Annotated in this window: 207 protein-coding genes and 2 pseudogenes (1 of these 209 only partly in view); 101 read left to right on the top strand and 108 right to left on the bottom strand. The window is 64.0% G+C overall.

Annotation, left to right across the window (positions count from 1 at the left end; genetic code table 11):
• Positions 1-536 precede the first annotated feature (536 nt).
• Positions 537-3,230, top strand: coding sequence for a phosphoenolpyruvate carboxylase (locus J8I29_RS12995; RefSeq protein ID WP_209431960.1), 2,694 nt, complete (start codon positions 537-539; stop codon positions 3,228-3,230).
• A gap of 44 nt (positions 3,231-3,274) precedes the next feature.
• Positions 3,275-4,579: a serine hydroxymethyltransferase gene (gene glyA / locus J8I29_RS13000; RefSeq protein ID WP_209431961.1), complete on the top strand. Its 1,305-nt coding sequence runs from the start codon at positions 3,275-3,277 to the stop codon at positions 4,577-4,579.
• Positions 4,580-4,686: 107 nt separating this feature from the next.
• Here glyA and J8I29_RS13005 read toward each other — a convergent pair whose 3' ends face one another.
• Positions 4,687-5,256: a hydrolase gene (locus J8I29_RS13005; protein WP_209431962.1), complete on the bottom strand. Its 570-nt coding sequence runs from the start codon at positions 5,254-5,256 to the stop codon at positions 4,687-4,689.
• A 119-nt stretch (positions 5,257-5,375) separates the two neighbouring features.
• Here J8I29_RS13005 and J8I29_RS13010 point away from each other — a divergent pair, with 119 nt between their 5' ends.
• Entirely contained in the window at positions 5,376-5,990 is a 615-nt protein-coding gene (locus J8I29_RS13010) for a TetR/AcrR family transcriptional regulator (protein ID WP_209431963.1), read from the top strand.
• Positions 5,991-6,142: 152 nt separating this feature from the next.
• Positions 6,143-7,000 carry a MipA/OmpV family protein gene (locus J8I29_RS13015; RefSeq protein WP_209431964.1) on the top strand — a complete coding sequence of 286 codons (858 nt, stop codon included), beginning with the start codon at positions 6,143-6,145 and terminating at the stop codon, positions 6,998-7,000.
• A gap of 122 nt (positions 7,001-7,122) precedes the next feature.
• Here J8I29_RS13015 and arsH read toward each other — a convergent pair whose 3' ends face one another.
• The 6 genes and pseudogenes from arsH to J8I29_RS13040 form a co-directional block, all read right to left on the bottom strand.
• On the bottom strand, positions 7,123-7,836 hold the full coding sequence (arsH, locus tag J8I29_RS13020) for an arsenical resistance protein ArsH (protein WP_209431965.1): 714 nt from the start codon (positions 7,834-7,836) through the stop codon (positions 7,123-7,125).
• Positions 7,836-8,888, bottom strand: a complete 1,053-nt coding sequence (gene arsB, locus J8I29_RS13025) for an ACR3 family arsenite efflux transporter (protein WP_209431966.1) — start codon at positions 8,886-8,888, stop codon at positions 7,836-7,838. The genes arsH and arsB overlap by 1 nt, the downstream gene beginning before the upstream one ends.
• A gap of 1 nt (position 8,889) precedes the next feature.
• On the bottom strand, positions 8,890-9,369 hold the full coding sequence (gene arsN2 / locus J8I29_RS30425) for an arsenic resistance N-acetyltransferase ArsN2 (RefSeq protein WP_348536019.1): 480 nt from the start codon (positions 9,367-9,369) through the stop codon (positions 8,890-8,892).
• Positions 9,370-9,720, bottom strand: a pseudogene (gene arsC / locus J8I29_RS30430) (arsenate reductase (glutaredoxin)); the annotation flags it as partial.
• Between the two features lie 8 nt (positions 9,721-9,728).
• Positions 9,729-10,259: an arsenate reductase ArsC gene (locus tag J8I29_RS13035; protein ID WP_209431968.1), complete on the bottom strand. Its 531-nt coding sequence runs from the start codon at positions 10,257-10,259 to the stop codon at positions 9,729-9,731.
• The gene (locus tag J8I29_RS13040) at positions 10,252-10,614 is read right to left on the bottom strand and encodes a metalloregulator ArsR/SmtB family transcription factor (RefSeq protein WP_209431969.1); all 363 of its coding nucleotides are present in this window, start codon (positions 10,612-10,614) and stop codon (positions 10,252-10,254) included. The genes J8I29_RS13035 and J8I29_RS13040 overlap by 8 nt, the downstream gene beginning before the upstream one ends.
• Before the next feature lie 47 nt (positions 10,615-10,661).
• Between J8I29_RS13040 and J8I29_RS13045 the strand changes: the two genes are divergently transcribed.
• Positions 10,662-11,189 carry a DUF6428 family protein gene (locus J8I29_RS13045; RefSeq protein ID WP_209431970.1) on the top strand — a complete coding sequence of 176 codons (528 nt, stop codon included), beginning with the start codon at positions 10,662-10,664 and terminating at the stop codon, positions 11,187-11,189.
• Between the two features lie 199 nt (positions 11,190-11,388).
• Here the strand turns inward: J8I29_RS13045 and J8I29_RS13050 are convergent, their stop codons facing one another.
• From J8I29_RS13050 to J8I29_RS13090, 9 genes are read right to left on the bottom strand one after another with little or no spacing between them, the layout of a single operon-like run.
• On the bottom strand, positions 11,389-12,651 hold the full coding sequence (locus tag J8I29_RS13050) for a cyclopropane-fatty-acyl-phospholipid synthase family protein (RefSeq protein ID WP_209431971.1): 1,263 nt from the start codon (positions 12,649-12,651) through the stop codon (positions 11,389-11,391).
• 26 nt (positions 12,652-12,677) lie between these two features.
• Positions 12,678-14,060: a sigma-54 dependent transcriptional regulator gene (locus J8I29_RS13055; RefSeq protein ID WP_209431972.1), complete on the bottom strand. Its 1,383-nt coding sequence runs from the start codon at positions 14,058-14,060 to the stop codon at positions 12,678-12,680.
• The gene (locus tag J8I29_RS13060) at positions 14,035-15,837 is read right to left on the bottom strand and encodes an ATP-binding protein (RefSeq protein ID WP_245196987.1); all 1,803 of its coding nucleotides are present in this window, start codon (positions 15,835-15,837) and stop codon (positions 14,035-14,037) included. The genes J8I29_RS13055 and J8I29_RS13060 overlap by 26 nt, the downstream gene beginning before the upstream one ends.
• Before the next feature lie 2 nt (positions 15,838-15,839).
• On the bottom strand, positions 15,840-16,235 hold the full coding sequence (locus J8I29_RS13065; RefSeq protein ID WP_209431974.1) for an EamA family transporter: 396 nt from the start codon (positions 16,233-16,235) through the stop codon (positions 15,840-15,842).
• The gene (locus tag J8I29_RS13070; RefSeq protein ID WP_209431975.1) at positions 16,232-17,368 is read right to left on the bottom strand and encodes a GNAT family N-acetyltransferase; all 1,137 of its coding nucleotides are present in this window, start codon (positions 17,366-17,368) and stop codon (positions 16,232-16,234) included. The genes J8I29_RS13065 and J8I29_RS13070 overlap by 4 nt, the downstream gene beginning before the upstream one ends.
• On the bottom strand, positions 17,365-18,270 hold the full coding sequence (locus J8I29_RS13075) for an alpha/beta fold hydrolase (protein ID WP_105860378.1): 906 nt from the start codon (positions 18,268-18,270) through the stop codon (positions 17,365-17,367). Before J8I29_RS13075 ends, J8I29_RS13070 begins: the two co-directional genes overlap by 4 nt.
• The gene (locus J8I29_RS13080) at positions 18,267-18,629 is read right to left on the bottom strand and encodes an EamA family transporter (protein WP_105860379.1); all 363 of its coding nucleotides are present in this window, start codon (positions 18,627-18,629) and stop codon (positions 18,267-18,269) included. The genes J8I29_RS13075 and J8I29_RS13080 overlap by 4 nt, the downstream gene beginning before the upstream one ends.
• Positions 18,626-19,540, bottom strand: a complete 915-nt coding sequence (locus tag J8I29_RS13085) for an arginase family protein (protein ID WP_209431976.1) — start codon at positions 19,538-19,540, stop codon at positions 18,626-18,628. Before J8I29_RS13085 ends, J8I29_RS13080 begins: the two co-directional genes overlap by 4 nt.
• The gene (locus J8I29_RS13090) at positions 19,537-20,304 is read right to left on the bottom strand and encodes an MtnX-like HAD-IB family phosphatase (RefSeq protein WP_209431977.1); all 768 of its coding nucleotides are present in this window, start codon (positions 20,302-20,304) and stop codon (positions 19,537-19,539) included. Before J8I29_RS13090 ends, J8I29_RS13085 begins: the two co-directional genes overlap by 4 nt.
• Before the next feature lie 557 nt (positions 20,305-20,861).
• Between J8I29_RS13090 and J8I29_RS13095 the strand changes: the two genes are divergently transcribed.
• Together J8I29_RS13095 and J8I29_RS13100 are read left to right on the top strand one after the other, a co-directional pair.
• Positions 20,862-21,716 carry a fatty acid desaturase gene (locus J8I29_RS13095; protein ID WP_209431978.1) on the top strand — a complete coding sequence of 285 codons (855 nt, stop codon included), beginning with the start codon at positions 20,862-20,864 and terminating at the stop codon, positions 21,714-21,716.
• A 58-nt stretch (positions 21,717-21,774) separates the two neighbouring features.
• Entirely contained in the window at positions 21,775-23,121 is a 1,347-nt protein-coding gene (locus J8I29_RS13100; protein ID WP_209431979.1) for a glutamate-1-semialdehyde 2,1-aminomutase, read from the top strand.
• 55 nt (positions 23,122-23,176) lie between these two features.
• On the opposite strand, the gene J8I29_RS13105 is transcribed toward J8I29_RS13100, so the two are convergent.
• A complete protein-coding gene (locus J8I29_RS13105; protein ID WP_209431980.1) occupies positions 23,177-24,121 on the bottom strand; it encodes an NAD(P)/FAD-dependent oxidoreductase in 945 nt (314 codons plus the stop codon).
• A 204-nt stretch (positions 24,122-24,325) separates the two neighbouring features.
• On the opposite strand from J8I29_RS13105, the gene J8I29_RS13110 reads away from it, so the two are divergent.
• Positions 24,326-24,790 carry an Rrf2 family transcriptional regulator gene (locus tag J8I29_RS13110; protein WP_105860384.1) on the top strand — a complete coding sequence of 155 codons (465 nt, stop codon included), beginning with the start codon at positions 24,326-24,328 and terminating at the stop codon, positions 24,788-24,790.
• A 29-nt stretch (positions 24,791-24,819) separates the two neighbouring features.
• Here J8I29_RS13110 and J8I29_RS13115 read toward each other — a convergent pair whose 3' ends face one another.
• Positions 24,820-25,293 (bottom strand): helix-turn-helix domain-containing protein, encoded by a 474-nt coding sequence (locus J8I29_RS13115; RefSeq protein WP_105860658.1) that lies wholly within the window; start codon positions 25,291-25,293, stop codon positions 24,820-24,822.
• A gap of 166 nt (positions 25,294-25,459) precedes the next feature.
• Between J8I29_RS13115 and J8I29_RS13120 the strand changes: the two genes are divergently transcribed.
• Positions 25,460-26,380 carry an alpha/beta fold hydrolase gene (locus tag J8I29_RS13120; protein ID WP_209431981.1) on the top strand — a complete coding sequence of 307 codons (921 nt, stop codon included), beginning with the start codon at positions 25,460-25,462 and terminating at the stop codon, positions 26,378-26,380.
• Between the two features lie 286 nt (positions 26,381-26,666).
• Positions 26,667-26,966, top strand: coding sequence for an I78 family peptidase inhibitor (locus J8I29_RS13125; protein WP_105860659.1), 300 nt, complete (start codon positions 26,667-26,669; stop codon positions 26,964-26,966).
• 50 nt (positions 26,967-27,016) lie between these two features.
• Here the strand turns inward: J8I29_RS13125 and J8I29_RS13130 are convergent, their stop codons facing one another.
• Together J8I29_RS13130 and J8I29_RS13135 are read right to left on the bottom strand one after the other, a co-directional pair.
• Positions 27,017-27,265, bottom strand: a complete 249-nt coding sequence (locus J8I29_RS13130; RefSeq protein ID WP_245196957.1) for a hypothetical protein — start codon at positions 27,263-27,265, stop codon at positions 27,017-27,019.
• A 125-nt stretch (positions 27,266-27,390) separates the two neighbouring features.
• A complete protein-coding gene (locus J8I29_RS13135) occupies positions 27,391-28,095 on the bottom strand; it encodes a DUF3053 family protein (RefSeq protein WP_209431982.1) in 705 nt (234 codons plus the stop codon).
• A 175-nt stretch (positions 28,096-28,270) separates the two neighbouring features.
• On the opposite strand from J8I29_RS13135, the gene J8I29_RS13140 reads away from it, so the two are divergent.
• Positions 28,271-29,791, top strand: a complete 1,521-nt coding sequence (locus J8I29_RS13140; protein WP_245196959.1) for a CoA transferase — start codon at positions 28,271-28,273, stop codon at positions 29,789-29,791.
• Positions 29,792-29,891: 100 nt separating this feature from the next.
• On the opposite strand, the gene J8I29_RS13145 is transcribed toward J8I29_RS13140, so the two are convergent.
• On the bottom strand, positions 29,892-30,098 hold the full coding sequence (locus tag J8I29_RS13145) for a hypothetical protein (RefSeq protein ID WP_209431983.1): 207 nt from the start codon (positions 30,096-30,098) through the stop codon (positions 29,892-29,894).
• Positions 30,099-30,890: 792 nt separating this feature from the next.
• Here J8I29_RS13145 and J8I29_RS13150 point away from each other — a divergent pair.
• The 3 genes from J8I29_RS13150 to J8I29_RS13160 all read left to right on the top strand — a co-directional run bounded on the left by J8I29_RS13150 (position 30,891) and on the right by J8I29_RS13160 (position 34,059).
• Positions 30,891-31,412, top strand: coding sequence for a hypothetical protein (locus J8I29_RS13150; RefSeq protein ID WP_209431984.1), 522 nt, complete (start codon positions 30,891-30,893; stop codon positions 31,410-31,412).
• Between the two features lie 117 nt (positions 31,413-31,529).
• On the top strand, positions 31,530-32,456 hold the full coding sequence (locus J8I29_RS13155) for a cation transporter (protein ID WP_209431985.1): 927 nt from the start codon (positions 31,530-31,532) through the stop codon (positions 32,454-32,456).
• A gap of 343 nt (positions 32,457-32,799) precedes the next feature.
• Positions 32,800-34,059: an FAD-dependent oxidoreductase gene (locus tag J8I29_RS13160; protein ID WP_209431986.1), complete on the top strand. Its 1,260-nt coding sequence runs from the start codon at positions 32,800-32,802 to the stop codon at positions 34,057-34,059.
• 29 nt (positions 34,060-34,088) lie between these two features.
• Here J8I29_RS13160 and J8I29_RS13165 read toward each other — a convergent pair whose 3' ends face one another.
• A complete protein-coding gene (locus tag J8I29_RS13165) occupies positions 34,089-35,879 on the bottom strand; it encodes a hybrid sensor histidine kinase/response regulator (RefSeq protein ID WP_209431987.1) in 1,791 nt (596 codons plus the stop codon).
• Positions 35,880-36,494 (bottom strand): response regulator transcription factor, encoded by a 615-nt coding sequence (locus tag J8I29_RS13170; protein WP_209431988.1) that lies wholly within the window; start codon positions 36,492-36,494, stop codon positions 35,880-35,882. It lies immediately after the preceding gene.
• Between the two features lie 362 nt (positions 36,495-36,856).
• Here J8I29_RS13170 and J8I29_RS30435 point away from each other — a divergent pair, with 362 nt between their 5' ends.
• Entirely contained in the window at positions 36,857-37,573 is a 717-nt protein-coding gene (locus J8I29_RS30435) for a response regulator transcription factor (protein ID WP_209431989.1), read from the top strand.
• Positions 37,574-37,638: 65 nt separating this feature from the next.
• Here the strand turns inward: J8I29_RS30435 and J8I29_RS13180 are convergent, their stop codons facing one another.
• Positions 37,639-37,899 carry a hypothetical protein gene (locus J8I29_RS13180; RefSeq protein WP_209431990.1) on the bottom strand — a complete coding sequence of 87 codons (261 nt, stop codon included), beginning with the start codon at positions 37,897-37,899 and terminating at the stop codon, positions 37,639-37,641.
• 309 nt (positions 37,900-38,208) lie between these two features.
• Here J8I29_RS13180 and J8I29_RS13185 point away from each other — a divergent pair, with 309 nt between their 5' ends.
• Positions 38,209-38,361 (top strand): hypothetical protein, encoded by a 153-nt coding sequence (locus J8I29_RS13185; RefSeq protein WP_209431991.1) that lies wholly within the window; start codon positions 38,209-38,211, stop codon positions 38,359-38,361.
• A gap of 36 nt (positions 38,362-38,397) precedes the next feature.
• On the opposite strand, the gene J8I29_RS13190 is transcribed toward J8I29_RS13185, so the two are convergent.
• Positions 38,398-38,997, bottom strand: coding sequence for a VTT domain-containing protein (locus J8I29_RS13190; RefSeq protein ID WP_209431992.1), 600 nt, complete (start codon positions 38,995-38,997; stop codon positions 38,398-38,400).
• A 120-nt stretch (positions 38,998-39,117) separates the two neighbouring features.
• The gene (locus J8I29_RS13195) at positions 39,118-39,801 is read right to left on the bottom strand and encodes a GntR family transcriptional regulator (RefSeq protein WP_209431993.1); all 684 of its coding nucleotides are present in this window, start codon (positions 39,799-39,801) and stop codon (positions 39,118-39,120) included.
• Positions 39,802-39,989: 188 nt separating this feature from the next.
• Between J8I29_RS13195 and J8I29_RS13200 the strand changes: the two genes are divergently transcribed.
• From J8I29_RS13200 to J8I29_RS13230, 7 genes are all read left to right on the top strand, one after another.
• Positions 39,990-41,114: a sugar ABC transporter substrate-binding protein gene (locus J8I29_RS13200; RefSeq protein ID WP_105860395.1), complete on the top strand. Its 1,125-nt coding sequence runs from the start codon at positions 39,990-39,992 to the stop codon at positions 41,112-41,114.
• Between the two features lie 298 nt (positions 41,115-41,412).
• Positions 41,413-42,963 (top strand): sugar ABC transporter ATP-binding protein, encoded by a 1,551-nt coding sequence (locus J8I29_RS13205; protein ID WP_209431994.1) that lies wholly within the window; start codon positions 41,413-41,415, stop codon positions 42,961-42,963.
• Positions 42,960-45,020, top strand: coding sequence for an ABC transporter permease (locus J8I29_RS13210; protein ID WP_245196963.1), 2,061 nt, complete (start codon positions 42,960-42,962; stop codon positions 45,018-45,020). The genes J8I29_RS13205 and J8I29_RS13210 overlap by 4 nt, the downstream gene beginning before the upstream one ends.
• 25 nt (positions 45,021-45,045) lie before the next feature.
• The gene (locus tag J8I29_RS13215; protein WP_209431995.1) at positions 45,046-45,825 is read left to right on the top strand and encodes an SDR family oxidoreductase; all 780 of its coding nucleotides are present in this window, start codon (positions 45,046-45,048) and stop codon (positions 45,823-45,825) included.
• Positions 45,826-45,854: 29 nt separating this feature from the next.
• The gene (locus J8I29_RS13220) at positions 45,855-46,799 is read left to right on the top strand and encodes a 3-hydroxyacyl-CoA dehydrogenase (RefSeq protein ID WP_209431996.1); all 945 of its coding nucleotides are present in this window, start codon (positions 45,855-45,857) and stop codon (positions 46,797-46,799) included.
• A 9-nt stretch (positions 46,800-46,808) separates the two neighbouring features.
• Positions 46,809-47,735: a 3-keto-5-aminohexanoate cleavage protein gene (locus tag J8I29_RS13225; protein WP_209431997.1), complete on the top strand. Its 927-nt coding sequence runs from the start codon at positions 46,809-46,811 to the stop codon at positions 47,733-47,735.
• Positions 47,736-47,799: 64 nt separating this feature from the next.
• Positions 47,800-48,678, top strand: coding sequence for an SMP-30/gluconolactonase/LRE family protein (locus tag J8I29_RS13230; protein ID WP_209431998.1), 879 nt, complete (start codon positions 47,800-47,802; stop codon positions 48,676-48,678).
• A 449-nt stretch (positions 48,679-49,127) separates the two neighbouring features.
• Here the strand turns inward: J8I29_RS13230 and J8I29_RS13235 are convergent, their stop codons facing one another.
• Positions 49,128-49,547, bottom strand: a complete 420-nt coding sequence (locus J8I29_RS13235; RefSeq protein WP_105860401.1) for a DUF1236 domain-containing protein — start codon at positions 49,545-49,547, stop codon at positions 49,128-49,130.
• Positions 49,548-49,946: 399 nt separating this feature from the next.
• On the opposite strand from J8I29_RS13235, the gene J8I29_RS13240 reads away from it, so the two are divergent.
• Together J8I29_RS13240 and J8I29_RS13245 are read left to right on the top strand one after the other, a co-directional pair.
• Entirely contained in the window at positions 49,947-50,699 is a 753-nt protein-coding gene (locus J8I29_RS13240) for a response regulator transcription factor (protein ID WP_209431999.1), read from the top strand.
• A gap of 234 nt (positions 50,700-50,933) precedes the next feature.
• Positions 50,934-51,269 carry a DUF883 family protein gene (locus J8I29_RS13245; protein WP_209432000.1) on the top strand — a complete coding sequence of 112 codons (336 nt, stop codon included), beginning with the start codon at positions 50,934-50,936 and terminating at the stop codon, positions 51,267-51,269.
• A 61-nt stretch (positions 51,270-51,330) separates the two neighbouring features.
• Here the strand turns inward: J8I29_RS13245 and J8I29_RS13250 are convergent, their stop codons facing one another.
• Positions 51,331-51,921 carry a hypothetical protein gene (locus J8I29_RS13250; protein WP_209432001.1) on the bottom strand — a complete coding sequence of 197 codons (591 nt, stop codon included), beginning with the start codon at positions 51,919-51,921 and terminating at the stop codon, positions 51,331-51,333.
• A gap of 161 nt (positions 51,922-52,082) precedes the next feature.
• On the opposite strand from J8I29_RS13250, the gene J8I29_RS13255 reads away from it, so the two are divergent.
• The 4 genes from J8I29_RS13255 (at position 52,083) to J8I29_RS13265 (ending at position 54,964) form a co-directional block, all read left to right on the top strand.
• A complete protein-coding gene (locus J8I29_RS13255) occupies positions 52,083-52,310 on the top strand; it encodes a hypothetical protein (RefSeq protein ID WP_209432002.1) in 228 nt (75 codons plus the stop codon).
• 521 nt (positions 52,311-52,831) lie between these two features.
• Positions 52,832-52,954: a hypothetical protein gene (locus tag J8I29_RS30295; protein ID WP_280870408.1), complete on the top strand. Its 123-nt coding sequence runs from the start codon at positions 52,832-52,834 to the stop codon at positions 52,952-52,954.
• A gap of 102 nt (positions 52,955-53,056) precedes the next feature.
• Positions 53,057-54,271: a helix-turn-helix domain-containing protein gene (locus J8I29_RS13260; protein WP_209432003.1), complete on the top strand. Its 1,215-nt coding sequence runs from the start codon at positions 53,057-53,059 to the stop codon at positions 54,269-54,271.
• Between the two features lie 39 nt (positions 54,272-54,310).
• Positions 54,311-54,964: a glutaminyl-peptide cyclotransferase gene (locus tag J8I29_RS13265; protein WP_105860406.1), complete on the top strand. Its 654-nt coding sequence runs from the start codon at positions 54,311-54,313 to the stop codon at positions 54,962-54,964.
• Between the two features lie 11 nt (positions 54,965-54,975).
• On the opposite strand, the gene J8I29_RS13270 is transcribed toward J8I29_RS13265, so the two are convergent.
• Positions 54,976-56,334 (bottom strand): PLP-dependent aminotransferase family protein, encoded by a 1,359-nt coding sequence (locus J8I29_RS13270; protein ID WP_209432004.1) that lies wholly within the window; start codon positions 56,332-56,334, stop codon positions 54,976-54,978.
• 100 nt (positions 56,335-56,434) lie between these two features.
• On the opposite strand from J8I29_RS13270, the gene J8I29_RS13275 reads away from it, so the two are divergent.
• Positions 56,435-57,040 carry a LysE family translocator gene (locus J8I29_RS13275; RefSeq protein WP_209432005.1) on the top strand — a complete coding sequence of 202 codons (606 nt, stop codon included), beginning with the start codon at positions 56,435-56,437 and terminating at the stop codon, positions 57,038-57,040.
• A 393-nt stretch (positions 57,041-57,433) separates the two neighbouring features.
• Here J8I29_RS13275 and J8I29_RS13280 read toward each other — a convergent pair whose 3' ends face one another.
• Positions 57,434-58,228, bottom strand: a complete 795-nt coding sequence (locus J8I29_RS13280; protein WP_209432006.1) for a lytic transglycosylase domain-containing protein — start codon at positions 58,226-58,228, stop codon at positions 57,434-57,436.
• A 367-nt stretch (positions 58,229-58,595) separates the two neighbouring features.
• On the opposite strand from J8I29_RS13280, the gene J8I29_RS13285 reads away from it, so the two are divergent.
• Complete coding sequence (locus J8I29_RS13285) at positions 58,596-59,213, top strand: YigZ family protein (RefSeq protein ID WP_209432188.1); 618 nt, start codon at positions 58,596-58,598, stop codon at positions 59,211-59,213.
• Between the two features lie 81 nt (positions 59,214-59,294).
• Here J8I29_RS13285 and J8I29_RS13290 read toward each other — a convergent pair whose 3' ends face one another.
• The 7 genes from J8I29_RS13290 to J8I29_RS13320 form a co-directional block, all read right to left on the bottom strand.
• Entirely contained in the window at positions 59,295-59,807 is a 513-nt protein-coding gene (locus J8I29_RS13290; protein WP_209432007.1) for a GNAT family acetyltransferase, read from the bottom strand.
• 299 nt (positions 59,808-60,106) lie between these two features.
• Entirely contained in the window at positions 60,107-61,462 is a 1,356-nt protein-coding gene (locus J8I29_RS13295) for an allantoin permease (protein WP_105860411.1), read from the bottom strand.
• A 108-nt stretch (positions 61,463-61,570) separates the two neighbouring features.
• Positions 61,571-62,548 carry a biotin-dependent carboxyltransferase family protein gene (locus tag J8I29_RS13300; protein WP_209432008.1) on the bottom strand — a complete coding sequence of 326 codons (978 nt, stop codon included), beginning with the start codon at positions 62,546-62,548 and terminating at the stop codon, positions 61,571-61,573.
• Positions 62,538-63,413 (bottom strand): allophanate hydrolase subunit 1, encoded by an 876-nt coding sequence (locus tag J8I29_RS13305; protein ID WP_209432009.1) that lies wholly within the window; start codon positions 63,411-63,413, stop codon positions 62,538-62,540. The genes J8I29_RS13300 and J8I29_RS13305 overlap by 11 nt, the downstream gene beginning before the upstream one ends.
• On the bottom strand, positions 63,410-64,801 hold the full coding sequence (locus J8I29_RS13310; RefSeq protein ID WP_209432010.1) for an acetyl-CoA carboxylase biotin carboxylase subunit: 1,392 nt from the start codon (positions 64,799-64,801) through the stop codon (positions 63,410-63,412). The genes J8I29_RS13305 and J8I29_RS13310 overlap by 4 nt, the downstream gene beginning before the upstream one ends.
• Positions 64,798-65,040, bottom strand: coding sequence for an acetyl-CoA carboxylase (locus J8I29_RS13315; protein ID WP_105860415.1), 243 nt, complete (start codon positions 65,038-65,040; stop codon positions 64,798-64,800). Before J8I29_RS13315 ends, J8I29_RS13310 begins: the two co-directional genes overlap by 4 nt.
• 2 nt (positions 65,041-65,042) lie before the next feature.
• Positions 65,043-65,843: a 5-oxoprolinase subunit PxpA gene (locus tag J8I29_RS13320; RefSeq protein WP_209432011.1), complete on the bottom strand. Its 801-nt coding sequence runs from the start codon at positions 65,841-65,843 to the stop codon at positions 65,043-65,045.
• 281 nt (positions 65,844-66,124) lie between these two features.
• Here J8I29_RS13320 and J8I29_RS13325 point away from each other — a divergent pair, with 281 nt between their 5' ends.
• Positions 66,125-67,030 (top strand): LysR family transcriptional regulator, encoded by a 906-nt coding sequence (locus J8I29_RS13325; protein ID WP_209432012.1) that lies wholly within the window; start codon positions 66,125-66,127, stop codon positions 67,028-67,030.
• Between the two features lie 51 nt (positions 67,031-67,081).
• On the opposite strand, the gene J8I29_RS13330 is transcribed toward J8I29_RS13325, so the two are convergent.
• Together J8I29_RS13330 and J8I29_RS13335 are read right to left on the bottom strand one after the other, a co-directional pair.
• Positions 67,082-69,160 carry a hydantoinase/oxoprolinase family protein gene (locus tag J8I29_RS13330; RefSeq protein WP_245196965.1) on the bottom strand — a complete coding sequence of 693 codons (2,079 nt, stop codon included), beginning with the start codon at positions 69,158-69,160 and terminating at the stop codon, positions 67,082-67,084.
• Between the two features lie 11 nt (positions 69,161-69,171).
• Entirely contained in the window at positions 69,172-70,926 is a 1,755-nt protein-coding gene (locus J8I29_RS13335; protein ID WP_209432013.1) for a hydantoinase B/oxoprolinase family protein, read from the bottom strand.
• Between the two features lie 237 nt (positions 70,927-71,163).
• Between J8I29_RS13335 and J8I29_RS13340 the strand changes: the two genes are divergently transcribed.
• On the top strand, positions 71,164-72,156 hold the full coding sequence (locus J8I29_RS13340; protein WP_209432014.1) for a helix-turn-helix domain-containing protein: 993 nt from the start codon (positions 71,164-71,166) through the stop codon (positions 72,154-72,156).
• 190 nt (positions 72,157-72,346) lie between these two features.
• Positions 72,347-72,646, top strand: coding sequence for a hypothetical protein (locus J8I29_RS13345; RefSeq protein WP_209432015.1), 300 nt, complete (start codon positions 72,347-72,349; stop codon positions 72,644-72,646).
• A 90-nt stretch (positions 72,647-72,736) separates the two neighbouring features.
• On the opposite strand, the gene fhuF is transcribed toward J8I29_RS13345, so the two are convergent.
• Genes fhuF through J8I29_RS13360 form a run of 3 tightly spaced genes read right to left on the bottom strand, consistent with a single transcriptional unit; the run spans position 72,737 to position 76,862 of the window.
• Complete coding sequence (fhuF, locus tag J8I29_RS13350; RefSeq protein ID WP_209432016.1) at positions 72,737-73,477, bottom strand: siderophore-iron reductase FhuF; 741 nt, start codon at positions 73,475-73,477, stop codon at positions 72,737-72,739.
• Positions 73,474-74,760: an MFS transporter gene (locus tag J8I29_RS13355; protein WP_348536013.1), complete on the bottom strand. Its 1,287-nt coding sequence runs from the start codon at positions 74,758-74,760 to the stop codon at positions 73,474-73,476. The genes fhuF and J8I29_RS13355 overlap by 4 nt, the downstream gene beginning before the upstream one ends.
• Positions 74,757-76,862: a TonB-dependent siderophore receptor gene (locus J8I29_RS13360; RefSeq protein ID WP_105860422.1), complete on the bottom strand. Its 2,106-nt coding sequence runs from the start codon at positions 76,860-76,862 to the stop codon at positions 74,757-74,759. The genes J8I29_RS13355 and J8I29_RS13360 overlap by 4 nt, the downstream gene beginning before the upstream one ends.
• A gap of 849 nt (positions 76,863-77,711) precedes the next feature.
• Between J8I29_RS13360 and J8I29_RS13365 the strand changes: the two genes are divergently transcribed.
• The 7 genes from J8I29_RS13365 to J8I29_RS13395 all read left to right on the top strand — a co-directional run bounded on the left by J8I29_RS13365 (position 77,712) and on the right by J8I29_RS13395 (position 86,098).
• The gene (locus J8I29_RS13365; RefSeq protein WP_209432017.1) at positions 77,712-79,343 is read left to right on the top strand and encodes a methyl-accepting chemotaxis protein; all 1,632 of its coding nucleotides are present in this window, start codon (positions 77,712-77,714) and stop codon (positions 79,341-79,343) included.
• 121 nt (positions 79,344-79,464) lie between these two features.
• Positions 79,465-79,884 carry a chemotaxis protein CheW gene (locus J8I29_RS13370; protein WP_105860424.1) on the top strand — a complete coding sequence of 140 codons (420 nt, stop codon included), beginning with the start codon at positions 79,465-79,467 and terminating at the stop codon, positions 79,882-79,884.
• The gene (locus J8I29_RS13375; protein WP_209432018.1) at positions 79,881-81,122 is read left to right on the top strand and encodes a CheR family methyltransferase; all 1,242 of its coding nucleotides are present in this window, start codon (positions 79,881-79,883) and stop codon (positions 81,120-81,122) included. Before J8I29_RS13370 ends, J8I29_RS13375 begins: the two co-directional genes overlap by 4 nt.
• Complete coding sequence (locus J8I29_RS13380) at positions 81,119-81,796, top strand: chemotaxis protein CheW (RefSeq protein WP_209432019.1); 678 nt, start codon at positions 81,119-81,121, stop codon at positions 81,794-81,796. The genes J8I29_RS13375 and J8I29_RS13380 overlap by 4 nt, the downstream gene beginning before the upstream one ends.
• The gene (locus tag J8I29_RS13385) at positions 81,793-84,048 is read left to right on the top strand and encodes a hybrid sensor histidine kinase/response regulator (RefSeq protein ID WP_105860427.1); all 2,256 of its coding nucleotides are present in this window, start codon (positions 81,793-81,795) and stop codon (positions 84,046-84,048) included. The genes J8I29_RS13380 and J8I29_RS13385 overlap by 4 nt, the downstream gene beginning before the upstream one ends.
• Positions 84,045-85,073: a chemotaxis response regulator protein-glutamate methylesterase gene (locus J8I29_RS13390; protein WP_105860428.1), complete on the top strand. Its 1,029-nt coding sequence runs from the start codon at positions 84,045-84,047 to the stop codon at positions 85,071-85,073. Before J8I29_RS13385 ends, J8I29_RS13390 begins: the two co-directional genes overlap by 4 nt.
• Positions 85,070-86,098, top strand: a complete 1,029-nt coding sequence (locus J8I29_RS13395) for a diguanylate cyclase (protein WP_209432020.1) — start codon at positions 85,070-85,072, stop codon at positions 86,096-86,098. Before J8I29_RS13390 ends, J8I29_RS13395 begins: the two co-directional genes overlap by 4 nt.
• Before the next feature lie 42 nt (positions 86,099-86,140).
• Here the strand turns inward: J8I29_RS13395 and J8I29_RS13400 are convergent, their stop codons facing one another.
• Positions 86,141-86,824 carry a CerR family C-terminal domain-containing protein gene (locus tag J8I29_RS13400; protein WP_105860429.1) on the bottom strand — a complete coding sequence of 228 codons (684 nt, stop codon included), beginning with the start codon at positions 86,822-86,824 and terminating at the stop codon, positions 86,141-86,143.
• Between the two features lie 197 nt (positions 86,825-87,021).
• Here J8I29_RS13400 and J8I29_RS13405 point away from each other — a divergent pair, with 197 nt between their 5' ends.
• Positions 87,022-87,813 carry a response regulator transcription factor gene (locus J8I29_RS13405; protein WP_209432021.1) on the top strand — a complete coding sequence of 264 codons (792 nt, stop codon included), beginning with the start codon at positions 87,022-87,024 and terminating at the stop codon, positions 87,811-87,813.
• 262 nt (positions 87,814-88,075) lie between these two features.
• On the opposite strand, the gene J8I29_RS13410 is transcribed toward J8I29_RS13405, so the two are convergent.
• The gene (locus J8I29_RS13410; RefSeq protein WP_245196966.1) at positions 88,076-88,621 is read right to left on the bottom strand and encodes a hypothetical protein; all 546 of its coding nucleotides are present in this window, start codon (positions 88,619-88,621) and stop codon (positions 88,076-88,078) included.
• Positions 88,622-88,681: 60 nt separating this feature from the next.
• Here J8I29_RS13410 and J8I29_RS13415 point away from each other — a divergent pair, with 60 nt between their 5' ends.
• Entirely contained in the window at positions 88,682-89,941 is a 1,260-nt protein-coding gene (locus tag J8I29_RS13415) for a flavin-dependent oxidoreductase (protein ID WP_209432022.1), read from the top strand.
• Between the two features lie 538 nt (positions 89,942-90,479).
• On the opposite strand, the gene J8I29_RS13420 is transcribed toward J8I29_RS13415, so the two are convergent.
• The gene (locus J8I29_RS13420) at positions 90,480-91,262 is read right to left on the bottom strand and encodes an IclR family transcriptional regulator (RefSeq protein WP_209432023.1); all 783 of its coding nucleotides are present in this window, start codon (positions 91,260-91,262) and stop codon (positions 90,480-90,482) included.
• 104 nt (positions 91,263-91,366) lie between these two features.
• Between J8I29_RS13420 and J8I29_RS13425 the strand changes: the two genes are divergently transcribed.
• Both J8I29_RS13425 and J8I29_RS13430 read left to right on the top strand, forming a co-directional pair.
• A complete protein-coding gene (locus J8I29_RS13425) occupies positions 91,367-92,116 on the top strand; it encodes an SDR family oxidoreductase (RefSeq protein ID WP_105860432.1) in 750 nt (249 codons plus the stop codon).
• A 61-nt stretch (positions 92,117-92,177) separates the two neighbouring features.
• Positions 92,178-93,455 (top strand): L-fuconate dehydratase, encoded by a 1,278-nt coding sequence (locus J8I29_RS13430; protein ID WP_209432024.1) that lies wholly within the window; start codon positions 92,178-92,180, stop codon positions 93,453-93,455.
• A 72-nt stretch (positions 93,456-93,527) separates the two neighbouring features.
• Here the strand turns inward: J8I29_RS13430 and J8I29_RS13435 are convergent, their stop codons facing one another.
• Positions 93,528-94,580, bottom strand: a complete 1,053-nt coding sequence (locus J8I29_RS13435) for a LacI family DNA-binding transcriptional regulator (protein WP_209432025.1) — start codon at positions 94,578-94,580, stop codon at positions 93,528-93,530.
• A gap of 434 nt (positions 94,581-95,014) precedes the next feature.
• Between J8I29_RS13435 and J8I29_RS13440 the strand changes: the two genes are divergently transcribed.
• Positions 95,015-96,364: an MFS transporter gene (locus J8I29_RS13440; protein WP_209432026.1), complete on the top strand. Its 1,350-nt coding sequence runs from the start codon at positions 95,015-95,017 to the stop codon at positions 96,362-96,364.
• Between the two features lie 58 nt (positions 96,365-96,422).
• On the opposite strand, the gene J8I29_RS13445 is transcribed toward J8I29_RS13440, so the two are convergent.
• From J8I29_RS13445 to J8I29_RS13455, 3 genes are all read right to left on the bottom strand, one after another.
• Positions 96,423-97,940: a sodium:solute symporter family protein gene (locus tag J8I29_RS13445; protein ID WP_209432027.1), complete on the bottom strand. Its 1,518-nt coding sequence runs from the start codon at positions 97,938-97,940 to the stop codon at positions 96,423-96,425.
• 4 nt (positions 97,941-97,944) lie between these two features.
• The gene (locus J8I29_RS13450; RefSeq protein WP_209432028.1) at positions 97,945-98,151 is read right to left on the bottom strand and encodes a hypothetical protein; all 207 of its coding nucleotides are present in this window, start codon (positions 98,149-98,151) and stop codon (positions 97,945-97,947) included.
• Between the two features lie 114 nt (positions 98,152-98,265).
• A complete protein-coding gene (locus tag J8I29_RS13455; protein ID WP_209432029.1) occupies positions 98,266-99,363 on the bottom strand; it encodes a class II histone deacetylase in 1,098 nt (365 codons plus the stop codon).
• Positions 99,364-99,526: 163 nt separating this feature from the next.
• Between J8I29_RS13455 and J8I29_RS13460 the strand changes: the two genes are divergently transcribed.
• From J8I29_RS13460 to J8I29_RS13485, 6 genes are all read left to right on the top strand, one after another.
• Positions 99,527-100,507 (top strand): LuxR C-terminal-related transcriptional regulator, encoded by a 981-nt coding sequence (locus tag J8I29_RS13460; protein WP_209432030.1) that lies wholly within the window; start codon positions 99,527-99,529, stop codon positions 100,505-100,507.
• 448 nt (positions 100,508-100,955) lie between these two features.
• On the top strand, positions 100,956-101,231 hold the full coding sequence (locus tag J8I29_RS13465; protein ID WP_146126813.1) for a hypothetical protein: 276 nt from the start codon (positions 100,956-100,958) through the stop codon (positions 101,229-101,231).
• 103 nt (positions 101,232-101,334) lie between these two features.
• Entirely contained in the window at positions 101,335-102,126 is a 792-nt protein-coding gene (gene otsB / locus J8I29_RS13470) for a trehalose-phosphatase (RefSeq protein WP_209432031.1), read from the top strand.
• A 32-nt stretch (positions 102,127-102,158) separates the two neighbouring features.
• The gene (gene otsA / locus J8I29_RS13475; RefSeq protein ID WP_105860442.1) at positions 102,159-103,577 is read left to right on the top strand and encodes an alpha,alpha-trehalose-phosphate synthase (UDP-forming); all 1,419 of its coding nucleotides are present in this window, start codon (positions 102,159-102,161) and stop codon (positions 103,575-103,577) included.
• Between the two features lie 337 nt (positions 103,578-103,914).
• Positions 103,915-104,361, top strand: coding sequence for a GNAT family N-acetyltransferase (locus J8I29_RS13480; protein ID WP_209432032.1), 447 nt, complete (start codon positions 103,915-103,917; stop codon positions 104,359-104,361).
• A gap of 176 nt (positions 104,362-104,537) precedes the next feature.
• Positions 104,538-105,692, top strand: a complete 1,155-nt coding sequence (locus J8I29_RS13485) for an ROK family protein (protein ID WP_209432033.1) — start codon at positions 104,538-104,540, stop codon at positions 105,690-105,692.
• Here the strand turns inward: J8I29_RS13485 and J8I29_RS13490 are convergent.
• The 6 genes from J8I29_RS13490 to J8I29_RS13515 form a co-directional block, all read right to left on the bottom strand.
• Positions 105,625-106,848: an ROK family transcriptional regulator gene (locus tag J8I29_RS13490; protein WP_209432034.1), complete on the bottom strand. Its 1,224-nt coding sequence runs from the start codon at positions 106,846-106,848 to the stop codon at positions 105,625-105,627. The genes J8I29_RS13485 and J8I29_RS13490 overlap by 68 nt on opposite strands.
• 211 nt (positions 106,849-107,059) lie before the next feature.
• Entirely contained in the window at positions 107,060-110,080 is a 3,021-nt protein-coding gene (locus J8I29_RS13495) for a glycoside hydrolase family 38 C-terminal domain-containing protein (RefSeq protein ID WP_209432035.1), read from the bottom strand.
• A 33-nt stretch (positions 110,081-110,113) separates the two neighbouring features.
• Entirely contained in the window at positions 110,114-110,956 is an 843-nt protein-coding gene (locus J8I29_RS13500; protein ID WP_105860446.1) for a carbohydrate ABC transporter permease, read from the bottom strand.
• Positions 110,953-111,864, bottom strand: a complete 912-nt coding sequence (locus J8I29_RS13505; protein ID WP_245196996.1) for a sugar ABC transporter permease — start codon at positions 111,862-111,864, stop codon at positions 110,953-110,955. The genes J8I29_RS13500 and J8I29_RS13505 overlap by 4 nt, the downstream gene beginning before the upstream one ends.
• Before the next feature lie 238 nt (positions 111,865-112,102).
• On the bottom strand, positions 112,103-113,404 hold the full coding sequence (locus J8I29_RS13510) for an extracellular solute-binding protein (RefSeq protein ID WP_209432037.1): 1,302 nt from the start codon (positions 113,402-113,404) through the stop codon (positions 112,103-112,105).
• 230 nt (positions 113,405-113,634) lie between these two features.
• Positions 113,635-114,435 carry a DUF3313 domain-containing protein gene (locus J8I29_RS13515; RefSeq protein ID WP_245196997.1) on the bottom strand — a complete coding sequence of 267 codons (801 nt, stop codon included), beginning with the start codon at positions 114,433-114,435 and terminating at the stop codon, positions 113,635-113,637.
• 258 nt (positions 114,436-114,693) lie between these two features.
• Here J8I29_RS13515 and J8I29_RS13520 point away from each other — a divergent pair, with 258 nt between their 5' ends.
• Together J8I29_RS13520 and J8I29_RS13525 are read left to right on the top strand one after the other, a co-directional pair.
• A complete protein-coding gene (locus J8I29_RS13520) occupies positions 114,694-115,272 on the top strand; it encodes a TetR/AcrR family transcriptional regulator (protein ID WP_209432038.1) in 579 nt (192 codons plus the stop codon).
• 172 nt (positions 115,273-115,444) lie between these two features.
• A complete protein-coding gene (locus J8I29_RS13525) occupies positions 115,445-117,769 on the top strand; it encodes a Tex family protein (RefSeq protein ID WP_209432039.1) in 2,325 nt (774 codons plus the stop codon).
• Positions 117,770-117,816: 47 nt separating this feature from the next.
• Here the strand turns inward: J8I29_RS13525 and J8I29_RS13530 are convergent, their stop codons facing one another.
• On the bottom strand, positions 117,817-118,722 hold the full coding sequence (locus J8I29_RS13530) for a LysR substrate-binding domain-containing protein (protein ID WP_348536014.1): 906 nt from the start codon (positions 118,720-118,722) through the stop codon (positions 117,817-117,819).
• A gap of 201 nt (positions 118,723-118,923) precedes the next feature.
• Between J8I29_RS13530 and gcvT the strand changes: the two genes are divergently transcribed.
• The 4 genes from gcvT to J8I29_RS13550 all read left to right on the top strand — a co-directional run bounded on the left by gcvT (position 118,924) and on the right by J8I29_RS13550 (position 124,881).
• Positions 118,924-120,081 carry a glycine cleavage system aminomethyltransferase GcvT gene (gene gcvT / locus J8I29_RS13535; protein WP_209432040.1) on the top strand — a complete coding sequence of 386 codons (1,158 nt, stop codon included), beginning with the start codon at positions 118,924-118,926 and terminating at the stop codon, positions 120,079-120,081.
• A gap of 9 nt (positions 120,082-120,090) precedes the next feature.
• Positions 120,091-120,453: a glycine cleavage system protein GcvH gene (gene gcvH / locus J8I29_RS13540; RefSeq protein WP_105860454.1), complete on the top strand. Its 363-nt coding sequence runs from the start codon at positions 120,091-120,093 to the stop codon at positions 120,451-120,453.
• Between the two features lie 110 nt (positions 120,454-120,563).
• Positions 120,564-123,410 carry an aminomethyl-transferring glycine dehydrogenase gene (gene gcvP / locus J8I29_RS13545; protein ID WP_209432041.1) on the top strand — a complete coding sequence of 949 codons (2,847 nt, stop codon included), beginning with the start codon at positions 120,564-120,566 and terminating at the stop codon, positions 123,408-123,410.
• Positions 123,411-123,474: 64 nt separating this feature from the next.
• Positions 123,475-124,881 (top strand): L-serine ammonia-lyase, encoded by a 1,407-nt coding sequence (locus tag J8I29_RS13550; RefSeq protein WP_209432042.1) that lies wholly within the window; start codon positions 123,475-123,477, stop codon positions 124,879-124,881.
• Positions 124,882-125,007: 126 nt separating this feature from the next.
• Here the strand turns inward: J8I29_RS13550 and J8I29_RS13555 are convergent, their stop codons facing one another.
• Positions 125,008-125,388 (bottom strand): tautomerase family protein, encoded by a 381-nt coding sequence (locus J8I29_RS13555; RefSeq protein ID WP_209432043.1) that lies wholly within the window; start codon positions 125,386-125,388, stop codon positions 125,008-125,010.
• A gap of 92 nt (positions 125,389-125,480) precedes the next feature.
• On the opposite strand from J8I29_RS13555, the gene J8I29_RS13560 reads away from it, so the two are divergent.
• The 3 genes from J8I29_RS13560 (at position 125,481) to J8I29_RS13570 (ending at position 128,426) form a co-directional block, all read left to right on the top strand.
• The gene (locus J8I29_RS13560; protein WP_105860670.1) at positions 125,481-126,338 is read left to right on the top strand and encodes a LysR substrate-binding domain-containing protein; all 858 of its coding nucleotides are present in this window, start codon (positions 125,481-125,483) and stop codon (positions 126,336-126,338) included.
• A gap of 194 nt (positions 126,339-126,532) precedes the next feature.
• Entirely contained in the window at positions 126,533-127,240 is a 708-nt protein-coding gene (locus J8I29_RS13565) for a GntR family transcriptional regulator (RefSeq protein ID WP_209432044.1), read from the top strand.
• Between the two features lie 223 nt (positions 127,241-127,463).
• The gene (locus J8I29_RS13570; protein ID WP_105860459.1) at positions 127,464-128,426 is read left to right on the top strand and encodes a dihydrodipicolinate synthase family protein; all 963 of its coding nucleotides are present in this window, start codon (positions 127,464-127,466) and stop codon (positions 128,424-128,426) included.
• 198 nt (positions 128,427-128,624) lie between these two features.
• Here the strand turns inward: J8I29_RS13570 and J8I29_RS13575 are convergent, their stop codons facing one another.
• A complete protein-coding gene (locus tag J8I29_RS13575; protein ID WP_209432045.1) occupies positions 128,625-129,662 on the bottom strand; it encodes an Ldh family oxidoreductase in 1,038 nt (345 codons plus the stop codon).
• A 204-nt stretch (positions 129,663-129,866) separates the two neighbouring features.
• Between J8I29_RS13575 and glnQ the strand changes: the two are divergent.
• The 6 genes and pseudogenes from glnQ to chrA form a co-directional block, all read left to right on the top strand.
• Positions 129,867-130,174 (top strand): annotated as a pseudogene (glnQ, locus tag J8I29_RS13580) (glutamine ABC transporter ATP-binding protein GlnQ); the annotation flags it as partial.
• Positions 130,171-131,415, top strand: coding sequence for an FAD-dependent oxidoreductase (locus tag J8I29_RS13585; RefSeq protein ID WP_209432046.1), 1,245 nt, complete (start codon positions 130,171-130,173; stop codon positions 131,413-131,415). The pseudogene glnQ and the gene J8I29_RS13585, both read left to right, overlap by 4 nt.
• Before the next feature lie 15 nt (positions 131,416-131,430).
• The gene (locus J8I29_RS13590) at positions 131,431-132,432 is read left to right on the top strand and encodes a 4-hydroxyproline epimerase (protein WP_105860462.1); all 1,002 of its coding nucleotides are present in this window, start codon (positions 131,431-131,433) and stop codon (positions 132,430-132,432) included.
• Positions 132,433-132,449: 17 nt separating this feature from the next.
• On the top strand, positions 132,450-134,141 hold the full coding sequence (locus tag J8I29_RS13595; protein WP_209432047.1) for an aconitase X: 1,692 nt from the start codon (positions 132,450-132,452) through the stop codon (positions 134,139-134,141).
• 11 nt (positions 134,142-134,152) lie between these two features.
• Positions 134,153-135,181: a proline racemase family protein gene (locus J8I29_RS13600; protein ID WP_209432048.1), complete on the top strand. Its 1,029-nt coding sequence runs from the start codon at positions 134,153-134,155 to the stop codon at positions 135,179-135,181.
• A gap of 97 nt (positions 135,182-135,278) precedes the next feature.
• Complete coding sequence (gene chrA / locus J8I29_RS13605; RefSeq protein ID WP_348536015.1) at positions 135,279-136,592, top strand: chromate efflux transporter; 1,314 nt, start codon at positions 135,279-135,281, stop codon at positions 136,590-136,592.
• A gap of 116 nt (positions 136,593-136,708) precedes the next feature.
• On the opposite strand, the gene J8I29_RS13610 is transcribed toward chrA, so the two are convergent.
• From J8I29_RS13610 to J8I29_RS13640, 7 genes are all read right to left on the bottom strand, one after another.
• Complete coding sequence (locus J8I29_RS13610) at positions 136,709-136,954, bottom strand: hypothetical protein (protein WP_146126814.1); 246 nt, start codon at positions 136,952-136,954, stop codon at positions 136,709-136,711.
• A 598-nt stretch (positions 136,955-137,552) separates the two neighbouring features.
• The gene (locus tag J8I29_RS13615; protein WP_209432049.1) at positions 137,553-138,014 is read right to left on the bottom strand and encodes a MucR family transcriptional regulator; all 462 of its coding nucleotides are present in this window, start codon (positions 138,012-138,014) and stop codon (positions 137,553-137,555) included.
• Positions 138,015-138,402: 388 nt separating this feature from the next.
• The gene (locus J8I29_RS13620; RefSeq protein ID WP_209432050.1) at positions 138,403-138,873 is read right to left on the bottom strand and encodes a hypothetical protein; all 471 of its coding nucleotides are present in this window, start codon (positions 138,871-138,873) and stop codon (positions 138,403-138,405) included.
• Between the two features lie 167 nt (positions 138,874-139,040).
• Positions 139,041-140,057: a hypothetical protein gene (locus J8I29_RS13625; protein WP_209432194.1), complete on the bottom strand. Its 1,017-nt coding sequence runs from the start codon at positions 140,055-140,057 to the stop codon at positions 139,041-139,043.
• 311 nt (positions 140,058-140,368) lie between these two features.
• Positions 140,369-140,578, bottom strand: coding sequence for a cold-shock protein (locus J8I29_RS13630; protein WP_209432051.1), 210 nt, complete (start codon positions 140,576-140,578; stop codon positions 140,369-140,371).
• 296 nt (positions 140,579-140,874) lie between these two features.
• On the bottom strand, positions 140,875-141,948 hold the full coding sequence (locus tag J8I29_RS13635; protein ID WP_209432052.1) for a tartrate dehydrogenase: 1,074 nt from the start codon (positions 141,946-141,948) through the stop codon (positions 140,875-140,877).
• Between the two features lie 244 nt (positions 141,949-142,192).
• The gene (locus J8I29_RS13640) at positions 142,193-143,095 is read right to left on the bottom strand and encodes a LysR family transcriptional regulator (protein WP_209432195.1); all 903 of its coding nucleotides are present in this window, start codon (positions 143,093-143,095) and stop codon (positions 142,193-142,195) included.
• A 154-nt stretch (positions 143,096-143,249) separates the two neighbouring features.
• Between J8I29_RS13640 and J8I29_RS13645 the strand changes: the two genes are divergently transcribed.
• Complete coding sequence (locus J8I29_RS13645; protein WP_209432053.1) at positions 143,250-144,098, top strand: alpha/beta fold hydrolase; 849 nt, start codon at positions 143,250-143,252, stop codon at positions 144,096-144,098.
• Between the two features lie 201 nt (positions 144,099-144,299).
• Positions 144,300-144,758, top strand: coding sequence for a hypothetical protein (locus J8I29_RS13650; RefSeq protein WP_209432054.1), 459 nt, complete (start codon positions 144,300-144,302; stop codon positions 144,756-144,758).
• Between the two features lie 148 nt (positions 144,759-144,906).
• Here J8I29_RS13650 and J8I29_RS13655 read toward each other — a convergent pair whose 3' ends face one another.
• The 4 genes from J8I29_RS13655 to J8I29_RS13670 form a co-directional block, all read right to left on the bottom strand.
• Positions 144,907-145,629 (bottom strand): metallophosphoesterase, encoded by a 723-nt coding sequence (locus tag J8I29_RS13655; RefSeq protein ID WP_105860473.1) that lies wholly within the window; start codon positions 145,627-145,629, stop codon positions 144,907-144,909.
• Entirely contained in the window at positions 145,622-146,404 is a 783-nt protein-coding gene (locus J8I29_RS13660) for a nucleotidyltransferase family protein (protein WP_209432196.1), read from the bottom strand. Before J8I29_RS13660 ends, J8I29_RS13655 begins: the two co-directional genes overlap by 8 nt.
• 333 nt (positions 146,405-146,737) lie before the next feature.
• Entirely contained in the window at positions 146,738-147,211 is a 474-nt protein-coding gene (locus J8I29_RS13665; RefSeq protein WP_209432197.1) for a VOC family protein, read from the bottom strand.
• A 239-nt stretch (positions 147,212-147,450) separates the two neighbouring features.
• Positions 147,451-148,368, bottom strand: a complete 918-nt coding sequence (locus tag J8I29_RS13670; RefSeq protein WP_209432055.1) for a LysR substrate-binding domain-containing protein — start codon at positions 148,366-148,368, stop codon at positions 147,451-147,453.
• A gap of 154 nt (positions 148,369-148,522) precedes the next feature.
• Between J8I29_RS13670 and J8I29_RS13675 the strand changes: the two genes are divergently transcribed.
• The 3 genes from J8I29_RS13675 to J8I29_RS13685 all read left to right on the top strand — a co-directional run bounded on the left by J8I29_RS13675 (position 148,523) and on the right by J8I29_RS13685 (position 151,812).
• Entirely contained in the window at positions 148,523-149,776 is a 1,254-nt protein-coding gene (locus J8I29_RS13675) for an aromatic ring-hydroxylating dioxygenase subunit alpha (RefSeq protein WP_105860475.1), read from the top strand.
• Positions 149,766-150,845, top strand: a complete 1,080-nt coding sequence (locus J8I29_RS13680; protein WP_105860476.1) for a hybrid-cluster NAD(P)-dependent oxidoreductase — start codon at positions 149,766-149,768, stop codon at positions 150,843-150,845. The genes J8I29_RS13675 and J8I29_RS13680 overlap by 11 nt, the downstream gene beginning before the upstream one ends.
• A gap of 340 nt (positions 150,846-151,185) precedes the next feature.
• Positions 151,186-151,812 (top strand): TetR/AcrR family transcriptional regulator, encoded by a 627-nt coding sequence (locus J8I29_RS13685; RefSeq protein ID WP_105860477.1) that lies wholly within the window; start codon positions 151,186-151,188, stop codon positions 151,810-151,812.
• 31 nt (positions 151,813-151,843) lie between these two features.
• Here J8I29_RS13685 and J8I29_RS13690 read toward each other — a convergent pair whose 3' ends face one another.
• Complete coding sequence (locus J8I29_RS13690) at positions 151,844-152,446, bottom strand: dimethylsulfoniopropionate lyase (protein WP_209432056.1); 603 nt, start codon at positions 152,444-152,446, stop codon at positions 151,844-151,846.
• Positions 152,447-152,460: 14 nt separating this feature from the next.
• Positions 152,461-154,497, bottom strand: coding sequence for an NADH:flavin oxidoreductase (locus J8I29_RS13695; RefSeq protein WP_209432057.1), 2,037 nt, complete (start codon positions 154,495-154,497; stop codon positions 152,461-152,463).
• 237 nt (positions 154,498-154,734) lie between these two features.
• On the opposite strand from J8I29_RS13695, the gene J8I29_RS13700 reads away from it, so the two are divergent.
• From J8I29_RS13700 to J8I29_RS13725, 6 genes are all read left to right on the top strand, one after another.
• On the top strand, positions 154,735-155,529 hold the full coding sequence (locus J8I29_RS13700; protein ID WP_209432058.1) for a pyrroline-5-carboxylate reductase dimerization domain-containing protein: 795 nt from the start codon (positions 154,735-154,737) through the stop codon (positions 155,527-155,529).
• A gap of 70 nt (positions 155,530-155,599) precedes the next feature.
• Entirely contained in the window at positions 155,600-156,601 is a 1,002-nt protein-coding gene (locus J8I29_RS13705; protein ID WP_209432059.1) for an ABC transporter substrate-binding protein, read from the top strand.
• 91 nt (positions 156,602-156,692) lie between these two features.
• Positions 156,693-157,580, top strand: a complete 888-nt coding sequence (locus J8I29_RS13710; RefSeq protein WP_105860481.1) for a proline/glycine betaine ABC transporter permease — start codon at positions 156,693-156,695, stop codon at positions 157,578-157,580.
• Entirely contained in the window at positions 157,573-158,613 is a 1,041-nt protein-coding gene (locus J8I29_RS13715) for a glycine betaine/L-proline ABC transporter ATP-binding protein (protein WP_105860482.1), read from the top strand. The genes J8I29_RS13710 and J8I29_RS13715 overlap by 8 nt, the downstream gene beginning before the upstream one ends.
• Before the next feature lie 85 nt (positions 158,614-158,698).
• On the top strand, positions 158,699-160,684 hold the full coding sequence (locus J8I29_RS13720; protein WP_209432060.1) for an FAD-dependent oxidoreductase: 1,986 nt from the start codon (positions 158,699-158,701) through the stop codon (positions 160,682-160,684).
• Between the two features lie 255 nt (positions 160,685-160,939).
• A complete protein-coding gene (locus J8I29_RS13725; RefSeq protein ID WP_209432061.1) occupies positions 160,940-161,776 on the top strand; it encodes an aspartyl/asparaginyl beta-hydroxylase domain-containing protein in 837 nt (278 codons plus the stop codon).
• 54 nt (positions 161,777-161,830) lie between these two features.
• Here J8I29_RS13725 and J8I29_RS13730 read toward each other — a convergent pair whose 3' ends face one another.
• The 11 genes from J8I29_RS13730 to J8I29_RS13780 all read right to left on the bottom strand — a co-directional run bounded on the left by J8I29_RS13730 (position 161,831) and on the right by J8I29_RS13780 (position 173,510).
• Positions 161,831-162,955 carry a mandelate racemase/muconate lactonizing enzyme family protein gene (locus J8I29_RS13730; protein ID WP_209432062.1) on the bottom strand — a complete coding sequence of 375 codons (1,125 nt, stop codon included), beginning with the start codon at positions 162,953-162,955 and terminating at the stop codon, positions 161,831-161,833.
• A gap of 51 nt (positions 162,956-163,006) precedes the next feature.
• A complete protein-coding gene (locus J8I29_RS13735; protein WP_209432198.1) occupies positions 163,007-163,948 on the bottom strand; it encodes an alpha/beta hydrolase in 942 nt (313 codons plus the stop codon).
• A gap of 165 nt (positions 163,949-164,113) precedes the next feature.
• Positions 164,114-165,010: a glycine betaine ABC transporter substrate-binding protein gene (locus tag J8I29_RS13740; protein ID WP_245196972.1), complete on the bottom strand. Its 897-nt coding sequence runs from the start codon at positions 165,008-165,010 to the stop codon at positions 164,114-164,116.
• An 87-nt stretch (positions 165,011-165,097) separates the two neighbouring features.
• Entirely contained in the window at positions 165,098-166,003 is a 906-nt protein-coding gene (locus J8I29_RS13745) for a glycine betaine ABC transporter substrate-binding protein (RefSeq protein ID WP_245196974.1), read from the bottom strand.
• Between the two features lie 31 nt (positions 166,004-166,034).
• Entirely contained in the window at positions 166,035-166,799 is a 765-nt protein-coding gene (locus J8I29_RS13750) for an ABC transporter permease (RefSeq protein WP_280870459.1), read from the bottom strand.
• A complete protein-coding gene (locus J8I29_RS13755; protein WP_209432063.1) occupies positions 166,796-167,914 on the bottom strand; it encodes an ABC transporter ATP-binding protein in 1,119 nt (372 codons plus the stop codon). Before J8I29_RS13755 ends, J8I29_RS13750 begins: the two co-directional genes overlap by 4 nt.
• Positions 167,911-168,573, bottom strand: coding sequence for an ABC transporter permease (locus tag J8I29_RS13760; protein WP_209432202.1), 663 nt, complete (start codon positions 168,571-168,573; stop codon positions 167,911-167,913). Before J8I29_RS13760 ends, J8I29_RS13755 begins: the two co-directional genes overlap by 4 nt.
• 58 nt (positions 168,574-168,631) lie before the next feature.
• Positions 168,632-169,312, bottom strand: coding sequence for an isochorismatase family protein (locus tag J8I29_RS13765; RefSeq protein WP_209432064.1), 681 nt, complete (start codon positions 169,310-169,312; stop codon positions 168,632-168,634).
• Positions 169,313-170,617: a Xaa-Pro peptidase family protein gene (locus J8I29_RS13770; protein WP_209432065.1), complete on the bottom strand. Its 1,305-nt coding sequence runs from the start codon at positions 170,615-170,617 to the stop codon at positions 169,313-169,315.
• A 307-nt stretch (positions 170,618-170,924) separates the two neighbouring features.
• A complete protein-coding gene (locus tag J8I29_RS13775) occupies positions 170,925-171,926 on the bottom strand; it encodes a GlxA family transcriptional regulator (RefSeq protein WP_209432066.1) in 1,002 nt (333 codons plus the stop codon).
• 48 nt (positions 171,927-171,974) lie between these two features.
• Positions 171,975-173,510 carry a trimethylamine methyltransferase family protein gene (locus J8I29_RS13780; RefSeq protein ID WP_209432067.1) on the bottom strand — a complete coding sequence of 512 codons (1,536 nt, stop codon included), beginning with the start codon at positions 173,508-173,510 and terminating at the stop codon, positions 171,975-171,977.
• A gap of 178 nt (positions 173,511-173,688) precedes the next feature.
• Here J8I29_RS13780 and J8I29_RS13785 point away from each other — a divergent pair, with 178 nt between their 5' ends.
• Both J8I29_RS13785 and J8I29_RS13790 read left to right on the top strand, forming a co-directional pair.
• A complete protein-coding gene (locus J8I29_RS13785) occupies positions 173,689-174,576 on the top strand; it encodes a LysR substrate-binding domain-containing protein (protein WP_209432068.1) in 888 nt (295 codons plus the stop codon).
• 404 nt (positions 174,577-174,980) lie between these two features.
• Positions 174,981-177,401, top strand: coding sequence for an FAD-dependent oxidoreductase (locus J8I29_RS13790; RefSeq protein ID WP_209432069.1), 2,421 nt, complete (start codon positions 174,981-174,983; stop codon positions 177,399-177,401).
• A 16-nt stretch (positions 177,402-177,417) separates the two neighbouring features.
• Here the strand turns inward: J8I29_RS13790 and J8I29_RS13795 are convergent, their stop codons facing one another.
• From J8I29_RS13795 to J8I29_RS13815, 5 genes are all read right to left on the bottom strand, one after another.
• Positions 177,418-178,224: a family 1 encapsulin nanocompartment shell protein gene (locus tag J8I29_RS13795; protein ID WP_209432070.1), complete on the bottom strand. Its 807-nt coding sequence runs from the start codon at positions 178,222-178,224 to the stop codon at positions 177,418-177,420.
• The gene (locus tag J8I29_RS13800) at positions 178,217-179,275 is read right to left on the bottom strand and encodes a Dyp-type peroxidase (protein ID WP_209432071.1); all 1,059 of its coding nucleotides are present in this window, start codon (positions 179,273-179,275) and stop codon (positions 178,217-178,219) included. The genes J8I29_RS13795 and J8I29_RS13800 overlap by 8 nt, the downstream gene beginning before the upstream one ends.
• Before the next feature lie 325 nt (positions 179,276-179,600).
• Entirely contained in the window at positions 179,601-180,017 is a 417-nt protein-coding gene (locus J8I29_RS13805; protein WP_105860493.1) for an organic hydroperoxide resistance protein, read from the bottom strand.
• Between the two features lie 319 nt (positions 180,018-180,336).
• Entirely contained in the window at positions 180,337-181,650 is a 1,314-nt protein-coding gene (locus J8I29_RS13810; protein WP_105860494.1) for a HAMP domain-containing sensor histidine kinase, read from the bottom strand.
• Positions 181,647-182,387, bottom strand: coding sequence for a response regulator (locus tag J8I29_RS13815; protein WP_209432072.1), 741 nt, complete (start codon positions 182,385-182,387; stop codon positions 181,647-181,649). The genes J8I29_RS13810 and J8I29_RS13815 overlap by 4 nt, the downstream gene beginning before the upstream one ends.
• A gap of 515 nt (positions 182,388-182,902) precedes the next feature.
• Here J8I29_RS13815 and J8I29_RS13820 point away from each other — a divergent pair.
• The 4 genes from J8I29_RS13820 to J8I29_RS13835 all read left to right on the top strand — a co-directional run bounded on the left by J8I29_RS13820 (position 182,903) and on the right by J8I29_RS13835 (position 187,949).
• A complete protein-coding gene (locus J8I29_RS13820) occupies positions 182,903-184,675 on the top strand; it encodes a cytochrome c biogenesis protein DipZ (protein WP_209432073.1) in 1,773 nt (590 codons plus the stop codon).
• Between the two features lie 144 nt (positions 184,676-184,819).
• The gene (locus tag J8I29_RS13825; RefSeq protein WP_209432074.1) at positions 184,820-185,386 is read left to right on the top strand and encodes a TetR/AcrR family transcriptional regulator; all 567 of its coding nucleotides are present in this window, start codon (positions 184,820-184,822) and stop codon (positions 185,384-185,386) included.
• Positions 185,387-185,434: 48 nt separating this feature from the next.
• Complete coding sequence (locus tag J8I29_RS13830) at positions 185,435-186,403, top strand: quinone oxidoreductase (protein WP_209432075.1); 969 nt, start codon at positions 185,435-185,437, stop codon at positions 186,401-186,403.
• Positions 186,404-186,536: 133 nt separating this feature from the next.
• Complete coding sequence (locus tag J8I29_RS13835; RefSeq protein WP_209432076.1) at positions 186,537-187,949, top strand: amidase; 1,413 nt, start codon at positions 186,537-186,539, stop codon at positions 187,947-187,949.
• Positions 187,950-188,181: 232 nt separating this feature from the next.
• Here the strand turns inward: J8I29_RS13835 and J8I29_RS13840 are convergent, their stop codons facing one another.
• The 6 genes from J8I29_RS13840 to J8I29_RS13865 form a co-directional block, all read right to left on the bottom strand.
• Positions 188,182-188,964, bottom strand: coding sequence for an ABC transporter ATP-binding protein (locus tag J8I29_RS13840; RefSeq protein WP_209432077.1), 783 nt, complete (start codon positions 188,962-188,964; stop codon positions 188,182-188,184).
• A 1-nt stretch (position 188,965) separates the two neighbouring features.
• On the bottom strand, positions 188,966-189,709 hold the full coding sequence (locus tag J8I29_RS13845) for an ABC transporter ATP-binding protein (RefSeq protein ID WP_209432078.1): 744 nt from the start codon (positions 189,707-189,709) through the stop codon (positions 188,966-188,968).
• A complete protein-coding gene (locus J8I29_RS13850) occupies positions 189,699-190,661 on the bottom strand; it encodes a branched-chain amino acid ABC transporter permease (RefSeq protein WP_209432079.1) in 963 nt (320 codons plus the stop codon). The genes J8I29_RS13845 and J8I29_RS13850 overlap by 11 nt, the downstream gene beginning before the upstream one ends.
• A gap of 16 nt (positions 190,662-190,677) precedes the next feature.
• A complete protein-coding gene (locus tag J8I29_RS13855) occupies positions 190,678-191,577 on the bottom strand; it encodes a branched-chain amino acid ABC transporter permease (RefSeq protein WP_209432080.1) in 900 nt (299 codons plus the stop codon).
• A 207-nt stretch (positions 191,578-191,784) separates the two neighbouring features.
• Positions 191,785-192,999 carry an ABC transporter substrate-binding protein gene (locus tag J8I29_RS13860; protein ID WP_209432081.1) on the bottom strand — a complete coding sequence of 405 codons (1,215 nt, stop codon included), beginning with the start codon at positions 192,997-192,999 and terminating at the stop codon, positions 191,785-191,787.
• Between the two features lie 386 nt (positions 193,000-193,385).
• Positions 193,386-194,672, bottom strand: coding sequence for an epoxide hydrolase (locus J8I29_RS13865; protein ID WP_245196976.1), 1,287 nt, complete (start codon positions 194,670-194,672; stop codon positions 193,386-193,388).
• A gap of 312 nt (positions 194,673-194,984) precedes the next feature.
• Here J8I29_RS13865 and J8I29_RS13870 point away from each other — a divergent pair, with 312 nt between their 5' ends.
• From J8I29_RS13870 to J8I29_RS13885, 4 genes are read left to right on the top strand one after another with little or no spacing between them, the layout of a single operon-like run.
• A complete protein-coding gene (locus J8I29_RS13870) occupies positions 194,985-196,025 on the top strand; it encodes an alpha/beta hydrolase (RefSeq protein ID WP_209432082.1) in 1,041 nt (346 codons plus the stop codon).
• Between the two features lie 18 nt (positions 196,026-196,043).
• Positions 196,044-196,610, top strand: a complete 567-nt coding sequence (locus J8I29_RS13875; protein ID WP_245196978.1) for a cytochrome P460 family protein — start codon at positions 196,044-196,046, stop codon at positions 196,608-196,610.
• Positions 196,611-196,642: 32 nt separating this feature from the next.
• Positions 196,643-197,170, top strand: a complete 528-nt coding sequence (locus tag J8I29_RS13880) for an isoprenylcysteine carboxylmethyltransferase family protein (RefSeq protein WP_209432083.1) — start codon at positions 196,643-196,645, stop codon at positions 197,168-197,170.
• A 60-nt stretch (positions 197,171-197,230) separates the two neighbouring features.
• Positions 197,231-198,016 carry an alpha/beta hydrolase gene (locus J8I29_RS13885; RefSeq protein WP_209432084.1) on the top strand — a complete coding sequence of 262 codons (786 nt, stop codon included), beginning with the start codon at positions 197,231-197,233 and terminating at the stop codon, positions 198,014-198,016.
• Positions 198,017-198,078: 62 nt separating this feature from the next.
• Here J8I29_RS13885 and J8I29_RS13890 read toward each other — a convergent pair whose 3' ends face one another.
• Complete coding sequence (locus tag J8I29_RS13890) at positions 198,079-198,840, bottom strand: FkbM family methyltransferase (RefSeq protein ID WP_209432085.1); 762 nt, start codon at positions 198,838-198,840, stop codon at positions 198,079-198,081.
• A 313-nt stretch (positions 198,841-199,153) separates the two neighbouring features.
• Between J8I29_RS13890 and tsaA the strand changes: the two genes are divergently transcribed.
• Positions 199,154-199,648: a tRNA (N6-threonylcarbamoyladenosine(37)-N6)-methyltransferase TrmO gene (gene tsaA, locus J8I29_RS13895; protein WP_209432086.1), complete on the top strand. Its 495-nt coding sequence runs from the start codon at positions 199,154-199,156 to the stop codon at positions 199,646-199,648.
• Positions 199,649-199,725: 77 nt separating this feature from the next.
• Here tsaA and J8I29_RS13900 read toward each other — a convergent pair whose 3' ends face one another.
• A complete protein-coding gene (locus J8I29_RS13900) occupies positions 199,726-200,502 on the bottom strand; it encodes a class I SAM-dependent methyltransferase (RefSeq protein WP_209432087.1) in 777 nt (258 codons plus the stop codon).
• Between the two features lie 162 nt (positions 200,503-200,664).
• On the opposite strand from J8I29_RS13900, the gene J8I29_RS13905 reads away from it, so the two are divergent.
• The 3 genes from J8I29_RS13905 to J8I29_RS13915 all read left to right on the top strand — a co-directional run bounded on the left by J8I29_RS13905 (position 200,665) and on the right by J8I29_RS13915 (position 203,424).
• Positions 200,665-201,558 (top strand): LysR family transcriptional regulator, encoded by an 894-nt coding sequence (locus J8I29_RS13905; protein WP_209432088.1) that lies wholly within the window; start codon positions 200,665-200,667, stop codon positions 201,556-201,558.
• Between the two features lie 102 nt (positions 201,559-201,660).
• A complete protein-coding gene (locus J8I29_RS13910; RefSeq protein ID WP_105860512.1) occupies positions 201,661-201,948 on the top strand; it encodes a hypothetical protein in 288 nt (95 codons plus the stop codon).
• Between the two features lie 357 nt (positions 201,949-202,305).
• Positions 202,306-203,424 (top strand): ABC transporter substrate-binding protein, encoded by a 1,119-nt coding sequence (locus tag J8I29_RS13915; protein ID WP_209432089.1) that lies wholly within the window; start codon positions 202,306-202,308, stop codon positions 203,422-203,424.
• A gap of 23 nt (positions 203,425-203,447) precedes the next feature.
• On the opposite strand, the gene J8I29_RS13920 is transcribed toward J8I29_RS13915, so the two are convergent.
• On the bottom strand, positions 203,448-204,305 hold the full coding sequence (locus J8I29_RS13920; RefSeq protein ID WP_209432090.1) for a universal stress protein: 858 nt from the start codon (positions 204,303-204,305) through the stop codon (positions 203,448-203,450).
• Between the two features lie 306 nt (positions 204,306-204,611).
• Between J8I29_RS13920 and J8I29_RS13925 the strand changes: the two genes are divergently transcribed.
• Entirely contained in the window at positions 204,612-205,799 is a 1,188-nt protein-coding gene (locus tag J8I29_RS13925; protein WP_209432091.1) for an acetate/propionate family kinase, read from the top strand.
• Between the two features lie 32 nt (positions 205,800-205,831).
• On the opposite strand, the gene J8I29_RS13930 is transcribed toward J8I29_RS13925, so the two are convergent.
• On the bottom strand, positions 205,832-207,091 hold the full coding sequence (locus tag J8I29_RS13930; protein WP_105860516.1) for an MgtC/SapB family protein: 1,260 nt from the start codon (positions 207,089-207,091) through the stop codon (positions 205,832-205,834).
• 36 nt (positions 207,092-207,127) lie between these two features.
• Positions 207,128-208,735, bottom strand: coding sequence for a bifunctional aminoglycoside phosphotransferase/ATP-binding protein (locus J8I29_RS13935; RefSeq protein ID WP_209432092.1), 1,608 nt, complete (start codon positions 208,733-208,735; stop codon positions 207,128-207,130).
• Between J8I29_RS13935 and J8I29_RS13940 the strand changes: the two genes are divergently transcribed.
• The 3 genes from J8I29_RS13940 to fixJ all read left to right on the top strand — a co-directional run bounded on the left by J8I29_RS13940 (position 208,734) and on the right by fixJ (position 211,207).
• The gene (locus tag J8I29_RS13940; protein WP_209432093.1) at positions 208,734-209,018 is read left to right on the top strand and encodes a hypothetical protein; all 285 of its coding nucleotides are present in this window, start codon (positions 208,734-208,736) and stop codon (positions 209,016-209,018) included. The two genes, J8I29_RS13935 and J8I29_RS13940, sit on opposite strands and share 2 nt — an antisense overlap.
• A 76-nt stretch (positions 209,019-209,094) precedes the next feature.
• Positions 209,095-210,600, top strand: coding sequence for a sensor protein FixL (gene fixL, locus J8I29_RS13945; protein ID WP_245443234.1), 1,506 nt, complete (start codon positions 209,095-209,097; stop codon positions 210,598-210,600).
• Positions 210,590-211,207, top strand: coding sequence for a response regulator FixJ (gene fixJ, locus J8I29_RS13950; protein ID WP_209432095.1), 618 nt, complete (start codon positions 210,590-210,592; stop codon positions 211,205-211,207). Before fixL ends, fixJ begins: the two co-directional genes overlap by 11 nt.
• Before the next feature lie 46 nt (positions 211,208-211,253).
• On the opposite strand, the gene J8I29_RS13955 is transcribed toward fixJ, so the two are convergent.
• The gene (locus J8I29_RS13955; protein ID WP_209432096.1) at positions 211,254-211,904 is read right to left on the bottom strand and encodes a BON domain-containing protein; all 651 of its coding nucleotides are present in this window, start codon (positions 211,902-211,904) and stop codon (positions 211,254-211,256) included.
• A gap of 219 nt (positions 211,905-212,123) precedes the next feature.
• On the opposite strand from J8I29_RS13955, the gene J8I29_RS13960 reads away from it, so the two are divergent.
• The 4 genes from J8I29_RS13960 to J8I29_RS13975 all read left to right on the top strand — a co-directional run bounded on the left by J8I29_RS13960 (position 212,124) and on the right by J8I29_RS13975 (position 216,623).
• Complete coding sequence (locus J8I29_RS13960; RefSeq protein ID WP_209432097.1) at positions 212,124-212,525, top strand: response regulator; 402 nt, start codon at positions 212,124-212,126, stop codon at positions 212,523-212,525.
• A gap of 99 nt (positions 212,526-212,624) precedes the next feature.
• Positions 212,625-213,329 (top strand): helix-turn-helix domain-containing protein, encoded by a 705-nt coding sequence (locus J8I29_RS13965; protein ID WP_245196980.1) that lies wholly within the window; start codon positions 212,625-212,627, stop codon positions 213,327-213,329.
• Positions 213,330-213,389: 60 nt separating this feature from the next.
• Complete coding sequence (locus tag J8I29_RS13970) at positions 213,390-215,756, top strand: phosphoketolase family protein (RefSeq protein ID WP_209432098.1); 2,367 nt, start codon at positions 213,390-213,392, stop codon at positions 215,754-215,756.
• A 138-nt stretch (positions 215,757-215,894) separates the two neighbouring features.
• A complete protein-coding gene (locus J8I29_RS13975; RefSeq protein ID WP_209432099.1) occupies positions 215,895-216,623 on the top strand; it encodes a CBS domain-containing protein in 729 nt (242 codons plus the stop codon).
• A gap of 151 nt (positions 216,624-216,774) precedes the next feature.
• On the opposite strand, the gene J8I29_RS13980 is transcribed toward J8I29_RS13975, so the two are convergent.
• The gene (locus J8I29_RS13980; protein ID WP_209432100.1) at positions 216,775-218,106 is read right to left on the bottom strand and encodes a four-carbon acid sugar kinase family protein; all 1,332 of its coding nucleotides are present in this window, start codon (positions 218,104-218,106) and stop codon (positions 216,775-216,777) included.
• A gap of 17 nt (positions 218,107-218,123) precedes the next feature.
• A complete protein-coding gene (gene oiaX / locus J8I29_RS13985; protein WP_209432101.1) occupies positions 218,124-219,392 on the bottom strand; it encodes a 3-oxo-isoapionate-4-phosphate decarboxylase OiaX in 1,269 nt (422 codons plus the stop codon).
• A gap of 208 nt (positions 219,393-219,600) precedes the next feature.
• On the opposite strand from oiaX, the gene J8I29_RS13990 reads away from it, so the two are divergent.
• The gene (locus tag J8I29_RS13990; protein WP_209432102.1) at positions 219,601-220,323 is read left to right on the top strand and encodes a transcriptional regulator NanR; all 723 of its coding nucleotides are present in this window, start codon (positions 219,601-219,603) and stop codon (positions 220,321-220,323) included.
• A 236-nt stretch (positions 220,324-220,559) separates the two neighbouring features.
• Here J8I29_RS13990 and J8I29_RS13995 read toward each other — a convergent pair whose 3' ends face one another.
• The 7 genes from J8I29_RS13995 to J8I29_RS14025 form a co-directional block, all read right to left on the bottom strand.
• Positions 220,560-221,588, bottom strand: a complete 1,029-nt coding sequence (locus J8I29_RS13995; protein ID WP_209432103.1) for a Gfo/Idh/MocA family oxidoreductase — start codon at positions 221,586-221,588, stop codon at positions 220,560-220,562.
• Entirely contained in the window at positions 221,588-222,652 is a 1,065-nt protein-coding gene (locus J8I29_RS14000) for an ABC transporter permease (protein WP_209432104.1), read from the bottom strand. The genes J8I29_RS13995 and J8I29_RS14000 overlap by 1 nt, the downstream gene beginning before the upstream one ends.
• Entirely contained in the window at positions 222,649-224,205 is a 1,557-nt protein-coding gene (locus J8I29_RS14005) for a sugar ABC transporter ATP-binding protein (protein ID WP_209432105.1), read from the bottom strand. The genes J8I29_RS14000 and J8I29_RS14005 overlap by 4 nt, the downstream gene beginning before the upstream one ends.
• Positions 224,206-224,225: 20 nt before the next feature.
• A complete protein-coding gene (locus J8I29_RS14010; protein ID WP_209432106.1) occupies positions 224,226-224,885 on the bottom strand; it encodes a DUF2291 domain-containing protein in 660 nt (219 codons plus the stop codon).
• Positions 224,886-224,973: 88 nt separating this feature from the next.
• Entirely contained in the window at positions 224,974-225,915 is a 942-nt protein-coding gene (locus J8I29_RS14015; protein ID WP_105860530.1) for a D-ribose ABC transporter substrate-binding protein, read from the bottom strand.
• Positions 225,916-226,003: 88 nt separating this feature from the next.
• Positions 226,004-227,353 (bottom strand): MFS transporter, encoded by a 1,350-nt coding sequence (locus J8I29_RS14020; RefSeq protein ID WP_209432107.1) that lies wholly within the window; start codon positions 227,351-227,353, stop codon positions 226,004-226,006.
• Positions 227,354-227,495: 142 nt separating this feature from the next.
• Positions 227,496-227,850: the final stretch of a phosphogluconate dehydrogenase C-terminal domain-containing protein gene (locus J8I29_RS14025; protein WP_209432108.1), read on the bottom strand. It continues 473 nt past the right edge of the window; 355 of the gene's 828 nt are visible here — the last part of the coding sequence; the start codon falls outside the window, past its right edge; its stop codon occupies positions 227,496-227,498.

The raw sequence follows: 227,850 nt of genomic DNA on the forward strand, positions 1-227,850 counted from the left end.
AACGCCAAGTTCGTCACCGACTTCGTCGCAGCCTGGACAAAGGTCATGAACGCCGACCGCTTCGATCTGGCGTGACCTTCGGGTAAGGCGTTCGATACTGCGGATATCGCAGGTTTCAATGAGGCGGGGGCGGCGTTGGCCGCCCCCGCTTTCTTTTGCGAGATTGCCACCTCGCATCCTCCGCCCCGCCACCTCCTGACAAGGAGTGGCGGCTCGTCATGGCTCGGCAGGGCAATTGGCGTCATCCGGGCGGCCAGTCTTTCCACCACCCGAACGAACAGGATTTCTACCCGTCCGGGCGTTTCCAACCGCGGCAAAACGCGGTCTGCTAAGCCAACCAGAAATCCCCAGAACGAAGCATTCGGGGGAAACGGGCGAAAGGCCGGTCTCGGGCCTCAGCCTGCAGGATCATGGCTAGAGCGTTTCGCGATTGGAGGGAATTACCTCGAATCGCAAAGACGCATCGAAACAAAGAATTGGAGCAACAAGCGGTCAAACTTGAACGCGTTTGGCTCTGGCGAACGGGGGGACGCGCCTTGGACGAGAGCAGGCCACTCAGCTTCCGCGAAGATGTTCGCAGCCTCCTGTTCAGGCTGCTCCTGTCGGTCGTCAGCGAACGCGAGCCCTCCCTGGCCGCTGTCCTCGCGGGCACCGAGCCGCTGGACACGCTCGACACGAAGCAGCGTATCTGCGCGCTGCAGGCGACGGGAATCTGGTTCCAGCTGGTCGCCATCGCCAACGAATTGCTGGCCATGCGGGCCCGGCGTGAGCTCGAGCAGGTCGGCGGCGCCGACGAGATCGTCGGCTCCTTTTCCAACGTGATGGGTGAGATCGCTTCGGCCGGCTATCCGGCCGAGGACGTGCAGGCAGCGCTCGACCGGTTGTGGGTGGGGCCGACGATGACGGCCCATCCGACCGAAGCCAAGCGCGTCACCGTTCTGGAGATCCATCGGCGCATTTACCGCAAGCTCACCGAGCTGGAACAGCATCGCTGGGCCCCGCGTGAGCGCGAGCAGCATGTCAACGACCTCGCAAGCGAGATCGAGCTGTTATGGATGTCCGGTGAATTGCGGCTCGAGCGCCCTTCGGTCGAGCGCGAAATTGCCTGGGGCCTCCACTTCTTCCGCGAGGTCATCTTCGAGGCGACACCCCGGATCTATGAGACAGCCCAGGAGGCGCTGGCCCGCCACTATCCCGAATATGATCTCAAGGTGCCGTCCTTCCTGCATTTTGCCTCCTGGATCGGCGGCGACCGCGACGGCAATCCCAACGTCACGGCCAAGACCACGGCCTATGCGCTCGATGCCTGCCGCCAGGCCATCATCGGCTGGTACATCCAGCAGGTCCGCCGCCTGGTGACGGTGCTCAGCGTCAGTGCCAATGTCGTCGACATTCCCGAGGAATTTGGCCAGGCCCTGGAGCGCCTCCTGCGTTCGACGGGCACGGCGTCGGCCGTCATGGCCCGCAATCCGGGCGAGCCCCTGCGCCAGTTCGCGGCGGGCATGCTGGAGCGCCTGCGCGCCATGCGCAGCGAGTCCATGGCAGAGCCCTATGTTCGCGCGGATGCCTTCAGTGCCGATCTCAGCGAGCTTGAAAGCGTTCTCGTCAAGCTCGGAGGCTCGCGGACGGCGCGGCGCCTCATTCGTCCCCTGCGCCAGCAGGTCGAGAGTTTCGGCTTCCGCACCGTTTCCCTCGACATCCGGCAGAATTCCACCGTGGTCAATCGCGTACTGGCCGAGCTGTTCGGCCAGATCGCGGGAAGCGAGGCGCCGCAGCCTGAAACCGGCCAATGGAGCGCCCGCCTGCGGTCGGAGCTGCAATCGGGCAGGAGACCGGTTTTTGACCGGGCGGCCTTGTCCGACGAAGCCCGGGAACTGCTCGACCTCTTCGATGTCATTCGCGAGGCGTCGTCCGATCCGAGCGCGAGCGCGATCGGTGCCTTCATCCTGTCGATGACACGATCCTGCGACGACCTGCTCGCGGTCTATCTCCTCGCGCAATATAGCGGGCTTGCCACTGTTGCCGACGGCAGCGGTACCATCAATCTGCGCGTGGTGCCGCTGTTCGAGACCATCGCGGATCTGCGGGCCGCCCCCGACATCCTCGACCAGCTGCTCGGGATTTCGATCGTGCGCCGGTCGATCCGCGAATTCGCCAACCGCCAGGAAGTCATGCTCGGCTATTCCGACTCGAACAAGGATGGCGGCTTCCTTGCTTCCAATTGGGAGTTGAGCAAGGCCCAGCGGCGCATCACCGCCCTCGGCCTCAAGCGCAAGGTCAAGATCAGCTTCTTCCATGGCCGCGGCGGCTCGGTCAGCCGCGGCGGGGCGCCCACAGGCCGGGCCATCGCGGCCCAGCCGGCCGGCACCATCGACGGAGTGATGCGGGTCACCGAGCAGGGTGAGGTGGTGTCCTCGAAATTCGCCAACCGCGGCACCGGCCTCTACCAGCTCGAAATCCTCGCCGCCAGCGTGTTCGCGCATTCGGTCAAGTCGCGCAATGAGAGCCAGCTCAAGGACAATCCCGAATTCAACGAGGCGCTGGAAGCCCTGACCGGCATGTCGCAGGCCACCTATTCCGGCCTGATCCGCGAGCCGGGCTTCATCGACTATTTCAACCAGGCGAGCCCGGTGGAGGAATTGTCGCTGCTCAAGATCGGCTCCCGGCCGGCCCGGCGCTTCGGCGCCCGCGACATCTCGGATCTGCGCGCCATCCCCTGGGTCTTCGCCTGGAGCCAGAACCGGCACCTGATCACCAACTGGTATGGCATCGGCAGCGCACTCAACTCTTTTGTCGGGGTGCGCGGCGATGCCGGGCTCGACCTCCTGCGCCAGATGTTCGAACGCTCCCGCTTCTTCCGGCTGATCGTCGACGAGGTCGACAAGGGCCTCTACCAGACGGACATGGAGATCGGGCGCCTCTATGCCGGGCTGGTACAGGACGCCGAGGTGGGGGATCGCATCTATCGCAAGATCGCTGCCGAATATGAGCTCACGCGCAAGATGATCGGCGAGGTCAATGGCGGGCTGATGCTGTCGGAGCGGTTTCCCTCCTTCAAGCGCCATTTCGACCAGACCCGGCCGCAGATGGATGCGATCCACCGCCTGCAGGTCCAGCTCTTGCGCGAAGTCCGCACCCAGAACGGCAAGTCCGCCAGCCCGAAGCGCGCGGTCAATGCCCTGCTGCTTTCGATCAACTGCATCTCGGCCGGGCTCGGTTGGACCGGCTGACGACGGCCATATCAGCGCCTGCGGGCGCCACAAGGGAGGAATTCATGGACAGCCCCATCACATCCGGCAGCACGGATACCGGCCATTTCTTTCACGATAGCCTGGCCAAAGCCGATCCTGCGGTCAGCGGCGCCATCGGCCGCGAGCTTCACCGCCAGCGCGAGGAGATCGAGCTGATCGCCTCGGAGAACATTGTCTCCAGGGCCGTGCTGGAGGCGCAGGGTTCCGTCCTTACCAACAAATATGCCGAGGGCTATCCCGGGCGGCGCTATTATGGCGGCTGCCAGCATGTCGACGAGGTCGAGGAACTTGCCCGCGAGCGGGCGCGACAGTTGTTCAACTGCTCCTTCGCCAATGTGCAGCCCAATTCCGGCAGCCAGGCCAATCAGGCGGTGTTCATGGCCCTGATGCAGCCGGGCGACACTTTCCTCGGCCTCAATCTGGCCGCAGGCGGGCACCTCACCCATGGGGCGCCGGTCAACCAGTCCGGCAAGTGGTTCAACGTGGTTTCCTATGGCGTCGACCCGCAGACGCATCGCATCGACCTCGATCAGGTGCGCGACCTTGCCAGGGCGCACCAGCCCAAGGTGATCCTGGCCGGTGGTTCGGCCTATCCGCGCATCATCGATTTCAAGGCTTTCCGCGAGATCGCCGACGAGATCGGTGCCAAACTGTTCGTCGACATGGCGCATTTCGCGGGCCTGGTCGCCGGGGGCGTTCACCCCAACCCGCTCGACCATGCCCATGTGGTGACGACGACGACGCACAAGACGCTGCGCGGCCCGCGTGGCGGCATGGTGCTGTCGAATGACGAGGAAATCGGCAAGAAGATCAATTCAGCGGTCTTCCCCGGGCTGCAGGGAGGTCCGCTGATGCATGTCATCGCCGCCAAGGCCGTGGCCTTCGGCGAGGCGCTGACGCCTGCGTTCAAGACCTATGCCGCCAATGTCGTCGAGAATGCCAAAGCCCTGGCGGAAGGCCTGTCCAGCGGTGGGGTCGACATCGTGTCGGGCGGTACCGACACCCATCTGATGCTGGTGGACCTGCGCCGCAAGAACCTCACCGGCAAAGCGGTCGAAGCCGCGCTCGGCCGCGCTCACATCACCTGCAACAAGAACGGCATTCCCTTCGATCCCCAGGGGCCGATGATCACCTCCGGCGTACGCCTGGGCACGCCGGCCTGCACGACGCGCGGCTTCATGGTCGAGGAATTCAAGGAGGTCGCCCGCCTCACATTGGCGGTGATCGACGGTCTCGCCACCAATGGCGAAGCGAGCAATGCCGCTGTGGAAGCCAGCGTGCGCGAGGCGGTGCGCGGTCTGCTCGCCCGCTTCCCGATCTATGACTGAGCGACAACGCAACGAAAGGCCATGGCGAGTATCAGCGCCATGACCTTGTCCCGCCGTCGCCGGTTTGGGTTTCTAGCTGCGTATCCCCGACCGTGCCTGTGGGCTTCTCATGGCTGCAGCGCGATGTCGTCGGTCTTGGTGACGCGGGCGAGCAAGGGGAAAATGCGCTGGAAGGCGAAGGCGTGCATGTCGGCGGCGCGGCCCGTGCAGGCGTCTTCCGCCAGCACGACGGCATAGCCGTGTTCGTGCGCAGCGCGGGCGGTCGACTCGACGCCGATATTGGTGGCGATGCCGCCGATGACCACGGTAGTAATGCCGCGCCGCCTCAGCTGCAGATCGAGCTCGGTGCCATAGAAGGCGCCCCATTGATGCTTGGTGACCCGGAGATCGGAGGGCTCGGCAAGACCCTCGGCCAGATCCGCCCAGCCTTCGGGAAATCCGCCGGGCGGCATTTTCATCGGCTGGTCGACGGGGGCCTTGAGGGCATCGCCGCGATCGGCGGAAAAGGCGACATTGACGAGAATGACGGGCGCTCCGGCTGCGCGAAAGCGCTGGGCGAGTAGGCGTCCCCGGGCGAGCACATCCGGGCCGGAATAGGGCTCGGCCGGTGTCGAGACAATTCCTTTCTGCAGATCGATCAGAATGAGGGCCGTGGTGCTGGCAGGCAAAGCAAGCATGGAATCGTCCTTTCGCCGAATTCCCGACGGGCTCGCACTGGGTTGCGCGGTGGCGGGAAGGCCGCTATCTATTTGAGGAATTACTCAAGCAAAGCATCTATTTGAGGATGTACTCAAATTTGTCAAGCCAGAAACGCAGAACCCTGGCGCCACAGCGTGAGGTCGGCCGCCAACGCGTGGCCGAACTCCTGGAGGCGGCGGCGGAGGTGATCCAGGAGCGTGGCTTCGAGGCGACCACGATGGCGGAGATCGCTCAGCGCGCCGATGCCCGCATCGGTTCGCTCTATCGTTTCTTCCCCAGCAAGGACGCGGTGGCGGACGCCCTGATGGATCGCTATGCGACGGTGCTTGCTGCAGCCTATGACGCTGTGCGCGAGCAGGCAGGAAGCGCCACGCCGGAGCAACTGGCGGACATTCTGATCGAGCTCTTGGTGCAACTCCATCCCCAGGCGCGCGCTGTCACGGCCTTGCTGGATTCCAGGACGGATTGGACGCAGATCCGCCTGCGCTTTCGCGCCCAGGCGCTCGCCGGCGTACGCGCCGCGCTGAAGGCCAACGCGCCCGGTTTGGCGGAGGCCGAGGCCGACGACATTGCTGCAGTGGTGCTCAACAATATGAAGACTATGGTCGGCATGATGCGCAAGGACGCGCCGACCACGCCGGGCGCGCCCGAGCAGCTCAGATTGATGAACCGTCTCTATTTGGGGGCCAAGCTGACGCCGGCTCGGCCTTGACGATCGACAATCAAGACGAGGCAATGAACGGCAGATCTCTCCCGTGACACAAACGAGTCATGCCCATGAAATCTTAAGCGTCTAGCCTGATTTTGCTTGTCAACGCGACAGAACGCGCCGCAAGTACGATCCGGTTTGAGGATGCCGCGTCCATGCGTTCGAGAGTCTTGCCCGTTCTGGCTTTTCTTGGCTTTGCCGCCGGCCTGTCGGTGCTTGGCTCGCCCTCCTATGCCCAGCAGCGCTCCGACTATTCGGTGCTGAACTTCTCCTCGCAGCCAGACGCCGGTCCTGACTGGATCGTGACCCTGGGCGCAGGGGTTCAGTACGGACCGACCTATGAAGGCGCGTCGAAGACCAGCGTGACCGTACTGCCCTCCGATTTCGACATCAGGCGGGCGGGGGAGGCACCCGGATGGGGCGCGCCTGATGACGCGTTCTCGTTTTCGGTGTTCGAGGGCCACGGCTTTGCCATCGGGCCCGCCGCCGATTTTCGTGGCGGCCGCTCGCGCTCGGATGAACGGGACCTTGCCGGGGTGCATACGGTCCCCGCGACGCTGGATGCCGGCCTCTTCATGGAATATTGGCTGATCGAGAACCAGCTGCGGGCCCGGACGGAAATACGCCAGGCCCTGCGGGCCGGGCAGGGGCTGGTCGCCGATTTCTCGGCCGATTGGGTGCAGCCCTATGACGCCTTCACCTTTTCCATCGGCCCGCGCCTGTCGGTCGGCAACGGGACCTATATGCGCTCTTCCTTCGGCGTGACGGAGCGCGATGCCGTGCGCAACGGGCTGGTGGTGCCCTACGACCCGTCGGCCGGGGTCAAGGCCTATGGCGCCCTGGCTTCGGTTTCCTATCAGTTCTCGCCGGCCTGGAAGGCGACGCTCTACGACAAATACGAGCGCCTGACGGGCGATGCGGCGGATAGCCCGGTCACCAAGCATTTCGGTTCGCTCAATCAGAACACCGTCGGCCTCAGCCTGAGCTATTCCTTCGGCTTGAAGTTCCGTTAAGGCGCGATCCATGGAAGAGCTGCGCAGGAAGCCCGCCGGCGCGGCAGGCGGATAGGGGAAGCCCTCGACGCAAAGATCCGTATCACCCAGAGAAGGTGATCACTCGCCGGCGCGGGATTGGGTCATCGGACCTCCGCCAGTTTGAGACGGGCTTCGAGGGCTGCGTGTGCTTCCTTCCGCTCGCTATAGCGGTCGGTGAGGTAATCGGAGGCATCGCGCGTCAGCAAAGTGAACTTGACCAGTTCTTCCATTACATCGACGACGCGCTCGTAATAAGGCGAGGGCTTCATGCGGCCAGCGGGCGTGAACTCCTCATAAGTCTTGGCGACCGAGGACTGGTTGGGGATGGTGATCATCCGCATCCAGCGGCCGAGCACGCGCATCTGGTTGACAGCATTGAAGGATTGCGAGCCGCCAGAGACCTGCATGACGGCAAGCGTCTTGCCCTGGGTCGGGCGTACCGCTCCGATCGACAAGGGAATCCAATCGATCTGCGCCTTCATGATACCGGTCATGGCGCCGTGGCGCTCAGGGCTGCACCAGACCTGATCCTCCGACCATTCCGACAATTCCCGCAATTCGCGAACCTTGGGATGATCTGCCGGCTCCGTGTCCGGCAGCGGCAAGCCATGGGGATCGAAGATCCGGGTCTCTGCGCCGAAATGCTTGAGCAGCCGTTCCGCTTCCAAGGTCAGCAGCCTGCTGTAGGAGCGATCCCGCAGTGAGCCATAGAGCATCAGGATGCGTGGCGGATGTGCCGACGCCTTCGGTCGCAGACGATCGAGCGAAGGGATCTCGACGCAATCAGCGGTGATGTTCGGTAGGTCATTGATCATCAACGGGGTCCTTGTGCGGCTGCCGCTGTGGAACCGCGCTCATACCAAGCCTTGGACCGGTTCACGATCCAGACGACGGACAGCATGACCGGCACTTCGATCAGCACACCGACGACGGTTGCCAGGGCTGCCCCGGAGTCGAAGCCGAACAGGCTGATGGCGGCGGCAACGGCGAGCTCGAAGAAGTTGGAGGCGCCGATCAGGGCCGAGGGGCCGGCGACGCAATGCTGCTCGCCTGCGATGCGATTGAGCAGATAGGCGAGCCCCGCATTGAAATAGACCTGGATCAGGATCGGCACGGCAAGCAGGGCGATCACCAGCGGTTGGGCGATGATCTGCTCGCCCTGGAAACCGAACAGCAAGACCAGCGTGGCGAGGAGCGCCAGCAGGGAGACGGGACTGATGCGCGCGAGAAAGCGCTCGAGCGCTGCCTGCCCTCCGGCCGCCAGCAGACGACGGCGGAGCCATTGCGCCACGATCACGGGAATGACGATGTAGAGCCCGACCGACAGGACGAGCGTGCCCCATGGCACGGTGATCGCCGACAGGCCGAGCAGCAGGCCGACGATCGGCGCGAAGGCGATGACCATGATGGCATCGTTGAGCGCCACCTGGCTCAGGGTGAAATGCGGCTCGCCCTTGGTCAGGTTCGACCAGACGAACACCATGGCGGTGCAGGGCGCGGCCGCGAGAATGATCAGTCCGGCAATATAGCTGTCGATCTGGGCTGCCGGCAGGTAGGGCCGGAACAGCCAGCCGATGAACAGCCAGCCGAGCAGCGCCATCGAGAAGGGCTTGATGGCCCAGTTGATGAAAAGGGTGACGCCGATCCCGCGCCAATGCTGGCCGACTTCGCCCAGGGCGGCGAAGTCGATCTTCAGAAGCATCGGGACGACCATCAGCCAGATCAGCCCGGCGACCGGCAGATTGACCTTGGCGATCTCGGCGGCGCCGATGGTTTGGAAAGCGGCCGGCATCAAATGGCCGAGCGCGATGCCGGCGAGGATGCAAAGGCCGACCCAGAGCGTCAGGTAGCGTTCGAATGTGGACATCTCAGAAGCTGATTTCGCGGGTCATCAGGACCGCGCTGGCGGGACAAAGGGATGAGGCCTGGCGCGTCGCCAGGATCGAGGCCGGGGCTTCGGTCCGCTCCACCGGCTTGAAACCGGCGCGGTAGAAGAAGTCGGGGGCCGATGTCGTCAGGAGCCAGGCGCGCTTTGCACCCGCCTCGTGCGCCCGGAACAGGAGCAGGGGCAGGATGTTGCGGCCGATCCTCTTTCCCCTGACCTCCGGCAAGACCACGACCGAACGGATAAGGACGTGCTCGCCCTGCAGCTCATAGCCGCCAAATCCGACCGGCCGTCCGTCGAGCGTTTCATAGGCGAAGAAGGTACGGCCGGGCTCGGCGAGATCGTCGGCCGGCAGATTTGCCGCTTGGAGGTTTGCCACCAGGGCCGGATCGGCCGGGGCTACCGGAGCGTCTTTCAGGAAAGGCACGCCCTCTTCCTTCTCGATCTCCGGCGGGGTTGTCATTGGAGGGAGGAGGTCGAGCACGACGTCGGACGGCCGGCAGAGTTTCACGCCAAGTGGGCTCACGACGATCGGGCGGTTGATCAGGATGGGATGGGCGATCATGGCATCCAAGAGCTGATCGTCCGTCAAATCGGGCCCATCCAATCCGAGTTCCGCATAGGGCGTGCCCTTCTGGCGGATGAGGTCCCGCACGTCGATGCCCATTCGCGCGACGAGCTGCGCCAGCAGGGCGCGCGAAGGAGGCGTTTTCAGATATTCGATGACATGGGGCTCGATCCCCCATTGCCGGATCAAGGCCAGCGTGTTGCGCGAGGTGCCGCAATCCGGGTTGTGATAGACGACGATGTCCATGCTCGCCGTCACGCCGCGCTGTCGCGGGGCGAAGTTGCCCCTTCGGATTGGCCGATCTCGATGAGCTGTGCGCGTAGCGAGGCCTTGTCCAGGCCGGCGACCGGCAGCGCAATGAAGGCGTTGATGCGGTTCTTCAGAAAACGCAGCGCCGTGACGAAAGCGGTTTCCTTCTCGATGTCTCTGCCTTCGGCGCGGGCCGGATCCTCGATGCCCCAATGGGCCGACATCGGGTGTCCGGGCCAGACCGGGCAGGTCTCGCCATGAGCGTCGTCGCAGACGGTGAAGATGAAATCCATCTGGGGGGCGTCCAGCCCGGCGAACTCGTCCCAGCTCTTCGAGCGCAGGCCGCCGATCGGATAGCCCGCCCGTTCCAGGCAATGCAGCGCGAAAGGATTGACGCTGCCTCTAGGCTTGCTTCCCGCCGAGAAGGCATTGAAGCGACCTGCGCCGTCCTTGCGCAGGATGCTTTCAGCCAGGATCGATCGTGCCGAATTGCCGGTGCACAGAAACAGCACATTGTAGACATGCGGGTCAGGCATGGGAGACATCCTTTCGGGGAGCACAGCAGGCGGAGAGCGAGGCAACGGCGGGATTGCAGACTTCCGGATGCCCCTGGCAGCAGTCGCGCATCAGGAACTCGATCAGGCCGGAGAGCGCCGGATAGGCCGCGCTGTAGAGGATCGAGCGCCCCTCGCGGCGTGACTCCACCAGGCCGGCCTGTTCGAGGTGGCCGAGGTGAAACGACATGCGCGAGGAGGAAGCGCCATCCATGGCCTCGCCGATCGCGCCGGCCGCCATGCCGTCCGGGCCAGCCGTCACCAGGAGCTTGACGATCCTCAGCCGGGTTTCCTGGGAGAGGGCGGCGAAGGCATCGAGGGCTTGCTTTTCGTCCATTCTTATCTCAACATCTCAAGACTCATTGAAATAATGGATACATCAAGATGACCGCTTCTGCCAGCCCATTGACGATCGAATTCGACGGCGATGCCTCGCTCGACGGTTTTCTCGCTGCGTTGAAGCCGCATGCCGGCAAGGCGCTGGTGCTGCATTATGGCGGGCGGACGATACGGCCCGGCTATCATGTCACCGAGGTCAAGGCGGGGGCATTCGCCACCCTGGACTGTGGAGGCAACCCGGATGCCTGGCGAGAAACCATCCTGCAGGTGGAGGACATCGAAGCGACCGGCGAGGGGGATTTCATGTCCGTCGCCAAATTCGAACGAATCCTGCAACGGGTCGCGGAAAGGGTGGATCTCCAAGCCGATGCCCGGCTCACCTTCGAGGTGGGCCAGCCCGGCGAACCCATGCGGATATTCGATGTCGGCGCGCTTGAAATCGCCGGCAGCGAGCGGATCGTCCTCAAGCTCGAAGCGCGACCGGCCGTTTGCAAGCCGCGCCATCGGCACGAGCAACGGGCCCGGGCAGCGGCATGCTGCAGTTCGAATGCAACCGGCGCAGGGTGCTGCTAGGCCGAAGCACACCCTGCTTCGCATATCTCAGAAGGAATTGACGATCCGGCCGGCCCGAATGTCCGAGATCACGGTGCGCCGTGGTCTTGCATGGCGCATTTGATCGCGGAGATCTGCATCACCGCGGGCGGATCGCCGGCGCTTGAGCATCGTCCCAGGCACCGGCGGCAGATCGGCCGCGCCTCCTTCCGAGGCCCGCTCAGGCCGCGCTTTCGAGCTGCTTGTCTACGAACGTATAATTTATGGCCGCCGGCGGATGCCGCTCGGCGATATAGTCGCGTGTCGTCGGAAGGGTCCGGTTGGATTTGGCAAGCTGGATCTGGAACACCACGAGGTCCTCGCAGCGGAAGGCAACCTCGGCGGCGGCGAGGTAATATTCCCACATCCGGCAGAAGCGCGCGTCGTAGAGCGCCTCTGCCTCGTCCCAGCGCGCCAGAAAGCGCTCGCGCCAGGCCTTCAGGGTCTCGGCGTAATGCAGGCGCAATACCTCCACATCGGTGACGATCAGACCGGCCCGCTCGATGGCCGGCAGGATTTCCGAGAGTGAGGGAATATAGCCGCCGGGGAAGATGTATTTGTCGAGCCAGGGCGTGGTGAAGCCGGGTTCTGCCGAGCAGCCGATGGTGTGGAGCAGCATCACGCCGTCATCCGCCAGCAGCCGGGCTGCCGTCCTGAAGAAGGTCTCGTAATGGGCCAGGCCGACATGCTCGAACATGCCGACGGAGACGATGCGGTCGAAGTGGCCCTGGACGCTGCGATAATCGACCAGATCGAAATGTACGCGCCCTTCGGCGGTGCCCTTGGGCCGTTCCCTGGCGAAGGCGAGCTGTTCTTCCGACAGGGTGACGCCCCGCACCTCGCGCGCTCCCGCCTCGGCGATCGAGCAGGCCAGGCCACCCCAGCCCGAGCCGATGTCGAGCACCTTGTGCTGCGGCCCGATCCGCAGCTTGGCGATGATGTGCTGCTTCTTGGCGGCCTGCGCATCTTCCAGGCTCTGGCCGGGATATTCGAAATAGGCGCAGGAGTATTGCCGGTCGGCATCCAGGAACAGATTGTAGAGGCGTCCGTCGAGATCATAGTGATGGGCGACGTTGCGCTTGGAACGGCCCGGCAGGTTGCGCAGCCGGAACCGGCGCAGGGCGGCGCGGGCCCGGTCGATGAGGCGCGCGGGCAGGGGATGGGTCTGGTTCTGCCCCTCGCGCAGGATGAGATGGATGAAATCGTAGATCGAGCCTTGTTCGACCAGGAAACGCTCGTCCATGTAGAGTTCGCCGAGCCGCATGTCGGGATCGGTCAACAGGGCGATGACGCCGGCCCGGTCGGTCAGGCGGACGGTGACCGGCTCGCCACTGCCGTCACCGAAGGCGAGCCTGGTTCCCGCCGGCGTCACCACCGTCAGATTGCCGCGGCTGACGATCCTGGCAAAGGCCCAGCGCAGGATGCGGTCCAGAATGGAATCCATTTCGGTGTTCTCCTCTCAGGCAGGCGCTAGGAGCGCGGCCCGACCGTCTTGGAGACGGTGATCTCGTATTTTTTCAGCCGGTGCCAAAGGCTGCGTTCGTTGATGCCGAGCAGTTCGGCCGCACGCACCTGCACGCCGTCGGCCCGTTTCAGAGCTTCGAGAATGAGGCCACGCTCGAAGGCCGCCGCGGCCTCGTCGAGTTGAATGGGAAAATCCTGCGCCGCGCCGTTGCCGGGCTTTTCGGCGATGTAGGGTGGCAGGTCGGCGGCCGAGATCACCGGGCCCCGCGCCGAAATCAGCGAGCGCTCCACGCAATTCTGCAATTCGCGGATATTGCCGGGCCAGCGATAGGCGGCCAGCACCCGTACGGCATCGGGGCTGAAGCGGATGTCGCGCTTGCCGAGCGTGGGCGCGAGGTCGTCGGCGAAGAGTTCGAGAAACAGCGGAATGTCCTCGGCCCGCTCGCGCAGGGGCGGCAGGGCGATCGGAAACACGGCGAGACGGTAATAGAGGTCCTCGCGGAACTTGTTCTCGGCCACCATGGCGGTGAGGTCGCGATTGGTCGCCGCGATGATACGCACGTCGGCCGTGCGCGAACCGGTGGCGCCCACCGGCTCATATTGGCGTTCCTGCAGCACGCGCAGGATCTTGGCCTGCAGGTTCAGCGGCATGTCGCCGACCTCGTCGAGGAAAAGCGTGCCCCCCTCGGCCTGGGCGAAACGGCCGATGCGGTTGCTGACGGCACCGGTGAAGCTGCCCTTCACATGGCCGAAGAATTCGCTTTCCAGCAGCGCCTCGGGGATGGCGGCGCAATTGACCGCGACGAAGGGCTTGCGCTGGCGCGGGCTGTTGAAATGGATGGCGCGCGCCACCACCTCCTTGCCCGAGCCGCTTTCGCCGGTGAGCAGCACGGTGGTGCGCTGCTCGCACACTTCGCTGACCGCGCGCAGCACCTTCTGGAAGGCGGGAGACTTGCCCACCAGCGTGTCGAACTTGTAGCGCCCAGCCAGTTCCTGGCGCAGGCGCTCATTGTCGCGCAGGGCCTCGTGCAGACGCAGGGCGTTGGCGAGCGTCGTCGCCAGTTCCTCCTGCTCGATCGGCTTGTCGATATAGTCGAAGGCCCCATCCTTGATGGCCTGGACGGCATCGCGCACGCTCGAATAGGCCGTCATGATCACCACGGGCATCGAGGGATGGCGGCGGCGGATCTCCGCCAGCAATTCCTGGCCGCTCATGCCGGGCATGCGCAGATCGGTGAGTACGAGGTCGACGGGTTCCTGCTCGAGCCGCTCGAGTGCGGCGGCACCGCTGCTGGCGGTAAGCGGGCGGTAGCCCAGCCCCTCCAGCACGCCGCTCAGCACGTCGAGCAGCTTGACCTCGTCGTCAACGAGCAGGATCGTTTGGGACATCGCCTGCCCTCCGTTGGGATGCGGGTATCACGAGCTCGAAAATGGCGCCGCCATGCGCGGCGTTGCGGGCCTCGATCCAGCCGCCATGGCCTTCGGCCACCGCGAAGACACGTGCGAGGCCAAGCCCGGTGCCGCTGTCCTTGGTGGTGACGAAAGGATCGAAGATGCGATCGATCAGGGTTGGCGGGATGCCCGGCCCATTGTCGGCAAAGAGGAAATGCACCTCGTCTCCTTCGCTGGTGATGCGGATGTCGAGGCGCGGGCGAACGGCCTGCCCGGGCGCTGCGGCGGGTTCGTGCACGCTCTCCATGGCCTGCAGGGCGTTGAGCACCAGGTTGAGGCAGGCCTGGATCATCTGGTCGCGATCGACATGGATGCGGGCTCCGCCGCCTTCGTCCTCGACATTGACGAGCACCCGCTGGTGTTCGATCTCGCTCTGGCAACTGCCGAGAACCCGGTCGACCAGATCGATGGGAGCCAGGTCCGTCATGCGTTGCGGCGGCCGGGCAAAGGCCAGGAAGTCGCGGATGAGCTGGTCGATCCGGCGGACTTCGTCGATAACATAGCCCAGGCGCCGCGTTTCCACCTCCGACAGATTGGCGCTGTTCTGCAGGAGTTCGGCGGAGGTCTTGATGATGCCGAGCGGATTGCGCACCTCGTGTGCGAGCCCGGCCGCGACCTCCCCGAGCGTGGTCATGCGCTCGCGCCGTCTGAGCTTGGCCTCCATCTTGCGCAGGCCCTCCAATTGCTGGGCCATCGAGTTGAAGGCGACGGACAACTGGCCGAGCTCGTCATGCCTGCGGGTCGGCACGCGCTGGGTGAAATCCCCCTTGGCGATGGCGTTGACGCCTTCCGCAAGGCGGATGACGGGACTGGTGAGCAGGCGCGACATGATCAGCCCGGCGCCGAGCGACAGCAGCATGCCGAAGGCGAAGATGGCGATGAACAGGTTCTTGCTCGTCACCCAATCGGCGATGCCCGATTCCGAACTGAGGCCGCAAAACAGCACGCCGATGAGATTGTTGCCGTCGCGGATCGGCGCATAGATGCCGATGGACGTATCCTCGCCGTCGATGTCGGCGGATGTATACTCGTCGGCGGCATTGCCGGCGATTTCGGCCAGCGTCGCCGGCGGCAAGGCCACGGACGCCTGCCCGCTGGAGGCGTAGACCTGCGTGAACTGGCCATTGACCTTGTAGTAGAGGCGGACGGTCAGCGACGACAAGGCCCCCATATTGGCGACGAAGCTCTGGTCGACCAGCGTGCCGATCAGCACGTGGTAGCGCTGTCCCTGATAGTCGAAAGTGCTGGAACCCGCCGCCATCAGGGTTGGCGTGCCGTCGATCACGTCGAGATAGAGCTTCTGGCCCTCGCCGAAGGGCACGCTGGTGATGTTCGTGGCCGGCTTGGAGGAGAAGACGATCCTGCCCTCATTGTCGGAGATCAGCAGGAGGTCGTAGCCGAGGGCATTGATCATATGCGACACGGCCGGCGGCATCTCGCGCGACTGTCCGGTGACGAGGGCGGTCAGGCTGCCGTTCTCGGCGAGCACGTCGGCGATGCTGGCGGTTTCCCGGCGCTGGTCGAGGATATTGGCCACGAAGAAGTGCGAGGTCTGGAACAGCCAGGCCTCGACATTGTCCTCGAAGGTGGTGGAGACCACCTGGGTGGCGAATTTGGTCGCGATCAGCATCGGAATGACGCTGATGATCACGAACACGCCGACGAGCTTCCAGCGGATCGACCGGCTCCACCATTGATAGAGAACGGTGAGCATCGTCACCCGTCGCCTCCTCCCATGACGACCACCCCCGCCACGATCAGGCCGATGCCCGCCATGCGCCAGGCCGTGAGTTCTTCACCAAAGACATAGTGGGATGCGATGGCAACCACCAGCATCACCATGGCGGTGAGGGGAAAGCCGAAGCTGAGCGGAATGCGATCGAGGATGACCATCCAGGCCGAGAAGGCCCCGAGATAGCCGAAGACCCCGACGATGACCCAGGGATTGCGCGCTGCCTCCATAAGCCAGGCGAGGCCGAAAGGCAGATGTGCCAGCGCTTCGCCGCCGATCTTGAGGGCAAGCTGCGAGGTGGTCTCGAACGCCAGCAGGAACAGCCACGCAAACAGGGTCTTGCGGTAGCCCGGGCGCATGTCGGTTATCGCGTTGGTCATGCCGCTTCCTTCACGAGATTGGCGATCGCGGGATCGAAACGGTCCAACCGCACGAATTTGGCGACGACTTGCAACAGGGTGTTAATTGCCGGGTTGCGATGGCGGAAATATTGCCAATTGGGTTGCAGCCGGCAGCCCAGCCGCAGCTTGGGGCCGTAGAACGCCTGGCCGCTCTGATAGACGGGGATGCCGCGCTCGATGCAATAGCGGACATTGTGCAGCCAGCTGTTGAAATAGAGACTGAATTTCGGAACGACGGCGTAGTTCATGCCGATATATTTGTCGATCAGGCGGTCCGCCGTCTCGATCACGAAATTGAAGGCAACCAGTTCACTGCCGTGCCAGTAGAGGAAGACGCTGGCCTCCGGGGCCAGGAAACGCAGCAGATGCGGGAAATAGTCCGGCGGCAGATATTCGAATTGGAGGTCGCTGTGGGCGACCGTCTGCTCGTAGAGGGCGGACACTTCGCTGACCACGTCGTCGATAGTACGGCGCTGCTCGACGCGGATATCCTTGAAGGCTTTGAGCTTGCGCCGCATGTCCTTGCGGGTGGCCTTGCTCAGGCTCTCCAGATAGGCGTCGAAACTGGCATAGGGCAGGTCTAGCACGGCCGTCGGCAGGCCGGGCAGGCGGGTGAAGCCGTTCGGCGCAAGCGCGCCGCGCCACAGGCCGTCGTCGCCGGAAGGGGCGTCCTTGATGCCGAGCAGGCCGTAGCGCTTGGCCGCGCTGAATTCCTGCAGCGCAGCGACGATGCGCCTGAGCAGCGCCGGGCGGTCATAGGCCGGCACCTCAGGCGCGAAGCCGAGATGGCAGATCTCGGCAACCGGCGAGCCGAAGGCGATCAGGCGCAGCGACAGCAGGGCCGGCAGCAGGCGATGGATCTGGTTGGTGATCCGCTTCAGGACGCCCTGCAGAGTGGTGTCGAGACGATATTCGGTGCCGAAGACGGGTACGACCGCGATCAGGCGGCCATCGTCGCGGATGGCCGCGTAGTACCAGGTGAAGCCGGGCGGGCCGGCCTCCTCGCAGGCGCGATAGAAGGCCCAGTTTTCCGGGTCGGACGGAAAGCAGCGATTCCACTCCGCGCTGTCGAAGGCGGCGATCGAGTTTTCGACGATGGCGGTGAGCGTCATGATCGTCCTCGAGTGAGCGCCAGGCTCAGGCTGGGCGGGGCAAGCCGGCGAGGCTCGGTACGCTTGAGAAAGCCGATGGAATGATCGATCACCAACTCGCGCTCCTGGTCGAGCGTGATCATGTGGTAGCTGTTCTCCAGCAGGATCTTCTCGACATTGCCGCCGAGATGGGCGGCAAGATAATTGGCATTGCGGATGCTGGTGACGTCATCCTCGCGGGCATGCAGGACCAGGACCGGCATCCGTAAGGCTGGCAGGCGCGGCTTCAGGTCCCGGATGAGATAGAGAAGCTGCGCAAGGCTGCGGCCGGGCATATAGAGCAGCCCCGCCTCTTCGCTGCGGCCGGATTCCATGGCGGCCTGCACGCGGGCCCGCAGCCGGTCGTCCTTGATGCCGTAGGGAAAATTCTCGCGGAAGCGGAAGAAGCGCCCGAGCCCGAACAGGATCGCCGCATGCAAGAGCACGCTGCCGCGCGGCACGCTCCAGCCGTCATAGAACATGGTGGGCGAATAGAGCAGGCAGCCCGCCACCCGGTCGGACCGGTGGGACGCCACCAGCAGGGCCAGCAGAGCGCCCATCGACAGGCCGCCGACGAATACGGCGTCGTGATCCTGGCGGATCCGGTCGAAGGCCTCGAGGGCGCTGGCGAGCCAGTCCTTCCAGCCGGTCGCGGTGAGGTCGGCTTCGCTGCCGCAATGGCCGGCGAGCTGTACGCCGTAGACCGAATAGCCGGCCCGCGCGAGGCCCTTGGCGACCAGTTTCAGCTCGGCCGGCGTTCCGGTCAGCCCGTGGATCAGCAGGATGGCGGTAGGGCCGCCGGCATAGTGAAAGGCATGGGGCTGCGGGGGCGCCGGCAGGTTTGGGACCGCGGGCTTGCCGGTCGGGGGCGTATGGACGTTCATGCCGAGGTCCCCACGATGGCGACGCCTATGGCGATGAGGGCGGTGCCGAGCCAGCGCCGGCGCGATACCGGCTCCTTGAGGATGAAGCGGCTGGCGAGGGCGATGCCGCAATAGGAGAAGCTCGCCAGCGGGAAGGCCAGGCTCAGCGGCATGCGCGACAGCACGAACAGCCAGGCGCCGATCTCGATGGCGTAGGTCGCCACGCCTAGCCAGATCAAGGGCGTGGTCGCGACCTTGAGCCAGACCGGACGGGATGCATCCCCACCCGTGACGCCGTCGAGGCCTGCCTTGAAGCAAAGCTGCCCGACGATGTCGCACAGGATCGTGCCGAAGAGAACGAGGAAGGTGAAACCGTTCATAGGGCAGCCTCGAAGGCAGCAATCAGCCGCTCGTTGGTATGGGCATTGACGGAGAGATCGGGCGAGGCCTCGATGCGCGGCTGGTCGAGCCGGGATTCGATGAGCTTGAAGGGATTGCGGTGGCGGATCGGCGCGTATTCGCCGCAGATATCGGCGCCGACAACGCTGAAATTGGCTGCCAGGCGCCGGATGGCTTCGATCAGGCGTTGCAGCGGCAGTCCGCCCTGGTCCCAGTTGGTCACGGCCTCGGTCGGCGGCAGCACGTCCTTGTCGATGGTGATCCAGATCCGCTCGGTCGGCACGCGCTCCATCAGGGCGCAAAGGAAGCCGCCCCAATCCTGATCCACCAGATTGTGCCAGCGGAGCAACCCGTCGCCGGCGACATGCCCGGCGCCGCTGCGCACGGCCTTGCGGGTTTCCGAGGGAGCATGCCACCAGGGGAAGAGTTCCAGCCGTCCGTTCGACAGCGCCTCCAGATTGGCTCCCTTGCGGTCGGGACGCACGAGATCGTCGCTGCAGGGGCCGATGGTGACGACGCGCTGGACATGCGGCAGAGCGAGCGCCTCGTTGACCCAGGAGCCGCAATGGCGGCGGGGCATGGTCCAGCACCAGTCAGGGTGATTGTCGAAATGCACCACGGTGAGCGGTCCGGGGGCCGAGGCGATGAAACTGGCGGTGAGGTGGTGGAAATCGCCCGAGCCGACCAGCGTCAGCGCCGGCCTCGGCGAGGCGGGGAGGCCGGCCCAGAAACTCTCGAAGGCGGCATAGGCCTGGCGGCGCGCCCACAGGCGCAGGGCCGGGCCGAGAGAGCGCAGGTCATGCAGGACCGCCTGGCCCGACTGCAGGCGCCGGGCGATCGGCCCCTGGCCAGGCAGGCTGCCGTCGAGATCCAGGATCCTGATCGGCATCATGGCAGCACCGGGCCGGACAAGCGGGCCTCGAACAGAACGGCAGGCTTTTCATGGCCGCGGAAGGTTCCATCGCAGGCGTGGGCGGACAGGCCGGACAGCCCCGTGGCGCCGAGGCTTGGCAACCATGCTGCCAGGAGCCGGGTGACCTCGGCGAAGTCTCGGTAAGGCAGGTGCACGATACCATTGGTCCGGCAGTGATCCCGAAGGCCGGCCTTGGCAAGGACGAGATCGACGACACCGGCCGCGCAATAGTCGGAACGGCCGTCGCCGATCAGGATGGTGCTATCCGTCTCCGTGCCGCCGGTGGAGCGCACGGCTTCGCATTTGCAGGTTCCCGCCCTCGAACGACAGGCTGGCGAGGCGTGCGGGCTGAGCATGGCATGACGATCCCCGGCCAGGAACATCAGGCGATTGGCGATAACGGGCAGGTCACCCAGGCCGACGCGTGACAGGATCCGCCGGATGGCATAGTCGAGGCCGTCGCTGACGACGGTCGGCTCGATGTCATGGCCGCGGCAGAAGGCAACGAAACCGACAAAACCCGGATCGATATCGACGGCGTCGAGCAGGCGATCGAGAGCGGGGCGGCTGCAGTGGAGCAGCGCGACCTGGCGGGCCATGCAATCGGCGGAGCCGATCAGGCCCGCCTGCCATTGGGCTTCGATGTCGAGCCAGCCGGGAGCCGCGAAAGCCTCGAGCAGCATGTCAGTCACGTCGCTGGTCGCGATCGTTCCGTCGAAGTCGCAATATATCCGATACGCCATTTCACGATCCGCTGGCAGGAGATTTGCCCCTTCATCGCAAGATGCGTGCCAGTCGGCCTTTGCCCAGGACCGCGAACCGGTCAGCCGGTCTTCAGAGCATGACTCAGTAATCGAAAACAGAGCCCGGAAGAGCCCAGTTTCGTCATGTCCGGGCTTGTCCCGGGCATCGGGATGCCGCCACTTGTCGAGATTGCAGCCTTGGATTGCCGGGGCGAAGCGCGGCAATGGCAAAAGTCGAGTTTCAAGGATTGTCCGGTGGTCTTCTCAGACCGGCATGGAGACTGAGGGCTGGCCGCGGAAATACCGGTCTGTGGATCGGCACACCACCTCGGTTTCCTCGTTTCCTCCAAATTGCGAGCTACAAGTTTTGTAGCTCGCCTCAGGAAATGTCGGGGCGCTGACTGCCCTCGGGTTCGCGCTTGCAGCACGCAATACGCCAAAAGCCCGGGCGACATGCGGGCATTCCCGGTCTTGGCGATCTTGGCACGTTCCTTGCGGTTGGAGGGCAACCGCTCTGTTGGTTGCCCGACCAGGCGACCGAACCAGGAACGTTCAAGATGCGCATTCTGCAATATTCAAAATGGGACTGGGTGCCCGTCGTGCTCGGCACCGTTCATTTCCTCGCCGTGATCGGGCTGTTTCTCGCCTTCCCGCATTTGTCGTGGTGGAGCTTCATCTGCCTGGCACTGATCTATTCGCTGTCGATATCCTGGAATATCAACAGCATATCGCACAACTTCATTCATAATCCGTTCTTTGCCAGCCGGACCTTGAACGTCGTCTTCAGCTTCATGCTGTCGATCACGCTCGGTTTTTCGCAGGCCATGTACAACTTCGTCCATATGCGCCATCACAGCGGCAATATGGACAGGCCCGACGAGGCCGGGAAAACCATCGACTACCTGTCGATCTACAAGCATGGCCACGACGGCAAGCCCGAAAACGTCTGGTCCTATACCTTCCTCAGTTATTTTCGCGATGACCCGGCCGAGATCCTCCGGGCCATGGCAGTCAGGCGCCCGGGCGAGGCCCGGCAGGCCAAGTTCGAACTCGCCGTGATGATCGGCTTCTACCTGGTGCTGGCGCTGCTCGACTGGCGCTTCATCCTCTGCATGCTGCCCTTCAACTATCTGGGCCAGTGCCTGTCCTCCCTCAACGGCTATTATGAGCATTTCGGCGGCGATCCGGAAAAGCCGCTGGCCTGGGGCGTGAGCACCTATGAAAAGGTCTACAACTGGACCTGGATGAACAACGGCTACCACGCCGAGCATCACTACAGGCCCAAGGTCCATTGGACCAAGATGGCGGAGCTGCATCGCACCATTGCTGCCGAGCAGGAAGAGGCCGGCACGCGGGTGATCCGGCCACCCCATCCGCTCGGCTTCCTCGACGCTGATTTCGCCCAGCACTGAGGCGCGCGCCGATCATACGCCCCGCCTTGCCAAAGCCCTCCTCAATCGAGACAATCCCGTGAATTACATCAGCCCCTCCCTCACGCGTACCGCCACCAGCGCCTCCCTGTTCGAAACGGCGCGCCATGTCATTCCCGGCGGCGTGAATTCGACCGCCCGGGCCCAATGGTCCGGCTGGCTGCCTTATCCCTTGTTCGTCGAGAGAGGCGAGGGATCGCGGCTCGTCGATGCCGACGGCAACCACTATATCGATTATCTCCTTGGGCTTGGCCCGATGATCCTGGGGCATCGCCCGCGCAAGGTGACGCGGGCTGTGGTCGATTTCATCGAGCAGCGCGGCACCGTCTTCGCCTTGCCGACGGCCGACGAGGCGGTCCTGGCCGAAAAGATCGTGGCTGCGGTCCCCGGCGTCGAGCAGGTGCGCCTGTGCAATACAGGCACCGAGGCGGTGCTCTATGCCACCCGCCTGGCGCGGGCCTTCACCGGGAAGCGCAAGATCATCCGTTTCGAGGGCATGTATCATGGCTTTTCCGACGGCGTGTATTGGAGCAAGCACCCGCCGATCGACAAGGCAGGGCCCGACCACAGCCCCAAGGCCGTGCCGCAGGGTCCCGGCATGCCGCGCGGCGTGGAAGAGAACCTGATCATCCTGCCCTGGAACGATGCGCAGGCGCTCGCCGATGTTCTGGCCAAGCATGGCGAGGAGATCGCCGGCATCATCACCGAGCCGGTGATGTGCAACACCGGCTGCATCCTGCCCAGGCATGGCTATCTGGAGGCGATGCGCGATCTCGCCACCCGGCATGACGTCGTGCTGATCTTCGACGAGGTCATCACCGGGTTCCGGCTTGGCCTCGGCGGCGCCCAGGCGCGGTTCGGCATCCGGCCAGATCTGTCGGTGTTCGCCAAGGGGCTCGGCGGTGGTTTCCCGGTGGCGGCGCTCGGCGGCAGGAAGGAGATCATGAGCCTCGTCGCCGACGGCACGGTGTCGATGGCGGGCACCTATACGGCCAACGGCATTGCGGTCGCTGCCGCCAATGCGGCGCTGGACGAACTCGGCCAAGACGGGGTCTATGGCCAGCTGGATGCCGTCTCGGACGAGTTGAGGACCGGGCTCGACCTCGTCCTGAAGCAGGCCGGGCTGCCGGCCTACACAGTCGGCGTGGGACCCCTGATGCAGGTGTGGTTCGCCAGCAAGCCGATCCACAATTATCGCGACGCCGAACGTTACGCGGATCAGGGCCTGTTCCGGCGCTGGTTCGAGGGCATGCTGGAGCGCGGCGTGCTCTTCCATCCCGGCGCCTACGAGAACCTGTTCGTATCGACGGCCCATAGCCGCGAGGACATTGCGGCCACGCTGGCGGCCGCCAAGGATGTCGCCGGCGGCCTCGCGCGGACGGTGTGATCTTTCGGGCCGCCCGGTGGCTTGCACCTGGCGGCCTGCTGTCACCCGCGATCGATCATCCCTGCGCGCCGCCATCGAAGACAAGGGAGCGGTGCGCGGATACGCCCGCCATCACGCCCGCAGCCGAAGCCATCGTCGCATTTGCCATCATGCTGGTGACGTCGCCGGCGGCAAAGATACCCTCGATGCTGGTGCGCTTCTGGTCGTCGACGCTGATGAGGGGGCCGAGAGGCCCGTCCTCGATCCGGCAGCCGAGCTGCTCTGCCAGCGGCGACGTCAAATATGTCCGCGGCGCGGTGAAGACGGCCTCAACCGGCACCATCCGGCCATTTGCGGATCGGATGGCCTCGATGGCCGTGCCCGTGCCGAGGATTTCGACGGCCGGGCTGTGTTCGACCTCGATATTGCGGGCGCGGAACAGCGGGAGGAGGTCCTCGTCGGGCTCGAACCGACCCTGGGTGAAATAGACCGTCGGGCCCCAATCCGACACCAGCACGGCCTGATGGGCCGACATCGGATGGTTGGCGATGACGCCGAGGCGGCGATCCGCGACCTCGAAGCCGTGACAATAGGGGCAGCTGAAGATGGAGAGGCCCCAGCGCTCGCGCAGGCCGGCGATCTCCGGCAGTGCATCCCCGACGCCGGTCGCCAGGATCAGCCGCCGGCCGCGTGCGACGCCCTTTTCCTTCAGCTCGACCTCGAAGAACGCCCCGTTCCGGCGGGCCTGCTGGGCCTGGCCAGCGAGGAAGCCGAACGTCGGATAGGCGGAGAGCTGGGAAAGCGCGGTGCCGATGATCTCGCGCGGCGCGCGTCCATCCTGGCCGAGAAAGCCATGGGCGCTCTCCACGAAACGGTTTCGCGGCAGGCCGGCGTCGATGAGCAGCACCCGGCGGCGGGCGCGGGCGAGCTGCATCGCCGCGGAAACGCCGGCAAAACTGCCGCCGATGATGATGACGTCGTGGGGAGGGCGGTCGGCATTATCGAGGAGCGACGCGGTCATTGAAGCACCTTTGAGTCGGCTTGAGAAGCGGTTCTCCGGCAGGTCCGCCAGATACGTATCATTGAAAGTTACATGATAGCTTGGCCGAGGAGGAACGCAACTTTTATTGTTACGAGACCCTATTCCGGGTATCTCTGAAGCGGCGGCCGGTCATCGGCCACGACGCCATGGCCGGATTGGGAAGGCTGGAAGGAAGGAACCGAAATGGCTCGCGACAGCCGGTTGTCACGCATGCTCCATGTGCTGCTTCATATTGATCAGGCCGAACGCGGCCTGACCTCGGACGAGATCGGCCGGATGCTCGACACCAATCCCGTCGTGATCCGCCGCACCATGGCGGGCCTGCGCGAGCAGGGCTATGTGACCTCGGAGAAGGGCCATGGCGGTGGCTGGAAACTCGCCCGGCCTCTCGATCAATTCACTTTGCTCGACGTCTATGCCGCGATCGGCGAACCGCCCATATTCGCTCTCGGCCTCTCCGACGACCACCCGCAATGCCTGGTCGAGCAGGCCGTGAATGTCCGTCTCGACGACGCGCTCGGCGAGGCACGCCAGTTGCTGCTCGATCAGTTTGCCAAGGTGACGCTGGCCGACCTCTCCGCCGATTTCCGGGCACGCTTGGCCGCGCATGGCGAACGCCGGTGCGACGCACAGCGGGAGGAGCGCTAGAACAGCCCGCGGCGCGGACGGGGAGGAGCTCAGTCCATCTCCTCTGTCTCCATCCGCCCCGGCGGGCTGCGGACGAACGTATCCTGCGCGCCCAGCACGCGTCCGTCCTGGGCGCGAAGCTCGAGCCTGCGCACGGGGAGGGCGGTCTTCTTGTCCACCAGCAGCACATGGGATTCGTCCGGCTCGAAGAAGAAATCCTCCCCCCATTGCCGCAGGGCCACCAGCACCAGGAACAGGCCGCGGCCCTTCTCGGTCAGGACATATTCGTGATGGGGGCTGCCATCACTGGCAGGCACCAGATCCATGATGCCGTGGCTCACCAGATTGCGCAGCCGCGCCGCGAGGATGTTCTTGGCCAGACCGAGATTCTTCTGAAATTCGCCGAACCGGCGCAGACCGTCGAAGGCGTCGCGCACGATCAGCAGCGACCACCAGTCGCCGATCGCATCCAGCGGCCGGGCGATCCCGCACAGGGATTGCTGGTGGCTTATCCTCTTGGCCATGGCATTGCGTCCATCATCCTCGTCCACATCGGGGAAGGCTCGCCCGACGAAACAAGCTCCGTCTGTTCCTGCTACCCTTGTCTAAAGCATATGGGTTGCAAATTGAAACCACAAGATTTATCGATCCCATGGTTTCAATCCAAAACCGTGGATACAGGATATTCCCATGATCGAAGCAGAGGCCACCTTCGATGGCACTTTTCCATTCGCCCCGCGTTTCAGCAGCGCCCCCGGCTTTCGCATGCACTATGTCGATGAAGGTCCGGATGACGGCGAGCCCGTCTTGTGCCTGCATGGCGAGCCGACCTGGGGCTATCTCTTCCGCCATCTGGTTCCTGTTCTGAGCCAGACGCATCGCGTGATCGTTCCCGATCACATGGGCTTCGGCAAGAGCGAGACCCCGGAAGGACGCAGCTATTGGCTGCAGGATCACATCGACAATCTCGAGCGCTTCGTCCTGGCGCTCGACCTCGGCAATATCACGCTCGTCATGCACGATTTCGGCGGTCCTGCCGGCATGGGGCTTGCCGCACGGCAGCCGCAGCGGATCCGCAGGATCATCTCGGCCAACGGACCGACACCCTTTGGCCATGCCGGTCTCCCCGAGCGCCTCAGCGCCAATGCGCAGCTATCGCCCTGGTTCCGGTGGATTGTCCAAGCCCATGCAGGCGGCGTACTGAGAAGCGTGCTCGGCCAACTCGGCTTCAACATTCTGAGCACGTTGAAGCTCAACGGCTTCGAGAACAATGCCGTCATCACCGACGCCTGGCTCTCGGCCTATGGCGCGCCCTTTTCGAATCCGGCTGAATGCCTGGGCGCAATCGGTTGGGCGGAGGGTTTTGCCTTGGGCACCCACCAAGTCGAGCAGCCCAGCCCGGCTGCTATCGAGATCATCCGCGACAAGCCGGCTCTGGCGATCTGGGGAGAGGCGGACCGTACGCTCCACGCCGAGCATTTCCTGCCCATGTTCTCCGAACTCTTCCCGCGGGCGCCTATCGAGCGGCTCAAGGGAGTCGGCCATTATTGCTTTGAAGACGCCCCGGACGTCGTTGCCGCCCTGATCCGCGATTTCATTCGCCGGTCGTGAGATCGCTCGGATGTGCCCTGCGGCGACCGTCCTGCTCCCCGGGTGCAGACGCTCTCCGCCGCCCCGCGAAGAAGCCGGAGCTCGCCATATCGAGGCCATGCCGCCAGGCTAAAATGTCGAAATGTTTTCCGAATTCTTAAGATGAAAAGATCTATGTAAGAGTCTGAAAATATACACTCATTGACATTGCCGAGATTGCGCAGGGCGACGATGTCGCCGGGCGCAATCCGCTAGGACAGCGTCAGATGGGTTGTCGCCGATCAAACACCGCCATGAGGAATTCGCCATGCCCGCAGGCCAGTTCAAGCCTTTCCTTCCGTTCCTGCCTGTCGCCATGCTGGCGCTGGCGGCTTGCGCCTCCAATGCCGCGCAGCCAGGGCAGTCTGCGACCTGCGTGGCCGAGGCGGCGCAGCGTCTGGTCGGCCAGCCCAAGCCAACCGACGACGAAGCCAGGAAGCTGACGGGCGCTCCGATCGTGCGCCAGATCAAGCCGGGCCAGGCCGTTACCTTCGATTTTCGCCAGGACCGGGTGACCATCACGACCAACCCCGCTACCGGGCGGGTGGTCAGCGCCGGTTGCGGTTAATGCAGGGGCCCCTTCCATCGCCTCGGACGAGTGTCGATGCAACAACCTGGCTACATCCAGCTCCGACCGTCGCCGCTGGAGCAGCCATAGGGCGGCAGGCGGTCGCCGAAGCGCTTCTGCAGCTGGTAGCAGCCCCATTTGCGCAGGGCCATCGGCATGCGGCTGTTGAGCTCGATGCCGACTTCGTCGAGCGGGTCCTTGGCGGCCGTCACATAGTCGTACCAGCGATAGCCGGCCGTGCCGACGATGGCGATGACGGCCACCACCACGATCATGATGAGTTTTCGCAAGATCAGCATATTCGATACCTCAGGCAGGGCGCATTCGGAGCTGGGGGCATGTCTGCCCCAGTTCCCGTTTCGAGCCTCTTTGCGACTGCGGCCGATTCCGTCAAATCGCAAAAGCTCCAGGGCTTGACGAGGCCCTATAGCGACGAGCGGAATTTCTGCTGAAGCGCCATCACGGCCCGCCCTTTTGCGTTGAAATCGTCGAGGAGCGGCTCCAGGGCCGTCAAAGTCTTCTGATCCTTGGCGGTTATCGTCATGCCAGCGACCTCGAGCCTGTCCTTGTTGCCCGCGATGAAGTCGGACAGCCGCAGGGCGGCAGCGGTCATGTCCCGGACCGGCGGCAGCATCTGCTTGACGTTGTCGGCGACCGCCGTCACGTCCCGCTCATAGGCCTTGTCGAAGACGATCTTGAGATCCTCGGGCTGCTTGAGCTGTCCCTTGGCGGCATCGGCCTTGGCAAGGGCCTGGTCGATGGCACCGCCAAGCTCGTCGATGAGATTCTGCACGGCGACCAGATCCTCGCGCCGCGACGCCAGATCGCTCATCGAACGGATGGAGCCCTTGGCCACGATGGCGCCAAAGCGCTGCTGCAGATTGCCCGGCCCACCGGACGGGCCTGCCGCGAAGTCGGTGATGATGGCGTAGTCCTTGACGTAGGGACCGAAGGCGTCCTTCTGATTGCCGCTCAATTGCGGCACATGGGCGCCGGGCTTGTCGAGAATGCGGGTCTGCAGGAATTCGATGAATTCCTTGCGCTGGCTGGGCTCCTGGTCACCGCAGGCGGAAAGGGCAAGGCAGAGCAGGATCCCCAGAAGCAGGACAGGACGGGCGAACAAGTTCATACTATCGATTCCAGGTAATTTGAATGGAGTGATTAGATAAGGATCTCTATATAGAGCATTGAAATCATGTAGATTTATAATTTTCTTAAGGCGACACGGGAAGAGGCGAAGAAGGAAAACGGAAGGAAAGGCGGGGCAGGTCTACCTAGCATGCCAGATCGTCCGTTCAAGCCCGATGCGCTACCAGGTCAGTCTGGAAATTCCGGCGGCCGGCGCAGTCCGGGGCTCGACATTCCCGGCATTGTTCATTGAAGACGAACATATTGAGGCTTCCATGCGCGACGAACCCGCGGCGCCCTTGCTTTCTTCGACCGTTTCTACGCCTGTCGCGTATTTCCTGCGCGAAATCTGGCAGGCCGTCGGCGGTGACGCAGCGCATCTCAGCCACCTTGCGATAGAAGGTACCGGCGCTCTACCGTCCACATTTCACGTGACCGATCTCGCCGGCGCGGCGGTGGGGGCCGCCAGCCTTGCCATCGCCGAACTGGCATCGCTGCAACAGGGCAAATTCCCCGCCGTGCAAGTCGACCGGCGGCTGGCCTCGTTCTGGTTCCTCACCTCGCTACGGCCGCAGGGCTGGTCGATGCCGCCGCAATGGGATGTGGTGGCCGGCGATTATCGGGCGGCGGATGGCTGGATCCGGCTGCACACGAATGCCCCGCATCACCGCGATGCGGCCCTGGCTGTGCTCAAGACGCCCATTGACCGGGAGGCGGTGGCTGCGGCCGTGGAGCAATGGCAGGCAGAGGCCCTCGAGACGGCCATCGTGGCCAAGAATGGCTGTGCTGCCGCCATGCGCACGCTCGACCAATGGGCCGATCATGCGCAGGGGCGAACCGTCAATGCCGAACCGCTGCTGCACCGCAGCAGCAGCGCCGGCGGTCATCGATCGCACGTGCTGCCGTTGCCGGGCCGACCCTTGCAGGGCGTCCGGGTGCTGGACCTGACACGCATCCTTGCCGGTCCCGTTGCGACGCGCTTCCTCGCGGGTTTCGGAGCCGAGGTGCTGCGCATCGATCCTCCCGGGTGGGAGGAGCCGGCCACCGTGCCGGAGGTGGTGCTTGGCAAACGCTGTGCCCGGCTCGACCTGAGGAATTCCGACGATCTCCATGTGCTGGAACGACTGCTCGCACAAGCGGACGTGTTCGTTCACGGCTATCGGCCTGATGCCCTGACCCGCCTCGGGCTCGATTCCGCGCGCCGCCGCCAACTCAATCCGGGGCTGATCGATGTCTGCCTGGACGCCTATGGCTGGAGCGGCCCCTGGCATGGGCGGCGGGGCTATGACAGCCTGATCCAGATGAGCACGGGGATCGCCGAAGCCGGCATGCGGGCGGCGGGGCGCGATCGTCCGACACCACTGCCCGGACAGGCGATCGACCATGCCACGGGCTATCTCCTCGCCGCGGCGGCCATTCGGGGGCTGGTGGAACGGTTGCAGACGGGGCGGGGATACGAAATACGTGGATCTCTGGCGCGAACCGCTCATCTTTTAGTTTCAACTAGAAACCAAGTGCGTGAAGCGGAGGCATTGGCACCTGAGCAACCCTCCGATTGGTCGGCTTCCATCGAGCAGACCGGCTGGGGGCCGGCCCGCCGCCTTCGTCCGCCGGTTGCGATTGCGGACATTCCCATGAGATGGGATTTGGCCGCTCCGAAACTGGGATCGTCAGCTGCCGCCTGGCTGGCAGGTTGAAGCCTTACGCATTATCGGCAGCAACGCTTCCCTCGAGTGACCAGGGAATGTCGGTCTCGCGATCGATATTCCTTGGCTATTCCGCCAAATGCAAAACGCTTCAGGACTTGGCCAGGGAAGCACGTTTTTGGGCCGGATGGTTCCAATAGGTCGTCTGGCCTCGATAGGCCGAGACCCCGGCAATGGCCGTGGTCACGAGGGCGACCGCAAGTGTCGCCACGATACAGGTGGCTAAGCAATGCTGGTGCCGGGCAATCCCCCGGCCGGCCTTTCCGGATCGGTTTTTTCCCTCGATGAGGTCCAGCAACGTCTCTTTCCGCACCAAGATTTCGCCCTCGAAATGTCGACATGACGTAACGAAAAGCCAGGACGCTGGAGGGCTCGTCAGTGCGATTTCGCACATCGCGATCTTCGTCCGGCCGTGATGGCTGGAAAGGCGGTCGAGAGCGGGCTGCTGGTGACGTTATGACACAGCCCTGAGCCGGGAAGTTCGGGACCTGGGCGCGATGGGCCGGGTTCGATGGCGCAACCCTCAGAAGCCCTTGCCGCCAGTCCCCGATATGGCGGCAGGCGGTTCTCTGTCAGGAATCCGAGTTATCGCCGGCGGAGAACCTCGCACATCGCGAAAGAACGGTTGGCGGGACGCAGCGGCGCTTTGGCTGCAGTTCGAGAAGCTAGCGTGGCCCTCGTGCAATTCGACGGGAGAATGCCGGTCCCGAAGCGCGATCAAGAGGTGCAATGATCCTGCAGGAGTTCCGGCTTTACGACTTGGCGTGGGGAGAAGGAGCGATATTTCGTATTTCGTCGCATCTGGCGGTTTGCCAAGCACCGTCGAGGGTGTAATGCTGCCCGCGTTCCACGACTCGCAAACAACATACATTCCCGAATGAAGCCCCCGTCCAAGCCTTTCTTCGTCGAGGTCAGGCGTTCGCGATCGATTCCGGCCCAGGCCTCTCCACCCCCGCGACCGACGTCGTCCTGGGAGGATGCACCTGAGCCTGCCGGTGCGCGATCCAAGGCCTGGCAACATGCTGAGCAGTTCTTTCAGCCTCGAGCCGCCGACTCGGCGCCGGAGGCCGAACGCCCGGTATCCGCTCCTGTGGAGCCCGCGCCCGTTCCTGTCCAGGCAGCGCTTGAACGGAAGGGCAGGGCTGTCGCTTCAGGACAGGCCGAAGCGCGCGACGAGGAGGGTGACAAGGCTGTCGCCAAGAATATCGCTAAGCGCAGCCGGAAGGTGGCGAAAGCCGCGGTGCCCGAGCCGGATGAGGCGAAAATCGTTCCGGTAAAGAAGGCGCGCAACAAGAAGGTATTGCCCGAAAAGCGTCTTTCCGTGCAGTCGCAGTCGGCACCTTACGCGGAGTTTCTGAACGGTCAGGAGCCGTCGCTCTCTTCCAGCCAGCCCGAGAAAGCGAGGGCAGCCTCGCGTAGCAGGACGGCTGACGCTTCGACCGCGTTTCTGGATGCTGCCTCCGCCGGGGATGCGACGGAAGAGCCTGGGCGCAAGCCCCTGTCGGCACGGGCCGCCCGTTCCGCAGCCAAGCCTGGGGAACGCTGGACGTGCCGGTTGCGGCATGTACGCCGCAATCTCGGCTCGGGCCGTCCTGGACAGTTGCGTCCGTAGCTTCGCCTGCAAGGCCTCAAGCACGTCATCTGTCGACCGGTGCAGTTGATGCCATTCATCAGCCTGCTAGGCTGCGCAACGGGTTAGGAATACGGCTCGTCGGCGTGGGGGAGGATGGTGGATACGGAACAAGGCATTCTCAAGGTCTCCATTGCCGCCACTCTTTTCGTTGCTCTTTTCGGCGTGCTGTTCGGTCTTCTTTCCGGCTCCTTCTCCATCGTGTTCGACGGCGTATATGCGTTGCTCGATGCCAGCATGAGCGGCCTCGCGCTTGTGGTGGCCCGTTTGATCGCCGCCAATTCGTCCCCTGCCACCGCCGTGGGAAAGTTGCATGAGCGTTTCACCATGGGCTTTTGGCATCTGGAGCCGATGGTTCTCGGCCTCAACGGTGCCATGCTCATCGGGGCGGCCATCTATGCGATGATCAATGCCATCGGCAGCCTGATGGTCGGCGGCAGAGACCTCGAATTCGGATATGCCATTCTCTATGCCGCCGTGGCCCTGGCGGCCTGCATCGCCATGGCGGTGATCGAAACCCGCGTGAACCGGACCATACGCTCCGATTTCGTGGCGCTCGATGCCAAGGCCTGGATCATGTCGGCTTCGATCACCGGCGCGCTTCTTCTTGCTTTCTGCATCGGCCATGCCATCGAGGGTACGCGCATCGACTGGCTTACGCCCTATGTCGACCCCGTGGTTCTGCTTCTCCTCTGTCTGGTCATCGTCCCTCTGCCGATTTCGACCGTAAGGCAGGCCCTGTCCGAAATCCTTCTAGTGACGCCAGCCTCCCTCAAGGACCATGTCGACGCCGTTGCCAGGACCTTCGTCGCCAAATACGGCTTCCTGACCCACAAAGCCTATGTCGCAAAAGTCGGCCGGGGTCGCCAGATCGAACTCTATTTCATCGTGCCGCCCGGTCGGCCTGCCATGCGCCTGGAAGAATGGGACCGGATTCGCGACGAAATCGGCGAAGCGATCGGTGGCGAGAGCCGGGATCGCTGGCTGACCATCGCCTTCACCACCGATGTCGAGTGGGCGGTGTAAGACCACGAGAACGGTAGGTCCATGTGGCTGACATGAACATCCACGATTATCGATTTGTATCAATAATTTAAGTTTATAGTTTGATGCTCTGGACTAGGAAATAGTTGGCCGATTTGCGTCACTGCAGGCGCACGTCAATTGAGGCAGTCAGTCCAAATCCATCGCAGCCGGCTTACGGCGTCGCCGGTGGCGCCACGAAATTGCTTGCGAACATGTCTGCGCATGCGCAAGGACATCGCGAAACGACCGGCAGTCATGTACTCCATGCGCAGCTCTTGGTCATGAATCAGGTCTTGGTCGTGAATTGGGTCTTGGCCCACGAAATGTTTAGAGGCGGCGGTCCATGCTTCAAGTCGTCAGGCAATCGGGCGATGTGCTGGTGCTTGGTGCCGGCATCGTCGGTGTCTCGGTTGCCCTGCATCTTCAGAAATTGGGACGATCCGTCGTTCTTATCGACCGTCGCCCCCCGGGGGAGGAAACCAGCTACGGCAACGCCGGTCTGATCGAGCGGGCCAGCGTCATTCCCTATGGCTTTCCGCGGGAGCTCTCGACGCTTGTCCACTATGGGCTGAACCTTTCCGCCGACGTGCGCTATCACTGGCGCTTCCTGCCCAAGGCCCTGCCGTGGCTCGTGCGCTTCTGGTGGGAGTCCTCGCCCAAGCGCCTGCGCCGGGCAGCCCTCGACATGCTGCCCCTGATCGAGCATTCGGTCGAGGAACATGCCAGGCTGATGGCCGATGCGGGCATTTCCGACCAATTGCGGCCGACCGGCTGGATGGAGGCCTATCGCAGCACCGCGGCCTTCGAAAAGGCCTGCTCCGCAGCCAGGCAACTCGACGAGTTCGGCCTGAACTATGATCTGCTCGGAGCCCCTGCGCTGCGCGAAAGGGAACCGAGCCTGGCGGGTGTGTTCGCGGGCGCGGTCCATTGGCGTGATCCGGCCACCATTGCCGATCCCGGCCGGCTGGTGAAGGAATATGCCGCGCTTTTCAGCCGCAATGGCGGCAGCTTCGTCGAGGCCGACGCCAGCGCCCTGCGGCAGGAGGAGGATGGCTGGAGCCTGGAAACGCCTGACCGGCATTATCACGCCCGCGAAGCGGTCGTGGCCCTCGGACCGTGGTCGGACCGGCTCTACACGAAATTCGGCTATCGGGTGCCGCTGGCGGTCAAGCGCGGCTATCACGTGCATTTCAAGCCCGCGGCCGGCGCCGTGCTCAATCGCCCCATCGTCGACATCGAGCGTGGCTATCTGCTGGCGCCGATGACCCGAGGTATCCGGCTGACGACGGGAATCGAGTTCGCCTCCCGCGATCACGCGCCGACGCCGGTTCAGCTCGACCGCACCGAGCCGCATGCCCGTGAGGTGTTTCCGCTCGCTCAGCGTGTCGAGGCAGCGCCCTGGATGGGATCGCGCCCCTGCCTCCCGGACATGCGCCCCGTGATCGGCCCGGCGCCGCGCCACAAAGGCCTCTGGTTCGCCTTCGGTCATAACCATCACGGCTTGACGCTCGGCCCGGCCACGGGACGGCTGCTATCGGAAATGATGGCGGGGTTGCCGACTTTTGCCAATCCCGCGCCTTTTGCGATGGACCGGTTCGGCTGAGAAACAAGGCGGCTCTGGCGCTGCCAGGTTCAGCCGTGAGCGCGCTTTTCCCCAGCTGGCAAGGTGCTGCGGATCTTGGCGAAGAGGGCGGCCGGCAGAACCGGCTTGTGCAACAGGGGAATGCCGCTGGCTTCTGCTTCGCGCAGCCGTTCGGGTGCGGTGTCACCGGTGATCAGAATGGCCGGCAGGCCCGGAATCTGCTCCCGCAGGATGGCAATCGCCTCGGCGCCGGTACGCTGCTCGCGCAGGCGGTAGTCGCAGATCACCAGGTCCGGCGGCAGGCGGCCGAGGCAAAGCCGCGCCTGCTCGATGCCTTCCACCGCCTCGCACTGCGCGCCCCAGGTCGTCAGCAGGCGTAACATGCCTTCGCGGACGGCTTCGTCGTCGTCGATGACGAGGATCCGGCAGGGTGCACCCAAAGTCGTATGGTCGTTGGCGGGTGCGGACGGCACGGGCTCGGCCTGCCTGTCCGGCTGCCTGGCTGCGAGCGGCAGGATGAGAGCGAATTTGCTGCCGCGGCCAACCACCGAGCGCAGCCGCAATTCGTGATTGGCGGCCCGGGCGAGACGCTCGGTGATGGCCAACCCCAAGCCAAGCCCCTTGCGGCGGTCGCGTTCTGGATTGCCGAGCTGATGAAATTCGCGAAAGATCTCCTGCTGGTTGTCGGCGGCGATGCCGATACCGCTGTCCCAGACTTCGACATGCACCTGATCGGAACGGCGGCGACAGCCGATCAGCACGCCGCCGCGTTCGGTGTAGCGAACGGCGTTGGAGATCAGGTTGCGGAGGATCAGCTCCACCAGTGCCGGATCCGATTCGACCACGACATCGGTATCGCGCTGGCGGTAGACGATGCCCTTTTCATCCGCCGATGGAGCAAGCTCGGTGCTGATCCTGTTGAGCAGGGGCTGAAGCTCGAAGCTGCGCTTGCTCACCGTGACGACGCCGGCTTCCAGACGCGAGAAATCGAGCAGGGTGTTGAGCATGTCGCCCGAGGCACTCGAGGCGGCGCGGGCATTGTCCAGGATCGCACGCTGCTGTGCCGTCAACGGGCTCCGAGCGAGCACTTCCAGGAACAGGCCCTGGGCATGGATGGGTTGGCGCAGATCGTGGCTGGCGGCGGCCAGGAATTTCGATTTGGCCTGGTTGGCCGTTTCGGCCTCGAGACGGGCAGCCTGGGCGATGGCCGTCTCCTGGCGCAGGCGCTCCACCAATTCGTTGTTCTCGAACCTTAGCTCCACCATTTTTTGGAAGGTCTGCGAAGCGCTTCGCGCCGAAGCGATGATGGCGATGCAAAATAAGACGCTGCCGATCGCCATGCCCCAATACATCGGATCGCCGAGCGTGACCAATTTGAGGGCCAGCATGGCGATGAACGCAATCGAATAGCCGACAAAGGCCGGCAATACGGGGGCCATGAAGGTGAGCGAGCCGGCCTGGATGCCGGCCATGAAGCACAGGAGCAGCGCGATGGCGAGAGGAGAGGCCTGGTCGAAGGCGATCCAGGGCAATATGCCCCGCAAGACACCGATCGACGTGGCGAGCACGATGGTATAGCGCTGGTAGCGGCCGGCTTCGGCAACGGGATCCGGACTGTCGCGAAAGCGGCTGGCGAGCAAGCGCAGAAACGGAACGGGCAGAAAAGAACAGACCGCCCAGATCGCCAAGGGGAGCACCGGGGCATTCAGGGCGAAGATGACGGCCATCGCCGCATTGCCGATGCCACCGATGATGAAGGCAAACGGAGCGGTGCCCAGCATGAAGCGAAGCTGCTCCGCGGCGATGCGGGCGGGAACAGGCTTGAACCAGTGCACCGCCATTCAGCGTATCAGGCCGCGGTCGCGTGCAACAGCCACGGCCTCCGCCCGGCTTGCCACATCGAAGGCGGCCAGCAGCGCCTGCACATGCACACGCACTGTATTTTCCGAGAGGTTGAGATGCCGCCCGATCACCTTGTTGGAATAACCCCGGCTCAATTGGTCGAGAACCTCGTATTGGCGCGGCGTGAGCTGGGCTTGATTCCTGGCGACCGACTGGACCGTCTCGCCCGGGATGGTCTCGCCCCGCAGGGCGCCCTCCACGGTGGCGACGATACGATCGGTCGGCTCCGCCTTGGACAGGAAGGCGGCGGCGCCTTTGGCGAGGGCTTCCGCCCGGGTGCCGACATCGTCATGCGAGGTGAGGATGATCACTGGCGCGCCGGGCCAGCGCCGCCTGAATACGGCCAGCCCTTCCATGCCGCTGAGGCCGGGCATCTCGATATCCAGCAGCACCGCATGAGGCCGCACCTGATCCTCCGCAATGGCCTGGGCGATCGAACCGGCTTCACGGATCATGGCATGCGGCAGCCCCTGCTCCAGCACGAGGCGCAGACCTGCGCGCAGGAGCGAATGATCGTCGATCAGGAGCAAGTGCAGCGGTGATGGGGCGTGCATGACACTTCACTTTAGGCCAGTTGCCGGGCTTAGACCATTAGTCCATGCAGACTAGTCCAAGACAGACTATGGAAAAGGGACCAGGAAGTTCCTAAAGTCATTTTGACCAACGGGTTGGAGTTGAGTGGAGCAACTTGGCGGGATTGGTCTCACGACGAGTTTGCAAGCCTGCTCAGGCTGGAGCGCTTGGCGCAAGAGAATTTCGGATAGGCGGGGTTTTTGCCTCGCCGATCCATTGCCTATCCCACTCAAACGAGCTGCGCTTTCAAGGGTAGCCGGCGGGACAGGTGGCGCACTATGTGCTTGGGCAATTCGCTGCCGAAGTTCTCATGGCCCATTATTCTTGCGGAAAGATCCCTTTCGTGGAACCGATACCCACTCCCAATCTTCCCGAACAGAGCCGGCAGGGCGCGCCGTGGGCGATTGCCGTCATCGATGAAAAACAGCTCACCCGTAGCTGCCTGACGCACAGCCTCATCGCCGCTGCCCCCGCCTTTACTGTGGCCGGATATGCGAGCCTGGAGGATTGGCACCAGAATGGGGGAGGGCACGCACCCTGCATCGCCCTGCTTTGCGGCACGGGCCAGAAGGCAACCGAGGCGATCGTCGACCTCGATCTGGCCTTTGTGGCGGAGCATTGCAATGACGTCCGGGTGATCGTCGTTTCCGATGTCGAGGATCCCCGGTTGATCGTGGCGGCTCTCGGCAAGGGGGCCAGGGGCTATATCGGCATGAGTTCCAGCCTCGATGTCGCCCTGGCGGCCATACGTCTGGTGGCTGCGGGAGGCGTCTTCGTTCCGGCAAGCGGCTTGTTGCCGTTGAAGTCACGCGCCGGATTCGCCGGTGAAGAGAGCCCGGACGAGGGCCTGTTGCGGCAGGCCGCCTTTACGCCCAAGCAACTGGCGGTGATCCAGCGTCTGCGGCAGGGGGAATCCAACAAGATCATCGCCTACAAGCTGAATATGGAAGAATGCACCGTCAAAGTGCACATCCGCAACATCATGCAGAAGATCCGCGCGCGCAACCGCACGGAAATCGCCTATATGACCAACAATCTTTTTGAGGGCGATGCCAACTGATCCGATCGGAGACGACGGCGGAATTCCGGCGCTGTCGCGCTAACCGGGAAGCCGCGCCGTGGGCTTTACGGCGTATCCGTTTCAACGATGCGGACGCCGGATCGCCGGGCCCGTGCGACCAGGTCCGCGCAATCCTTTCCGCCCGGAAAGGCAACCACCAGGAAGGGCTCGTAGCAGTTGAGCATATGCTCGTTGCGCAGCGGTTCGGCGCACACGCCATATCTCAGCCAGGAGGCACGTTCGACGATCGAACCCTGCGCGGGGGTGGGAGATCTGTCGTGCCTATCGAGCGTCATGGCTGCCACCGGCGGGACCAGCGACCGCATTGAGGTGCGGTTCTTCTGGATGTCTTCATGTCGACGTGTTTTCTTGAACCGAACGCCTATCGCCCCCAATGCCGGCTAGGTATCGGATCGGGTCGTGGCTGCAGGCCTTCTGTGCTTGCCATTAGATCTGCAACCCGCGTGACAGGGATGTGATCCGGTGGCCCCGTGCCACGTCCACTATCGTTTGCAGAGGCGGAACGGGCGCGGCGGGGCTCGTTGCGGGCAAGTGCCCCATCAGCGCCCAACTCTCATGCCATCTTCGCAGGGACGTCATCGCTTTCCTTCCCCATTGGGTACGCGCCGCCCTTGTTGAGTATCGCCGACGCCCTCATCCATGCCCTGACTTCCATTATCATCGCCTTGGCAGCCATCCGCGTGACGGGCATCCTTGCCCTGACGGTGGCAGGCCTGCTGGTGGCGGGTGCGGTGGCGGCCAAGATTCGGCGAAGAAAACGCAGTTGAGGAGGCCGGCGGCGTTCCAGATTGCGCGCGGACGAGCTATCGGATCCGATCTTCCGCCGTCGGCTCATGATAGGTTGCCAGAACCTGCCGCAGCTTGCGGCCCAGCAGGAAAAGGGCCGCCAAGCCTGCGCACAGGCCCGAGCCGAACGTGACGATCTGCAGGGTGGACAGGTGACCATCGAGGCTGGCGCGCAGTCCGGCACCGGCGGCCACCTGCAAGGCGATGCCGGGCAGGATGCCGAGCCCGGTCGCGGCCAGAAAGGGGCCGAAGGCGGTCGACGTCGAACCGAACACGAAGCTCACGAGGCTCGAAGGCGCGATCGGCGCGAAACGGCATAAGAGCACGATACGCCAGCCACCCAGGCGAACGGCTTCGCGAAGCGGGGCGAGCAGGCGCCAGCGCCGGCTAAGGCGATGCCCATAGCGGCGGCCTACCGCAAGGCCGAGCCAGTAAGCCACGGACGCACCGAGGATGGATCCGGTCAAGGCGAGCGGGATGCCGTAGAGACCATAGGCGGAGCCGGCAACGATGCAGAGCGCGGGCCGGGGCAGCAGGGAGACGGCACTGACGAAGAAGAGCAGCAGCATCAAGGCCGCGCCCCACTCGCCGGCAAAACTCAATAGATCCGCCTGCATGCCCAAACCAGTCCCGGTGCCGTTTATCGTTCATACCGTGTCACCGGCAGGATGCAACCTCGAGGGCGCTTGCTCAAGGGCCATTCACCCCGCCTGCGGCTGGATGCGGACGCGAACCTGTCAGAGGATGGTTTCGAGAATATTGGCTGCGTCGCCGATATCGGCCTGGACGGCGCGAACCGCGCCGGCTTGGTCGCCTTTTTTCAGCGCCTCCACCAGGACACGATGGTGCTTGTTCGAGACGACGAAATTGCCGCGTTCCTGCAGCAGGTTGAAATAGGGACTGACCTGGAGCCAGAGGCTTTCGATGATGCCGATCAGGGTTTCCGAGCCGCTCGCCTGATAGATCTCGAAATGAAGAGCCCGGTTGGCGCGCAGATAGATCTTCCGGGCTTCCTTGTTCGGCTTGATGTTGTCCATTTCTGCGACGAGTTCATCCAGCCGGGCGAGCGTTGCGGGCTGGAGATTGGGCACGGCCCAGGATACGGCCAGTCCCTCGATCTCCAGGCGGGTCCGCGTTAGGTCCGCCAGTCGCTCCCGGGTCAGATGGGGAATGCCGAGGCTCCGCCCCGCCACCACGGTGAGCGCCTTTTCTGCCGTGAGGCGCAGAATCGCTTCGCGTACCGGCATGGCACTGACGCCGAAAGCATCCGCCAGCCACTGGATGGTGATCGACTGGCCCGGTGCCAGGTCACCATTGAGGATCAGTTCCTTGGCCTGGCGATAGACGTCCTCCTGCATGGTGGCGCGCTGCACGCGCACGACCGAGAGCGGCTCTCGTGCCTTGGACCTCGTTTCGCTCATGGAACCTCCGCATTGCAATCCCGGGGCGGGATTCTCGTCTTGTAGGTCGGTTCGGCGTTTGGAGAAAGCGCCGGCAGGCTTGCTAAAATTCTGATCTTTGATTTATGATCAAAAGTAGCTCACAGAAGCTGGCTTATCAACGAGTCGAAGTGCCCGCCGCAACGAAGCGGGCTGACAGGGAGGGAAGAATGGGATTGGCAAAGCGCAGCGCTGCCCTGCTGGGCGCGGGATTGTTCGGCCTATGCGCCCTTGGCGGTCAGGCGGAGGCCAAGGACAAATACAAGATCTATCTGTCGATGAGCTATATCGGCAATGACTGGCAGGGCGAGGCCGCCAACATGGTCAAGGCCATGGCCGCCAGCAAGGAGATGGCCGATAAGGTCGACCTCCAGGTCCAGGTCGCCGGGCCCAATGCCCAGCGCCAGATCCAGCAGATCAACGCCATGGTGCAGGCGGGCGCCAAGGCGATCGTGGTCTTCCCGATTTCGCCCACCGCCCTGAACGCGGCCGTGAAGAACGCCTGCGGCAAGGGCGTGGTGGTGATCGCCTATGACGGCGAGATCACCGAGCCATGCGCCTACAACGTCACGATCGACCAGAGCGAGGCAGGGCGGGTCACGGCCGAATGGCTGGCCAAGAAACTGAACGGCAAGGGCAACATCATCGCCATCACCGGCGTGCCCGGCACCTCTGTCGATACGCTACGCACCAAGGCGGCCAAGGAAGTCTTCGCCAAATATCCCGGCATCAAGATCGTCAACGAAGCCGTCGGCATGTGGAGCCAGGCGGTGGCCCGCACCGAATTGTCCAAGATCATGGCCACGCGCAAATGGGACGAGATCGACGGGCTGTGGATGCAGGTGGGTTGCTATACCGCCAACACCATGCAGATCGAAGCGGGCGCCACCCCCGACAAGCTCAAGCCCTGCGCCGGCGAGGGCTCGAACGGCGGCCGCATCCAGATGCTGCCGGTGGGTACCGAGGTGGAGGGCGCCAACGGCACCTATACGCCGATGGCCGCTCCCCGAATTTCCTATGCCTCGCCGCCTTATTCGGGGGGCCTTGCCCTGAAGCTCGCCGTTGCCAAGCTCGACGGCAAGGACATTCCCAAGCACACCGTGCTGCCCTTGCCGATCGTGACGAACGAGACGATCAAGCTTTGCCAGGAAGGCAGCTGGGCTGAGATGAAGGCCGGCTGCAATGCCTTCAAGCCTTCGCTGGTCTCCAATCCCGGCTGGTTCGCCTCGATCTATTCGGCAGAGACGCCTGAACTCGGCCTCTCGGCGGCACTGGTCGGTCAGCCCGAGAATTGAGGGTGGGCAGTGGCGGATGAGCGGCCGCGATTCAGGCAAGCACTCGCCGCCAAGTTCAGTCGCCGTCGCGCCGCCCCTCACCCTTACCCTCTCCCCGCAAGAGCGGGGCGAGGGAGACTTCGACCGACGGCCTCATACTGAAAGCATCCGGCCTCGCCCAACCGGCGGGCGCGTTGAGTGGCTAAAGGATGGATCGCAACGCCTGAGCCCCCTCGCCCCGCCACTTGCGGGGAGAGGGTAAGGGTGAGGGGCGGCGCGACCTCATGGATAAGACATCAATTTGCACGGACCGCTTCCTATGTCATCCCCATCCGTTCAGATAGCCTCGCCGAAAGCCGCTGTCGCGGCCTGCGACATCAGTCGTTCCTTCGGGCCGACCATCGCCGTCGACGGCGTCTCCTTCGAGATCCGGGCGGGCGAGACCCACGCGCTTCTGGGTGAGAACGGGGCGGGGAAGTCGACGCTCGTCAAGCTGCTGTCCGGCCTGATAACGCCGACCGCAGGGCATTTCGAAATCTTCGGCCAGCAGGCCGTGCTCGCCAGCCCGCGTGCGGCCCATCGGCTCGGCATCCAGACGGCCTTCCAGGAGTTGACCATCGTCAAGGACCTGACGGTGCTCGACAACATGCTGCTGCCTTACCCACCAACTCTGCTCGGCCAGATCCGCCGCTCCGAGGCGCGCCGGCAGGTGGCCGATCATCTGGACGCGCTCGGCCTGGCGGCGATCGACCTCGACACCGATCTGCGCGATCTCGATCTCAATCTGCGCCAGAAGATCGAGATCGCGCGCGCTTTGTTCCGCCGCCCCAGCATCCTCCTTCTCGACGAGCCGACCTCCACCCTGTCCGGCCGCGACATCGATTGGCTGGGCGGGCTGATCGACGGCCTGAAGCGCGATGGTGTGACGGTCGTCTTCATTTCCCACCGCATGGCGGAGGTGAGGGCCTTTTGCGATCGGGTCACGGTCCTGCGTGGCGGCAGGCACATCGCCACCGCCAGCCTTGCCGATGTGGCCGACGAAGACCTGATCGGCATGATCGCCGGCAGGGAGCTGGGCCGCTCCTTCCCACCCAAGCCGCCGGTGCCTTCGCTGACCGGTGATCCCGTGCTGTCGGTAAATGGCCTCGGCACGCATAAGAGGCTCGAGCGCGTCGGCTTCGATCTGCGCGCGGGCGAGATTCTCGGCGTCGCCGGCCTCCAGGGCATGGGTCAGCTCGAACTTTTCTCCGCCCTGTTCGGCATGGAGGAATATCGCGGTGAGATCCGCATCGATGGGCAGCCGGTGACGCTGACCTCCCCGCGCGATGCCATCGAGGCGCGTATCGGCATCAGCCTGGTCCCCGAGGACCGCAAGACCGAGGCCCTCTTCCTCAAGCTCGATGGGCAGCGCAACGTCTCCCTGCCGGTGGTCGAGCGCTATACCAGGTTCGGCCTGATCGATGAAGACAGCGAGGAGAGGGATGTCGCCCGGGTCTTCGGCCGGCTCAACGTGCAGATGCGCGCTTTGTGGACCAGCGTGAAATCCTTCTCCGGCGGCAACCAGCAAAAGATCGCCATCGCCAAATGGCTGTTCGCGCAAAGCCGCGTGCTGCTGTTGTTCGATCCGACCCGCGGCATCGATGTCGGCACCAAGCACGAGATCTATGCGCTGATCCAGCAATATGCCGCCGCCGGCGGCGCCGTCCTGTTCCATTCCACCGAGATCGCCGAACTCGACCATCTCGCCCATCGCGTCCTCGTGCTCTATCGTGGCGGGGTTGCGGCCGATCTCTCCGGTCCCGCGATCTGCGAGGATGCCATTCTGCGCGCCACGCTGGGCAGCGCTTCCACCATCCAGGAGGCATCATGAGCGCGGCCCATGCCGATATGTCCCTCAAGCCGTCGCCACTCAAGCGCGTGGGCCTGCGCTGGTCTCGCTACCGGGGCACGCTGATCGCCGTTGCGGCCTTCCTGGTCTGTCTCGGCCTGATCCGCCTCGTCAGCGGATCCCTCAATTATTACGACATCTCGACCATCGCCACCGGCGGGGCCACGCTGGCGACCGCCGCGATCGGCCAGACCATCGTGGTCCTGTCGGGCGGGTTCGACCTGTCGGCCGCTGCCGTGATTTCGCTGGTCAACGTCACGCTGGCAAGCCACATGCAGGACGATCCTTCCAGCATCCTCCTGTGGTCTTGCGCCGGCATCGCCATCGGGGCGGCGGCAGGCGCCTTCAACGGCTTTTTCATCGCCTTTCTGCGCTTGCAGCCGATCGTGGTGACGCTCGCGACCATGTTCATCCTGCAGGGCGTGACGCTGCTGGTCATGGACAAGCCGGGTGGGCAGCTTCCCGCCGGGTTCAGCGCCTTCTTCACCGCCGACGCGATCCCCGAATGGCTGCCTGGCCCGGTTCTCATGCTCGTCCTTCTGGTGCTGGGCTGGCTCCTCCTCAAGAACACGGTCTTCGGCAAGGCGATCTATGCCGTCGGCTCCGACCGGGATGCGGCACGCGCCGCCGGCCTCAATACCCGCCTATGCGAATTCTTCGTCTATGTCCTCGCCGGCGGGCTCTACGGGCTGGCCGGCGTGTTCATCAGCGCGCAGACCGGCTCGGGTGATCCGCTGGTCGGCAATCCCATGCTGCTGCAGATGTTCGCGGCGGTGGTCGTCGGCGGCACGCTGCTCGGCGGCGGGCGCGGCGGGCCGGTCGGCACCATCTTCGGCGCCTATGTGCTGATGATGGTGGTCAATATCCTGCTCGTTCTCAACGTGCCGGCCTTCTATTCGTCCGTGGTCGAGGGCACCATCCTGATCCTGGCGGTGCTCGGCGCTTCGATCACCCGCACGTCGGTGCTCGCCTCGACCCTGCGCCTGAGCGGCCGGCGCCTGGCAGCCTGGCGCCAGGGGCGTCTGCCGCGCCAGTTGTCCCTTTCGGAAACGCGGTTGCGGCTGCCGGCCGATCAGCCTCAATTGGCACGGCCGGGTTTCTGGACCCGCCGCCAGGAAGATTTGCGCACCGTCCTGCCGGCCTTCGCCTGCTTTGCGATCGTTCTCGTCGTCAGCCAGTTCGTACTCGGCAGCACGCTGGCCTCTTGGGGCTACTACAATTCCCTGATCGTGCTGGCGAGTTTCCTGGCCATTCTCGCGCTGGGGCAGGGGAGCGTGATCCTCACCGGCGGGCTCGATCTCTCCCTGCCTTGGACGATCGCCTTTTGCGGCATCGTCAGCGCCGGCCTGATGAAGGGATCGGACAGTGCCATGCTCTATGCCCTGCCGCTGGCTTTGGCGATCGGCACGTTTATCGGCCTTTTGAACGGTCTCGGTATCGTTGCCCTCGGCCTGTCGCCGATCGTGATGACCTTGGCGATGAACGGCATTCTGCAGGGTTTCGCGCTCGTCTATTCCGGCGGGACGCCCGACGGTTTTTCGGCCCCGGGGCTGCGCTGGATCATGACCGGCCAGGTGATGGGGGTGACGCCGATCGTGCCCCTCGTCATCCTGTTCGTGCTCTTTGCTGCCATCCTGCTTGGCCGGACGGCCTTCGGCCGGCGTGTCTACGCCATCGGCAACAGCGTGCGTGCCGCCGAGCTTTCGGGCGTTCCCGTCGGGGCGACCCTCGTTAAGGTCTATATGCTGTCGGGCTTCTGCGCGGCGCTCGTAGGCTGCCTCCTCGCCGGCTTCTCCGGTCAGGCGAGCCTGGGCATGGGCGATGACTATCTCCTGCCCTCCATCGCGGTTGCCGTAGTGGGCGGAACGCTGATCACCGGCGGGCGGGGGCGCTATATCGGCATGATCGGCGGCGTGCTGTTGCTGACGGCCCTGCAGACCCTGCTGGCCGGCACCACGCTACCCTATGCGACCCGCGCCATTCTCTATGGGGTGGTGGTGCTCTGCGCCGTTATCACATTGCGCGAGAAAAGTTCCTGAACATATTACTTTATAAGGAAATACCATGGCTGGAATTGCCCTCAAGCCCGGGCTTCGGGTTCTCATCACCGCCGGAGCTTCCGGCATCGGCCGCGCCATCGCCGACCTGCTGATCGACAATGGCGCCAGGGTGCATGTGTGCGATGTCGCCGAGCAGCACCTGGCCGATTTCAGGGCTGCTTATCCCGGACATGGCGCGAGCCTGTGCGACGTGTCGGACGAAGAGGCGGTGGCCAGGCTGTTCGAGGAGGTGAAGGCCGGGCTCGGCGGCCTCGATGCTCTGATCAACAATGCCGGCATTGCCGGACCGACCGGCGGGGTCGAGGAGATCGCGCCCGCCGATTGGCGCCGCACCATCGATGTCTGCCTCACCGGCCAGTTCCTGTGCACGCATCATGGCGTGCCGCTGCTGAAGCAGGCGGGCGACGGTGCCATCATCAACCTGTCCTCGGCGGCTGGGCGCTACGGCTATGCCTATCGCACCCCCTATTCGGCCGCCAAATGGGGGGTGATCGGCTTCACCCAGAGCCTGGCCAAGGAACTCGGCCCCTCGGGCATCCGCGTCAATGCCATCCTGCCCGGCATCATCCGGGGCCCGCGCATGGAGGGAGTGATCCGTGATCGCGCCGCGCAGGTGGGCGTGCCCTATCAGGCGATGGAAAAGCAGTATCTCGATCGCATCTCGCTGCGCCGCATGACGGGCCCTGAGGATGTGGCGGCGATGGTCCTCTTCCTGCTGTCGCCCGCCGGGATCAACATCTCCGGCCAGTCCCTGGGCGTCGACGGCAACGTCGAATCCCTGTGAGCGAACACCCTCTCGGACGGGAGCACCCCATGAAGACAGCCATCATCGGATCCGGTTTCATCGGCCGTGCCTGGGCCATCACCTTCGCCAGGGCCGGCCACGAGGTCAGGCTCTGGGACAAGAACGCCGATGCCTTGCCCAAGGCCTTGGCCTTCATCGACGAGATGCTGCCGGATCTTGCTGACAACGATCTGTTGGGCGGATCCGCACCAGTCGAGGTCAGGGCTCGCATCCATCTCGAAGCCGATCTCGCCGCGGCGCTCGATGACGTCGATCATGTCCAGGAGAATGCGCCCGAGCAGGTCGAACTGAAGCGCGCTTTGTTCGCCGATCTCGACAGGCTGGCGCCGGCCAAGGCGGTGCTGGCGAGCTCGACTTCGGCGATCCTGCCCTCCGCCTTCATGGAGCATCTTCCCGGCCGCCAGCGCGGGCTGGTCTGCCACCCCATCAATCCGCCCTATCTGGTGCCGGCGGTGGAGGTCTGTCCCTCGCCCTGGACCTCGCAGGAAGCCATGGGCAAGGCGGCGGATTTCATGCGCAGCTGCGGCCAGTCACCTTTGGTGATGAAGCGCGAGATCGACGGCTTCATCATGAACCGCCTGCAGGGCGCCCTGCTCGAAGAGGCGTTCCGCCTGGTGGCCGACGATATCGCCAGTGTCGAGGACATCGATGTCGGCTTGCGCGACGGGTTGGCCTTGCGCTGGTCCTTCATGGGGCCGTTCGAGACGATCGACCTCAACGCGCCCGGTGGCGTGCGCGACTACGCCGAGCGCTATCAGGGCATCTACGCCAACATCTTCCCCTCGGTGCAGCACCGCGTCGACTGGGCCGGCCCCGTGATGGAGCGGGTGGAAGCCGAGCGCAGCGCCCTTCTGCCGCGCGACAAGCTCGGTGAGCGCCAGATGTGGCGCGACCGCCGGCTGATGGCCTTGCTCGCCCACAAGCGCAAGGCCGCCAAGGACATCGGAAAGTGAGAAGACATCATGGCCCGCAATAAAGTCATCATCACCTGCGCCGTAACCGGCGCCATCCACACGCCCTCGATGTCGCCGCATCTGCCGGTGACGCCGGAAGAGATCGCCGATGCGGCCGTCGGCGCCGCCGAAGCCGGCGCGGCGATCGTGCACCTGCATGCCCGCAATCCGGTGACCGGCGAGCCGGACCAGACGCCGGAGGCCTTCGCCAGGTTCCTGCCCCAGATCAAGCAGCGTTCGAACTGCGTCATCAACCTGACCACCGGCGGCGCCCCGACCATGAGCATCGAGGAGCGTGTGCGGCCGGCGGCGACCTTCGCGCCGGAAGTCGCCTCGCTCAATCTCGGCTCCATGAATTTCGGCCTGTTCGGCATGCTCGATCGCTTCACCGATCTCAAGCACGAATGGGAACGCACCTATCTGGCCAATAAGGACATCATTTTCCGCAATACTTTCGGACAGATCGAGCACATCCTCACGACCTGCGCCGGCAATGACACGCGCTTCGAGTTCGAGTGCTACGACACGGCCCATCTCTACAATCTCAAATATTTCTTCGATCGCGGCCTGGTTAAGGCTCCGCTGTTCATCCAGACCGTGTTCGGCCTGCAGGGGGGCATAGGCGGTTACCCCGACGACGTCCTGCATATGAAGCGCACGGCCGACCGCCTGTTCGGCGACCAGTATCGCTGGTCCGTCCTCGGGGCCGGGCGCAACCAGTTCAACATTGCGGCGATGGCGGCGGCGATGGGCGGCAATGTCCGCGTCGGGCTGGAGGATTCGCTCTGGAACGGCCCCGGCGTGCTCGCTCGTTCTAACGCGGAGCAGGTCGCAAGGGTCCGCCAGATCATCGAGGGGCTCGGCCTCGCCGTGGCTACACCGGACGAAGCCCGCGAAATGCTGGGCCTGAAAGGCGGCCATGCCGTGAATTTTTGAGCCCTCGCTCAGGGCGGCAGCCGCGAGGCTGAAAACAAGAACGGTTGAAGGAGAGGGAACGAGCATGCGCATCGAAGTCTTGCTGGATGTGAAGACCACCTTGGGGGAGGGGCCGCTCTGGGATGTCGACCAGCAGCGCCTCTACTGGATCGACAGTTTCGACGGGCGCGTCTTCCGCGCCACCGCGGACGGCCGGGAGCTTCGGGCTTGGGACGTGCCGCAGAAGATCGGCTCCATGGCGTTGCGCAAGGACGGCTCGGGCGCCGTCGTCTCGCTGGCGCGCGGCTTCCACCTCCTCGACTTCAAGACGGGGAACGTCGAACTCATCCACGATCCCGAACCGGACCTGCCCAACAACCGCATCAATGACGGCAAGGTCGACAAGCGCGGCCGCTTCGTCGCCGGCTCCATGGACACGATGGAGGAGGGGCCGAACGGGGCGCTCTACAGCCTGTCGACCGATTTCAAGGTGACAAAGCTCGATTCCGGCATCATCTGCTCGAACGGGCCATGCTGGAGCCCTGATGGTAACATCTTCTATTTCACCGACACCTGGTCCGGCGAAATCTCGGCCTATGACTATGACCAGGATACGGGCAGCGTGTCGAACAAGCGGACCTTCGCCAAGGTCGACGGCTCGGGGGGCGGCGCGGCCGACGGCTCGACGGTGGACGCCGAGGGCTGCCTGTGGAATGCCCTGGTCTATGACGGCAAACTTGTGCGCTACCGCCCCGACGGCTCCGTCGACCGGGTGATCGAGATGCCCGTCAAGAAGGTGACCAGCGTGATGTTCGGCGGGCCCGATCTCGATGTGCTCTATGTGACTTCGATGGCAAAACCCCCGCTGCCACGCTTCCCCGGTGATGGCGTGCTGCGAGGAAGCCTCTTCGCAATCCATGATCTCGGCATCCGGGGCGTTCCGGAGCCTCGTTTCGGCGGATGAGAAAGCTAAAGAAACGGCAAGGCACCAGAGTACTTCCTGAAATTTCCATCGCAGGAATTGCCGGAGCCCCCGCCGCCGGCTGAAGTTAAGGATGAGAATGATCTCGTGCCGCCAAGTGGCCGAATGGGTCGCCCACCCTGCCGCGCCGGCCAACCACTCCGCGGGACCTGTGGTCCGTTCGGCGTTCAGGTGAGAAAAGGACCCCTTCTTGATATTTTGCAAAAAATATTTTATATCAATTGGTTATTGAATATTCTTACACTAATATCTTATCGATCTAAGCTGCTTTGTCAGGAAGAGCTCGCGATCCGCTCTCCCCTCGTACCGTAAGCGGGACCCCCGTCTCTTCCGGCCGCAAATCGCTGCAGCCGGAAGAGCGGGTAGTCCCTTACATGGACGGGTGCGCGGATAGTTCGCGTGAAAACGCGAACTATCCGCTGATCAGGGTCCTATTCCACGATCTGGACGATCCGCCGGGTACCGGGATCGACTAGCACCACCTCGTCATTGACGACCGTATATTTGTAGCGGACTTCTCCGTAGGCCGCTGGTACGTCGTAATATTCGACACCTTCCTCGGGCAGGACGACGCCTACATTGAGGGGCTCCTCATAACGGTAGGAAGGAATATGCCGCTCGATCACATATTTACGGAAGCGGGGGCGCTGCTCGATCCCAAGCAATCCGTTGATACCGCCTGTCACCGCGCCGACCGTGCCGCCGACGATACCGCCGACCGGGCCAGCTTTCTCATTGCCGCTTTCCGCCCCTTCCTGGGCTCCACCCATCACGCCTTGCGCGTGGGCAGCGGCCGGCAGCCACAGCGCCACCAAAGATATGCCAACCAAGTTCATTACCCTGCTTTTCATGGCCTTTCTCCGTGGTTGTCGAGTGTACCCACTCCAGATATGAGCGATACAACAACCCATGGATGCAATTGTTCCACGGTAGTTTGCTGAAAATAGGAATTACGGCAATTGCCTTCAAATTATCCCTGAGTTCGCATTAAGGACACATTTGTGATCAATCTGTGATGCTTCCGATATGCCGATAATTTGTGAATATACTGAGATATATAGGTAGATAATTCTTATTCTGACATCGGCGGGCCGTGTCCCAATTGCCGTTCGGATTCGCTATGGCGCAGACGACGGATCCCTTGTTTCGTATGTGCGAAATCGCACATCCTCCGCATAAAATTACCTCTATGGCTTCAGGAATTTTTAGAGACCGGCGATAAAGGCGGTCTGATATAAGGTAATATGGTAATGGGCGCTGCAACTCTTCCCCACATCTATCGTAGCGTCGACATCGATCGCTTTCCGAAACCGCCGCGCAATGAGGCGCAGCGCCTGGAGGCTCTCGCCGTCACCGCCCGGGTCGCGACAATCCCGGTCGTCCTCATCAGCGCCGCCGCGCTGATCCGGGATTGCCTGGCACGCTGCCTCGCCGCCCCCGATTTGAATTACACCTTGCACGGCTATGCCTCGGTTGACGAATGGCATCCGGCGGACCTTGCCGTTCCGATGACGATATTGCTGTGTGCAACCGGGGACAGGGCGACGGAACGGGCTATTTGCGACGACATCGCCAAATTGAAAGCCAAGGCTCCCGCCAGCCGGATCATCGTACTCTCCGATGCCGAGGACGCCGTTCTGGTGCGCCGGGCTGTCGAACAGGGAGCTCAGGGCTTCGTCGGCATGACTTTCAATCTCGACATGGCTGCTGCCGCCATCCGCCTGGTTCAGGCGGGGGAGAGGTTCGTCCCCGTCACCAGCCTCCTGGCCGCACAGGCTGCTCCTGTGCCGGCTTCCGACAAGGGGGCGCTCTGCCAGGCTCTCACCCAGAGGCAGCTCGACGTCATCGATCGCTTGCGCCGCGGCGAGTCCAACAAGATCATCGCCTACAAGCTCGATATGAGCGAGAGCACGGTGAAGATTCACATCCGCAACATCATGCGTAAGATCAAGGCGCGCAATCGTACGGAGGTGGCGATCCTGACCAAGGACCTGTTCGACTGAGCGCGCAGCGGAGCTTGAGGCAGCACGCATTCATGCCTGCTTGCCTCGGCATCAGCTTCGACAGCCGGTGGTCACGGGCGACCGCGTCAAATCGCAAAACGTCGAGCCTCTCCTAGGCGAGCCTTTTATGTGTCGCGGCGTGCCGGGAACATGGCGCCGCCATCGGGCGTTATGGCCCTGTGTGGTGAAGGGTATCCACCATCACCCTCACGGATGACCAGAACGGAGAATATGATGGCCGACTCGATCTCCCCGGACGATGTGCGCAAGGAACTGGAAAAGCAGATTGCCGACCTTCGGAAGGAAATCAGTGCGCTCGGCAAATCGATCGCGGATCGCAGCGCCGAGACGTTGGAGCGTACACGCGAAGCAGCCTCCGAGGCCGTGGATCGGGCCAAGGGACAGACGAGAGCATCCTTCCAGCAAGCCCGCGAGCAGGCGCACGCCGTGAGCGACGCGGTGAGGGAACATCCCGGTACGGCCGCGACGATATTGTCTTCGGCGGGTGTTGTCGGATTCGTAATTGGGCTCTTCGTCGGTGCAAACCTGCTCGGGAATGAGCGGCGCTAGCTCTGTCGAGCAGGCGCTGACACCGACACGGTGTTCCGAGGCGGTTTCCAGCCGGGTGCGCTCACTTGTCGACCAAGGCAAAGCGCAGCCTGGCTGGTTCGCCTGCAGCATTCGGCCAGCCCAGGGTCGAACTGGCAAAGGCGTACAGAAGAGCCGCCAGCCGGGCGCACGCCTCGGAGTTGGCGACGCTTGTACTGCCAGCTTCACCCACGCCGGGACCAAACCGCACCTGGCACTGATACTGTTCCAAGCCGCCGTCGAGCATCCTGACGCTCAGTCTGCTCCTGGGCAACAGGCAGCGCCGGAGTTTCTCGACGGCGTCGATGGAAGCTGTCAAAGGATCGGGCTCGCCGCAATGCGAGCCATCAGCGGACGATAGGCGATGGTCGGGCAGGACGACCAGCCAGTCGGCGAACATGCGCCCGTCGAGATAGCGAAGACTGAGGCAGATGTCGCGATCGAGCCATGAATCGCTGCCATTCAGCCGACTGGCCCTGTCGGCAAACGAAAAAAGAGCGCGTACGTCATAGGCTTGCATCAGAATGGCACCTCGATCTTTGTCGAGGGCAAAACGGCGTCGGCCGCCAAAGGTTTCCTGCTGCGACCAAGTGGAGCAGCGCGGCGGAGCGAGCTTTACAGTGCCGGGAACCATGCGCCCGGTTCGCAGGTTCAGCGCTATAGCGTTTTGCGATTTGGCGGAATTACCGGAATCGCAAACACGCGTTTTCGTCTCAATGCGTTTTGCTCCAGGACGGCTCGATATCGAGACCGTGGCACTCGGGCAGGATCTGCGGCGTGAAAGGGGAGGACATTATGCGCGGTCTTGGCTTTCTGGCTTCATTCGCAGGACTGGTCACTATTGCCAAGCTGCTGGATGAAAATCACCAATTGCGCCAGGAAGTGGAGGTGCTGAAAGCAGCCGTCCGACGCCGGGACAGGGCAGTCCAGTCCGACGAACCTTGGGACGCAGTCGATGAAGCGAGCGACGAGTCGTTCCCGGCCAGCGATCCTCCGGCCTTCACCGCGCGTCGCAGGACCTGACGATGCCAGTGCCGACGCGTCCACCTAGAGCAAAGCGTGTTCAAGCGTGAACGCTAATTTGCTCTAACTCATTGTTCTGACGCGTCTTTGCGATTCTAGGTGACTCCGTCTAATCGCAAAACGCTATAGTCGCAAGGTGCCCTGGCGATCAGGATCCGGGCGGCGAGGATTGCCACGCTTCCAGTCAGCCGCGCGGCGAGCGGTCCGTTTGGCGCAAGACGTTCGAAGGTAACGCGGCGGTGGCGGCCGCCATTTGATGCGCAGGTCCATCACCCCGACCGCCAGAAGGATAGCGGCCGGACCGGCGGCGTTCAGGCAGCAACGTGTACTTAACCACGAACCCGTCCGGAAAGGCCGCAGGCGCCGGTCGGTTGGTTCCGGCTTCGGGCATGTGGCGCCAGCAGAAGAGCTGATTGTCTGCCACGGCGAGAACCGCCAGGCACCGGCCAGCAGAACGGTCAGCGCCGCGGCGAGAGGGACGGACATCGGGGTCTCGCCCATGCCGGCCATGGCGAGCGCGCATGCCAAAGGTCGCGGCGGCCGTGGCCAATGCCAAGGCGAGGCCCAGACAGCCCGTGAAGGCAAGCCGGGAGGACCATTTGGTACTGGCATTTGGCACGCCGTCCCATGCCCTGTCGGCGTGAATGAGGCTCATGACGGATCTCACGGCATTCTCGATACGCGTTGGCGTTTGTGCTAGTGCGGGATCACCGGATGGTGGGAGTGACAAGTTTGGCGGGATTCGAATGGACTCGCTGATGACGGCCGCGGCCCGTGCGCTTGCCGCCGGCGATCCGCTCGGTGCCCTGAACCGGGTTGCGCTGCGTGACGATGCACCGGCCTTGGCCCTGCGCGGCATCGCGATGGCGCAGCTCGGTGACCTCGACCGTGCCCGAGCCCTGATCCGAGCTGCGGCGCGCGCCTTCGGCGTCAGGCAGGCCGTGGCGCGTGCAAGATGCGTCGTCGCCGAGGCCGAAATTGCTTTCGTCTCGCGTGACCTCGGCTGGCCGGCCAAGGCCCTGCATGCAGCGCGCACGACGCTGGAACAGCACGGCGACCGGGTGAATGCCGCTCATGCCAGATATCTCGAAGCCCGGCGCCTGCTGCTGATCGGGCGCCTGGACGCCGCCGAGGGAGAACTTGCCGATTTCGAGCCCGCATCCCTGCCGCCGGCCTTGAGGACGGCGCATGACCTGGTGGTTGCCGGCATTGCCATGCGCCGTCTGCGGATCCGACAGGCCCGTACGGCACTGACGCGGGCCCGGCTGGCAGCGCGCCAGTCTGGAATCCCGGCGCTGGCGGCGGAGGTCGAAAGCGCCACGCTGATCCTGGATACGCCGGCCGCCCGCCTGGTCGCGGGCGGCAGCGAACGCCCGGTAATGCTGGAAGAAGTCGAGGCTTTGCAGACGTCGAAGGCCCTTGTGATCGATGCTTGCCGTCATATCGTACGCGACGCGGAGAAAGAGGCTTCGCTCGCCCGGCGGCCGGTGCTGTTTGCCCTCGTCAGGGCCCTTGGCGAGGTCTGGCCAGGCGATATGTCGCGAGACGAACTGGTGGCGCGTGCCTTCGGAGCCAAGTCGGCCGACGAGTCCCATCGTGCCCGCTTGCGGGTCGAGATGGGCCGCCTGCGCGCCACGCTGCGGGGACTGGCTACCGTCGACGCGACCAGCCGCGGCTTCCTGCTGGTGCCGAGGCGCGCCGGCGAGGTCCTGGTGCTGGCCCGCCCGGTCGAGGAGAAATATGCGGCGGTGCTGGCATTTCTCTCCGATGGCGAAGCCTGGTCCAGTTCGGCTCTGGCGCTTGCACTCGGGGCCAGTCAGCGTACCGTGCAGCGGGCTCTGGACGAACTCGCCTTCGCTGCCAAAGTGCAGTTCTTCGGGCGGGGGAGGGCACGGCGCTGGGTAACGCCACCGGTGCCGAGTTTCGCGACAACCTTGTTACTCCCGCCGCCGCTGCCATGAAGCTAAAGACTCTCATGGACCAAGGATAGGGTATGCCGCATGAAACGGACATCTGCAGAAATCCTTCGTGAATATGGCCCCTTCACCGGTGTCGAAGCCGTGCACGGGGTCAGCTACGATGGCGAGAATGTCTGGTTTGCCTCCGGCGACAAGCTGAACGCGCTCGATCCGGACAGCGGCAGAACGGTAAGGTCCCTCGACGTCGCCGCACATGCCGGCACTGCCTTTGATGGCAAGCACCTGTTCCAGATTGCGGAGGATCGCATCCAGAAGATCGATCCGGCCACCGGTACGGTGCTCGCCAGCATTCCAGCACCCGGAGGCGGCAAGGATTCGGGCCTGGCCTGGGCCGAAGGCGCTCTGTGGGTCGGCCAATATCAGGACCGCAAGATTCACCAGATCGATCCCGAGACCGGAGCCACGCTGCGCACCATCGAATCCAACCGCTTCGTCACCGGTGTGACCTGGGTGGATGGAGAGCTCTGGCACGCCACCTGGGAAAACGACGAGAGCGAATTGCGGCATGTCGACCCGGTTACCGGAACGGTCCTCGACAGCATCGAGATGCCGGCCGGCCTGTTCGTCTCCGGGCTCGAATCCGACGGGCGCGACCGTTTCTTCTGCGGCGGCGGCGAAAGCGGAAAGGTCCGCGCCGTCCGCCGGCCGGCCAAGGCGAAGCCCGTTCGGAGCTAACGCCCGTGTGCTCAGACAAGTACCGGCCGGCCGGGCCGAAACAGGTCCGAGAGAATGTCGAGCGCCTGGCCGAGCTGAGCGATCGTAGGAGCGCCGAGGCTTATCCGTACCCCGCCTTCCGGTGCTGAGGGATCGGCCATCGCTGCGCGTGCCGGCATCAGGGCGACCCCGCGCAGCGCTGCACGGGCGACGAAGCGGTCCGCCGCCTCGGTCGCCATAGGCAGCCAGGCATGAAAACCGCCATTGACCTTGAGCCCCGCCTGCTTGGGCAGGCGTTCGGCGGCGAGCGCCGAGCGCCGGACGGCATCAGCTCGGATCGACGAGGCGACGGCTTCGGCGGTCCCGCCCGTCAGCCATATCCTCATGATCTCGCCCTGGAGAGCCGAGGCCATGGTGCAACTCGCCTGCAGCCTCGCCTCCGCCTCGGCCACGCAATCGGGCGGGACGACGAGCGCACCCATGCGAAGCCCGGGGCTCAGGGCCTTGGAGAGACCGGCGACATGGAAGGTGCGTTCAGGCGCAAGGGAGGCTAGGGGGCGGACGCCCGGCGGCGCGAAAATGCCGTAGACGTCGTCCTCGATGATGATGACGTCGTGGGCATGGCAGAGGCGGGCCACGGCCTGGCGGCGTTCGGCGCTCATCGTCGCGGTCGTCGGATTGTGGAGGGTCGGCGTCACATAGAGCACCCGGCGCTGGCCATGATCGGCGCCGAGCGCCTCGGCCAGGGCATCGGTCGTAAGGCCCTCTTCGTCCATGGCGAGGCCGACTATCTCGAGACCGGCCTGCCGCGCCACCAACAGGGCGCCTGGATAGGTCAGTGCCTCGGTCAGCAGACGGGTTCCCGGCGGGCAGGCCATGGTCAGCGCAATGGCGAGCGCGTGCTGGGCACCATGAGTCAGCAATGTGCGGTCCGGCTCGGCGTCGACGCCCCGTCCGGCCAGCCAGCGCGCCATCAGGCGGCGATGCTCCGGTTGTCCTGCAGGATGGGAATAAGCACCGAAAGTTTCGGCATCGAGGCGTTTTGCCAGTATCGCCAATGTCGCCTGCAGCAGTCTGTCGCTCAGCATCTGCGGCGGGGCATTGATGCCGAGGTCGATGCTCCCGGTCCCCATCGTCGAGGTGCCTGCCACGAACATTCCCCGGCCGTGGAGGGATCTCACCAGACCGCGTTGCTCCAGTCTGGCATAGGCCTTGGTGACGGTGCCGACTCCGATGCCGAGGCGCCAGGCGAGATCACGATGGGCCGGCAGCCGGTCGCCCGGGCCGATCAGGCCTGCGGCGATGTCGTCGGCAAGCGCCCCGGCAAGCCGTTCGAATGGCGGTTCGTCGCCTGGCGCCAGGCGTGGCGCCCAGGGGGATGCAAGCTTCACGGCGAACTCGTTAATTGTGTCACATGACACTATTGCTTCTTCTAAAATAGTGTCACGCCTCTATGATCCCGTCAATTCCCCGCCGAACCGACGGCCTGCCATGACATCCGACCTGCCGACCGCCTTTGTCCTCTATGCCTTCGTCACATCGATCACGCCCGGTCCGAACAACACGATGCTGCTGGCCTCCGGAGCCAATTACGGCCTCAAGGCCACAATGCCTCATCTCCTCGGCATCAATCTGGGTTTCTGCGTCCTGGTCCTCGCGGCCGGGTTCGGCATAGGCGGCCTGTTCGCCGCCGTCCCGCTCCTTCACACGCTGCTTCGCTATGGAGGCGCGGCCTACCTTCTCTATCTTGCCTGGAAGATCGCCAGGGCAGGTGGACCGGAATCCGACGGTGGCCGAGACCGTCCGATGAGCTTTTTCCAGGCGGCAGCCTTTCAATGGGTCAATCCAAAGGCGTGGATCATGGCGATCGGCGCGATCGCCGCCTATACGCCGGCCAACGGTTTCTTCGGCAATGTCCTGATGGTAGCGGCCATCTACGTTCTGGCCAACGCCCCCTGCCTGCTGGTTTGGGCGACGGTGGGGACCGCTTTGCGCGGCTTCCTGTCGGAACCTGTGCGATTGCGCATCTTCAATGTGGTGATGGCTCTGGCGCTGGTCGCATCGCTCTATCCGATCCTGGCTGAAGCGGGCAACTGATCGACAAGCGTATCGCGACCTCTTTCTAGAGATCGAAGGTGAGATAATAGGTCACGAAGGAGAACAGCAAGGCAAGCAGCACACTTTCGAGCATCGGCTTTTGTTCCGGTGAAAGGAACTGTCAGCATGCTCGCGTCGCCTTAACCTGCGATTTCCATTTGTTTCGCCGTGATGGCGTAATCGCGGCATTTCGGGGCCTCTCATCCTGAGCGGCCGCCATAGCCGGCGTCACCCCGATCTTCAGCGGCTTGAAACCGAGCGGCTGCGCGCCTCCGGCAGCGCGGTCCGCCAGTAGAAAACGCCGTGGAAGCTCGCGCTCCACGGCGTAAGGGACCAATGGCCGATGCGGCCGGGTGGAAGAGCTTGCGGTCTTCCACCGCTCAGCAGGTCTTTCTATTGAGCGTCGATGCGCTGGCCGATATGAGCGATGGCCTGCTGATAGACGGAGGCGGCATTCCAGGCCTGGATGGCCGCGAAATTCGGCTCGCCCGGCTGATAGCCCTGGCCGGCGCTCCAGCCATGGGCCTTCAGATAGTTGGCGGTCGAATCGAGGGCGCCTGCCGCCGTATCGAGATTGCCGATGCCATATTGCAGCACGGTCTTGGGCATGAACTGGGTCTGGCCGACTTCGCCATGCATGGAACCGCGGGTCTGCGCCGTGAAGCGGCCGCTGTCGACCAGCTTGAGGGCGGCATAGAGCTGGTCGGTGAAGAATTCAGGCCGGCGGCAGTCATAGGCGAGCGTTGCCACGGAGGAGAGCATGTTCTGGTTGCCCTTGACGGCACCAAAGCCCGACTCCATGCCCCAGATCGCCAGCAGCGGTCCGGGCGGCACGCCGTAGCGGCGCTCGATATTGCTAAACAGTGCGGCCTGGGATTTCTTGAGCTGGCGGCCGCGCGCGATGATCGTGTTGCCGCCGCGCTTGGCAAGGAACTGGTCCAGGGACAGCCGGAAGCTCTTCAGCCCACGGTCGGCGTTGATGGTGGCTGTGGCGTAGTGGGTGCTCATCAGCGCGGCGATGCCGGCCTGGCCGACGCCCTTGGCGCGTGCCTCGGCGGCAAATTCCTGCTTCCATGCTTCATAGCCGGATGCATTCTTGCCGCATTGGGCAGCGTGGGCTCCGCCTGAAAGCTGGAACAGGCTCAAGACCGCTCCGGCCAGTGCCGCTACATGTATCCTCGTGCTCATTCAAATCCCTTTTTTGAGAACATCCAGGCTGCCGGCGACTACAGCAGTGACGCCGGATCAAGTCAATCGATGCAGAACGGTGCCCACATCATGCTTTCGATTTTGGGTTTACAAAGCAGGCAGGAAGCTTGTGCCTGCCGTCGCCGAATGAGAATTGGGCAAGCGTAGTTGCACCTCCGCACGCTTCTGCGGCGGGCGACCTCGCCGAGGGAGAAGGTGACTTGACGCAAAAATCGTCCCACCGCGATCAATCGCCAGTCCCCGACATTGGCAATTCTCCATAACCCTTTGTTCCGACGATATTTCCTATGATGGAGATGCGTGCCAACTTTTCTGAAAAATGTACTAAGTTGCAGCTATGCCGGATGTGTTCAGTCTTCAGCGAATCGAGACGTTCAGACAGGAGGTCAAAAAAAGTCGCTTTCTGGCGACAGCCGCTCCCGTGTCGGGAGAGGAGGCTGCCAAGGCCTTCATCAGGAATCATTCCGACGTAGCGGCCAATCACAATTGCTGGGCCTGGCGGGTCGGCCCCCTCTACCGCTTCAGCGACGATGGCGAGCCAAGCGGAACCGCGGGCAAGCCGATCCTGCAGGCGATCGACGGCCAGGCCTTGGATGGCGTCGCCGTCGTGGTTACACGCTGGTTCGGCGGCATCCTGCTTGGCAGCGGCGGCTTGATCCGCGCCTACGGCGGCACGGCAGCCGCCTGCCTCCGCGCTGCCGAGAAGTTGCCGATCGTCACCCGGATCGAGGTGCGCATCGGTTGCGCCTTTGCCGACCTTGCGCTGGTGCAGGCCCGGCTGTCGGCCCACGAGGCGGTGCAGATCCTGACGCAGCGCTATAACGCAACGGGAAGCGAGTTCGTCGCCGCGATCCGCGAACAGGACTTGGCCGATGTCCGGCAGATGGTCGCCGACGTCACGAGCGGTCGCGCGGTCATGTCCATCCCGAAGCGAAACGAAGCTTCCTGGAGCGAAGCGCGTTGAGATGGAAACGCTGCATTGCTCTCACTCTTCAATTGAACGCGTCTTTGCGGTTCTGGCGATATCGCCAAATCGTAAAACGCTTTAGCTCGGGTCTGCCTCCCGCCCCCCGGTCTTGCGCCCTCTTCCGCCCCTTTCCTTGCTGGGTTCGGCCGGGCTTTCCCGTTCGACGTCCACGGACAGTTTTTGGTAGACGCCGAGGCCCACGATCATGGCGGTGCCGCCGAACAGCAGGAGTGCCGGATAGAGCAATTGCTCCGGGCTTTGCTTGGCGACCTTGAACACCGTCACCAAAGCCTCGAGGAAAACCGCGATCACGATGGCCGACATGAACTTCGTCAGACTGCGGCGGGCCTCCACGGCATTGCGCATTTCACGGGTACGCAGCGCCTCCTCTTCGAGGAAATAGCGCGCGACGTCGAAGACCGCGATGCCAACCACCACAAAGCCGATTGAATCGAGCAGGGTATTGTCGAACTGGCCGTCGTAATAAGCGGCATGAAAGACCCGAAATCCGGCAATCGCGACAAGACCGCCTGCCAATACCATCAGGCAGATGCTGGCTACGGTAAAAACCACCCGGGATACGACTTCCATGCGCCTCCTGCTAAATCTGGCCAATCAGGCCGGGCGGCTGCCAGCCCCCCGAAATCAGCCCCCGTCGCCACGAGCCAAGGCGATGCGCACGGGCAGGACAAGGGCTCGGCTACCGTTTCGTTGGTCAGGGCGGGAAACCGGAAAAACCATCCCTGTTCCCTCTACTGCCGGGTCCGGTTGACACGTGCGCATCTTGCAATTCAACGCCGACCGGCTCCGATCGTTCCCGAACGGGTGCAACCGATCCCTCGTGCAATTGCCGGCTGATTGCTCAGCCGGCAACCTTGCGGTCGCTCGCTTCAATCGGCGACCAGGAACCAGGAGCGGCGGGCGAAGGTGAGGCCCACCGTGTAGATACAGAACGCGGCCACGGCGGTCGCCGGCGCCGACAGTTCCGCATAGGCTCCGCCGAACAGATGCAGGACGATGCCGATGGCCGCTCCGGCGAACCAGGCCACCAGGCCGAGCGGGTTGAAGGCGGGCACGTGGCTGGAGCGATATTCGATCGTATCGCCGGCCAGGCGCCTGTAGCGGTCGCTGAGGATATGGGCCATCGCCACGGCAACCCAGGCCACCACGAAGATGCCCTGATAGGCGAGGGCCTGGAGCAGATAGGCAAAGACATCGGCCAGCATTAGGAGATAAACGATCACGCCGACGACGACGGCCCAGCCGATGCGCCCGAAAGGAAGCTTGCCGAAGAGCTGGACCAGGGCTTCCATGTTGACGGCGGCGAGATAGTAGTTGGCCGTGTTGATGCGCGTCTGCGTGACCCAGACGAAAAGCAGGCCCCAGACGCCCATCAGCTTCAGCAAGGCGAGCAGGACGGTCACCTCGCTGACCGTACCGAGATCGGGGACGGTGCCGATCATGAACATGCCGAACAGGCCGCTGACCAGGAACACCATGACATAGAAGGGCATGCCGAAATTGAAGAAGGCGTGATAGCCCGCGTCCTCCTCGCGGCCGAAACGGGCATAGTCGAAGGTGAACATCATCAGCACCCACACGCCCATATAATAGACGAAGCACGACCACCAGCCATTCGCCGGCGGGCCGCCGGCCGGGCCGAGATTGAGCCATTTGTCGCTATAGCCATATTCGGCCACGGCCAGACCGACAGCGACCACCAGCCCGAGGATGTAGAAGGGCAGCAGCACGCCGTTGAACTTGTCGAGCCAGGTCTGGATGCTGCCGAAGATCAGCGGCACCGAATAGAGCACCACGATCAGGGCTGCGATCGCGTAGGACACGGACGGAAAGATGGTGTGAATGCCGACCGCGATGACCGATCCTTCGAACACGGCATAGTAGATGGCGGTGGCGCAGAAGATCAGGGTCGCCAGCCCCGCGCCGACATTTCCGAACAGCACGCGCGAGAACAGGGCGACGGACAGGCCGGTGCGAATGGCAAAGCGGCTGAGCACGGCGTTGATCAGGCCATAGGCGATCACCGACAGCACCATGCCGATGATGGCGTTGCGGGTACCGAAGCCGAGAGCCAGGGCGGCGCCGACGACGATGTAGAACACGGCGCTGCACACGGCCCACCAGGCCATGGTCAGGGCCATCCTGGGCATGCGGGCATCGGGCGGGACCGCCCGGTTGGAATAGTCGAGCGTATCGGCTTCGGCGGCCGCGATGGTGCCTGCCATGATGGTTCCCCTCTCATTGGTTCTGGACCGATGTCGTATTTGGATGGTGTCGTTCTGACGCTGTTCTTGGGCCGGCGGCTTTTTTTGGCCGCTTCGACCAGAGCGGATCTAGTTCGAGGCCAGTGCGGCCCGGATAGAGGTCAGCAGCGCCGCGCGCTCGGCGCGCGCCGCCAGAGCCGTGGCCATGTCGACTTCGACGAACTGCGTCGGGGTGTTGGGCTGCATCTGGCCGATGAGGTCCATGTCGGCCGAGATCACCGTCCCCAGCATGAAATAGCCGCCGCCGGATACGGCATCGCGGTGCAGGATGATCGGCTCGGTGCCGCTGGGCACCTGGATCGAGCCATAGGGATAGCAGCTGTCGACGATGTTGGAGGGATCCGACCCCGCGCCGAAAGGTGGCTCGCGTTCGACGAAGTGCAGGGGGCGGCCGCCACGGAAGCGATAGCCCATGCGGTCGGCTTCCGGCGCGACCTTCCACTGGTCCTCGAAGAAAGCGCGTCCCGACTGCTCCTGGATGCGGTGCCAATAGAGGCCTGGCAGGACCCGAAGCTGCGCGGGCGCGCCGGGACGACGGCGCAAGGCTTCGGGCACGCTGCGCCCTTCCTTGGCGGTGCCCGCTTCGCCGATGGCGAGTTCGTCGCCCTTGGCCAGGGCACGCCCCTTATGGCCGCCGAGCGCGCCGATCACATAGGTCGAGCGGCTGCCGAGCGCCAGGGGAACGTCGAAGCCGCCGCCAATGGCGATATAGATGCGCGCGCCCGCCTTGAGGAAACCGAAGCTGAGGGTCTGGCCCGCCCTCACGCGGAGGGCCGTCCAGGACGGCTGTTCGACCCCGTCGATCTTGATCGGCATCTCGCCCCCGGTGACCGCGATCGTCGCATCCCGGGTGAATTCGAGTTCGGGGCCGAGGAACACGGCCTCCAGGCAGGCGTCTGCCTCGTCATTACCGACCAGGAGATTGGCGGCACGCAAGGCCAGCCGGTCCATCGCCCCGCCCACGGGGATGCCGAGATGGAAATAACCCGGCCTGCCGAGATCCTGGACAGTGGTGGAAAGGCCAGGATTGAGGACCCTAACGCCCATGGATCATGCCCTCCAGCTTGGCGTTGTAGCCATCGATGTCCTTTTGGAATTCCCTGAGGTCGAAGGTGACCTCGTGCATCTCAGGCGCATAGTGGCCGGTGGCGACGTCGCCTGCGATCGCATCATGTTCATCACGCCCGATCGGCTTGAACTTGACGATGTCGCCGGGCCGGAAAAACACCATGAAGTCGCGGAGATAGCCGGTCTTCTGCTCGGGATCGAAGATCGGCATCGGCGTGATGCCGAACATCTGGTAGCCGCCGGCGCCGCGCACCGAATAGATGCAGGAAAAACAGCCGCCATGGCCGACCGTCAGTTTCGGGGTGTCGGTGCGGGGCCTGAGATATTTGGGGACCTGGAGCTGTCTCCGCCGCTCGACCATCTGGTACATGAAGGGCAGGCCGGCGACGAAGCCGACCATCGAGACGAACCAGGGCGAGCCGCTATGGGCGGCGACGAAATCCTCGACCGAGGCGAGATCGTTGATACGGGCGGCATATTCGAGATCGGTGGCCGCGGGGTCCTGGTGGCGCTCGCGAAACCGCATCAGGGTCTCATGCGTCCAGGGATCCTGATAGAACACCGGTATTTCGATGATGCGAGTGCCGATCACCGGCTCGGATTTCGCGGCGGCCGTCTCGATGGCCTTCACTTCGGCCAGGATGTCGTCCGGCTTGATGCGGTCGGGATCGAAGCGGATCTGGAAGGAGGCATTGGCCGGGCAGATCTCGGTGACGCCGGCAATGCCGGCCTCCCTGATGGCGCGGGTCATCGACAGGCTCTTGAAGAAGGCCTCCAGCGACATGCTCTCGTCGCATTCGACGAACAGGTGCTCGTCGCCGCCAAAGGAATATCGGCTTTTCATCGGGCGGCCTCCTTCGCCGGTTCGGCTGGCGGCGGCGCAAAACGGTTCTCCAGCCAGCCCTCGAGAAAGCGTGTGTGGAAACGCCCCGCTGCGACATCGATGTCGGCGGCCAGGGCCTCGTGCAGGGGAATGGTGGTGGGGATGCCCTCGATCTTCAGGGCGGCCAGCGCCCGCCTGAGCGTCGCCAGGCAGGCCGCGCGGGTCTCGCCATGGACGACGAGCTTGGCCAACAGGGAGTCATAGAAGGGCGGCACCGCATAGCCCTCGAAGAGCATGGTGTCGAAACGGATGTCACTCGCCTTGGGGACCGACAGTGCCGTGACCACACCCGGCCAGGGCATGAAGTTCTTGAACGGGTCTTCGGCGTTGATGCGGCACTCGATGGCATGGCCGGTGACGGCGATGTCCGCCTGGCGAATGGAGAGCGGCTCGCCGCCGGCGATGCGCAGCATTTCCTGGACCAGGTCCAGACCGGTGATCATCTCCGTTACCGGATGCTCGACCTGTATGCGCGTGTTGACTTCGATGAAGTAGAAGTCCTGGCTGGCCTCGTCATAGAGATATTCCACCGTGCCGGCGCCGCTATAGCCGACCGAGCGGGCGAGAGCGACGGCACTCTGGCACAAGCGTTCACGCACCTCAGGCGACAGGCCCACGGCCGGAGCTTCCTCCCACACCTTCTGACGCCGGCGCTGCAGCGAGCATTCGCGCTCGAAACAATGCACGAAGTTCCTGCCGTCGCCGAGGATCTGCACCTCGACATGGCGCGCCTTTTCGATGGCCTTCTCGACATAGAGACCGCCATCGCCGAAGGCCGCCGCCGCTTCGGCGGAGGCCTGGGGGAACTGCCGGCGAAACGAATCCCAATCGGCGGCGACACGGATGCCGCGCCCGCCACCGCCGGCCGCGGCCTTGATCATCACCGGAAAGCCGATGTGCGCGACGATTGCCTCGGCCTCTTCGAGGTCCGAGACGCGCCCGCCACTGCCCGGCACGGTGGGCACGCCCGCCTTCTCGGCTTCCGCGCGCGCGGCGACCTTGTCGCCGAGCAGGCGGATGGCGGAGCCTGCGGGACCGACGAATTTCATGCCCGCCGCTACGACGGCATTGGCGAAATCGGCATTCTCGGCGAGGAAGCCATAGCCCGGATGCACGGCATCGACCTTGGCCGCTTTGGCGGCAGCGAGCACTGCCTCGATGTCGAGATAGGATTTCTTTGCCGCCGGAGGCCCGATTTCGATCGCCTCATCGGCGAGCCGCACGGCGAGGGAGTCCTTGTCCGCGGCGCTGTAGACCTGCACCGTGCGCAGTCCCAAGGCCCTGGCCGCGCGATTGATGCGCACGGCGATCTCGCCGCGATTGGCGATAAGAACGGAGCGGATATTCATGCCTCCACCTCGGCGAGAGCCTGGCCGGCCATCACGGCGTCGCCGTCATCGACGAGGAATTTGATATTGGCGCCGCCGATGCCGGCATGGACCTCGTGGAAGGATTTCATCACCTCGACAAGGCCGATGACATCGGCTGCGGCGACGCTCTCGCCATCTTCCTTGAAGGCCGGGCTGTCAGGGGAGGGGCGTCTGTAGAAGACCCCGGGCAAGGGTGACATGATCTCTAGAATTGCCATTCTCATCCCCTCGTGATGGCTTTGGACGGGTTCGCCAGCTCGCTTGCCGGCATGATCTTGATGCCCTCGGCCACCAGGGCCGCCCGCATGGCACGGACAATGGCAAGGCTGCCGGGCGTATCGGAGTGAAAGCAGATGGAGTCGAAGGCGATGTCGATGTCGTCGCCTTCGACGGTGCGCACCCGCTGTTCCCGGCAGGCGCGCACCACCTTGTCGGCGATCGCGGCGGGATCCAGCCGCCCGGTATGGCGGGTGAACACGATCGAGCCCGACCGGCCATAGTCGCGATCGGCATAGAATTCACGGATCACCGGCTGGCCGGCTTCGACGGCGACGCGATGGGTCAGCGAGACATCCATGCAATAGATGAAGGCGTTGGGGGCGGTGGCCTGCATCGCATGGACGAAGCAACGCGACAGGTCCTCGTTGGCCGCCAGTTCCATATAGAGGGCACCATGCGGCTTCACATGCTGCAGGCTGGCGCCATGGCGCCGGGCGAACTCCCGCAGCGCCCCGGTCTGGTAGACGATATCGTTGACGATCTCTTCGGCCGCGCCCTCGATGCGGCGGCGACCGAAGCCTTGGAGATCACGATAGCCGGGATGGGCGCCGATGCCGACGCCGTGCTGGGCCGCCAGCCGGACGGTGGCGTCCATCAGCGAGGGATCGCCCGCATGAAAGCCCGTGGCTATGTTGGCGGAACTGATGAGCTCCATCAGGGCGGTGTCGTCCGCCTCCGCGAGGCGCCATTGGCCGAAGCCTTCGCCCATGTCGCAATTGATGTCGACCGCAGCCAGCGCCAAGCCAGCCTCCCTCTGTGAGATTCATCCTGCGCCGGCATGCTGCCGGTCTTGCTGTGACGTTAAGGCGAGATGAGTTGATTGAAAAATTCTATATTTAGATGCCTGATATCTGATTTTCAGAAACGGGGAGTTTCTCTGTTTTGCTCGGATTTGTAGAACATGAGGCCATTTTTGAGCAGACATGTGGATAAGTGTGCAGGTCGACCGCTTTGCAAAGGGCTCTCTATCGATTTTTCAAATATTGGTATAGAGAGCCATCTGAAACGCGAAGGGAGCCCTCCATGCCGGTCAGCTTGCGCCAGATCCGCTATTTCGTGGCGACGGCCGAGCATGGCCAGGTTTCGCAGGCCGCGGGCGAACTCGGCATCTCGCAATCGGCCATCACCACCGCCATCAAGGAGGTGGAGCAGATCGTCGGCGTCGAATTGTTCACCCGGTCCACCCAGGGCATGGACATGACACCCGCGGGCCGGCAGTTCCTGTTCCACGCCTATGAGATCCTCAACAAGGTCGAGGAGGCCACCAGCCTTCTCCTGCCCGCCAATGATTTTGCCGGCCGGCTGACCGTTGCGGCCACCTACACGGTCATCGGCTATTTCCTGCCGAACCATCTCGGCCGCCTGCGCCGCGCCTGGCCCAATCTCGACATCCAGCTCTTCGAGCTCAACCGCGAGGCGATCGAGGACGGGCTGCTGGCCAATCGCTACGACATGGCGGTGCTGCTGACCTCCAACGTCATCAATCCCGACCTCACCACCGAGACGCTGATGAGTTCGCGCCGGCGGCTGTGGGTGCCGGCCCGCCACCGGTTGCTGGCACAGGGCGCCGTCAGCCTCAGGGAGATCGCCGAGGAGCCCTATATCATGCTGACCGTGGACGAGGCCGCCCATACGGCGCTGCGCTATTGGAGCCTGTCCTCGTTCCGGCCGAACGTGACGCTGCGAACCTCCTCGGTCGAGGCCGTCCGCTCGCTGGTGGCCGACGGGCAGGGGGTGGCGATCTTGTCGGACATGGTATTGAGGCCCTGGTCCCTGGAAGGCAAGCGCATCGAGACAATCGTGCCGAGCGAGCCGATCCCCTCGATGGATGTCGGCCTGGCCTGGCGGCGAGACGCGGTGTTCACCCCCGCCATGGAAGCCTTCCGCTCCTATTTCCGCCAGGCCTTCTTCCTGCCGCCTCATCGCTAGGCGAGATGGGGCCGCAGGCGGGGAGAGGGCGGGAAGCACGGGCATCGCCCGTCAGTCCTTGCGGGTCAGCAGATAGCTGCCGCTTTCATGGAGGGTCGCAGTCCAGCCGGGCTCGATCACGATGGTGGTGGTGACCTCCTCGATGATGGCGGGCCCGGTGACGGATACCCCCACGCCCAGCTTCGACCCGTCATAGACAGGTGTAGACGTCGCCTCGCCCGTGGCCTGGAAGATCGCTGGCCGGCTGCCTTTGAGGGCAAGGTCCAGGCTGCCGGTTCCCTCCAGCCTGGGAGGCTTTGGTTTCTCGATCAATCCATACAGGGTGGACTCGATATTCACGACCTCGACGGGATTGTGTCGCTCGCAATAGGTGTAGAGCTCCTCGTGGCGGGCGTGGAAGGCATCCTTGACCTTGTCGATCGTGGTTTCGTCGATCCTGAAATTGTCGATGTCGACGGTGCATTCATGCACCTGCCCAACATAGCGCATTTCGAGGCTGCGCTTGATGGCGATGCGCTCGGGGGCAAAGCCGTCCGTCTCCAGATGGCGCACGCCCTGTGCCTCGATCTCGCCAAAGAGCGTGTCGATCTTCTCGCAGGCGCCTTCATTGTCCAGGCGCAGGGGAGCTGTGGCCATATAATTGTATTTGACGTCCGAGATGATCTGCCCGAAGGCGCACAGGCCCGAGGCGAGCTTGGGCAGGATGATCGTATCGATGCCCATCTCGCGCGCCAGAGCGGTGATATGGGCGGCGGTGGCCCCGCCGGCCCCGACGAGGACGAAGTCGCGCGGATCGTAGCCGCGCTCGACCGAGACGCGCCGGATACCGTTGACCATGCCGCTGTTTACGATCGTGAACATGCCATAAGCGGCCTGTTCGATACTGATGCCGAGCGGCCCGGCGATCTTGGCGATGGCGCCGCGGGCCTTGGCGACGTCGAGAGGCAGCTTGCCGCCGAGCAGGCCCTCGGGATTGAGATAGCCGAGCACGAGATTGGCGTCGGAGGTCGTCGGGTCCGTTCCCCCGCGCCCGTAGCAGGCGGGGCCTGGTTCCGAACCGGCCGATTGCGGACCGACCTGCAGCAAGCCCAGGCTGTCGATCCAGCCGATCGAACCGCCGCCGGCACCGAGTGTCTCGACCTGGATCATGGGGACGCCCACGCGGTAGCGCAGGAAGTCGACGTTCTTGTTCAGATTGGTCTGGCCGTTGCGGGTGAGCGTGATGTCGAAGGAGGTGCCGCCCATGTCGACGGTGATGACATTCTCCTTGCCGAAGGGGGCACCGACATAGAGACCGGCCTGCGGGGCGGAGGCCGGGCCGGAATTGATGGCGTAGACGGAGCGGTCGGTCATCACCTGGCCGACGGCGAGGCCACCATTGGACTGGAAATAGCGCACCGGCTGCTTGGCGCCGAGGTCGCGGAAATAGCGGTCGACAGCCGTCACGTAGCGCCGCATCACCGGGGCCAGATAGGCATTGGTCACCGCGGTTGAGGTGCGGGTATATTCGCGGATCTGAGGGTAGAGCTCGCTGCCGACGGTGAGGATCGCCTCGGGCATCATCTCCCGCACGATCTCGGCGGCGCGGCGCTCATGGCCGGGATTGAGCACGGACCACACGAAGGAGATCGCGACCGTCTCCACCTTTTCCTCGAGGAACAGGCGGCAGGCCTGGCGCACGTCCTCTTCCTGCATCGGGGTCCGCACCGAGCCATCCGACAGGACGCGTTCGCGCACGCCCCGCCGGAGATAGCGTGGCACCAGCATTGTGGCCGCGGGATATTCCGGATCATAGCGATAGCCGTCTTCCTTGTGACCGTTGCGGATCTCGATGGAATCCTCGTGGCCTGCCGTGCAGATCAGACCGGTCTTGCCGCCCCGATGGGTGATCAGCGCGTTGAGGCCGACCGTGGTGCCGTTGATGCACAGGTCACAATCGGACACGATGGCCGAGGGGGTCGTGCCGAGACTCTCGGCGATCTGCTTGAGGCCGTTCTCGATCGCCTTGGTCGGATCGGAGGGCGTTGAGAGCGCCTTGAAGAGTTTGACATCGCCGCTCGCACGGTTGGCGATGACGAAATCGGTGAAGGTGCCGCCGGCGTCGATGCCGAGACGAAAAGCATGTTCCATGATCGTTTCTTTCAAGCCGCCCGGAGCCGGCGGGTTTCGGCGAGGTCGACTTCGAGCGTCTCGGCATCCTTGATCGCCACGCCGTAGTCGGCGCGGGCGCCCTCGACGGAGACGAGGCCGTTGCGTACGTCCCACACCACTTTCTCGATGGGGCGCTCGAAGGCGTTGCCATAGCCGCCGCCGCCGGGGTTGAGGTTGGTGATGGTCTGACCGGGCTTGATGGTCTCGATGATGTTCTTGCGCTCGACCGTGACCTCGCCCCCGCGCCGGAGTTCGACCCGGCCGACCTTTTTGTCGATGAGAGCGGATTTGGCGCCGGCCGCGCCCATGGCGGGAATGCGCCGCCCCTCGCCGAAGCCGATGCACAGCATGTCGCCTGTCAGAGGCTCGACCTCCCAGGCCGTGCCCGAACCGCCGCGGAATTTTCCGGCCCCGCCGGAATCGGTCATCAGCGCATAACGGTGAATGATGATGGGATAGGAATATTCGAGAAGTTCGACATCGCCCGAAGTGAGGGCGCCGAAGCAGCATTCCGGGCCGACGGCATGCCAGCCGTCCTGCTGGGGCGTGGCGCCGCCGCCGGAGATGATGGTGGCGAGCACCATGGTGACGAACTCCTCGCCGGTACGGCCGTCCTTGCCGGCGATGTTGAGCCCGTTGGCATGGCCCCAGGAGGCCGCGACCTTGGAGGGCATTGCCTTCTCGAAGGCGAGACGCACGGCATCGGTCAGCGTCTCCATCGGCGTGGTGGTGCAGTTCATGTGGGGGGCGGGCTCCTGCGCGTTGCACAGCGTGCCCTTGGGACCGAAATCGACGCTCACGCAGCGATAGAGGCCCTCATTGTAGGGCGGCGGCAGGGCGGCGAACATCATCAGGCCGAGATAGACGCCCGAATGGGAATTGCCCTCGTAGGAATTGATGAAATAGGGCACCTGCGGCGGGCTGGAGATGGCGATGTGGCAGGCATCGCCGGTGATGGTCACCTTGGCGGCGATCTCGAAATCGCCGAAACCGTGTCCGGCATCTTCCAGGATGGCCTTGCCCTCATAGGTGCCGTCGGGAACGCTCGCGATCAGCGAGCGCATATGCCGGTCGGCCATGTCGAGCAGCGTGTCGATGCAGGCATCGACGGTAGACTTGCCATATTTGTCGAGGAGGGCGATGAGGCGCCGTTCTCCCACTTGGCAGGCGCCGATCAGGGCGCGGAAATCGCCTTCCTGGTCGCGCCGGGCCCGCATGTTGGAGAAGATCAGGTTGAGCACGTCCTCGCGCGGTTTGCCGCGATCCCAGATCTTCACCGGCGGGATGCGCAGGCATTCGGCGTAGATCTCGGTGGCGTTGGGGTTGTAGCCGGCCGGAACCGGGCCGCCGATATCCGTGAGATGACCCTTGCACACGGTCCAGTAGACCAGCTCGCCCCGATAGAACACCGGCTTGTACATGCAGGTGTCGATGGCGTGGCTGCCGCCGAAGGCCGGATCGTTGTGCAGGAAGAGATCGCCCTCATGGATGTCGTCGCCGAAGAATTTGGCGACGGCTTTCATGGCCGGGATCAACGAGCCGAGATGGATGGGAATGTCCTGGCCCTGCAGGATCATCTCCGGGCGGGCGTTGAAGAGCGCCGTGGAATAGTCATGCGCCAGGTTGAAGACGGAGGAGCGCGCCGTCTTTTCCAGGGCCAGCGTCATCTCGCGCTGGGTGGTCTCCAGGACCCCGCGCACCACCGACAGCGTGATCGGATCAACTTTTGCTCGCTCTGTCGACATTCATCCTCCCTGGCCGGCCGCGGGCGGTGCGGAAAACGAGCTCGTTCTCCGTATGATCCCCTGCAGCGGCGTCTGCGCACCGTCATTTCGTCAGCCAATCAGGTTTGGCGGCGGCCGTCTTTGCAGGGAGAGAGCAATGGTTTGACGCTGAGTGCACAATCGGCCAGACGAAGGGACCAGGCGATTGCCATCCTCGTCTGCCGCGCCTAGTCTCGACAGCCGTTCTGTGGAGCTGTCATGAAGACGTCCGTCACCACGAGCGCGACCCGTACGATGGATCGGAGCCGGCACTGGCACCAGGCCATTGCCGGAGCCTATTTCCCGCTCGACCTGACGTTCCGCCACCCCGATCATTTCTTCGGCGACCTCACCATCTGGCAGTTCGGCGACGTGTCGATCTCCCGGCTGTCGTCGGACGGGTTGCAATATCTGCGCCTGCCGCATCATTTTCGCAGGGCCCGCAAGGAAGAGTTCCTGGTGACCGTGCCGACCCGCTCCGAGGTCTATTTCTCCCAATGCGGCAGCGAGGTGCGCTGTTCGCCCGGCGGGTTCTTCCTAGAGCGCAGCCACGAGCCCTATGAGTTCAGCCATGCCGACCCCGCCGATCTCTGGGTGCTGAAGGTGGCATCTCAGCCGCTGTCGGAGCGCATCCGCAGTCCGGACAGATTGTGCTCGCTGCAATTCGACGCGGCCAACGGCGCCGGCGGCCTCTTCGCCGACATGCTGCATCTCCTGCCCCAGCGCTTCGAGGCGCTGGACGAGGAGGCCCGCAATGCGGTGGGGCGCCAGCTCATCGACCTGCTGGTGCTGGCGGTCAAGGCGGACGAGCGCGTCCTGACATCCGGCAGCTCGACGGTGCGCGAGGCTCATCTCGCCCGGATCGAGGCCTATGTTCGAGGCCATCTCAACGACTGGCGCCTCGACCCCGAGATGATTGCGCGGGCCTGCGGGGTTTCCATCCGTTATCTGCACGACCTGTTCCGCGACACCGACCAGACGGTGGCGGGCTGGATCCGGGATCAGAGGCTGGCGGCCTGCCGTACCGCGCTCGAAAATCCCGCCAACACCCAGACCGCAGCCGAGATCGCCTATCAATGGGGCTTCACCGACCAGGCCCAGTTCTCACGGAGCTTCAGGGCGCGTTTCGGCCTGCCGCCCGGCGAATATCGCCGCTTGAACCGCCGCATGGGCAGGTCAGAGGCGCCGCCGGACATATCCGGCACCGCTTAGGAAGCGTCGAAGAATAAGTACATCGCTTTCAGGCTGTCATCCCCGGCGAGCGAAGCCGAGGGAAGGGGATGACAGTACACTTATCTATCGACGGTTCCTTGGCCGGCAGCCTCCATCCGATTTCTGCCCCCTTGCTGGTTTATAAGGGTGTCTACGCCTGTTCTTCACGCGTTGAACACAGGAGGCCGCCGTGCCGATCAACCGGACTTTGGCGGATGGCTTGGTTTTCGTTTTCCTGGCGTCCGCGACCGCCCCGCTCCTGGACCAGCCGAGCGATGCAGAGGCAACTGCTGCCATGCGGGCGATACCCGCGCTGGCCGCCAAGCAGGAACAGACTGCCCATATCAACTCCTGCGTGCCGGCCGTCGGTCGCCCGGGCGTGACGTGTACGGCCATGGTGAAGGATACGCCGCAGGCGAGAGCGAACCAGGTGCGGGTCTATTTCGCCCGTGGCCCGGACAGCGCCTGGGTCGCCGAGATCATGCACTGATACCGGATTTAGGCGCGCCTAGGGCGTTTGCCTGGGGCGCGGGCATCACTGCAATTGCGCTGATGTTTCCGCCAAATTCCAATTGCAGGGCTAAGCGGAAAGGCTTGCCTGCTGCCGGCTCGTCGGCGGCAGCGGGCAGAGGCTGCCGCAATCCTCCACGCCTGGAAGGAGATAGCGCAGGCAGCAGACTTTCCGCCGCCGCACGGGCTGCCCTTGTTCCAGGGGATAGCTTATCGCGCCACAGATCGGATTGGGGCGGCCGTTCTCGCCGCTGCGCCGCTGCAGCAAGGCGCGGCCTTCCTCCAGGGCGGCCGGGCAGGGGCCACCCATCTCCAGGACCTGGTGCAGCGTCCACTCGAAGATGGCCGCCGCATTGGTCCATAGCAGGCGCTTGGACACGTCAAATCGCCCGGCGAAGCTACGGATCAGCGGTTCGACATGCCCCTCGAAAAGGCGCGAGAAGCGTTCGCTCGCATTGCTGCAATGCGGCCTGCCGTCATCCGGAATGACCAGCGCGGCCGTGCGCCCGCTTTCATGCGGAATGATACTGATCGCATCGAGATCCACCGGCAGGTCCCGGTCGAGCAGCAAGATTGCGGCGGTCGCTGGGATGACCAGTGCCCCGAAATGCCACTGGGTCCACATCGAGACGAGGGCATGACGGTCGGCGCCTGGATAGGTGCCGGCAAACCGCGACATCAGCTCTTCCGCCACGCCTTTTTCGAGCAGGCTGTGGCCGGCAATGGCCCCGTCATGCGTGCCCGGCAGCACCAAGGCTTCCCCGTACCAATGGAGGTTTCCGGCAAAGCAGGGCGCGAGGGATGCGATCATCGGCCGGATGGAACGCCGGCGAGCGCCTCCCTCTGGACCTTGCGAGCATCGGACCGTACGGCGACACGGTGGCTGAGGATCGCGGCGATCGGCGCGGCTGCCAGGGCGAGGAGCGCTGCCAGGCCGAAATAGAGTCCATAGCCCCAGTGCTGGGCAATCCAGCCCGCGCCCATACCGCCGGCCATGCTCACCAGTGCGTCCATGCACTGCAGCAGCGTGAAGTCGATGCCGGCCTGGCGAGGATCGGAAACCGCCATGAACTGGGCATAGAGCGCGACGAAGCCCAGAGCCATGATGCCGGACGAGCTTGCCAAGGCGAGGATGAGCAGGAGAGGTTGGCCGACCCCACCCTTCCAGGCAGCATAGGCCAGGCCCGACAGCGCCACTGCCTGCAGCATGAGGGCCAGCGCCAACACGGTCCGCGCACCGCACAGCCGTACCAAGGCACCACCGATCAGGGCACAGACGAAGCCGACAGCCATGCCGCCGACGCCGTTGACGATGCCGAGCGAGGTGAGGTCGAGGCCGCTGTCGATCAGGAACGGGCCCAGCATGCTCACGCCCCATTTTTGCGCAATGACGTTGACGGCGGCCAGTGCCAGGCCGAGATGCATGTCCCTGCGCTGCAGGGCCTGGCGCAGGGAAGGCCGATGGTCACGCCCGGGGGAGGGCGGTGCCGGCGAGACCACGAAGAGCAGGCCGAGCCCGATCAGCAGGGCCGCCATGGCGAAGCAGGCGACGCCCCAGCCATATTGGGCAACCAGCACCAGGAAGAGGCCGGACCCGATTGCCGACCCCAGATAGGCGCCCCCGACCTGCGCCGCATTGCCCCAGCCATGATAGCGCTCCGACAGAGTCTCCACCGCATGCCCGTCGCAGGCGATGTCGCTGGTGGAGGTGGCGAAGGCGATCAGCAGCAGCACGATGAGCAAAGGCATGAAGGCGGATGGCCCGATCAGCCCCGCCGACATGAGGCCGGCGGCCGAAATCAACCCACCGAGCAGGACGATCGAGCGGGAGCGGCTATGACCGGTGGCCGGCAAACGGTAGCGCTCCACGGCCGGAGCCCAGAGGAATTTGAAGGCCCAGGGCAGCACCGCAAGATAGAGCAGGCCGATCTGGTCGAGCGGCAGATTGCGCTCCCGCAACACGCTCGGCAGGGCGATGAAGGTCAGCCCGCCAATGATGCTCTGGCCGACATAGAGGCCGCCGACACCGAGCACGATGGCGAGCGGAGAAGACAGCGCGCGCCTTGTCGGCGTACCGGGTTCGAGGCGGCTCACCAGCGGTAGCGCAGGCTGGCGATGACCTTGCGTCCCTCGTCGAAATAGCAATAGCCGACCGTGCAGGTCTGCTTCACCTCGTTGAGAAGATTGGTGGCGCTGACCTGCATGCGCATGCCTGCCAGCTTCGGGTTGAGATTTTCGAGATCGTAGCGGATCGAGGCATCGACGAAGGTGCGCGGCTTGTTGTCGAGCACCGAGCGATTGAGGTTGTCGCCCAGGCTCGAGCCGACATAGCGCACCCCGCCACCGATGCCCAGGCCCGTGGCCGGCCCCTCCTGGAAGGCATAGTCGAGCCAGAGAGAGGCCATGTGATAGGGCACGCTCGACAGCCGGTTACCCTCGGTATCCGGGGTGAGCTTGAGGATGCGGGCGTCGTTGTAGGAATAGGACGCCTGGACGCTGAGCCCGTTGGTCAGCGAGGCGACGCCCTCGATCTCGACGCCGCGCGAGCGCACGTCGAGCTGTACCTGCTTGTTGAGGCCGTCGACGACCTCGTAGACCACCGCATTGTTCTGGCGCATGTCGAAGACGGCGGCCCGCAGCGAGGCGTTCATATTGGGAATGTCGTATTTGACGCCGATCTCCGTCTGTTCGCCGGTCGTGGGCACGGCAACGCTGCCATTGAGCACGGTGCCCGGATTGGGCGTGAAGGAGGTGCCGTAGGCGACATACGGGGCAACACCGAAATCGGTGACATAGCTCAAGGCGGCCCGCCCGGTGAATTTGGTGTCGCGGCTCTTGCTTTGCGTCACGCCGCTGCCAAGCGTGCCCTTGCTGAAGCGGCCATAGAGCCAATCGTGCCGGCCACCGAGGGTCAGGCGCCAATTCTGCCATTTGACCTGGTCCTGGACATAAATGCCGGTCATCGCCAGCGTCTGCTTGGACTGGGTGGTGAGTGGCGGATCGACCCCGAGCGGCACGCCGCCATACCCTTCCGCGGAACGGTAGTGCAGATAGCTGGTGTCCAAGCCCGTCAGCAGCGTGTGTTCGACCGGCCCGGTGGTGAAGTGGCTCTCCAGGCTGGTATCGCTGACGAAGCCGGCGGTGCTTTCGCGGGTCAGGCCGGGACCGAAATAATAATATTCCTGGTTGGTGCCGAGCTGCGAATAGCGCGCATTCTGCCGCAGGATCAGGTCATCGCTGAATTTATGCTCGAACTCGTAGCCGATGCGCCCCTGCTGCTGGCGAAAGTCATTGTAGCGGCGATCCCCGGCGAACACTTTGACGGCACCGATCGATTTGTCGGTGACGTTGCCCTGGCTGTCGACATAGGGGGCATATCGGTTGAGATAGACCTGGGTGCCGCCGACGGTGGAATCCATGTACTCACCCAACAGGGTGAGCTTGGTCTTGTCGTTCGGCTTCCAGGTTATGGCCGGCGCGATGAACACGCGGTCGTCCCTGCCGGCGCTCAGTTCGGCCCTGGCGTCGCGTACGACGCCGGTCAATCGATAGAACAGCGTCTGGTCGGCATTAAGCGGACCCGAAAAGTCGAAATTGCCCTGGAGCCGGCCGAAGGAGCCGGTCTGGAGTTCGACCTCGCGGAAAGGCGTTTCGGTCGGGCGCTTGGAGATGATGTCGACGATGCCGCCAGTACTGCTGGCACCGTAAATGGAAGCGGCCGGGCCGCGCAGGATGGAAATCGCCTCCACCCCGTAAGGTTCGAGCCTGAACAGGCCGTTCGGGCTGTTGAGCTGCCTGAGCCCGTCGCGGAACACGCCGGTATTGGTCATGTCGATGCCGCGGATCATGAACCCGTCATAGCGGGAGTCGAAGCCATACATGCCCACGACGGCGCCAGGGGTGTAGGCGATCGCCTCGAGCAGGTTCTGCGGCTTGCGTTCTTCGAGCTGGGGCTGCGTCACAGTGGAGACGGACTGCGGCACCTCCAGCAGAGGGGTATCGGTCTTGGTAGCACTCCGGCCGGAGGTCGCGACATAGCCGGTGGTAGCGATCACGCCCGGGACTCCACCGTGGTTCTTGCCCTCGACGACCACCGGATCGAGTTCGATCGGTGCGGCGCCATTGGATTGCGCATGGGCGGCGCCAGACGTCAGAACAAGCGGTGCGGATGCCAGAAGGGCAAATTTGAGATTCACGAGCCGAGAGCTTTCTTTAGAAAAAGTCCGCCCCGCCTAACAATATATGTTGATAGAAGTCAACGAGCGCATATTTTAATTATTCTAATTTAAACTTATAGAAACAAAGCTCCAGATTTACAGAAATCAATATATAAATATTCTTTCAAATATACAATCAAATATGCACTTAAAATTCTTTAATACACGGCGCGGGGAGGTATGTATCAACTTTGAATTCGTGTTGCTGAAGAGAGAAACTGAATTACCTGCTCCGTGGGTCTCGCACGGCTTCGATACGGTCGGAAACCAAGCTCACGCCAAGTCGTCTTGATGGCGCCTCCTTCTCGGAGCACAGCGGCGCTGTGCTCCTGGCGCGGCCAGTTATCACACGGCCCTGAAAGGGGTCTTTGCCGGATCTGCCCGCGGGCGTCATACCTGCGTGAAGCATCTTCTGCCGCAAAAGCGTATTTCCGAAGTAAGTCCTTCATTATGAAGAGATTAATGTTTGGCAGGCATATCTTGCTGCATATGCGCAGCAGGAACGAACGGGGAGTCCAGTCAAAGGTGAGAGACGGCGATCTTCGTCCCGCCCCGTTGCTTGCCGGAGCCGATGATCGCGGGAACGAGCCCGGAAACTCGTCGATCCGAGTGGGCATGTCGCGAAGACATCGTTCGGCTGAGGGGATGAGCCATGGATGGCATCGGCGTCGGCGTCCGCTGGTCGGGCACACTTGCCTTTAAGGAATCTGACCTTATTTATCGTGGATTTCGATGTAGCTTTTCCTACGGATTTCGTCGTACGGTCGTGCCATATTACCATGCTCGACGTGCTGATCGTTGCAAGACTGAAATGACGCGGCAGTTTCCATGAAGCAAGTAACTATTCGTGCACGTATAATGCTGAGTTTCGGCATTATCCTTCTGGTTGTTTTGGCGATCGGAGTGTTTGCCTATTGGCAACTCAAGTCGATCGAAGACCATGTCACCAGCCTCAAGTCCGACTCCGTCGCGGGGCTGCGAGAAGCCGCCGTCATCAAGGATCGACTCTTTGAAGATTATCTTGTTTTCGTCATGTCGCGTGAGGCCACGGCCAAACCCTTGACGGAGGATCGGCTTGCCGATGACCGGGCTAAGCTGATCGCGCTTTTCAAGGGGTATGAGGATACGATCGTAGCGGATGCCGATCGGCAGCTCTTTTCGCGTTTCAAGGATTCGGTTGCCTCCTACCAGAATTCGAAGGAAGCCTTTCTCAAGCAAGCGGCTGCACGCAACGGGGGGGCTGCCAACGGCGAGGTGACGACATCTGCCGCTTCGGACGTCGATGCAGCGTTCAGGGCGGCCTACAAGAATCTTGCCGAGGTAATCGCGTTCAACCAGCAGCGCGCCTTCGCGTTGCCTGACATCGTCGGCAACGAGATCCTGTCGCTGCTGAGCGCCATGATCGCGGCATTTGCATTTGCACTGGTGGTTGCCGCCGTCGCAGGTTTTTCGCTGCTAAACGCCATCACCAAGCCTTTGCTGCAGTTGAAGACATTGATGGACACCATGCGCAAGGGTGACTTCACCCAGCGCATGCAGATCATCCGCCAGGATGAGTTGGGCGATCTCGGCGAAGGCTATAACCGCATGGCCGACGAAGTGATGGAACTCGTGGGCCAGGTCCAGCGCTCGGGTATCCGTGTCAGCACATCGATGACCGAGATTGCGGCGACGTCCAAACAGCAGCAGGCGACGGCCTCGGAGGTCGCCGCGACCACCACGGAGATCGGTGCGACCTCGCGCGAGATTGCCGCAACCTCCAGGGAACTGGTCAGGACCATGTCCGACGTCGTGACGGTGTCCGAGCATACCGCCAGTCTCGCGTCCGGCGGCAAGGTCGAGCTGGCTCATATGGAGGACACGATGAACCAGGTGATGGGTGCCGCCAGCTCCATCACCGCCAAGCTCGCCGTGCTGAACGAAAAGGCCAGCGACATCAACCAGGTGGTCACCGCGATCACCAAGGTTGCCGACCAGACCAATCTGTTGTCGCTCAACGCCGCGATCGAAGCGGAGAAGGCCGGTGAGTACGGGCGTGGTTTTGCCGTGGTGTCCTCCGAAATTCGCCGTTTGGCCGACCAGACCGCCGTCGCCACCTACGACATCGAGCAGATGGTCAAGGAGATCCAGTCGGCCGTGTCGGCCAGCGTCATGGGCATGGACAAGTTCTCCGAGGAAGTGCGGCGCGGCCTCCATGACGTGCATGAAATCGGAGCCAAGCTTTCCGAGATCATCACACAGGTGCAGGCGCTTGCGCCGCGTTATGAATCCGTCAGCGACGGCATGCAGGCGCAGGCCACGGGAGCCGAGCAGATCAGCGAGGCGCTCTTGCAGTTGACCGAGGCGACGCAGCAGACGGTGGAATCCCTGCGCCAGTCCAGTTCCGCGATCGATGAACTCAACCACGTCGCGAGCAATTTGAGCGGGAGCATCGCACGCTTCAAACTGGAGATGGCCTGACGCGTTCACGTCTGCGATGGGACGGGATTGCCCTGAATCGCAAAGGCGCGTGGAAACAGAAGCTGGCGTTGCAGCGTCTTTCGTCGAAAGGCGCTTTGCTCCAGGAGTGACGGAACCGAAAATGCTCTTCCTCTATTTCCGGATCGGCGATGAAGGCTTTGCGATGACGATCGACCCGATCGTCGAAGTCGTGCCGCTGACGGAATTGAAGAAGGTGCGTGGGGCCCCAGAGGGAGTGGCCGGCTCCTTCGAATATCGCGGCCGCTTCGTGCCGGTCATCGATCTGTGCGCCCTCGAACTCGGCCGGCCGGCCCACCGGCGCCTGAGCACCCGCATCATCGTCATGCGCCATCCGCGGGACGATGCCGTCCTGCTGGGCCTGATCGCGGAAAAGGCCACGGAGATGCTGCGGCTGGATCCGGCGGAATTCGCCCCCTTCGCCCCCGGGCCGGATGGTCTGGTTCAGCGTGTGGAACTGGAGGGCCTGCTGCCGGCTGCGCTTCTTGCGGCCATTCGCAGCCAGCCGGTGACCAGCCAATGAGCGATCCTCGCTTCGAACAATTCCTCGCGCGCGCCATCGGGCTGAATGCGGCCTCGATCGGCCCGTCGGCGATCGAACGCGCCGTGGCCGCGCGCTCCAAGGCATGCAAGCTCGACGACATCCAGGCCTATTGGGAACTGCTGCAAAATTCCGAGGAGGAAACGCAGGAACTGATCGAGGCTGTCATCGTTCCCGAGACCTGGTTCTTTCGCGATCCGCAGGCCTTTGCTGCCTTGACGCGGCTGGTGACGCGCGGACCGCTCCAGGCGGATGCGTCCCGCCCAATTCGCCTCCTCAGCCTGCCCTGCTCGAGCGGGGAAGAGCCCTATACGATGGCGATGGCGCTGCTCGACGCCGGCCTGACCGCCGCCCAATTTCGTATCGATGCCGTCGATCTCAGCGCGCGTTCGCTCGCCCTTGCCAGGCAGGGCATCTATGGCCGCAACTCGTTCCGGGGACAAAACCTGGCCTTTCGCGACCGCTATTTCGACGCAACCGATGACGGATACAGGCTCAGGGATACCGTTCGCGGCCTCGTGCAATTCAGCCAGGGCAATATCGTCGCCCCCGATTTCTACGCCGATCCCGCGAGCTATGATTTCGTCTTTTGCCGCAACCTTTTGATCTATTTCGATGCGGCGACGCAAAAGCACGTCGTCGGCGTGATCCGGCGCTTGCTCGCGCCCCATGGCGTCGCCTTTGTCGGCCATTCGGAGGCAGGGCTGATGGGCTCCAACGGCTTCACCTCTGCCAAGATTCCGATGGCGTTCGCCTTTCACAAGGAAAGCGTCCGGCCGGGCCCTGCCAAGGCTCGGCCCGCGCCACCGCCGGCGGAGCCCCGGCCGCGACGGGCGCCGCCGCCCTCGCCGACACCGAGACCGATCCCCCCGGCTTTTCCACGACGCGAGGAGAAGCGGGAACCGGCGCCGCCAAATCTCGAAGAACTGCGTCTTCTGGCGGATCGAGGCCAGCTGCAGGAGGCCGCGCGCGGATGCGAAACGCTGATCCGCCGGGATGGCGCAACGCCGGATGCCCTGGCGCTGCTCGGCCTGATCAGCGACGCCTCCAACGATCTTGGCGCGGCGGAGCGCTATTACCGCAAGGCCCTCTACCTGGATCCCGCCAATACTGAGGCGCTCGGCCATCTCGCCCTCCTGCTCAAGAAACAGGGCGACCATAGCGGCGCCAAACTGCTCGATGAGCGCCTGCGGCGTCTGGATAAATGGAGAGCGCAATGACCAGCCTCGCTTCCGACGCGCCCTCCGTGGCCTCGCCATCGGCGATCGACAATTGCTGGCAGCGGATCGGCGTGCGCGGCGACAAGTCATGCCCCGAACTCCGGCGTCATGCGCATTGCCACAATTGCGAAGTGTTTTCGCGCGCGGCCTCCCAGCTGCTCGACCGCGACATTCCGTCAGGTGGGGAGGCCGCCGTTGCGCCGTCCGGAGTGAACGTGATCGCGCGTTCGTCCAATTCCCAATCGGTGCTGATCTTCCGCCTGGGCAGCGAGTGGTTCGCCTTGCCTACCCTGGTTCTGGACGAGGTGACCGGCCTGCGCACCATCCATTCGCTGCCGCATCGGCGCAGTCCTGCGTTGCTGGGGCTGGTCAATGTGCGGGGTGAACTGGTGATCTGCGTGTCGATCGCGCAGCTGCTCATCGGCGCCGAGCACGATGCCCCGCAGGGCCGGCTGATCGTTGCCCACCATGCCGGCTCACGCTTTGCCTTTCCGGTCGACGAGGTCCAGTACACCCACCTCTACACGGAGGCGGATCTGAAGCCGGTGCCGGCGACCGTGGCCCAGTCGAGCTCGGGCTTCACCCGAGGATTGCTATCCTGGCGTGACAGGAATGTCGGGCGGCTCGATGAGCATGCATTGTTCGAGGCGCTCGGCCGGGGATTGGCACGATGACCCAGGACCTCAGCCAATTCTCAATGCGCGACCTGTTCCGCATCGAAGCCGAAGCGCAGGCCGAAGCCCTGACGACGGCCTTGCTGGCGCTCGACAAGGACCCGATGCGGGCCGATCAGATCGAAGCCAGCATGCGAGCCGCCCATTCTCTCAAGGGGGCTGCCCGAATCGTCGAGATCCACGCGGGCGTGACGATCGCGCATGCGATGGAGGATCTTTTCGTACTGGCCCAGCAGCACGGTACGCAACTGGATCATGACCGGATCGACGTGCTCCTGCGCGGCGTCGACCTGCTCCTGTCTTTCGCCAGATCGCCGGATCTCGAAAGCGGCTCGCGCGACGGGGCCTGGCAGGCCGAAGCCGACCGGTTCGTGCTGGAACTCAACCAGCCGCCGGGCGAGGGCACGCGCCCTCCCGCGCCAGCGCCAGTATCCGAGCCCGCTCCCGTGTCGATGCCCGTGCCGATGCCGGCAATGGACGAAACATCGTCCATCCCCGGATCGACCGACCGGGCCTTGCGTGTCAGCGCCGAGAACCTCAACCGGCTTCTCGATCTCGCGGGTGAATCGCTGGTCGAGTCGCGGTGGTTGGGGCCTTTCGGCCAATCGTTGCAGCGTCTCAAGCGCCTTCAGCTGGAAGCCGCCACCGCCTTGGAGTCGCTGCGGGCCCTCCTGCCGGCCCAGCTCCTGGACGAGCGGGCCCAAATAGCTCTCGACAAGGCTCAGCAGCGCCTCCTGGAATGCCGGCAGCATCTGTCGCAACGCCTGGGGGAACTGGAAACCACCGACCATCAGGCAACCACGCTCGCCCACCGGCTCTACGACCAGGCGCTGGCGATCCGCATGCGTCCCTTTTCCGACGGCATCGCGGCCTATCCTCGCATGGTGCGCAACATTGCGCGCGAACTCGGCAAGAAGGTTAGGCTGGAGATCATCGGCGAGCGCACGCTGGTGGACCGGGACATTCTGGACAGGCTCGACGCTCCGCTCGGCCATCTTCTGCGCAACGCTCTTGACCATGGTATCGAAAACCCTGGCGAGAGGCTTTCCGCCGGCAAGGCCGAGGAAGGCGTGGTGCGTCTGGAAGCATCACACCGGGCGGGCACGCTGCAGATCACCGTCTCCGACGACGGACGTGGCGTCGATCTTGAGCAGATCCGTCAAACCGTGATTGCACGCAACCTTGCGAGCCCCGATACCGCCGGCAAGCTCAGCCCCCATGAACTGCTCGAATTCCTGTTTCTGCCCGGCTTTTCCATGAAAGGAGAGGTTACCGTCATTTCCGGACGAGGCGTGGGGCTGGACGTCGTTCAGGAAATGGTCCGCCAGGTCCGCGGCCTTGTGCGGGTCACCTCCGAGCTTGGCGAAGGCACACGCTTCAAGCTGGAACTGCCGCTCACGCTCTCGGTGGTCCGTTCTCTGATCGTGGAAATCGGCGGCGAACCCTATGCTTTTCCTTTCGCCCATATCGTACGCGCCATCAAGATCGCGGGCGATCAGGTGAAAACGGTGGAAGGGCGCCAGCATTTCAGCCTCGATGGACAGTTGGTCGGATTGGTCGGCGCGCATCAGGTGCTCGGCTGCGCGCCGGCGGACAATGCGGAGGACGAATTGCGTGTCGTCGTGGTCGGCAGCCCCGGCGCCATGTATGGGCTGGTCGTCGAGCGCTTCCTCGGCGGACGCGAGCTCGTGGTTCAGCCGCTCGATCCGCGCCTCGGCAAAATCAAGGATATCAGCGCGGCCGCCCTGATGGAGGATGGTTCGCCGCTCCTGATCATCGATGTCGAGGACATCATCCGTTCCATGGAGAAGCTCTCCTCCGCCGATCAGCTTGCCCAGGTCGGTCGGAAATCGGCGGGCCGGCAGGAGGAAAGGCGCAAGCGCGTGCTCGTGGTCGACGATTCCCTCACCGTACGCGAGCTTCAGCGCAAATTGCTCGATCATCACGGCTACGAGGTCGAAGTGGCCGTCGACGGCATGGATGGCTGGAACGCGCTGCGCAATGGCCGCTTCGACCTGCTCATCAGCGACATCGACATGCCGCGCCTTGACGGAATCGAACTGGTCCACCGCATCCGGCAGGACGCGGATCTCAAATCGCTGCCGGTGATGATCGTGTCCTACAAGGATCGGGCGGAGGATCGCCAGCGCGGCCTCGATGCCGGAGCAGATTATTATCTTACCAAAGGCAGTTTTCAGGATGATACTCTGATCAATGCCGTGGTGGATCTGATTGGCGAGGCTGCTGTATGAGGATCGCGATCGTCAATGATTTGCCGCTGGCAGTGGAAGCGATGCGCCGGGTACTCGCCATGGCGCCCCAGCATCAGCTTGCATGGGTTGCCGTCGACGGCGCGCAGGCGGTGGAGCTGTGCCGCCGGGACCGGCCCGACCTCGTGCTGATGGACCTGATCATGCCGCGCATGGACGGTATCGAAGCCACCCGTCGGATCATGGCGCAGTCTCCCTGCGCCATTCTGATCGTGACCGCCGATGTCGAGACCAATGCGTCGCGCGTTTTTGCGGCGATGGGGGAGGGAGCTCTGGATGCGGTCGATACGCCGCTGCTCGGCTCGCAGGAGACCCGTTGGGGTGCGCGCCCCCTCCTGGCGAAGATCGACGTGATCGCCAATCTGGTCAATGAAGGCAATCCCAAGCAAAGGCCTGTCGACGATGCGCGGCCGCAGGCCCGCCAGCTTGTTGCGATCGGAGCGTCGGCCGGCGGTCCCACCGCATTGGCGACTGTCTTGAAAAGCCTGCCCAACAATTTTGCCGCCAGCATCGTGATCATTCAGCATGTCGATGCCCGCTTTGCGCCGGGGCTCGCCAATTGGCTCAGCCAGCATTCCGCGCTCCCCGTCCGGCTGGCGAGCGAGGGGGACCGCGCGCTTCCCGGGCAGGTTCTGGTCGCCGGCACCGACAATCATCTGGTTTTTAAGTCGAATCGACAATTGGGCTATACTCCCAATCCGATCGATCAGGTCTATCGGCCGTCCGTGGACGTCTTCTTCGACAGCGTCGCGCGTCTATGGGGCGGCACCGTGACGGGCGTCCTGCTGACCGGCATGGGATCGGACGGAGCGCGCGGGCTGAAAGCGCTCCGTGACCTTGGACATCATACCATCGCGCAGGACCAGGCTACCAGCGCGGTCTACGGCATGCCGAAGGCGGCAGCCACCCTGGACGCCGCGACGGATATTCTGCCGCTGAGCAGAATCGCCTCGCGTCTGACCGAACTGCTTGGCTCCCCGCGCCTGAGAAGAGGAACCGCCCCATGAGCCAGCCAGCAGACACCAAATCCCACGGCGCCGCTTCCCTCGACACGGCGCAGCGGTCGGTCATGGTGCTTTTGGTCGATGATCAACTCATGGTCGGCGAAGCCATTCGCCGGGCGCTGATCGACGAGACCGAGATCGAACTGCATTATTGCTCCAATCCACTGGAAGCCCTGGCCGTGGCCAAGCGGGTGAAGCCCACCGTGATCCTGCAGGATCTGGTGATGCCCAACATGAATGGACTGACACTGGTCCGCCAGTACCGTGCTGATCCCGCCACCAAGGCCATTCCCGTGATCGTGCTGTCGACGGAAGAGGAGGCAACCGTCAAAAGCGAGGCCTTCCGCATCGGAGCCAATGACTATCTCGTCAAGCTGCCCGACCGGATCGAGCTGATTGCCCGTATACGCTACCATTCGGCTGCCTATCTGACTCAGATCCAGCGCGACGAAGCCTATCGTGCCCTGCGTCGAAGCCAGCAGGAGCTGATGGAAACCAATCTGGAATTGCAGCGCCTGACCAATGTCGACGGCCTCACCGGTCTCAGCAACCGGCGCTATTTCGATCAATATCTCGATACGGAATGGCGTCAGGCCATGCGGGCGAGGGAGCCGATCTCGCTGCTGATCATCGATGTCGATCACTTCAAGCAATATAACGACACCTATGGCCACCTCGCCGGCGACGAGGTGCTGAAAACCGTGGCGACGGCAGTGAGGGGGACCTTCCAGCGTCCCAAGGACCTGGCGGTGCGCATGGGGGGCGAGGAATTCGCCGTGGTGCTGCCGCAAACCCTGGCTGGCGATCTCGCCTTTCTCGCGGATAAGGTGGTGCAGGCCATCGAGGCGCTCGGGCTGCCGCACGCAGCCTCTCCGATCGCCGACAAGGTTACGATCAGTGTCGGTGGTGCAACCCACATTCCCGCTGGCGACGATCAGCCCGAAAGACTCATCGAGGCCGCCGACAAGGCGATGTATGAAGCCAAGAGGTCCGGCCGCAACCGGGCCGCGACGGCCACCGGCCTGTAGGATAGCCGCCGCCCTTCAGCCCGAGCGGAAAGATGGATTGGGCTAATGCCCGGAGCTTTTGTGCGCCAGGGCCTGCACACCGGCGAGCGCAAATGTCTCCAGCGCCCGCGACATGGGTTCGATCTCCCGTTCGTGCTCCGCCAGGCTCGGGGCAATCGCTTCCAGCACGCCGCGCTCCACCGTGGCCAGGACCATGAAGGGGGCATTGAGCGCCAGTTCGGCCCTTCCGATGTCGGGATGGTCCAACGGGCGATCGAGCATGCGGGCAAGCAGGTCGCGCAGCCAATGCATCTGAGGCGCCAGGAAATCCTCATCCGCCATCAGCGTGGTCACCGTTGGCATCACCATCTCACGGGTGACCAGCCTGATCTGCCAGGAGCGTTCGGCGGGAGACAGCAATCGCCGGGCCATCAAGCCGTAATAGGCTTTGAGCTGATCCAGGGGCTCGGCATGCTTCAGAATGGCTGCGAAGGCCTCGGGCGGGATGACGACCTCGCGTCGCGCCTCGGATACCGCCGCTTCATAGAGGGGGCGAATGCCGCCAAAGTAATAGTTCACCGCCGCGGTATTGACGCCGGCCAGATCGCAAATTTCCCGGCTGGTCGTAGCATGGTAGCCCTTGTCGGCAAAAATCCGTCCGGCAGTTTCGATGAGGTTTTGGCGCGTTTTGACGCCACGCTCCTGGCTGTCTGACGAAACACGACGGGCATGCAGGGGTCTGGGCATGAAAAACTTGGGGCGCTGTCAGTTGAGAAGTAACTTTTTACCCACGATCTTTTAAATGTCAATTTCATATTCTGATTTGACATTGTGGCGACGTTCAAGCACCCTCTCGCTCTGTTGAGGTGTTGGCTGTGCGAAAGCGCACACGCTGGTGATTCTGCTTTTCGGTGAACCTCCACCAAACTGCTGGGACCGCGCTTATGACCCTACCTTTCTCGGCGCCTCGCAAGCCAGTCGCTCCAGCCGCCGATGAGCAGCATCCCCCCGCGGACCCTTCGCTCGACGAGGGCGCATCGGCGGCTGCCGCGCAGATCTACCGGGATGCGAGCGCCCATATTGTCGTCATCTGTGCCAGCACCTTGATCCGAACCTGCCTCATGCACTGCCTGGCAGGCTCCGAAACTGGCCTGGTGGTCGAAGGCTGCACCGATGTCGAGGAGTGGGAGAGGCAGGGGCAGGGCGCCTCGGTCGTCCTGTTGTGCGTCACGGGAGCGCGGGAGACCGCAATTGCCGTCGAGCGGATGGTGAAACGTGTTCTGGCCATCGCACCCGGCGTCAGGGTTGTGGTGATTTCCGATACCAGGTCGGCCAGCGACGTTTCGAAGGCCCTGGAGCAGGGTGCCAGTGGCTTCATCGCCATGGATTCCAATGTCGATGTCGCCATAGCCGCCATCCGCCTGGTACGCAGCGGCGGCGTGTTCGTGCCGTCCCATAGTGTGATGCAGTCACGGACCCAGGCCGCGCCATTATCGGACGGCAAAAGGTCGCTCCGAGATTTGGTAACCGCCAAGCAACTCGAAGTCGTAGCCCTGATCCGCCGGGGGCTTCCGAACAAGCTGATTGCCGTCGAACTCGAGATGAGCGAGTTCACGGTGAAGGTGCATGTCAGGAACATCATGAAGCGCCTGAACGCGCGCAACAGAACGGAGGTCGTGGCCCTGACCAATGCCTATTTTGCGGAGACCTTCTTCGGCCAGCAGGATCTCGCCTGAGACGCAAGTCCCGGCCGGTGAGGGGATCGCGGCGCCAGGCCTTATGTAAAAACTTGGAATTTATCTTTAATTCATTGATGTGTTGAAAGAATTGGAACTCAAGACTTCCCGCTGACGCTTTGAAAGAACCGGTCGAGGAAAGCTGCCGTTTCGTCCGAGATGCCGACGATCTGGTTTGTCGCCTGCCGATAAAGCTTGAAATTGAGTTCCGTGCCGGGCCGGGCATCCAGCCAATTGTTCAGAGGCTTGAGTTCGCGGCGCCCTATAGCGTTTTGCGATTAGACGCAGTCACCAATAATCGCAAAGACGCGTCCAAACAAAGAGATAGAGCAAACACGCGTTCACGCCTGAACGCGCTTTGCTCTAGCAGTGTCTGGGCGAGCGCGGTGCGGCGTACGGAAATGCTTACGCGCGGGGTCTGCCGCAAGACGCTCTGTTTCTTGGCAATCGGTTGAGCGCAGGTCACAATGCCTCGAGCGAAAAGACCGTGGCCGCCTTCATTTTCGCTCGCAAACAGGAAAATGATGTCGCCCGCTGCGACATGCTTGCCGCCATACATCGTCTTCTGAGCGGGGAAGCTGAAGTCTTCCACATCGAGATCATGTATCTCGGCCTTGATCGCAAATGCCATATTGCTCCCCCCCATGGATCCTTTTCGATTGCCGCCGGAATCGAGCAGGGAAGCTCCCGCCGTTTTCCAAAGCTGGCGGGAACTTCCGGTCGAATGTCGGAAAAGCACTTGCCGCTTCGTCTTTGAAACAGGCAAGAGTACAGCAATGGGACGATTTGCGCCCAAGATCGTCGCCACCGGGCCTCCAGACGACAAGCCTTGCCTGTCGACCGCGCATTCTCAATACGGAGCAGGATCATGAAAGCACTGATTGCAGGAGCGGGCATCGGCGGGCTGACCACGGCATTGTTCCTTCACCGGGCGGGAATCGACGTGGAGATCTTCGAGGCTGCCAAAGAGGTTCGTGAACTCGGCGTCGGCATCAACATGTTGCCGCACGCCGTCGGATTGCTGACGGAGCTGGGGTTGATCGACGATCTCGATGCGGCCGGCATCCGGACGCGCGAATTGATCTATGCGAACCGGTTCGGTCAGGTCGTCTGGCGCGAATTGCGCGGCATCGACGCGGGCCTTCCTGCGCCCCAGTTCAGCATTCACAGAGGCAAGCTGCTGGGCCTGATCCATCGAGCCGTGGTCGAGCGCATGGGCCCTGGCGTGATCCGAACGGGATGTCGGGTGACCGGTTTCGAGCAGAACGGCGATACCGTTACGGCCCATCTATCGGACGGCACCGGCAGGCCGTCACAAGCGGTCGGCGACCTGCTCGTGGGCGCCGATGGCATTCATTCTGTGGTGCGCGCTGCGCTTCACCCCGGGGAGGGCCAGCCGATCTGGAGCGGCATCATGCTCTGGCGCGGAGCCACTCCTTGGCCGAAATGGCAGGACGGCCGAACCATGGCGATCGCCGGCGGCAACTTTGCCAAGTTCGTCTTCTATCCAATTGAAAAGGACAAACAAAATTCAGGAAAGCTCCTGACCAACTGGGCGGTGATGGCGCGGGCAGGCCATGAGCGGGCGCAGGGCTTTTCCCTCGGCAACTGGAGCAGGCCGGGCATGCTCGATGAGGTCCTGTCATTTGTTCGCGACCGCTTCCACCTCGACTATGTCGATCCGGCTGCGATCATCCAGGCCACGGACACGTTCTACGAATATCCCAATTGTGACCGCGAACCGCTGCCGCGCTGGTCGTTCGGGCGCGTGACCTTGCTGGGAGATGCCGCTCATCCGATGTATCCCGTAGGCTCGAACGGAGCGAGCCAGGCCATCCTCGATGCCCGGTCCTTGTCCCAGCATCTGCGTACCGCGGTTACGATCGAGGCGGCTTTGGCAGCCTATGACGCAGAGCGGCGGCCCGTTACCGCCAAGATCGTGCTGGCGAACCGCAAGGGCGGCCCCGAAGGAGTGATCGATATGGTGGAGTCCAGGGCACCCGAGGGCTTTGCCGACATCGATGCCGTCGCAAGCCATGAAGAGCGCGAGCGCGTCGTGCGCGGCTACGCATCATTGGCGGGATTTGGGCGCCAAGACCAGCCTGATCGTCCATCCTCCTCGACCTGAATCGTGTCTTTGAAACGCGACGGATCTGGCAGAGAGGGGCGAGTCCATTCCGACAGGGCGCTACATGTCTAATTCGCATAACATATCTTATGGAACATAATCCCGTCCTCCCGATTAAGCCAAGCGCTTGAAAAATCGGGTTTTTTGCCGTTTCTCACCACCGTGCGCCCCTTTCTCGGTCCAGCACCATCCGGGAGAAACAAAGGCTCGGACGCGCATTGGCGGTTCGTAAGGCTGCGGCCAGCGTCGACGGATCGCCAGGACGCGCTTCATCCATATCCGTTCTGCACCCTGGTTCGACTCGGCCTCGCTGCTTTGCAATTGGGAACGCGTCGGTCATGAGGTTGGTTCAAGATCCTGGTCTTCGACAGTCTGCCGCGTCAGAGTTTTGCCACATCGCGCGTGCCGAACCACCATCGTAACAGGCGTGAGCGAAGGACCACCGGGGCGAGATCCGCTTTCTTGCATTTGAAACGCTCTTCTCTTGACCACTGAAAACTAAATAATAACAATATGTTCCATAATTTTTTTTAAATCTTCACTGCAGGCTTAAAGCCTCCGCCATCCTTTGAAGCAGAACAAGAGTATGCCCGACATCGGGTTGCGCCGACGCCGTCCGGCGAATATGCGGGCAGGTCAGCACGGCAAGCGCATGCCTTTCGGCCGAGAGAATGGGTACGCTGATATCATTGACCCCAAAAATCTGCTGGCTTTCGTCGATGCGGAAGGCAGCCTCGCGATAGGCGGCGAGCTGCGCCTCGAGCCCGGCAAAGGTCGCCGCTTTCTCGGTATCCTTCCAGCGAAACAGCAACTCCGCCTTGGCTTGCGGGTCCTGGAAAGCCAGCAGGAGCTGGCCCGAGCCGGTGCTCAGCAGATCGATCGTCGTGCCGACGCGAACGGTGAAGACCCAGTCCGCGGAAGCCGCCGCATTCGCCACCACCACGGCTTGGTCGCGCTCCCGCATGACGAGATGACAGGACTGGCCGGATTCTTCGGCAAACCGATCCATCAGGGGCATGGCCCGTGAGGTCAGCCGGCGTATGGGTTGATGATGCTGTGCCAGCACGAACATCTTCATGCTCAGGGCGAAACGGTCTCCCTCGGCCGAACGATAGACATAGCCGCGCGCTACCAGGCGTTCGAGCATGCGATAGATCTCGCTGGCGCCCCGGCCGAGCTCCTTGACGATTTCTGCTCGCGTCAATGCGTCGGAGCGGCTGGCCAGCAATTCGAGGATGTCCAGGCCCTTGTCCAGTGCCGGTGCCCGGTAGAGAGCCTCCCGGCTCGATCCTTCCTCCTGCTCCCTTTGCGGTCTTGGCAAGGCGCGCTCCCCTCTTTTATTGACATATGAATATATTGTTCATATTTGATCCGTCAACAAACGAGCTGCACGCAGCGATAGGAACTCGATGGGAGATTCGCCTCATGCGCCTGGACGGCAAACGCATTCTGATCACGGCCGCCGGGCAAGGCATCGGCCGCGCTTCCGCCCTCGCCTGCGCGGCCGAGGGCGCTCATGTCATCGCCACCGATCTCAACGAGGAAGCACTCGCAGCCCTTGCCGCGGCAGACGGCCGTATCGAAACGCGCCGGCTCGACGTGCTTGACCCCGCTGCCATCACCGAACTGGGCCGATCCCTGCCCGGCCTGGACGGCCTCTTCAACTGTGCCGGTTTCGTCCACAATGGCAGCATCCTCGAATGCAGCGACGAGGATTGGGACTTCAGCTTCGACCTCAACGTCAAGAGCATGTTCCGCCTGATCAGGGCCCTGCTGCCGGGCCTCCTGCATCGTGCAAGCGAGACGGGCTCGAGCGCCATCCTCAACATGGCCTCGATGGCATCTTCGGTGAAAGGCTTCCCGAACCGCCTGGCCTACGGCGCCTCGAAGGCCGCCGTCATCGGCCTCACCAAGGCCCTGGCCGCCGACCATGTCCGCCAGGGCCTGCGCTGCAACGCCATCTGCCCCGGCACGGTCGACACGCCCTCGCTGCGCGGGCGCATCGCCGCCGCGGCCGACCCCGTGCAGGCCGAGAAGGACTTCATCGCCCGTCAGCCGATGGGGCGGCTCGCCAATGTCGACGACATCGCGCCGATGGTGGTCTTCCTGCTTTCGGACGAGTCCCGTTTCGTCACCGGCCAGGCCGTCCTTGTCGATGGCGGCGTGACGATCTGACCGAAATCGACGACAGTCGAGACCCCACAAGAGCGATCACCATCCAGCTGGAGGACACGCAATGACCGAGATCGTCGACATCGAAGTGATCGACCTGCGTTTTCCGACCTCCCAGCAGCTCGACGGGTCGGATGCGATGAATCCCGATCCCGATTATTCGGCCGCCTATGTCATCCTGAAGAGCGATCGGCCGGGTCTGGAAGGACACGGGCTAACCTTCACCATCGGCCGCGGCAACGAGATCTGCTGTGCCGCGATCAAAGCGATGCGCCACCTCGTCGTCGGGCTGTCCCTGGAGGAGGTCCAGGCCGATCTCGGCGCCTTCTGGCGACATGTTACCTCGGACAGCCAACTGCGCTGGATCGGGCCGGACAAGGGCGCCATTCATCTGGCCACCGGCGCGGTGGTCAATGCGGTCTGGGACCTGCTCGCGAAAATGGCCGGCAAGCCGGTCTGGCGGCTGGTCGCCGACATGTCGCCCGAGGAATTCGTGCGCGCCATCGATTTTCGCTACCTGACCGACTGCATCACTCGGAACGAGGCGCTCGCCTTGCTGCGCGAGAAGGAAGCCGGAAAGGCCGAGCGCATTGCTCTTCTCGAGCGCGAGGGCTACCCCTGCTACACCACGTCGGCCGGCTGGCTCGGCTATGACGACGACAAGCTGCGGCGGCTGTGCCAGGAAGCGGTCGATGCCGGTTTCAACCACGTCAAGCTCAAGGTCGGGCGCGACATCGAGCACGACATCCGCCGCCTGCGCATCGCCCGCGAGGTGATCGGTCCGGACCGCCAGCTGATGATCGACGCCAACCAGGTCTGGGAAGTCGACCAGGCGATCGACAGCGTGCGGCAGCTCGCCTTCGCCAAACCCTGGTTCATCGAGGAACCCACCAGCCCGGACGACGTCGAAGGCCATCGCAAGATCCGCGAGGGCGTCGCCCCGGTCAAGGTCGCCACCGGCGAGATGTGCCAGAACCGCATCCTGTTCAAGCAGTTCATCATGCGCGGCGCCATCGACGTGGTGCAGATCGATGCCTGTCGCCTGGGCGGGGTCAACGAAATCCTGGCGATCCTGCTGATGGCCGCCAAATATGGCCTGCCCGTTTGCCCGCATGCCGGCGGCGTCGGCCTGTGCGAATATGTCCAGCATCTGTCGATGATCGATTTCGTCTGCGTATCCGGCACGCGCGAAGGCCGGGTGATCGAATATGTCGACCACCTGCATGAACACTTCAAGACGCCCTGCGTCGTGCGCAATGCCGCCTATATGCCGCCCCTCGCCCCGGGCTTTTCGATCGAGATGAAACCGCCTTCCCTGACAGACTATCGCTTTGCCGGCTGATGCATGGAAGGCTCGGCGCCGGCCGGTCTTCCGGATGTGTTTGGCCTGGAGCATCGCCGCCGACCGATATCCTCAGACAGGAGCCGGTGCGCCCGCATTGCGCGCCGTGCTCTCGCGCGCGACCAGCTCGTAACCCAGATCGATCAGCCGCGGTTCGATATGCTTTCCACCAATCCTGTCGATCAGCATCCGCATGGCTTTTCGCCCCATCTCTTCACGATGGGTCCTGACACTGGTGAGGGCGGGATTTGCGACAGCCATGATTTCCAGATCGTTGAAGCCGCAAATGCCGAACTGATGTGGGACGGCGATACGGCGGCGCTGGGCTTCGAAGAGCACGCCGACGGCAAGGTCGTCATTGTTGCAGAACACGGCATCGGCATCGGGAGCCCGAGCCAGCAATTCGGACATCAGCTCGCAGCCCAGCGACACGGTGGAAGCCCGAGGTGTCGTAACGATGAGCTTCTCATCGAGCATTTCAGCCTCCTCCAGAGCTTGGACGAAGCCCTGGAGCCGCCTCTGCGTGCGTGGATCCATGCGCGCGCCCAGAAAAGCGATCCGCCGATAGCCGCGCTCGACCAGATGCCTCGTGGCAGCGAAGGCAGCGCGATGGTGCGAAAAGCCGACCATCATATCAACGGGATCGCGGCCAACCTCCATGATCTGGACGATCGGGCACTCGGCCTGCAGGAGCTGGGTACGCGCCGGCTCCGATTGATCAATGCCGGCCACGATCAGGCCCGCCGGGCGCTGGCTGAGAAATACGCGAAGCAGCCTCTCCTCCTCGATCAGGGAATAGCGGGTGTTGCCGAGCTGCACTCGAAAGGCGGAAGCCTCTGCTTCCGCATAGATGCCGCGCATCACATCCGCGAAAACGTTGTTGGTCACCGAAGGAATGAGCACGCCTATGACATTCGTCCGGGCCGACGCCAATGCGCTCGCCGCGGCGTCGGGGACATATCCCATATCGTCGACGATTTGCTGGATGCGCTGCCTCAGCTCCTGCGAAACCGACTGCGGGTTACGGAGAGCACGCGACACTGTGATAGCGCTAACCTCGGCAGCGCTGGCGATCTCGACCAGTGTTATGCGTTTTTTCCCTAGCCTTTTCTTGGCTTTTTTCATCTGGGCCGCCCTGATGGTGTTTCCCTCCGAAAGATAGAACTTGCAAAATGATTGCGCAATCAATAAGAGTCGCGACAAAGATGGGACGGGAGGAAAATGTGGCAAAGCCGGCATTTGGGCTGGTCAAGGGCCTCTGCGGCTCCGGCCGTTCGTCACCCGCAGGCAATATGGCCAAGGCGTCCGGCGCCCACCCCGTCGATAACGACGGCACGGCCCTTCAGCACTTCACGCGCCCTGTAGCGCGATCATCTCTCATGCTCGTCAAGACCACCGCGATCTCTCCAGGGCGACCGTAGGTTCACGCTGACATCATCAGCCAAACTCGCCCCATCTGCGCTCGCCGGCTGCGCGGGCCGCCACCGGAATGCACTGCGGCCACTCAGAAGGCCGTGACGGAAGCACGAACAAACGCCCACGGGAGGAGGACCCCGATCTTGCATACGACACCCGCTCGGCCCCCTGCACAGGGCGGCAACCAGAAAGCGCCTGCCGGCGCCTCCCGCACTCGCTACATCATCCTGGCGCTGTGTTTCGTCGGCCTTGTCATCAACTATCTCGACCGCGCCAATATGAGCGTGGCACTGCCCTATATCGACGCCGATCTCGGCCTCAATCTCACCAATACCGAAAAGGGACTGATCCTAGGCGCCTTCTTCTGGGCCTATGATGGCATGATGCTGATCGCCGGCTGGTTCACCGACAAGGTGGGCTCGCGCCGGGCCTTCACCATCGCCGCGATCTGGTGGTCGATCTTCACGGCGCTCACCCCCCTCGCCCGCGGCTTCTGGGGGTTTTTCGGTTTCCGCTTCTTGCTGGGTGCCGGCGAAGCGCCGGCCTATCCGGCGGCCACCAAGGCGGCCTCGCGCTGGTTCCCGGTGGGCGAGCGCGCCCTCTCCACCGCCGTGATCGATTCAGGCTCTCGGGTCGGTACCGTGCTTTCGCTGCCCATCGTCACAAGCCTTCTCCTGGTGGCGACCTGGCATTATTCCTTCGTGATCCTCGGTGCGCTGGGCATCGTCTGGGCGCTTGTCTGGTACTGGTACTATCGCGATCCCGTCGATCACACTGGTGCCAACGAGCTGGAGCGCCAGTACATCGCCGACAATGGCGGGCGCACCGAGGCCAATGACGACAGCGAGGCCGCCAAGATCCGTTGGTCGCAACTGTTCGGCTATCGCACGGTCTGGGGCATGATGCTGGGCTTTTTCTGCCTCAACTTCGTGATCTACTTCTTCCTGACCTGGTTTCCCGACTATCTGAAGAATGCCCGCGGCCTCAATCTGAAGGAACTGGGTACCCTTGGCATGCTGCCCGGCCTTGCCGCAGTGGCAACGGCCTGGATCGCCGGCGCCTATGCCGATCATTTGATCCGTCATGGCGCCAACGTCACCAAGGTGCGCAAAGTCGTGATGGTCGGCGGCCTGCTGGGCGGGGCGGCCATCCTGCCTGCCGCCTTCGCCTCGTCAATCTATCTCGCCCTGTTCTTCCTGGCGGTCTCCTATTCCAGCCTGGCCATCGCCGCGACCGGGATCTGGTCCCTGCCCGCCGACGTGGCACCGAGCTCGCGCCATGTCGCCTCGATCGGCGGCATCCAGAATTTCGCCTCCAACATTGCCGGCATCATCAGCCCCTTCATGTTCGGCTTCCTGCTCGACATGTTCAAGGGTGACTATACGCCGGCCTTCGCCCTGGCCGCCGGCTTTGCCGTTCTGGGCGCCTTCTCCTATGCCTTCATCGTGGGCAAGGCCGAGCCGCTTCCCCTGCCCGCCAGCACGGAACGCTGAGTGGACCGCATTGTGAAGCCCCCGCGCCGCAAATATGCGGCGCGGGATACCGGGTTCATCAGATCGGCCGCGCCTGCGTTTCGCCGGCGGGCAAGTCGTCGCCCGCCTCTTCCGCCACGCCGTCGAAGAGCTGGCCGATGCGCCGACGCTCGGCCTCGTCCTGGGGCAAGGCGTAGGACAATGCGACATAGACCAGCGTGTTGACGATCAGGCCGACCACGCCCGAGGTCATCCCCGCCAGGGGCGGAATGGCGACGGGATAAAGGAACTGCAGCACCACGGCCACTGCGAAACCGGCGATCATGCCGCTGGCGGCACCCGCCGCATTGCCTCGGCGCCAGAAGATGCCGAGATAGAGTGCCGGGGCGAGCTGCACGATGCCCTGATAGGAGGCGAGCGCCAAGGTGAGCAGGCCGGCCGTGACATTGGCGGTCGCCACCGCCCCCGCCACCGCCAGCAACGTGGCGAGGATGATGGTGATGCGGGCGGTGCGGGTGTTGGTGGCTTCGTCCGCACCGCCGACATGGATGATGTCCTGGGCGGTATGGGTGCCGACGGCGGCCGTGATGGCGTTCACATTCCCGACGGTGGCGGCGAACACGGCCACGCCCGCCAGCGCCAGCACGAGCGGGCCGCCATGCCCGGCCGTCAGGAACCAGACATTGTCGGGCGCCTTCGCGACCTCCGGAAGCTGAGAGGCCAGCATGCTCATGGTCAGCATGATGGCGAGGAACACGAACATGAACGGCGCCGCCTTGAGGGCGGAATTGCGCACCGCCTGGGCGCTCCTCGCCGTGAACAGGCGCACGAAGATATCGGGCCAGCACCACGAGCCCATCGCCCCGGTAAACACCAGCGAGAAATAATAGAGCGGCCCGAGATCGCTGTTGAGGCCGGGCAGGCTGGCAAAGCTCTCCGGCAAGCCGCCAAAGCCGAAGCCCTGCGACATCAGCCAGACGATCAGGCCAAGCGCCACCAGCCCACCGACGCCATAGGCGAAGATGCCTTGGATCATGTCCGAGATCACGATGCCGCGCATGCCGAGCCGCACCGTCCAGATCTGTCGCACCGCCAGCACCGCGATGCCGATGAACACCGCCACCGTCGGCGTGACGGCACCGAAGGACAGATAGGAGAAGACGAGGCCTAGCGACTGGAAAGCCAGCACCAGCCAGGGAAAGGCCGAGATCACGCCAATCACGGCGGCGATCACGCGCACGCTGGTGGAATTGTAGCGCATGCCGACGAAATCGGCCTGGGTCCGCAGATTGAAGGCCTTGCCCCAGTCGAATACGCGCTGCGCCATCAGGAACATGAACAATACGGCCAGCAGCGAATAGGAGATCACATAATAGCCGATCACCCCGGCCGATGCGGAGAGACCGGCGAAGGCGATGAAGATCGTCCCCGGCAGCCAGGTGTTGAGGAAAGCCATGGTCTGGAACCAGGAACCGAAGGAGCGGCCCGCCACCGCATAGTCGGTAAAGTCCCGGCCCTCCCGGCGGGTGCGCTCGAGCACCACCACCACACCGATGAAGAACAGGGCCAGCAGCCCGTAGCCGATCAGGAAGTCCATGGCCCTACTCCTCGTCCCGGTCCGGGCTCGCCCGGTGCAGATAGGTCAGGCTGACGACCAGGAAGAGGCCACTGCCCATGAAGAAGAGCATCGCCAGGCCGATGCTGCCGCGTGCCATCGCCAGGTGGATCGGCGGAAACAGCATGATGATCAGGTTGAGCCACAGCAAAAGGCGGCGGATCCGGTCAAAGTCAGTCGCTTGCCTCTCCATTTCGTCCTCCCATCTCGAGATTCTCCTGCTGGCTGGGCGGCGCCTCGCCGAAACCCCGCACGAGGTCCCGACACGCGCCATTCTTGTTGTTCTTCGGATCGGTGCGGCGAGAGATCATAGGCCGCAGGCCTGTACCACCGCGTCGACCAATGCCCTTTGATGCGGCTGCAACTCCTGCCCGGGCAGGTCCTTCCAGAACCTCTCGTAAGGGTCCTCGACGCCCGTCGCGACGCCGCTGAGCGTTTCCACCACGGCCAGACCGCAGAAAGGCACATAGAAAGGCGAATAGCCGCCCTCATGGCTGATCACCAGCCGGCCCCCGCAGAGCGACGCCGCCAGATCCATCAACCGGCGGGTCATCCGGCGATAGGAGCCTGAAACCAGCAGCATGCGGCCGAGCGGATCGGCATTGGATGAATCGAAACCGCTCGCCACCATGATGACATCGGGCTTGAAGCGCGCGATCGCCGGCAGCACCACCCGGTCGAATGCATCGAGATAGGCCCCCTCCCCCGAGCCCGCCGGCAGCGGAATGTTGATCGCCGAGCCCTTGCCGGGGCCGACGCCGCGATCGGCGACCTTGCCCGTGTCGGGCGGGAAGTTGCCATCCTGGTGCAGCGAGATGGTGAGAATGTCCGGATCTGCCTCGAAGCAGGCTTCGGTGCCGTTGCCATGGTGCACGTCCCAATCGACCACCGCCACCCGCTCGATGCCGAGCCTGGCCCGCGCATGGGCGATCGCCACGGCGACATTGGCGAACATGCAAAAGCCCATGCCCTTTTCCGGGCGGGCATGATGGCCGGGCGGGCGCACCAGCGCATAGGCATTGGCCACCTCGCCCGCGACCACCGCACGCAGCGCACTGATGGTGCCGCCGGCCGCCAGGCAGGCGAGGTCGACGCCGGCAAAACCGAAGGGCGAAACGCCGTCACCCATGTCGCCGCCCCGAATGTCGGCACTGAGCGCCTTCATCTTGTCGAGATGCTCGCTGGTGTGGACCCGCAGAATGTCCTCGTCGCTCGCCTTGGTGATCTCGATGCGCTTCAAGGCCTTGGCGATGCCGGAGACTTCCACCAGCGAAGCGAAACGGGCCTTGGATTCCGGTGACTCGACGTGCTGCAGGGGCTGGATGAACTCCCCTTTCAGGAAGCCGGCCGCCGTGCCGGTGTCGTGCCAGCCGAAACGCTCATGCCACACCCATCCCGTGGTCATCCCAGTTCTCCCTCATCTGCAGGTTTTCCGGCAGGCTAGCGCATGCAGACAAGGCGGGAATGGTGCAGATGCACTATGGGCGCGGGGGAGCAACCTTGTGACGAGCTTCGTCCACGGCTACTATCATCGAAAATACATAATCCTCCATCCGGGGCCGGTGCATGTGACCTCCAAACTGTCCATGTTCTCGCAATTCGTGGCCGATCTTCACCAGGCCGGCCGGCGCGTCGACCAGGATGCGGATCTCGATCTGGCGGCCCACGCCCTCGAACTCTTGCGCCCCCTCCTTGGCTTCGACTGCGCGTGGTATGGCTGGGCCCGCTTCCTGGATGATCGCACGACCGTCCCGGCCTCCTCCACGCTCGGCCTGCCGGAGGGCTTCGCCCCGTTCTGGTCGACCATGGCCAGTCAGGATCTGGTCGCCACGGCCTTGCGCCGTGATCGCGGCAGGGTCTGCATCTATGATCGAGGGCAGCCCCGGCAAACCGACGAGATGGCCGAGTTGTCGGAGCGCTATGGCATCCGCAAATGGGCCTCCGCCATTCACAATCGACCGGGAGCTGCCACCACGTTCTTCGTCTCGGTCTACCGTACCCGCCACCATGACCCGCATTGGGACGGGGAAGATCTGCAGCTCCTGCAATGCGCGGTGGACCACCTGTTCCTGGCGTTGCAGGCGGCATTCGAACGGCGCAATGCAGACGGACCGGGCGAACGGGCGACGCTGGTGGTCGACGAAGCCGGCTTCGCCCATCTCGGCCTGGATCGGTCTCAAGGCTTTCTCAGGACCATCTGGCCCGGCTGGAAAGGCGATCGCCTGCCGCGGCCGCTCCGGCAGACGGCTTTGCAACCCGGCATCCATCTGTTCGAGCGCGAAGGGGTGGCGGTGAACTGTCGCAAGCACAACGAAGCAGGCCGGCAGTCGAACCTGGTCAGGCTGGAATTTTCCTTGCTGTCCAAGCTCGACCGGCTCTCCCCGCGCGAGCGCGAGGTCGCGCACCTCCTCGCCACCGGGGCTACCCACAAGCAGGCGGCGCAGATGCTGGGCAGTGCGCCGGCCACCATCCGCAACCAGACCCAGGCCATCTATGACAAGCTCGGCATCCGGTCGCGGGCGGAGCTAGCCAGTACGGTGTTGCGCTGAGCGCAGGCATGATAAGGGATCTCGGCCATTCTCGCCGGTGACATGGCGAAACCATGGTTGAATTGGCAGCCGCCCCATCGTATCGCGCCCCTCCCGGGCGCCCTGCTTTCAAGCAAATCGCCTTCTTTATGCCTAGGCCATGGCCCTCTAATTTGATTCGATAGAAAAGAGGTCCAATAAAACCTTGTAGTTTTATATAACCGCCGCCCGTGCTCGGCGCCCTGTTCCAAGAAGACTGTGTGGAACAGAGGCATCTGAGGTGACGAAACGCTACTTTCTCTTTGTTTGCCAAGATGATGGGAGAAAATTCGACGCAACGCTTTCCCTTTCGGGCGGAGCGTCCGAAGGATATCCCAGTTGCATCGGGCTTTTTGGTAGGCCATGTATCGGCGTAGTTGCATCTCGGCGTTAGGAGGTATCTTAATACAACCTCCGAGAGGCGCCTCGAATGTCCCGCACATTCTTGGCTGGGAAGGGGAAGAAAATGCCGGTTTTGCCGGAACCTATGACTGTAGCCGATCTCATCGATCTGCTGCGCGAACGGGACCCGAAGGCCTTGGTTACCATCGGTAATCCGAATACAGGGCCCGATTGCGCCGGTGCTCTGTTCGACGGCTTTGTCAGGCCTCAGGGCAAGTCCTTCCGTCATATGCCCTGGAGCCAGGTTCAGCATGAGGGATATCTGCCGGCAGTCGTGCTGGAGCGCTACGTTCGACGAAAATGAGCCCGGCTCCCTGCCGTCACGGCTACGATGGGCCTGCGTTTCTCTGTCTCGCCCAAGGCTTTTTTCCTTGCCCTGGCCGCGCTCCGCGCCTACCTAAGGGGCTATGTATGAGGAAAGAAACAGTCAGGACAGCCCTGGCACTTCGCCCTCGGCTGGTGAGACGGTCTTTGCGTCAGCCTTATCTGAGCCCGACAAATGGGCGATTTTCCTGGATATCGATGGCACGCTGATCGATCTTGCCGCGACCCCGCTGTCGATCTTCGTGCCGCCGACCCTGCCGGAAGACCTCGCGGCTTTTTCACGGCATCTGGGCGGCGCCATGGCGCTGGTCACCGGCCGGAATATCGTGCTCGCCGATGAATTGTTCGCCCCTCATCTTTTCCCCATTGCAGGCCTGCATGGTGCCGAACGGCGTGACGCATCCGGCGCGGTGGACAGCCTCGTCGTCCCTGCGTCTTTCGAGCAGCTCAAGCGCGACATCGCCGAGGAGGCCGGAGCATGGCCCGGCGTCGTGTTCGAGGACAAGGGCGCCGCAGTAGGAATACATTACCGCCTGGCAGCCGATCGCAAGGCCGACGTCGAAGCGCTAATGTCACGCTTTGCTCCTAGCGCGCCCGACTGGACGCTTCAGCACGGGAAGATGGTGGTCGAGTTGCGCCCCGCCCGCGCCAGCAAGGGCAAGGCGCTGGAAGCCTTTCTGCAGGAACCACCGTTCAAAGGCAGGGTTCCCCTGGCGATCGGCGACGATCTCACCGACGAGGCTATGTTCGAGACCGTCAACAGCCTCGGCGGCCAATCGATCCGTATCGGATCGGCAGGGACCCAAACACGCGCTCGCGCGTTCATATCATCGCCAGCAGCTTTGCGGGACCTGATCGCCCGCGTTGCGGCCTAATTCGATTCAATCATCAATATTCGAAAGTTACCATGGGTCGACTTGTCGTCATTTCCAATCGAGTTCCCGTCCCCGCCCGCAGCGGCGACGCTCCCGCCGGCGGCTTGGCGGTTGCCCTGAACGCCGCCTTGCAGGAGCGCGGCGGCATCTGGTTCGGATGGTCCGGAAAATCCAGCCCTGGTGCCGAGCCCCCTCCCCCCCGGTTCCAGCAACAGGGCAACATCTCTTATGTGCTGACCGACCTGACCGAGACCGACGTCGAGGAATATTATCACGGCTTCGCCAATCGGGTGCTCTGGCCGATCTGTCACTACCGCCTCGATCTCGCCGAATATGGCCGCAAGGAAATGGCGGGGTATTTTCGCGTCAATCGCCTGTTCGCCCATCGTCTGGCGCCCTTGATCCAGCCGGACGACATCCTGTGGGTGCATGACTATCACCTGATCCCCCTCGCCTTCGAATTGCGGCAGATGGGCATCAAGAATACCATCGGCTTCTTCCTGCATATTCCCTGGCCTCCTTCGGATGTGATCGCCGCCATGCCCATGCATGAGGAGATCATCCGGGGCCTGTCCCACTATGATCTGATCGGCTTCCAGACCGACTACGATCTCGACAATTTTGCGGGCTATCTCGCCCGGGAAGGCATTGCCAGGAAACTGGGGGCCGGTCGCTTCGAATATCACGGCCAGCATTTCAAGGCCGCCGTGCATGGCATCGGTATCGAAACCAAGTCCTTTGCCCAGATGGCGCAGGTGGCGATCAGCAACAGCGCCGTGCGCAAGGCACGCCAGAGCGTTGAAAGCCGCGATCTCATCATCGGCGTGGACAGGCTGGATTATTCCAAGGGCCTGACGCAGCGCATCGACGCCTTCGAGCGTTTCCTGCGCGCGTATCCGGGCTATCACAACAAGGTCACCTATTTGCAGATCACCCCGAAATCCCGTTCCGAGGTGCCGGAATACGAGACGATGCAGAAAATGGTAGCCGAGGAGGCCGGGCGCGTTAACGGGGCCATGGGCACGCTCGACTGGGTTCCCATCCGCTATGTCAACCGTTCGGTCGGTCGACACATATTGGCGGGCCTCTACCGGATCGCCAGGGTCGGCCTGGTTACGCCGCTGCGTGACGGCATGAACCTGGTCGCCAAGGAATTCATCGCTGCCCAGGACCCCGACAACCCCGGCGTGCTCGTGCTGTCGCGCTTTGCCGGGGCTGCCCGCGAACTCGACGGAGCAGTCCTGGTCAATCCCTATGACACCGAAGGAACAGCCAACGCGATCGCTCGCGCCTTGAGTATGTCGCTGCAGGAGCGGCGCGAACGCTGGCAGAACATGATGAACTTCCTGCTTCACCATGACGTTTCGCACTGGTGCGATGCCTTCCTCAATGATCTGACGCAACACAAGCAGATCCAGGCGGTACCGATCGTGACCAAGGCGAGCGCCTGAACGCGGCGTGGACCGTAAATTTCAGGAAATACGGCAATTTCCATATGAGATACCGCGACCGGGCCATGATCTTGATCTGGACGGTCAGGGGAGCAACGATGCTCCCCTCTCTTCATGTCCCGGCGAGACTTGAATTACGGCCGCACTGCCGCCCGCCAGGGCGTGTAGTTCGACGTAGAATAAGACCGCCCTTGTCCTGAGACGATTGGGGTTTGACGGAATCGGTGGGAATCGCGAAGACGCCCGGGACAAGGTGTGGGAGCGCGCTCGAAAATACCTGCTCCAGGGTTGGCGAGGGCGGCTCGCGCCCGATGGTCGCCCCGGACGGGAGGGTTATGTGCCGATCGACGTCCTGATCCGCGATTTCAACCCGGACGATCGTGAGCCTTGCGCCCGAATCCTGTCCAAAGCCGGGCGCCTGGCCTTCTATTGGGCGGAGTGGCCCGTGTTCGACGGACCCGGTTTCGATGAGGTCACGAAGGACGAACGGATAGTGGTGGCCGAGACACGCAACCAGATCGCCGGCTTTGCCGCCATCTACACGCCGGAAAATTTCCTGCATCATCTCTATGTCGATCCCGACCTTGCTGGTCGCGGCATCGGGGCCGCCTTGCTCGGCGAGGCCATGAAGCGATACGGTCTGGCGTTGTCGCTGAAGTGCCAGACGCTGAACCAGGCAGCGCGAAACTTCTATCGCAAATGCGGCTGGCTCGAAGACGGCCAGCCCGGCGGAGCCGATGGGCTCGGCTCCTGGCTGTTCATCCGCAGTCCCGGGCCTCGTTGACGGCGCCTCTCTTCCTTCCAACTCGGCCGAGCAAAGCGCTCGGCACGTGACGATCGCGCCGAAACTCGGCAACTATCGCGGCATGGCTTTTGCGGATGGTTTACGCGAGACCTGCACCGGCGAGCGCCAATGGGCTATCGTGGTCGCTTCCGTATCGCGCCGCCCAATAAGAGATCATGCCGATCGATCGCAGCCCCCCGCTTCCCGCGCGTTTTCCCGAAAGGCGGGACCAGGCCTCGGGCCTCAACTTGGTGCAGGCAGCCGATCACAATCTGCGCGTCACCCTGGAAGCCCTGCGGCGCGGCGGGTCGATGACGCGGCTCGAACTCGCCCATGTCACCGGCCTGACCGTGCCGGGCATCGCCAACATCCTGCGCCGCCTGACCGGCGAAGGGCTGATCGAAGCCCATAGTTCGGCACGCTCGAATCGTTTCGCGATTCGCCGGGGCAGCGCCGTGTCGATCGGGGTCGATCTCGCCGGCGAACGGGCGAGGCTGATCGCCACCGACCTGGCGGGTACGCCGCTCTTTACCGAGGAGGCACCGGCCTCGATCGACGAGCCGGCCGAGATCGCCGCCTGGATCCGGCCGGCAATCTCCCAGCTCTCGGCGGCGGCGCCGGGCGGTCGGTTGTTCGGCATCGGGCTGACGGCAGGCGATCCTGCCGAAACGATCCGGGCCGCGCTCGCGCCCTACCGGGTCATCATCGAACGGGACACGGTCGCCGCGGCGATCGGGGAGAGGCAATTCGGCGCCGCGACGGCCGATGACAGTTTCGTCTTCATCCTGCTCGGTGCCACCGTACGCGCCAGCATGATCATTGGCGGTACGGTGTTCGACGGCGCCGAGCACAAGGCCGGACTGGTCGGACTGATGCGGACGGGCCGCGACGGGCGTTATCTCGACGAGGTGGCGGCGACCAGCCGCCTGGCCAGCCACGATGTGTCAAATCCCGCCGTGCAGCAATGGCTCGACGAGGCCGCCGAACATCTCACCGACATGATCATCGCCATGGCCGCCTTTATTGGTCCGCGCCTGATCGTGGTGGGCGGCCGATTGCCGACGCCTCTTCTGGAAGCGCTGGCCGCGCGGCTGCAGGTGCTGCGCCGAAGCCGGATGATCGATCCGACGCACCCCTTCTGGCTGCCGGAAATCCGTTGCAGCACGCTGTCCGAGCAGGGCGTGGCACAGGGAATCGCGGCAATCCCCTTCCTCGATATCCTGCTACCGGACCTGCGCCGGACCTTCCAGTTGCGCCGGAATGTCAGCGAAGATCGCGGGCACGCAACGGTGAGCGCGTCCGCTGCGCCGGATCGGCCGCTTCCAGCCTGAGGGCATGCGCCAGCGGCATGGTCGCCGCTCCGAGCGCCGCGGCATCTTCCGAGCCACCGGCGCGATAGACCGGCGGCATCGGCCTGGGGTCGCGGGCGAGTTCTTCGTGAACGAAGAGCAGGAGCTTGTCCATCAAGGTCACCGGCAAGCGGCCTCCGATCAGCACTGCATCGGGATTGATCAAGAGGCCGATATCGATGGCCGCCTCCGCCAGATACCGGGCCGCCATGCGCAGCCAGATCACCACCAGATCCTTGCCGCGCTCGTCGAGAGCCAGCAATTGCTGCGGCTGCGCGACGGCGATGCCGTGCCGGGCCAGAAAGTCGTAGAGCTGCAGCAGCGAAACGAGCTGGCCGAGCGGCTGGACGCCGTCACCTTCCCGTCCGCCCGCCGGCGACAAAGGCAGCCAGCCGATTTCCCCGCTGATGCCGCTCGATCCGTGATAGCAGGCGCCGTCGAGCACGATGCCGCCGCCGAGCCCCGCACCGATGAAGATGTAGAAAAAGCTGCGGATCTCCACGCCGAGCCCATAGGTGAGCTCGCCGATCGCCGCGGCCGTCGCATCATTGTCGATGAAGACGGGCTGTTCGGTGAAAGCGGCGAAGCGGGCGCGGATGTCCGTCTCTTCCCAGATGGAGTAGGCCTCGGGCATGCCGATGAAGGGAATCTCGCCGAGGAGGTCGGGAATGGCGAGGCCGATGCCGACCAGCCGGTTCTCGTCGATGGCGTGGCGGCGGCGGAAGGTCTTCAGGGCTTCCTTCACCTCGGCGAAGAAGGCATCGGGTAAGAGATAGCGCACCTCCCGATGCAGCCGGTCGCGCACCGTGCCGAGCGCATCGACGGCAACGATGGTGAGATGGTCGCGCCCAAGGCCGATACCCACGGAGAAACAGCCTTCCGGATTGATCTCGAGTTCGATCGCCGGCTGCCCGCGCATGCCGTAGCGCCGGCGTGCCTCGATGATCAGCCCGTCGTCGAGCAGCTTTTCGGTGATGCGGGCGACGGCCTGCTTGCTGAGGCCGGAGCGGCGCGCCAGTTCCGTGCGCGAAATCGGCTGGCTCCAGCGAATGGTGCGCAGGATCACGGCCTGGTTGTGGCTGGCGGCATGACCGGAATTGGAGCCGGCGAGTTCGCCCGGCAGGTGGGATGACTTCATGATATCCAGGTCGATGACGCTGCCTTTTTCTCGATCAAGGCGTGCGGCTCGCCGTTTTGTCAATCGCGGCGCGATCAATCCCGAGGTCGGCGAAAGTCCTTCCCCGTTAGGCGGATGTCGCAGCACCGCGCTCGCATGTCGCGACGTCCGCTCCTGTAAGCGCCGCGCTTGACAGAAGGGAAGAGCGGACGAGACGTCCGCGCCCCCGGCCTCAACCTTTCCTCAGCATCCAGCTGCGCACCTCGAAAGGTTTGAGGTCCGGACCATCGGCACGCGACACCGGCTCTTCGAGGATATTGACGGTCTCGCCGAGCCTCCAGCCCGTGGCCGGTTTGATGGTGAGGGAGCCACGAGCGCCGGCGGGCTCGTAGACGCGCAGGACGAGCCCCCCACCCTCCTCCGCCCGCTTGAGGCCACCGAGCCCGGCCGCGATGCCCTCGATGGCAAGCGGCTGGTGCGATCCGGGCAGCAGGCCGGTGGCGGCGAGCGCCAGCACCGGCTGGTTCAGATCGAGCGCCTCCTCGCGCACGCCGCCCTCGTACCAACTGTCTGCATGCGGAAGCAGCGCATAGGTGAAGCTCTGCTCGCCTTCATCGGCCAGCGGATCGGGATAGATTGGCGCACGCACCAGGCTCAGCCCGAGCACATTGCCTTTGACGCTGTGGCCATATTTGGCGTCGTTCAGGATGGCGACGCCGAAACCGGGTTCCGACAGATCAGCGAAGCGATGGGCCGGCACCTCATATTGGGCGCTCTCCCAGGAGGTGTTGTCGCGGGTCGAGCGGCTGACGACGCCGAAGGCGCATTCGAAGGTGGCGTAGTCCGAGCGCACCGCCACCGGCGTCAGGGTTCTGAGCAGCACGCGTCGGTCATGCCAGTCGAGATCGGTCCTGATCTCCAGACGCGGCGAGTTCGCCCAGAGCCGCAGCGTCTGGGTGATGGTGGAGTCGCGGAAACGCCTGACGATCCTCACCGCAACGCGATGCGGGCCGGTCTCGACCACCTCGATCGCCTCGACGGCCGTCAGCTCCTGGCCATTGGCGGCATAGTCGTCCTCGATGTCCCAGGCGTCCCAGTTCCGGGGCTTGTCCATGGCATAGGCCCAGAGCTGGTTGCCACGGCCGGCCAGCGCCTCGCGCCCGGCGCGCTTGTCGTAAAGGCTGGCCAGCGTGCCGTCGCCATTGAGGACGGCCCGCACGAAGCGGTTTTCGAGGCTCGTCTTCGAAACCGCGAGGCCCTCGGCTGGCGCCAGCCCGGCGCGGTCGAGCACGGCGATGCCGAGCGCAGGCACCGTTCCCTCCGGCGCAAAGGGAGCGCCGTCGATTTCGCAGCGGATGGGCCGCGCATGGAGATCAGGATTGACCACGACCAGCACCTCTGCCGATCCGCCCTTCGGCAACTGGGCCGCCACGGCAGCGAGGCCGGCCTTCTGGGCCTCGCGACCCGTCGCCAGCGCCTCGCCGAGTTCGCGTTCGGCATCCTCATAGATCTCGCGGATGCCCGAACCCGGCAGGATGTCGTGGAACTCGTTCTTGAGCACCTTGCGCCAGGCCGGCTCCAGGCTGTCGGGCAGCGGCCCGCCGAGCAGCGCCGCCAGCGAGGCGACTGTCTCGGCCGTGATCAGCGCCCGCTCGGCGTGGCGGTGAAGCCTTTTGGTGTGGCTTTGCGTGGTCAGCGTGGCCCGGTGCAGTTCCAGATAGATTTCGCCCGACCAGACGGGAATTTTCTCCGCGGGGACAGTGTCATGTATACGGGCGTAGAAATCCTCGACCCGAACCGGACTGAGCGCCGGGACCGCGGGGAAATCGGCGAGCTGGGCCTGGCGTTCCAGCATTTCGGGCGTGGTGCCGCCACCGCCATCGCCATAACCGACCGCGAGCAGGCTTTCGTCATGGATATCCTTGCGGCGGAAATTCTTCCAGGTCGGGATGATGGCTGCCGGTTCGGTCGAGCCATTATAGCCATGCAGCGGATTGTCGAAGGTGTGGGCGATCACCCGGCTGCCGTCGAGGCCCTCCCAGAAGAACAGGTCGTGCGGGAAGCGGTTGGTCTCCGACCAGTTCACCTTGATGGTGAAGAAGGAATCCATGCCGCCCTGCCTGAGCAATTGCGGCAGGGCCGGTGAGAAGCCGAAGCAATCCGGTAGCCAGCACACGCGGTGCCGCACGCCAAACTGGTGTTGGAAATAGCGCTGGCCGTAGAGGATCTGGCGCACGAAGCTCTCGCCGGTCGGCATGTTGGTATCAGGCTCGACCCACATGCCGCCGATGGTTTCCCATTGGCCCTTTTGCACCGCTGCGGCGATATCGGCGAACAGCGCCGGATCGTCCTCCTCGATCTGGGCGTAATAGGCGGCCGTGGACTGGTTGAAGACGAAGCTCGGGAATTGTTCCATCAGGCGCAGGGCGGTGTGGAAGGTGCGCCGGGCCTTGCGGCGGGTCTCGTCATAGGGCCAGAGCCAGGCGAGATCGATATGGGCGTGGCCGGTGATGCCGAGCTTGCCCTGCTGGGGGAAGCGGGCCTTGAGCGCGCGCAATTCGGCGACGAGGGCATCGTGGGCCGCGGCCACGCTGGCGCGGTGGTCCTGCCGCAGCCCGTCGGGGTTCGATTTCAGCGTCGGCAACTGCCAGATCGAGCGTTGCTGGGTATAGTCGCCCATGCGCGCAACATAGTCTGACGTGGCTGAGGGCCAGTCGAGGGCGGCGAAGCTGCGCTCCGCGGCGCCGACGAGATGAGGCACCACCTCATGTTCGCCCAGCAGCCGCGCCACTTCCGCCACCTGCTTGAGCAGCAGGCGCAGCCGGTGCACGGATGGCTCGATACGCGCCAGGCGCGCCGCGACCAGGCGGGGCTCGGGCACCGGCTCGCCGAAGGGCAGCCGGGCGACGCTGTCCGTCTCGATCGAGAAATGCCGCTCCGTCACCGGATATTCCTGGTGATAGGGATCGTGGCCGTAGCTCTTCTGACCCGCTTCGCCCTTCAAGGTGACCAAGCTCTCGCCGCCGAGATCGAGGATCAGACGGGTCTCCTCCAGCGGCCAGGATAGGGGCACTTCGGCCTTGGCGGCGAAATGCACGACACCTTCGCGGCGATGCCAGTCGGCGCCGAGGGCGATCGGTTCGCCATTGAAGGTCCAGCCGTCGATGGCAACCTTCTCGCGCTCGCGCCAGAAGCCGAGTTCGAGCACGCGGACATTGAGGCGATCGATCCGCTGCTGGATCGTGAGTGACATCTTAAACTCCCAGGTAAAACAATATGTTACGGACTATCCTTTAACTGCCCCTGCCGTGAGCGCCCCCACCACCATGCGCTGCAGCGCCACGAAAGCGATGATGGCGGGAACCACCGCCACCAGGCAGGCTGCCGCCAGGACCTGGGTGGTGGAGGCATTGGACGTGCCGGCGAAATTGAAGATCGCGACCGAGATCGGCAGTTGCGGATCCTTGTTGAGCAGCAGGAAGGGGATCAGGAATTGCGACCAGTTGAGGATCATGATCAGGATGAAGGCCGAGGCGATGCCGGGCGTGATCAGCGGCAGGGTGATACGCCAGAAGATGCCGAACCGGCTGCAGCCATCGATGGCGGCCGCCTCCTCCAATTCCCGCGGAATGGCGTCGATGGCGCTCTTGAGCAGCCACGTGCACATGGGAATGCCAACGGCGATATAGACCATGATCACGCCGAAATGGCTGTTGAGCAGCCCGAGATCGCTCATATAGCGATAGAGCGGCACCAGGATGACCAGAGGCGAGACCATCTGGAAGGCGAGGATCGCCATCATCAGGGCCGAGCGGCCAGCGAACCAGAAGCGCGAAAAGGCATAGGCGGCAGGCGCCGCCACCGCGAGGCAGCCGAGCCCTCCGAGCGCCGAGAGCTTCAGCCCGTTCCACAGGTAAACCAGGAAGGTGGGATCGCTCAGCACCTGCGCGAAGTTCGCGAGCGTCGGGCGCTTGGGGATGAAGCGGGCGGCGCCCAGAAAGACTTCCTGGCGCGAGCGCAGCGCCAGCGACAGCAGCCAGAGCAGCGGCGTCAGGAAGAAGGCGGCGATCAGCACGGCCAGTATATAGGTGGCGACATCGCCCCATTTCTCGCGGCGCTCGCCCCTCATGTGCGATCCTCCCAGCGCGGCAGGAAGGCGGCGTAGAAGAGAGCCAGCGCCAGGCTGATCGCCAGCATCAGCACGGACAGCATGCTGCCGCCGGCAAGGTCGTAATTGCGGAAGACGGTGTTGTAGGTGAAGAGCGAGAGCACTTCCGTCGCCCGGCCCGGCCCGCCGCCGGTGAGCGAGATGATGGCGTCGAAGGTGTTCAGCGTCTGGATGGTGATCAGGATCGAATTGACCAAGATGGCGCTGCGCATCATCGGCAGGGTGACGAAGCGGAATTTCTGCCAGCCATTGGCGCCGTCGACATTGGCCGCTTCATAGAGCGTGGGATCGATGCCCTTGAGCGCGGCATAGAACACGATCATCGAAAAGGCCGTGCCGCGCCAGACATTGGAGATGATGGCCGAGATCATGGCGTTGGCGGGATCCGACAGCCAGGCGACCGGTGCGACATGCATCAGGCGCAGCACGCTGTTGACGGCGCCGAAAGGCGCCTCCGAGAACAGCATCTGCCAGATCAGCCCGTTGGCGATGCCGGGAATGACCCAGGCGATCAGCACGATGGTGCGGATCACGGTCATGCCGGGAAGGCGCCGGCGCTCGCCGCGCACCACCACCAGCGCGATGCCGAAGCCGACCGCCTGCTGGCCGATCACGCTCGCCGCGCAGAAGACGAAGGTGGTGAGGAGGATATCGCCGAGCGCGGCATTGCCGAGCATGGCGTAGAGGGTATCGAGCGTGTAGCGCTCCTCGGCACTGAGCAGCGTCGCATTGGTCAGGGACAGGCGGAAGACGTCGATGATCGGGTAGAGATAGAAAGCGGCCAGCAGCAGCACGGCAGGCGCCAGCCAGGCGAAGGGATTGGTGTCGATGCGCCCGGCCAGGCCGAGCCCGCGCTGGCGGCGTGGCATTGCGGCGATGACGGCCCTGGTCGTCGACATGGCGTCTCTCTCTTGCGTTTACGGCGGCAGATTGCTGCAGAAGCCATCCTGAAGAAGCGCGATCTCCCTTCTCCCCCTATGGGAGAAGGTGCCCCGAAGGGGCGGATGAGGGGTTTCGGTGAGATCCTCAAAGTTGGGGATCTCACCTCATCCCCCTGCCGGGACCTTCTCCCGCGAGGGGAGAAGGTACGCGGAAGGCAGACGCGCCTCATTTCTGCCGGGCATAGGCCGCCTGCACGGCGGCATTGGCGGCATCGAGAGCGGCCTCCGGCGTCTTGGTGCCGGCCAGCACATCGCCCATCATCACCTGGATCTGGTTGGAGATTTCGGCGTAGATCGGCACGCCGGGCCGGGCCTGGCCGTGGGCGAGCGCGGCCGCAAAGGCCTTGTTCGTGTCGGTCTTGAAGACCTCGAACTTGTCATATTGGGCCTTCGAGGTCGGCAATTGCTGCTGCAGAGCATTGCCGGCCCCCGAATAGACCTCCTTGGCGATCGCCGCGCACATGGCGATCTTGTCGGGATCGTCGGAGAAGGCTCCCACCGTCCAGCCGCCGGTACCGGTGGAGTTCTGGTCCGCCGTCGGCCCCGGTATCGGCGAGAAGGTCCATTGCGCGAAGGTCTCGGGCTCGAGGATGGATTTGAGCTGGCCATATTGCCAATTGCCGCCGATGAACAGGGCCGTCGTCCCGGCCGCTGCCGCGGCGTTCAGCTCGTCATAATTCATTATGGTGGTAACGCGCTTGGGCGCGGCGCCGGAATCAACAAGATCCTTGAAGTATTTGACGGCCTTCAGGAATTTCTCGCGGTTCTCGCCCTCGGCGAAGATCGGCTTGCCCTGATCGTCGACGAGCTTCCCGCCCTGGCTCCAGAAATTGGCGAGCCAGTCGAAGGTCGTGGCTTCCCAGCGCCCGGCGTTGAAGAGCAGGCCTTCCATGCCCTTCTCCTTGGAGGCGAGCGCAGCCGCCTTCAGTTCATCCCAGGTCTTCGGAGCTTCCGGCACGATATCCTTGTTGCGGTAGAGCACGCGCAGATCGGTGTCCCACCACCAGGCATAGATCTTGCCGTCCTTGCCGGTGATGCCCTGCCGTACGAAGGGGAAGAGATCGTTGATCTCGTCCTTGGTGAAATAGGCATCGAGCGGCTTGAGCACGCCGGCGCCGATGAACAGGGCCAGCACGAAGGAATCCACCGCGGCGCAATCGGGGCCGCGGCCGGCCTTGGCCTGCTCGAGCATGCGGGCCTGCTCCTGCCCGATATTGTCGGACATGCGCTCAAGCTCGATCTTCCAGCCGGGATGGCGCTGGATGAATTCGCCGAACAGCTTCTTGTAGCCCTCCGCCCATTCGGGATGGGTGCTGTCGGGCCCGTCGCCCGTCAGGCGGAAAGTCAGGGATTTCGGCGCATCGGCCGGACCGATCCGGCTCTTGGTGACGAGGTCTTCGGCCTGTGACGAAGCGGCCGCGAAGGCAACGGCCGAGGCGAGCAGCGCGGTGACCAGACGCTTGCGCATCTTGTTTCTCCCTGGGGATGTTTCCTCGATCAGGCGGTGCGGTTCCGCCTCGTGATGGGCGCATTGACGCCGCCCGAATAAATCACATCGATTTTATTGAGGCAAGCTTCTTGGGTATGGAGAGAAAAGACGAAGGCAGCGACGCCGACGCTATTCCCTGACGGCATACCGGCCGGCGGATGGCCTGCCGAGGCGAGACCTTCCTATCCACGATACAAGCAGTAACCGATCTACCGTTGGGGGGCGGCTTGGGGGCGCTTGTCGGTCCATTCCGGCGGCGCCCCGAATTTTTCTGCGACGACGCCCAGGAGACCTGGCGCCCGGCCGAAGCCGTCGCAGGCCGGGTATTTCGGCTTGCCGCCCAGCCAAGACCGTATCCGCTGTCCGGATGGCAGCCGGATATCCAACGTGCGTGGCTCCTTTCCGGTAACGAGCATGCGAGAGAAGTCGCTCCCGAACGTCGTCGCCAAGCCATAGGCGTCACCGACTTCGGACATGCGCGGCTTGTTCGAGATCGAGTTGGCGCCGCGGGCCCAGAGCATCGCGGCGCGCTGGTTGCCCTTGCTGTCGACGGCCTCTGCCTCGACCGCCAGACCACCCAGGCCGAAGGGAAGCCGGGGAACGCTGACCGGCAGGGCAAAGCCGCTGCCCAATGTCACGGCGGTTGCGAGCACCGCCACCGCCCTGTTGGTCGGTACGATGTCGGTGACCACAGTTCGAACCATCAGGTCAGCAGGAGCGCCCGGTGTAACGACCTGAAACTTGTCACTCAGGGCGACGCAGATCTCGCGATCAAGCGCGTTGGCAACCATCGCACGATCGCTCTCCGTTTTCACCCGCGCGGAGGCCGACTGAGCCAGCGTGGTCGGCACGATGCCGACAGTCTTCACGGAAGCCAAAGCACTGGCATCGACATAATTCCTCGACCTCGACAGCAGTCCTTTTGGTTCGCTGAGCTTGTCATAGCTCGTCAACGTACCGGCAGACTTGAGAGGAACCGAAGCACATCCGGTGGACAGCACAGGCAGCATCAAACAGGCCGTCGTTACCCGTACTTGTATCAGGACATCGCGCAGACAGGCCGTCATAGCCGCGTGTGGATCGGTCGCCTTTTCGTCCGCCCTAGCGAATGTCACAAGGCCCATGCGGATTCGAAACACGGCCAGCCGCCGTGAAAGAGGAAAACTCGTCACGCCCAGCTCCAAATATAGGATACACTGGTGTATCTAGTTGTAGCATTATGGTGGAATTAAGATGCGAACATGCATCTTAATTAGACAGGGAACCTCATGCAGCAGCGACGTCGGGGAGCAGATCTCGAACGGGCGATTTTGGAAGCAGCGTGGTTCGAACTTGTCGAACGCGGCTATGCCGGGCTGACGATGGAGGCCGTGGCCGAAAGGGCCGGCACCAGCCGCCCGGTGCTCGGGCGCCGCTGGAACGGCAAAGCGCCGCTCGTCGTCGCGGCCATTCGGCAGCAAATGGCGAAAAACCCGATCATCGTACCCGATCGAGGCGATCTACGCACGGAGCTACTGGAATTCCTGGACAGGGCCTCGGAACGCACCTCCGTGATCGTCGCCACTTTCTCGCTGCTCTCGAGCGCGTATTTCACCGAAACCACTTCCACGCCAAAGGAGCTGCGCGCTTCGCTCATCAAGGGTGGGCATGGGCAAATGCTTCCAACGATCCTCGAGCGTGCCGTGACGCGCGGCGAGGTCGATCGGGAAAAACTCGCCCCGCCCCTCGATTCCCTACTGAGCGATCTTTTCGGGGGGCATATCCTCATGACCTTTTCGGCGCCGCCGCCCACCTTGTGGCAAGCTTGGGTCGACAGCGTGTTTCTCCCGCTCGTTCGAGCCAAGTAGAGCCGTCGTGCCATCGTTCATACAGCCTCTGGACGGTGCCCGGTGGAATTGAGGCCCCTTCCAACAGCAAGCGAAAGACAGGCTGTGGAGAAGCAAGGGCCTGTGCCCAGAGGCATGGCGGTCGCTCCCCGCCTTGCCTATGGTGCGCGACTCATCTTCGAACGAGGAGCGCATGAACGGCAAACAACACGCCACGGGCGCCAGTGCACGCCTGGCCTCGATCATCGCAGCCGAGATCAATGCCAAGCCACAGCAGGTGACGGCAGCCATCACCCTGCTCGACGAGGGAGCGACGGTGCCCTTCGTGGCCCGTTACCGCAAGGAAGTGACAGGCGGCCTCGATGACACGCAATTGCGCGATCTTGCCGAGCGCCTGGCCTATCTGCGCGAGCTCGAGGCCCGGCGCGAGACCATCCTCACCTCCATCCATGAGCAGGGCAAGCTCGACGACGATCTCGCGGCCAAGATCGCAGCCGCGGCCACCAAGGCGGAGCTGGAAGACATCTACCTGCCCTACAAGCCCAAGCGGCGAACCAAGGCCGAGATCGCCCGCGAACGCGGTCTGGGACCGCTTGCCGAAGCGATCCTCGCCGACAGGGCGGCGGTGCCGGCGGAGTTGGCGACGGCCTATCTCGGCGACGAGGTCCCCGACGCCAAGGCGGCCCTGGAAGGCGCGCGCGACATCCTGGTCGAGCGTTTCAGCGAAAATGCCGAGCTGGTCGGCCGGCTGCGCACCTATATGAAGCAGCATGCCTTCCTGCGCGCCCGTGTCATCGACGGCAAGCAGGCGGCCGGTGCGAAATTCTCCGATTATTTCGACCATGTCGAGCGCTGGTCGGGCGTGCCCAGCCATCGGGCGCTTGCCATGCTGCGCGGCCGCAACGAGGAGGTATTGTCGCTCGACATCGAGGTCGACGCCGACAACGCCTCCGCGGTCAAGCCGGTGGAGCATATGATCGCGCAGGCCTATGGGATTGCAGGGAGCCTGCCCGGCGACCGCTGGCTGATGGAGGTCGTCGGCTGGGCCTGGCGGGTCAAGCTCTCCCTGCATCTCTATGTCGATCTGATGGGAGACCTGCGCGAACGGGCCGAAGAGGAGGCGATCCGGGTCTTCGCACGCAACCTCAAGGATCTACTGCTCGCAGCTCCTGCCGGTTCGCGTCCTACCATGGGCCTCGATCCCGGCATCCGCACGGGTGTGAAGGTCGCGGTGGTCGATGGCACCGGCAAGCTCCTGGCCACGTCCACCGTCTATCCCTTCCCGCCCAAGAACGATGCTCGTGGGGCCCAGGCGGAACTCTGCGCGCTCATCCGCCGCCACGGTGTCGAACTGATCGCCATCGGCAACGGCACCGGCAGCCGCGAGACGGAAAAGCTGGTGGTCGACATGCTCGCCGCCCTGCCCGCGCCCAAGCCGCTCAAAGTCATCGTCAGCGAGGCGGGCGCTTCGGTCTATTCGGCCTCGGCAACGGCCGCTGCGGAATTTCCCGATCTCGACGTCTCGCTGCGCGGGGCGGTGTCGATCGCTCGGCGGCTGCAGGATCCGCTGGCCGAACTCGTCAAGATCGAGCCGAAATCGATCGGCGTCGGGCAATATCAGCACGATGTCGACCAGTATCGGCTGGCGCGCTCGCTGGATGGCGTGGTGGAGGATGCGGTGAACGCGGTCGGCGTCGACCTCAATACCGCTTCGTCCTCGCTGCTCGCCCGCGTCTCCGGCCTTGGCGCCTCGCTCGCCGAGGGCATCGTGGCGCATCGCAATGCCAACGGCCGCTTCGCCAGCCGCAAGGATCTGCTCAAGGTTTCCCGTCTCGGCCCCCGCGCCTTCGAGCAATGCGCCGGCTTCCTGCGCATTCCCAATGGCGCCGAGCCGCTCGATGCCTCGGCCGTGCATCCCGAAGCCTACGGCGTGGCCAAGAAGATCGTCGCCGCCTGCGGGCGCGACGTGCGCGCGCTGATGGGCGACAGCGCCGTCCTCAGGAAGCTCGATCCGCAGGCTTTCGTGGACGAACGCTTCGGCCTGCCGACCGTGCGCGACATCATCGCGGAGCTCGACAAGCCCGGCCGTGATCCTCGGCCCGAATTCAGGACGGCGACCTTCGCCGACGGCATCGACGACATCAAGGACCTCCGGCCCGGCATGCTCCTGGAAGGCACGGTCACCAACGTCGCCGCCTTCGGCGCCTTCGTCGACATCGGCGTGCATCAGGATGGCCTGGTCCACGTCTCGCAACTGGCCGACCGATTCGTGAAGGATGCCCATGAGGTGGTGAAGGCCGGCGACGTCGTGAAGGTGCGCGTCGTCGAGGTCGACATTCCCCGCAAGCGCATCGCCCTGTCGATGCGGCGGGACGCCAACGTCGGCTCCGAAAAGCCCGCGAGACGTGACGACAAGGCCAGGCCGAACCCGCCTCGCCACAACCAGGCCCGGCCCGACAGGCCGACCGCGCAGGGTGCCTTCGGAGCGGCACTGGCCGAGGCGCTGAAGAAGCGTTGAAGCATCCGCTTGGCGGGAACGCCGGCGCGCTGCCCCTCCGGCTGCTCTCATTCCGAGAGGGGCAAGGCTCGTGGCCGGGCGCCGCCCCGCCCAAGTTCGGTATCGGCGAAGCTCTCGGCGATATAGTCCTCGAGGCGGATGATGGCCTCGCTCGAATTGCCGGCGAGCCGGTGCAGCCGCAATTCGAGATGGCCGAGCGGCGGGAAGCCGTCGCGCTCGCCGAGCATCCGCACGCCCGACGGGGCCGCGCTCTCCGCCATCACCGTCACGCCCAGCCCCGCCCGCACGGCGGCGGAAATGCCGTTATAGCTCGAACTCAGATAGGCGATCCGGCAGGGCCTGCCGAGCCCGTTCAGCGTCTGCAGGATGCGGTGCCTGTAGATGCAGGGCGGCGGTGCCACCACCAGGGGTAACGGGCTCTGGGCATGGCGTTCATGGTCGGCGCTCGTCATCCACACGAGCGGCTCGGTGAAAATCTGGCGACCCTCCGTCAGGTCCGGCTCGTCATGCAGCGCGATCACGAGATCGAGCTCGCCATTGGCCTGCAGGCTGAGCAGGTTCTTGCTCAGGTCGCTCGTCACCTCCAGCATGACATTGGGATGGGACTGGGCGAACTTGCCCAGGAAGTCCGGCAGCAGCGAGGCCGTATATTCATGGGGAGCGCCCAGCCGGATGCGCCCGGCGACCTTGGGCTGGCGCATGCTGGCGAGCGCCTCGTCGTTCAGCGCCAGGATACGCCGGGCGAACTGGGCGAGCAGTGTTCCTTCCGGAGTGAGCTGCAGCTTGTGCGCATCCCGCTGGAAGAGCTGCGCAGCCACGATCTCCTCGAGCCGGCGGACCTGAAGGCTCACTGCCGACTGGCTGCGGCCGACCAAGGCGCCAGCGCGGGTGAAGCTGCCGGAATCGATGGCCTTCAGGAAAGTCCGCAGGAGTTCCGTAGGAATATTCTGCACGGTTGCATCATGAGAAATTTCAATCCTAGCATTTGAACTATGAATTTTTGAAATGTCAAACGATCTGGCATATCCGGCCTGTCCGGAGACGTCGCACAGCCGCCGGCTCCGGAAGCCGCGCCGACGCATTGGGGTCCGTATTTTCGATATTCGGCCGGTTCGATATTTGGCCTAACAAGAACAACCACCGGGGACATGCCTATGGACGACCGGAATGAACTTGGCGGGACTGAACTTGGGAAAACACCGCTGACGGCGCTCAATACGGCGCTCGGCGGCAAGATGGTGGAATTTGCGGGCTACGAAATGCCCGTGCAGTTTCCCGAGGGCGTGGCCAAGGAGCATCTCCACACCCGCGCCAGGGCGGGGTTGTTCGATGTCGGCCATATGGGCCAGGTCGTGCTGCGGGCGAAGTCCGGACGCTATGACGACGCCGCGCTGGCGCTGGAGCGGCTGGTACCTGTCGATGTGCTCGGGCTGAAGCCGGGGCGCCAGCGTTACGGGCTTTTCACCGATGCCGGGGGCGGCATCCTCGACGATCTGATGTTCGCCAACCGTGGCGACCATCTCTTCCTGGTGGTCAACGCGGCCTGCAAGAGCCGGGACATCGCTCATCTGCGCGCCCATCTGTCCGAAGACTGCGAGATCGAGGAAGTGACGGATCGCGGGCTCATTGCTCTCCAGGGGCCGTCCGCGGAGGCGGCGCTGGCCAAGCTCGCGCCGCAGGCGGCTGCCATGGCCTTCATGGATGTGAAGGAGATGGTCATTCTCGGCGTCTCCTGCCTGGTTTCCCGCTCCGGCTATTCGGGCGAGGATGGCTATGAAATCTCGGTGCCCTCAGCACAGGCGGAAGAACTGACCAAGGCCCTGCTCGCCGACCCGGACGTGCACCCCATCGGTCTCGGCGCACGCGACAGCCTTCGGCTTGAAGCCGGGCTCTGCCTCTATGGCAACGACATCGACACCTCGACGACGCCGGTGGCGGCGGCCCTCGAATGGGCAGTGCAGAAGGTGCGGCGCACCGGCGGCGCTCGCGCAGGCGGCTTTCCGGGAGCCGAGGTGATCCTGCCCGAATTCGAGCATGGCGCACCGCGCCGACGCGTCGGGCTCGCTGCCGAAGGCCGCGCCCCGGTCCGCGGCGGGGCCGAGCTGTTCGCCGATGAAACAGCGCCGGCGCCGATCGGCCGCGTCACGTCCGGCGGTTTCGGCCCCACCCTCGGCGCTCCTGTCGCGATGGGCTATGTTCCCACGGCCAGCGCCGAAGCGGGCACCCGGCTTTTCGCCGAGGTGCGCGGCAAGCGCTTGCCGGTCGTCGTTGCCCCCCTTCCCTTCATCACCCCGCGCTACAAGCGCAGCTGAGAGGCTCCCATGACGAAATTCACCGAAGACCATGAATGGCTCGACATCGCCGACGGCGTCGCCACGGTCGGCATTACCGGCCATGCCGCCGAGCAGCTCGGCGACCTCGTCTTCGTCGAGTTGCCCGGGGTCGGCAAGCGCCTGTCGAAGGGGGATGTCGCGGCAACGGTCGAGTCCGTCAAGGCCGCCTCGGACGTCTATTGCCCGCTCGACGGCGAGATCGTCGAGGTGAACGAGGCCATCGTCAACGACCCGTCCCTCGTCAATTCCGATCCGCAGGCCGGCGGCTGGTTCTTCCGGCTTAAGCTCGCCAATGCCGGTGACGCGGCGGGCCTGATGGACGAGGCCGCCTACAAAGCCCATATCGGCTAAAGCGTTTTGTGATTTGACGCAATCGTCAAGGAACGCAAAGACACGTCGGAACAAAGAGTTAGAGCAAATAAGCGTTCGGTCTCGAACGCGCTTTGCTCTGAGAGGACACGATGTCTCATACCGAAACGACCTACGATCCCTATGATTTTGCCAATCGGCGCCATATCGGTCCCTCCCCGGCCGAAATGACCGAGATGCTGAAGGCCGTCGGCGCCGATAGCCTCGATGCGCTGATCGACGCCATCGTGCCGGCGGGCATCCGCCAGAAGGCGCCGCTCGCCTGGGGTCCGGCGCTGTCCGAGCATGGCGTGCTCAACCGCCTGCGCGAGGTCGCCGACAAGAACCGCGTGATGATCTCGCTGATCGGCCAGGGCTATTACGGCACCGTCACGCCGCCGGCGATCCAGCGCAACATCTTCGAGAACCCGGCCTGGTATACCGCCTATACGCCCTACCAGCCCGAGATCAGCCAGGGGCGCCTCGAAGCCCTGCTGAACTTCCAGACCATGATCTCGGATCTGACCGCCCTCGACGTCGCCAATGCCTCGCTGCTCGACGAGGGCACGGCCGCGGCTGAGGCGATGGCGCTGTGCCGGCGTTCCGCCAAGTCCAAGGCGAATGCCTTCTTCGTCGACCATCATTGCCATCCCCAGACGATCGCGGTGATCGAGACGCGCGCCGCCGCGCTCGGCTGGGACGTCGTGGTCGGCGATCCCTTCGCCGATCTCGATCCGGCCGGCGTGTTCGGCGCGATCTTCCAATATCCCGGCACCTATGGCCATGTGCATGATTTCACCGGCGTGATCGAGGCGCTGCACAACGCCGAGGCGCTGGCCTGCGTCGCCGCCGACCCGCTTGCCTTGACCATCCTCAAGGCGCCGGGCGAGATGGGCGCCGACATCGCCATCGGCTCGACCCAGCGTTTTGGCGTGCCGATGGGTTATGGCGGCCCGCATGCCGCCTATATGGCGGTGCGCGATGCACTCAAGCGCAGCATGCCAGGCCGCATCGTCGGCGTTTCCATCGATGCGCGCGGCAACCGCGCCTATCGCCTGTCGCTGCAGACCCGCGAACAGCATATCCGCCGCGAGAAGGCGACCTCGAACGTCTGCACCGCCCAGGCGCTGCTGGCGGTGATGGCCTCGATGTATGCGGTGTTCCACGGGCCGACTGGGCTCAGGGCCATCGCCGAGCGCGTCCACCGCAAGATGGTACGGCTGGTCAAGGGTTTGGAAAGCCAGGGCTACAAGATCGAACCAGCGACCTTTTTCGACACGGTGACGGTCGAGGTCGGCGCGGTCCAGGGCGCCATCCTGAAATCGGCAGAGGCCGAGGGCATCAATCTGCGCCGGGTCGGCACCAGCAAGATCGGCATCGCCTATGACGAGCGCACCCGCCGCGGCCATACCGAGGCGATCTGGCGCGCCTTCGGCATCGACCGCAAGGACGACGACCTCACGCATGAATACCGGCTTCCTGATGCCCTGGAGCGGGCATCGGCCTATCTGACCCATCCGATCTTCCATTTGAACCGGGCCGAAGCGGAAATGACGCGCTATATGCGCCGTCTCGCCGATCGCGATCTCGCACTCGACCGCTCGATGATCCCGCTCGGCTCCTGCACGATGAAGCTGAACGCCACCGCCGAGATGGCGGCGCTGAGCTGGCCCGAATTTGCCGACGTGCATCCTTTCGCACCCGAAAACCAGACCCGGGGCTATGCCGAGGCAATCGCCGATCTCGAGGCCAAGCTCTGCCAGATCACCGGCTATGACGCCTTCTCCATGCAGCCCAATTCCGGCGCGCAGGGCGAATATGCCGGCCTTTTGACCATCCAGGCCTATCACCGGGCGCGCGGCGACAGTCACCGCGATGTCTGCCTGATCCCGACCTCGGCCCACGGCACCAATCCGGCCTCCGCGCAGATGGCCGGCATGAAGGTGGTGGTGGTCGGCGCGGCTGCCAATGGCGATATCGACCTCGCCGATTTCCGAGCCAAGGCGGAGGCCCATTCGGCCAATCTCGCCGCCTGCATGATCACCTATCCCTCGACCCATGGCGTGTTCGAGGAGACGGTGCGCGAGATCTGCGAGATCACGCATGCCCATGGCGGCCAGGTCTATCTGGACGGCGCCAACATGAATGCCATGGTCGGGCTCGCCCGCCCCGGCGATATCGGCTCCGACGTCAGCCATCTCAACCTGCACAAGACCTTCGCCATCCCGCATGGCGGTGGGGGCCCGGGCATGGGGCCGATCGGCGTCAAGGCCCATCTGGCGCCCTATCTGCCGACACTGCCGCAGTCTGGCGAGAAGGGCGCGGTGTCCTCGGCGCCCTATGGCTCGGCCTCGATCCTGCTGATCTCCTGGGCCTATTGCCTGATGATGGGCGGCGAGGGCCTGACCCAGGCGACCAAGGTGGCCATCCTCAATGCCAACTACATCGCCAGCCGCCTCTCGGCCTCCTATCCGATCCTCTATTCGGCCAAGGGCCGGGTTGCGCATGAGTGTATCCTCGACACCCGTGTCCTGAAGGACCGCGCCGGCGTGAGCGTCGACGACATCGCCAAGCGGCTGATCGACTGCGGCTTCCACGCCCCGACCATGAGCTGGCCGGTGGCGGGCACGCTGATGGTGGAGCCGACGGAGAGCGAACCCAAGGCCGAACTCGACCGCTTCATCGCGGCCATGCTCGGCATCGCGGCGGAAGCCGAGGCGATCGTGGCGGGTGAGCTCGACCCCGAGGACAACCCGCTCAAGCACGCCCCGCACACCGTGGAAGATCTGGTAGGCGAGTGGAACCGGTCCTACAGCCGCGAGATCGCCTGCTACCCGGCCGGCGCCTTCCGGGTCGACAAATACTGGTCGCCGGTCAACCGGGTCGACAATGTCTATGGCGACCGCAACCTGGTCTGTTCCTGCCCGCCGCTCGAAAGCTATGTCGAGGCGGCCGAATAAGCGCTAATGACCACGCAGGATGCAGGCGGTCCTCGGGTCCGCCTGCTTGAGTAGAGACCCAGGCATGTTTCTGTCGATTTTCGACATCTTCAAGATCGGGATCGGCCCCTCCTCGTCCCACACCATGGGGCCGATGGTGGCGGCGGCCCGCTTCCTGGACGAATTGAGGACCCTGGCGGGGCGCGAGCCCGCCATGTCGGAGCTGCGGCTCAAGGTCAGCCTGCATGGCTCGCTGGCCTTTACCGGCCATGGCCATGCCACGGACCGTGCCGTCATCCTCGGGCTGATGGGCTTCCTGCCCGCCACCATAGACCCGGACCTGGCGCAGGAAAAGGAGGCCGAACTCCGCCAGGCGGGCATGATCAGGCTCCCTGGCCTGCCGCCGCTCGCCTTTACTCCCGACACCGACCTCGTTTTCGACTATGGCCCGCCGCTGCCCGGCCACGCCAATGGCCTCGTCATGACGGCCATGACTGCGGAGGGCACGGCGCTTCTCAGCCGGACCTATTATTCGATCGGCGGCGGCTTCGTGCTGTCGGCCGAGGAGCTCGAAGCCCAGCGCAGCAGGGATGCATCCCCGTCCGACGAACCGGGTGCGCTCGGCTTTCCCTATCCCTTCAGCACCGCCGCCGAAATGCTGGCGATGGGGGCTTCCTCCAATCTCAGCATCGCCGAGATGAAGCGGGCCAATGAGCATCTCGTCTATGGCGACACGCTCGACGACAGGCTCGATACGATCTGGGCAGCCATGGATGGCTGCATCGACCGCGGCTTGCGGCAGGACGGCATCCTGCCGGGCGGCCTGTCGGTGCGGCGCCGTGCGCGCACCATTCACCAGCAGCTTCTGGCCGAACAGGGCCGCAATCTCGAACAGCCCCATGTCGTCAACGATTGGATCTCGATCTATGCCATGGCGGTCAACGAGGAGAACGCCGCCGGCGGACGCGTCGTCACCTCGCCCACCAACGGGGCAGCCGGGGTGGTACCGGCCGTGATCCGCTATTATCGCGACCATTGCCGCGGCTCGACCCACGAGGGCATCCGCGATTTTCTGCTGGTCGCCGCCGCCATCGGCGGCATCATCAAATATAACGCCTCGATTTCGGGCGCTGAAGTCGGGTGCCAGGGCGAGGTCGGATCGGCGTCAGCCATGGCGGCGGCCGGGCTTTGCGCCGCACTCGGCGGCTCCAACGAGCAGGTCGAGAACGCGGCCGAAATCGCGCTGGAGCATCACCTGGGCATGACCTGCGATCCGGCCAAGGGCCTGGTGCAGGTCCCCTGCATCGAGCGCAACGGGCTCGGCGCGATCAAGGCGGTGAGCGCCGCCAGCCTCGCCCTGCGCGGTGACGGCAAGCATTTCATGCCGCTCGACAATTGCATCGAGACGATGCGCCAGACCGGCATCGACATGAACCTCAAATACAAGGAGACCTCGACCGGCGGGCTTGCCGTCAACCTTCCGGAATGCTGAGAGCCGACGGGACGAGGTGCGATCGGAACGAGGCGCCGCTCGCCATGCGCCACTCCGCCGCCGTCGTGGGCTTACGGCTTTCTCCATCCTAACGGCAAGAGCTTTCGCCGGTCGCCTCAGCTCGCCTCAGCCATATTGCGCCAGACCGTGGCCGAGGGACCAGTTCACCTTGGGGACCTCGACAAGGCTGACGAAGACGTCTTCGGGCCGAATGCCGGGACTTTCGGCAAGGCGCTCCGCGATCCGGCGGAACAGCGCCCTTTTCTGCGCCTCGCTGCGCGTATTGCTGACGGTGAGCTGGATCAGCACGAGGTCGTCGCTGCGGGCAATGTCGAGATAGCGCGGGCCGTAGCGGAAATTGTCGGCCTCGTGCTCGCTGATGGTCATGAACTGGTCGTCCTCCGGCACATCGAAAGTCTCGCGCATGGCCTGGTAGAGGCCCTCGAAGATCGCCTGGCGATAGGCTTGCGGCTTTCCGGCACGCATCGCGATGTGTGTGAGCGGCATGGAGTTTCTCCTCTATGGTCCGACCAGAGCCTAGATGCCGCTCCTTCATTTTGATATTCGATGAATATGGATATCAGTAATAAGCAATGGAAATGATGGAGCGACCGCTCGATCTCGATGCCGTCAGGGCTTTTGTACATATCGCCGACCTCGACAGCTTCACGCGCGCTGCCGAGGCCCTGCAGACGACGCAGGCCGCCGTCAGCCTGAAGCTGAAGCGGCTGGAAGAAAGGCTCGGCTGCCGCCTCGTCGAGCGTACCCCCCGCTATGTGCAGCTTTCGCCCCAGGGCGCTGCCTTTCTCGAACCGGCCAGAGAGCTCCTGGCGGGACACGAGCGGGCGCTCGCCGTCTTTGCGACCACGCGCCAGCGCCTTACCATCGGCCTCAGCGATCATGTCGCCGGGCCTGACCTGCCGGCGCTGATCTCCCGCATGAACGCCCAGGATCCGCAACTCCTGATCGAGATCCGCATCGCTTCCTCGGGAGACCTTTTGCAGAGTTTCGACCGGCGCGAGCTCGACACCGTGATCGTGCGCCTGCATGCGGGGCGAAGCGACGGCGAGGTGATCGCCGAAGAAAGATTCGGCTGGTTCGCCGCACCCGACTGGCAGAAGCGTTCGGATGAGCCGCTGCCTTTGGCGACCATGGCCGAGCCCTGCGGCGTACGCGCGATGGCAGGCCGGCTGCTCGATGAAGCCGGCCTGCCATGGCGCGAGAGCTTCGTCGGCGGCGGGGTCGCGGCCGTGACGGCAGCCGTGATGGCCGGGCTTGGTGTCGCTGCCCTGGCACCGCGCATGCTGCCTTTCGGGGCCGTCGAGGTCGGCGCGAGGCTGGGCTTGCCTGAATTGCCGCGCTTGCCGGTGCTGCTGCATAGCCGGGTTAGGCAGGAGCGGCCGCGCCAGGCACTCGCCGCACTCGCGGCCGCTTTCCGCGGAGCCGTGCGAGGATAAGCGCTCAGACCTGATAATTTTGATTAGAAAAGATCTACAATATATTGAAATTTAATCATTATTATTACTTATTGTAAGGCGCGCCCAACAGCTGCTGCCTCTGCCGGCCCAGGCGCGGCATCGCCTTTCCCCCCGAAACGGTTGATCGTCTCAACGGCCGCCTTTATCCCTCTTGTCGACAAGAGGATTCTAAAATGAAGAAGAAAGTGGCGGGCAGCCCATCCAGGGAGCGCAAACGCGGTTCCGGCGTCAAGATGGTGTATGACCTCCTGCGCGATGAAATCCTCGATCTGGTGCTGCCGCCGGGAAGCCCGATCGACGAGGTCCAGTTGGCGGAACGGTTCAAGATGTCCCGCACGCCGATCCGCGAGGCCCTGGTGCGGCTGGCGGGCGAAGGCCTGATCGACACCCTCCCTAATCGCTCGACCATGGTGTCGAGTATCGACTACCTCAACATGTCGCCTTTCTTCGACGCCTTGGTGCTGATGTACCGGGTGACGACCCGGCTGGCCGCCGAGCATCACCGCCAGCAGGACCTGGAGGCGATCCATGCCCGCCAGGCTGAATTCGCCGAGGCGGTGCAGGCTCAGGATGCCCTGGCGATGATCGCCACCAATGCCGCCTTTCATTCGGCCATCGCCGAGGCCGGCCGCAATCCCTATTTTGCCGGCCTGTTCAACCGGCTGCTCGACGAGGGCCGGCGCTTCCTGCGCCTCTATTACCAATCCTATGACGACCGCCTGCCCCAGCGCTTCGTCGACGAGCACGAAGACATGATCAACGCGATCGTGGCGCGTGACGCCGATCTCGCCGAACGGCTGGCCAAGGTCCACGCTGAGCAGATTGTGGAACAGATCCGAAAACTTCTGGTACGCGACCGCCGTCTCGACATCACGCTTTGAAACATTTCCGACGATTTCGAGGCTTGCCAGGAAACGGAAATGTCGATTTGAAACAATATGTTATGGCGAGGATCGCTTCCGTCTCGCCATTCCGGTATCACGGCGTGTCTATTTCTTGTCGACAAATAATATACAAACGCGTATGAAGGTGTCGAAGGCACGGTACCGGCGCCCCGTGGCAGTGCGATCGAGCCAATCCGACAGACCAACAGAGGAGCCCGAGATGAAGGCCAAGATTTTCTCCGGTGTCATTCCCGCGCTGATGACCCCTTGCAAGGCAGACCGCAGCCCGGATTTCGAGGCTCTCGTGCGCAAGGGCAAGCAACTCATCGGCCAGGGCATGTCGGCCGTGGTCTATTGCGGCTCGATGGGTGACTGGCCGCTTCTGACCGACGCCCAGCGCATGGAAGGCGTCGAGCGCCTGGTCGAGGCCGGCGTTCCGGTGATCGTCGGCACCGGCGCGGTCAACACCGCGTCGGCCGTGGCGCATGCCGCCCATGCCCAGAAGGTCGGCGCCCAAGGCCTGATGGTGATCCCGCGCGTATTGTCACGCGGCCCGGTGGTCGCGGCCCAGAAGGAACATTTCAGGGCCATCCTCACCGCCGCGCCCGACCTGCCGGCCGTGATCTACAACAGCCCCTATTATGGCTTTGCCACCCGCGCCGACCTGTTCTTCGCCCTCCGGGCCGAGCATCCCAACCTGGTCGGCTTCAAGGAATTCGGCGGCCCGGCCGACATGCGCTATGCGGCCGAGAACATCACCAGCCGTGACGACGGCGTCTCGCTGATGATCGGCGTCGACACCGCCGTGTTCCACGGCTTCGTCAATTGCGGCGCCACCGGGGCGATCACCGGTATCGGCAACGTCCTGCCCAAGGAAGTGATCCATCTGTGCAAGCTGTCGCAGGCCGCCGCGGCCGGTGACGTCGATGCTCGCCAGCGCGCCCAGGAATTGGAGCAGGCCCTGGCCGTGCTGTCCTCCTTCGACGAAGGGCCTGACCTCGTCCTCTTCTTCAAGCACCTGATGGTGTTGAAGGGCGACAAGGAATACGCCCTCAACTTCAACGAGACCGATGTGCTGTCCGACAGCCAGCGTGGCTATGCCGAGACCCAGCTCAAGCTGTTCGATACCTGGTATGCCCAATGGAGCCGCCTCCCGGGCGCCGTGCAGCAATGCGCCGCCTGACGGCCTTGTGAGACTGCCGAACTGAAAGGGCCCTCCTGATCCGGAGGGCCTTTGCATTTCTAGGGGTTAGACAGATATGCTGACGCGACTGAAGATGCGTGTTCCTGGGGCCGCCAGCATCCTGCTGGGTCTTGAAAACGCCGCGCTTGCCGGGACAAAGAGCCAGCAGGATGCTGGCGGTCCCAGGAAGAATCTGCCTCACTCCACCGCGTCGAGACCGAGGGCCAGCAATCGGTCGAGCTGCGCGACCTCGGCGGCGCTGAGCGCGACGCCTTCCGCCTGCGACTTGGCGCGCGCCGCAAAACGGCGCTGGGATGGCAGCCTGGCGCCCTGCCCGACGATGGTCTCGAACAGGATCTCGGCACGGGCGAAAGGGTCGCCCGAACGTCCGGCAGCGAACTTCTCGGGTGAGAAGGCAAGGACCAACTCGCCATGAGCCGGCGCCAGGGTCGTCGTGCCCAGGGCTTCCAGCGCTTCGGGGCTGGTGAGATCCCCGATCATGATGCCGGCCAGGAGTTCGATCATCGTGCCGATCGCCGAACCCTTATGGCCACCGAAGGGCAGCATGGCACCGGCGAGCGCAGCCGACGGATCCGTCGTCGGCCGTCCATCGGCGTCGATCGCCCAGCCCTCGGGCAACGGCTTGCCAGCCCGTCGGTGCAGTTCGATCTCGCCGCGTGCCGCCACGGAAGTGGCGAAGTCGAACACATAGGGCGGCTTGCCCCGGCGCGGCCAGCCGAAGCCAAAGGGGTTGGTGCCGAGCAAAGGCTTGTTGCCGCCGGTGGGCGCCACGGCCGAATAGCTGGGACACATCACGAGGGCGGCCAGGCCCTGCTCCGTTACGGCTTCCACTTCGGGCCAGAGCGCCGAGAAATGGGTGCAATCATTGATCACCAGCGCGGCAAGCCCATAAGTGCGGGCGCGTTCGACCAGCAGGGGCAGGCCGAGCTCGAAGGCCGGATTGGCGAAGCCGCCCTTCGCATTGACCTTGACGATGGCCGAGGCATCCTGGGACGGCACTTCGGGCTCGGCATCGGGGCGGACCTTGCCGGCCTTCACCGTGCGCAACGCACCCTCGATGCGATAGATGCCATGCGATTTGCAGGCGTCGCGCTCACCGGCGACGATCACGCGCGTCACGGCCCCGGCTTGGGCCGCGTTGAAGCCCGCCTTGCGGAAGATCGCCTCCACCCGCTCGCTCAATTCCCCCGTCGTCAAAAGACGGCTGTCTGTCATGGCATGCCCTTCCCGATCATTCGCGTGGCTGTTCAATATCACGGCTTGATGATTAAAATACAATGTGTATACATAAAATCGACAAGCGCATTCCGAAATTAGCGCGCAACCCGGCCACCGTGTTGGAAGGAATGGCATATGGGCTTCACTCCCGCAGGCAAGCATCTTGTCGCAGGTGACTGGGTCGAAGGTGAAGGTTTTCTCGGAGGACGGCAGCAGCGCGTGGCGATCGCCCCTGCCCTTGCGAAGTCGCGCGAATATATGCTGTTTGACGGGGTGATGTCCGCGCTCGACCCGATGTTCGTCGGCGACGTGCTCGATACGCTCAAGATGCTGGCCAAGAGGGCATGACGATGATCCGCGTCACCCATGAAATGGGGTTCGCCCGCGACGTCTCGAACCGGCCGGCCTTTTTCCACCAGGCCGTGATGGCGGAAATCGGCAGGCCGGACCAGCTCTCCGGCGCGCCGTGCAACCCTGAAACCCCGAAATTCCCGGCGAGCCTGCGATGACCGCCGATCTCGACGTCATCGTGATCGGCGCCGGCGTGGTGGGTCTGTCCTGCGCCATTGCCGCCAAGGAGCGCGGTCTGTCGGTCGCGGTGCTGGACCGGGAAGGCCCGGCCGCCGGCGCTTCGGCCGGCAATGCGGGGGCCTTCGCCTTCACCGATATCCTGCCGCTCGCTTCGCCCGGCATCCTGAAGAAGGCGCCGAAATGGCTGCTGGATCCGCTCGGGCCCCTGACCGTGCCGCCGGCCTATGCGCTGAAGATCGCCCCCTGGATGTTCCGCTTCTGGCGGGCCTGCTCGGCCGCGCGCGTCGCCCATTCGACTGCCGCCCAGACCGCCCTGATGGATCTGTCCAAGGCGGAGCTCGAGCCTTTTCTGGCTCGGACCGGCACGCTGGCGATGCTGCGCAAGGAGGGCAATCTTCAGGTCTATGAGAGCAAGGCGGAACTGGATGCCTCGCTGCCCGGCTGGGCTGCGCGGCAGGCCCACGGCATCGAGTTCCGTCATCTCGATGCCGCCGGCATGGCCGAGATCCAGCCCGGGCTGGCACCGCGCTTCACCCATGGCACCTTCACGCCCGGCTGGTACTCCATCGCCGACCCCAGGCTCTATACCCTGGCCTTGGCCGACCATCTGCGCGCCCATGGCGTGCTGGTCGAGCGGGTCGAGGTCGAGGCACTGCGGCCCCTCGAAAGCGGCGTCGAGGTCATCGGCGCCCACGGCGGCGTGCGGCGGGCCGCCAAGGTGGTGCTCGCGGCGGGCGCCTTCTCGCACCGGATCGCCCGGACCATCGGCGAGGCCATCCCGCTGGAAACCGAGCGCGGCTACAACACCACCCTGCCGCCCGGCGCCTTCGATCTGCGCACGCAGATCACCTTCGGCGGCCATGGCTTCGTGGTCACGCGCCTCTCCACCGGCATCCGCGTCGGCGGTGCCGTGGAACTCGGCGGCCTGGGGCTCAAGCCGAATTTCCGCCGGTCGGAAGCCATGCTGAAGAAGGCGCAGGCCTTCCTGCCCGGCCTTAGACCGGAAGGCGGCGTGCAGTGGATGGGCTTCCGTCCCTCCCTGCCCGACAGCCTGCCTGCCATCGGCCAGGCGCGCGCCACGCAGCGGGTGATCCATGCCTTCGGCCACGGCCATCTCGGCCTGACCCAGTCGGCCGGGACGGCGCGGATCGTCGCCGATCTCCTGACCGACCATAAGCCCGCCATCGATATCGCTTCTTTCTCGCCTCAGCGTTTCTGACGAAAAGGTCCTGCCATGGCCAACCATACGTTCTCATGCATTGACGGCCACACTTGCGGCAATCCCGTCCGCCTGGTCTCGGGCGGCGGCCCGCGCCTGGAAGGCGCGACCATGCTGGAAAAGCGCGCCCATTTCCTGCGAGAATTCGACTGGATCCGCACCGGCCTGATGTATGAGCCGCGCGGCCACGACATGATGTCGGGTTCGATCCTCTATCCGCCGACCAGGCCCGATTGCGACGTCGCCGTGCTGTTCATCGAGACCTCAGGCTGCCTGCCGATGTGCGGCCACGGCACCATCGGCACCATCACCATGGGCATCGAGCACGGCCTGATCACGCCGCGCGAACCCGGCAGGCTCTCGATCGACGCCCCCGCCGGCAAGGTCGACATCACCTATCGCCAGGAAGGCCGCTTCGTCGAGGAAGTGCGCCTTACCAACGTGCCCGGTTTCCTCCATGCCGAGGGATTGACGGCCGAGGTCGAGGGCCTGGGTGAGATCGTGGTCGATGTCGCCTATGGCGGCAATTTCTACGCCATCGTCGAGCCGCAGAAGAATTTTCGGGACATGGCCGACCACACCGCCGGCGAACTGGTGGGCTGGAGCCCGAAGCTGCGGGCCGCGCTGAACGCCAAATATGAGTTCGTCCATCCCGAGCACCCGGAGATCCGGGGCCTCAGCCACATCCAGTGGACGGGCAAGCCCACGCAGGAAGGCGCGCATGCCCGCAATGCGGTGTTCTACGGCGAGAAGGCGATTGATCGTTCGCCCTGCGGCACCGGCACTTCCGCCCGCATGGCGCAGCTCGCCGCCAAGGGCAAGCTCAAGGTCGGCGACGAATTCGTGCATGAATCGATCATCGGGTCGCTGTTCAAGGGCCGGGTCGAAGCGGCGACCCGGGTCGCCGGCCGTGACGCGATCATCCCCTCCATCGCGGGCTGGGCACGCATGACCGGCATCAACACCATCTTCATCGACGACCGCGACCCCTTCGCGCATGGTTTCGTGGTCAAGTGAGCCGGCTTCATGGGGAAATGGACGCCTATTTTTCCGCGCACGCCGTCCTCGCGGGCAGGGCCAGCGGGCCGGTGCTCGCCAGTAACGAAGCCCTGAGCTTCTGGGGCGGAGTCGATCCAGCCAACGGCCGCGTCATCGACGTGCACCATCCGCTGCACGGCGCCTGCCTGACGGGCGCCATCCTGACGATACCTTCCAGCAGAGGCTCCTGCTCCGGTTCGGGCGTGCTGCTGGATCTGGCCCTGAGCGGACGGGCGCCGGCGGCCCTGGTATTCTCGCAGGCAGAGGACGTGCTGACCCTGGGCGCCCTGATCGCCGCCGAACTGTTCGGCAAGCCCCTGCCTGTGCTGCGCCTGGCGCCGGACGCTTTCGCGGCCTTGGCACGGGCGAAGTCGGCGCGGATCAGCGAAACAGCCATCGAAGCCGACGGATTTTCCTTGCCGCTGGCGCCTCCCGCCGCCGCCCTTCTCGATCTCACCGAGACCGACCGCGCCATGCTCGATGGGCGGGATGGACCGGCGGTGCAGCAGGCCATGCGCATCATCTGCGCCATGGCGGCCCAGCAGGGCGCACAAAGGCTGGTCGACATCAGCCAGGGCCATATCGACGGCTGCATCTATGCAGGGCCTGCCAACCTGACCTTCGCCGCGAAAATGGCGGAGATGGGCGCGCGCGTTCGTGTGCCCACCACCATGAACGCCATTTCGATCGACCATGCCCATTGGCGGGAACAGGGTGTGCCGCCCTCCTTCGGCACCCCCGCCGCACGCCTCGCCGACGCCTATGTCAGCATGGGCTGCCAGCCGACTTTCACCTGTTCGCCCTACCTGCTCGACAGCGCTCCCGCTGCCGGCGAAGCGATCGCCTGGGCCGAGTCCAATGCCGTGATCTTTGCCAATAGCGTGCTCGGCGCGCGGACGGCCAAGCATCCCGACTTCCTCGACCTCTGCATCGCCATAACGGGACGGGCTCCGCTGTCGGGCGTCTATCTCGATCAACACCGCAGGGCCCGTCGCATCATCGACATCGAGCTGCCCGACGAGGTGGACGATGCTTTCTGGCCGCTGATCGGCTATCTCGCCGGCCGCGCCGCGCCCCAGCGCATTCCGCTCCTGCGCAGACTCGCCAAGGCCGGGCCCTCGCGTGACGATCTCAAGGCGCTCTGCGCGGCCTTCGGCACCACCTCGGCCGCACCGATGCTGCATGTGGAAGGCGTCACGCCGGAGGCAGGGAATGCCGCAGCCGATGACGCCGATCACGCCGTCATTACCCGCACCGACATGGCGGCGGCCTGGCAGCGCCTCAATGACGGCCCGGAACAGGTGGAGCTTGTCGCTATCGGCAGTCCGCATGCCTCACTCGGCGAATGCCGCACTCTGGCCGACGCACTCGGCGGGCGCCGGCGTCTCGCGGATGTCGCCGTCATCGTCACCGCCGGACAGCAGGTCATCCGCGAAGCACAAGGCGACGGTACCCTCGCCCGCCTGCAGGAAAGCGGCGTGCAGGTGTTGCCGGACCTGTGCTGGTGCTCGATTTCCGAACCGGTCTTCCCCGCCCGGACCCGTGCCGTGATGACCAATTCGGGCAAATACGCTCATTACGGCCCCGGCCTGTCCGGCCGTGTCGTGCGCCTGGGCAGCCTTGCCGATTGCGTGACGGCGGCATTGACCGGGCATGCCCCGCATCGCCTACCGCACTGGCTTTCCTGAGGAACCTTCCCATGCGCAGCACGAAGACCATTCACGTGATTTCGGCCCATGCCGAGGGCGAGGTCGGCGACGTCATCGTCGGCGGCGTCACGCCGCCGCCCGGCGAAACCATCTGGGAACAGAGCCGCTGGATCGCCCGCGACCAGACCCTGCGCAATTTCGTGCTGAACGAGCCGCGCGGCGGCGTGTTCCGCCATGTCAATTTGCTGGTGCCGCCCAAGCATCCCGAGGCGGATGCCGCCTTCATCATCATGGAGCCGCAGGACACCCCGCCGATGTCCGGCTCGAACTCGATCTGCGTTTCCACCGTGCTCCTGGACAGCGGCATCCTGCCGATGCACGAGCCGGTGACGGAGATCACCCTGGAGGCTCCCGGCGGGCTCGTCCGCGTCCGCGCGGAGTGCCGGAACGGCAAAGCCGAGCGTATTTTCGTACGCAATCTCGCGAGCTTCGCAGACAAGCTTGATGCAAAGCTCGAAGTGGAGGGGTTGGGAACGCTCACCGTCGACACCGCCTATGGCGGCGACAGTTTCGTCATCGTCGACGCCGCCGCATTGGGCTTCTCGCTCAAGGCCGACGAGGCCCATGATATCGCCACGCTGGGCGTCAAGATCACCAACGCCGCCAACGTGGCGCTCGGCTTCCATCATCCCGAGAACCCCGACTGGAGGCATTTCTCCTTCTGCCTGTTCGCCGGCACCGTCGAACGCACGGCCGAGGGCTTGCGTGCCGGGGCCGCGGTGGCGATCCAGCCCGGCAAGGTCGACCGTTCGCCGACGGGCACGGCGCTGTCGGCCCGCATGGCCGTGCTGCACGCCCGTGGGCAGATGACGCTGGAAGACAGCCTCACGGCGGTGTCGGTCATCGGTTCGACTTTCACGGGCCGCATCGTCGGCACCACGCAGGTCGGCGGCCGGTCGGCGGTGTTGCCCGAGATCTCGGGTCGGGCCTGGATCACCGGCACCCACCAGCACATGCTCGATCCGTCCGACCCCTGGCCCGGCGGCTACCGGCTGAGCGATACCTGGGGCGCGCGCTGACCGGCGCGCCCACGCAAGCCGTCAGCGCCGTCATTGACCCGAAACCTGCCGCCTCTATCATCGGGAATCGACAGCGGTTTTCGAAGAGGCGGGCATTGTGGCAATGGCGGTCGACGGACGACCAGATCCTCTCGGGCAGCCCCATGCGCTTCCACAGTCCTCCGCAGCCGGCAAGGAGCAAGGCCCGCCAGCCAAGGAAGGAGGTCCAGCCGGCGGTTCGCCGGTCGAGGTCTTCAGCGTCTTCCTCAAGCTCGGCCTGACCTCCTTTGGCGGGCCGATCGCCCATCTCGGCTATTTCCGCGACGAATTGGTGGTGCGGCGCCGGTGGATCAACGAGGCCGGCTATGCCGATCTCGTGGCGCTCTGCCAGTTCCTGCCGGGCCCCGCCTCGAGCCAGGTCGGCTTCTGTCTCGGACTCCTGCGGGGCGGAGGTCTGCTTGGCGGGCTTGCAGCCTGGCTGGCCTTTACCCTGCCGTCGGCCGCCCTCCTGATTGCCTTCGCGCTCGGCGCCTCGACCCTTAGCGGCCCCGTGGCGACTGGCGTGCTCCACGGCCTGAAGCTGGTTGCGGTAGCGGTTGTCGCCCAGGCGATCTGGGGCATGGCCAGGACCCTCACGCCCGACAGGGAACGCGCCGCCATTGCCCTGGCGGCCGTCATCCTCACCGCCGTGACGGCAGGCTCGTTCGGCCAGATCGGCGCCATCGCCATCGGGGCGCTCGCCGGGATCTGGCTCTGCCGTATCGAAAAAAGCGCCGCGATCGGCCGCCTCGGCGTTGCGGTATCGCGACGCAAGGGCGCCATCGCCCTGGCCCTGTTCGCGGCATTCCTCTTCATTCCTGCCGTTCTCGTGGGTGCGACCGGCCCGGATACGGCTCTTTCACGCGCAATCGCTCTGTTCGACGCCTTCTACCGCTCCGGAGCGCTGGTCTTTGGCGGCGGCCATGTCGTCCTGCCGCTGCTACAGGCGGAGGTGGTAGCGCCCGGCTGGGTCGGCAACGAGGCTTTCCTCGCCGGCTATGGCTTGGCCCAGGCTGTGCCGGGGCCGCTTTTCACCTTCGCCGCCTATCTCGGCGCCGTCATGGCGCCCGCGCCCAACGGCATTGCCGGCGCTCTGATCGCGCTGATCGCCGTCTTCGCGCCGGGCCTCCTGCTGGTCTATGGCATGCTGCCCTTTTGGGACAGGTTGCGGCTGCGCCCCACGGCACAGGCTGCCATGCGCGGCGCCAACGCCGCCGTCGTCGGCATTCTTGCCGCGGCCCTCTACAGCCCCGTCTGGACCAGCGCCGTGCTCTCGCCGCAGGACTTTGCGCTCGCGCTCGCCGGCTTCCTGCTGCTGACGGTGTGGAAAACCCCGCCTTGGATCGTCGTCGCCTTGCTGTCCGGCGCAGGTGCGTTGCTCGCCCTGGTCTGATCCAATGACGTGGAGGTCAAACATCGCAGTCGCCGGCATCCGAGCGCACGACATCACGCTCGCTTCCAGCCGCTTCCCCTGAGATCCGTTGTCATTGCATGCGGCGGTAGGGGCGGCTACTCGTCGCCGGCGTCATCGGCCCTGCGGCGGTCGATCACCGCCTGCACCTGCGTGAAGTCGGACGGTGCCATCGACAGCCCTTCGATCTTGTCGCTGCCGAGTTGATTGACGGTCGCACGCAGCTCTCTCACCGGCACGACCTGCACGTCGCCGCCGCGCAGCATGATCGCCACTGTCCCCGGCTCGACCAGATCGCTGGCGACAATGCCGAGACCATCCAACAAGATTACTTCACCGGTCACGCATCACTCTCCCCTCGAGCAAAACGCGTTCAGGTGTGAACGCCAATTTACCCTGAGTCTTTGTTTCGACGCGTCTTTGCGATTCCGGGTGCCTCCGTCCAATCGCAAAACGCTCTGGGCAACGCCCCTTATCGAGCCGCCGGCACGAATAGGGGAAGTCCGCAAGATACCAGACATTTACAAGGTTGCCCCGCTCGGCCTGTCCATGCGCCTACCATAAGGGGATCGGGAGAGTGTACCAACCTTTTAAAGACCGTCGCGTCGTGCAAGCCGGCCACGCGACAACGTCATCGCAGGGGAGAGCCCTGCTGCAAAATCGGCGGAGGATGGGCGGCCTATCTTGCTCCGGTGCCTCTGCGATTGAAAGAACGCACGGGTGGCGCGCCGAAACAAAGGGCCGGTGCCGAAGTGCTTTTTTACGAGCCACGCCTTGCGCCATCCCCTTGTTTCAACACATTTCTCAATCGAAAAGCCAGCCGGCTTTTCTGGAAAACCCCCTATAGCGCTTTGCGATCGGACGAAGTCACGCTGAATCGCAAAGACGCGTCATAACAATGAGTTAGAGAAATAAAGCGTTCATGCTGGAACGCGCTTTGCTCTAGGCATTGCTCTTCTTGGCCTTGCCGCGCGTAGCGCGGACCGGGGTTTTCTCCTTGGTCTGGCGACCTTGCTGACCCAGACCGAGTTCCTTCGCCAGCCGTGAGCGATGGGCCGAGTAATTCGGGGCCACCATGGGATAATCGGCAGGCAACCCCCATTTTTCCCGGTATTGCTCCGGCGTCATGTCATAGGCGCTGCGCAGATGCCGGCTCAGCGACTTGAACTTGCGACCATCTTCAAGACAGATGATGAAGTCGGGCGTGATGGATTTCTTGATCGGCACCGCCGGCGCTGCCGCAGCGACGGGTTCGACCGGCTTTCCAGTGTTCAGATCGCTCAGTCGTCCATGTACCGATCGTATGAGTTCGGAAAGGGAGGAGGAGGAGACCTGATTATTTGCCACATAGGCAGAGACGATATCGACCGTCAGGTCGACCAGCTTCGTGTCAGCTTCAAGCACGTTGAGCCACTTTCATTGTTGTGTTCATTTCAAGGTGAGTGAAGTTTTCTTAGTGACCGCAGCGTTGTGGACCCTATTGCTACGGTGAGTCCGGAACTCTCAAGCAAATTATGATCCATGTAAAGCCAGCTTTAGAAAGTCTTGAGGCCTATCCTCAGGCAACATCGACAGTTCTGGCAATTCGATGGGCTGGGCTGACGGTCGCCCTAGATAAGACTGTCGATATGCTTAAGAAAGAGGCAGTCGTTCCCTTTGCCGGGCATACGGGCTCTGTCTGCGGCAGTCGGCAGCGATGGCGGATACGAGCTTCGCGATGCGATAACCGTCGGACCTCGGCCTCCCCCTCAGTCGGGGCGCGAGTTCTCAGGCACGGCGAGGCAGGCCGGCGTCAGCGCTGGCAGCGCCAATAGCGATGCCCGTCCCTGGTATAGTAGATGCGATGGCACCCGACGGCACTCGCCGGCTTGCGGGCGGTCTGTCGACGGGCTTCGCTGGGCGGAGCCGGAGGCGGCGCTGGCGGCGTCTCGGAGGCTTCCGCCACTGCGACGGGAGCCGAACCGATCGGCAGCAGTTCCTGCAAAGCCCGCAGACGCACCCCTACGACCTTTGCGATCTGACGGGCATCCTCCTCCTCGCAGGCAAGCTTGGTGAGCTGGGTAAGGGCGGACATCTGACCGATCACCAACGCGGCCTGCGCCGGCGCGACCGGCAGGGGTCCCCGCTCGATGCGCATGAAGTCCATATTCGCAGAGACCAATGCACGCTTGATGTCGCTGCAGCTGGCACCATCGGCCAGGGCCGGCCCAATGCCAAAGCAGGCGATCAGGCCAGCGCAAGACAAGGCGAAAGCAATCCTCATTGGTCAACTCTCCAGATCGGAGAGCGATATTGACGACTTTCCCAGAACCGTTCAATCGGCAGGCCACCATAACGGCAGTATTCCTGGTAATTATAAGGCTGAGCAAAGCCTTCGTTGCGGCAGATCAGGCCCGCGTGCCATTCCCGTGCAAACCGTTCATTGCCAACTCATTCGCTGCCCTCGCAGATCGGGGTCGGCCGTGGCGGCGGCGCGGGATGGTCGAGCTTGTATTGCGCCAAGACCGGCTCGAGCGTTTGTCTCGACCAATATTTGGGCGCGCCGATCTCCTTTAGACAGGAAGCGTTCCAATAGAGCCCGACCCTGGCAGGCGACTGGCCGGCCGCCACGGCTCGGGCGACATTGCTGACATCGGCGGCTTCCGGATAGAGATAGAGTGTGGTCGGATCGTCCTTCACCATGGACAGGATCTGTCTCACGTCCCCGAGCGACCAGCTCGTGCAGCCATTGCTGCGCCCGCCGGCATAGTCCACCAGCTTGCCGAACGGAACGTAGCCATCGTGGTTCGCATAGGGGCTGCTCGGAGCTTTGCGCAAGCACACGCCTTTCAGGGCGACGGCGGCATGGCCGCCGATTGCGCGCTGGCGGGCATTGGCCGTCTCGCCTATGCCGTCGAACTGCACGAAGGATCGCAGGAACGCCGCATCCTGGTTCGCCGCCACGCGATAATAGCCCTTGAACGAGGTCTTGGTTTCGGCAGTCACATAGGAACCGCCGGTCGTCAGTTCCGAATCCTGGGCATTGCCGAAATGCCTGGCGCAGCGCCGCCCATTGGCGAAATCCGCCACGCCTCTGAGATTGCGGCCGCCGCCATGCCCGGCCGAGATGGCCCGGAAGGAATGCTGAGATTCGCAGATGATGTAGAAACGTCCACCCGAACTGCCGGGATCGTTGGGGCGCGTCGCATCCATGGCGAAATAGCAAGGATTGCTCACGATTCCCTGGCTCGCTTTCTGGATATAAAGCGCGCGCGCCCTTTGCAGGACCGGCAAGGCGATCTGGCCCGGCCCCTCGCCGACATAGGGCATCAGCCAGGCGGGAATGCCGGCAGCCTGCCCTGCGGCCAAAGCCCCGCCCGAGCCGGCGCCGATCACGGCGACAGCGAGGGACAGGCAGGCGATGCCCACGCCCCTTGCCCGCCCCGATTGCAGCCGCGCCGAGATCATCGTCCTGAAGTGTGACCCGAAAGCCGCTGCCGGGTCATCCATCCTGCGGGTGCGAGGGGTCGCCTGGGCCGTGTGCGCCAATCGAGCCATCGTGAGTTCTTTCCCTCTTCTCGCCGAGCCGGCCCGCGAAGAAGACGCAGCACCAGGTGATGCGAAGACCAGGCAAGCATGGCCGTAATCGGCATGGGCAACGCTAGCGTGGAAGCGTTACGTTTCCTTTACCCGCTTTGCATGTCGGCAGAGGACGGCAAATTGATGGAGAGCCTGCATTGCGGTGCGAGGAAGCAGAACTTCCCTGGTAAGGCCAGGCCTCAGCAAAGCTTCAGCGTGTCCGCCTTCGAACTTCCCGTCCGGCTGTCGACGACCAGTTCGAAGCTCACCTTTTGCCCCTCTCGCAGCTCACCGAGGCCAGCGCGCGTCACGGCGGTAATGTGAACGAAGATATCCCGACTGCCATTGTCCGGTGCGATGAAGCCGTAGCCCTTGATGGGATCGAACCACTTGACAGTACCAGTGCTCATGCCGAGCCTCCTCCCAGAGGCTTCAATCCCGGCTTTCGGAACCGCTTCGTTCGGATCGCCGCGCACAATGTCCCCGGCAAGGTGCCGGCAGACTATTCCCCGTGGTACAGGCAAGCGGCTGTCCGTCTCCGCTCCATTCAGAAAGAGCCCGACGCTTCGAACGCCGGGCAAGGTTGTTTCTTAGGACCGTGTCACCCGCCAGTTCCTCCTAAGGCAGGCACTGGCGGTATCTCCACTGTCGCATAAGCTCGTGATTTCGCCGTGACTGTAAAGAACGGCCGATCTCGGCAGATGGTTCAGACATTGGACGAATGGATCGCATCGACGACCGCCTCGGTGACGTCCCTGGTGGTGGCCGTCCCACCGACATCAGGCGTCAGAATGCCGGCTCCCGTCACCCGCTCCACCGCCCGCATCAGCCTGGCGGAGGCCTCCGCCTCCCCGAGATGGTCGAGCATCTGGGCGGCCGTCCAGAACGTCGCCACGGGATTGGCGATGCCCTTGCCCGCAATGTCGAAAGCCGAGCCGTGGATCGGCTCGAACATCGAGGGAAAGCGCCGCTCCGGATCGATATTGCCCGTCGGCGCCACGCCGAGGCTGCCGGCAAGCGCGCCGGCGAGATCGGAGAGAATATCGGCATGCAGATTGGTGGCGACGATCGTGTCGAGGCTCCGGGGATTGAGCGTCATGCGCACCGTCATGGCGTCGACCAGCATCTTGTCCCAGGCCACGTCCGGAAATTCCCCGGCGACCTCGGCGGCGATCTCGTCCCACATCACCATGCCGTGGCGCTGCGCATTCGATTTGGTGACGACCGTGAGGAGCTTGCGTGGGCGCGATTGGGCCAGCCTGAAGGCATAGCGCATGATGCGGGTGACGCCGACGCGGGTGAAGATCGCAACCTCCGTGCCGACCTCCTCTGGAAGCCCCCGATGGGCGCGGCCGCCATGTCCGGAATATTCTCCCTCCGAATTTTCGCGCACGATGACCCAGTCGAGATCGCCCGGCCCGCAATGGCGCAGGGGCGAGGTGATACCCGGCAGGATCTTGGTCGGCCGGACATTGGCATACTGGTCGAAGCCCTGGCAGATCGGCAGGCGCAGCCCCCAGAGCGTGATGTGATCGGGGACATCGGGCGCACCGACCGCGCCGAAATAGATCGCATCGAATTTCTTGAGCCGGGACAGCCCGTCGGCCGGCATCATGACGCCGTGCTTCTTGTAATAGTCCGAGCCCCAGTCGAAATTCTCGATATTGAACTTCAGCCCGCCATCCCGCTTGGAGAGCGCCGCCAGCACCGTGGCACCGGCTGCGATGACTTCGGGACCGATGCCGTCGGCAGGAATGGCTGCGATGGAATATTCGCGCATCGTCTGTGCTCCGGTAAGAAAAGTGGGTTTCGTATGGGTCGGGCGACATCGGCGGCGCCGTTGGTGTTGACGATGTCCGGATTGGGAGCGGAACGGGCGGTGCCAGTGTATCCCGGAGACCCTGAACCGCAATCCGGCGCGGTATGAAGAATCCGCCTGAGGCCCGCAATTTGATGGATCCATCAAGAATTGCCAGGACCCATTGCGAAGACGCTTGGAACCAGGCGTCGGATCGGCGGCGCTCCTAGCCCTTCCACAAGGCAGGGGCATGGGCGCCGATATGGTCCCAGAGGCGATTGGCGACCGGGCCATGCGGGCGATCGCGTCGCCGGGCGGCGACCAGTTCGGTTTCGACACCCGGAAAAGCATTTCCGGTGATGGAGAGAAGGCGCCCTTCGCGCAATTCCCGTTCGATCATGAAACGCGGCAAGTGTCCCCAGGCCATGCCCCGCATGATGACCTCTTTCTTCATCGCGTGATCCGACACCGTGCATTGCGGTGCGCCTTCCATGACATAGAAGTTCGCCTTCGTCGCCGACCGGGCGGTATCGCGGATGATGCATTGGGTGAGGCCGCGCATTTGGTCCGGCGAGATCCGGCGGGTGAGCGCGAACGGCAAGAAGCCCGGAGCAACCACCGGCACGAACGATACCGTGCCCAGATCGATCCATTCCAAGCGAGGATCGGCCTTTTCGATCCAATGCAGGATCAGGTCGGCCTCATCCTCCAAAAGCCGTTCCGAAGGGCCGCCGATCGTCTCGAAATGGAGGTCCAGCCTTGTCTGCGGGCATTGTGAGAAGAAGCCGCCCAGCAGCTGCAGGCCTTCTTGCAGGGGGCAGGTGTCGCCGAGGATGACGCGCAGATGCGTCTCCTCGCCCATTGCGAGTTGCTGTGCGTGCACGCGCAGCGCCTCCATCTCGCCGAGCAGGGACTGAGCCTTGCGATGGAACGAACGGCCGGCCTCGGTCAGGGATACGCGATAGCCGCTCCGGTCGAACAGGAGAACGCCGAGACTGGCTTCCAGCTTGGCGATCGCCGCAAATATCGCGGCATGCGAGCGGTTGAGCACGGCGGCAGCAGCCTGGAAGCCGCCTTCGCGGACCACGGCATCGAAGCACTGGATTTCCTGAAGCGTGAAAGCATGCATTGTCACCTATAATTACAAAGAATTAAAAAACTTTTCAATTTTTATCGAAATTGATCGAGCCTAGTTTCGCAGCATGCCATCGAGGAGCACGGCTTGCCTCCCTCGATCCCGGCCGTGACGCCGGAGATAGCAAAACAGGAAAAGGAGCATGCCCATGGCCAACGCCAGCGCCCGTCCGGCCACGCCGGACCTCGAAGAAACGGCAGGCCTGTCGTTCCTGACCACCGGAGACGGCGTCAGGATCGCCTACACGATAGACGGCCCGGACGATCGCCCAGCGCTCGTGCTGTCCAATTCCATCGGCACGACCCTACATATGTGGGATCTGCAAATCCCAGAGCTGTCGAAACATTTCCGTGTCGTTCGCTATGATTTCCGGGGTCACGGCGCCTCGGACGTACCGCCCGGCGCCTATTCCGACGGCCGTCTCGGGCGCGACGTGCTGGAATTGATGGATTGGCTGGGGATCGAGCGCGCCCACTTCCTGGGCCTGTCCCTGGGCGGCTTCGTCGGCCAGTGGCTCGCCATTCATGCTCCGGAACGCGTCGAGCGCCTGATCCTGAGCAACACAGCCGCTTACCTTGGATCTGCGGCCTATTTCGACAAGGCTATCGCCGCCGTTCTTGCCGCGCCAGACATGACGGAGACGGCGGAAACATTCCTTGGCAACTGGTTTCCGAAGGCCATGGTCGAGGCGAATGGGCCGGCCATCCAAGCCTTCCGGAAGATGCTGCTGAATACGTCGCGCCAGGGCCTTGCCGGCAACTGGGCGGCCGTGCGCGACGCCGACCTGCGCCGGACCATCGCCCTGATCGCCGCCCCCACCTTGGTCATCGCCGGCGAGTTCGACACGGTCACCTCGCTTGGCAAGAGCCAGGAGATTGCCGCCACTATTCCCGGCGCCCGGCTGAAGGTGCTGCCGGCCGTCCATCTCAGCAATATCGAATTTTCGCAGGAATTCATGGCAGAAGTGCTGTCATTCCTGCAGGCGGCGCCGGCCTGATCACTCATGCGGGCGCCTCCGTTCCGGCCAAGCGCCGTGCAGAACGCTAAAGGATTTATTCATTCTCAGGCCATGAATTGTTGCCCAAACGAAGAAGTAATTCTTGATTTATTTCTCTAAAATCCAAGATATCAAACAAATCATTTGACAAATCAATAATATCGCTCTTCTATATATTAGCCTTCAACAATTAGGTGTCATATGTCGAGTCCAAGCACACTTCAATATGGCGTTAATTATGGCATTCAATCTTCCGGCAACAGTCAATATCTATCATGGGAAGGAGCGGTCATCTCTCCCCATGCATATTCTGCGATCCTTTATGATGATCTCAAGGATATATGGTTCGATTCAACGGGAACGACATCTGGAGAAATTCTGACCGGTGCCGAAGTGTATCTTCGGTTGATCGTTGTTGTACATTTATGGCTTCAAGGCATTCCCGGCCAAGCCGCTGAATGGGGCAATATCAAGTCCACCGTGCCTGGATGTACTTTCCAATTATTTACCGACTTGAACGGGACCACAGGCAACGTCATCAGTACCGGACAAACGATCTATATATACAATCCGCAATTCACCTCATATCTCGCCCCCTCCTCAACCTCACCCTATGTGACGTTGGGAAGTGCTGCAGCCTGGACTGCTGTCAGCACCTAAAGCGCTTCTCGAAAAAAGGCGACGGGCTTTTCGATTGAGAAAACGCGCCAAAACAGCAGACAGAGAGAAAGTACGATCAGGAAAGCGTACTTTCTCTGACGTCAAGGCTGCGCCTGCATGATCCTGCGACAAAGAACTGTCCGAAGGCTCAGATCTCCAGCAAAGCGTAAGGCCGGCCTGTCGGCTTTTCGATATGAGCCGCCACATTGTAGACGGGCGCGCCTTTCGGCGTCCTGCCCTGATAGGCCCCGCGATGGGCATGGCCGTGAACCACCGCGCTGACCTCGAAGCGATCGATGGTTTCGGCAAGGCGCGAGGAGCCCAGGAAGGGATAGATCTCGGGCGGCTCTCCGGCGACCGTCTCGACAATGGGCGCATAGTGCAGCACCACCACCGCCCGATCGGCGCGAACCTGCCGCATGGCGTTCTCCAGGCGCATCGCCTGATCGATGCCCTCGGCCACCATGGCCTTGATCGCGGGTTCGCCGAACGAACTCAGCATGAACCGCCCGAAGCCACCGGCAAAACCCTTCACGCCGACGAAGCCGACGCCTTCGATCTCGACATGCCGGCCGTCGAGCAGATGCACCTTCGCCGCCTCGAGAATGGCGACCAGCCTGTCTTCCTCGCCCCCCTCATAGTCGTGATTGCCAAGCACGGCGACGACCGGAATGCTGCAGGCGGCAAGGTCGGCGGCAAGATGTTCGGCCTGTTTCGGCTTGCCGAGATCGGTGAGGTCCCCGGCCAGAACCAGCACGTCGGCCGTTCCCGAAATCTCCTTGAAAAGATCGCGGTAGGATTCTTCCGGCGTATCCTTGACATGCAGGTCGGCCAGCGCCGCCACCTTGATGGTCTTTGGCTTGTCACTCATCGTTGCTGTGTCCCTTGGAAGCACGGCGGTCCCCTTCCCCGCCCACATCGGCGAACCCCCATTCCTTGACGTCGATCTCGAAGTCCACGCGCGAATACATGCGGCCCCGGCAGATCTTCATCTGAGGCGGCGGTAATTGCCGCTGTGCGTCAAGCCGCTCGAGCAGTTCCGTCAGCAGCCAGGCTGGGACGGCGTCGCGTTCCGATGGATAGATCCAGCGGAAATTGAGCAGATGCATCAGGAGCACCTCCCAATGCACCTCCATATGTGCGAGCAGACGATGCCAGTCGATCTGCGCATGCGTCTTGAGGATGAGATGGACCACGTCGGCACCGTCATAGCGATGGCGCATCTGTACGAAACATTTGGACCAGATGAGATCAGTCGGCCCGACGATGCCGACCTTGCAATCATAGAGGTGGATCTGGCGCCCCTGCTCGAACCAGTCATCGCCCACCGGCATCGTCCCATTCGGGGAGGCAAAGATGACGTCGAAGAACTTCTTGTCCTTGAGAACCTTGCCGAGCCAGCGATCATCCTCGATCTCGACGGCATAGTTCTCGGCCTGGAAATAGGCTAGCAGGCGCTGGGCATCGCCCGCCTTGCAGAAAATATCCAGATCCTTGGTCAGGCGGGTGATGCCTGTATAGGCGCTCACGGCAAAAGTGCCGGCCAGCAGAAACGGAACATCGCAGGCACACAAATCCCGAATGGCCTGTTGCACGAAGCTTTCGGCCTCGTCATCATGCAGCAAGGGTTCGGCCATGACCTGCATCAAGGTCGAGCGCTTTGCCTTGGCTGCCTGTTTCTTGTGATGTGTCGCCATCCGCATCCCTTTGCCTGCCGGACAGGTTGATCGTCCTGTTGGAACGGATGGTGAAGGGCTTGGTTCCGAAAGCGATCCTCTCCTTGCAAGCCCGCGATCACCTCGGCCTTGTTGCAGGTGCCGCCTCGGCGACTTCCTCCGCGCTTCGGCCGCCATAATACAATGCCTCCGCACGCGATGAACGGGAGCATCGCAATGGCCCTGCCCGAAAAGGATATGAGGGCGCCGCGCGTCGAATTATCGGCGGATGTCTTCCAGAAACGCCCTGAGAGGGGCAGCTCGTCAGCCTCGACGAGCCGCCTCCATCGCCGCGACGTCGATCTTTCTCATCTTCATCATCGCTTCGAAGGCGCGTTTTGCTTCGGCGCCGCCGGCAGCTATCGCCTCGGTCAACACGCGGGGCGTGATCTGCCAGGAAATGCCCCATTTGTCCTTGCACCAGCCGCAGGCGCTTTCCTGGCCGCCATTGCCGACGATGGCATTCCAGTAGCGATCCGTCTCCTCCTGATCGTCCGTGGCGATCTGGAAGGAAAAGGCCTCGCTGTGCTTGAATGCGGGCCCGCCATTCAGGCCGAGACAAGGGATGCCGGCGACGGTGAATTCGACCGTCAGCACATCGCCCTCCTTACCGGACGGATAGTCGCCGGGCGCGCGGTGGACGGCATGCACCTTGCTGTCCGGAAAGGTCTCGGCATAGAAGCGGGCCGCGGCCTCCGCGTCCTTGTCGTACCATACGCAGATCGTGTTCTTCGCAATCGCCATTGCCTGTCCTTTCGCGTTCGAAGCCGCCGCGCCCCGGCTTTTCATGGATTCGGGGCGGTCTGCAGCCAGCTTGGGCACCGCACCCTGAGCATAGAATGCATTCCTTCCGCTCAACGTTCCGACGGCAAGGCCCGAAAAGTCAATCGGACGCATCGCTTCCACCGGCTGGGCCGAGAAGACAGCCGACGCCAGTCATAGGACCTGACCTCCCGCCGCGGCGCGGCAGAGTAACGTCAGGAAGGATCGGGAATGCTGGCTTCGCGCTTCAGCCAGTCTATGAGCAGGTCGACGGCCTTCTTCCTTGCCTTGCGCCGGGGCGCAATGAAGAAATAGGCGTTTTGCGTGACGATGGCTTGCCTGGTGAGCCTGACCAGCCGGTTCTGGGTGAGCAGGTCGTCGACCAGCCGGCGCCAGCCGAGTGCGATGCCGTGGCCGTTCAAGGCGGCATAGATAGCCTCGGTATAGAAGCTGCAATGCATGCCCGAGCTCTTGCTCGGCATCGGGACGGAGAATGCCGCAAACCACTCCGCCCAATCGGTCCAGGTGGGATCGGCCGTGTCATTGGTGATCAGGGGATAGCGCGTGAGCTGGGCAAGATGCTCGATCTCACCGATCTCCTGCGCGTAATCGGCGCTGCAGATGGGAAAGATCTCGTCGTGAAAGAGAAATTCGGCGTCCCCATCCGGCCAGATACCGGTTCCGAAGCGAATGGCGAGATCGACGTCCTCGCCATCGACCTTGACGGCATTGTCCTGCGTGATGATGCGCAACCTGATAGTGGGGTGTGCCTTCGAAAACGAGGAGATCCGGGGGAGAAGCCAGAAATGGGAGAAGGCAATCGTCGCCGCAATGGCCAGATCCTCCTCCGCCTCCTCCCTCGACCACTCCGAAATCGTCTCGGCGATGAGGTTGAAGGCCGTCGTGGCCGTGGACGAAAGCTGCTTGCCCTTCTCCGTCAATTCGACCCGTCGATGCAGGCGCCGGAACAGGGGAAAGCCGAACGTTTCCTCCAGGAGATGAATCTGGCGGCTGATCGCTGCCTGGGTGACGCCCAGTTCCGCGGCCGCCCTGGTGAAGCCGCCCAGGCGCGCCACCGCCTCGAAGACAGTGAGCGCTGTGAGCGGGGGAAGTTTTCGCCGCAGATTGGTCATGGCCCCGGGGAACTCCCGCCTTCAGACGGCACCGCCAACTCGGCGACAATAGGAGATAAGCATTACATTGAGTTATGGCAGACGTAAACATTTGTGCCGTTGAGAGGGCGGTTTCATGCGCGCATGATGAAGCCGAATCTGGTGATGAAAACTCATGCTCAATTCATTCTCATCTGCGATCTCGCCTCTGCTGGACCAGCGCATGCCGGGCCATGCCCTCCCTGCCGGCCTCTACACCCGCGAGGACGTCTTCAAGGCGGATCTCGACGTGTTCTTTCGCCGGCACTGGATCTATGTCGGGCTGGAATGCGACGTTCCCGAGCCGGGCGACGCCCATGTGATCGATCTCGGCAGTTCGAGCATCATCCTGCTGCGTGACGACGACAACCAGATCCGGGTGCTGCACAATGTCTGCCGCCATCGCGGCGCCCGCCTGCTGGACAGCGGTACCTCCATCGTCTCCAAGCTCGTTTGCCCCTATCATCAGTGGACCTACGAACTCTCCGGCGAACTCGCCTATGCCCCGCATATGGGCACGGGCTTCGACAAGACCTGCAAGAGCCTCAAGCCGGTCCATTTCCGCTCGATCGGCGGGCTGATCTATGTCTGCCTGTCGGACAATCCCCCCGAAGACATCGGCACGCTCGAGACCGTGATGCGGGAACGCCTGGCGCCCTACGACATTGCCAACAGCAAGGTCGCCTTCCAGAGCGAGATCATCGAGAAAGGCAATTGGAAGCTCACCATCGAGAACAATCGGGAATGCTACCACTGCTCGTCGAACCATCCCGAGCTTTGCGTCTCCTTCATCGATCTGGATTTCGGCTTCGATCCGGCCAGCCTGAGCCCCGAGGACCGGGAGGAGGCCGAGCGGCATCAGGCCCTCTACGAGGCGCGCACCAAGGCCTGGGAGGCTGAGGGATTTCCTTCGGCGGCCGTCGAGCAGCTCGTCGACTGCGCCACCAATTTCCGGACCCAGCGCCTCATCATCGCGGGAGCCGGCGAGTCCCAGACACCGGACGCCACCGCCGCCTCGTCCAAGCTGCTCGGCTCGATGACGCGCAAGGATCTCGGCGACGTCCATCTATGGGGCCACAATTGCTGGCATCATTTCATGGGCGACCATGCCGTGTGCACGATGATCATCCCTCTCAGCGCCGACGAAACCCTCGTGCGCACGAAATGGCTGGTGCATAAGGATGCCGTCGAGGGCCGCGACTACGATCTCGACAAGCTCACCAGCGTGTGGATCGCCACCAACGAACAGGACGCGCAACTGGTCGCGCGGTCTTATTCGGGTGTCCTCGACCCGGCCTATGAGCCCGGCCCGTACTCCCCCTTCACCGAGGGCCAGCTCGACAATTTCGCCACCTGGTACATCGACCGGATGCGCGCCAATGGCTACTGACAGCGCGCTGCAGACAGGTGCCGGCAACACCCCTGCCCCGCATGCTGAAGCATTCGACCAGCTCCTCTGCGTCGACGTCCATGACGAAACGCATGACGTGAAGAGCTTCACCTTCCTGTCGCCTGACGGCAAGACCTTCGATTTCGAGGCGGGCCAGCATTTGTCGCTGGAACTGGAGATCGACGGCCTGCCGGAAAGCCGCTGCTACAGCATGTCTTCCTCGCCGGCGAGGCGGAAGGCCATCACCGTCACGGTGAAGCGAACGGAAGGCGGCCGCGTCTCGAACTGGCTGCACGACAATCTGGTTCCCGGCATGATGGTCAAGGCCTTGGGGCCGCTCGGCGCCTTCGTCCGCCCCGCGGCCATGCCGGCCAAGCTTGCCTTGCTGTCGGGCGGCTCGGGCATCACGCCGCTGATGTCGATCGTCCGGGACATCGCCGATTCGGCGCAGGCCGCGGACGTGGTCTTCGTCCATGCCGCGAGGACCCCTCGCGATCTCGTCTTCCGCGACGAGCTTGGCGTGCTGGCGAACCGATTGAAGGGCCTGCGGCTGATCCTGCTTCCCGAAGAGGTCACCGGGGAGCCATCCTGGCCGGGATTGACCGGGCGGCTATCCAAGGCGTTCCTGTCGCTGGCCATCCCGGATCTCGCCGAGCGCGTCATCATGTGCTGCGGCCCGGCGCCTTTCATGCGTGCCGTCCGCTCCTTCAGCGCCGAATTGGGCAGCCCGGCTCACAATTATTTCGAGGAGAGCTTCGACGGTGTCGGCGTCGAGGAACCGTCTGCCGAAGTCCTGCCACAAGCGAAACTCTTCAAGGTCGAGTTCGCCAAACAGTCACGCACCATCGAGGTTGCCGGCGAGCAGACGGTGCTGTCGTCGGCGAAAAAGGCAGGCGTTCGCCTTCCCTCGTCCTGTGCCAATGGCCTTTGCGGCACCTGCAAGTCCAAACTCGTCAGCGGCAGCGTCGACATGCAGCACAATGGCGGCATACGCCAGCGCGAGGTCGATGCGGGCTTCTTCCTGCCCTGCTGTTCCAAACCGCTGAGCGACCTGGTGATCGACAGATAAGCCTTGCCGGCACCACCTCCGGGATGGCAGGCATCCCCGTCGATAAGCGCTAACATTGGGTGGAGGGTCGATCTTCAGATCGACCACCCTTGTCCTCACGCTCGACATTTTCAAGATGGTCGATCTGGAGATCGACCCTCCGCGCTATCTGCGCCCTTGACCGCAGAGTCAGTGCTTATAGACAGGGATGCCTGCGATCCCAGAAGCATTTCTAAAGGATGGGAAAGGCGGATCAACACCTGTACAATTATGTCTACTAAATTGACATGATTGACACTATGCTCGACATCCATGTGCATCTCGCTCGATCGCCGATTTGCCGTTTGATGGAGGGCGCTTCATGGAGCAGGTTTTGGGAGAAACGGGCTGGCGAGGCTCGGCCGAGGTCTGGCTGGAAGCTGCCTATGAGCTTCTGCTCGAATCCGGGGTCAGCACGGTCAAGATCCTGCCCCTGGCCAAGAAACTCGGCCTGTCCCGCACCAGCTTCTATTGGTTCTTCAAGGACCGGGAGGAACTTCTCGGTGCCCTGATCGCGCGCTGGCGCGACAAGAACACCGGCAATCTGGTCAAGCAGGCCCAGGCCTATGCCGAATCGATCGCCGAAGCGATGCTCAACGTCAATGATTGCTGGATCGACAAAACGCTGTTCGATGCCCAGTTCGAATTCGCCGTGCGCAGCTGGGCTCTGGAATCGCCGGAGATCCTCACCGAAGTGAGAACCGCCGATCAGATCCGCCTCGACGCCCTCGCGCAGATGTTCACGCGCTTCGGCTATACCGCAATCACCGCCGATGTGCGGGCGCGGACGACCTATCTCACCCAGATCGGCTATATCTCGATGCAGACGCAGGAAGACGTCGCCCTGCGCATGAAGCGCATTCCCGAATATGTCGAGATCTTCACGGGCGTGAGGCCCGAACAGCGCGAGCTCGATCGCTTCCACGCCAGGCACGGCTTCAAGGGGTAGGCTGTCTCCCGGCCTGATCGGCGAAGCTTCCTCAGGGCTGTGTATCCGCCCGCAACGCCCAGAAGGCGAATAGCGGCGTTTCGAGCGAGCGCATCGCATGCCTGATGCCGGGCTTGTTGTAGAACGAGCCGCCCACCCCGGGCGCAAACCAGTCCCCCTCCCCCTGGCGGAACTCGCCGTCGGACAGCACCAGATAGACCTCTTCGGGGGCATGGTCGTGATCGGGATAGCGCACCTTCGGCGCCATCAGCGACACGCCGAGCCAGACGTCACCGCGCTCCTCCAGGCCCCCGGGGCCTAGAAGCATCGCATTGGCATGCCCGTCCGCGAAATTGGCGCTGGCCGTGCCATCATTGTTCGGGCGCCGGCGCCATTGCAGGAATGGCTCCACCGCCTTGAAGCTATCAAGCAGCCGGGCGAGCGTGGCATGTCCCGTATCGATCCGAAGGGCCTGATCGAGATGCCCGCACGCCGGCAGGCGAACGCCGGCGCCCGTTCTTGCCTTCTTCGCCTCTTCCAGCGCCGTGAAGATCTCGCCGATGGATCGACGTGCATCCGGGTCCTGCGCGAATTGACCGAAAGCCTCCTGGGCTGCGTCGACGAAATTCTGAAGGGTCGTGCTTCGCTGCGTCATCGAGAGCCTCGCGATCAAAGATCCTTGGCCAGCCTGAGGCCATCATAGATGGCCGCATGGGTATTGCGAGCGGCAACCGCGTCGCCGATGCGGAAGAGCTGGAACTTGCCCTCCCCGTTGCGGACGACGGATTGGGGCTGGCCGGCGATCAACTGGTCGTAGGACATCTCCCCGAGATTGCTCGAGGATGGCTTCAATTCGAAATAGAGGTCGTCGAGCGGAATCGTGCCGTGATTGACGACAATCTGGTCGAAGCTGCGCTGCCTCATGACGCCGCCATAGTCACTGCCGATATGGGCGACCAGCTGGTTGCCGGCCTTCTCGACGGCATGGAGGCGGTAGGTGACGGTGAAGGCGACATCCAGTTTCTGCAGCGCGCGCATATAGGGCACGAGGTTCATCGCCATCACCTCCGGCGCGAAGGAACGGTCCGGCGTCATGATCTCGACCTTCGCACCGGCCTGCGCCAGGATCTCGGCCGCCTGCAACCCGGCATGGTCTCCGGCATCGTCGAAGATGAGCACGTTGGAGCCGGGTTTGACATCGCCGGAAATGATATCCCAGGCGGAGACGACGAGCTCATTGCCGGTGGACAGCACCTCGGTATGTGGCAGGCCGCCGGTCGCGACGATCACCACGTCGGGCTTCTCGGCCTCGATGCTGCCGGTATCCGCCCAGGTGTTGAAATGGAAGGTCACGCCCAGCTTCTCGCACTGGCCCATGCGCCAGTCGATAATGCTGATCATTTCCTTGCGCCGCGGGCTCTGGGCGGTGAGTCTGACCTGCCCGCCAGGCTTGCCGGCAGCCTCGAAGACGACAACCCGATGCCCCCGCTCGCCGGCGACGCGCGCCGCCTCCAGGCCCGCCGGGCCAGCGCCGATGATGGCCACTGTCTTGCGAACCTCAGCCGGTTGCAGGGTATGCGGCATGGTCAACTCACGGCCGGTGGCCGGATTGTGAATGCAATAGGCCGCCCCGCCCTGATAGATACGGTCGAGGCAGTAATTGGCGCCCACGCAGGGACGGATGTCGTCCTCGCGCTTTTCGATGATCTTGCGTACCAGGTGCGGGTCCGTCATGTGGGCGCGCGTCATCCCGATCATGTCGACCTTGCCGGCGGCGATGGCGTGACGCGCCGTGGCGACATCCGGAATCTTGGCGGCGTGAAAGGTGGGAAACTGCGTGGCCGCTCGGATTTCACCTGCGAAATCCAGGTGCGGCGAGTTCGCCATGCCCTGGATCGGGATGACGTCGGTCAGCCCGGCATCGGTGTCGATATGCCCGCGGATGACATTGAGAAAATCGATCAGGCCGCTCTCCTTGAGGCGGCGTGAGATCTCCAGGCCGTCTTCCCTGGTCGTGCCGCCCTCGAGCTGCTCGTCGGCCGTGTAACGCACGCCGACGAGGAAGTCGGGCCCGACACGCTCGCGGATGGCCTTCAGCACGTCGAAGCCGAAGCGCAGGCGGTTTTCGAGCGATCCGCCATAGGGGCCGTCCAGCTCGTTGGTGAGCGGCGACCAGAACTGGTCGATCAGATGGCCATAGGCTTCCAACTCGATGCCGTCCATGCCGCCGGCCTTCATGCGCTCGGCCGCATCGGCGAAATCCTTGATGATGCGCTCGATGTCCCAGTCTTCCAGTTTCTTGGGAAAGGCGCGGTGGGAAGCTTCCCTGTGGTGGGAAGGCGCCACCACCGGCAGCCAATCTCCCTTGTCCCAGCGCGTGCGGCGGCCAAGATGTGTGAGCTGGATCATCACCGCCGCGCCATGCTCGTGCACGGCGTCGGTCAGGTCCTTGAGCCAGGGCACGATCTCGTCCCTGTAGGCGAGCAGATTGTTGAAGACCGGCGGGCTGTCCTTCGAAATGGCCGCGGATCCGGCCGTCATGGTCATCGCGACCCCGCCCTTGGCCCGCTCCACGTGATAGGCCCGATAGCGCTCCTTCGGCATGCCGTCCTCGGGATAGGCCGGCTCATGGGAGGTCACGATGATGCGGTTGCGGAGCTTGAGATGCTTGAGCTGAAAGGGCTGCAGCAGGGGATCGTTCGACATGGCTCGGGGTCCAGCATTGCATGTGCATCAAAAGGCTAGGCAGAATGTACATATGTGTCAATCGACCTCTAACGGTCTCGTCATGTTTTTTGACAATGGTGTACATTTTTATTGCTTCTAAACGAGGGACTATGGCAGCATGGCTCCCGTCTATGGACGACGGCGCTTTCCGGCGGGAAGTTTGCGGTCGCTTCATCGCCAAGCATGGTTGCCGGCTGATCACATGAGCAATTCACGATGAGCGGATCCCTGAAAATCGGCGTGATCGGCGCGAATGGCTGGCTTGGCGGCGCCATCGTCCAAGCCCTGCTGGATGCCGGCATTGTCTCGCCCGAGCATTTGGTCCTGTCCCTGCGCAGCGGCGAGCCCACGCGCTTTCCCGCCGCGCGCTGGACCCGAGACAATCAGGATCTTGCCGACAGCGTCGATCTCCTCATCGTCAGCGTGCGCCCCGCGGACTGGCCGGCGCTGGGCGTCCGGGCTGCGGGCAAGCTCGTCATCTCCGTGATGGCCGGCATTGGCCTGGAACGGTTGATCGCCGGTCTCGGCTCCGAGCGCGTTGTACGCGCGCTGCCCAACGCCGCAGCCGAAGTGCGGGCCTCCTTCACTCCCTGGATCGCCACCCCGGCCATATCGGCCGAGGAGCGCCGGCTCGTCGGCCGGATCTTCGAGGCCTGCGGCACGAGCGCCGAACTCGAGAGCGAGCGCGAGCTGGACTACCTGACCGGCCTTGCCGGTTCGGGACCCGCCTTTCCGGCGCTGCTGGCGACGGCGATGATGCGCCACGCCACGGCGCACGGCATCGACGCCGAAGTGGCCCGGCAGGCTGTCACCCATCTTCTCGTCGGCACCGGACGCTTGTTCGAGAAGAACGGCGATGACCCGGCAAACACCGTCGAGGTCTTTCTCGACTACCGGGGCACCACCGCCGCCGCCATCGGGGCGATGTGCGCCAACGGCTTCGACGAAGCGGTTGGCGCAGGCCTCGCCGCAGCCTTCCACAAATCCATCAGCATGGGCCTTTCGGCCTAGCTGCAAGGGGCACGGTGACGGCGGCGCACCGACAGCCTGACAAAGCCGCCTGAAGCAGAGGGAAATGACCGTGAAGAAACTATTGTTGACGAGTTGCCTTGCCCTTAGCCTGGCCGGGCCGACGTCTCTGGCTCAGGCAGCCGAGTGCGGTTCGGTGTCCGTTGCCAGCATGAACTGGCAGAGCGCCGAGGTGCTGTCCAACATCGACAAGTTCATCCTCAACAACGGCTATGGCTGCGCCGCCGAGATCACGGTGGGCGACACCGTGCCGACGATCACCTCCATGGCCGAGAAGGGAGAGCCCGACATCGCGCCGGAGGCCTGGATCGATCTCCTGCCGGACGTGGTCAAGCGCGGCATGGACGAGGGCAAGCTGGTGACGGCTGCGACCTCGCTGCCCGACGGCGGCGTGCAGGGCTGGTGGATTCCCAAATACCTCGCCGATGCCCACCCCGACATTAAGACGATCGGCGATGCCCTCAAGCACCCCGAGCTCTTCCCCGATCCCGAGGACTCCAGCAAGGGTGCCATCTTCAACGGCCCGCAAGGCTGGGGCGGCACCGTGGTGACGGCGCAGCTCTATAAGGCCATCAATGCCGAGAAGGCCGGCTTCAGGCTGGTCGACACCGGTTCGGCGGCCGGCCTCGACGGCTCGATCGCCAAGGCCTATGAGCGCAAGAAAGGCTGGTTGGGCTATTACTGGGCGCCGACCGCCCTGCTCGGCAAATACGAAATGGTCCGCCTCGATCCCGGCTATCCCCGCGACGAAGCGGAGTGGAAGCGCTGCAACACTGTGGCCGATTGCGCCGATCCCAAGCCCAATGCCTGGGTTCCCGACAAGGTCTACACGCTGGTCTCCAAGAAGTTCTCCGAACGCGTCGCTCCCGAGGTCATGGACTATCTGAAGAAGCGCGCCTGGCACAACGAGACCGTCAACAAGGTGATGGCCTGGATGACCGACAACCAGGCCAATGGCGAGGACGGCGCCAAGCACTTCCTGAAGGAAAATCCCGACATCTGGACGCAATGGGTCTCGCCGGCGGCCGCCGAGAAGATCAAGGCCGCGCTCTGACAACAAGAGGTGGCGCGCTTCGGGCGCGCCGCCTTCGTGACGCCCATAGCAAGAACAACAGGGCGCCGTGGCGGCAAAGAGGGGTTATCCGATGGAGTGGTTCTACAAATTTCCGCATATGAACGATGACAGCCTTCGCGATCTGAAAAAGGCCATCGACGAGGGATTTCGCACTTTCACCCGTACCTATGGCGATGCCATCGAGAGCTTCTTCTCGCCGCTTCAGTATTTCCTGATGCAGGCCGAACGCTTCATGACGCAGACGCCGTGGCCGATCATCACCCTGATCATCCTGGCCATCGCCTGGTTCGCCAGCCGGAGCTGGAAGGTGGTGCTCGCCTGCCTCGTGACCCTCATGGCGATCGGCTATTTCGGCATGTGGGACGACACCATGCGCACGATCTCGATGATCTTCGTGGCGACCGTGCTTTCCATCGTGATCGGCATTCCCATCGGAATTCTGATGTCTCTCAATGACCGGCTGCAGAGAACGGTCAATCCCCTGCTCGACGTGATGCAGACCATGCCGAGCTTCGTCTACCTCATCCCGGTGGTCATGCTGCTGGGGATCGGCCGCGTGCCCGGCCTGATCGCCGTGGTCATCTATGCCATCCCGCCCATCATCCGCCTTACCAACCTCGGCATCCGCCTGGTCGACAAGGACGTTCTCGAAGCGGCCGATGCCTTCGGATCGTCCGGCTGGCAGAAACTCAAGAACGTCCAGCTCCCCCTCGCCTTGCCCACCATCATGGCCGGCATCAACCAGACGATCATGATGGCGCTCGCCATGGTGGTCGTCGCCTCGATGATCGGCGTCCAGGGGCTGGGCCAGCCGGTGCTGAAGGCCATTGCCAACCAGTATTTCACCCTTGGCATCTTCAACGGCCTCGCAATCGTTGGCATCGCCGTCATCTTCGACCGGGTCAGCCAGGCCTATGGCCGGCGCCTTCAGAAGCACCGGGAGACGGTTCATGGCTGAGGGCACGAACCAGTACGGCATCGAGATCCGTAACCTTTCCAAGATCTTCGGCCCGAATGCCAAGGCGATGGTTGAGCTCGTTCGGCAGGGTGCGACCAAGGCCGAGCTCAACGAACGGCATCGTCATATCCTCGGCTTGCGTAACATCAACATCAGCATGCCGGCCGGCGGCATCCAGGTGATCATGGGCCTCTCCGGCTCTGGCAAGTCCACGCTCATCCGGCACATCAACCGCCTCGTCGATCCAACGGACGGCGAGGTGCTGGTGGGCGGCGAGGACGTCGTCAAGATGAACCAGCGCGAATTGCGCGAGTTCCGCCGCCACAAGACGGCCATGGTCTTCCAGAAGTTCGCGCTGCTGCCGCACCGGACCATCCTGGAGAACACGGTTTACGGCCTCGAAATACAGGGCGTGCCGCGCGCCCGGCAGGTTGAGGAAGCGATGCGCTGGATCGGGCGGGTCGGCCTCAGCGGCTTCGAGGCGCATTATCCCAACCAGCTGTCGGGTGGCATGCAGCAGCGCGTCGGCCTTGCCCGCGCACTGACCAACGACGCCCCGATCCTGCTGATGGACGAGGCCTTTTCCGCACTCGATCCCCTCATCCGCATGGACATGCAATCCGTGCTGCTCGACCTGCAGCAGGAGATCAAGAAGACGATCGTGTTCATCACGCATGACCTCGACGAAGCGCTGCGGCTGGGCGACCGCATCGCCATCCTGCGCGACGGCGAGGTGATCCAGCAGGGCACGAGCCAGGATATCGTGCTCAATCCCGCCGACGACTACATCGAGAACTTCGTCAAGGAAGTGAATCGCGGTCGCGTCATCCAGGTGGACGCGATCATGTCCCCCCTCGCCGAGGGTTATGAGACGAACGGCATGACGGTCTCGTCGGGCTCGACCCTGGAAGGCGCCATCCGGCTGCTCGCCCACCAGCCGCATGACGACGTCGCCGTGCTGGACCCGGCGGGCAAGCCCATCGGCGTGGTGAATCTCAGGCAGCTCGCGGCCGCCGTCGTGCCTTCGCACTGACGGGCGGCCGCGAAGGCAAGCAATCCGAGGGGCCGGACCAAGCCACAGCCCCTCGCACGTTCCTCCCACCTGCCGGATGGCCGCTGTGTCCAAGCAGTTTCCCCGCCTGTTCTCTCCCCTCACGATCGGCAAACGCACACTGCGGAACCGGATCGTCTTCGGTGCCCACACCGCGAACATGGCCGTCAATGGGCTGCCGACGGAACGCCATGTCGCCTATTATGCCGAACGCGCCAGGGGGGGCGCCGGCATGATCGTCGTGGAGCCGATGCCCGTGCATCCTGCGGCCATCCTCACCCGCGGCAACTTCCGGACCTGCGACGACAGCGTCATCGCCCCGTTCCAGAAAGTCGTCAGCGCCATCAAGGACAATGGTGCCGTCGCCATCCAGCAGCTCTATCACATCGGCGCCCATGGCGATTCCGACAATTCCTTCCACCCCCATTGGTCCCCCTCGGGCCAGCCGAGCTACCATGACAGCGACGGCTCGCACGCCATGAGCGAGGCCGAGATCTGGGAGACGATCGAGAGTTTCGTGGCGGCTGCGCGCCGGTGCCGGGCCGCCGGCTTCGACGGTGTGGAGGTCTGGGCTGCCTATCTCGGCCTGGTCGACCAGTTCTGGACGCCTTGGACCAACCGCCGCGAGGACCAGTGGGGCGGTACCCTGGGAAACCGCACCCGCCTGTCGAGGGAAATCCTCACCCGCATCCGCAAATCATGCGGCGAAGACTTCATCGTCGGCCTGGCCATCAGTGACGAGCCCGATTACAGCGTCGCGCTCAGCCGTGACGCCCTCGCCGAAATCGTCGGCCTGCACGACCGTCAGGGCCTGATCGACTACGTCACCTGCGGTTCCGGCGGCTATCTCGACTTCCACAAGCTGATGCCGACCTTTCTCTATCCCGAAAAGCTCGGAGCGGATCTGGCGGCCAGAATCAAGGCCGTCACCACGCATGCGGTCGTCATTGCCGAAAGCCATATCCGCACTCCCGAAAATGCCGAGACGGTCCTGAGCGAAGGCTCGGCTGATCTCGTCTCCATCGTGCGTGGCCAGATCGCCGATCCGCATCTGGCCCGAAAGGCCGGCGAAGACCGCGCCGACGACATCAGGGGCTGCATCTCCTGCAACCAGATGTGCTGGGGGCGCCGCTCGCGCGACTACTGGATCAGTTGCCTGATCAATCCCTCCGTCGGGCGGGAGTCCGTATGGGGTGGCGACCGTTTCGAGCCGGCCGCCGCGCCACGAAATGTCCTGGTGGTGGGCGGTGGACCGGCAGGCCTGGAAGCAGCCCGCGTCGCCGCCGAACGTGGGCACAAGGTAATGCTGGCCGAGGCGTCCAGCCGGCTCGGCGGCAATTTCCTGCTCGCCGGCCTGCAGCCCCGCCGCGCCCAGATCCTCGATCTTCTCGCCTGGTATGAACGCCAGTTGCACAAGCTGGGCGTCGACGTTCGCCTGAACTGCTACATGGAGGCCGACGAGGTGGCGACGATGGCACCGGACGCCGTCATCCTCGCCACCGGCTCCCTGCCGCCCGACACCGGTTTCCAGAAAGCCCTTCCGGCGGTCGAAACGCTTCCCGGTATCGAAAAGGGCAATGTCTTTTCGATCGAGGCCGTCATGGGCCGCCAGGCCCGTCTTGGCAGGCGCGTGCTGCTGCTCGACGAAGGCGGCGGCTGGCGCGGTGGCGGAACCGCCTGGAAGCTGGCGGAGGAAGGCCACGAGGTCACCATCCTCACACCGGATGCCTTCGTCGGCAAGGAGCTGCAGCGCACCACCGCCGACGTTCCCCTGCGGCGAACCCTCAGGAAGCTCGGCGTCACCTGGCAGGTCGAGGTCAGCGTCGCCGAATGGCATGGCCAGGGCGCCACGATCATCGACCACACCAGCGGCGAAAAGTCTTTTATTGCGGCCGATAGCCTGGTGCTGGCCATGACCAATATCGCGGCGAACTGGCTCGCAATGGACCTGACGGCCCGGGGCGTGCCCTATGTCGAGATCGGCGATTGCGCGGCGCCGCGCCAAGCGCCCTACGCCTTCTTCGATGGCCGAAAAGCCGCTCTCGGCCTTTGACCGGATGCCGAAAGGCATTGGGCCAGGCAAACCAGCTGCTTCAGCCCCATTTCTTCCGAAATCTCCTGGAATTGTTCTCTGCCGCTGCTTATCGAACCTTCAGGTCCGCTGGCGGTTCTTAAGCCGAGCGATGACGCGGCTGCTCGAAGCTTCCCCGCCGGCCCTGAGCTGCCCTTTGCGGGACAACGGCCGTCTGAAGGCCCCGAAAGGGTGGCTCGCGGCAAGACACAGCAGCATTTTCGAAAGACGAGCAAGATGGCCATATCCGATCCGTCGATTCCAAGAAAGGCAGCTGCCGGCCCCAGTCAGAAATTCGGGACCGAGGGGCTGGCCGACATGGCCCGGCCGAGCCGGATCACGCATTTTTTCATGGCGGTTGTTTCCTGGGCCGAACGCCTCAATCTCAAATATGCAAAGCTCGGTAATCCTCCCGTCTACGAGAATTCCGCTTTTCCCTGGGCTCTGGAGATCGAGAGAGAATGGTTGGCGATCCGCAAGGAGCTGGACGAGGTTCTCCTGCGCCAGAGCGAGCTTCCCTCGTTCCACGAGATCTCGACCGACGTGAAGAGCATCTCGAGCGATGACCGCTGGAAAACCTTCTTCCTGCTTGGATTTGGTGTGAGGTCGGAACACAATATCGCAGCCTGCCCGCAGACTTGGCGCATCGTGAACAAGATACCGGGCCTGACGACGGCAATGTTCTCGATCTTCCAGCCGGGCAAGCATCTGCCGCCGCATCGCGGGCCCTATAATGGCGTGCTGCGCCTGCATCTGGGGCTGATCGTGCCCGAGCCGAACCATAAGCTTGCCATTCGCGTGGGCGAGCAGGTGTGTCACTGGCGCGAAGGCAAAGTGCTTATTTTCGACGATGCCTTCGAACACGAAGCCTGGAACGATACCGACGAGACACGAGTGGTTCTGTTCGTCGATTTCGTCAAGCCGCTGAAATTCCCGGCACGCTTTGTCAATTGGTGCCTGATGAACCTCGCCCTCTTCACGCCCTTCATCAAGGAAGGGCTGGACAATCACAAAGCCTGGGAAAAGAAATTCTATGCGGAAGCCGAAATGCTCCGCAACCAGCCAAGGCATTGAAATCGCCCGGTTCGTGGGTCAGTGCAGGCTATTTCTTTGATTCCGGCCGAGACCTCACGCCGCCTCAGCAAATCGCCTCTCGCCATCGCCGACCAGATCCGCGTCGAGCTCGAAGCCGAGGCCGGCGCCCTGGAGAGCCTCGATCCAACCCTGCTTGGGATCGAGGTCAGGCGACGCCACGATATCCTTCTGCACCAGCTGCCACATGATCTGGTTGCCATCGTCGAGATTGGGGATGGCCAGCGCGATATGGTGCTCGGCACAGGTGGTGATGCCGGTGGTGAAGGAACTGTGGATGCAGATCTTCAGCCCCGCCGCCTCGGCGACCGCCGCCGCCTTCAGCATGGGCTGGATGCCGCCGATCTCTCGCGGCCCAATGCAGATCATGTCGGCCGCGCGCTGGCGGCAGATCTCATAGACGTCGTAGAGCGTGAACGCCGCCTGGTCGGCGACGATCGGAATCCCGACGGCCTGACGCACATGGGCCATGGCCGGAATGCTCCAGCTCACCGTCGGCTGCTCGATGAACTCGATCTCGAATTTATCCAGCTTGCGGCACATGTTGATCGCATCATGCACGCTCCAGCCTTCATTGGCATCGAGCCGCAGGCGCGCATCGCCGATCTCGCGGCGCACCGCCGCCGTGATTTCGAGGTCGAGCTTCTCGCCCCGCCCGACCTTCAAATAGAAGACGCGTTCGCCGCGCGCCCGGCCGGCGGCCGCATAACGCGCCAGTTCCTCGGTGGTCTCCCCCTGCAGGAAATAGAAATAACCGACGGCCTGGCGATGAGCTCCGCCCAGAAGACGATGAACCGGCAGGCCGGCAAGCTTTCCCTGGAGGTCCCACATCGCCATGTCTACACCTGAGAACATCTGGTTGGCCGCGCGCATGATATTGGCGCCGTGGCCGAGATAGTCCTGGTGGAAGATGCGCGCGATCAGCGGCGCGACGTCATGGGGCGACTGGCCGACCAGATGAGTCGTCAGCCGCCTGAGGATCGCTGCCGTTCCCGCCTGGTCCGGCGCCACGGTGCATTCGCCGATCCCCACCATGCCGTTGTCGGCCTCGATCTCGATCAGATTGACGGCGAAACTCTCCCTGATGCCGTAAGACCAATGATAGGGCTGCTTGAGGGGCAGCACCAGCGGCCGGATGCGCACCTGCGAGATCTTGACCATGTCGCCCATTCCTTCCTGATATCAATGCGGGTGGCGTTGCCGGTGCCCGGCCTATGCGCGGGCGCCGGCGGCAAGCGTCGAAAGGGCCTGGGTGATGCGGCCCATCGCCGCTTTCGCGCGCGATGCTGTGTTGCGAGCCCTCAGAAAGCTGTGCGGCAGGCCTTCTTCCTCATGCCAAGATGCCTGGACACCTTCGGCGCGCAGCCGGCTGCAATAGACCTCCCCATCGGAGGAAAGCGGATCGCATTGCGCCGTGAAGACAAACGTCGGCGGCAGGTGGTCGAAGCTGGGGCTGGCAAGCGGGGTGAAGCGCGGATCGCTGCTGCAATCGATGCCGCCGGTGCGCACGTCGCGATAATAGAGGACGTCGCGGGTGGTCAGCAGGGGCGCCTCGGCATGAATGAGATAAGAGCCCCTGTCGATATCGCTCCCCAGGAGGGGGTAGATCAGCACCTGCCCGATCGGCCGTTGCCCTTGGCGCCCGGCATGATCCGCAAGGCAGGCGGCAAGATTGCCGCCGGCAGAATCGCCCGCCAGCACAATGGGGCGATCGAAACCGGCCGTCACCCAGCCATAGGCGGCAATGGCATCCTCCAGCGCTGCCGTTCCCCCATGTTCGGGAGCCAGGCGATAATCGACCGAGACGACTGTCAATCCCGTCGCCGCGCAGAACTCGGCGCAGACATCGTCATGGCTTTCGAGACCGCCGAGCACGAAGCCGCCTCCGTGGAAATAGAGGATCGTCGCACGATGGTCGCCGCGCCCTGACGAATAGATGCGGATCGGAATGGCGTGGCCCGGCGTCTCGACAGCCGTGGTCTCGACGACGATGCCGGGAGGTCGGCCCGTATGAAAAGCCCGGGCCATCCGGTCATAGACCTCCCGGTTGCGCTCGATCGGCCAGTCGACGGCCTCGGGCGGATAGAAAGCGTTCGTCCGATTGATGAAATCCCAGGTTTCGGCGTCGATCAGTCGAGTATAGTCCGGCGTCATCATCGGGTACCGCAGGCAGGCATGAGGTGAGGTCCATCGGCGGTCGTCATTGCGAGCGCAGCGAAGCAATCCAGAGGTTATAAACACTGCGTCTGAAGCCCTGGATTGCTTCGCTACGCTCGCAATGACGGTCATTCATCGTTCAAGTCCAAGAGCCATCTGAAATCAAAGCAATCCCGCCTTTTTCAGATAGTCCTCGGCCACGTCCTCGATCGCTTTCTTGTGGACGTCGACTTCGCCATTCAGTTCCTGCATGGTGGCATCGTCGAGCTTGGCCGAAAGCGACTCGAGCGTGGCTTTCAGGTCCGGATGGGCGTCGAGCGTGGCCTGGCGGACGACCGGGGCGAGCGCGTAGTTCGGGAAGAAGCCCTTGTCGTCCTTGAGCAGGGTCAGCTTCATGGCGGCGATGCGCCCATCGGTGGCCCCGACCGTGGCGACGTCGATGTCGCCGGCGGCAAGGGCGTTATAGACGAGCCCGATCTCCATCGGCCGCAGATTGGCGCGGCCGGCCTTGAAGCCGTATTTCTTCTCGAGGCCGATCAGACCGTCCTCGCGCTTGGGAAACTCCGCCGTGGCGCCGAGCAGAACCGGCTTGCCGTCCTTGTAGGCGGCAGCGAGATCGGAAAAGGTCTTGAGCCCGTCCGTCTTGGCATTGCCGGGCCGGATCGCCAGCGCATAGGTGTTGTTGGCTTTGGAGGGGGCCAGCCAGACCAGCCCCTTGGCGCCATCCAGTTCCTTGACCCTGGCATAGGTGGCCTCGGGCGAGAGCGGTTCCGTCACCTTGTTGAAGGTCACCAGCGAGGTACCCGTATATTCCCAGTAGAGATCGACCTGTCCGTTTTCCAGCGCGGCACGCACGATGTTGGTGCCCATGCCGTCCTTCTTGTTGATGGTATAGCCCTTGCTTTCCAGCAACTGCCGGGTCATCTCGGCCAGCAGGAACTGTTCGGTGAAATCCTTGCCGCCGACGGTGAGCGTGGCGGCAAAGGCCGTGGTCGACAACACGAAGGACGCCGCCATGCACAGGGCGGCAATCGCTCGCTTCGGCAGAATGCTGATCATGGTCTCTCTCCTGCCGGCCGCCTCCGGACGGCGCTGGCGCGAAAATTCGGGAAGAATGGGCCAGCCCCGTCCGGGCGGCCCATAGGCTCACTTCAGGCCGTTCTGCTTGAGGAAATCGGCCGCGACGACTTCGACCGTCTTCTTGTCGACGTCGACCTCGCCGTTCAGCTTCTGCATGGTGGCATCGTCGAGCTTCGCCGAGAGCGCCTCGAGGGTCGGCTTCAGGTCGGGATGAGCATCGAGCACGGTCTTTCGTACCACCGGTGTGAGGGCGTAATTGGGAAAGAAGCCCTTGTCGTCGGCGAGCACGCGCAGCCCCAGCGCCGCGATCTGGCCGTCGGTCGCCTGAGCGGAAATGACGTCGAGGTCCTTGTTGGCCAGGGCGCGATAGGCCAGGCCCAGATCCATCGGCTTGACGTTGGCGCGGCCGGCCTCGAAGTCATAGGTTTTCTGCAGGCCGAGCAACCCGTCCTGGCGCTTGGGGAATTCGGCCGTGGTACCCATCATCAACACCGTTCCGGCCTTATAGGCGGCGGCCATGTCTGAGATCGTCTTCAGCCCGTCGGTCTTCGGATTGTCCTTTCGCACCACCATGGCGTAGGTGTTGTTGGCCTTCGATGGCGCCAGCCAGACCAGCCCCTTCTCGCCGTCGAGCTGCTTGACCCGCTCATAGGTTTCCTGCGGCGAGAGCTTGTCGGTCACCTTGTTGAAGGTGACGAGGGAGGTGCCGGTATATTCCCAATAGAGATCGACTTCGCCATTCTCCAGGGCGGCGCGGACGATCTTGGTGCCCATGCCGTTCTTCTTGTCGATCGTGTAGCCCTTGCTGGTCAAAAGCTGCGTCGTCATCTCGGCGATGATCTGCTGCTCGGTGAAATCCTTGCCGCCAACCGTCAGATTGGCAGCAAGGGCGACGCCGCCGGCCGCTGCCAGTACGACAGCTGAAAATACGCCCGAACACACGCTCCTGCTCAGTTTCTTCAGCATTGTCATCGTCTTTCCCTCTGTTGCTTGTTGCCGCCGTTCAGCGCAGCGGATTGATGCCTCGCGGGACGAGGTAGTATTGCAGGCGGCCGACCAGGAAATCGGTCAGCACGGCCAGGATTGCGGTGGGAATGGCGCCGGCGAGCATCATCGGCAGCTCGTCGAGGGCGATTCCGGTGAAAATCAGCTCGCCGAGGCTGCCGGCGCCGATCAGGAAGGCCAGCGGAGCGGAACCGACGCAGATCGCCAGCGCGGTGCGGATGCCGCCGAAGATGACGAACAGCGCGTTGGGCAATTCCACCCGCCACAGGGTCTGCAGCGGCGTCATGCCCATGCCGCGCGCGGCTTCCAGGAGATGGGGCGGGACGGCCCTGAGCCCCGCATAGGTGTTGCGCACGATCGGCAGCAAGGTGGCCGCCCACAGGCCGAACACGGACGGCAGGGTGCCGATGCCGAGCCAGGTCATCGACAAAGCGAGGATGGCGAGAGTCGGGATCGTGTTGCCCAGATTGAAGATCTGCATCACGAATTCGGAGAACCGCCGGAGGGCCGGCCGTGACAGCAGGATGCCCACGGGCACGGCGGTCAGGATGGCGAGCCCGCCCGCCCAGGCCACCAGCTCGACATGCTGCAGGCTCAGATAGGTGATGTCGTCCCAATAAGCGAGGATCTCGCCCGCCATGCCGCTGAGCCACAGCCAGAGACAGATGGCGAGCAGCACCGCCCACATCGCCAGCGGAACCCAGAGATGCGAACGCCCCGGGGCGCCCTGACCGGTCGCAATGGTTGCCGCCGGCCCGCTCATCCTGTCTCTCCGGCGTGGCTGAGGCTGGCGACGATCGAGCGATAGGTCAGGACACCCTTGAGCTGTCCGGCCTCGTCCACGCAGGGCAGCACCGGCATGTCCTGGGCGAACATCGAGGCCACTGCATTGCGCAGGTCCGAATGGAGCGAGGCCGTGGTCTCGACCGGGCGCGCATGCTCGCCCACCGTTCCCGCCGCAGTCCTGGCGCGCTCGAGTGCGAGCAGGCCTTGAGGCTTGCCGTCCGCCGTGACCACGATGATGGCCTGCTGGCCCGAGGCCTGCATTTTCTCGAGCGCGAGCGCGATCGGATCCTCGGCCCGCACCGCATCGAACCGGGCGGTCATCGCCTCTCCCGCCGTGACGAGCCGCAGGCGCTTAAGGGCCCGGTCGGAGCCGAGGAAATTCTCGATGAAGGCATTGGCCGGCCTGGCCAGCAGCGCGTCGGGGCTGGCATATTGTTCCAGGCGCCCGCTACGGAAGATGGCGATCTTGTCCGCCATCTTCACCGCCTCGTCGAGATCATGCGAGACGAAGATGATGGTCTTGCGGATCGCCTGCTGCATCTTCAGGAACTCGTCCTGGATCACCTCGCGGTTGATCGGGTCGATCGCGCCGAAGGGCTCGTCCATCAGCATGACCGGCGGATCGGCGGCGAGCGCGCGCAGCACGCCGACACGCTGCTGCTGGCCGCCGGACAGTTCACGCGGATAGCGGCTGAGGAAAAGATCGGGCTGCATGCCCACCAGTTCGAGCAGTTCGCCAGCCCGGGCGCGCGATTTCCTGCGGTCCCAGCCGAGCAGATCGGGCACCACGCAGATGTTCTCGCAGATGGTCTTGTTGGGAAACAGCCCGATCTGCTGGATGACGTAACCGATCGAGCGACGCAGCTGGATCGGGTCGGTCGCGCTGGTATCCTTGCCGTCGATATAGACCTTGCCGCTGGTGGGCTGGATCAGGCGGTTGATCATCTTCATGGTCGTGGTCTTGCCGCAGCCCGACGGCCCCAGCAGCACGCAGATCTCGCCCGCCGGCAGGTCGAGATTGATGTCGTCGACGGCGACGAAGGGCTTGCCCGCGGTTTCGAAGGTCTTGGTGAGATGTTCGAGACGGATCATCGGCTTGCTCCGCCCTTGATGCCCTTGGAAGTCAGCAGCCACTGCACCAGAGCGAGAAGCAGGTCTGCGGCGATCGCCAGGAGAGACACGGCCAAGGCTCCCGTGATCAGTTGCCGCGGATCGGATTGGCTGATGCCGCGCGAGATGAAGGTGCCGAGCCCGCCGGCGCCGATATAGGCGGCGATGGCGGTCACTCCGATATTCATGACCACGGCCGTGCGCACGCCCGCCATGATCACGGGCACCGCCAGAGGTATCTCGACCTGGCGCAGCCGCTGGCCCATGCTCATGCCCATGCCGGTCGCCGCCTCCCGCAAGGCCGGATCGACATTGGCGATGGCGGTATAGGTGTTGCGGATGATCGGCAGCTGCGAATAGAGGATCACGGCGATCACCGCCGGCACGTAGCCGATGCCGTGGCCGAGCGGCGACAGCAGCGGAATCATCAGTCCGAACAAAGCGATGGACGGCACGGTGATCATGATGGAGGCGAGATAGAGCACGGCGTCGGCAGCGGTTTTGGACTGCGTGATCGCAATGCCGATCGGCACCGCCGTGGCGATGGCGATGCTCACCGCCACGAAGACGATGGAAATGTGCTCGAGTGCCCTGGCACCGATCACGTGGAGATTGTCGGAGATGAAGGTCAGGATTTCCATCATGCCGATGCGCCGCGATCCTCGTTTGTCTTCGTCGTTCGAACCCGCAAACCGCTCCTCAAAGTTCCGCGTAGAGACCGGAGGCATTCTCATAGGTGAAACGCAGGGGCACCGAGCCCTGGACCTGCCAGGCCTCGACCGGCGTGCCCTCGATCAGGTGGCAGGCGTCGTCGGTCGATACCACCGCGCCGCCATAGAGCCGGTTTGCCAGGTTGAGGATGGCGGTCTGGTGCATGGCGGTGCTGGCGGTGCCGCAGGCATCCTTGACCAGGAGCACGTGGAAGCCGAGCGCCACGGCATCCTTGACCGTCGCATCGACGCAGGCCTCGGTCCACACCCCCGCGATGACCAGCCATTCGATGCCCTTGCGCCGCAATTCTTCTGCCGGCGAACTGGCACCGAACAGGCTCGGCTCCGATTTGAAGACGACCGCCTCTCCCACCGCCGGCGCCACTTCGGCGCAGATGGCGATGTTGGGATCGTCCTTGTCGCTGAAGGCCGAGCGTCCGTCGGGTTGCAGCGGATGGAAGGGGCGGCCGGGCGCCGCGGGATCGACGATATAGGCGGCGTGGTAGAGTGGCACGCCGTGCCGGCGGGCCGTATCCTGCAGGCGGCGCGCCTGCGCCAGGACGCCGGCATAGCCTTCGACCAGATAGCGTGGATCGGCCCGATGCTCCTCCTGGAGATCGATGAAGATGGCCGCCATCTTGCCGGTGTCGATACGCAGCGTCCGTTTCACTCAGATTGGTCCTTCCAGGAATTCGTCTTCATAGGGAAAGCGCGACAGGAGTTCCGTGCCGGTCTCGGTGATGAGGATCTCGTCTTCGAGCTTGACGCCTTCGCGCCCGCCCTTCTCGCCGATATAGCTTTCCACCGAGACGACCATCCCGGGCACCAGGTGCCCGTCGCGGCCATAGGTTTCGTAGTCCATTGAATGGGCGATGAACGGCGTTTCTCCATGCATGCCGACGCCGTGCATCACCGAGGTGTAGCGCTGGTCGACGAAACGCTCTGGGATCTTCCAGGCCTTCTCGGCGATCTCGCGGAAGGCCATGCCCGGCTTCACGATGCCGATATTGTGCTGCACCTGGTCGTAGGACATGCGGTACAGCATCTTCTGATAGGTCGTCGGCTTGCCCGGACCGCAGCGGAAGGTGCGGGAGAAATCGGAATAGTAGCCATAGCAGCCGATCGTGTCGGTATCGAGGGCCACCAGCTCACCCGGGCGGATCTTGCGCCCGCTCGCCTCGTTGAACCAGGGATTGGTGCGCTGGCCCGAGCTCAAAAGGCGCGTCTCGATAAATTCGCCGCCCTGCCGGATCACCTCGTGATACATGATGGCGAAGAGTTCGTTCTCCGAAACGCCCGGCTTGATCGCCTGCCGGACCGCCGCGACGGCCGCTTCGGCCCCCGCCATCGAAACCTGGAGGCACTTGACCTCCTCGGGCGTCTTGACGGCGCGCACCGCCAGGATCTCCCCTTGGCAGTCTCTCACATCGCAGCCGCGTTTTTGCAGCGCCAGCGCCTGCAGATGGCTGCAGCGGTCGAGGCCGAGCTTCATCGACCCGCCGCCATGGCTTCGCAGAAGCTCGGCGATCTCGTCGGCGAAGGGGCCGGCCGTCTCGTCGTCCCGGCCGGAGACCGACGACCAGACCAGCTTGGAAGGCCTGGCTTCGTCGACCGTGTCGAGCACCATCGAGACATGATAGCTCTGCGGATATTCGAACAGGACGATCGGTCCCTCGGTGGGGACAAAGAAATAGCGCGTGGAGTTGCGTAGGAAATAGCCGAACATATTGCGCGAGCCGGTGGCATAGCGCTGGTTGTAGGGGTCGAACAGCACGACAGCGCCGTAGCCCGCCTCGGCCATCCATCGGCGCAGCCGGGCAAGACGGCCCTTGCGCAGGGCATCGGCGTCGATGAAGGAAGGCTCGGTGTCGGAAAGCCACATGCCGCCGGCCGAATCCGCGGCCGCCGGATGGCGCATGCGATCCTTGAAATCGACATCCTCGACGCGATCCGGATCGAAAACCACAATGCTCATGAACAGTCTCCTGTCCGTGGACTGTGACCAACCGGCGCGCGTATTGTTTGCCTGCTTTCCGCGAAAACTATGCGCGATTCCGCTAGGCGGGATTTTGTGACCTTGCTGCTTGGACCCGGCAGAGCAGACGTATATGGATCAATATTGTCATCCCGGACGCGATGCGGCGCGCAGTGACGCTTCGCAGATCCGGGACCGCCCTCAAAATGGAGCGCCTTTCCCGTCTCGCGGCCCCGTGTCTGCGACGCAGCATTCCATGCTGCATTGCGCACGGGATGACGAGAAAGCTCCATATGCGATCGCCCTCTCATGCTCGCGGCGCCTCCCCCGAGATCGACTTGCGCTGGCGCACCCCCCGGGGCGCGTAGCCGAAGCTGTCCCGGAAGGCCCGGGAGAAATTGGCCGCATTGGCGAAGCCGCAGGCGAGCGCCACCTCGCCGACCCGCAGGCTCGAATGGGTGAGCAGGTCGGCCGCCCGCCTGAGGCGCAGGCTGCGGTAATAGTGGCTCGGCGTCACGCCGAGTTCGGCGCGGAAGGAACGTTCGAGCTTGTCGGCCGATACGCCGAGGCGCCGCGCCAGCGCGTCCATGCGCAGGAGATCCTCGACGCAGTCTTCCATGATCGCCACGGCGGCCAGCACGAGTTCGTCGCCGATCCCGGTGCGCAGGCGCAACGGCATCAGCCGCCGGTCCACGCTCGACCGCAGCGGGCTGTGCACGAACCATTCGGCGACCCCGGCCGAGAGCTCGCCGCCATGATCGCGGCCGATCATCTCCAGCATCATGTCGAGACTGCCCACCCCGCCTGCCGCGGTGAAACGGCGCCGGTCGATTACATAGAGGTCCCGCCTCATGTCGAGACCGGGAAAAGCCTCGCGAAAAGCGGGTTGGCTGGTCCAGTGCAGGGTGCAGGCATGGCCATCGAGCAATCCGGCCCGGGCCAGCAGGAAAGCCGCGTCGGCGACCGATCCGAGATCGGCGCCAGCGCGCAGGTTGCGGCGGATCCAGGCCATGGCGTCCTCGGCGACCAGATGATCGGCATCGCCGCCCGAGCACACCACGATGCGATCGACCACGGGGGCATTCCGAACGCCGAAATCGGGCTCGATATGAATGCCATTGGAGGCCCGCACCTTGGCACCGTCGGGCCCAACCGTGATCCATGAATAGCAGCGCCCGCCCGACAGCGTGTTGGCGGCGCGCAACGGCTCGATCACCGAGCTGAACGCCATCAGCGGAAAGCCCGGAAACATCAGCACGGCAAAGCGGATCGTCTCGCCGACCGGCCTTTCGTTCAGCCTCGTCTCCATGGCATCGATCCCTTCCGCTTTCGCATGCCGAGCCTTGCGCGGTATGCCTCAGGGTTCTCCGGCACCGATCTCAGCGCGCCGGCGGGTGATATAGACCTCGAGCTCCTCGCGAACGGCTTCGTCCATCGCGGGCTCCTGATAGTCCCGCAATGCTTGCTGCCAGAGGCCGGTCGCCCGCTCGAGCGCGTCACGCGCCCCTGCCTCCTGCCAGCTGCCATAGTTCTGCCAATTGGAGAGCATCGGCTGATAGAAGGCGGTTTCGTAGCGCGACATCGTGTGTTCGCTGCCGAAGAAATGCCCTCCGGCCGGCACGGCCTTGATCGCCTCGAAGCCGAGATCATCCTCCTCGAAGGGCATCGGCCGCAGGAACTCCATCATGTTCTGGAGGATCTCGACGTCGAGGACGAGCTTCTCATAGGACGCCGTGAGGCCGCCCTCCAGCCAGCCGGCGGCATGATAGATCAGATTGGCCCCGCCCAGGACCGCGCCCCAGGTCGCCATCTCCGTCTCATAGGCGGCCTGCAGGTCGACGGCGTTGGAGGCATTGGCATTGGAGGTGCGGTAGGGCAGGCCATAACGCCGCGCCAGCTGGCCGGCGATGATGTTGGCCTTGGTGTTCTCGGGCGTGCCGAAGGCCGGCGCACCCGAGCGCATGTCGACATTGGAGGTGAAGGCCCCGTACATCACCGGCGTGCCTGGATTGACGAGCTGCGTCAGCACGACCCCGAACAGGGCCTCGGCATTCTGCTGGCACAACGCGGCTGCCAAAGTCACCGGCGTCATCGCGCCCATCAGCGTGAAGGGGGTGACCGTCACCGGCTGGCCATGCTCGGCCATGGCCATGAGGCCGTCCGCCATGGCGTCATCGAAGAGCCGCGGCGAATTGACGGAGATGATGGTGATGACGCCGGGCGAGGCGCGCATCTCTTCCAGCGTGATGCCTCGGGCGATCGCCATCATATTGATGGCGTCCATGGCACGGCCGCGCCCGATGGCGCTGCAGTGAAAGCTCAGATCGCTGAGGGACAAATTGGCCCTGTAGGTGTCGAGATGGCGCGAATTGGCCGGCAGCTCGATCGGCGCGCAGACCTGGTTGCCCAGGATGTGGATGGCGTTGAAATAATGCGCCAGCCGGGTGAAGTTCTCATAGTCGACGAGATTTCCGGCTCGCCGGCCATTGATGCGGTCGTGCACATTGGGCGGCCCGGCCACTAGGCCGAAGACCAGCGCATTGCCGCCGATCTCGAGCTGCTTGTCGGCGTTGCGACCCGTCAGGGTAAAGCGGCGCGGCGCCGTGCGGAGCGCCTCCTTCACCAACGTCTCGTCGATGCGGATGGTCTGGTTCTCCCGGTCGACCAGCGCGCCGGCCTTTTCGAACAGGTCCATCGCCCGCGTGCTCATCACCCGGATGCCGAGTTCGGAGAGGATGCGCATCGAACTGCGATGCAGCACCTCCATGCGCTCCTGGTCCAGCATCTGCATGGGTGAATAGGGATTCGACACACGCTGCCAGGGCAGCTGGGGAATGCCCCCGCCCCGCATGCTCCTCGATCGGCGCCCCCCGCTACGCCTGTCCTGTGCCATGCCCGGTACGCCCACCCTGTTTATTCATCCGACAACTCGGCATGATAGGTGTGGCGGGACAGGCCTTTCACGCGATTAGTTTGGCGGCATTGCCCAAAAAAATTGATGTCATGGCGAAAAGCGGCATTGAATAGGTCGGCGGAGCTGGACTAGCCTCCGGCAAACATCAAGAGCCGCCATGAAGCCTCCTCCTCCGCTCAACTACATTCGCTCGTTCGAATGCTCGGCCCGCCATTTGAGCTTTACCGAAGCGGCCAAGGAACTGGGCTACACCCAGGCTGCCATCAGCACCCATGTGCGGGCGCTGGAACACTATATCGGCCGGCAATTGTTCGTACGCTATCCACGCAGCCTCAAGCTGACGGAGATGGGCGAGGCCTTCCTGCCGACGCTTCGGCAGGCGCTCGACCAGATCGATCATGCCACCGAAGCCATCCTCGCCTCCGTCCGGAACCGGACGGTGGTGATTTCCTGCCCGGCCACACTGGCCACCAACTGGCTCACCGGCTGCGTCGCCGCTTTCCACGCCAGGCATCCGGATATCGAGGTGGTCCTGCATGGCACGATCTGGGAGGATCCCAGCGAGCCGGCCGCCGATCTCACCATTGCCGCCAGGCGCTTCGACAACAAGCCGCCGGCGGCGATTGCCCTGTGGGACGAAAGTCTCGCTCTGCTCTGCGCGCCGCAATTCCTTTCGGGACCGAATGCGATCCGCTCCCCCGCCGATATCCTCAAACAAGGCTGGATCTTCGTGCATAGCCGGCAGGAATATTGGCAATGCATGGGCGCGGCCCTCGGCATCGAGACGTCGGAGCACGAGAAATATCTCAGCACCAACTCCTCCAATATCGCGCTGGAACTAGCCGCCGCGGGGGCGGGCTGCGTCGCCGTGCAACTCTCGCTCGCGCGTCCCTTCCTGAAGAGAGGGCTCCTGGCCGAACCCTTCAGCGTGCGCCCGCCAAGCCCCTGGGGCTACTACCTTTCCGACAACGCTTCATCCAAGGGCAGCGTGGTGAAAATCGTCAAGGAATGGATCCTGGCCCGCGCCAGGGCGGAGACAGCCTGATACCAAGTTTGACGATACCGATACGCCGAAGGCGGGGGAGGCCTGGGATCGCCGGCATCCTGCCGGCTCTTGGATACGGTGTTTGAGGAGAAGAAGAGCCGGCAGGATGCCGGCGATCCCAGGAAGAGGCGACCTCAACGCCGCTTGGTCCGACGCTATCCTCCGATAGACTTCCCCGATCCGATCCTAGGCCTGACAGGTTCGGCAACAAGCGAAGATCGCGAGGCCAATGACCTCGTTTTATTTGGCCATTCATCGCCGAACACCGCGCTTTTGCCTGGAAGGCCGCCTACCCGCTCCGCCCGCCGCTGCCTAGACTTGGGCGGTCAGGCGAGCGCGCTGCTAGGGACCTTCCGACGGCAACCGCTCTTCGCCGGACGAATGTTCATCGGGAAGTTCGTTCCATGCGTAGCCATGCCCAGGCCGTCGTGATCGGCGGCGGTTTGATCGGTTGCTCGATCCTCTATCACCTCGCCAAGCTCGGCTGGACCGATGTCGTCCTGCTGGAGCGGGACGAACTCACCTCGGGATCGACCTGGCATGCAGCCGCCAATATCCATGGCCTGCACGATTCCACCAATATCAGCCGCCTGCAGCACTACACCATGGCGCTCTACAAGGAGCTGGAGGCCGAGACCGGGCAGGGCTGCGGCATCTTCCAGCCCGGCTCCCTCTATCTGGCCCAGACCGGCGAGCGCGAGCACCAGTTGCGGCTGCAGGAAGCCAAGGCGCGACGCTACGGCATGAACTTCTATGAGGTCTCGCGCAAAGAGGCCGAAAAACTGCACCCGCTCGTGGATTTCTCGGGCATACGCTGCATCATGTTCGAGCCTGAAGGCGGCAATGTCGATCCTTCGGGCGTGACGGCAGCCTATGCCGCCGGGGCGCGTCAACGCGGCGCCGAGATCCATCGCTTCACGCCGGTCACGGGTACCGAGGCCCAGCTCGACGGAAGCTGGATCGTGCGCACCCCGAAAGGCGATATCCGCACCCGATGGATCGTCAACGCGGCCGGCCTATGGGCCCGCGAGGTGGCGGCCATGGCCGGGCTGACGCTACCGCTGATGCCGACCGAGCATCAATATTTCGTCACGCAAACCATCGCCGAGATCGCCGCGCTCGATCGGCGCCTGCCCTCGGTCGCCGACCGCGATGGCGAATACTACCTGCGCCAGGAAGGCCTCGGCCTGCTGGTCGGCGCCTATGAGCGCGACATGCGGTTCTGGGCCGAGGACGGCACGCCTGCAAATTTCGGCCATGAGCTCTTTCCCGACGACCTCGCCCGCATTGAGGACAATATGATGCGGGCGATCGAACGGGTGCCGGTGCTCGGCTCCACCGGCATCCGGCGGGTGATCAACGGCCCGATGATCTGGTCGCCCGACAGCGCCGTGCTGTTCGGCCCGGTGCCGGAAATGAAGAATTATTTCTGCTGCAACGGCATCATTCCCGGGTTCTCCCAGTCGGGCGGCATGGGTAAGCTCGCCGCGGAGTGGATGATCGAGGGCGAACCCTCGCTCGACATGTTCGCCTGGGACCTCGCGCGTTTCGGCTCCTGGGCCGACAAGGCGTTCACCAAGGCCCGGGTGCGCGATCAATATGGCCATCGCTTCAAGATCCACTTCCCCAATGAGGAGCGCAGCGCCGGCCGGCCCGTACGCACGCGTCCCGCCTATGCGATGCAGCAGGACATGGGCGCCGTCTTCGGCCTGAATTTCGGCTGGGAGCATCCGCTTTGGTTCGCCGCCGACGGCGAGCCACGGGAGGAGACCGCCGGTTTCGCCCGCCAGAACTGGTGGGAGCCGGTGGGACGGGAAGCCCGCATGCTGCGCGAGCATGCCGGCATCATCGACATCTCCAATTTCGCCAAATATGAGGTTACGGGACCAGGCGCCCAGGCCTGGCTCGACGCTTTGTTCGCCAATCGCATGCCGGACCGGACCGGCCAGATCCGCCTCACCCCCCTTATCGGCCGGCGAGGCGGCGTTGCCGGCGACTTCACGGTCGCCAAGCTCGCCGATGATTTCTACATGGTCTTCGGTTCCGGCATGGCGGAGCGCTATCACCAGCGCTTCTTCAATGCGGTGCCGCTGCCGGAGGGAACCCTGTTTCGCTCGGTGACGCAGGCGATGTGCGGCTTCAGCGTTGCCGGCCCGAAGGCGCGAATACTCCTGCAAAGCCTGACCTCCGAAGACCTTTCCAACAGCGCGTTCCCCTTCATGCAAGCACGCCATCTCAATCTGGCCGGCATCGAGGTGGTGGCCCTGCGGGTTTCCTTCACGGGCGATCTCGGCTGGGAGCTTCACTGCCAGGCCGCTGACCAGGAGCGGCTCTATCGCGCATTGCTCACGGCCGGAAAACAGATCGGAGCCGGCCCCGTCGGTGCGAGGGCGATGACGTCGCTGCGTATCGAGAAGGGCTATGGCAGCTGGGGGCGCGAATATTCGCCCGAATATTGGCCCCAGGAATCCGGCCTGGCCCGCCTCGTCAAGCTGGACAAGGGCGCCTTCCTCAATCGCGGTGCCTATGCGGCCGTGGCCGGCAATCCGCCGCGCGACCGGCTGGTCACGCTGGCGATCGAGGCCGAGGATGCCGACGCCACCGGCGGCGAACCGATCTTCCTGCCCGATGGCACTCCGCTCGGGCAGGTTACCTCAGGCAGCTACGGATACTGGGTCGGCCAGTCACTGGCCCTCGCTTATGTCAAGGCCGATCTGGCCAGGCCCGGCGATATCGTGACGGTGGCCATATTGGGCATCCAGCGCGAGGCACGTATTCTCGCCGAGCCCGCCTTCGACCCGGGCGGCGAGCGCCTGAGAAGCTGAAGCCTCGCCGACCCGCCTATTGCTTGCCGGGCAGGAGGGCGACGGCCGCTTCCGCCGTCAGCAGGCGGAAGGTCAGGCTTTCGTGGAAGTAGAGCTGGACCGATGTCGCCGAATGGCTGGCATAGCCGATGGAGATGTCCTGTCCCACGGACAATTCGAAATCCCCGCCCCGCGTCGTCAGCACCAGCCCGCCCTCGATGGCAGGGGCCCAGATGATCGGCCCGTCCACCAGGCGTTCCATATGCTGGAAGACCGGATACCCGTCGTCGCTGCCGCCGGCTGCGGCCGTATAGGCATCGGCTCCCAGCACCAGCGCATAGGGTCCTTCCACCCCCGCCAGCCGCAACTGGCTCACCGCCTGGGCGACCACGTCCGGATAGCCCTTCACCTGGACCGGAAGTGCCAGTGCCGGATTGCTGAGACCCTGGCGGATGCCCTCGACGCCGGCCGCGGCAAAGCCGTCGAAGACCGCGCGATCCTCGGCGAAGGCGAGCTTGCGCGCCGCTTCCTTCACCGGCGACCAGTCCGAGTCGACTGCCCCCCGCTCCACATCGTCGATCGCCGCGCGGGCGAGCTCGAAGGGAACGCGCAGTTCGACAAAGGCCTTCACCTCCCGCTGCACCGCCTCGACGCCCTCGCCGGGGCCCGCAAGCGGGCGGATATGACCGGTTCCCACCGCCGACGCCGCCAGGCCCTGCGGCCCCTGCAGATCGACAACGCGCCGGGCGGCCAGATGCCGCTTGAGGGTGCGCGCCGCCTCTTCCTCGATCTCGGCCCAGGCGCCGTCGGAGATCGGTGCCAGCTCCCGATGGAGATTATTCATGGTCTGCCTTCCTCTTGAGCGATCCAATACCGAGCGAACCATCGCCGCCGGGCTGCCGCGAACCGGAGCCTTGCGCCGTCCCGGCTCCGGGCGGAGCCGGTGTGGCGGCATCGGGCGCCACATCGTCCAGGAACGTCGCCGAGGGCACGAAGAACAGAGAGCCGGTCACCGCCCGGCTGAAATCCAGCAAGCGATCATAATTGCCCGGCGGCCGGCCGACGAACATGTTCTCGAGCATCTGCTCGATCCTGCGGGGCGAGCGGGCATAGCCGATGAAATAGGTGCCGAACTCACCCTTGCCGGCATCGCCGAACGGCATGTTGTCGCGCAGGATTTCCAAGGTCTCGCCGTTCTCCTCGATCGAGGTCAGAACGTTATGGGCATAGGGCGCCTTGAGCGCATCGTCCTGCTCGATGTCGGACAGCTTGGAGCGCCCGATGATTTTCTCCTGAGCCTCGACAGGCAGCCGGTTCCAGCCCGTCAGGTCATGCAGGTATTTCTGCACGATCACATAGCTCCCGCCGGCGAAGGCGCCATCCTCCTCGCCGATGATGGTCGCCTCCAGCGCCGCCTCGTCGACCGGGTTCTCGGTACCGTCGACGAAACCGATCAAGTCGCGGTCGTCGAAATATTTGAAGCCGTGCACCTCGTCGGCACTGGCGACGGCGTCCCCGATCCGCGCCATGATCTGCGTCGCCAGTTCGAAGCAAAGGTCCATACGCTGGGCGCGAATGTGAAACAGGATGTCCCCCGGCGTCGAGACCGCGTGATGCTGCCCCTTTATCTCGCGGAAGGCATGCAGCTCCTTGGGCCGGGGTGTTCCGAAGAGCCGGTCCCACATCTGCGAGCCAAACCCCATCACGCAGGACAGCCGCCCCTCGAGATCCCGGAATCCCACCGCCCGCAGCAGTCCCGACAGATCCGCGCACAACGCCCGGATCGCCCCCTCGTGCTCCGGACCGGACTTGACGGTCACAACCAGGAAAATGGCACTGCGCGTAAGGGGAGTAACGACCGGCTGCGAAACGGTAGAGGGCAAACTCGACTCCATGCTTCTATTCATCCGCAGCCATCGCGTGAGCGGGCGATCAGAGACTCACGCCGACAACTCACCATATCCCGAGCCTTGCGCACAAGCCTCTCGACTCCTGGCGCTCATCGCGATGGGCCCGAGGTCGGTACCCCCGCAAGCCCCAGCAGCCCGGCGAGGGGCGACGGTTCCCTGGAGGCGGGCTCGTAGACGCAGGAAGCCGCCAGAATCGCCAGGCCCAGTATGCAGATCGTGATCCGTTTCATTGGAAACCTCACCGGGCGCGGCAATGCCGCGCCCTACGGGTTGCAGATGGAAAAGGCGGGCGAGACGAAGAGCTCCGCCCTCAGGCGAGGGAAAGCTCGACATTGATATTGCCGCGCGTCGCCTTCGAATAGGGGCAGGTCTGGTGGGCTTCCTCGACGATCGCCTGTGCGAGCTCGCGATCGAGGCCGGGCAGGCTGACCTTCAGGCGCGCCTGCAGGAAATAGGCGCCATCGGTGGTGCCGAGATCGACCTCCGTGTCCACGGCCGTGTCGGTCGGCAGCTTCAGCTTGCGCTTGCCGGCTGCGAGGCCCATGGCGCCGATGAAGCAGGCCGACCAGCCTGCCGCGAACAGCTGCTCGGGATTGGTGCCAGGCTGGCTGCTGCCGGGCGGCGACAGTTTGATGTCGAGCCGGGCATCGTCGCTGCGCGCAGCCCCATCCCGGCCACCGGTGGTGTGGGTCCGGCCTGTGTAGAGAACCTTGTCGATCTTGGTCATGATACGCTCCTGTTCGTCTGGAGGCTGTCATGATCCATAACAGCCTCTGGGGTTGGCGATACCGCCATCTGCGGCATCGGAAAGACCGGAGTGTCTTGAAGGGAGCGTTTGTCCGCCATGTTTCCGAAAACCCCGGAAGTGTAACAAAGCGTAGCTTCCGGCGAGATCGACATGTTGGCATACCACGACGGCGGAAAATCGCGGCTGGCTCGGAGTGGCACGGGCCGATCCCGCCAACAAAAGGCGCAGCGTTACGATGAGGAGAAACACGTTCTCCCGATCGATACACCGTGAATGTCTTCAGAAAAACCTGGGGCCTTTACCGAATGGCGACTTCCGCCACCAGTCCCCCGCCGTCGCGGTTGTAGAGCCGGACCGTGCCACCGATGGTCCCTGCCAGTTGCTGGGCAATGGCAAGGCCGAGGCCCGTGCCGCCGGTCTCGCGATTGCGGGATTGCTCCAGGCGGAAGAAGGGCTGCATGGCCGCCTTCAGCATGTCTTCGGGTATGCCGGGGCCGCGATCCATCACCGCGATGACGGTCCGGCCATCGGCTTTGCGCTCCACGCCCACCTCGGCGGCACCGGCGAATTTCAGCGCATTGTCGATGAAGTTCGAGAGAATGCGCCGCAGCGCATGCGGCTTGGTCGAGGCGACGCCGTCGACATAACCGATGACGCTCACGGCCTTGCCGGTATCTTGATAATCATAGGCGATGCTGTCGATGAAGGAGGCGAGGTCGATGCGGGCCGCCTTCTCGCCGCTGCTGTGGGAGCTGCGGGCATAGGCGATGCCGTCCTGGACCAGGCGCTCGATCTCGCGCAGGTCCCGTACCAGCTTGTCCTTCTCCGGCGATTCATCGGCCATGTCGGCCCTGAGCCGCATGCGGGTGATCGGCGTTTGCAGGTCGTGCGAGATCGCGGCGAGAATCTGGACGCGTTCCTCCAGATAATGGGCGATGCGCTCGCGCATCCCGTTGAAGGCGCGGGCAGCATGGGCAACCTCGCTCGGGCCTTCCTCGCTGAGTGGTGCGCTCTTGCCGTTGGGATCGAGGGCCTCGGCGGCGGCGGCGAGAGCCCCGAGGGGCCGGATTGCCTGCCTGACGGCGAGCCAGGTACAGAGCAGCAGCAACGCCATCTGCAGGGCGAGGACGTAAGGCAGCCAGTCCGCGATCGGCATGACCCCGCGCGGCGTGATCTCGATGGTCAGCGGGCTGCCGTCGCTCAGGGTCAGATGGGCCTGCAGGCGCCCGCCCTCCCCCGGTATGGCTTCGATGCGCAGGGGGAAACGGGACCCTGCCGCGCTCTCCAGCTTGGCGGCGATCTCCTGGCCATGCCGGGAGGTGTTGGGCACGCCGGCAAGGCCCGGCCCCAGAATGATGTTGTAATTGCCGCGGCTCAGCCAATCGGCCAGTTTCGGCCTCTCGCTCGCCGGCGTCCGGTCGAGAACCGCGATCGAGGTTGCCACATCGTCTTTCAACGTGCGCAGCATCATCTCCTTCGCCGATAAGTAGCGTTCGGCAGAAAGGACCGCGAAGGACAGGCCATTGGCGATCGCCAGCCCGGCGAGCAGGATCAGGAACAGCCGGGCGCGAAGGGTCGTCGGCCACAAGGCACGAAAGGCGCCGGCGATCACGTCCGGGGCTCCGAGATCTCGACGGGAACGGCGAGAACATAGCCTTCGCTGCGCACGGTCTTGATGTAGGTCGGCTCGCGGGCGTCGTCGCCGAGTCGCTGGCGCAGGCGGCTGACCAGAAGATCGATCGAGCGGTCGAACAGGTCCGCATCCCGCCCCTGGGTGAGGTTCAGGAGCTGGTCGCGGTTGAGCACGCGCTGGGGGTGATCGATGAAAACGCGCAGCAGCCGGTATTCGGCCCCGCTCAGTGCCACCTCCGTGCCCTGCCCGTCGAGGAGATGGCGGCCCACGGTGTCGAGCCGCCATTCACCGAAGGTCAGCAGCTGGCCGGCCTCGCTGATCTGCAGATTGGGCGGCAGCATCCGGGTTCGCCGCAGGACGGCGTTGATGCGCGCCAGCAACTCGCGGGCGGCAAAGGGCTTCGGCAGATAGTCGTCTGCGCCCATTTCCAGCCCGATGATCCGATCCATCTCGTCGCTGCGGGCCGTCAGCATGAGGATCGGCGTCGCCTTGTTTTTTCCGGCCCGCAATTCGCGGCAGAGCACGAGGCCGTCCTGGCCCGGCATCATCACGTCGAGTACGATCAGGTCGACGGTATTGGCCTCGAGGAAGCTGCGCATCTGGCGTCCATCGGCAGCGACCGAGGCGCGAAGACCGTTTTTCTTCAGATAGCTCGACACCAGGTCGCGAATTTCGCTGTCGTCATCGACGATCAGTATGTGGTCGACATGTTCCATGCCCGAACTTCCTGCTTCCGCCGGTCAACTGATACCTGCACTCGAAGGTGCCGATGCATTCGAGTCTGGCTATTACATTGCAATGCCGTGCCTTGCGAGCAATGCGCGTTTTGGTGAAGGCTCGTATTGCTCCAGCCCACCGGTTTCTGGCGAGGCAGTCGAATCGCAAGAACGGTTTCGCCTGCTGAAAGCCCCACCCGATGCGCAGAAGCAGGGCCCACGGCACCGGACGGAACTAGACCAGCGCGATGTATCCTGGATGTGTCCCACGCCGGCGCCTCCCGCATATGGATGTAGGATCCGGCGGGCACGGATACGTTGCGATACAATCGGAGCCCTTTCGGCGGCGCCTGACTTTTGAGCCCTCGCGTCGCCGCCGAGCCGGCGCCTACACTGCGGTACAAACGCCCACGGCTCCGGACACATTCACGATACTCGCGCACGCCACATCAGCCTCCTTGCTCGCCGGGCCTCCTCGCCCCCCGACCGCTCCCTCCGTTGCACAGGAGACAATGATGCTTCTTCTAGCCATTGCCTATTTCGGCGGCGTGCTGACCATTCTCAGCCCCTGCATCCTGCCCATTCTGCCTTTCGTCTTCGTCGGAACAGGGCTGCCTTTCCTGCGCGGCACCCTGCCCATGCTCATCGGCATGGCCTTTACCTTCGCGCTGGTAGCGACCCTGGCCGCTGTCGGCGGGAGCTGGGCCATCCAGGCCAATGAGTTCGGGCGCCTGGCTGCGCTCGCGCTTCTGGCCATATTCGGCCTGAGCCTGATCTCGCCGCGCCTCGCCGGTGCTGTCACCCGGCCGATCGCCGACCTCGGCAACCGGCTGCACGGCACCTCGGCCGCCTCGGGAGCCCGGACGGCCGGCAGTTCGTTCATCCTCGGCGTGGCAACGGGCCTGCTCTGGGCGCCCTGCGCCGGGCCGATTCTCGGCCTGGTCCTGACCGGCGCGGCTCTTCAGGGTGCCAATATCGAGACGACGCTGCTGCTGCTCGCCTATGCCGGCGGCGCCGCCACCTCGCTGGCCGGCGCCCTCCTGGTGGGCGGCAGGCTCCTTGCAGGCATGAAACGTTCGCTCGGCGTCAGCGAGCGTATCCGCCAGGGTCTCGGCGTAGCCGTGCTCGCCGGTGTCGGCACCGTTGCTTTCGGCCTGGACACAGGCCTGCTGGCGCGGCTCTCCTATGCCAGCACGGCGAGCATCGAGCAGGCCATTCTCGACAGGCTGCATGTGGACCCGCAAACGGCCATGGCGTCTGGTCTCGCCAGCGGCGGCATGCTGATCGCGAGCGCCAAGGCACAGACGCCCTTCCGCAGCAATCTCCCCGTCGAGGGCCAGGCTCCCTCGCTCGACGGCGCCGTCGCCTGGCTGAATTCGCCCCCGCTCACCACGGAGCAACTGCGCGGCAAGGTGGTGCTCGTCGATTTCTGGACTTATTCCTGCATCAACTGCATCCGCACCACCCCCTATATCCGCGCTTGGGCGGACAGATACAGGGATCAGGGGCTGGTCGTGATCGGTGTGCACGCGCCCGAATTCGCCTTCGAAAAGAAGCTCGACAATGTCAGGCAGGCGGTCAAGGATTTCGGCATCGTCTATCCGGTAGCCATCGATAACGATTATCGCATCTGGCGCGCCTTCCAGAACAGCTATTGGCCAGCCTTCTACCTGATCGATGCCCGCGGCCAGATCCGCTACCACAATTTCGGCGAGGGCAATTACCGCCAGACCGAACAGGCGATCCAGGATCTGCTGCGGGAAGCCGGCAGTAGCGGGCCGGCGAAAGAGGCGGCCGCCCCGGCGGCGAAGGGGGCGGAAGCCAGTCCCGACCTCGCCAATCTCGGTTCGCAGGAGACTTATCTGGGCTATGGCCGGGCCGACAATTTCGCCTCGGCGGAGCGCGTGTCGCCTGACGTGGCCCGAGACTATTCGGTGACGGATCCCGGGCTCAATCAATGGGGCCTTCAGGGCACCTGGACCGTCGGCGCAGAACGGGCGGTGCTCGACAAGCCGGGAGGCGGCATCGTCTACCGCTTCAGCGCCCGTGACCTGCATCTGGTGCTGGGCCCCGGCGCTGCCGGCAAGCCCGTGCGCTTCCAGGTCACCGTCGACGGCAAGGCGCCCGGCCCCGACCACGGGGCCGATATCGATGCCCAGGGAAACGGCCTGGTCACCGAAACGCGGCTCTACCAGCTCGTGCGGCAGTCCGGAGGAGTGGAGACCCGGACTTTCGAGGTCCGCTTTCTCGACCCGGGTGTCGAGGCCTATGCCTTCACCTTCGGATGACCGCTTTCCGCTTCAGTCGCCATCCGCCGCCCGGACGCGCTGTTCCATGTCCCGATACGGGGTGACGCCGACGCGACGGCAAAAGTGGGGCTTCCCTTCAAAATTTTTCTTGAACATTCGTTCCCGAATGTTTAGAGGATCGACATGGCAAGATTGCGGGAATTCGATACCGACGCTGCGCTGGACGCAGCGATCGGCGTGTTCAGGGAACATGGGTTCGAAGGCAGTTCGGCCCAGATGCTCGTGGATGCCATGGGTATCGGCCGGCAAAGCCTCTATGCTGCCTTCGGCGACAAGTGGCAGCTCTATTGTTCGGCCGTGCGCCGCTATGGGTTGGGAGAATGCTCTGCCCATTTCGATGCCCTGCGCAGTGGCGCGCGCGGCATGGATGGCATCAAGGCGATGCTGCGCCGGGTGGTCGATACGGCCGATCAGGCCTGTCTCGGCACCGGTTCGGTCTGCGAGTTCGGTGCGTCCCGCGCCGATCTCGCCGAGATCAATGCATCGCTGGCCCGTAGCCTGAGCGGCGTCATTGCCGGCCGGGTGCGGGACGCCCAGCGCGAGGGCGACGTCGCCGCCGACCTCGATCCGGAAAGGACGGCCGAATTTCTGATCGCCAGCATCTCCGGCATCCGCATTGCTGGGCGCAGTGGCGCCCACCGTCGGATTCTGGCCAGCCTGGCCGATATGGCCTTGAGGGCCTTGCATTAGATTTTTTTGCTGAATTCAGGAACGATCATTCAATATTGGAGACAAGTAATGAAAGCTATCGTCATGAACGGAATCGGCGGAAGCGACAGGCTGTGCCATGTCGAGCGCGCTGAGCCGGTGCCCGGTCCCGGTGAAGTCCTGGTCGAGGTCGCCTTTGCCGGCGTCAATTTCATGGATATCGGCGTCAGGCAGGGCATGGCCTGGACCGAGATGCCTAATCCGAAGATTCTCGGTGTGGAAGGGGCAGGCCGCGTCCTCGCACGAGGTGACGGCGTCGAGGACTTCAAGCCCGGTCAGCGCGTCGCCTGGGTCTACGCCCCAGGCAGCTATGCGGAACGGATCGCCATCCCCTCCCGTGCGCTGGTGCCTGTGCCGGACGCCATCGATGACCGGACGGCCGCCTCGATCATGATGCAGGGTCTTACGGCCAGTCACTTCGCCACCGACTTCTATCCGGTTCAGCCCGGCGACATCGCCTTCGTCCACGCGGCGGCCGGGGGCGTGGGGTTGCTGCTGACCCAGATCGTCAAGCTGCGGGGTGGCCAAGTCATCGGGCGGGTTTCGACGCCGGACAAGGTGGCCATGGCCAAGGCGGCCGGCGCCGACCATGTCATCGTCGATGCCGAAGGGCGGTTTGCCGAGGACGTCCTGCGCCTGACCAGGGGGGAAGGCGTCTCAGTCGTCTATGACGGCTCCGGCCCTGCCACCTTCCAAGGTTCGCTCGACATCTTGCGCCGGTCCGGCACGTTCTGCTGGTATGGCCCGGTTCTGGGCGGCCCCGGCCCGCTCGACATCATGAACCTGCCGAGGAGCATCAAGATCGGCTACGCAGTCTTTTTCGATCATATCCATACGCCCGAACTGCTGCGCATGCGCTCGGCCCGACTGTTCGACTGGCTGGCCGAGGGCAAGCTCGCGATTCGGATCGGCGGCGAATATCGATTGGCGGACGCAGCCAAAGCCCATGCGGACATGGAAAGCCGCAGGACCACCGGCAAGCTGCTGCTCGTCCCCTGACCACCGGGGGCCTGCCGTCCGAGGCTCCCCGGGCCTGATGCAGCAGCACCGGCCCGGCGGCTATCCGCAACTTGGTCTTTCCTTGCCGGGCCGCGCCATGCTTTGCTGAGCCGAAGCCGAAAAGGAGACCGGCATGGGCGCAGACGGCATTTCCGCATTCGCAACAGCGGCCGAACTCGGCCGCCTGCTGGCAGAAGGGCGCACCACCTCCGAAGCCATCGTGGGCCGCGTCCTGGCGCGCATCGCCGCCCATGACGGCGCACTCCATGCCTTTGTCGGCGTCTTTGCGGAGGAGGCGCTCCAGGCCGCTGCCGCGTCCGATCAGCGCCGCCGTCGCGGCGAGGCGCGGGGTTTTCTCGATGGCGTGCCCTATGCCGCCAAGGACTTGTTCCATGTCAGGGGCCGGCCGACAAGGGCCGGCTCCAGGGCTCTCGGCGCCGAGCCCCAGCCTGTGACGGCCAACGCCGTGACGCGCCTCTCGGAGGCCGGCATGGTGCTCGTGGGCAAGGTGCAGACCGTCGAATTCGCCTTCGGCGGCTGGGGTACCAACCATGTCACCGGCACGCCGCTCAATCCACGCGATCCGGACGTGCCCCGGGCACCCGGCGGCTCTTCCAGCGGCTCGGGCGTGGCGGTCGCTGCCGGCCTGGTTCCGGCGGCGCTCGGTACCGACACCGGCGGCTCCATCCGCAATCCCGCCGCCATGTGCGGCATCGTCGGCCTGAAGACCACCGTCGGCCGGATCGGGCGCGGGGGCCTCATGACGCTCGCCCCTTCGTTCGACAGCGTCGGTCCCCTCACCCGCTCGGTCGAGGACGCCGCTTTGCTGTTTGCCGCCATGGCCGGGCGGGACCCCCTCGATCCGGCGACATTCGGCGTGCCGCCGGTCGCCTTGTCGAGCGCACCGGAGCAGGACCTTGCCGGGCTTCGCCTGCGCATCCCCGCCGCGGCAGACCTTGCCGCCGTCGAGCCCCCAGTGCTCGAGCGGTTCCGGGCGGCACTCGCCGATCTCGCGGCACTCGGCGCCGATATTCGTGAAAAGGCGATGCCCCGGCCCCCGGAAGCCTATATGGCGCTGACCGGCGAGCTGATGTCAGCCGAATCCTGGCACCAGCTCGGCCGTTATGCCGGGCCGGACGACAGTCCGGTGCATCCGGACGTACGGTCGCGCATCCTCAAGGGCAAGGAGATCGACGGCGCCCGCTACCAAGACCTGCTGGAGCAGCGGCGCGCCGCACAGATCGAGTTCGCCGCTTATCTGGAGGGCGCGGACGCGCTGCTTACACCCACAGCCCCGATCCTGCCGCCACCGCTGGCCGAGATCGACGAGACGAAGACGCCGCTCGGCACCTTCACGCGCTTCGTCAACCTGATCGATATGGCCGCACTCAGCATCCCGACCGGCTTGGCCGGGAGCCGCCTGCCGACCGCCCTGCAGATAGCAGTGCCGCGTTTCGAGGAAGCCCTGGCCCTGCGCATCGGCCGGGCTCTGGAAATCAGCCGCGGCGGACTGTTCGAGCCGCCGCCCGCCTATCAAGCGCCTTGAGCCATGCCGTCTGCGCGAAAGATTGACCGATCACCACGCGAGGCCGGGTGTTCGGACCTTCCCCTTTCAAGGCGTTCGACACCATTGAGCTTTTGTGCCTGTCGTTGAAGTAATTCCAATAGGTTTCGGGCAGTGAGCAAACACCTTGAAAGAGGTGGTCTTCAGACCTGCTCTCCAAAACTGTCGCTCCGGGCGATGATCTTCCTTGAGGCAGGCCTTTTATGACCCGATCTTATTCCCCGCTCGCATAGAGCCAGCGTGCCACCAGCGCATCGGTATCCGTGCCGAAATCGTCCCGCTCGCCTTCGGAAAAGACGGTGCCGTTCTTCACCACATAGACGTAATCGGTGATGGCGAGCGCGGCGCGAATGTCCTGGTCGACCAGTAGCACCGCCTTGGACAGGTCGCGCGCCAGGCCCTGGACGATGTCGTAGATGGTCTCGCTGGTCTGCGGGTCGACGCCGGCCGTGGGTTCGTCGATCAGGTAGACGGAGGGGTCGGCCAGCAAGCTGCGGGCGATCTCGACCTGCCTCTGCTGGCCGCCGGAAAGCTGGCCGGCCGGCTGGCTGCGTTTCTCCCGGATGACGGGAAAGCGCTGATAGGCGCTGTCGAGACGCTCGGCCAAGACCTGCTTCCTCGGCCTCGCATGCCACAGGCCCAGCTTGAGATTGGCCTCCACCGACAGGTGGGGAAACAGGCTCGGCCGCTGCGGCAGATAGGCGACGCCAAGGCCGAGCATCCGGAAGGGCGGACTGCCGGTGATGTCCCTGGTGCCCAGCAGCACGCGGCCGGCGCTGGGGCGCAGGAAGCCGAACAGGGATTTCAACAGGGTCGACTTGCCGGTGCCGTTCGGACCGACCACGCAGGATATGCGGCCGGGCCAGGCCTTCACCGACAGACCGCGCAGAATGTCGATGTCGCCGGTATAGCCGGCGACGAGATCCTCGCAGGCCAGCAAGCCGGGCATATCGCTCCAGCGTGGCTCGACAGGCACGGAGGCAGTGGTCGAATTCATCTCAGGAGCCTCCCATGCGCGTGCCGGTATAGGCGCGGACCACTTCGGGATTGCGGAGCACGTCCGAAACGGCGCCATCGGCGATTTTGCGGCCCCGTGCCATCACCAGCACGCGCGTGACGACCGAGCGCACGGCATCGAGATTGTGGTCGACCAGCACGATGGTGTGGCCGTCCCGGTTCAGGCTGCGGATATGTTCGACGATCTCGTCGAGCAGGCGCGGATGCACGCCGGCGAAGGGCTCGTCGAGCAGGAGCAGATGCGGCCGCAGCATCAGCGCGCGGCCGAGTTCCAGAAGCTTCTGCTGGCCGCCCGAGAGCGCGCGCGCATACTGGTCGGCAAGGTGCTCGAGCCTGAGGAAGGCGAGCACGCCGCGGGCGTGCTCCTCGGCCGTCCGACGGCGTTCCGACGCGTCCGACAGGGCGGGAACGATCAGGTTCTCCATTACCGTCATGCGCCGGAACAGCCGCGGCACCTGGAAGGTGCGCGCAATGCCGCGGCGGGCATAGAGATGGGCTGGCTGGCCGGCCATGTCGGTGCCGTCGACCTCGATGCGCCCGCCATCAGGTTTCAATGCTCCCGTCACCATGTTGAGGGTGGTGGTCTTGCCCGAACCATTGGGGCCGATCAGGCCCAGTATCTCGCCGCGCCGAAGGGCAAAGGATAGATCCTCGACGGCATGAATGCCGCCGAAATGCTTGGCGAGGCCGCTGATGGAAAAGAAGGCTGCGCTTTCATTCGGCATGGCGTTTCCCGGCTGGTTGGCCTGCCTGCACGGACCGGCGTGTCCGGCCCCAGCGCTCGATCATCGGATAAAGGCCGTTCTGGGCGAAGCGTTGCACCAGGATCAGCACCAGCCCCATCAGGACGAAGCGCCATTCGCCATAGGCCCTGAGGAATTCGGAGAGCACGAAAACGACGACGGCGCCGATGACCGCGCCGGGCAGGCTCTCGATACCCCCGATCACCGCCATGGCGATCACCAGGCCCATCTCCGGCAGGATGGCGATGTTGGGCGTGAGAATGCCGATGAAATGCCCGTAATAGATGCCGGCCACGGCCGCGATCATGCTGGTGACGACGAAGACCAGGATCTTGTAGCGGGTCGTGTCGATGCCGCTGGCGCGCGCAGCGCCTTCGTCCTCGCGAATGGCGCGCAGGAACAGGCCGACGCGGGTCGCCAGCAGGCCGTTCATCGCCAGCATGGCAGCGACCACGAGGCCGAGCCCCAGATAGTAATATGGCAGATCGGACCGGCCGGCGAACAGGGTCGGCACCGGTAGGCCGAGCATGCCGCGGGTAATGCCCTCCTCGGCCACCAGCACCATGCGAAAGATCTCCGCGAGGGCGAGCGTGAACAACGCCAGATAGGGGCCGGACAATCGCAGCACCAGGGCGCCGATCAGCGCGCCGGCGATCGCGGCGAGGAGGACGGCCAGCAGCATGGAGAGGGCGAGCGGCAGGCCGAGCAGGCTCGTGCCGAGAGCCGAGGCATAGCCGCCGAGGGCAGCGAAGGCGACATGGGCGAAGGAGAACTGCCCGGCGAAACCGGCCAGCATGGCCCAGCTCGCCGCCAGCAGGGCGTAGTACCAGGCGATGGCGCCGACATGGATCCAGTAGGTGCCGGCGCCGAGCGGGGCGAGCAGCGCGGCGATCAGCAGGATCGCCTGGACGGCCTGGGACAGGGAGAAGCGCACCGTGGTCCTCCCCAGCCTATTCAAGGCGCAGATGAGAGCGGCCGAAAAGGCCGGTCGGCCGCAGCAGCAGCGTGATGACGAGCAGCAAGGCGCCGAAAGCCTGGGTATAGGCCAGCGCCCGGTTGGGATCGGGCAGGTAGCCGACTCCGAGGCTCTGGACGAGGCCGAGCAGGATGCCGCCGATGATCGAGCCGCCGACCGAGCCCATGCCGCCGAGCACGATGATGATGAAGGCTTGCACGCCGGGCAGGTCGCCCATCGAGGGCGAGAGCGCGAAGACCGGGGCGATCAGCGCCCCGGCGCCGCCGGCGAGGGCCGAACCGAGCCCGAAGGCGACGGTGTACATGCGATGCGGGTCGATCCCGATGACGGCGGCGGAGTCGCGGCTCTGGCTGACGGCATCGAGCGCCTGGCCCAGCGTGGTGCGCTTGAGAAAGAGGGCCAGCCCAACCAGCAGGATCGCCGCGACGACGGCCGCGATCAGGCGGTCATAGGGCAGGATCAGCGGCCCGGCGATCAGAACCCCCGCCATGAAGGAGGGCGGCGATTTGGCGAACGGTCCGAAGACGACGAGACCCAGATTGGTGAGCAGGATGGTAAGCCCGAAGGTGACGATGATGGCGTATTCGTCCTTGCGCTCTACCTTGTCGGTATACATCGGCGCGATCACCAGCCGCTCGAAGGCCACGCCGAACAGGAACAGGGCGATCATCGCGCCGATGACGCCGAGCAGCGGATGCAGGCCGAGGCCGGTAATCAGGTAGTAGGAGGCGTAGCCGCCCAGCATGTAGAGCGAGCCATGGCCGAAATTGACCACCTTCAGCACCGAGAAGACCAGCGTCAGGCCCGAGGCGATGAGCGCGTAGATGAGGCCGATCACCAGCCCGTTCACGGCGAGGAGAAGAAAATAGCTCATGATCGGCTCACGTCTCCCGCCACTCATTTCCAACTTCGCAAACGCGGCCTGTCATTCCCGGCGCAGCTACAGGCGGCGGGAGGGGAATCCAGGGGTCACAGGCATACCGCATGCCCGGGGTCCCCTTCCCCTCGCCCTCTCTCGCTACGCTCGCAAGTGGCTCGGCCGGGGATGAAAGCTCAAATTCTCCAGACGTTCGGCGCACCCTCAAGGCAGGATCTTGTCCGTGGTCGCCCAGTTCTTGGGATAGACGATGGCCGCCTCCTCCGGGCTCTGGTTCTCCGCGGTGTATTGGATGATGGTGAACGGCACATCCATGAATTGGTGGAAGGCCCAGGCCGGCGACTTGGTCGCCGGAAAGTTGTAGGTGGCGTTTGCGCCTTCGAACTTCACCGCCTCCAGGGCCTTGACGATGGCGCCGCGATCGGCGGACCCGGCCTTGCGGATGGCTTCGACCACCACGCCGAGCGTGTCATAGGCCTCCAGGGCGACGCCGGTGGGCGCCCGCTTGTAGCGCTCGGTGAAGGCCGCCACGAAGGCCTTGGCCTTGTCGTTCCATTGCGACTTCGGCTGGGCGACATTGACGATCAGGAGGTTCTTGGCGCAGCTGCCCGTGACCTCCCAGACCTCCTTTTGCAACAGGCCTGACGAGCCGACCAGTTTGGTCTCGGCCGTCGGGGCGAGGCCGAGCTGGCAGGCCTGTTTCACCAGCTGGTACTGGGCCTGGCCGGCGATGACCATCTGGATGGCGTCGGGGCGCGGGCTCTGGCTCATCAGGCGCAGCAAGGCAGGGGTGAAATCCTGCTGGTTGAGGTCGATCGTCACCAGTGTATTGGCGACGTTCTTGGCCTGGAGCTCATTGGCGATGATCTTGGCGCCACCCTGGCCGAAATCGGTATTCTCGGCAATGATCGCGACGTTCTTGAAGCCCTGTTCCGCCGTCCAGTCCGCGGCCTTGACGTAGACCAGCGAGTTGGCGGGGGAGACACGGAAGACTTCCGGATATTGCTTGGCGGTGACGTCGTCGGCCCAGACATCGGTGCCGACCCAGGGCACGCCATATTTGTGCGCCTCTTCGATTTCCGCGAGCGCCACGGAGGAATGGAACTCCCCGAAGATCGCCGACACATTGTTCTTGGTGATCAGCCGGACCGCCGCCGCGCTGCCTTCCGCCGGCTGTCCCTTGGTGTCCTCATAGGTGACCTGGAGCTGACGGCCGAGCACGCCGCCGGCCTTGTTGATCTCGTCGACCCCGAGCTGCACGGCCCATTGCATCTCCTGCCCGCCGGAATAATTGCCGGGCGGCGACAAGGGGCCAACCCAGCCGAGCGCGATGGGTTCCTCGGCCAGAACCGGCGTCACGGCCAGCGAGGCGGCGAGAATTGCGAGCGCCCCGAGACGCCTGCGGATCGAGCGGTTCATGCCGATGTCCCCCTTCCTGCTTGTATTTTTCTCAGACAATTACACCCGTTCGTGAATTGCAATAAAAATCGCCCCCGCAACGCAAGGTCCGGGGGATGCTCAATAATGCCGCCTCATGTGCTGCACAGGTAAGATAGTGGTCGCTTCGAACTCGGCCTGCTTCTGGTAAGCAAAGCCATCTTTCTTGTGAGACTTGCTGGGAAACATCCACAGCCAGGTCGCTCAATCCTTTCGGCGCGATTGACCGAACCTATCGCAGGGCGTCCCGGATCCCTTTACAGTCCATTGTTGCCTGGTGCCGAAGCGGCACTTTCTGGTCCGCGGCAATCCGGGCCGTCAGCGGCGTTCCGGCGCCCGCTCGATGGCAGGCGCCGGGGAGAGCTGCCTCAGCGCAGCGACCGGAAGGCAGCGCGGACTTCCTGCACGAAGAGGTCCGGCTGTTCCCAGGCCGCGAAATGGCCGCCATTCCCAGCCTCGCTGAAATAGACGAGGTTGTGATAGCAGCGCTCCGCCCAGCTGCGGGGGGCGCGATAGATCTCGCCCGGGAAGACCGTCACGGCCACCGGCAGCTCGGGAATGTCGACGGCGTTGAAATTGTTGGAATGGTCTTCCCAATAGATGCGCGCCGCCGAAGCACCCGTCTGAGTCAGCCAGTAGAGGGAGATGTCGTCCAGCATCTCATCCTTGGTCAGCACCTTCTCCGGATCGCCGCCGCTATAGGTCCAGGTGGCGAATTTCTCATACATCCACGCGGCCATGCCCACCGGCGAATCCACCAGGGAATAGCCGATGGTCTGCGGACGGGTGACCATCATGGTCGCGTAGCCCGAGCTGTCCTTGTAGAAGACATCGAGAGCGTCGAAAGCCCGCCGCTCGTCCGGCGTGAGGCTTGCCGGCGCCTGGCCGCCCGCCGTCAGGATCGCAGCGATCTCCTTGGGCACCGTGCCCGGCATGTTGACATGGATGCCGATCAGGCCGGGCACCTTCTGCAGGGCCATGCGGTGGGAAATCACCGAGCCGCAATCGCCGCCCTGCGATACATAGCGCTCATAGCCCAGGCGCCGCATCAGCACGGACCAGGCGCGGCCGATATGGTCGGAACCCCAGCCCTTGGCCGTCGGCTTGCCCGAGAAACCGAAACCGGGGATCGAGGGAACCACCAGGTGGAAGGCGTCGTCGGCCTTCCCGCCATATTTGGTGGGATCGACCAGCGGATCCATCACCTTCATGAATTCCAGGATCGAGCCCGGCCAGCCATGGGTCATGATCATCGGCATGGCATTGGCATGAGGCGAGCGGATATGGATGAAATGGATGTCGAGGCCGTCGATCTGCGTCACGAACATCGGCAGCGCATTGAGCCTGGCTTCCACCTTGCGCCAGTCATAGGAGGACGCCCAATAGGCGACCAGCGGCTTCAGCCTTTCCAGCGGCACCCCTTGCGAGAAATCCGACACCGTTTCTTCCGGCCAGCGCGTGGCGTTCAGGCGCCGGCGCAGGTCCACGATGTCCGCCTCGGCGATGGAAACCTTGAAGGGCCGGACATCACTTCCGGCCTCCGCCGCGTAGAGCGCGGTGGGAATCAGACCGACGAGCGCCGCAGCGGCGGCCGATTTCAGCAGGCTGCGCCGGGACGTGTCGAAATCATTTGAAGGCATGTTGGTCAAGGGCATGGGGCAACTCCATTCATTTCACGGCAGCCCTGCTGCCGGTGCCCCGTCTTTGGCGATGCCATGTTTGCCCGATATGTCTCCGCCGCCCCCGATCGGCATCCTGCTGTATCCGGCCGGCCCGCAGATACATTGCCATACAGGCGGCGCCCGCCCGGGAGGCCCGGACCAGCAGCGGCAGCGGGCCGATTGTATCATTGTGTATCGCGGGGGATGGGGCTTACACAGCCTTTCAAATCCAGCCGATGGCGACATAAGGCCGATACAGTCTTGCGGCTTTTTACGGCCACAACTTCAGCAATCGGGATTCAGTCGATGTCGGAACAAATCGATCAATCGCGCCGCGGCCTGCTCGGCACCATGGCGTTCGGCGCCGTTCTCGCCCAGCTCGGCGCGATCGGCGCCGCCAGCGCGCAAACCAACGCCACCCCGGCCGCATCCGGCCGCGGCGCCCACACCTCCTTCACCTCGCTCAAGCAGATCAAGGCCGGTGTGCTCGACGTCGGTTATGCCGAGGCCGGGCCGGCCGATGGCGCTCCCATGCTGCTGCTTCATGGTTGGCCCTATGACATCCACAGCTATGTCGACGTGGCGCCGATCCTGGCGGCGGCCGGCTACCGCGTGATCGTGCCCTATCTGCGCGGCTATGGCAGCACCCGCTTCCTGTCGTCCGACACGCCGCGCAATGGCCAGCAGGCAGCGCTGGGGAGCGATGTCATCGCCTTCATGGACGCACTGAAAATCGAGAAGGCGGTCATCGGCGGCTATGATTGGGGTGCCCGTACGGCCGACATCGTGGCTGCCCTCTGGCCCGAACGCTGCAAGGCCCTGGTCTCGGTGAGCGGCTATCTCATTGGCAGCCAGGCGCTGAACAAGGCCCCCCTGCCCCCAAAGGCGGAACTGCAGTGGTGGTACCAGTTTTATTTCGCCACGGACCGCGGCGAAGCCGGCTATGCGAAATACACCCATGATTTTGCCCGGCTGATCTGGGAGCTCGCCTCGCCGCAATGGAAGTTCGACGATGCCACCTTCGCCCGCTCGGCGCAGGCCTTCGACAATCCCGACCATGTCGCGGTCTCGATCCACAATTACCGCTGGCGGCTCGGTCTGGCGCAGGGCGAAGCCAAATATGACGCGCTGGAAAAGAAGCTCGCCACCCTGCCGACGATCGCCGTGCCGACGATCACCATGGAAGGCGATGCCAATGGCGCGCCTCATCCGGAACCGGCCTCCTATGCCAAGCGGTTCTCCGGGCGCTACGAGCATCGCCTGATCACCGGCGGCATCGGCCACAACCTGCCGCAGGAAGCCCCTGAAGCTTTCGCCAAGGCAATGCTCGACGTCGCCCGTTTCTGAGCCGGACCAAGGACCTCCATGATGAAGACATCAATGATCATGCCCCTGGCCGGGGGCCTTCTGGTGGCGGCTGTCGTCGCCACGGCCGGGGCACTCGCCCAAAACACCGACAATGCCGCGAATAAACCGGCAGAATCCCCCGCACCCCCATCAGGGAATGCATCCAAGCCGGCTTCGCCGATCTATGGCGTCACCATCCCGGACGGCTACCGGCAATGGGAACTGGTTGCACCGGCGCTGGAGCACGAGCCCCTCAACGAGCTGCGCACCGTCCTCGGCAACAAGACCGCGCTCGATGCCTATCGCGCCGGCACCCTGCCCTTTCCCGACGGGACGGTACTGGTCAAGCTTGCCTGGAAATATGTCCAGTCGCCCGAATTCGAATCCGCCTTGGTCCCGGGACAGGCGACCACAGTGCAGGTCATGGTCAAGGATTCCAAGAAATATGCCGCTACCGGCGGCTGGGGCTTCGGGCGCTTCGTCGACGGCAAGCCGGTGGACGAGGCCCAGCACGAGACCTGCTTTGCCTGCCACGCGGCGCGCGTGAAGGCGCGTGACTATGTCTTTACCAAGCTGGCGCCATAAAGCGCCTTGCTCCAGAGGGTCCGGGAATTTCCATGCCGTTTCATCTCATCCTGTTCGTCGTCGCCGCCTTTGCCTGGCGCCTGCTCACGCTCGCGATTTCGGCGCGGCACGAAAAGGCCCTGAAGAAGCACGGCGCGACGGAATATGGCGCGAAGAACAGCATCCTCCTCGCGATCTTCCACGTGCTCTATTACATCTGCGCAGTCGTGGAGGCGGCGGCCGGCACGCGTGAGCCGAACACGCTCTTATCCGCCGGCGGCATCGTCATTTACATCGCTTCCGCCCTCGTCCTGGTCTCGGTGATCCGCTCGCTTGGCGGGCTATGGACGATCAAGATCATCATCAGCCCCCAGCATCGGCGCGTCCAAAGCGGCCTGTTCTCGCTCGTGCGACACCCTAACTACTTTCTGAACATCCTGCCGGAACTCATTGGTTTTGCTCTGGCTCTCAACGCCTATTGGACGCTGGTGATCGGCATTCCCCTTTATCTCATCCCCCTGGTGACCCGCATACGGCAGGAGGAGGCTGCGATGCGAGAGACCTTCGCCCCCGATCTGTAACAGCCCTATTTCATCGCCGCATCCGGCATCAGGAGCGGCGGCAACCTGAAGGAACATCCGATGAAGAACTTCGTGAAGGGGCTGGCCGTCGCCGGCGCCCTGCTGCTGAGCGTGCCCGCGCTGGCCGAGACCGCCAAGCCGACCGTCGTCCTCGTGCATGGCGCCTTTGCCGATGCCTCGAGCTGGAACGGCGTGATCCAGCGCCTCGAAAAGGATGGCTATCCCGTCGTCGCGGCTGCCAATCCGCTGCGCAGCGTGCGCGGTGACGCGGACTCCGTAGCCAGCGTGATCGACAGCATCAAGACGCCTGTGGTCCTGGTCGGCCACTCCTATGGCGGTTCCGTCATCAGCGAGGCCGCCACCGGCAAGACCAACGTCCAAGCCCTCGTCTATGTCGCCGCCTTCGCGCCCGATACGGGCGAGACCGCCATCGGCCTCACCGGAAAATTCCCCGGCTCGACGCTCGGGCCGACGCTTGCTCCGCCGGTGCCGACCCCGGGGGGCGGCAAGGATCTCTACATCCAGCAGTCCAAATTTCCCGCCCAGTTTGCCGCGGATGTCTCGGCGGGCGAGGCGAAGCTGATGGCCGCCACGCAGCGGCCGATCGCCGAGGCCGCACTAGGTGAAGCCTCGACCGAACCCGCCTGGAAGACGATTCCCTCCTGGTTTGTCTATGGTGACAAGGACCGCAACATCCCGCCGCAGGCCCTCGCCTTCATGGCCGAGCGGGCCCATTCCAAGCAGACCGTGGTGGTCAAGGGCGCCTCGCATGTGGTGATGGTCTCGAACCCCGCAGCCGTCGCCAAGCTGATCGAGACGGCGGCGCAGGCCGCACCGGCCAAATAAACCGGACATCGGCGCCGACAGCAAACGGACGGGCGACGAACTATTCGCCCGTGCCGCCTGCCTCAATTGTCCCGCGCGGCCCTGACGACACGCCCGAGGAACTCGACCAGCCGCGGCTCGAACCGTTCGCCAAGCAGGCACAGGCAATCATGGCGGTCGTAGATGATCTCATAGCCGAGCTTTTCGAGAAACTCGCCGATCGCCTGAGAAGCCTCGGCCGAGAGCGCGACATGCTCGAACAGGATCGCCGAAGGGCGGTGGCGGTCGAAATCAAAAGTGCGCAAGACGATGTCGTCGCAGCCCTCGACATCGACCACCAGCAGGTCCGCCATCTCGAATCCGGTTTCCCGGCAGAGCGAGTCGAGCCGGCGCGTTACCACCGGCACGGTCTCGATCATGCCGGGCAGATCATCATATTTGAGCTCGTGCATCATGATCGTCTGCAACGAGAAGCTGCTCAACACGTCCTCGCCGCGGACAATGTGGAAGTCGCGCCTGCCCTCCTCCGACCAGATCGCCTCGCCGCGAAAAACCAGGCCCTCGCATGTGCTGTAATGGGCACGCAGTCTTTCCATCGCAGCCGGTACCGGCTCGACCAGCAGTCCACGCCATCCGCCCTGGATGACATGCCGGCTGATGGGATCGCCCCGCTCTCCGTCATTGGCGCCGACCTGCACGAAGGTGACCGGCTCCCCGTCGGGCCTGATCACGGCAAGCACATAGTCGACGATCTCGGCAAACACGAACTTGGTGTTGCGCGGCTCCTTCTTGCAGAACACCGAACTCGAAAGGCCGGCAACGCCGGGATAGGCAGGTCGGTTCATCGCAATTCGTCACTTTCTTTCATCGTGGTGAAGCGGCATGCCACTCCGCAGGCGATGAGCCCTCGGGTGCGACTGCGTGCCGGGCGCCGGCGGCTGGTTGGAGACTGGACCGAGACGTTGCCTCCGCCATCCACGGCCGCCGGGACGATGAGGCACCATAGAAAACCGCTGCCGAGATTACCAGGGTAACGCCAATCTTGGGGTTGCGGTGGACACTGCGCCGGCCGCAATGTCTCACGCCGCGTCACGAGTGCCAGGCTTAAGAGGCACGGGACATGCGCGTTACGGCAAGCCACGCGAGAAGGATCCGAGCATGGTTCGTGAAAGCGAAATCCGGCGAAACGAGGTGGCGGTCATCCCTCCCGAGCCGAGCGATGCGGGGCTGATCTTCATCGGCCGGATACGGACGCCATGGACGTCCAGGCTGATGGCCCCGCGGCAGGGCCGGCCCGACGGACCGGTCTGCCGTATCGAGATCTTCGAGCCATGGCAGGTAGCGCTCGACGGCATCGAGCGCTTCGAACGCCTGGAAGTCCTCTACTGGCTGCACCTGTCGCGCCGCGACCTCGTCCGCCAGAGCCCAGGCGACAACGGCACCACCTATGGCACATTCGCACTGCGCTCGCCGGTCCGCCCGAACCCGATCGGCACCTCGATCGCCATGCTGGTGGCCCTTGAAGGATCGACGCTACTGGTCCGCGGGCTCGATTGCCTCGATGGCACTCCCTTGCTGGATCTCAAGCCCGATCGCACCCTGTTCAAGCCGATCGCACCGGAGCAACCGGGCGATCGGCAGACGCAGGCTTGAGCGGCATTTCACCTCGCAGTCAAAGGCATGAGGAGGGTCGATCTGGAAAGGCCCGCAATTCGTTCTTCATCGCCCCCTCACGGTCTCGACACGATCAACCGCAGGGACCCTTCAAAGAAGGGCTGGCGGCGCAGGTCGCCGTAGCGGTCGTCCCAGGTGCCATCCTCGAGGTCGTGGCTGAGATCGGCAACGAAACGCTCGCCGACGGCAGGTTCGACGAAGCTCCAGGCCGAGTTGGCAAGCCGCGCGCCAGGGTCGAGAAGACGCTCCGGCCGGCCGTAATAGGCCTCGCCGAAGCCGTCGACGCAGTTCAGGGGGATGGGGACCGGCCTGATCTCGACGTGGCCGGCGAGCGCTCCGGCAATGGCCGTCATGGCCGGATAGCGCCGTGCCTCGACGGCGATCATCTCCGGCGCGTAGACATGCAGCCACGAGCCTTCCAACGCGTCGGGATCGCAGCTAAGAACCACAACCGGCCCACGCGTGACACGGCGCATCTCCCTGAGCCCCCGCCCGAGATCGGCCCATTGATGCACCGTGAAGGTCGCCATGCTGGCATCGAAACTCCGGTCGGGGAAAGGCAGGCGTTCGGCCGTCGCATCGATTGCCGGCGACAGATGAGCCGGTCGCTGCGCCCGCATCGAGGCGGAGGGCTCGACTGCCGTCACCTTGCGGTCGACCGGTTCGTAGGACCCCGCCCCGGCGCCGACATTGAGCACGGTCGCCGCATCGCCCAGGGCATCCAGGATGAATTGCGCGATGTGGGGATCAGGCTGGCGGTAGCTCTTGTAGCCGCTGCCGATCGCGCCGTAATTCGCGTCACCGGCGCTGCCATCCTCATGTCTGCCGTACATGCCCTCTCTCTCCTGTCTGACGTGGACCAGGGCAGGCGGCCGTTCGCCCGCCATTCCTCTGTGTTCCAAAATGGCAATTCCTGTCTTTCCAGGGGTAGAAAGCACGATGATTTACATGATGAAAACCGATATGATCGAACACCCTTTGTTCGGAAAGTGCACATGGCCAGGCACATCCCCTCGCTGAATGCCTTGCGTGCTTTCGAGGCGGCGGGCCGCCACGGCCGGATGACGCGCGCCGCCGAGGAACTCAACGTCACCCACAGCGCCATCAGCCGGCAGATCCAGCATCTGGAGCAGGTCCTGGGCGTACCTCTTTTCGAGGGGCCCAAGAACAGGCTGCGCCTGACCGATGCGGGCTCCGCATTGCTGGCCGGCCTGGTGAAGGCGTTCGACCAGATCGACATTTCGGTTCGCTCGGTCGCCGACACCGAGCAGGGCTCTCTGGACGTCTCATGCCCAGGCACCTTCACCATGCGCTGGCTCATCCCGCGGCTCTATCGCTTCCAGGCCGCTTTTCCCGAGATCGAGGTGCGCCTGACGGCATCCTCCCGGGCCGTCGATTTCAGCCGGGACGGCTTCGATGTCGCCATTCGCGTCGGGATAGCCCCATGGCCTGAAGGAGCCGACATCATCGACCTGTTTCCCGAGCAGACCGGCCCCGTGCTGGCTCCCTCGCTGGCTGCGGCATCGTCTGCCGGACTTGCGGGCGTTCCGCAGCTTCACACGCGAACGCGCCTGCGGGCCTGGGGCGACTGGCATGCGCGCTCCGGGCAGTCGATCGCGGCCGGGCCACGCGTCGATTATGAGCATTTCTACTTCATGCTGGAGGCAGCCCGAGCCGGCCTCGGCGTCTGCGTCGCGCCATGGCCCTATGTCAGCGAGGACATCCATTCCGGCCGCCTGCTGGCACCGATGGGCTTCCTCGACAGCGGACACACCTATGTCGCCCTGCGCCGGGCGAGGCGCAATCGCAAGTCGAGCCTGTTTTGCGACTGGCTTCGCGCCGAAGCCACCGAATTCCTGAAAGCCGACCCGCCGATGCCGCCGGGCTGAACAGAGCTCCGTCCCGGACGCCAGCGCTTCGATAAAGGGACGCCAGCGCCCCGCAACTATGGCTTAATTCGCCCTCCCCTGTCCGACTTCGGAGAAGGTGCAATGGCCGCTATCGATCCCCTGACCGCCGGCGCCGTGCTGCTGGCAACCGCCGCCACGGATGCGGTGTATGTCATGTTCACCGCTGCGGTTGTGGCGCGCAAGCGCGTCCCGGCCGCGACCTGGAGCAGTGTCTGGTATCTGCTGTCGTCCTATGCCGTCATCAGCTACACCGAAAACTGGATCTATGTCGCCTTTGCTGCGCTGGGGTCATGGCTCGGCGCCTATGCCTCGATTACCTTCCTGCACCGCCCACCCGGCGGACCACCGATCGGCGCGGCACCGGACTAGAGCGATATTCGACTGCGGAGCATCGAATATCGCTCATGATTTCAAAGAGATAGACGCGTTTTTCGATGCAGTCGAATCGGGAAAGCCTCCAGGAATTGCAGCCTCGCGGATCTGGTTACGAGGCATGCGACAGCCATCGGAATCTTGCGAACACGGGCCGGCAGCAGGCCGGGCAAAGCCCGGAAACCGTACGGCTCGCTTTGGCCATACAGATTGGCGCCATTGTCTGGAACCGTCCCTGGGCACCTCGAGCATACATCTGTAAGAGGCCGTCATCGAGCAGCAGGAACGGGGCTGCTGCGCTTCAAGCCCGCCGGTCGGGGCGATTGACGACCCAATCCCGGGGGACGCTACCCCATGAAGACGCCATCCTCTCCACCCGGCGCGAAACCGGCCGATGGGCCGGCCATCCGGATCGGTGCGCTGGCTCCGCTGACCCGGCCTGGCTGGGTCGAGGCAGGCCAGCATCTGCTGGCCGGATTCGAATTGGCGGCCGGCATGCTCAATGACACCGGTGGCATCGGCGGAAGACCACTCGAACTGCTGGTCCGGGACACGGCGGCCGACCCGCAAAGAGCCGTAGCGGCAATCGATGAACTGGATCGCCTGGGCGTGGCCGCGCTGGTGGGGGAATATCACAGCGTCGCCGCCCGCGCCGCGGCTGCCAGGGCCGACGCCCTCGGCCTGCCCTTCCTCTGCTCGTCGGCGGTTCTCGACGCACTCACCGAGCGGCCGACCAATCAGGTCGCACGCCTCGCCCCGGCGCAGTCGCACGGCTGGCGGATCTATGCCGACTTCCTCCTTGGCGCGGGCCATGGACACATTGCCGTAGCAGCCCAGCCGAGTGTCTATTGGGCCTCCGGCACCGGAATTCTGCGGGAGTTCTTCGCCCCTCGCCGCGGCACCGTCACCGAACTCGACATGGCTTCGCTCACCCCCGCGGCGATGTGCGACGAACTCGCCGGCCTTGGCGCGACGGCCTTGCTTCTGCTGGTCGGGTTCCCGGAGCCGGCCGTGTCGATCGTCGGGGCCGTCCGCCGCGATCCGCGGCTCACCGGGATGCTGATCGGCGCCCCGGCCGGGCAGCCGGAATTCGCGGAATGGGCGGGGTTGCTCGGCGAGGACGGCGCCGCCATCCCGTTCCTGCGCTATCTGCCCGAGCACCTGGGCCAATTCGGTGCCCGCATCGAAATCCTTCTCCGCGAGCGCCTGGCCGAAGCTCCCTCCTTCGTCGCCTTCGAGGGCTATGACACCATCGCCGTCCTTGCCGCCGCCCTGCGCGCTCACGGCACGGAGCGGGCACGGATTGCCGAATCCTGGCCGAGTCTTGCCGTTGAGGGCACTCGCGGCGAGATCCGATTCTCGCGGGTGCCAGACATCGGTATTTGGCAGTGGGCATGGCCACCCGTCCAGGTCGTCGATCGAGATCCGGCGAAACCAGAGCGTTTCCGGATCCTCCACGGCGGCTGGAAATGAGCCGCCATGGCCAGTCGGCCTGGTCAATGCGCCATCAGAACGGGCAGGTCCGCCTGGTCGAGAACATGCCGGGTGAGCCCGCCGAGGAAGGCCTGGCGCAGGCGGCTATGGGTATAGGCCCCCATGACCAGCAGCGTCGCGCCAGCCCGATCGCAGGCTGCCAGGATCTTCTCGCCATCGCTGCCGGCGAGGTCAGGCACCAGCCCCGCTCTCTCCACGACCACCCCGTGCCAGTGCAGATAGTCGGCCAGATCCGCGACACCGTTCTGCCGGTCCATCTCGGAGGGAATGGTGATGATCGAGATCTGCTCCGCCTCATGCAGCAATGAAATGGACTGGCCGACTGCGCGTGCCCCTTCCAGGCTGCCGTTCCAGGCGATCACCACATGGCGCAGCAGATTGTCCGGCAGGCGTTCCCCCAGCATCAGCGTCGGCCGCCCCGAAGAGAAGACCGCCGCATCGAACGCCGCCGCGTCGAAGGGGCTGCCTTTGGTGGGATTGTCGACGATGATGAGATCGTTGACGCGTCCGTTGAGCGCCACGAGGGTCTCGACGTCACCGCTTCTTTCGGTCCAGGAAGCGAAGGTGGCATCGAGCCTGCGATCGGGCTGCAGCGCGACCCGGCTCCCGGCGCACCAGCGTTCGAATGCCTGCCTGCCTGCCGCAGCCAGGGCCTTGGCCTCGCAGGAGACATTGCATTGGGGCGGGACGCCGCCTGCGCCGACCAGAAGAACAGGCGGCGCGACGATCTCCAGGTCCGGCCTGACATAGAGTGCGTTGATATGGGCATGCGTGTGCTTGGCGAGCCCCAATGCGGCCGCCAGGCGACGCTCGGGCCGCACGCCCGGGCCGGTGGGAACCAGAATGCAGCGAAGTGGCACGGCAGATCTCCTTGAGTGACGCTTCCGATTCTAGGCTCGGCGCGGTCTGCGGCATTGAGCTGTATCAAGGCTGACCGGGGGGCCTCGACTAGAGTCGGCCCGCGGTCGCGGAGCAGGCGGACATTCTGGCCGCGCCGGGGCCCGAAGCCGGGAACATCGCGGCCAGGCAACTCATTTACCGAAGGGCAGACGTGACGGGTCGCACCCCCGGCCGCATGCCCATCATTTCCGCCGGCAGACGGACGCCGTCGACGTCACCCTGCCTCATCGTGCGTGCAAACTGACGGCCCAAGGAAAGTCCTCTCGATGACCGGCATTCTCCTCACCTGCAATCCCGGCTCCTCCACCATCAAGCTGGGGCTGTTCAAGCGCAAGGACGGGACACTCGAACGCCTGGGCATGGGTATCATCGACCTTCGTCGCAAACCGCTCGGCCTCCACATCACCGAGGGCCACGAAATCGTCGACATCCCCCTGAAAGCCGCGGTGACCGAGGATTTCCACGAGGTCATCGACGAGACCCTCGGCCTGCTCACCGAACATTTTTCTCTCGCCGAGCTGGTCGCCGTCGGGCACCGCGTCGTCCATGGCGGCGACGTCTTCTCGCAGGCAACTTTGATCGACGATGCCAGCTTGCGCGCCATCGAAGACCTGGTTCCGCTGGCGCCGCTCCACCAGCCCCAAAGCGTGAGGCTGATCAAGGCCATCCGGCACCTTCGCCCCCATCTGGTGCAGACGGCATCCTTCGATACCGCCTTCCATCATGCCCAGGCCGATATCGTCCGGCGCTTCGCATTGCCCCGCGAACTTTTCGAGCAGGGCATCAAGCGGTATGGCTTTCACGGCCTCTCCTACCAGTTCATCGCCGGCAGGCTGAGGGAAATCGCGCCCCGCCTGGCCACGGGCCGCGTGGTGGTCGCCCATCTGGGCAGCGGCGCGAGCCTGTGCGCGCTCGCCAATGGGATCAGCCGCGATACCTCGATGGGGTTTTCGACCTTGGACGGCATTCCCATGGCGACCCGCTGCGGCGCTCTGGATCCCGGCGTCCCGCTGCACCTGATGAAGCAGCGCGGCTATTCGCCCGAAGCCCTGGAGGACTTGCTCTATCACCGCTCGGGCCTGCTCGGCGTCTCGGGTCTGAGTGCCGATACGCGCGACCTCCTGGCCAGCGATGCCGCCGAAGCGGCGGAAGCCATCGATCTGTTCTGCCTGCGCATCGCCCGTGAAATCGCCGCGCTGGCAACGACCATCGGCGGATTGGATGCCCTGGTCTTTACGGCCGGCATCGGCGAGCACCAGCCCCTGATCCGGGAGAAGGTCTGCGACCACCTGGCCTGGCTTGGGCTCGATCTCGATTTCGAGGCCAATAACGAGAATGCGCGCCGGATCAGCGCCGACAGCAGCGAAATCTGCGCCCTGGTGATAGCGACCAATGAGGAACAGATCATGGCTGAGGATACCCTGCGGCTTCTCGCCAGGCTGGAAGGCGAATAGAGGGAGCCGGCGATCTCCGCCCCGGGGCGGGCTCAGCGCGTGCTCGCCAGATAGCCGACCGCCCCGCCCGCCATGATGGCAAGAAGGCTGATCGCTCCGAACGGAAAGGCACAACGCCATCCCCCGGCATAGGCGGCCATGCCCACCTTTGCCAGGGCATTCACGGCCACGGCGAGGCCGATGGCCAGGGCGGCGGAGCCGGTACCGAGATCGGCAAGGCTCATGCGGGCGATCGAAACGGTGACCGCATCGACATCCGCCAGTCCCGACACTGCCGCGAGCATCATGACGCCCGCGCCTCCATAGGCCTGCTGCAGCAGTTTGCCCACCACCAGGACGACAGCCATGAAGGCCGCCAGCTTGAGTGCCGAGCCGAGCTCGAGCGGGTTGGCGAGCTCCAGCTTCGGCGCCTCGTGGTCCGCGCGCCTCAAGGCCAGAACCGCGGCACCGATCGCCTGGACCGCGGCGGCAGCCAGAACGGGAGAGAGAAGGCTGGCGAGCAAGGCCGGATTGAGCAGGGCTGCGATGAGGCCGACGCGCAGCACCATGACGGCGCCGGCCGACAGCATGCCCGCAACCAGGATCGACCAGGATTGCGGATGGGCACCGGCCATCCGGGCGAGTGCCATCGTGGTGGCCGTCGAGGACGACAGGCCACCGGCGACGGAGGCCAGGATGACGCCGAGCCTGTCGCCGAACAGGCGGATCGCGACATATCCGCCGAAGGAGATCCCGGCGATGAGGATCGCAAACAACCAGAGCTGCCACGGATTGAGCGTCTGCCATGGGTCGACGGCCCGGTCCGGCAGCACGGGCAACAGCACGCAGGACATGGCGAGGAGCACCAGCACGGCCTTGATTTCCGGCCAGGTCAGGCCTCGCACCCAACCATGCAATTGCTCCCGCAAGGCGAGCAGGATCGTCGTCGCCACGCCGCCGGCGGCGGCGATCTGGACCTCGCCCGTCACCGCATAGGCACCAAGGACGAAGGTGAGCAGTGCCGCGATCAGCGAGGTCGCGGAAAATTTGCCCTCGGCCTTCGCCTCCAGCCAATGGAATGCCGTGAAGGCCCCGGCAAACCCCAGGAAGACGAAGCCGAGAACGAGCGGTCCCGCCGATACGGACAGGGCGCCGGCGACCCCTCCGGTAAGCCCGGCCAGCGCGAATGTGCGAAGCCCGGCCACGCGATGATGATCCTCCTCCTCGCGAGTCCGCCACCCCCTTTCCAGGCCCACGAGGAGGCCGATGCCGAGTGCGACTGCGAGGCGGGCGAGGATCTCGGTCTGGCTCATGCCGACCTTGCCCCGCCGGGCGTTTCTTCGCCCGGCTCAGCCGTTGCGTGACCGGCCGTCCGCGCATCTGAGGGCCAGGCACGACAGGGCTTCATCTTCGATATCCTTACGCGGCAACGTGGCGTCCAGACGATGCCATGAAATGCGCCCGAGATCATAGCCCGCCTGTTTGCGGACCACGTCGACATCGGCATCGGAGGCATCGTTCCTGCGACTGGATACGCGCCGCTCCATCACGGGCAGCGGCGCGTGCAGCCAGAAGCCGGTGAAGCCGGCGCCGGCGCGCAGGGCAATGCCCTCCGCGACGTGCCGCTGAGGTAAATTCGCATAGACCGCATCCAGGACGACGCTGCAGCCCGCATCCAGGGCGATATCCGCCTTGCGGCTGAGCGTGTCGTAGACAGCCGTGCTGGAGGACGGCGAATAGGCCGCCGAGGACAGCTTCTGCGTCTGGGCTATGCCGGCCAGGCGCTTGCGCTCGATATCGCTGCGCAGGATGACGGCGCCGGGTGCCCTGCCCAGGAACGGCGCCAATGCCAGCGCCAAGGTGGTCTTTCCCGTCCCCGACAGCCCGCCGATCGCCACCAGCCGCGGCGGCACCTCGACCAGGAACCGGCGCGCCAGCCCGAAATAGCGCCGGGCTTCCGCCCGGCTTGCCCGGGCCTCGGAAGGCGCCTGGACCATCGCTGCGGCGGCAGCGATCTTGGCCCGCAAGGCCGCCCTGATGGAAAGGAACAGAGGCAAGGCCGCGAGGCCGGCAAGATGGGCTTCGGATGCCTCCCACAGATATCGATTGAGGACCCTGTTGGCGTGGCGATGCAGGCCGCGATCCCACAGGTCCATCAGGAGGAAGGCCAGGTCGTACAGCACGTCGCAGGTCGCGATGCTCTCGTCGAATTCGATGGCGTCGAACAAGGTGGCCCGGCCATCGATGACGGCGATGTTGCGCAGGTGCAGATCCCCATGGCAACGCCTGACGAAACCAGCCTTGCCGCGCTCGACGAGAAGATCGAAGCAGCTGCGATAAGCTTGTTTGGCTGCCGCGGTCAGCGCCTCGATTTCCTGCGGCGGAAACAGGGACGGGCTTTCGCGAAACGCACGGTCGTTCTGCCGGATATAGCGCTCCAGGCTGCGGGTTGCCTCAAGCCCGTCGCGGACCGGAGCCTTTTCATGAGAAGCCAGCACTGCCGCGACGATATCGGCCAGCAGGCTATCGCCGATTGCATCTCGATCGGCGAGGCGATCGAGTGTCCCGGTCTCGTCGAAGCGTTTCATCCGCACGACCCAGTCGACGACCGCTCCTTCGCCGCGCAATTGCAGGCCGTCGCCAGACCTGGTGATCGGGACGGCGTCGAGATAGATCTCAGGCGCATAAGCGCTGTTGACCTCGACTTCCCGCTCACAGGCCCGGCCCCGGCGGTCCACCGTCGACAGGTCCATGAATGGGAATTGGACGGCGCGCTTGAGCTTGTAGACGCGATCTCCCGCCAGGAAGACGATCGCGCCGTGGGTATCGATGCGTTGCACCGGCTCTGTCCTGCCATGCGTGCAGGGCGAAAGCAGAAAATCGATCACCTCATTTTGATCGGCGACGACGTGGGTGGCCGCAGGAGGGGAGATTTTCAAGATCGTGGAGACTGCCATGGCTCATCCCTCTTCAACGATGCCGAGTCGATACATCGCTCCATTGAAGGGGTTCTGCGGTCCGAACGAATTGATCCAGCGCAATATTGTCGAATTGGATACCGGCGGCACGAGCGGTGCAGCCAAGAAGAAGGCAGCGCGCGAGGACTTGGCAGGCAACCATCGGAGGCTTCGACGACCACGCCACTTTGCGAAGAAAGTCTGCGAGGCCTGCCGGACAAGATCATCACCGTCCTGCTTCGAACAATTCTTCTTGAAAGATCATGCCTGCCTCTCTCTATAGAGGAGATCCCTCGCGGAGGCCGGACGTGGTCGAACCATTGCAGCATGGGTCTGTCCCAGACCAGGAGGATCGTGCGATCCGAACCGGCCTCGCTTGCACGGGCATCGGCACCTGGACTTTCGAGATTGCCTCGCAGACCCTGAAGGTGTCGGAGACGACCCGCGTGCTTCTCGGATATGGGGCCGATCAGCCCCTCGACTACCGCACCTTCCTCTCATTGCTCGATCCCGGGGACGTCGAGGTGGCGACCGCGGCCCTGAATGCCTCAATTACATCCGGTGCCGCCTTCGACATTGCCTGCCGCGTCAGCGCTGCGAGCAAAGCCAGCCATTGGTTGCGGCTTCGCGGAGGCGTCCTGACGGCGGAGGACGGCGCGCCCGTCTGCCTGGGCGGCATCGTGATCGACATCGACGAGGAAAAGCGGCTGGAAGAAGCGGTGCGCACGCGCGAGGAGCATCTCCGCTCGATCCTCGAGACGGTTCCCGACGCCATGGTCGTCATCGACGAGGCCGGCATCATGCAATATTTCAGCCGGGCTGCGGAGAGGCTGTTTGGATATGCCGGCTCGGCAGCCATTGGCCAGAACGTCAAGCTGCTGATGCCGGAGCCCGACCGCTCGCGGCATGACGGCTATCTGCATCGCTATCAGGATACCGGCCACCGCCACATCATCGGCATTGGCCGCATCGTCACCGGCAAGCGCGAGGATGGTTCCACCTTTCCGATGCATCTGTCGGTCGGCGAGATGCAGTCGGGCGGGCGCCGCTACTTCACCGGCTTCGTGCGGGACCTGACGGAATATCAGCAGACGCAGGCCCGCCTTTCCGAACTGCAGTCGGAACTGGTTCACATGTCTCGGCTGAGCGCCATGGGAGAAATGGCGTCCGCCCTCGCCCATGAACTCAACCAGCCCCTGGCGGCGATCAGCAACTATCTCAAGGGCTCGCGACGCCTGCTGAGCGCCTCCAACCTGGAGGGCCTCGACAGAATCGAAACCGCGCTGGACCAGGCGGCGGAGCAGGCGCTGCGGGCCGGGCAGATCATCCGGCGCCTGCGCAGTTTCGTGACCAGAAGCGAGACCGAAAAAAGGATCGAGAGCATCGCCAAGCTCGTGGAGGAGGCGGGGGCGCTCGGCCTTGTCGGCGCCCGCGAGCAGGGAATCGTCCTGCGTTTCGATCTCGATCCTTCCTGCGACCTCGTTCTGGCGGACCGGGTCCAGATCCAGCAGGTCCTGGTGAACCTCTTCCGCAATGCGCTCGAGGCCATGCAAGGGTCCGCGCGACGCGAGCTGACGGTCTCCAATGCCCCGATCGATGACGACATGATAGGCATCCGCGTCGAGGATACCGGCCATGGTTTTGCCGACGACGTCCGGTCCAACCTGTTCCAGCCCTTCTTCACCACCAAGCAGACGGGAATGGGCGTCGGCCTTTCCATCAGCCGCTCCATCATCGAAGCCCATGGCGGGAAAATGTGGGCCGAAACCAATCGATCCGGCGGCGCCACATTCCACTTCTCGCTGCCAATCGGCACCCTCGCCGACCCCCAGAACTTGCCAGAGACGTCTTCCGATGCCGATTAATGCCAGAGTGTTTATCATCGACGACGACGCGGCCGTGCGGGATTCGCTGGCCTTTCTCCTGTCGACCTCCGGCTTTGCCGTGACTCCCTTCGAGACGGCGGAGCACTTTCTCGATGCCCTGCCCCGGCTCGGCTTCGGTTGCGTGATCACCGATATTCGCATGCCAGATATCGACGGCATCGAACTGCTCAAGCGCGTGAAGGCCACGGCCGGTCATCTGCCGGTCATCGTCATGACCGGCCATGGCGACGTCCCCCTCGCCGTCGAAGCCATGAAGCTGGGAGCGATAGATTTCATGGAAAAGCCGTTCGAGGACGAGCGGCTCATCAATGTCCTGCATGCGGCGTTCGAACAAAGCACCAAGGCCACGAAGGTCGCCGCGGATGCCAGCGAACTCGCCGCCCGTCTCGCTTCTCTCAGCCCGCGCGAGCGCCAGGTCCTGAACGGCCTGGTTGCCGGTCTCTCGAACAAGGAGATCGCCAGAGAATACGAGATCAGTCCCCGCACGGTCGAGGTCTACCGTGCCAATGTCATGATGAAGATGCAGGCAGGCAGCATCTCGGAACTGGTCAGGCAGGCGATACGCAGCGGTGCCTTGAGCGAGTGATCGGTCGCCTATCTCTTCGGCACCGCTCGAGAGGCCCTGCGTCAGGTCAGACCACGACCAGATCGTTGAGGACCTCCGTCACTCCCGGCGCCCGCCAGGCCGTTGCGGCAGCAATCTGGCGTTCATGCAGCGACTGGACCGTGCCGCTCAATCTGACTTGGCCGCCTTCGGCCCTCACCTCGATGGTCTGCGGATCGAAAAACCATGACCTGTTCAGGGCATGGGTGATATCGTCCCGGATATTGAAGACGTCTACCGCGGGCTTGATGGTTATCAGATTGGTGACGCCCACAATAGCTGGCAGTCGCCACACACATTGCTCCGCCGCTTCCTTCTGATAGTTCCAGGCCACCTCGCCATTGAGCGTGATCCAGCCCTCCTCGACCACGACCTGAACGCTATCCTTGGGCACATGGACATCTTCGCTCAGGCGCGCAGCCGCCGAGGCGGCAATCTCGTCGTCGGTGATGCGAACGTCACCTTTAAGCTTGATCTTGATATGTTCGATGACAGCCCTGACACCCTTGACGCGCCGGGCCGCCGCTTCCGCGGTGCTCTTCTCGGCAAAACTCGAAACATGTCCCGTGAGCGTCACCACGCCATCCTCGGCCGTCACGCCGACATGGCCGGCCGCGACGCTCGGCTCCCAGGCGAGTTCGTCAAGAACGGCCTGCTGCAGCTTGCTATCGTTCGACATCGGCTTTTCCTCATCATCCCATCGCCGGCCCAAGGCGCTCCGCGCCGCCGACATGCGGGAAGCTCTCATCGGGCGGAGGAACCCGCCTTGATGCCGATCAAGCGCTGGTGCCGGCGGGGCCGCCCACACCTTGCGCTGTATCAATTCCGGCCGTGCAGGAAGGGGTATTCTCCGCGATTGCACCGCCCCGCCCGGGCCATCGCGGTGCCGGGAACCGCCATGACGTCCACTCAGCCCCTCTTCGTAATTGCCGTCATCGATGACGACCGCGACGTGCTCGGATCGCTTCGTTTCCTTTTGGAGGCCGAGGACTTCAAGGTCAGGACTTATCTGAGCGGTGCCGACTGCCTGTCGCAGATGGCCTCTTTCGCACCCGATTGCTTCGTCATCGACTACAAGATGGACGAAATGGACGGCCTCCAGCTCGCGCAGCTTCTGCGCGAAAGGGGGCAGCATGGCCCGGTGGTCCTGATCACCGGCTATCCCGACGAGATGATCGAACACAAGGCCCATCGGGCCGGCATCCAGCATGTCGTCCTCAAGCCCCACATCGCGGAAAGCCTCATCGCCAATGTCCGGGCCGCCATCGCCGACAAAGGCTTCCCCAACGACATCCGTTAAAGCCCTTAGGGGCAGTTCCCTAGGGGGTCGACCGAAATTTTCGACGGGCCCATTCAGGCCTACGACTTGGCCATCCGCCGCGCCCAGGAGATGGCCCCGATGTTCCCAAGCAACCAAATGCCCGCCCGGTCGAATGCCGCTGGCCCCCATGCGCTTCCGCCCATCGCGGCCGACATCGCTCCTGTCGGCTCTTCCTGCTTCACGCTTCTGCCCAGCCTGCTCGGCACGGTGCATGGCTACGACAAGGGCGAGGAGATCTATGGCGATGACGAACCCGCCGACTATGTCTACGAAGTCATCAGCGGCGCGGTTCGCACCTGCAAGCTCCTGGACGACGGCCGCCGGCAGATCGGCGCCTTCCATCTGCCCGGCGACATTTTCGGCCTGGAAACGGAAGCGACGCATCGCATGACTGCCGACGCCGTCACCGATACCACGCTGCGCCTGGTGCGTCGCAAGAGCCTGGAAGCGGCGGCCCTCAAGGATATCAGCGTCGCCAATGCCCTGCGCACCCTCGCCTTGCGGGATCTCAGGCACGCCGAAGATCACATGATCCTGCTTGGCCGCAAGACGGCGCTCGAACGTGTCGTCACCTTCCTGCTCGAAATGGATCGGCGGCTGGCCGTCGCCGGCATGTTCGAACTGCCGATGTGCCGGCGCGATATCGGCGACTATCTCGGCCTGACGCTCGAAACCGTGTCGCGCGTCATCTCCCAGCTCCACGGCAGGGGCATCCTCGGCCTGTCCAATGCCCGCAGGATCGTTTTGCGCAATCGGCAACTTCTCGGCGCCATGGCCGTTTAACTGGAAGCACCTTCGACCAGCGCCCTGTCCCGCCCTCCCGGAAATCTCGAAGACCTTGCCATGACCGCAGCCCTGAAGCCCGAAGAACTCGCCCTCATCGATCGCTATTGGCGCGCCGCCAACTATCTGTCGGTCGGCCAGATCTACCTTCTCGACAATCCGCTCCTGCGCGAGCCCCTGACGCTCGACCATGTCAAGCCGCGCCTGCTCGGCCATTGGGGCACCACGCCCGGATTGAACTTCCTCTATGCGCATCTCAATCGCATCATCAAGCGTGACGATCTCGACGTCGTCTTCATCTGCGGGCCGGGTCATGGCGGGCCAGCCATGGTGGCCAACACCTATCTGGAAGGCAGCTACAGCGAAATCTATCCGGAGATCGCCGAAAGCGAGGACGGGCTGCGCCGCCTGTTCCGGCAGTTCTCCTTCCCAGGTGGCATCCCCAGCCACGCCTCGCCGGACACACCCGGTTCGATCCACGAGGGCGGCGAGCTGGGTTATGCCCTGGTCCATGCCTATGGCGCGGCTTTCGACAATCCGGACCTGGTGGTGGCCTGCGTGGTCGGCGACGGCGAGGCCGAAACCGGGCCCCTCGCCGCCTCCTGGCATTCCAACAAGTTCGTCAACCCCGTCCATGACGGCGCGGTGCTGCCGATCCTTCATCTCAACGGCTACAAGATCGCCGGCCCCACCATATTGGGGCGCCTCGGCGACGAGGAAATCCGCAAGCTCTTCGAAGGCCTGGGTCATGAAGTCCTCTTCGTCGAGGGCTCGGAGCCGGCCTTGATGCACCAGGCTATGGCCGCGGCCTTCGACCAGGCCTTTGCCCGTATTCGCGCCATCCAGCAGGCGGCCCGCAGCAAGGGCGAGACGGAGCGCCCCCGCTGGCCGATGATCGTGCTGCGCAGCCCCAAGGGCTGGACCGGCCCCAAGGAGGTCGACGGCCTCAAGACCGAAGGTTTCTGGCGCTCGCACCAGGTGCCGCTCAGCGGCCTTGCGGAGAAGCCCGGCCATCTGGCTTTGCTGGAATCCTGGATGCGAAGCTACGAACCCGGCCAGCTTTTCGATGCCGAAGGTCGGCTGCTGCCGGAGCTGAAGGAACTGGCTCCCAAGGGGGACCGGCGCATGGGCGCCAATCCCCACACCAATGGCGGCCGGAAATCTCATCTGCACTGCCCGGACCCGCGCGCCTTTGCCGTGACGGTGACCTCGCCGGGTCAGACCAGCGCGGAAGCGACCCGGGTGCTCGGGCATTATCTGGGCGAGGTGATGCGCCTGAGCGCCGAAGCCCGCAATTTCCGCATCATGGGGCCGGACGAGACCACCTCCAACCGGCTCGATGCCGTGCTGGAGGTGACGGACCGTACCTGGATGGAACCCCACTTGCCGGAAGACGTCCATCTGTCGCCCGACGGGCGCGTGATGGAGGTGCTGAGCGAGCATCTGTGCCAGGGATGGCTGGAAGGCTATCTGCTGACGGGGCGTCACGGCCTGTTCAATTGCTACGAGGCCTTCATCCACATCGTCGATTCCATGTTCAACCAGCATGCCAAATGGTTGAAGGTGTCGCGCGAGCTCGCCTGGCGTCAGCCGATCGCATCGTTCAACTATCTGCTCAGTTCCCATGTCTGGCGCCAGGACCATAACGGCTTCAGCCATCAGGATCCGGGCTTCGTCGACCTCGTCGCCAACAAGAAGGCGGACATCGTTCGGGTCTACCTGCCGCCGGATGCCAACACGCTGCTCTACGTCGCGGACCACTGCCTGCACACTTATGACCGCATCAACGTCATCGTCGCGGGCAAGCAGCCCGCTCCCCAATGGCTGGACATGGAAGCGGCGGTGCGTCATTGCCGCGCCGGCATCGGCCTGTGGGATTTCGCCTGCAACGATCAGGACAGCGAACCGGACGTGGTGATGGCCTGCGCTGGGGACGTGCCGACGCTGGAAACGCTGGCCGCCGTCGACCTGCTGCGCCAGCATTGCCCCTCGCTGAAGATCCGCGTCGTCAACGTGGTCGATCTCATGGCCCTGCAGGATCCCAGCCAGCATCCGCACGGGCTCGATCAACGCGAGTTCGATGGGCTGTTCACCACCGACAAGCCGGTGATCTTCGCCTATCACGGCTATCCCTACCTCATCCATCGCCTGACCTACAGGCGGACCAATCACGAGAACTTCCATGTCCATGGCTTCAAGGAAGAGGGCACGACCACGACGCCTTTCGACATGACGGTGATCAACGGTCTCGATCGGTTCCATCTCGCCATTGCCGCCATCGATCGCATCCCCGGGCTTCTGCCCGCCGCCGCCCATGTGAAGCAGGCCTTGCGCAACAAGCTGATCGAGCATGAGGACTATGTCCGCCGCCATGGCGACGACATGCCCGAGATCAAGAACTGGGTCTGGCCGCATGGCCCGAATTGAGGCGCGGACTTTCAGGCCACGGCGCCGCGACAGAGGGTTGCGTGAGATCAACGCGGCCCACGCTTCAGCGCGGTATGCAGAAACAACCACCCCGTCGAGCCCTATCCCGGCCGACCACAGATCAGCAAGGAGGCTACCATGCGGGTCGCAGATGTGATGACACGCAACATCGTCAGCGTGACGCCCCGAACCCTTTTGTCCCAAGCGATCGACCTCATGGTCCGCTCGCATATAAGCGGCCTGCCGGTCATCGAGGAAGACGGCCGGCTGGCCGGCATCCTCAGCGAAGGGGATCTGCTTCGCCGCCCCGAGCTCGGCACGGAGAAGATCGGGGCGAGTTGGTTCAGTTCCCTGTTCAAGGCGGGGCATCTGGCTCAGGCCTATGCGCAAACCCATGGGCGGCGGGTCGATGAGGTGATGACCAGGGACGTCATCGTCGTCGCCCCGAACGAGCGGCTCGAGGAAGCCGTGCTCCTGATGGAGCAGCATGGCATCAAGCGCCTGCCGGTCGTCGAAAACGACAGGGTCGTCGGCCTGCTGTCCCGCGCGGATCTGGTGCGGACCCTGGCGGAGTTCCTGCGCCAGCCCTATGAAGAGCAACCGGTGAGCGACCAGGGCATCAAGGCTGCGATCGAGGCCGAATTCGAGGCCCAGCCCTGGGCACCGGCCGGTGCCATCCGGGTCGAGGTTCAGAACGGGCGGGTGGAACTGAGCGGTGTGATCACGGATGAAAACCAGCGCAACGCCATCCGGATCATCGCCGAGAACACGCCCGGCGTGCAATCGGTGCGCGACAATATCAGCTGGGTCGAACCGATGACGGGTATTGTCCTGTCTGCCCCGGAAACCCGGGACAAGACGAACTGAGCCGGACCTTACTTTGCACCAGAGCAAAACGCGTTCAAGTGTGAACGCTTATTGTCTCTAACTCTTTGTTCCGACGCGTCTTTGCGATCCAAAGTGATTCCGTCAAATCGCAAAACGCTTTAGCTGAGGGAAACGCGATCGGCCGTTGCGGTCAGGCCGAGGCACGGCCGTCGCGTATCATCGAAAAATAATCGTCGCCGCCGACCTGCCCGCCTTTGAGGGCAATCTCCAGACCATCGAAGGCGGGTGTGGCCGCATAGGCCGTACACAGCGGGGAGCCCGGACAGGAGGGCAAAGGCAGTCTCGTCGTCAGCGCGAAAATGCCGAGTTCGCGCAAGGCATGGCTCGACGTATCGCCGCCGGCAATGACGGCCCGGCGCAGGCCCGCCCGTTCGACGAGGGCCTTCTGGATCCGGCCCAACGCCACACCGATGCGGTTGCGGTCCCCTTCGTTCTCGAACCCGTCGCCAATGTCGGTGCTCGGTCCGAGCGCCGTATAGAGGATGACGCTTCGTCCCTGCCCAAGGCTTGCAAGGCCGGTGGCAATGGCCTCGGCAATTGCCGCCTCGCCACCGCGGATGAGTGCGCGCGGATCGAGCGCAACGCCGTCGAACCCATTGGCAGTGGCATGGCGGATCTGCCGCTCCGTGGTGGGCGAACAGCTCCCCGACACCACGGCGATGCGATCGGCAATGCCGGGCGCGGCAAAGGAGGCTTTCCCGCCGACGAGGCCGGTTTCCTGCCAGGCGCGCAGCAGCGCATATTCGACCCCCGACGAGCCTGCCACGAAGGGCCCGAGCCTTGACTGCAGGCGCAGGAGCTGGCGCCCCGCCCGCAATTGCGTGGCATCGTCATTGACATCGAGGAGAACGATATCCTCGCCTTTCGCCAGCACGGCGTCGATGATGCCGTCGGCATCGACGGCCGCCAGCGCCGCTATGTCGACGAGGCCGATGCTGCTCCGCGTCTGCCGGGCGAGATGCAGGCGAAGGTCCGCCTCATCCATCGGCGTCACCGGGTGACGGCTCATCACCGGATGGCGGTCGATGCGATAGACTTCGCCCTGATAGGCGGCGAACAAAGTGCCGAAGCTGGTATAGCGCCGGAGCTGAGGGGCGCCGACCACCAGCGGGACCTGCCGCTGCCGGAAGACCTTGCTGCCGATCTCGATGGCGCGACCGATATTGCCGATCGTCGGGCTGGAGTCGAAAGTGGAGCAGACCTTGTAGTGGCAGGTGGCGGCACCGAGCTGCTTCAGCCATTCGAAGGCCGGCGTGAGCTCGGCATCCATCCAGGCCGGCCCTTGGCTGCGGCTGGTGCCGGCAAGGCCGATGGCATCGCACGCGCCGAGCCGCTCGCGCTGCGCCGAGGTAGGCGGCTGCAGGAACAGGGCGGTACGCACGCCGTGCGAGGCCAGCGCCTCCATCACATCGGTGGAGCCGGTGAAGTCGTCGCCATAATAGGAGAGCAGCAAGCCCGACATCGTTTTTCCTTGGGCGCTCAGGACGCCGAGGCGTCGGCGCCGAATTTCTGCAGGGATTGGGCGAGCTCGTGATGCTCGCGGGCATAGGTTTCGAGCGGCACGCCCTCGACGGCCGCCTGCCAGGCCTGTCTGACCGCGCGCACGCCCGCCGCCGGGCCACCGGGGTGGCTGACCACCCCGCCGCCGCACAGATAGAGCAGGTCCACCGTCTTTCCGGTGCGGGCATAGGTATCCGGCGCCTGGCCGCCCCATTGCCCCGAGCAAACCACCGGCACGGGGCAGACGTCGCCCTCGAACAGAGGTGTCGTCACTGCCTTGAAGGAGCGTATGAAGGAGTCGTCCGACTCCCAATATTTGGCGCGGATGCCGTTGATCTGGAACTGATCGATGCCGAGCAGACGCCAGAACTGCTGGTAGACCTCGAAATCCATGCCAAGGCCGGGGTGCCGGGTGAGGATGTCCCAGCCATTGCGATGGGCATGCAAAGCCAGATGCGAGCGCTTGCGCAGAAAGGACAGGCCGCCAAGGCCCACCGAATTGATATTGATCACCGCGGCATTGCCGCCGGCCCGGACGACGATGTCGTGGTTGCGCATCATCTCGTCGGGATCGCTGTGCGAGATGCCGAAGGCATACATCACCTTCTTGCCGGTCTTCTGCTCATGATCGAGGATGACGGGCATGATCGCCTTCACCCGATCCTCGAGGCTGGAATAGGCCGGACTCGTCAGCTTCTCATCGTCCTTGATGAAGTCCACCTCGGCCTCGACGAGTTCGCGCACCTGCTCGGCCGATTCGGGCGGGCGCAGGCCCAAGGCAGGCTTGACGATGGAACCGATCACCGGCCTGTCCTCCACGCCGGTCAGCCGCCGGGTACCCGCCATGCCGAATTGCGGGCCGGGATAGGCAGCCGTGAAGGCATCGGGTAATTGCATGCCAATGACGCGGATGCCGCTGAATCCCTTGATCGAGTAGACGCCGCCGATGGTGATCGTCATCAAGGCCGCCAGATCCGTGCCGATCGCCTCGATGGGAAAATCGATATCGACATCGGCACGCCTGTAGATCGCGCCGGCCGGTGCCGACGGATCTGGAATGGAAGGAACCTCCAGGGCTTCCAGGGGCCGGATCGCCACCACGCGCGCCGCCACGCGCGCCTTGAGCTCCGGCGTCTCGCCCGGCAGGCTGACGAAGGTGCCGGTCGACTGATCGCTTGCAATCTTGGCCGCCAGCTTTTCGACATCGCCGGCTGTCTCGATGCGATAGGTCATGCGGATGACGGACATGGCACCCATTCGGTCTGAGGGCTCTCGTATCGGCCCTGCCTGGATTTGCGTAACAGGTATGATGAGTATATCATGACTTGAGTTGAAGCAACGGAAATTCGCCTTGTCTGTTTCCAGACGGCGATGGCACTCTTGCAGCCGCGAACTTGCCTTGCGGAACTACAGACGGCAAAGACCGTCGAACACACGGCCTCAATCGGAATGCCTCATGCCCCTCACCGATCAACGCATCGTCCGTCGCAAGCTTTCCGATGAGGTTTTCGACCGCCTCAAGGCGCTGATCACCAGCGGAGAATTGCAGCCGGGTGATCCCTTCCCTTCCGAACGCGAACTGATGGACCGCCTCGGCGTCGGCCGCCCCGCCATCCGCGAGGCCATGCAGCAACTCAGCATTTTCGGCCTGCTCACCATCTCCCATGGCGAGCGCGCGCGCGTTCGCCAGCCGACCGCCCGGTCGATCTTCCAGCAGGTCGACGATGCCGCCAGCGTGCTCCTGTCGAGTTCCCCGGCCTCGCTGGAGCATCTGAAGGAAGCGCGCCGCTTCTTCGAGCTGGGCATGGTGCGCCAGGCAGCACAAAAGGCGGATGCGCAGGCAGTCGCCGGCCTGCAGGAGGCCCTGGCGCGCCAGCGCGCCAGCCTTGGCGACGCGGATGCCTTCATCAATGCCGACATGCAGTTCCATACGCGTATCGCCGCCATCTCCGGCAACCCGCTGTTCGAGGCGATGAGCGAGGCCATGCTCGGCTGGCTGAAGCAGTACCACACCGACTTGCTGATCTGGACCGGCAAGGAGAACTACACCTTGTCCGAGCACGAGGACATCCTCAACCGCATCATCGCCCATGATCCGGACGGGGCGGAACAGGCGATGGTCAGGCACCTCGATCGTTCCGCCTCGCTCTACGTTCACCAGACCGCTGCTTCGGCCTGAGAAAGCGTCGAAGAATAAACGAATTGAATTGGTTTGACCTTTGTCATTGCCGGGCTTGACCCGGCAATCCAGCTCCCCATCCAGTCTTTCGAAGACGGGGCCAGTGGATGCCTGGGTCAAGCCCGGGCATGACAAAGGCGGCGTTTCAGTTATTTCCAGACAATTCCTAAACGCCCCAGCGGGAGGAACGAAGCGCCAGGAATGCCGACGCCTCGTGGCTCATGGCCCGGGCAGCATTAGATCGATGCCATCTCGATCGTCTGGTGACTGGCCGCGCTGGCATAGGCCGCCTCGACCAGGGCCATGGTGGCGATGTTGTCCCGGCCGCTGGTGGAGGGTTCCTCGCCGTTGCGCAGGCAATGCAGCCAATGGCGCTGGATGGCGAGTACGCTCTCCTGGATGTTGTGCCAGGGACGCGAGGCCCAGGGCAGCAGCGGCGGCGACAGGTCGACCTCCTCCCGCCCGCCTGCTCCGTTCACGACAAGGCGATAGCCTGCGCCGAGCCGCAGCGTGCCCGTCGAGCCGTCGATCTCGATGAGAGTCTCGGGGAAGGGATCGACCGGCAGCCTGGTGGCATAGCTGCAGTCGACCACGGAGGACAGCCCGTCCTCATGATCGAGCAGCATCGTGGCGACGTCTTCGCCCTTAATGGCGGGGTTGACGCGCTGGGTGCGCGCACTCAGCCGCGTCACCTCGCCAAACAGGAAGCGAGCGATGTCGAGGATATGGATGCCGAGATCCTCGATGATGAAACGCTTGCCTTCGGCGAGATAAGGCTGGCCGCTGAAGACGTCGAAACCGGAACGGAAGGACACGCGCGCCCAGAAAGGCCGGCCGATGGCACCGGCGTCCAGGCGGGCCTTGACGGCCTGGATCGCACTCTGCCAGCGGAAATTCTCGTGCACCATCAGTGGCACGCCGGCCACGCGGCAGGCCTCGACCATCGCGCGCGCATCCACCATCGAAAGCGCGAAAGGCTTCTGGCAGATGACGGGAATACCCATCCTCGCCGCGAGCTCGACAAGCGGGCGGTGACTCGCCACCGTGGTGGCGATATCGACGAAATCCGGCTTCTCCGCCTCGAGCATCCGCTCGGCGTCGCCATAGCGCTTGTCGATGCCGAAAAGGTCACCGGCCTGGGCGAGACGTTCCGGGTCGCGGTCGCAGAGGGCGACGATGTCGACGCCCTCTGCGTCCCGCCAGGCATGGAGCTGGTTGATGGCGAAGAAGCCGCAACCGATCAGGGCACCCCGATAGGACATCATCAGGCCAGCCTCGCCATCTGGCGCAGGGCAACGCGCTGCTGCAGCCGTCGCTGAGCCTGGTCCACCACCACGGCGATGACGATCACCAGGCCCTTGATCACCATCTGCCAGAACTCGCTGACCCCCATCATCACCAGCCCGTCGGAGAGAATGCCGATGACGAAGGCACCGATGATGGTGCCGCCAATGGTGCCGCGGCCGCCAGACATCGAGGTTCCGCCGAGTACCGCCGCGGCGATGGCGTTGAGTTCGAAGCTCTCGCCCGTGGCGGGATGCGAGGCCATCAATTCGGAGGAAACCACCAGGCCGACGACGGCGGCGCAAAAGCCCGAGAACATGTAGACGAAGAGCTTCACCCGGTTGACCCGGATACCCGACAGGCCCGCAGCACGCTCATTGCCGCCGACTGCGAAGATATGGCGGCCGAGCGGCGTGCAGCGCGCCATATAGGCGGCGGCCAGCGCCAGCACGGCGAGGATCCACACCGACGTCGGCAAACCGAGAAGACGTCCCGCCCCCAGGACGGCATAGCCCTGCGTGCCGAAATCGGCGCGGCCGACCAGATTGGGGAAGGTCGCGCCACCGGACGAGAGAAGCGCCAGGCCGCGGGCAATGTAGAGCGTGCCGAGCGTCGCGATGAAGGGCGCGACATTGAGCTTGGTGATCAGCAATCCGTTGACGGCGCCGATCAGGATGCCCACCAACAAAGTGATCGCCATCACCTCGTAGATGTTGAAGAAGATGGTGTAGCCGATGCGCAGGTCCAGGCCGTTGAGGATCAGCCCGCCGGCGACCATGCCGCACAGGCCTACGATCGATCCGACCGACAGGTCGATGCCGCCGGTGACGATGACGAAGGTCATGCCCATCGCCAGGAAGGCGTTCAGCGCCACATGCTTTGACATCAGGATGAGATTGGCCGTGCTGAGAAAGTTCGGCGCCGCCAGCGAAAAGAAGATCAGCACGGCGAACAAAGCGATGAAGGTGCGCAGCTTCATCAGGTTCAGGGCAAGCGAGCCGCTTCCCGTGGATGGATTGTTCAAGGTTTCCTGCGCGACTGTCATGCCGGCGCTCCGTGATTGGCAGAAGAAGAGGAAGGAACGGGGCCATGGCCGAGCGCGGAGGCGGCCACCACCTTGGCGGCCGTGGCCTCGGCCCGCTCGAACAGGGCCGTGAGCTTGCCGTTGCTCATCACGGCGATGCGGTCCGACAGCGCCATCACCTCGTCGAGGTCGGACGTGACGAACAGGATGCCGAGGCCGTCGGCGGCGAGCCGCCGCATGGTGCGGAAGACATCGGCCTTGGCGCCGACATCGATGCCGCGGCTGGGCTCGTCCATCAGCAGTACTTTCGGGCCAGTCATCAGCGCCTTGCCGATCACCACCTTCTGCTGGTTGCCGCCGGACAGGGAACTCACTTCCAGCTCGGGATCGGCCACCTTGATCGACAGGTCCTTGACGGCGGCGCGAATGGCGGCCTGCTCGCGCCCGCGCCTGATGTGGAAACCGGCGAGGAAACGGCCGAGGGAGGCCATGGACAGATTGGCGGCGATCGAGAGGATGCTGACCAGCCCCTCCCTCTGCCGGTCTTCGGGGATCAGCGCCAGGCCCCGGCGGATGCGTCCCGTCACGTCCTTTTCCGCCACCGCTTTGCCGTCGACGAAGAGGCGCCCGGTGGCGTGGCGGTGGCGGCCCATCACGCATTCGAAGAATTCGCTGCGCCCGGCACCCATCAATCCATAGATGCCGACGATCTCGCCCTGCCTGACCGACAGGGAGACGTGGTCGACCGCGAGCCCCCCGCTCACGCGCGGCAGGCAGACATCCTCCGCGCGGAAGACTTCCGGACCGAGCGGATGATCCTCGGTCTTGGCGAAATCCTTGGCGTCGGAGCCGATCATCTGGTGCACGATCCAGGGCACATCGACATTGGCGATGCGCTCCTGCCCGGTGACGCGGCCATCGCGCAGCACGGTGATGTAGTCGCCGATGCGGATGAGCTCTTCCAGCCGGTGGGAAATGTAGACGATGGCGACGCCGCGCGCCTTGAGGTCGGCGATGACGCGGAAGAGGATCTCGACCTCGGCGGCGCTGAGCGCGGAGGTCGGTTCGTCCATGATCAGGATACGGGCGTCCTGCGCCACCGCCTTGGCGATCTCGACCAGCTGCTGCTGGCCGATGCGCAGATCCTCCACCGGCGTGCGGGCATCGATGCCGGCTTCGAGCCGCTCCAGGAACTCGGCAGCGCGGCGTTCCTGCTCGCGATGGTCGATGCCCAGGGGCAGCCGCACGATTTCGCGGGCGGCGAAGATGTTCTCGGCCACGGAGAGATTGCCGAACAGGTTGAGCTCCTGGAACACCATGCCGATGCCATGCGCCACCGCCTCGCCCGCATCGCGGAAAGTGACGGGCTTGCCGTCGAGCAGGATACGCCCGTCCGTGGGCTGCACGACCCCGGCAATGATCTTCATCAGCGTGGACTTGCCGGCGCCGTTCTCGCCGACCAGCACGTTCACGGCGCCGCGGCGCACGTCGAAATCGGCATGCCTGACGGCGACCGTGCCGGAATACACCTTCGACACGCCTTCCAGGCGCAGGACGACGTCGTCATCGGGCATGGCAGGGCGGCCCTCTTCCATCATGACCCCGCCCCGAGACTCAGTTCGGCCGGCGTCACCAGCGGCGGCTTGCCGCCCGGCTCCAACACATAGGCGCCGAGCACCGTCACGGAGCGCCCGGCAAGCTTTTCGCGCGGCAGGGACTGCAGCACGTCCGCATTGACCCGGGCATTGAAGGCCTTGCCGAACTGGGCGTATTCGATCTGGTTGGTGAAGGCATTGAAGGACACGAAATCCAGGCTATCGCGCAGGGCTGTGCCGCGCACGGCCGGTCCGATCTGCACCACCATGTCGGCCTTGCCGTCCCCGTCGACGTCGACGTCGATGGTGGCGGCACGAGAGCCGGTATTCGCCGCCACGATGCGGCCCTCGGCCTTGACCACATAGGTCCAGGGCACAGTGCCCTCCTTGGCCCGATACCCATATTTCTGCCCGGCCTCGTCCGCATTCTTGGCGGCAAGATCACGCACGACGACGAAGTCGCCTGCCTTCGCCTTGAGATAGGGCAGGACCTTAGCTGCCCAGATCGCGTCGACGGCCTTGTCCGGGTCGAAGACGGGTCCCGTGCCCGAGGCGCCGACCTGTCTGGCCGCATCGACCTCCGCGGTCGGCACGATCTTGCATGCTGCAAGGGTGAGCGCCATGGCGGCGATCATCAGCCTGTTGGCAAGCCTGGGCATGGATGGGCTCCGGCCTCGATTGTCGGGATCTGGAACGGGTCCGGGACGCCTGCCGCGAGGCAGGTCCCGGGCAATTTTCATCGCAACGTCAATTCGCCAGCGCGAAGGTTTCGAGCTTGCCGGCATTGTCGGGCGTGATCAGCACGCAATCCATCAGCTGCTTTTCCTGCGCAGGGCCCTTCTTGGTCTTGATGTAGGTGTCGGCCTGCTCGACGGCGGTCTGGGCCTGGAGATAGGCGGGCTGCAGGACCGTCGCCTTGATGCCGCCCTGCTTGATGGAATCGCGCACATCGTTGGAGCCGTCGAAGCCGACCACGATCACATCCTTGCGGCCGGCGGCCTGCAGCGCGGCGATCGCGCCCATCGCCATGGTATCGTTGCCGGAAATCACGCCCTTGATGTCGGGATTGGCCTGCAGGATGGTCTCCATCTTGCTGTAGGCCTCGGTCTGGCTCCAATTGGCCGACTGGCGCGCCACCATTTTGAGGTCCGGATAGTCGTCGATGACGTCGTGATAGCCTTTGGAGCGGATGCCGGCATTGGTATCGGCCTCCCGGCCGACCAGCTCGACATAGTTGCCCTTTTCGCCCATCAGCCGGACGAACTCCTGCGCACCGGCCTGGGCGCCCTGGTAGTTGTTGGACACGATCTGGGCGACGGCAATGCCGGCGACATTGATCTCGCGATCGATCAGGAAGGAAGGCACGCCGGCATCCTTGGCCTTCTGCACGGCGGCCACCGTGGCGGCGGCGCCGGCATTGTCGAGGATGATGGCCTTGGCCCCGCGGGCAATGGCGGTGTCGATCAGCTGCGACTGCTTGTTGGCGTCGTCGTCATGCACCAGCACCAGCGTGTCATAGCCCAACGCCTTCGCCTTGACCTCGGCCCCCTGGGCCTCCGCCTTGAAGAAGGGGTTGTCATGCGATGGCGTAATGATGGCGATGAGATCGGCGGCCAGGGCGGTGCCCATTGCTGCCGATGCCATGACGCCGGCGAGCGCAGCGCCCAGCAGAAGTCGTTTCAAGCTCATGTCGTCCTCCCATTGTGTGTCGACGGTTCAGTCCGGATGGCCGCCGGTTGTGTCCGGCGGGTCGTTCTTGCCAGATGCCAATTCGTCCTCAGGGCCTGAGGGGCGCATAGGCCCGCGTGCCCTCCCCGCCTTTCCTGATCTCCCGCCCGACGAGAAAGGCGAGGACGGCCGAGAGCAGCATGAAGGCCCCCACGATGATCATCGGGGCCTGGTAGAGGCCGGTGTAGTCCTTGACGGCACCGGTGACATAGGGCGCCGCGAAGCCGGCCACATTGCCGATGGTGTTGATGAGAGCGATGCCGGCTGCGGCCGCCGCGCCGGACAGGAAGCGACCCGGCAAGGCCCAGAAATTCGGCAGGGCCGAGAAGATGGCGCAGGCCGTTACGGTGATGCAGGCGACCGTGGTCTCGGGGGTGGGCATATAGAGCGCCAGCGGGATGCTGATCGCGCCGACCAGCGCCGGAATGCCGATATGCCAGGCCCGCACCCCGCGCTTCGTCGCGTCGCGGCTCCACAGATAGAGCGCGATGGCGGCGGGAAGATAGGGAATGGCGATGATCAGCCCGGCCTGGAACACGGAGAACTTGGTGGCGAACTTCGCCTCGAAGCCGGAAACGATGGTGGGCAGGAAGAAAGCCAGTGCATAGAGGCCATAGATCATGCCGAAATAGATGAGCGCCAGCAGCCAGACCCGGCCGCTCGACAGGGCCGCGCCGATCGAGCCGTTGTGCGGCTCACGCTTGGCGCTGTCCTCGCGGGCGAGTTCGCCGGTGAGCCACCTCTTCTCTTCGGCGCTGAGCCACTTCGCATCCTTGGGCGAGTCCGGCAGGTAGAACCAGGTGACGATGCCGACCACGATGGCCGGGATCGAGACGCCGAAGAACATGATCCGCCAGCCTTCGAGGCCGAAGAAGCCGTGGGCCTGGATGAGAGAGGAGGCCAGCGGCGCGCCGATCACCGTCGTCATCGGCTGGGCGATATAGAAGAGGGCGAGGATGTTGGCCCGGTGGCGGGCCGGCACCCAGGTGCTGAGATAGAGGATCGCGCCCGGGAAGAAGCCCGCTTCGGCGATGCCCAGCAGGAAGCGCAGGACATAGAGCTCGGTGACGCCGCTGACCCAGGTGAACAGCACCGAGACGATGCCCCAGGTCACCATGATGCGCGCAAGCCAGCGCCGGCCGCCGAATTTGTGCAGGGCCAGGTTGCTGGGAATTTCGAGCAGGATGTAGCCGATGAAGAAGATGCCGGCGGCGAAGCCGAATTGGGTGGCCGTGAGCCCCAGATCCTTCGTCAGGCCATGCGGGCCGGCGAAGGAAATCGCGGTCCGGTCCAGGAAGTTGATGAAGAACATCAGACCCAGGAAGGGCGCGAGGCGCCAGGTGGCCTTGCGGATGGCCGATCGTTCGACAGGGTCGATCGCGAGGGTATTCGAGCTCATTTTTCCTCCCAATGAGCAAAGCGCCTCCTCCTGTGTGTTGTTTTTGGAGGCGCTGGCGGCTGGCTGCTCGACGGGTCGTCCAGAAGCCTGGTCGAAAGCAGGCAGCCGCCACCAGGGGGTGACGGCTGCTGCAAGATCCAGTTCAGGTGATGCGGCGGATGCTGTCGGCGATCTCGTTCGGCTCGAAGACGCGCTTCCAGTCGTCCCGCATCAGGGCCGGCTTGCCGAAGGCAATCGCCTTGTTGCAGGCATCGGAGAACACACCCTCGACCTCGCCGAAGATCACCGCACCCAGCACGTTCATATGGCCGAGCAGAAAGTCACGGGCCGCCTCGCGGGGCACGCCCCGGGCCACCACCTCGTCCATGGCCTCGCGCATCACCACGAGCAGGGTTGCGCAGACGGTCTCTGACAGACCCGGCTCCAGCAGCGCCATCTGCTCCACGGTGACGCGATGGGAGCGCATGACCGGCGCCCAGATCACCTTGGCGATCTCC

The sequence above is a fragment of the Labrys sp. LIt4 genome (assembly GCF_017813775.1).
Classification (GTDB): Bacteria; Pseudomonadota; Alphaproteobacteria; order Rhizobiales; family Labraceae; genus Labrys; species Labrys okinawensis_A.

Bases quoted from the DNA above. Each gene is read 5' to 3' on its own strand.
- J8I29_RS13940 (WP_209432093.1), top strand. From the start codon at position 208,734: ATGGCTCATCCCTCTTCAACGATGCCGAGTCGATACATCGCTCCATTG.
- J8I29_RS13845 (WP_209432078.1), bottom strand. From the start codon at position 189,709: ATGCCGAATGAAAGCGCAGCCTTCTTTTCCATCAGCGGCCTCGCCAAG.
- J8I29_RS13210 (WP_245196963.1), top strand. From the start codon at position 42,960: ATGAGCGCGGCCCATGCCGATATGTCCCTCAAGCCGTCGCCACTCAAG.
- fhuF (WP_209432016.1), bottom strand. From the start codon at position 73,477: ATGATCGCATCCCTCGCGCCCTGCTTTGCCGGAAACCTCCATTGGTAC.
- J8I29_RS13040 (WP_209431969.1), bottom strand. From the start codon at position 10,614: ATGGACGAAAAGCAAGCCCTCGATGCCTTCGCCGCCCTCTCCCAGGAA.
- J8I29_RS13330 (WP_245196965.1), bottom strand. From the start codon at position 69,160: ATGGAACATGCTTTTCGTCTCGGCATCGACGCCGGCGGCACCTTCACC.
- J8I29_RS13375 (WP_209432018.1), top strand. From the start codon at position 79,881: ATGAGCGATCCTCGCTTCGAACAATTCCTCGCGCGCGCCATCGGGCTG.
- J8I29_RS13310 (WP_209432010.1), bottom strand. From the start codon at position 64,801: ATGAATATCCGCTCCGTTCTTATCGCCAATCGCGGCGAGATCGCCGTG.
- J8I29_RS13930 (WP_105860516.1), bottom strand. From the start codon at position 207,091: ATGAGCCAGACCGAGATCCTCGCCCGCCTCGCAGTCGCACTCGGCATC.
- J8I29_RS13450 (WP_209432028.1), bottom strand. From the start codon at position 98,151: ATGGAGAGGCAAGCGACTGACTTTGACCGGATCCGCCGCCTTTTGCTG.
- J8I29_RS13485 (WP_209432033.1), top strand. From the start codon at position 104,538: ATGCCGATCGATCGCAGCCCCCCGCTTCCCGCGCGTTTTCCCGAAAGG.
- J8I29_RS13670 (WP_209432055.1), bottom strand. From the start codon at position 148,368: ATGACCAATCTGCGGCGAAAACTTCCCCCGCTCACAGCGCTCACTGTC.
- J8I29_RS13275 (WP_209432005.1), top strand. From the start codon at position 56,435: ATGACATCCGACCTGCCGACCGCCTTTGTCCTCTATGCCTTCGTCACA.
- J8I29_RS13970 (WP_209432098.1), top strand. From the start codon at position 213,390: ATGACCGCAGCCCTGAAGCCCGAAGAACTCGCCCTCATCGATCGCTAT.
- J8I29_RS13400 (WP_105860429.1), bottom strand. From the start codon at position 86,824: ATGCCCAGACCCCTGCATGCCCGTCGTGTTTCGTCAGACAGCCAGGAG.
- J8I29_RS13395 (WP_209432020.1), top strand. From the start codon at position 85,070: ATGAGCCAGCCAGCAGACACCAAATCCCACGGCGCCGCTTCCCTCGAC.
- J8I29_RS13405 (WP_209432021.1), top strand. From the start codon at position 87,022: ATGACCCTACCTTTCTCGGCGCCTCGCAAGCCAGTCGCTCCAGCCGCC.
- J8I29_RS13645 (WP_209432053.1), top strand. From the start codon at position 143,250: ATGGCCAACGCCAGCGCCCGTCCGGCCACGCCGGACCTCGAAGAAACG.
- otsA (WP_105860442.1), top strand. From the start codon at position 102,159: ATGGGTCGACTTGTCGTCATTTCCAATCGAGTTCCCGTCCCCGCCCGC.
- J8I29_RS13555 (WP_209432043.1), bottom strand. From the start codon at position 125,388: ATGCCGCTCACACACATCGCGATGCGTGCCGGAAAGCCGCAAGCCTAT.
- J8I29_RS13880 (WP_209432083.1), top strand. From the start codon at position 196,643: ATGCCGTTTCATCTCATCCTGTTCGTCGTCGCCGCCTTTGCCTGGCGC.
- J8I29_RS13915 (WP_209432089.1), top strand. From the start codon at position 202,306: ATGAAGACGCCATCCTCTCCACCCGGCGCGAAACCGGCCGATGGGCCG.
- J8I29_RS13495 (WP_209432035.1), bottom strand. From the start codon at position 110,080: ATGTCACTCACGATCCAGCAGCGGATCGATCGCCTCAATGTCCGCGTG.
- J8I29_RS13715 (WP_105860482.1), top strand. From the start codon at position 157,573: ATGGCTGAGGGCACGAACCAGTACGGCATCGAGATCCGTAACCTTTCC.
- J8I29_RS13995 (WP_209432103.1), bottom strand. From the start codon at position 221,588: ATGATGTCCTATCGGGGTGCCCTGATCGGTTGCGGCTTCTTCGCCATC.
- J8I29_RS14015 (WP_105860530.1), bottom strand. From the start codon at position 225,915: ATGAGCTTGAAACGACTTCTGCTGGGCGCTGCGCTCGCCGGCGTCATG.
- J8I29_RS13760 (WP_209432202.1), bottom strand. From the start codon at position 168,573: ATGGAAATCCTGACCTTCATCTCCGACAATCTCCACGTGATCGGTGCC.
- J8I29_RS13785 (WP_209432068.1), top strand. From the start codon at position 173,689: ATGAAGCCTCCTCCTCCGCTCAACTACATTCGCTCGTTCGAATGCTCG.
- J8I29_RS13650 (WP_209432054.1), top strand. From the start codon at position 144,300: ATGTCGAGTCCAAGCACACTTCAATATGGCGTTAATTATGGCATTCAA.
- J8I29_RS13095 (WP_209431978.1), top strand. From the start codon at position 20,862: ATGCGCATTCTGCAATATTCAAAATGGGACTGGGTGCCCGTCGTGCTC.
- J8I29_RS13045 (WP_209431970.1), top strand. From the start codon at position 10,662: ATGACCGCTTCTGCCAGCCCATTGACGATCGAATTCGACGGCGATGCC.
- J8I29_RS13520 (WP_209432038.1), top strand. From the start codon at position 114,694: ATGCAGCAGCGACGTCGGGGAGCAGATCTCGAACGGGCGATTTTGGAA.
- J8I29_RS13295 (WP_105860411.1), bottom strand. From the start codon at position 61,462: ATGGCAGGCACCATCGCGGCCGCCGAAGCCGATACGCTCGACTATTCC.
- J8I29_RS13220 (WP_209431996.1), top strand. From the start codon at position 45,855: ATGAAGACAGCCATCATCGGATCCGGTTTCATCGGCCGTGCCTGGGCC.
- J8I29_RS13585 (WP_209432046.1), top strand. From the start codon at position 130,171: ATGACCGCCGATCTCGACGTCATCGTGATCGGCGCCGGCGTGGTGGGT.
- J8I29_RS13575 (WP_209432045.1), bottom strand. From the start codon at position 129,662: ATGACAGACAGCCGTCTTTTGACGACGGGGGAATTGAGCGAGCGGGTG.
- J8I29_RS13900 (WP_209432087.1), bottom strand. From the start codon at position 200,502: ATGTACGGCAGACATGAGGATGGCAGCGCCGGTGACGCGAATTACGGC.
- J8I29_RS13225 (WP_209431997.1), top strand. From the start codon at position 46,809: ATGGCCCGCAATAAAGTCATCATCACCTGCGCCGTAACCGGCGCCATC.
- J8I29_RS13750 (WP_280870459.1), bottom strand. From the start codon at position 166,799: ATGAGCGGGCCGGCGGCAACCATTGCGACCGGTCAGGGCGCCCCGGGG.
- J8I29_RS13445 (WP_209432027.1), bottom strand. From the start codon at position 97,940: ATGGACTTCCTGATCGGCTACGGGCTGCTGGCCCTGTTCTTCATCGGT.
- J8I29_RS13815 (WP_209432072.1), bottom strand. From the start codon at position 182,387: ATGGAACATGTCGACCACATACTGATCGTCGATGACGACAGCGAAATT.
- J8I29_RS13855 (WP_209432080.1), bottom strand. From the start codon at position 191,577: ATGAGCTATTTTCTTCTCCTCGCCGTGAACGGGCTGGTGATCGGCCTC.
- J8I29_RS13780 (WP_209432067.1), bottom strand. From the start codon at position 173,510: ATGGCACAGGACAGGCGTAGCGGGGGGCGCCGATCGAGGAGCATGCGG.
- J8I29_RS13085 (WP_209431976.1), bottom strand. From the start codon at position 19,540: ATGATGCCGATCAGGATCCTGGATCTCGACGGCAGCCTGCCTGGCCAG.
- J8I29_RS13790 (WP_209432069.1), top strand. From the start codon at position 174,981: ATGCGTAGCCATGCCCAGGCCGTCGTGATCGGCGGCGGTTTGATCGGT.
- J8I29_RS13565 (WP_209432044.1), top strand. From the start codon at position 126,533: ATGAAGAAGAAAGTGGCGGGCAGCCCATCCAGGGAGCGCAAACGCGGT.
- J8I29_RS13805 (WP_105860493.1), bottom strand. From the start codon at position 180,017: ATGACCAAGATCGACAAGGTTCTCTACACAGGCCGGACCCACACCACC.
- J8I29_RS13300 (WP_209432008.1), bottom strand. From the start codon at position 62,548: ATGGGCGTTAGGGTCCTCAATCCTGGCCTTTCCACCACTGTCCAGGAT.
- J8I29_RS13525 (WP_209432039.1), top strand. From the start codon at position 115,445: ATGAACGGCAAACAACACGCCACGGGCGCCAGTGCACGCCTGGCCTCG.
- J8I29_RS13730 (WP_209432062.1), bottom strand. From the start codon at position 162,955: ATGGTCAAGATCTCGCAGGTGCGCATCCGGCCGCTGGTGCTGCCCCTC.
- J8I29_RS13680 (WP_105860476.1), top strand. From the start codon at position 149,766: ATGGCTACTGACAGCGCGCTGCAGACAGGTGCCGGCAACACCCCTGCC.
- J8I29_RS13980 (WP_209432100.1), bottom strand. From the start codon at position 218,106: ATGTCGGGCTTGCTGCTCTCCTATTATGGCGACGACTTCACCGGCTCC.
- J8I29_RS13105 (WP_209431980.1), bottom strand. From the start codon at position 24,121: ATGACCGCGTCGCTCCTCGATAATGCCGACCGCCCTCCCCACGACGTC.
- J8I29_RS13230 (WP_209431998.1), top strand. From the start codon at position 47,800: ATGCGCATCGAAGTCTTGCTGGATGTGAAGACCACCTTGGGGGAGGGG.
- J8I29_RS13490 (WP_209432034.1), bottom strand. From the start codon at position 106,848: ATGAAGTCATCCCACCTGCCGGGCGAACTCGCCGGCTCCAATTCCGGT.
- tsaA (WP_209432086.1), top strand. From the start codon at position 199,154: ATGGTTCGTGAAAGCGAAATCCGGCGAAACGAGGTGGCGGTCATCCCT.
- J8I29_RS13265 (WP_105860406.1), top strand. From the start codon at position 54,311: ATGAAACGGACATCTGCAGAAATCCTTCGTGAATATGGCCCCTTCACC.
- J8I29_RS13570 (WP_105860459.1), top strand. From the start codon at position 127,464: ATGAAGGCCAAGATTTTCTCCGGTGTCATTCCCGCGCTGATGACCCCT.
- J8I29_RS13325 (WP_209432012.1), top strand. From the start codon at position 66,125: ATGCCGGTCAGCTTGCGCCAGATCCGCTATTTCGTGGCGACGGCCGAG.
- J8I29_RS13500 (WP_105860446.1), bottom strand. From the start codon at position 110,956: ATGAGGGGCGAGCGCCGCGAGAAATGGGGCGATGTCGCCACCTATATA.
- J8I29_RS13290 (WP_209432007.1), bottom strand. From the start codon at position 59,807: ATGGAAGTCGTATCCCGGGTGGTTTTTACCGTAGCCAGCATCTGCCTG.
- J8I29_RS13390 (WP_105860428.1), top strand. From the start codon at position 84,045: ATGAGGATCGCGATCGTCAATGATTTGCCGCTGGCAGTGGAAGCGATG.
- J8I29_RS13005 (WP_209431962.1), bottom strand. From the start codon at position 5,256: ATGCTTGCTTTGCCTGCCAGCACCACGGCCCTCATTCTGATCGATCTG.
- J8I29_RS13910 (WP_105860512.1), top strand. From the start codon at position 201,661: ATGGCCGCTATCGATCCCCTGACCGCCGGCGCCGTGCTGCTGGCAACC.
- J8I29_RS14010 (WP_209432106.1), bottom strand. From the start codon at position 224,885: ATGCCCAGGCTTGCCAACAGGCTGATGATCGCCGCCATGGCGCTCACC.
- arsH (WP_209431965.1), bottom strand. From the start codon at position 7,836: ATGATCAATGACCTACCGAACATCACCGCTGATTGCGTCGAGATCCCT.
- gcvT (WP_209432040.1), top strand. From the start codon at position 118,924: ATGGACGACCGGAATGAACTTGGCGGGACTGAACTTGGGAAAACACCG.
- J8I29_RS13415 (WP_209432022.1), top strand. From the start codon at position 88,682: ATGAAAGCACTGATTGCAGGAGCGGGCATCGGCGGGCTGACCACGGCA.
- J8I29_RS13240 (WP_209431999.1), top strand. From the start codon at position 49,947: ATGGGCGCTGCAACTCTTCCCCACATCTATCGTAGCGTCGACATCGAT.
- J8I29_RS13365 (WP_209432017.1), top strand. From the start codon at position 77,712: ATGAAGCAAGTAACTATTCGTGCACGTATAATGCTGAGTTTCGGCATT.
- J8I29_RS13215 (WP_209431995.1), top strand. From the start codon at position 45,046: ATGGCTGGAATTGCCCTCAAGCCCGGGCTTCGGGTTCTCATCACCGCC.
- J8I29_RS13700 (WP_209432058.1), top strand. From the start codon at position 154,735: ATGAGCGGATCCCTGAAAATCGGCGTGATCGGCGCGAATGGCTGGCTT.
- J8I29_RS13125 (WP_105860659.1), top strand. From the start codon at position 26,667: ATGCCCGCAGGCCAGTTCAAGCCTTTCCTTCCGTTCCTGCCTGTCGCC.
- J8I29_RS13875 (WP_245196978.1), top strand. From the start codon at position 196,044: ATGATGAAGACATCAATGATCATGCCCCTGGCCGGGGGCCTTCTGGTG.
- J8I29_RS13180 (WP_209431990.1), bottom strand. From the start codon at position 37,899: ATGCGGTCGCTGGTCCCGCCGGTGGCAGCCATGACGCTCGATAGGCAC.
- J8I29_RS13635 (WP_209432052.1), bottom strand. From the start codon at position 141,948: ATGCGCGAATATTCCATCGCAGCCATTCCTGCCGACGGCATCGGTCCC.
- J8I29_RS14005 (WP_209432105.1), bottom strand. From the start codon at position 224,205: ATGCCCGATGACGACGTCGTCCTGCGCCTGGAAGGCGTGTCGAAGGTG.
- J8I29_RS13070 (WP_209431975.1), bottom strand. From the start codon at position 17,368: ATGACGCTCACCGCCATCGTCGAAAACTCGATCGCCGCCTTCGACAGC.
- J8I29_RS13075 (WP_105860378.1), bottom strand. From the start codon at position 18,270: ATGAACGTCCATACGCCCCCGACCGGCAAGCCCGCGGTCCCAAACCTG.
- J8I29_RS13090 (WP_209431977.1), bottom strand. From the start codon at position 20,304: ATGGCGTATCGGATATATTGCGACTTCGACGGAACGATCGCGACCAGC.
- J8I29_RS13870 (WP_209432082.1), top strand. From the start codon at position 194,985: ATGTCGGAACAAATCGATCAATCGCGCCGCGGCCTGCTCGGCACCATG.
- J8I29_RS13430 (WP_209432024.1), top strand. From the start codon at position 92,178: ATGACCGAGATCGTCGACATCGAAGTGATCGACCTGCGTTTTCCGACC.
- J8I29_RS13140 (WP_245196959.1), top strand. From the start codon at position 28,271: ATGCGCTACCAGGTCAGTCTGGAAATTCCGGCGGCCGGCGCAGTCCGG.
- J8I29_RS13655 (WP_105860473.1), bottom strand. From the start codon at position 145,629: ATGAGTGACAAGCCAAAGACCATCAAGGTGGCGGCGCTGGCCGACCTG.
- J8I29_RS13820 (WP_209432073.1), top strand. From the start codon at position 182,903: ATGCTTCTTCTAGCCATTGCCTATTTCGGCGGCGTGCTGACCATTCTC.
- J8I29_RS13770 (WP_209432065.1), bottom strand. From the start codon at position 170,617: ATGAGCATTGTGGTTTTCGATCCGGATCGCGTCGAGGATGTCGATTTC.
- J8I29_RS13735 (WP_209432198.1), bottom strand. From the start codon at position 163,948: ATGACGCCGGACTATACTCGACTGATCGACGCCGAAACCTGGGATTTC.
- J8I29_RS14020 (WP_209432107.1), bottom strand. From the start codon at position 227,353: ATGAGCTCGAATACCCTCGCGATCGACCCTGTCGAACGATCGGCCATC.
- J8I29_RS13060 (WP_245196987.1), bottom strand. From the start codon at position 15,837: ATGCTCACCGTTCTCTATCAATGGTGGAGCCGGTCGATCCGCTGGAAG.
- J8I29_RS13465 (WP_146126813.1), top strand. From the start codon at position 100,956: ATGTCCCGCACATTCTTGGCTGGGAAGGGGAAGAAAATGCCGGTTTTG.
- J8I29_RS13725 (WP_209432061.1), top strand. From the start codon at position 160,940: ATGGCCATATCCGATCCGTCGATTCCAAGAAAGGCAGCTGCCGGCCCC.
- J8I29_RS13315 (WP_105860415.1), bottom strand. From the start codon at position 65,040: ATGGCAATTCTAGAGATCATGTCACCCTTGCCCGGGGTCTTCTACAGA.
- J8I29_RS13340 (WP_209432014.1), top strand. From the start codon at position 71,164: ATGAAGACGTCCGTCACCACGAGCGCGACCCGTACGATGGATCGGAGC.
- J8I29_RS13380 (WP_209432019.1), top strand. From the start codon at position 81,119: ATGACCAGCCTCGCTTCCGACGCGCCCTCCGTGGCCTCGCCATCGGCG.
- J8I29_RS13755 (WP_209432063.1), bottom strand. From the start codon at position 167,914: ATGATCCGTCTCGAACATCTCACCAAGACCTTCGAAACCGCGGGCAAG.
- J8I29_RS13425 (WP_105860432.1), top strand. From the start codon at position 91,367: ATGCGCCTGGACGGCAAACGCATTCTGATCACGGCCGCCGGGCAAGGC.
- J8I29_RS13115 (WP_105860658.1), bottom strand. From the start codon at position 25,293: ATGGCCAAGAGGATAAGCCACCAGCAATCCCTGTGCGGGATCGCCCGG.
- J8I29_RS13830 (WP_209432075.1), top strand. From the start codon at position 185,435: ATGAAAGCTATCGTCATGAACGGAATCGGCGGAAGCGACAGGCTGTGC.
- J8I29_RS13890 (WP_209432085.1), bottom strand. From the start codon at position 198,840: ATGAACCGACCTGCCTATCCCGGCGTTGCCGGCCTTTCGAGTTCGGTG.
- J8I29_RS13840 (WP_209432077.1), bottom strand. From the start codon at position 188,964: ATGAATTCGACCACTGCCTCCGTGCCTGTCGAGCCACGCTGGAGCGAT.
- J8I29_RS13640 (WP_209432195.1), bottom strand. From the start codon at position 143,095: ATGCATGCTTTCACGCTTCAGGAAATCCAGTGCTTCGATGCCGTGGTC.
- J8I29_RS13675 (WP_105860475.1), top strand. From the start codon at position 148,523: ATGCTCAATTCATTCTCATCTGCGATCTCGCCTCTGCTGGACCAGCGC.
- J8I29_RS13335 (WP_209432013.1), bottom strand. From the start codon at position 70,926: ATGTCGACAGAGCGAGCAAAAGTTGATCCGATCACGCTGTCGGTGGTG.
- J8I29_RS13975 (WP_209432099.1), top strand. From the start codon at position 215,895: ATGCGGGTCGCAGATGTGATGACACGCAACATCGTCAGCGTGACGCCC.
- J8I29_RS14000 (WP_209432104.1), bottom strand. From the start codon at position 222,652: ATGACAGTCGCGCAGGAAACCTTGAACAATCCATCCACGGGAAGCGGC.
- J8I29_RS13775 (WP_209432066.1), bottom strand. From the start codon at position 171,926: ATGGAGACGAGGCTGAACGAAAGGCCGGTCGGCGAGACGATCCGCTTT.
- J8I29_RS13170 (WP_209431988.1), bottom strand. From the start codon at position 36,494: ATGCACGCCCCATCACCGCTGCACTTGCTCCTGATCGACGATCATTCG.
- J8I29_RS13110 (WP_105860384.1), top strand. From the start codon at position 24,326: ATGGCTCGCGACAGCCGGTTGTCACGCATGCTCCATGTGCTGCTTCAT.
- J8I29_RS13120 (WP_209431981.1), top strand. From the start codon at position 25,460: ATGATCGAAGCAGAGGCCACCTTCGATGGCACTTTTCCATTCGCCCCG.
- J8I29_RS13600 (WP_209432048.1), top strand. From the start codon at position 134,153: ATGCGCAGCACGAAGACCATTCACGTGATTTCGGCCCATGCCGAGGGC.
- J8I29_RS13560 (WP_105860670.1), top strand. From the start codon at position 125,481: ATGATGGAGCGACCGCTCGATCTCGATGCCGTCAGGGCTTTTGTACAT.
- J8I29_RS13255 (WP_209432002.1), top strand. From the start codon at position 52,083: ATGCGCGGTCTTGGCTTTCTGGCTTCATTCGCAGGACTGGTCACTATT.
- J8I29_RS13160 (WP_209431986.1), top strand. From the start codon at position 32,800: ATGCTTCAAGTCGTCAGGCAATCGGGCGATGTGCTGGTGCTTGGTGCC.
- J8I29_RS13825 (WP_209432074.1), top strand. From the start codon at position 184,820: ATGGCAAGATTGCGGGAATTCGATACCGACGCTGCGCTGGACGCAGCG.
- J8I29_RS13710 (WP_105860481.1), top strand. From the start codon at position 156,693: ATGGAGTGGTTCTACAAATTTCCGCATATGAACGATGACAGCCTTCGC.
- J8I29_RS13245 (WP_209432000.1), top strand. From the start codon at position 50,934: ATGGCCGACTCGATCTCCCCGGACGATGTGCGCAAGGAACTGGAAAAG.
- J8I29_RS13955 (WP_209432096.1), bottom strand. From the start codon at position 211,904: ATGTCGAACGATAGCAAGCTGCAGCAGGCCGTTCTTGACGAACTCGCC.
- J8I29_RS13055 (WP_209431972.1), bottom strand. From the start codon at position 14,060: ATGTCCCAAACGATCCTGCTCGTTGACGACGAGGTCAAGCTGCTCGAC.
- J8I29_RS13625 (WP_209432194.1), bottom strand. From the start codon at position 140,057: ATGATCTCGGCGCGGCTGCAATCGGGGCGGGCAAGGGGCGTGGGCATC.
- J8I29_RS13385 (WP_105860427.1), top strand. From the start codon at position 81,793: ATGACCCAGGACCTCAGCCAATTCTCAATGCGCGACCTGTTCCGCATC.
- J8I29_RS13065 (WP_209431974.1), bottom strand. From the start codon at position 16,235: ATGACCAACGCGATAACCGACATGCGCCCGGGCTACCGCAAGACCCTG.
- glyA (WP_209431961.1), top strand. From the start codon at position 3,275: ATGGACAGCCCCATCACATCCGGCAGCACGGATACCGGCCATTTCTTT.
- J8I29_RS13435 (WP_209432025.1), bottom strand. From the start codon at position 94,580: ATGAAAAAAGCCAAGAAAAGGCTAGGGAAAAAACGCATAACACTGGTC.
- J8I29_RS13685 (WP_105860477.1), top strand. From the start codon at position 151,186: ATGGAGCAGGTTTTGGGAGAAACGGGCTGGCGAGGCTCGGCCGAGGTC.
- J8I29_RS13505 (WP_245196996.1), bottom strand. From the start codon at position 111,864: ATGCCACGCCGCCAGCGCGGGCTCGGCCTGGCCGGGCGCATCGACACC.
- J8I29_RS13590 (WP_105860462.1), top strand. From the start codon at position 131,431: ATGGCCAACCATACGTTCTCATGCATTGACGGCCACACTTGCGGCAAT.
- J8I29_RS13250 (WP_209432001.1), bottom strand. From the start codon at position 51,921: ATGGTTCCCGGCACTGTAAAGCTCGCTCCGCCGCGCTGCTCCACTTGG.
- J8I29_RS13455 (WP_209432029.1), bottom strand. From the start codon at position 99,363: ATGACCACGGGATGGGTGTGGCATGAGCGTTTCGGCTGGCACGACACC.
- J8I29_RS13370 (WP_105860424.1), top strand. From the start codon at position 79,465: ATGCTCTTCCTCTATTTCCGGATCGGCGATGAAGGCTTTGCGATGACG.
- J8I29_RS13550 (WP_209432042.1), top strand. From the start codon at position 123,475: ATGTTTCTGTCGATTTTCGACATCTTCAAGATCGGGATCGGCCCCTCC.
- J8I29_RS13745 (WP_245196974.1), bottom strand. From the start codon at position 166,003: ATGACAATGCTGAAGAAACTGAGCAGGAGCGTGTGTTCGGGCGTATTT.
- J8I29_RS13195 (WP_209431993.1), bottom strand. From the start codon at position 39,801: ATGAGCGAAACGAGGTCCAAGGCACGAGAGCCGCTCTCGGTCGTGCGC.
- J8I29_RS13690 (WP_209432056.1), bottom strand. From the start codon at position 152,446: ATGACGCAGCGAAGCACGACCCTTCAGAATTTCGTCGACGCAGCCCAG.
- J8I29_RS13595 (WP_209432047.1), top strand. From the start codon at position 132,450: ATGGACGCCTATTTTTCCGCGCACGCCGTCCTCGCGGGCAGGGCCAGC.
- gcvH (WP_105860454.1), top strand. From the start codon at position 120,091: ATGACGAAATTCACCGAAGACCATGAATGGCTCGACATCGCCGACGGC.
- J8I29_RS13080 (WP_105860379.1), bottom strand. From the start codon at position 18,629: ATGAACGGTTTCACCTTCCTCGTTCTCTTCGGCACGATCCTGTGCGAC.
- J8I29_RS13305 (WP_209432009.1), bottom strand. From the start codon at position 63,413: ATGAAAAGCCGATATTCCTTTGGCGGCGACGAGCACCTGTTCGTCGAA.
- otsB (WP_209432031.1), top strand. From the start codon at position 101,335: ATGTATGAGGAAAGAAACAGTCAGGACAGCCCTGGCACTTCGCCCTCG.
- J8I29_RS13620 (WP_209432050.1), bottom strand. From the start codon at position 138,873: ATGAGGATTGCTTTCGCCTTGTCTTGCGCTGGCCTGATCGCCTGCTTT.
- J8I29_RS13960 (WP_209432097.1), top strand. From the start codon at position 212,124: ATGACGTCCACTCAGCCCCTCTTCGTAATTGCCGTCATCGATGACGAC.
- J8I29_RS13935 (WP_209432092.1), bottom strand. From the start codon at position 208,735: ATGGCAGTCTCCACGATCTTGAAAATCTCCCCTCCTGCGGCCACCCAC.
- J8I29_RS13740 (WP_245196972.1), bottom strand. From the start codon at position 165,010: ATGATCAGCATTCTGCCGAAGCGAGCGATTGCCGCCCTGTGCATGGCG.
- J8I29_RS13990 (WP_209432102.1), top strand. From the start codon at position 219,601: ATGCCCCTCACCGATCAACGCATCGTCCGTCGCAAGCTTTCCGATGAG.
- J8I29_RS13695 (WP_209432057.1), bottom strand. From the start codon at position 154,497: ATGTCGAACGATCCCCTGCTGCAGCCCTTTCAGCTCAAGCATCTCAAG.
- J8I29_RS13260 (WP_209432003.1), top strand. From the start codon at position 53,057: ATGGACTCGCTGATGACGGCCGCGGCCCGTGCGCTTGCCGCCGGCGAT.
- J8I29_RS13795 (WP_209432070.1), bottom strand. From the start codon at position 178,224: ATGAATAATCTCCATCGGGAGCTGGCACCGATCTCCGACGGCGCCTGG.
- J8I29_RS13925 (WP_209432091.1), top strand. From the start codon at position 204,612: ATGACCGGCATTCTCCTCACCTGCAATCCCGGCTCCTCCACCATCAAG.
- gcvP (WP_209432041.1), top strand. From the start codon at position 120,564: ATGTCTCATACCGAAACGACCTACGATCCCTATGATTTTGCCAATCGG.
- J8I29_RS13860 (WP_209432081.1), bottom strand. From the start codon at position 192,999: ATGAACCGCTCGATCCGCAGGCGTCTCGGGGCGCTCGCAATTCTCGCC.
- J8I29_RS13200 (WP_105860395.1), top strand. From the start codon at position 39,990: ATGGGATTGGCAAAGCGCAGCGCTGCCCTGCTGGGCGCGGGATTGTTC.
- arsB (WP_209431966.1), bottom strand. From the start codon at position 8,888: ATGTCCACATTCGAACGCTACCTGACGCTCTGGGTCGGCCTTTGCATC.
- J8I29_RS13835 (WP_209432076.1), top strand. From the start codon at position 186,537: ATGGGCGCAGACGGCATTTCCGCATTCGCAACAGCGGCCGAACTCGGC.
- oiaX (WP_209432101.1), bottom strand. From the start codon at position 219,392: ATGTCCGTCATCCGCATGACCTATCGCATCGAGACAGCCGGCGATGTC.
- fixJ (WP_209432095.1), top strand. From the start codon at position 210,590: ATGCCGATTAATGCCAGAGTGTTTATCATCGACGACGACGCGGCCGTG.
- J8I29_RS13800 (WP_209432071.1), bottom strand. From the start codon at position 179,275: ATGGAGTCGAGTTTGCCCTCTACCGTTTCGCAGCCGGTCGTTACTCCC.
- J8I29_RS13205 (WP_209431994.1), top strand. From the start codon at position 41,413: ATGTCATCCCCATCCGTTCAGATAGCCTCGCCGAAAGCCGCTGTCGCG.
- J8I29_RS13015 (WP_209431964.1), top strand. From the start codon at position 6,143: ATGCGTTCGAGAGTCTTGCCCGTTCTGGCTTTTCTTGGCTTTGCCGCC.
- arsN2 (WP_348536019.1), bottom strand. From the start codon at position 9,369: ATGACAACCCCGCCGGAGATCGAGAAGGAAGAGGGCGTGCCTTTCCTG.
- J8I29_RS13630 (WP_209432051.1), bottom strand. From the start codon at position 140,578: ATGAGCACTGGTACTGTCAAGTGGTTCGATCCCATCAAGGGCTACGGC.
- J8I29_RS13965 (WP_245196980.1), top strand. From the start codon at position 212,625: ATGTTCCCAAGCAACCAAATGCCCGCCCGGTCGAATGCCGCTGGCCCC.
- J8I29_RS13885 (WP_209432084.1), top strand. From the start codon at position 197,231: ATGAAGAACTTCGTGAAGGGGCTGGCCGTCGCCGGCGCCCTGCTGCTG.
- J8I29_RS13035 (WP_209431968.1), bottom strand. From the start codon at position 10,259: ATGCCTGACCCGCATGTCTACAATGTGCTGTTTCTGTGCACCGGCAAT.
- J8I29_RS13865 (WP_245196976.1), bottom strand. From the start codon at position 194,672: ATGCCCTTGACCAACATGCCTTCAAATGATTTCGACACGTCCCGGCGC.
- J8I29_RS13130 (WP_245196957.1), bottom strand. From the start codon at position 27,265: ATGCTGATCTTGCGAAAACTCATCATGATCGTGGTGGTGGCCGTCATC.
- J8I29_RS13515 (WP_245196997.1), bottom strand. From the start codon at position 114,435: ATGCTGCCTGTGCTGTCCACCGGATGTGCTTCGGTTCCTCTCAAGTCT.
- J8I29_RS13190 (WP_209431992.1), bottom strand. From the start codon at position 38,997: ATGCAGGCGGATCTATTGAGTTTTGCCGGCGAGTGGGGCGCGGCCTTG.
- J8I29_RS13280 (WP_209432006.1), bottom strand. From the start codon at position 58,228: ATGAGCACGAGGATACATGTAGCGGCACTGGCCGGAGCGGTCTTGAGC.
- J8I29_RS13050 (WP_209431971.1), bottom strand. From the start codon at position 12,651: ATGGATTCCATTCTGGACCGCATCCTGCGCTGGGCCTTTGCCAGGATC.
- J8I29_RS13165 (WP_209431987.1), bottom strand. From the start codon at position 35,879: ATGGCGGTGCACTGGTTCAAGCCTGTTCCCGCCCGCATCGCCGCGGAG.
- J8I29_RS13905 (WP_209432088.1), top strand. From the start codon at position 200,665: ATGGCCAGGCACATCCCCTCGCTGAATGCCTTGCGTGCTTTCGAGGCG.
- J8I29_RS13510 (WP_209432037.1), bottom strand. From the start codon at position 113,404: ATGCGCAAGCGTCTGGTCACCGCGCTGCTCGCCTCGGCCGTTGCCTTC.
- J8I29_RS13235 (WP_105860401.1), bottom strand. From the start codon at position 49,547: ATGAAAAGCAGGGTAATGAACTTGGTTGGCATATCTTTGGTGGCGCTG.
- J8I29_RS13660 (WP_209432196.1), bottom strand. From the start codon at position 146,404: ATGCAGGTCATGGCCGAACCCTTGCTGCATGATGACGAGGCCGAAAGC.
- J8I29_RS30295 (WP_280870408.1), top strand. From the start codon at position 52,832: ATGCCAAAGGTCGCGGCGGCCGTGGCCAATGCCAAGGCGAGGCCCAGA.
- J8I29_RS13135 (WP_209431982.1), bottom strand. From the start codon at position 28,095: ATGAACTTGTTCGCCCGTCCTGTCCTGCTTCTGGGGATCCTGCTCTGC.